Annotated in this window: 206 protein-coding genes, 7 tRNA genes and 3 pseudogenes (1 of these 216 only partly in view); 57 read left to right on the forward strand and 159 right to left on the reverse strand. The window is 71.3% G+C overall.

What is annotated here, in order from left to right; all coding sequences use genetic code 11:
- Positions 1–118 precede the first annotated feature (118 nt).
- The 10 genes from ACIO3R_RS26795 to fmt all read right to left on the reverse strand — a co-directional run bounded on the left by ACIO3R_RS26795 (position 119) and on the right by fmt (position 9,722).
- A complete protein-coding gene (locus ACIO3R_RS26795) occupies positions 119–1,135 on the reverse strand; it encodes a sugar-binding domain-containing protein (RefSeq protein ID WP_363027812.1) in 1,017 nt (338 codons plus the stop codon).
- Positions 1,136–1,299: 164 nt separating this feature from the next.
- Positions 1,300–1,983, reverse strand: a complete 684-nt coding sequence (gene rpe, locus ACIO3R_RS26800; protein ID WP_385031297.1) for a ribulose-phosphate 3-epimerase — start codon at positions 1,981–1,983, stop codon at positions 1,300–1,302.
- Between the two features lie 180 nt (positions 1,984–2,163).
- Positions 2,164–3,261, reverse strand: a complete 1,098-nt coding sequence (locus ACIO3R_RS26805; protein ID WP_402109319.1) for a glycosyltransferase family 4 protein — start codon at positions 3,259–3,261, stop codon at positions 2,164–2,166.
- An 86-nt stretch (positions 3,262–3,347) separates the two neighbouring features.
- The gene (locus ACIO3R_RS26810; protein WP_402109321.1) at positions 3,348–4,235 is read right to left on the reverse strand and encodes a class I SAM-dependent methyltransferase; all 888 of its coding nucleotides are present in this window, start codon (positions 4,233–4,235) and stop codon (positions 3,348–3,350) included.
- A gap of 109 nt (positions 4,236–4,344) precedes the next feature.
- Positions 4,345–4,995, reverse strand: coding sequence for a GTP cyclohydrolase I (gene folE, locus ACIO3R_RS26815; protein ID WP_402109323.1), 651 nt, complete (start codon positions 4,993–4,995; stop codon positions 4,345–4,347).
- Positions 4,996–5,043: 48 nt separating this feature from the next.
- The gene (locus ACIO3R_RS26820) at positions 5,044–5,562 is read right to left on the reverse strand and encodes a 6-pyruvoyl trahydropterin synthase family protein (protein WP_402109325.1); all 519 of its coding nucleotides are present in this window, start codon (positions 5,560–5,562) and stop codon (positions 5,044–5,046) included.
- Positions 5,562–6,197 (reverse strand): 7-carboxy-7-deazaguanine synthase, encoded by a 636-nt coding sequence (gene queE, locus ACIO3R_RS26825; protein ID WP_385031281.1) that lies wholly within the window; start codon positions 6,195–6,197, stop codon positions 5,562–5,564. Before queE ends, ACIO3R_RS26820 begins: the two co-directional genes overlap by 1 nt.
- Positions 6,194–6,895: a 7-cyano-7-deazaguanine synthase QueC gene (gene queC, locus ACIO3R_RS26830; protein ID WP_385031278.1), complete on the reverse strand. Its 702-nt coding sequence runs from the start codon at positions 6,893–6,895 to the stop codon at positions 6,194–6,196. The genes queE and queC overlap by 4 nt, the downstream gene beginning before the upstream one ends.
- Before the next feature lie 196 nt (positions 6,896–7,091).
- The gene (locus tag ACIO3R_RS26835) at positions 7,092–8,525 is read right to left on the reverse strand and encodes an RsmB/NOP family class I SAM-dependent RNA methyltransferase (protein WP_401285844.1); all 1,434 of its coding nucleotides are present in this window, start codon (positions 8,523–8,525) and stop codon (positions 7,092–7,094) included.
- Positions 8,526–8,789: 264 nt separating this feature from the next.
- Positions 8,790–9,722: a methionyl-tRNA formyltransferase gene (gene fmt, locus ACIO3R_RS26840; RefSeq protein WP_385031272.1), complete on the reverse strand. Its 933-nt coding sequence runs from the start codon at positions 9,720–9,722 to the stop codon at positions 8,790–8,792.
- A gap of 230 nt (positions 9,723–9,952) precedes the next feature.
- On the opposite strand from fmt, the gene ACIO3R_RS26845 reads away from it, so the two are divergent.
- Entirely contained in the window at positions 9,953–10,498 is a 546-nt protein-coding gene (locus tag ACIO3R_RS26845; RefSeq protein WP_402109330.1) for a hypothetical protein, read from the forward strand.
- Positions 10,499–10,581: 83 nt separating this feature from the next.
- On the opposite strand, the gene ACIO3R_RS26850 is transcribed toward ACIO3R_RS26845, so the two are convergent.
- The 14 genes from ACIO3R_RS26850 to pyrR all read right to left on the reverse strand — a co-directional run bounded on the left by ACIO3R_RS26850 (position 10,582) and on the right by pyrR (position 27,267).
- Complete coding sequence (locus ACIO3R_RS26850) at positions 10,582–12,726, reverse strand: primosomal protein N' (RefSeq protein WP_402109333.1); 2,145 nt, start codon at positions 12,724–12,726, stop codon at positions 10,582–10,584.
- 163 nt (positions 12,727–12,889) lie between these two features.
- Complete coding sequence (gene metK, locus ACIO3R_RS26855) at positions 12,890–14,098, reverse strand: methionine adenosyltransferase (RefSeq protein WP_402109335.1); 1,209 nt, start codon at positions 14,096–14,098, stop codon at positions 12,890–12,892.
- 242 nt (positions 14,099–14,340) lie between these two features.
- The gene (coaBC, locus tag ACIO3R_RS26860; protein WP_402109337.1) at positions 14,341–15,543 is read right to left on the reverse strand and encodes a bifunctional phosphopantothenoylcysteine decarboxylase/phosphopantothenate--cysteine ligase CoaBC; all 1,203 of its coding nucleotides are present in this window, start codon (positions 15,541–15,543) and stop codon (positions 14,341–14,343) included.
- A gap of 146 nt (positions 15,544–15,689) precedes the next feature.
- On the reverse strand, positions 15,690–15,962 hold the full coding sequence (gene rpoZ, locus ACIO3R_RS26865; protein ID WP_003970369.1) for a DNA-directed RNA polymerase subunit omega: 273 nt from the start codon (positions 15,960–15,962) through the stop codon (positions 15,690–15,692).
- Positions 15,963–16,052: 90 nt separating this feature from the next.
- On the reverse strand, positions 16,053–16,670 hold the full coding sequence (gene gmk, locus ACIO3R_RS26870) for a guanylate kinase (protein ID WP_385029245.1): 618 nt from the start codon (positions 16,668–16,670) through the stop codon (positions 16,053–16,055).
- 38 nt (positions 16,671–16,708) lie between these two features.
- Positions 16,709–17,032: an integration host factor gene (locus ACIO3R_RS26875; RefSeq protein ID WP_018524251.1), complete on the reverse strand. Its 324-nt coding sequence runs from the start codon at positions 17,030–17,032 to the stop codon at positions 16,709–16,711.
- A gap of 245 nt (positions 17,033–17,277) precedes the next feature.
- Positions 17,278–18,117: an orotidine-5'-phosphate decarboxylase gene (gene pyrF / locus ACIO3R_RS26880; RefSeq protein ID WP_385029250.1), complete on the reverse strand. Its 840-nt coding sequence runs from the start codon at positions 18,115–18,117 to the stop codon at positions 17,278–17,280.
- On the reverse strand, positions 18,114–19,223 hold the full coding sequence (locus ACIO3R_RS26885; RefSeq protein ID WP_402109338.1) for a quinone-dependent dihydroorotate dehydrogenase: 1,110 nt from the start codon (positions 19,221–19,223) through the stop codon (positions 18,114–18,116). The genes pyrF and ACIO3R_RS26885 overlap by 4 nt, the downstream gene beginning before the upstream one ends.
- A gap of 64 nt (positions 19,224–19,287) precedes the next feature.
- The gene (gene carB, locus ACIO3R_RS26890) at positions 19,288–22,596 is read right to left on the reverse strand and encodes a carbamoyl-phosphate synthase large subunit (RefSeq protein ID WP_402109340.1); all 3,309 of its coding nucleotides are present in this window, start codon (positions 22,594–22,596) and stop codon (positions 19,288–19,290) included.
- Entirely contained in the window at positions 22,589–23,731 is a 1,143-nt protein-coding gene (gene carA, locus ACIO3R_RS26895; RefSeq protein WP_385029258.1) for a glutamine-hydrolyzing carbamoyl-phosphate synthase small subunit, read from the reverse strand. Before carA ends, carB begins: the two co-directional genes overlap by 8 nt.
- Positions 23,728–24,315, reverse strand: a complete 588-nt coding sequence (locus tag ACIO3R_RS26900) for a hypothetical protein (RefSeq protein WP_402109343.1) — start codon at positions 24,313–24,315, stop codon at positions 23,728–23,730. The genes carA and ACIO3R_RS26900 overlap by 4 nt, the downstream gene beginning before the upstream one ends.
- A complete protein-coding gene (locus ACIO3R_RS26905) occupies positions 24,312–25,598 on the reverse strand; it encodes a dihydroorotase (RefSeq protein WP_363027750.1) in 1,287 nt (428 codons plus the stop codon). Before ACIO3R_RS26905 ends, ACIO3R_RS26900 begins: the two co-directional genes overlap by 4 nt.
- 2 nt (positions 25,599–25,600) lie before the next feature.
- A complete protein-coding gene (locus ACIO3R_RS26910) occupies positions 25,601–26,596 on the reverse strand; it encodes an aspartate carbamoyltransferase catalytic subunit (RefSeq protein ID WP_363027748.1) in 996 nt (331 codons plus the stop codon).
- A gap of 86 nt (positions 26,597–26,682) precedes the next feature.
- The gene (gene pyrR / locus ACIO3R_RS26915) at positions 26,683–27,267 is read right to left on the reverse strand and encodes a bifunctional pyr operon transcriptional regulator/uracil phosphoribosyltransferase PyrR (protein ID WP_385029267.1); all 585 of its coding nucleotides are present in this window, start codon (positions 27,265–27,267) and stop codon (positions 26,683–26,685) included.
- 221 nt (positions 27,268–27,488) lie between these two features.
- On the opposite strand from pyrR, the gene bldD reads away from it, so the two are divergent.
- Positions 27,489–27,989, forward strand: a complete 501-nt coding sequence (bldD, locus tag ACIO3R_RS26920; protein ID WP_014157378.1) for a transcriptional regulator BldD — start codon at positions 27,489–27,491, stop codon at positions 27,987–27,989.
- Between the two features lie 168 nt (positions 27,990–28,157).
- On the opposite strand, the gene nusB is transcribed toward bldD, so the two are convergent.
- The 13 genes from nusB to ACIO3R_RS26985 form a co-directional block, all read right to left on the reverse strand.
- Positions 28,158–28,589 carry a transcription antitermination factor NusB gene (gene nusB, locus ACIO3R_RS26925; RefSeq protein WP_207315353.1) on the reverse strand — a complete coding sequence of 144 codons (432 nt, stop codon included), beginning with the start codon at positions 28,587–28,589 and terminating at the stop codon, positions 28,158–28,160.
- Between the two features lie 2 nt (positions 28,590–28,591).
- Positions 28,592–29,158, reverse strand: a complete 567-nt coding sequence (gene efp, locus ACIO3R_RS26930; protein WP_073737549.1) for an elongation factor P — start codon at positions 29,156–29,158, stop codon at positions 28,592–28,594.
- A 50-nt stretch (positions 29,159–29,208) separates the two neighbouring features.
- Positions 29,209–30,315, reverse strand: coding sequence for an aminopeptidase P family protein (locus tag ACIO3R_RS26935; protein WP_385032492.1), 1,107 nt, complete (start codon positions 30,313–30,315; stop codon positions 29,209–29,211).
- A 73-nt stretch (positions 30,316–30,388) separates the two neighbouring features.
- Entirely contained in the window at positions 30,389–31,297 is a 909-nt protein-coding gene (locus tag ACIO3R_RS26940; RefSeq protein WP_385032489.1) for a Pro-rich N-terminal domain-containing protein, read from the reverse strand.
- Between the two features lie 139 nt (positions 31,298–31,436).
- Positions 31,437–31,877 carry a type II 3-dehydroquinate dehydratase gene (gene aroQ, locus ACIO3R_RS26945; protein WP_384133806.1) on the reverse strand — a complete coding sequence of 147 codons (441 nt, stop codon included), beginning with the start codon at positions 31,875–31,877 and terminating at the stop codon, positions 31,437–31,439.
- Entirely contained in the window at positions 31,874–33,508 is a 1,635-nt protein-coding gene (gene aroB / locus ACIO3R_RS26950) for a 3-dehydroquinate synthase (protein ID WP_385032486.1), read from the reverse strand. The genes aroQ and aroB overlap by 4 nt, the downstream gene beginning before the upstream one ends.
- Positions 33,505–34,689, reverse strand: a complete 1,185-nt coding sequence (gene aroC / locus ACIO3R_RS26955) for a chorismate synthase (protein ID WP_385353914.1) — start codon at positions 34,687–34,689, stop codon at positions 33,505–33,507. Before aroC ends, aroB begins: the two co-directional genes overlap by 4 nt.
- Before the next feature lie 144 nt (positions 34,690–34,833).
- Positions 34,834–35,670 carry a shikimate dehydrogenase gene (locus ACIO3R_RS26960; RefSeq protein WP_402109348.1) on the reverse strand — a complete coding sequence of 279 codons (837 nt, stop codon included), beginning with the start codon at positions 35,668–35,670 and terminating at the stop codon, positions 34,834–34,836.
- Positions 35,657–37,522, reverse strand: a complete 1,866-nt coding sequence (gene mltG / locus ACIO3R_RS26965; RefSeq protein ID WP_402109350.1) for an endolytic transglycosylase MltG — start codon at positions 37,520–37,522, stop codon at positions 35,657–35,659. Before mltG ends, ACIO3R_RS26960 begins: the two co-directional genes overlap by 14 nt.
- 95 nt (positions 37,523–37,617) lie before the next feature.
- On the reverse strand, positions 37,618–38,091 hold the full coding sequence (gene ruvX, locus ACIO3R_RS26970) for a Holliday junction resolvase RuvX (protein ID WP_362964879.1): 474 nt from the start codon (positions 38,089–38,091) through the stop codon (positions 37,618–37,620).
- A gap of 8 nt (positions 38,092–38,099) precedes the next feature.
- On the reverse strand, positions 38,100–40,769 hold the full coding sequence (alaS, locus tag ACIO3R_RS26975) for an alanine--tRNA ligase (protein WP_385032474.1): 2,670 nt from the start codon (positions 40,767–40,769) through the stop codon (positions 38,100–38,102).
- Complete coding sequence (locus ACIO3R_RS26980; RefSeq protein WP_385032471.1) at positions 40,769–41,122, reverse strand: DUF6167 family protein; 354 nt, start codon at positions 41,120–41,122, stop codon at positions 40,769–40,771. Before ACIO3R_RS26980 ends, alaS begins: the two co-directional genes overlap by 1 nt.
- Positions 41,123–41,129: 7 nt before the next feature.
- Positions 41,130–41,570 carry a DUF948 domain-containing protein gene (locus ACIO3R_RS26985; RefSeq protein ID WP_385032496.1) on the reverse strand — a complete coding sequence of 147 codons (441 nt, stop codon included), beginning with the start codon at positions 41,568–41,570 and terminating at the stop codon, positions 41,130–41,132.
- Positions 41,571–41,785: 215 nt separating this feature from the next.
- On the opposite strand from ACIO3R_RS26985, the gene ACIO3R_RS26990 reads away from it, so the two are divergent.
- Positions 41,786–44,026 (forward strand): ATP-binding protein, encoded by a 2,241-nt coding sequence (locus tag ACIO3R_RS26990; protein ID WP_402109356.1) that lies wholly within the window; start codon positions 41,786–41,788, stop codon positions 44,024–44,026.
- 18 nt (positions 44,027–44,044) lie between these two features.
- Here the strand turns inward: ACIO3R_RS26990 and rpsD are convergent, their stop codons facing one another.
- On the reverse strand, positions 44,045–44,659 hold the full coding sequence (rpsD, locus tag ACIO3R_RS26995; protein WP_073737536.1) for a 30S ribosomal protein S4: 615 nt from the start codon (positions 44,657–44,659) through the stop codon (positions 44,045–44,047).
- 188 nt (positions 44,660–44,847) lie between these two features.
- Between rpsD and ACIO3R_RS27000 the strand changes: the two genes are divergently transcribed.
- Positions 44,848–45,549 (forward strand): DUF2470 domain-containing protein, encoded by a 702-nt coding sequence (locus ACIO3R_RS27000; protein ID WP_402109360.1) that lies wholly within the window; start codon positions 44,848–44,850, stop codon positions 45,547–45,549.
- Between the two features lie 24 nt (positions 45,550–45,573).
- Here the strand turns inward: ACIO3R_RS27000 and ACIO3R_RS27005 are convergent, their stop codons facing one another.
- From ACIO3R_RS27005 to ACIO3R_RS27020, 4 genes are all read right to left on the reverse strand, one after another.
- A complete protein-coding gene (locus ACIO3R_RS27005) occupies positions 45,574–46,956 on the reverse strand; it encodes a replication-associated recombination protein A (RefSeq protein ID WP_385032461.1) in 1,383 nt (460 codons plus the stop codon).
- Positions 46,957–47,030: 74 nt separating this feature from the next.
- On the reverse strand, positions 47,031–47,666 hold the full coding sequence (locus ACIO3R_RS27010; protein ID WP_385032458.1) for a vitamin K epoxide reductase family protein: 636 nt from the start codon (positions 47,664–47,666) through the stop codon (positions 47,031–47,033).
- 335 nt (positions 47,667–48,001) lie between these two features.
- Positions 48,002–49,264, reverse strand: a complete 1,263-nt coding sequence (gene hisS / locus ACIO3R_RS27015) for a histidine--tRNA ligase (RefSeq protein ID WP_385032455.1) — start codon at positions 49,262–49,264, stop codon at positions 48,002–48,004.
- A 13-nt stretch (positions 49,265–49,277) separates the two neighbouring features.
- Positions 49,278–49,964, reverse strand: a complete 687-nt coding sequence (locus tag ACIO3R_RS27020) for an MBL fold metallo-hydrolase (RefSeq protein WP_385032452.1) — start codon at positions 49,962–49,964, stop codon at positions 49,278–49,280.
- A 148-nt stretch (positions 49,965–50,112) separates the two neighbouring features.
- On the opposite strand from ACIO3R_RS27020, the gene ACIO3R_RS27025 reads away from it, so the two are divergent.
- Positions 50,113–50,904, forward strand: coding sequence for a peptidylprolyl isomerase (locus tag ACIO3R_RS27025; RefSeq protein ID WP_385032449.1), 792 nt, complete (start codon positions 50,113–50,115; stop codon positions 50,902–50,904).
- A 196-nt stretch (positions 50,905–51,100) separates the two neighbouring features.
- Positions 51,101–52,330, forward strand: coding sequence for a DUF349 domain-containing protein (locus ACIO3R_RS27030; RefSeq protein WP_385032446.1), 1,230 nt, complete (start codon positions 51,101–51,103; stop codon positions 52,328–52,330).
- 119 nt (positions 52,331–52,449) lie between these two features.
- On the opposite strand, the gene ACIO3R_RS27035 is transcribed toward ACIO3R_RS27030, so the two are convergent.
- The 15 genes from ACIO3R_RS27035 to pgsA form a co-directional block, all read right to left on the reverse strand.
- Positions 52,450–55,014: a RelA/SpoT family protein gene (locus tag ACIO3R_RS27035; protein WP_385032443.1), complete on the reverse strand. Its 2,565-nt coding sequence runs from the start codon at positions 55,012–55,014 to the stop codon at positions 52,450–52,452.
- Positions 55,015–55,184: 170 nt separating this feature from the next.
- The gene (locus tag ACIO3R_RS27040) at positions 55,185–55,739 is read right to left on the reverse strand and encodes an adenine phosphoribosyltransferase (protein ID WP_385032440.1); all 555 of its coding nucleotides are present in this window, start codon (positions 55,737–55,739) and stop codon (positions 55,185–55,187) included.
- The gene (secF, locus tag ACIO3R_RS27045; protein WP_385032437.1) at positions 55,736–56,839 is read right to left on the reverse strand and encodes a protein translocase subunit SecF; all 1,104 of its coding nucleotides are present in this window, start codon (positions 56,837–56,839) and stop codon (positions 55,736–55,738) included. The genes ACIO3R_RS27040 and secF overlap by 4 nt, the downstream gene beginning before the upstream one ends.
- Before the next feature lies 1 nt (position 56,840).
- Positions 56,841–58,565 (reverse strand): protein translocase subunit SecD, encoded by a 1,725-nt coding sequence (gene secD / locus ACIO3R_RS27050; RefSeq protein ID WP_402109366.1) that lies wholly within the window; start codon positions 58,563–58,565, stop codon positions 56,841–56,843.
- A gap of 146 nt (positions 58,566–58,711) precedes the next feature.
- Positions 58,712–59,215: a preprotein translocase subunit YajC gene (gene yajC, locus ACIO3R_RS27055; RefSeq protein ID WP_402109369.1), complete on the reverse strand. Its 504-nt coding sequence runs from the start codon at positions 59,213–59,215 to the stop codon at positions 58,712–58,714.
- 164 nt (positions 59,216–59,379) lie between these two features.
- Positions 59,380–60,453 (reverse strand): Holliday junction branch migration DNA helicase RuvB, encoded by a 1,074-nt coding sequence (gene ruvB / locus ACIO3R_RS27060; protein ID WP_385032428.1) that lies wholly within the window; start codon positions 60,451–60,453, stop codon positions 59,380–59,382.
- 83 nt (positions 60,454–60,536) lie between these two features.
- Positions 60,537–61,163: a Holliday junction branch migration protein RuvA gene (gene ruvA / locus ACIO3R_RS27065; protein ID WP_385353940.1), complete on the reverse strand. Its 627-nt coding sequence runs from the start codon at positions 61,161–61,163 to the stop codon at positions 60,537–60,539.
- On the reverse strand, positions 61,160–61,732 hold the full coding sequence (gene ruvC, locus ACIO3R_RS27070) for a crossover junction endodeoxyribonuclease RuvC (protein WP_385032422.1): 573 nt from the start codon (positions 61,730–61,732) through the stop codon (positions 61,160–61,162). Before ruvC ends, ruvA begins: the two co-directional genes overlap by 4 nt.
- 127 nt (positions 61,733–61,859) lie before the next feature.
- Positions 61,860–62,612, reverse strand: coding sequence for a YebC/PmpR family DNA-binding transcriptional regulator (locus ACIO3R_RS27075; RefSeq protein WP_123468415.1), 753 nt, complete (start codon positions 62,610–62,612; stop codon positions 61,860–61,862).
- Positions 62,613–62,673: 61 nt separating this feature from the next.
- The gene (gene pdxT / locus ACIO3R_RS27080; RefSeq protein WP_385032418.1) at positions 62,674–63,267 is read right to left on the reverse strand and encodes a pyridoxal 5'-phosphate synthase glutaminase subunit PdxT; all 594 of its coding nucleotides are present in this window, start codon (positions 63,265–63,267) and stop codon (positions 62,674–62,676) included.
- Positions 63,268–63,273: 6 nt separating this feature from the next.
- Entirely contained in the window at positions 63,274–64,194 is a 921-nt protein-coding gene (gene pdxS / locus ACIO3R_RS27085; protein WP_311306754.1) for a pyridoxal 5'-phosphate synthase lyase subunit PdxS, read from the reverse strand.
- Positions 64,195–64,367: 173 nt separating this feature from the next.
- Complete coding sequence (locus ACIO3R_RS27090) at positions 64,368–64,913, reverse strand: hypothetical protein (protein WP_402109377.1); 546 nt, start codon at positions 64,911–64,913, stop codon at positions 64,368–64,370.
- 120 nt (positions 64,914–65,033) lie between these two features.
- Complete coding sequence (locus tag ACIO3R_RS27095; protein ID WP_402109380.1) at positions 65,034–66,194, reverse strand: glycosyltransferase family 4 protein; 1,161 nt, start codon at positions 66,192–66,194, stop codon at positions 65,034–65,036.
- A complete protein-coding gene (locus tag ACIO3R_RS27100) occupies positions 66,191–67,126 on the reverse strand; it encodes a phosphatidylinositol mannoside acyltransferase (protein WP_402109383.1) in 936 nt (311 codons plus the stop codon). The genes ACIO3R_RS27095 and ACIO3R_RS27100 overlap by 4 nt, the downstream gene beginning before the upstream one ends.
- Complete coding sequence (gene pgsA, locus ACIO3R_RS27105; RefSeq protein ID WP_363074361.1) at positions 67,123–67,803, reverse strand: phosphatidylinositol phosphate synthase; 681 nt, start codon at positions 67,801–67,803, stop codon at positions 67,123–67,125. The genes ACIO3R_RS27100 and pgsA overlap by 4 nt, the downstream gene beginning before the upstream one ends.
- A 454-nt stretch (positions 67,804–68,257) precedes the next feature.
- On the opposite strand from pgsA, the gene ACIO3R_RS27110 reads away from it, so the two are divergent.
- Together ACIO3R_RS27110 and ACIO3R_RS27115 are read left to right on the forward strand one after the other, a co-directional pair.
- Positions 68,258–70,483: an elongation factor G-like protein EF-G2 gene (locus ACIO3R_RS27110; RefSeq protein ID WP_402109386.1), complete on the forward strand. Its 2,226-nt coding sequence runs from the start codon at positions 68,258–68,260 to the stop codon at positions 70,481–70,483.
- Between the two features lie 148 nt (positions 70,484–70,631).
- Positions 70,632–72,302, forward strand: coding sequence for a hypothetical protein (locus ACIO3R_RS27115; RefSeq protein WP_402109388.1), 1,671 nt, complete (start codon positions 70,632–70,634; stop codon positions 72,300–72,302).
- Between the two features lie 74 nt (positions 72,303–72,376).
- On the opposite strand, the gene ACIO3R_RS27120 is transcribed toward ACIO3R_RS27115, so the two are convergent.
- Entirely contained in the window at positions 72,377–72,934 is a 558-nt protein-coding gene (locus tag ACIO3R_RS27120; RefSeq protein WP_145762438.1) for an HIT domain-containing protein, read from the reverse strand.
- Between the two features lie 66 nt (positions 72,935–73,000).
- Here ACIO3R_RS27120 and ACIO3R_RS27125 point away from each other — a divergent pair, with 66 nt between their 5' ends.
- The gene (locus ACIO3R_RS27125; protein WP_402109391.1) at positions 73,001–73,678 is read left to right on the forward strand and encodes a potassium channel family protein; all 678 of its coding nucleotides are present in this window, start codon (positions 73,001–73,003) and stop codon (positions 73,676–73,678) included.
- Positions 73,679–73,706: 28 nt separating this feature from the next.
- Here the strand turns inward: ACIO3R_RS27125 and thrS are convergent, their stop codons facing one another.
- A complete protein-coding gene (gene thrS, locus ACIO3R_RS27130) occupies positions 73,707–75,683 on the reverse strand; it encodes a threonine--tRNA ligase (RefSeq protein WP_385041898.1) in 1,977 nt (658 codons plus the stop codon).
- Between the two features lie 294 nt (positions 75,684–75,977).
- Between thrS and ACIO3R_RS27135 the strand changes: the two genes are divergently transcribed.
- Complete coding sequence (locus tag ACIO3R_RS27135) at positions 75,978–76,703, forward strand: 3'-5' exonuclease (protein ID WP_402109395.1); 726 nt, start codon at positions 75,978–75,980, stop codon at positions 76,701–76,703.
- Between the two features lie 98 nt (positions 76,704–76,801).
- Here ACIO3R_RS27135 and ACIO3R_RS27140 read toward each other — a convergent pair.
- Together ACIO3R_RS27140 and ACIO3R_RS27145 are read right to left on the reverse strand one after the other, a co-directional pair.
- Positions 76,802–76,873: transfer RNA gene (locus ACIO3R_RS27140), tRNA-Val, on the reverse strand.
- 39 nt (positions 76,874–76,912) lie between these two features.
- Complete coding sequence (locus ACIO3R_RS27145) at positions 76,913–77,359, reverse strand: SRPBCC family protein (protein ID WP_385025398.1); 447 nt, start codon at positions 77,357–77,359, stop codon at positions 76,913–76,915.
- Positions 77,360–77,442: 83 nt separating this feature from the next.
- On the opposite strand from ACIO3R_RS27145, the gene ACIO3R_RS27150 reads away from it, so the two are divergent.
- The gene (locus tag ACIO3R_RS27150; RefSeq protein WP_402109398.1) at positions 77,443–79,962 is read left to right on the forward strand and encodes an SCO7613 C-terminal domain-containing membrane protein; all 2,520 of its coding nucleotides are present in this window, start codon (positions 77,443–77,445) and stop codon (positions 79,960–79,962) included.
- Positions 79,963–80,198: 236 nt separating this feature from the next.
- Here the strand turns inward: ACIO3R_RS27150 and ACIO3R_RS27155 are convergent.
- Both ACIO3R_RS27155 and ACIO3R_RS27160 read right to left on the reverse strand, forming a co-directional pair.
- Positions 80,199–80,270 (reverse strand) — tRNA-Val (locus tag ACIO3R_RS27155).
- Between the two features lie 54 nt (positions 80,271–80,324).
- Positions 80,325–80,813, reverse strand: a complete 489-nt coding sequence (locus tag ACIO3R_RS27160) for a TIGR02611 family protein (protein ID WP_385042040.1) — start codon at positions 80,811–80,813, stop codon at positions 80,325–80,327.
- A gap of 190 nt (positions 80,814–81,003) precedes the next feature.
- On the opposite strand from ACIO3R_RS27160, the gene ACIO3R_RS27165 reads away from it, so the two are divergent.
- Positions 81,004–81,417 carry an SsgA family sporulation/cell division regulator gene (locus tag ACIO3R_RS27165; protein WP_003959770.1) on the forward strand — a complete coding sequence of 138 codons (414 nt, stop codon included), beginning with the start codon at positions 81,004–81,006 and terminating at the stop codon, positions 81,415–81,417.
- Positions 81,418–81,711: 294 nt separating this feature from the next.
- A pseudogene (locus ACIO3R_RS27170) lies at positions 81,712–82,284 on the forward strand (CGNR zinc finger domain-containing protein); the annotation flags it as partial.
- 317 nt (positions 82,285–82,601) lie between these two features.
- Here ACIO3R_RS27170 and ACIO3R_RS27175 read toward each other — a convergent pair.
- The 3 genes from ACIO3R_RS27175 to ACIO3R_RS27185 all read right to left on the reverse strand — a co-directional run bounded on the left by ACIO3R_RS27175 (position 82,602) and on the right by ACIO3R_RS27185 (position 85,363).
- Positions 82,602–83,573 (reverse strand): acetylxylan esterase, encoded by a 972-nt coding sequence (locus ACIO3R_RS27175; RefSeq protein ID WP_385041176.1) that lies wholly within the window; start codon positions 83,571–83,573, stop codon positions 82,602–82,604.
- Positions 83,574–83,685: 112 nt separating this feature from the next.
- The gene (locus ACIO3R_RS27180; RefSeq protein ID WP_385041173.1) at positions 83,686–84,702 is read right to left on the reverse strand and encodes a LacI family DNA-binding transcriptional regulator; all 1,017 of its coding nucleotides are present in this window, start codon (positions 84,700–84,702) and stop codon (positions 83,686–83,688) included.
- Between the two features lie 199 nt (positions 84,703–84,901).
- The gene (locus ACIO3R_RS27185; protein WP_402109406.1) at positions 84,902–85,363 is read right to left on the reverse strand and encodes a hypothetical protein; all 462 of its coding nucleotides are present in this window, start codon (positions 85,361–85,363) and stop codon (positions 84,902–84,904) included.
- Between the two features lie 202 nt (positions 85,364–85,565).
- Here ACIO3R_RS27185 and ACIO3R_RS27190 point away from each other — a divergent pair, with 202 nt between their 5' ends.
- Positions 85,566–86,081, forward strand: coding sequence for a DsbA family protein (locus tag ACIO3R_RS27190; protein WP_385041168.1), 516 nt, complete (start codon positions 85,566–85,568; stop codon positions 86,079–86,081).
- A 22-nt stretch (positions 86,082–86,103) separates the two neighbouring features.
- On the opposite strand, the gene ACIO3R_RS27195 is transcribed toward ACIO3R_RS27190, so the two are convergent.
- The 3 genes from ACIO3R_RS27195 to ACIO3R_RS27205 all read right to left on the reverse strand — a co-directional run bounded on the left by ACIO3R_RS27195 (position 86,104) and on the right by ACIO3R_RS27205 (position 88,894).
- Positions 86,104–86,940: a GNAT family N-acetyltransferase gene (locus ACIO3R_RS27195; protein WP_385041165.1), complete on the reverse strand. Its 837-nt coding sequence runs from the start codon at positions 86,938–86,940 to the stop codon at positions 86,104–86,106.
- A gap of 98 nt (positions 86,941–87,038) precedes the next feature.
- On the reverse strand, positions 87,039–87,860 hold the full coding sequence (locus tag ACIO3R_RS27200; RefSeq protein ID WP_385041161.1) for an aminotransferase class IV: 822 nt from the start codon (positions 87,858–87,860) through the stop codon (positions 87,039–87,041).
- Positions 87,857–88,894 (reverse strand): chorismate-binding protein, encoded by a 1,038-nt coding sequence (locus ACIO3R_RS27205; RefSeq protein ID WP_402109603.1) that lies wholly within the window; start codon positions 88,892–88,894, stop codon positions 87,857–87,859. Before ACIO3R_RS27205 ends, ACIO3R_RS27200 begins: the two co-directional genes overlap by 4 nt.
- A gap of 163 nt (positions 88,895–89,057) precedes the next feature.
- On the opposite strand from ACIO3R_RS27205, the gene ACIO3R_RS27210 reads away from it, so the two are divergent.
- The 5 genes from ACIO3R_RS27210 (at position 89,058) to ACIO3R_RS27230 (ending at position 89,501) form a co-directional block, all read left to right on the forward strand.
- Positions 89,058–89,130 (forward strand) — tRNA-Gly (locus ACIO3R_RS27210).
- Positions 89,131–89,168: 38 nt separating this feature from the next.
- Positions 89,169–89,242: transfer RNA gene (locus ACIO3R_RS27215), tRNA-Cys, on the forward strand.
- Position 89,243: 1 nt separating this feature from the next.
- Positions 89,244–89,315 (forward strand) — tRNA-Val (locus ACIO3R_RS27220).
- A gap of 19 nt (positions 89,316–89,334) precedes the next feature.
- A tRNA-Val gene (locus ACIO3R_RS27225) sits at positions 89,335–89,406 on the forward strand.
- Between the two features lie 23 nt (positions 89,407–89,429).
- Positions 89,430–89,501, forward strand: a tRNA-Val gene (locus tag ACIO3R_RS27230).
- Between the two features lie 109 nt (positions 89,502–89,610).
- On the opposite strand, the gene ACIO3R_RS27235 is transcribed toward ACIO3R_RS27230, so the two are convergent.
- From ACIO3R_RS27235 to ACIO3R_RS27250, 4 genes are all read right to left on the reverse strand, one after another.
- A complete protein-coding gene (locus ACIO3R_RS27235; RefSeq protein WP_385032804.1) occupies positions 89,611–89,898 on the reverse strand; it encodes a zf-TFIIB domain-containing protein in 288 nt (95 codons plus the stop codon).
- Positions 89,899–89,966: 68 nt separating this feature from the next.
- Positions 89,967–91,019 carry a phosphotransferase family protein gene (locus tag ACIO3R_RS27240; RefSeq protein ID WP_402109413.1) on the reverse strand — a complete coding sequence of 351 codons (1,053 nt, stop codon included), beginning with the start codon at positions 91,017–91,019 and terminating at the stop codon, positions 89,967–89,969.
- 246 nt (positions 91,020–91,265) lie between these two features.
- Entirely contained in the window at positions 91,266–91,475 is a 210-nt protein-coding gene (locus ACIO3R_RS27245; protein ID WP_385032799.1) for a hypothetical protein, read from the reverse strand.
- Positions 91,476–91,661: 186 nt separating this feature from the next.
- Positions 91,662–91,922: a hypothetical protein gene (locus ACIO3R_RS27250; RefSeq protein ID WP_385032796.1), complete on the reverse strand. Its 261-nt coding sequence runs from the start codon at positions 91,920–91,922 to the stop codon at positions 91,662–91,664.
- Positions 91,923–92,127: 205 nt separating this feature from the next.
- On the opposite strand from ACIO3R_RS27250, the gene ACIO3R_RS27255 reads away from it, so the two are divergent.
- On the forward strand, positions 92,128–93,423 hold the full coding sequence (locus tag ACIO3R_RS27255; RefSeq protein ID WP_385032793.1) for a protein kinase domain-containing protein: 1,296 nt from the start codon (positions 92,128–92,130) through the stop codon (positions 93,421–93,423).
- 28 nt (positions 93,424–93,451) lie between these two features.
- On the opposite strand, the gene ACIO3R_RS27260 is transcribed toward ACIO3R_RS27255, so the two are convergent.
- From ACIO3R_RS27260 to ACIO3R_RS27295, 8 genes are all read right to left on the reverse strand, one after another.
- Entirely contained in the window at positions 93,452–94,270 is an 819-nt protein-coding gene (locus ACIO3R_RS27260) for a TrmH family RNA methyltransferase (protein ID WP_385032790.1), read from the reverse strand.
- 64 nt (positions 94,271–94,334) lie between these two features.
- Positions 94,335–95,588, reverse strand: a complete 1,254-nt coding sequence (cobA, locus tag ACIO3R_RS27265) for a uroporphyrinogen-III C-methyltransferase (RefSeq protein WP_402109419.1) — start codon at positions 95,586–95,588, stop codon at positions 94,335–94,337.
- Positions 95,589–95,804: 216 nt separating this feature from the next.
- On the reverse strand, positions 95,805–99,224 hold the full coding sequence (cobT, locus tag ACIO3R_RS27270; RefSeq protein WP_402109422.1) for a nicotinate-nucleotide--dimethylbenzimidazole phosphoribosyltransferase: 3,420 nt from the start codon (positions 99,222–99,224) through the stop codon (positions 95,805–95,807).
- Positions 99,225–99,557: 333 nt separating this feature from the next.
- Positions 99,558–100,796, reverse strand: coding sequence for a precorrin-6y C5,15-methyltransferase (decarboxylating) subunit CbiE (gene cbiE, locus ACIO3R_RS27275; protein WP_385032781.1), 1,239 nt, complete (start codon positions 100,794–100,796; stop codon positions 99,558–99,560).
- Between the two features lie 106 nt (positions 100,797–100,902).
- Positions 100,903–101,580 carry a GNAT family N-acetyltransferase gene (locus ACIO3R_RS27280; RefSeq protein WP_385032778.1) on the reverse strand — a complete coding sequence of 226 codons (678 nt, stop codon included), beginning with the start codon at positions 101,578–101,580 and terminating at the stop codon, positions 100,903–100,905.
- 101 nt (positions 101,581–101,681) lie between these two features.
- A complete protein-coding gene (locus ACIO3R_RS27285) occupies positions 101,682–102,548 on the reverse strand; it encodes a MetQ/NlpA family ABC transporter substrate-binding protein (protein ID WP_385032775.1) in 867 nt (288 codons plus the stop codon).
- Positions 102,549–102,620: 72 nt separating this feature from the next.
- A complete protein-coding gene (locus tag ACIO3R_RS27290) occupies positions 102,621–103,292 on the reverse strand; it encodes a methionine ABC transporter permease (protein ID WP_385032772.1) in 672 nt (223 codons plus the stop codon).
- On the reverse strand, positions 103,289–104,356 hold the full coding sequence (locus ACIO3R_RS27295) for a methionine ABC transporter ATP-binding protein (protein ID WP_385032769.1): 1,068 nt from the start codon (positions 104,354–104,356) through the stop codon (positions 103,289–103,291). Before ACIO3R_RS27295 ends, ACIO3R_RS27290 begins: the two co-directional genes overlap by 4 nt.
- 618 nt (positions 104,357–104,974) lie before the next feature.
- Here ACIO3R_RS27295 and ACIO3R_RS27300 point away from each other — a divergent pair.
- Positions 104,975–105,334 (forward strand): hypothetical protein, encoded by a 360-nt coding sequence (locus ACIO3R_RS27300; RefSeq protein WP_145762470.1) that lies wholly within the window; start codon positions 104,975–104,977, stop codon positions 105,332–105,334.
- Between the two features lie 2 nt (positions 105,335–105,336).
- On the forward strand, positions 105,337–105,774 hold the full coding sequence (locus ACIO3R_RS27305; protein ID WP_385032766.1) for a hypothetical protein: 438 nt from the start codon (positions 105,337–105,339) through the stop codon (positions 105,772–105,774).
- A 15-nt stretch (positions 105,775–105,789) separates the two neighbouring features.
- Here ACIO3R_RS27305 and ACIO3R_RS27310 read toward each other — a convergent pair whose 3' ends face one another.
- The 3 genes from ACIO3R_RS27310 to ACIO3R_RS27320 all read right to left on the reverse strand — a co-directional run bounded on the left by ACIO3R_RS27310 (position 105,790) and on the right by ACIO3R_RS27320 (position 108,197).
- The gene (locus tag ACIO3R_RS27310; protein ID WP_385032813.1) at positions 105,790–106,293 is read right to left on the reverse strand and encodes a GNAT family N-acetyltransferase; all 504 of its coding nucleotides are present in this window, start codon (positions 106,291–106,293) and stop codon (positions 105,790–105,792) included.
- 37 nt (positions 106,294–106,330) lie between these two features.
- Entirely contained in the window at positions 106,331–106,897 is a 567-nt protein-coding gene (locus ACIO3R_RS27315; protein ID WP_402109431.1) for a sigma-70 family RNA polymerase sigma factor, read from the reverse strand.
- Between the two features lie 127 nt (positions 106,898–107,024).
- Positions 107,025–108,197: a glycerophosphodiester phosphodiesterase gene (locus tag ACIO3R_RS27320; protein WP_402109434.1), complete on the reverse strand. Its 1,173-nt coding sequence runs from the start codon at positions 108,195–108,197 to the stop codon at positions 107,025–107,027.
- Positions 108,198–108,429: 232 nt separating this feature from the next.
- Here ACIO3R_RS27320 and ACIO3R_RS27325 point away from each other — a divergent pair, with 232 nt between their 5' ends.
- A complete protein-coding gene (locus tag ACIO3R_RS27325; RefSeq protein WP_363031173.1) occupies positions 108,430–109,101 on the forward strand; it encodes a lysophospholipid acyltransferase family protein in 672 nt (223 codons plus the stop codon).
- Between the two features lie 126 nt (positions 109,102–109,227).
- Here the strand turns inward: ACIO3R_RS27325 and ACIO3R_RS27330 are convergent, their stop codons facing one another.
- Both ACIO3R_RS27330 and ACIO3R_RS27335 read right to left on the reverse strand, forming a co-directional pair.
- Positions 109,228–110,772 (reverse strand): MFS transporter, encoded by a 1,545-nt coding sequence (locus ACIO3R_RS27330; RefSeq protein ID WP_385032757.1) that lies wholly within the window; start codon positions 110,770–110,772, stop codon positions 109,228–109,230.
- Complete coding sequence (locus tag ACIO3R_RS27335) at positions 110,769–111,320, reverse strand: TetR/AcrR family transcriptional regulator (protein ID WP_385032754.1); 552 nt, start codon at positions 111,318–111,320, stop codon at positions 110,769–110,771. The genes ACIO3R_RS27330 and ACIO3R_RS27335 overlap by 4 nt, the downstream gene beginning before the upstream one ends.
- Before the next feature lie 836 nt (positions 111,321–112,156).
- Between ACIO3R_RS27335 and helR the strand changes: the two genes are divergently transcribed.
- Complete coding sequence (helR, locus tag ACIO3R_RS27340; protein ID WP_402109438.1) at positions 112,157–114,304, forward strand: RNA polymerase recycling motor ATPase HelR; 2,148 nt, start codon at positions 112,157–112,159, stop codon at positions 114,302–114,304.
- Positions 114,305–114,349: 45 nt separating this feature from the next.
- On the opposite strand, the gene ACIO3R_RS27345 is transcribed toward helR, so the two are convergent.
- The 4 genes from ACIO3R_RS27345 to ACIO3R_RS27360 all read right to left on the reverse strand — a co-directional run bounded on the left by ACIO3R_RS27345 (position 114,350) and on the right by ACIO3R_RS27360 (position 118,860).
- Positions 114,350–115,321, reverse strand: coding sequence for an aldo/keto reductase (locus tag ACIO3R_RS27345; RefSeq protein ID WP_402109441.1), 972 nt, complete (start codon positions 115,319–115,321; stop codon positions 114,350–114,352).
- Between the two features lie 138 nt (positions 115,322–115,459).
- Complete coding sequence (gene argH / locus ACIO3R_RS27350) at positions 115,460–116,893, reverse strand: argininosuccinate lyase (RefSeq protein WP_402109445.1); 1,434 nt, start codon at positions 116,891–116,893, stop codon at positions 115,460–115,462.
- Between the two features lie 89 nt (positions 116,894–116,982).
- Positions 116,983–118,176, reverse strand: a complete 1,194-nt coding sequence (locus ACIO3R_RS27355; RefSeq protein ID WP_385032742.1) for an argininosuccinate synthase — start codon at positions 118,174–118,176, stop codon at positions 116,983–116,985.
- A gap of 96 nt (positions 118,177–118,272) precedes the next feature.
- Positions 118,273–118,860, reverse strand: coding sequence for a TetR/AcrR family transcriptional regulator (locus tag ACIO3R_RS27360; protein WP_385032739.1), 588 nt, complete (start codon positions 118,858–118,860; stop codon positions 118,273–118,275).
- Positions 118,861–118,930: 70 nt separating this feature from the next.
- Between ACIO3R_RS27360 and ACIO3R_RS27365 the strand changes: the two genes are divergently transcribed.
- The 3 genes from ACIO3R_RS27365 to ACIO3R_RS27375 all read left to right on the forward strand — a co-directional run bounded on the left by ACIO3R_RS27365 (position 118,931) and on the right by ACIO3R_RS27375 (position 121,304).
- On the forward strand, positions 118,931–119,824 hold the full coding sequence (locus tag ACIO3R_RS27365; protein ID WP_385032736.1) for an NADP-dependent oxidoreductase: 894 nt from the start codon (positions 118,931–118,933) through the stop codon (positions 119,822–119,824).
- A gap of 120 nt (positions 119,825–119,944) precedes the next feature.
- Positions 119,945–120,538 (forward strand): pyridoxamine 5'-phosphate oxidase family protein, encoded by a 594-nt coding sequence (locus ACIO3R_RS27370; protein WP_385032733.1) that lies wholly within the window; start codon positions 119,945–119,947, stop codon positions 120,536–120,538.
- 64 nt (positions 120,539–120,602) lie between these two features.
- Positions 120,603–121,304, forward strand: a complete 702-nt coding sequence (locus ACIO3R_RS27375) for a L,D-transpeptidase family protein (RefSeq protein WP_402109449.1) — start codon at positions 120,603–120,605, stop codon at positions 121,302–121,304.
- A 3-nt stretch (positions 121,305–121,307) separates the two neighbouring features.
- Here the strand turns inward: ACIO3R_RS27375 and ACIO3R_RS27380 are convergent, their stop codons facing one another.
- Genes ACIO3R_RS27380 through argC form a run of 5 tightly spaced genes read right to left on the reverse strand, consistent with a single transcriptional unit; the run spans position 121,308 to position 126,135 of the window.
- Positions 121,308–121,844, reverse strand: a complete 537-nt coding sequence (locus ACIO3R_RS27380; RefSeq protein ID WP_123468525.1) for an arginine repressor — start codon at positions 121,842–121,844, stop codon at positions 121,308–121,310.
- 25 nt (positions 121,845–121,869) lie between these two features.
- Entirely contained in the window at positions 121,870–123,060 is a 1,191-nt protein-coding gene (locus tag ACIO3R_RS27385; protein ID WP_385345236.1) for an acetylornithine transaminase, read from the reverse strand.
- Entirely contained in the window at positions 123,057–123,959 is a 903-nt protein-coding gene (gene argB, locus ACIO3R_RS27390) for an acetylglutamate kinase (protein ID WP_363031161.1), read from the reverse strand. The genes ACIO3R_RS27385 and argB overlap by 4 nt, the downstream gene beginning before the upstream one ends.
- Positions 123,956–125,110, reverse strand: coding sequence for a bifunctional glutamate N-acetyltransferase/amino-acid acetyltransferase ArgJ (argJ, locus tag ACIO3R_RS27395; protein ID WP_402109453.1), 1,155 nt, complete (start codon positions 125,108–125,110; stop codon positions 123,956–123,958). The genes argB and argJ overlap by 4 nt, the downstream gene beginning before the upstream one ends.
- Complete coding sequence (gene argC / locus ACIO3R_RS27400; RefSeq protein WP_402109455.1) at positions 125,107–126,135, reverse strand: N-acetyl-gamma-glutamyl-phosphate reductase; 1,029 nt, start codon at positions 126,133–126,135, stop codon at positions 125,107–125,109. Before argC ends, argJ begins: the two co-directional genes overlap by 4 nt.
- A 165-nt stretch (positions 126,136–126,300) precedes the next feature.
- Between argC and ACIO3R_RS27405 the strand changes: the two genes are divergently transcribed.
- The 3 genes from ACIO3R_RS27405 to ACIO3R_RS27415 all read left to right on the forward strand — a co-directional run bounded on the left by ACIO3R_RS27405 (position 126,301) and on the right by ACIO3R_RS27415 (position 129,070).
- Positions 126,301–127,182, forward strand: coding sequence for a phosphotransferase (locus ACIO3R_RS27405; RefSeq protein WP_402109607.1), 882 nt, complete (start codon positions 126,301–126,303; stop codon positions 127,180–127,182).
- 255 nt (positions 127,183–127,437) lie between these two features.
- Positions 127,438–127,791 (forward strand): VOC family protein, encoded by a 354-nt coding sequence (locus ACIO3R_RS27410; RefSeq protein ID WP_385032717.1) that lies wholly within the window; start codon positions 127,438–127,440, stop codon positions 127,789–127,791.
- 175 nt (positions 127,792–127,966) lie between these two features.
- Complete coding sequence (locus tag ACIO3R_RS27415; protein WP_402109608.1) at positions 127,967–129,070, forward strand: HoxN/HupN/NixA family nickel/cobalt transporter; 1,104 nt, start codon at positions 127,967–127,969, stop codon at positions 129,068–129,070.
- A gap of 111 nt (positions 129,071–129,181) precedes the next feature.
- Here ACIO3R_RS27415 and ACIO3R_RS27420 read toward each other — a convergent pair whose 3' ends face one another.
- Positions 129,182–130,099 (reverse strand): GNAT family N-acetyltransferase, encoded by a 918-nt coding sequence (locus ACIO3R_RS27420; RefSeq protein WP_402109458.1) that lies wholly within the window; start codon positions 130,097–130,099, stop codon positions 129,182–129,184.
- Positions 130,100–130,276: 177 nt separating this feature from the next.
- Here ACIO3R_RS27420 and ACIO3R_RS27425 point away from each other — a divergent pair, with 177 nt between their 5' ends.
- On the forward strand, positions 130,277–131,233 hold the full coding sequence (locus ACIO3R_RS27425; protein ID WP_385345249.1) for a GlxA family transcriptional regulator: 957 nt from the start codon (positions 130,277–130,279) through the stop codon (positions 131,231–131,233).
- A gap of 102 nt (positions 131,234–131,335) precedes the next feature.
- The gene (gap, locus tag ACIO3R_RS27430; RefSeq protein ID WP_385032708.1) at positions 131,336–132,334 is read left to right on the forward strand and encodes a type I glyceraldehyde-3-phosphate dehydrogenase; all 999 of its coding nucleotides are present in this window, start codon (positions 131,336–131,338) and stop codon (positions 132,332–132,334) included.
- Between the two features lie 145 nt (positions 132,335–132,479).
- Here the strand turns inward: gap and ACIO3R_RS27435 are convergent, their stop codons facing one another.
- On the reverse strand, positions 132,480–132,884 hold the full coding sequence (locus tag ACIO3R_RS27435; protein ID WP_363030584.1) for a DUF5997 family protein: 405 nt from the start codon (positions 132,882–132,884) through the stop codon (positions 132,480–132,482).
- A gap of 58 nt (positions 132,885–132,942) precedes the next feature.
- On the opposite strand from ACIO3R_RS27435, the gene ACIO3R_RS27440 reads away from it, so the two are divergent.
- From ACIO3R_RS27440 to ACIO3R_RS27455, 4 genes are all read left to right on the forward strand, one after another.
- Positions 132,943–133,746 carry a LysR family substrate-binding domain-containing protein gene (locus ACIO3R_RS27440; protein WP_402109463.1) on the forward strand — a complete coding sequence of 268 codons (804 nt, stop codon included), beginning with the start codon at positions 132,943–132,945 and terminating at the stop codon, positions 133,744–133,746.
- A 123-nt stretch (positions 133,747–133,869) separates the two neighbouring features.
- Positions 133,870–134,367 carry a peptidylprolyl isomerase gene (locus ACIO3R_RS27445; protein ID WP_123468564.1) on the forward strand — a complete coding sequence of 166 codons (498 nt, stop codon included), beginning with the start codon at positions 133,870–133,872 and terminating at the stop codon, positions 134,365–134,367.
- A 171-nt stretch (positions 134,368–134,538) separates the two neighbouring features.
- On the forward strand, positions 134,539–135,282 hold the full coding sequence (locus ACIO3R_RS27450) for a Clp protease N-terminal domain-containing protein (protein ID WP_385041625.1): 744 nt from the start codon (positions 134,539–134,541) through the stop codon (positions 135,280–135,282).
- 165 nt (positions 135,283–135,447) lie between these two features.
- Positions 135,448–137,688 (forward strand): MMPL family transporter, encoded by a 2,241-nt coding sequence (locus tag ACIO3R_RS27455; protein ID WP_402109468.1) that lies wholly within the window; start codon positions 135,448–135,450, stop codon positions 137,686–137,688.
- Positions 137,689–137,703: 15 nt separating this feature from the next.
- Here ACIO3R_RS27455 and ACIO3R_RS27460 read toward each other — a convergent pair whose 3' ends face one another.
- The 4 genes from ACIO3R_RS27460 to ACIO3R_RS27475 form a co-directional block, all read right to left on the reverse strand.
- A complete protein-coding gene (locus tag ACIO3R_RS27460; RefSeq protein WP_402109470.1) occupies positions 137,704–138,879 on the reverse strand; it encodes a serine hydrolase domain-containing protein in 1,176 nt (391 codons plus the stop codon).
- A 97-nt stretch (positions 138,880–138,976) separates the two neighbouring features.
- On the reverse strand, positions 138,977–139,552 hold the full coding sequence (locus ACIO3R_RS27465) for a histidine phosphatase family protein (RefSeq protein ID WP_385041616.1): 576 nt from the start codon (positions 139,550–139,552) through the stop codon (positions 138,977–138,979).
- A gap of 61 nt (positions 139,553–139,613) precedes the next feature.
- On the reverse strand, positions 139,614–140,045 hold the full coding sequence (locus ACIO3R_RS27470; protein ID WP_385345260.1) for a GNAT family N-acetyltransferase: 432 nt from the start codon (positions 140,043–140,045) through the stop codon (positions 139,614–139,616).
- Positions 140,046–140,158: 113 nt separating this feature from the next.
- Complete coding sequence (locus ACIO3R_RS27475) at positions 140,159–141,625, reverse strand: PLP-dependent aminotransferase family protein (protein ID WP_402109475.1); 1,467 nt, start codon at positions 141,623–141,625, stop codon at positions 140,159–140,161.
- Between ACIO3R_RS27475 and ACIO3R_RS27480 the strand changes: the two genes are divergently transcribed.
- Positions 141,624–142,613, forward strand: a complete 990-nt coding sequence (locus tag ACIO3R_RS27480) for a DMT family transporter (RefSeq protein WP_402109478.1) — start codon at positions 141,624–141,626, stop codon at positions 142,611–142,613. The two genes, ACIO3R_RS27475 and ACIO3R_RS27480, sit on opposite strands and share 2 nt — an antisense overlap.
- Before the next feature lie 119 nt (positions 142,614–142,732).
- Entirely contained in the window at positions 142,733–142,942 is a 210-nt protein-coding gene (locus ACIO3R_RS27485; RefSeq protein WP_363030574.1) for a DUF1918 domain-containing protein, read from the forward strand.
- Positions 142,943–142,972: 30 nt separating this feature from the next.
- Here the strand turns inward: ACIO3R_RS27485 and ACIO3R_RS27490 are convergent, their stop codons facing one another.
- Positions 142,973–144,250 carry a glycoside hydrolase family 10 protein gene (locus ACIO3R_RS27490; RefSeq protein WP_402109480.1) on the reverse strand — a complete coding sequence of 426 codons (1,278 nt, stop codon included), beginning with the start codon at positions 144,248–144,250 and terminating at the stop codon, positions 142,973–142,975.
- A gap of 188 nt (positions 144,251–144,438) precedes the next feature.
- Between ACIO3R_RS27490 and ACIO3R_RS27495 the strand changes: the two genes are divergently transcribed.
- Together ACIO3R_RS27495 and ACIO3R_RS27500 are read left to right on the forward strand one after the other, a co-directional pair.
- Positions 144,439–145,299: a 3-hydroxybutyryl-CoA dehydrogenase gene (locus tag ACIO3R_RS27495; protein ID WP_385345272.1), complete on the forward strand. Its 861-nt coding sequence runs from the start codon at positions 144,439–144,441 to the stop codon at positions 145,297–145,299.
- 325 nt (positions 145,300–145,624) lie between these two features.
- Positions 145,625–147,616 (forward strand): RICIN domain-containing protein, encoded by a 1,992-nt coding sequence (locus tag ACIO3R_RS27500; RefSeq protein WP_402109484.1) that lies wholly within the window; start codon positions 145,625–145,627, stop codon positions 147,614–147,616.
- A 54-nt stretch (positions 147,617–147,670) separates the two neighbouring features.
- Here the strand turns inward: ACIO3R_RS27500 and glpK are convergent, their stop codons facing one another.
- The 11 genes from glpK to infC form a co-directional block, all read right to left on the reverse strand.
- Entirely contained in the window at positions 147,671–149,188 is a 1,518-nt protein-coding gene (gene glpK, locus ACIO3R_RS27505) for a glycerol kinase GlpK (protein ID WP_385035793.1), read from the reverse strand.
- A 172-nt stretch (positions 149,189–149,360) separates the two neighbouring features.
- Entirely contained in the window at positions 149,361–150,263 is a 903-nt protein-coding gene (locus tag ACIO3R_RS27510; protein ID WP_385035794.1) for an MIP/aquaporin family protein, read from the reverse strand.
- Positions 150,264–150,568: 305 nt separating this feature from the next.
- On the reverse strand, positions 150,569–151,099 hold the full coding sequence (locus ACIO3R_RS27515) for an NUDIX domain-containing protein (RefSeq protein WP_385035795.1): 531 nt from the start codon (positions 151,097–151,099) through the stop codon (positions 150,569–150,571).
- A gap of 51 nt (positions 151,100–151,150) precedes the next feature.
- On the reverse strand, positions 151,151–152,491 hold the full coding sequence (locus tag ACIO3R_RS27520; protein WP_385035796.1) for a transcriptional regulator: 1,341 nt from the start codon (positions 152,489–152,491) through the stop codon (positions 151,151–151,153).
- A gap of 437 nt (positions 152,492–152,928) precedes the next feature.
- Entirely contained in the window at positions 152,929–155,439 is a 2,511-nt protein-coding gene (gene pheT, locus ACIO3R_RS27525) for a phenylalanine--tRNA ligase subunit beta (protein WP_402109489.1), read from the reverse strand.
- Complete coding sequence (gene pheS, locus ACIO3R_RS27530) at positions 155,439–156,566, reverse strand: phenylalanine--tRNA ligase subunit alpha (RefSeq protein WP_362966108.1); 1,128 nt, start codon at positions 156,564–156,566, stop codon at positions 155,439–155,441. The genes pheT and pheS overlap by 1 nt, the downstream gene beginning before the upstream one ends.
- A 192-nt stretch (positions 156,567–156,758) precedes the next feature.
- Entirely contained in the window at positions 156,759–157,910 is a 1,152-nt protein-coding gene (locus ACIO3R_RS27535) for an ATP-binding protein (RefSeq protein ID WP_402109493.1), read from the reverse strand.
- A 122-nt stretch (positions 157,911–158,032) separates the two neighbouring features.
- Positions 158,033–158,875: a TrmH family RNA methyltransferase gene (locus ACIO3R_RS27540; protein WP_385036571.1), complete on the reverse strand. Its 843-nt coding sequence runs from the start codon at positions 158,873–158,875 to the stop codon at positions 158,033–158,035.
- A gap of 140 nt (positions 158,876–159,015) precedes the next feature.
- Complete coding sequence (gene rplT, locus ACIO3R_RS27545; protein ID WP_362966114.1) at positions 159,016–159,399, reverse strand: 50S ribosomal protein L20; 384 nt, start codon at positions 159,397–159,399, stop codon at positions 159,016–159,018.
- A gap of 108 nt (positions 159,400–159,507) precedes the next feature.
- Positions 159,508–159,702, reverse strand: coding sequence for a 50S ribosomal protein L35 (gene rpmI / locus ACIO3R_RS27550; RefSeq protein ID WP_362966116.1), 195 nt, complete (start codon positions 159,700–159,702; stop codon positions 159,508–159,510).
- A 120-nt stretch (positions 159,703–159,822) separates the two neighbouring features.
- Positions 159,823–160,533 carry a translation initiation factor IF-3 gene (infC, locus tag ACIO3R_RS27555; protein WP_221198178.1) on the reverse strand — a complete coding sequence of 237 codons (711 nt, stop codon included), beginning with the start codon at positions 160,531–160,533 and terminating at the stop codon, positions 159,823–159,825.
- A gap of 367 nt (positions 160,534–160,900) precedes the next feature.
- Between infC and ACIO3R_RS27560 the strand changes: the two genes are divergently transcribed.
- Positions 160,901–161,260, forward strand: coding sequence for a DUF1844 domain-containing protein (locus ACIO3R_RS27560; protein ID WP_385036572.1), 360 nt, complete (start codon positions 160,901–160,903; stop codon positions 161,258–161,260).
- Positions 161,261–161,474: 214 nt separating this feature from the next.
- On the opposite strand, the gene ACIO3R_RS27565 is transcribed toward ACIO3R_RS27560, so the two are convergent.
- Positions 161,475–162,251 carry an SseB family protein gene (locus ACIO3R_RS27565; protein WP_385036573.1) on the reverse strand — a complete coding sequence of 259 codons (777 nt, stop codon included), beginning with the start codon at positions 162,249–162,251 and terminating at the stop codon, positions 161,475–161,477.
- 86 nt (positions 162,252–162,337) lie between these two features.
- Here ACIO3R_RS27565 and ACIO3R_RS27570 point away from each other — a divergent pair, with 86 nt between their 5' ends.
- Positions 162,338–163,261: a serine hydrolase gene (locus tag ACIO3R_RS27570; RefSeq protein ID WP_402109500.1), complete on the forward strand. Its 924-nt coding sequence runs from the start codon at positions 162,338–162,340 to the stop codon at positions 163,259–163,261.
- Positions 163,262–163,305: 44 nt separating this feature from the next.
- On the opposite strand, the gene mycP is transcribed toward ACIO3R_RS27570, so the two are convergent.
- Positions 163,306–164,529, reverse strand: a complete 1,224-nt coding sequence (mycP, locus tag ACIO3R_RS27575) for a type VII secretion-associated serine protease mycosin (protein ID WP_402109502.1) — start codon at positions 164,527–164,529, stop codon at positions 163,306–163,308.
- On the reverse strand, positions 164,526–165,410 hold the full coding sequence (locus ACIO3R_RS27580) for a hypothetical protein (RefSeq protein ID WP_402109610.1): 885 nt from the start codon (positions 165,408–165,410) through the stop codon (positions 164,526–164,528). Before ACIO3R_RS27580 ends, mycP begins: the two co-directional genes overlap by 4 nt.
- Positions 165,411–165,838: 428 nt before the next feature.
- On the opposite strand from ACIO3R_RS27580, the gene ACIO3R_RS27585 reads away from it, so the two are divergent.
- Positions 165,839–167,041 carry an amino acid deaminase/aldolase gene (locus ACIO3R_RS27585; protein ID WP_385036576.1) on the forward strand — a complete coding sequence of 401 codons (1,203 nt, stop codon included), beginning with the start codon at positions 165,839–165,841 and terminating at the stop codon, positions 167,039–167,041.
- A gap of 18 nt (positions 167,042–167,059) precedes the next feature.
- Here ACIO3R_RS27585 and ACIO3R_RS27590 read toward each other — a convergent pair whose 3' ends face one another.
- The 5 genes and pseudogenes from ACIO3R_RS27590 to ACIO3R_RS27610 all read right to left on the reverse strand — a co-directional run bounded on the left by ACIO3R_RS27590 (position 167,060) and on the right by ACIO3R_RS27610 (position 170,980).
- On the reverse strand, positions 167,060–167,263 hold the full coding sequence (locus ACIO3R_RS27590; RefSeq protein WP_402109505.1) for a hypothetical protein: 204 nt from the start codon (positions 167,261–167,263) through the stop codon (positions 167,060–167,062).
- Positions 167,264–167,341: 78 nt separating this feature from the next.
- Positions 167,342–167,407: pseudogene (locus ACIO3R_RS27595) on the reverse strand (DUF2510 domain-containing protein); the annotation flags it as partial.
- 37 nt (positions 167,408–167,444) lie between these two features.
- A complete protein-coding gene (locus ACIO3R_RS27600) occupies positions 167,445–168,233 on the reverse strand; it encodes a 3-oxoacyl-ACP reductase (RefSeq protein ID WP_385345297.1) in 789 nt (262 codons plus the stop codon).
- Positions 168,234–168,239: 6 nt separating this feature from the next.
- A complete protein-coding gene (locus ACIO3R_RS27605; protein WP_385345299.1) occupies positions 168,240–169,604 on the reverse strand; it encodes an aldehyde dehydrogenase family protein in 1,365 nt (454 codons plus the stop codon).
- A gap of 8 nt (positions 169,605–169,612) precedes the next feature.
- Positions 169,613–170,980, reverse strand: coding sequence for a glutamine synthetase family protein (locus ACIO3R_RS27610; RefSeq protein ID WP_402109508.1), 1,368 nt, complete (start codon positions 170,978–170,980; stop codon positions 169,613–169,615).
- A 130-nt stretch (positions 170,981–171,110) separates the two neighbouring features.
- Here ACIO3R_RS27610 and ACIO3R_RS27615 point away from each other — a divergent pair, with 130 nt between their 5' ends.
- Entirely contained in the window at positions 171,111–171,812 is a 702-nt protein-coding gene (locus ACIO3R_RS27615) for a gamma-glutamyl-gamma-aminobutyrate hydrolase family protein (protein WP_402109510.1), read from the forward strand.
- Positions 171,813–171,850: 38 nt separating this feature from the next.
- On the opposite strand, the gene ACIO3R_RS27620 is transcribed toward ACIO3R_RS27615, so the two are convergent.
- Complete coding sequence (locus ACIO3R_RS27620; protein ID WP_402109511.1) at positions 171,851–172,825, reverse strand: aminoglycoside phosphotransferase family protein; 975 nt, start codon at positions 172,823–172,825, stop codon at positions 171,851–171,853.
- A gap of 162 nt (positions 172,826–172,987) precedes the next feature.
- Positions 172,988–173,920 carry a LysR family transcriptional regulator gene (locus ACIO3R_RS27625; protein WP_385345307.1) on the reverse strand — a complete coding sequence of 311 codons (933 nt, stop codon included), beginning with the start codon at positions 173,918–173,920 and terminating at the stop codon, positions 172,988–172,990.
- 70 nt (positions 173,921–173,990) lie between these two features.
- On the opposite strand from ACIO3R_RS27625, the gene ACIO3R_RS27630 reads away from it, so the two are divergent.
- Complete coding sequence (locus ACIO3R_RS27630; protein WP_402109514.1) at positions 173,991–175,139, forward strand: TDT family transporter; 1,149 nt, start codon at positions 173,991–173,993, stop codon at positions 175,137–175,139.
- Here the strand turns inward: ACIO3R_RS27630 and ACIO3R_RS27635 are convergent.
- From ACIO3R_RS27635 to ACIO3R_RS27650, 4 genes are all read right to left on the reverse strand, one after another.
- The gene (locus ACIO3R_RS27635; RefSeq protein ID WP_402109517.1) at positions 175,078–175,785 is read right to left on the reverse strand and encodes a helical backbone metal receptor; all 708 of its coding nucleotides are present in this window, start codon (positions 175,783–175,785) and stop codon (positions 175,078–175,080) included. The genes ACIO3R_RS27630 and ACIO3R_RS27635 overlap by 62 nt on opposite strands.
- A gap of 12 nt (positions 175,786–175,797) precedes the next feature.
- On the reverse strand, positions 175,798–176,343 hold the full coding sequence (locus ACIO3R_RS27640; RefSeq protein ID WP_385036586.1) for a helix-turn-helix domain-containing protein: 546 nt from the start codon (positions 176,341–176,343) through the stop codon (positions 175,798–175,800).
- Between the two features lie 170 nt (positions 176,344–176,513).
- Positions 176,514–179,150: an ABC transporter permease/substrate binding protein gene (locus ACIO3R_RS27645; RefSeq protein WP_402109521.1), complete on the reverse strand. Its 2,637-nt coding sequence runs from the start codon at positions 179,148–179,150 to the stop codon at positions 176,514–176,516.
- Entirely contained in the window at positions 179,143–180,207 is a 1,065-nt protein-coding gene (locus ACIO3R_RS27650) for a glycine betaine/L-proline ABC transporter ATP-binding protein (protein WP_385345313.1), read from the reverse strand. The genes ACIO3R_RS27645 and ACIO3R_RS27650 overlap by 8 nt, the downstream gene beginning before the upstream one ends.
- 319 nt (positions 180,208–180,526) lie before the next feature.
- Here ACIO3R_RS27650 and ACIO3R_RS27655 point away from each other — a divergent pair, with 319 nt between their 5' ends.
- Positions 180,527–181,435 (forward strand): 5'-3' exonuclease H3TH domain-containing protein, encoded by a 909-nt coding sequence (locus tag ACIO3R_RS27655; protein ID WP_385033662.1) that lies wholly within the window; start codon positions 180,527–180,529, stop codon positions 181,433–181,435.
- 74 nt (positions 181,436–181,509) lie between these two features.
- Positions 181,510–182,352 carry a siderophore-interacting protein gene (locus tag ACIO3R_RS27660; RefSeq protein WP_385033590.1) on the forward strand — a complete coding sequence of 281 codons (843 nt, stop codon included), beginning with the start codon at positions 181,510–181,512 and terminating at the stop codon, positions 182,350–182,352.
- Positions 182,353–182,434: 82 nt separating this feature from the next.
- On the opposite strand, the gene ACIO3R_RS27665 is transcribed toward ACIO3R_RS27660, so the two are convergent.
- The 3 genes from ACIO3R_RS27665 to ACIO3R_RS27675 form a co-directional block, all read right to left on the reverse strand.
- Positions 182,435–183,214, reverse strand: a complete 780-nt coding sequence (locus ACIO3R_RS27665; protein WP_385033593.1) for an ABC transporter permease — start codon at positions 183,212–183,214, stop codon at positions 182,435–182,437.
- Complete coding sequence (locus tag ACIO3R_RS27670; protein WP_402109526.1) at positions 183,211–184,224, reverse strand: ATP-binding cassette domain-containing protein; 1,014 nt, start codon at positions 184,222–184,224, stop codon at positions 183,211–183,213. Before ACIO3R_RS27670 ends, ACIO3R_RS27665 begins: the two co-directional genes overlap by 4 nt.
- Before the next feature lie 213 nt (positions 184,225–184,437).
- Positions 184,438–185,100 carry a PadR family transcriptional regulator gene (locus ACIO3R_RS27675; protein ID WP_385033664.1) on the reverse strand — a complete coding sequence of 221 codons (663 nt, stop codon included), beginning with the start codon at positions 185,098–185,100 and terminating at the stop codon, positions 184,438–184,440.
- A gap of 190 nt (positions 185,101–185,290) precedes the next feature.
- On the opposite strand from ACIO3R_RS27675, the gene ACIO3R_RS27680 reads away from it, so the two are divergent.
- Both ACIO3R_RS27680 and ACIO3R_RS27685 read left to right on the forward strand, forming a co-directional pair.
- Positions 185,291–185,875 (forward strand): sigma-70 family RNA polymerase sigma factor, encoded by a 585-nt coding sequence (locus ACIO3R_RS27680; protein WP_073737408.1) that lies wholly within the window; start codon positions 185,291–185,293, stop codon positions 185,873–185,875.
- Positions 185,872–186,651 carry an anti-sigma factor domain-containing protein gene (locus tag ACIO3R_RS27685; protein WP_385033599.1) on the forward strand — a complete coding sequence of 260 codons (780 nt, stop codon included), beginning with the start codon at positions 185,872–185,874 and terminating at the stop codon, positions 186,649–186,651. The genes ACIO3R_RS27680 and ACIO3R_RS27685 overlap by 4 nt, the downstream gene beginning before the upstream one ends.
- 269 nt (positions 186,652–186,920) lie before the next feature.
- Here the strand turns inward: ACIO3R_RS27685 and ACIO3R_RS27690 are convergent, their stop codons facing one another.
- From ACIO3R_RS27690 to ACIO3R_RS27710, 5 genes are read right to left on the reverse strand one after another with little or no spacing between them, the layout of a single operon-like run.
- On the reverse strand, positions 186,921–187,727 hold the full coding sequence (locus ACIO3R_RS27690) for a DUF1295 domain-containing protein (protein ID WP_385033602.1): 807 nt from the start codon (positions 187,725–187,727) through the stop codon (positions 186,921–186,923).
- On the reverse strand, positions 187,724–189,091 hold the full coding sequence (locus ACIO3R_RS27695; protein WP_402109530.1) for a class I SAM-dependent methyltransferase: 1,368 nt from the start codon (positions 189,089–189,091) through the stop codon (positions 187,724–187,726). Before ACIO3R_RS27695 ends, ACIO3R_RS27690 begins: the two co-directional genes overlap by 4 nt.
- Positions 189,091–190,359 (reverse strand): class I SAM-dependent methyltransferase, encoded by a 1,269-nt coding sequence (locus ACIO3R_RS27700; RefSeq protein WP_402109613.1) that lies wholly within the window; start codon positions 190,357–190,359, stop codon positions 189,091–189,093. Before ACIO3R_RS27700 ends, ACIO3R_RS27695 begins: the two co-directional genes overlap by 1 nt.
- 44 nt (positions 190,360–190,403) lie before the next feature.
- Positions 190,404–191,129, reverse strand: coding sequence for a DUF1365 domain-containing protein (locus ACIO3R_RS27705; RefSeq protein ID WP_385033670.1), 726 nt, complete (start codon positions 191,127–191,129; stop codon positions 190,404–190,406).
- Positions 191,123–192,397, reverse strand: a complete 1,275-nt coding sequence (locus ACIO3R_RS27710; protein WP_402109533.1) for an NAD(P)/FAD-dependent oxidoreductase — start codon at positions 192,395–192,397, stop codon at positions 191,123–191,125. Before ACIO3R_RS27710 ends, ACIO3R_RS27705 begins: the two co-directional genes overlap by 7 nt.
- A 231-nt stretch (positions 192,398–192,628) precedes the next feature.
- On the opposite strand from ACIO3R_RS27710, the gene ACIO3R_RS27715 reads away from it, so the two are divergent.
- The 4 genes from ACIO3R_RS27715 to ACIO3R_RS27730 all read left to right on the forward strand — a co-directional run bounded on the left by ACIO3R_RS27715 (position 192,629) and on the right by ACIO3R_RS27730 (position 197,517).
- Entirely contained in the window at positions 192,629–194,197 is a 1,569-nt protein-coding gene (locus ACIO3R_RS27715) for a molybdopterin-dependent oxidoreductase (protein WP_402109616.1), read from the forward strand.
- Between the two features lie 118 nt (positions 194,198–194,315).
- Positions 194,316–194,960: a fasciclin domain-containing protein gene (locus tag ACIO3R_RS27720; RefSeq protein ID WP_402109535.1), complete on the forward strand. Its 645-nt coding sequence runs from the start codon at positions 194,316–194,318 to the stop codon at positions 194,958–194,960.
- Positions 194,961–195,391: 431 nt separating this feature from the next.
- Positions 195,392–195,835 (forward strand): SPW repeat protein, encoded by a 444-nt coding sequence (locus ACIO3R_RS27725; RefSeq protein WP_402109537.1) that lies wholly within the window; start codon positions 195,392–195,394, stop codon positions 195,833–195,835.
- A 236-nt stretch (positions 195,836–196,071) separates the two neighbouring features.
- Complete coding sequence (locus ACIO3R_RS27730) at positions 196,072–197,517, forward strand: FG-GAP-like repeat-containing protein (protein WP_402109539.1); 1,446 nt, start codon at positions 196,072–196,074, stop codon at positions 197,515–197,517.
- A 162-nt stretch (positions 197,518–197,679) separates the two neighbouring features.
- Here the strand turns inward: ACIO3R_RS27730 and ACIO3R_RS27735 are convergent, their stop codons facing one another.
- The 12 genes from ACIO3R_RS27735 to ACIO3R_RS27790 form a co-directional block, all read right to left on the reverse strand.
- Entirely contained in the window at positions 197,680–200,514 is a 2,835-nt protein-coding gene (locus ACIO3R_RS27735; protein ID WP_402109542.1) for a DEAD/DEAH box helicase, read from the reverse strand.
- 44 nt (positions 200,515–200,558) lie between these two features.
- A complete protein-coding gene (locus ACIO3R_RS27740; RefSeq protein WP_385033623.1) occupies positions 200,559–201,467 on the reverse strand; it encodes a diacylglycerol kinase family protein in 909 nt (302 codons plus the stop codon).
- An 18-nt stretch (positions 201,468–201,485) separates the two neighbouring features.
- On the reverse strand, positions 201,486–202,451 hold the full coding sequence (gene tatC, locus ACIO3R_RS27745; protein WP_385033626.1) for a twin-arginine translocase subunit TatC: 966 nt from the start codon (positions 202,449–202,451) through the stop codon (positions 201,486–201,488).
- 49 nt (positions 202,452–202,500) lie between these two features.
- Positions 202,501–202,794 carry a Sec-independent protein translocase subunit TatA gene (tatA, locus tag ACIO3R_RS27750; protein ID WP_385033676.1) on the reverse strand — a complete coding sequence of 98 codons (294 nt, stop codon included), beginning with the start codon at positions 202,792–202,794 and terminating at the stop codon, positions 202,501–202,503.
- Between the two features lie 228 nt (positions 202,795–203,022).
- Positions 203,023–203,220, reverse strand: a complete 198-nt coding sequence (locus ACIO3R_RS27755) for a hypothetical protein (RefSeq protein WP_363074481.1) — start codon at positions 203,218–203,220, stop codon at positions 203,023–203,025.
- Positions 203,221–203,327: 107 nt separating this feature from the next.
- Positions 203,328–203,606, reverse strand: a complete 279-nt coding sequence (locus ACIO3R_RS27760) for a hypothetical protein (RefSeq protein ID WP_402109547.1) — start codon at positions 203,604–203,606, stop codon at positions 203,328–203,330.
- 19 nt (positions 203,607–203,625) lie between these two features.
- Entirely contained in the window at positions 203,626–204,582 is a 957-nt protein-coding gene (locus tag ACIO3R_RS27765; RefSeq protein WP_385033633.1) for a helix-turn-helix transcriptional regulator, read from the reverse strand.
- A gap of 13 nt (positions 204,583–204,595) precedes the next feature.
- Complete coding sequence (locus ACIO3R_RS27770) at positions 204,596–205,549, reverse strand: helix-turn-helix transcriptional regulator (RefSeq protein WP_385033636.1); 954 nt, start codon at positions 205,547–205,549, stop codon at positions 204,596–204,598.
- A 114-nt stretch (positions 205,550–205,663) separates the two neighbouring features.
- Positions 205,664–206,035, reverse strand: a complete 372-nt coding sequence (locus tag ACIO3R_RS27775) for an FKBP-type peptidyl-prolyl cis-trans isomerase (RefSeq protein WP_123468665.1) — start codon at positions 206,033–206,035, stop codon at positions 205,664–205,666.
- Positions 206,036–206,079: 44 nt separating this feature from the next.
- Positions 206,080–207,036 (reverse strand): FKBP-type peptidyl-prolyl cis-trans isomerase, encoded by a 957-nt coding sequence (locus ACIO3R_RS27780; RefSeq protein WP_385345334.1) that lies wholly within the window; start codon positions 207,034–207,036, stop codon positions 206,080–206,082.
- Between the two features lie 151 nt (positions 207,037–207,187).
- Positions 207,188–208,549: a Pup--protein ligase gene (gene pafA, locus ACIO3R_RS27785; RefSeq protein WP_356317448.1), complete on the reverse strand. Its 1,362-nt coding sequence runs from the start codon at positions 208,547–208,549 to the stop codon at positions 207,188–207,190.
- A 9-nt stretch (positions 208,550–208,558) separates the two neighbouring features.
- Positions 208,559–209,818, reverse strand: a complete 1,260-nt coding sequence (locus tag ACIO3R_RS27790; RefSeq protein WP_402109553.1) for an MFS transporter — start codon at positions 209,816–209,818, stop codon at positions 208,559–208,561.
- A 133-nt stretch (positions 209,819–209,951) separates the two neighbouring features.
- Between ACIO3R_RS27790 and ACIO3R_RS27795 the strand changes: the two genes are divergently transcribed.
- Positions 209,952–210,989 carry a LacI family DNA-binding transcriptional regulator gene (locus tag ACIO3R_RS27795; protein WP_402109557.1) on the forward strand — a complete coding sequence of 346 codons (1,038 nt, stop codon included), beginning with the start codon at positions 209,952–209,954 and terminating at the stop codon, positions 210,987–210,989.
- A 56-nt stretch (positions 210,990–211,045) separates the two neighbouring features.
- Here the strand turns inward: ACIO3R_RS27795 and prcA are convergent, their stop codons facing one another.
- The 6 genes and pseudogenes from prcA to arc form a co-directional block, all read right to left on the reverse strand.
- Positions 211,046–211,933, reverse strand: a complete 888-nt coding sequence (gene prcA / locus ACIO3R_RS27800) for a proteasome subunit alpha (protein ID WP_385033650.1) — start codon at positions 211,931–211,933, stop codon at positions 211,046–211,048.
- 59 nt (positions 211,934–211,992) lie between these two features.
- Complete coding sequence (gene prcB / locus ACIO3R_RS27805) at positions 211,993–212,838, reverse strand: proteasome subunit beta (RefSeq protein WP_385033653.1); 846 nt, start codon at positions 212,836–212,838, stop codon at positions 211,993–211,995.
- A pseudogene (locus ACIO3R_RS27810) lies at positions 212,790–212,984 on the reverse strand (endonuclease VII domain-containing protein); the annotation flags it as partial. The gene prcB and the pseudogene ACIO3R_RS27810, both read right to left, overlap by 49 nt.
- A gap of 118 nt (positions 212,985–213,102) precedes the next feature.
- A complete protein-coding gene (locus tag ACIO3R_RS27815) occupies positions 213,103–213,321 on the reverse strand; it encodes a ubiquitin-like protein Pup (RefSeq protein WP_073737565.1) in 219 nt (72 codons plus the stop codon).
- A 120-nt stretch (positions 213,322–213,441) separates the two neighbouring features.
- Positions 213,442–214,953 carry a depupylase/deamidase Dop gene (dop, locus tag ACIO3R_RS27820; RefSeq protein WP_385033658.1) on the reverse strand — a complete coding sequence of 504 codons (1,512 nt, stop codon included), beginning with the start codon at positions 214,951–214,953 and terminating at the stop codon, positions 213,442–213,444.
- A gap of 238 nt (positions 214,954–215,191) precedes the next feature.
- Positions 215,192–216,958 carry a proteasome ATPase gene (gene arc / locus ACIO3R_RS27825; RefSeq protein WP_385041873.1) on the reverse strand — a complete coding sequence of 589 codons (1,767 nt, stop codon included), beginning with the start codon at positions 216,956–216,958 and terminating at the stop codon, positions 215,192–215,194.
- A gap of 241 nt (positions 216,959–217,199) precedes the next feature.
- On the opposite strand from arc, the gene ACIO3R_RS27830 reads away from it, so the two are divergent.
- Complete coding sequence (locus ACIO3R_RS27830; protein ID WP_363030408.1) at positions 217,200–217,511, forward strand: ferredoxin; 312 nt, start codon at positions 217,200–217,202, stop codon at positions 217,509–217,511.
- Between the two features lie 40 nt (positions 217,512–217,551).
- On the opposite strand, the gene ACIO3R_RS27835 is transcribed toward ACIO3R_RS27830, so the two are convergent.
- The 3 genes from ACIO3R_RS27835 to ACIO3R_RS27845 form a co-directional block, all read right to left on the reverse strand.
- Positions 217,552–218,142 carry a hypothetical protein gene (locus tag ACIO3R_RS27835; protein WP_402109621.1) on the reverse strand — a complete coding sequence of 197 codons (591 nt, stop codon included), beginning with the start codon at positions 218,140–218,142 and terminating at the stop codon, positions 217,552–217,554.
- A gap of 242 nt (positions 218,143–218,384) precedes the next feature.
- Positions 218,385–219,290, reverse strand: coding sequence for a tRNA (adenine-N1)-methyltransferase (locus tag ACIO3R_RS27840; protein WP_363030407.1), 906 nt, complete (start codon positions 219,288–219,290; stop codon positions 218,385–218,387).
- Positions 219,291–219,350: 60 nt separating this feature from the next.
- Positions 219,351–220,601, reverse strand: coding sequence for a site-2 protease family protein (locus tag ACIO3R_RS27845; protein WP_385036567.1), 1,251 nt, complete (start codon positions 220,599–220,601; stop codon positions 219,351–219,353).
- Positions 220,602–220,772: 171 nt separating this feature from the next.
- Between ACIO3R_RS27845 and ACIO3R_RS27850 the strand changes: the two genes are divergently transcribed.
- Positions 220,773–221,618 (forward strand): RecB family exonuclease, encoded by an 846-nt coding sequence (locus ACIO3R_RS27850; RefSeq protein ID WP_385036568.1) that lies wholly within the window; start codon positions 220,773–220,775, stop codon positions 221,616–221,618.
- A 9-nt stretch (positions 221,619–221,627) separates the two neighbouring features.
- Positions 221,628–222,299: a response regulator transcription factor gene (locus ACIO3R_RS27855; protein WP_363030406.1), complete on the forward strand. Its 672-nt coding sequence runs from the start codon at positions 221,628–221,630 to the stop codon at positions 222,297–222,299.
- Between the two features lie 13 nt (positions 222,300–222,312).
- On the opposite strand, the gene ACIO3R_RS27860 is transcribed toward ACIO3R_RS27855, so the two are convergent.
- From ACIO3R_RS27860 to metH, 3 genes are all read right to left on the reverse strand, one after another.
- The gene (locus ACIO3R_RS27860) at positions 222,313–223,914 is read right to left on the reverse strand and encodes an ABC transporter substrate-binding protein (RefSeq protein WP_385036556.1); all 1,602 of its coding nucleotides are present in this window, start codon (positions 223,912–223,914) and stop codon (positions 222,313–222,315) included.
- A 374-nt stretch (positions 223,915–224,288) separates the two neighbouring features.
- Positions 224,289–224,990: an HAD family hydrolase gene (locus tag ACIO3R_RS27865; protein WP_385036557.1), complete on the reverse strand. Its 702-nt coding sequence runs from the start codon at positions 224,988–224,990 to the stop codon at positions 224,289–224,291.
- Between the two features lie 120 nt (positions 224,991–225,110).
- Positions 225,111–228,307 carry the 3' portion of a methionine synthase gene (metH, locus tag ACIO3R_RS27870; protein WP_402109564.1) on the reverse strand. The gene runs 316 nt beyond the window's last position, so 3,197 of the gene's 3,513 nt are visible here — the last part of the coding sequence; the start codon falls outside the window, past its right edge; it ends in the stop codon at positions 225,111–225,113.

Genomic DNA, 228,307 nt, shown 5'->3' on the forward strand with positions numbered 1-228,307 from the left:
GGGGGGGGGCGGGGGGGGGGGGGGGGGGGGGGGCGGGGGGGGGGCGCGGGGGGGCGGGGGGGCGGGGGGGGGGGGGGGGGGGGGGGGCCCCCCCCCCCCCACCCCCCGCGTCCTTCGCTCACTCCCCGTCCGGGTCGGCCCGGTCCAGCGCGGGCCTGCGCGGCGCGGGCGAGTCGGTCAGCAGGTAGTCGGCCGCCGCGGTGTCCGTCACCAGGCTGGTGACCAGGCCGGACCGGAGCACCGCTCCGATCGCCGCGGCCTTGCGCTGGCCGCCCGCGATCGCCACCACCTCGGGGATCCGGCGCAGCCGGTCCGCCTCGACCGTGATGCAGCGCTCGCCGAGGTCCCGGCCGACCCTGCGGCCCTCCGAGTCGAAGAGGTGCGCCGACATCTCGGCGGCGACGCCGAGCGAGGCGTAGTGCCCGCGCTCCTCGTCGGACAGCATGTCGTGGACCGTGGAGATGCCGGGCTCCCAGGAGCCGATGGACACCGCCGCGACCGTCACCTTGTCGAAGTACTCGAAGGCGCGGGCGATCCCGGTCTGGTGGCGCAGCGCGGCGGCGGTGGCCGGGTCGGGCAGCAGCATCGGTGCGTAGATCGGGTGGGCCTCGCCGCCGGAGACCTGGGCGGCCCGCCGGACCGCCTCGACCGAGCCGCGCTCGGCGGTACCCGCGTCGTACACCCCGGTGAGCTGCACGACCGTGCAGGGCGGGAGCCGGTCCAGGGCCGCCGCCATGTGGATGGTGGACCGGCCCCAGGCGAGCCCGAGCACATCGCCCTCGTTCACCAGTTCGCCCAGCAGATCGGCCGCGACCTCGCCCAGGTTCTCCGGGTCGGCGGCGTCGTCCTGTTCCTCGGCCGGGGATTCGACCACGACCGCGTGGCGCAGCCCGTAGCGGGCGCGGAGCGCGTCGGAGCGCTCGGCGTCCAGCTCGGCCGGGACCCGGATCTCGATCCGTACGAGGTCACGCTCCAGCGCCGTCTCCAGGACCCTGGCGACCTTGAAGCGGCTGACGCCGAACTCCTCGGCGATCTGGATCTTGGATTTGCCCTCAAGGTAGAAGCGGCGGGCCATGGCCGCCGCCTGCACCAGCTCCGCGGGCCCCATCCGCAGGGCGGACCGGCCCGCCGACATTGCAGACACCGCGTTCTCCTCACTGCTGTTCACGCTCTCGATACGCCGTTCATCCTGTCAGATACGGCGATCCTTGATCGGTCCCGTCGGACCGCGTTCATCTGCCCTTGGCCGGGTCGACCGGCGATCGGGGACCGGAGCGGCTGCCTGCTCCGCCGCCCGCGTCAGTGGCCGCACGCCCACTCCGCAGAGGCGATGGCTCCGTCGGCCCTGGCGCGCAGGGCCCGTACCGCCGCGGCCGGGTCCTTGGCGCCGTACACGGCGGAGCCCGCGACGAAGACGTCGGCGCCGGCCTCGGCGCACCGCTCGATGGTCGACTCGGAGACCCCGCCGTCGACCTGGAGCCACAGTTCGAGACCGTGCCGGGAGATCAGCTCACGGGTGCGTCGGATCTTCGGCAGCATGATGTCCAGGAAGGACTGGCCCCCGAAGCCCGGCTCCACCGTCATGATCAGCAGCATGTCGAGCTCGGGGAGCAGGTCCTCGTACGGCTCGATGGGCGTCGCCGGCCTGAGCGCCATGGAGGCGCGGGCGCCCTTGGCCCGGATCTCGCGCGCCAGCCGCACGGGGGCGGCCGCGGCCTCCACGTGGAAGGTGACGGATCCCGCCCCCGCCTCGACGTACTGCGGGGCCCAGCGGTCCGCGTCCTCGATCATCAGATGACAGTCCAGCGGCGTGGCCGTGGCCCTGCTGAGCGATTCCACGATCGGAACGCCGAGGGTCAGATTGGGCACGAAGTGGTTGTCCATGACATCGACATGGAGCCAGTCGGCGCCTTCCACGGCCTGCGCCTCGTCAGCGAGGCGTGCGAAGTCGGCGGAGAGAATACTGGGGTTGATCTGGGCCATGGGTCCAGCCTGCCATGTTCTGCGGCACTTCCCCGCTTCGGTGCGCTCCAAAGCCTCACGGGATCATTACGGTTCGCACATTCCCGGCTTTATCGCCCCCGGACGATCACCGGGACAGCGGCCGTTGCCCGGCGTCCGCGTCGCCGGCAGACGATGTCCGCGCCATGAACAGGAACCTCCTCAGAGGCCCGTGGCCCTCAGGAAGGCCTCCGCGATCCGTGCGGGGGTGTGCTCGGCGACCTGGAGGGGCGCCTGCCGTGCGGCGGCGTGGTAGGCGTCCGGGTCGTCGAGGAGTTCGGCGGTGGCCCGCCAGAGGCGTTCGGGTCCGTCGACGAGGTCCGGCATCCGGCCGGCCGCGCCGATGAGCGTGGGCAGGTGCCCGAGTCCGTAGCCCACCACCGGGGTTCCCACCGAGAGAGCTTCCGCGGCCACGTTGCCGAACGTCTCGGGGAGAATCGAGGGCAGCACGGCGACGGCGGCGCCCGCCAGGAAGGGCTGGACCTCCTGCCAGGGCAGGGCGGGAAGGATCGAGACGCCCGGCAGGGACGCGGCCAGAGCGCGGCACTCGGCGGTCACCCGGTCCTGCATGCCGGTCCGGAACTCGAATCCGGCCGAGGCCAGCACGATGTCCACCGGGCGGCCGAAGTCGCGGGGAAAGGCACGCAGGAGTTCGGAGATCCCCTTCTGCGGATCGGCGCGGGCCAGCGTCCGCACCGGACCGCCGCGGCGCAGCCGTTCACGCTCGGCCTCGGCCGGCACGGTGCCCTGCCGGGGCAGGGCGTTGGGCAGCGATAGCCAGCCTTCGGTGTCGAGTCCGGCCCGGCGGGCCTCCCCGGTCAGGAAGTCGCTGACGGTCAGCACGGTGTCCGGGCTGTGGGCGAGGCTCTCCAGCATGCGTTCGTCGGTGCGCAGGAAGTGGACCATGAGAGCCGTGCGCACCCCGGGCGGCGCGGGTGCGAGGTAGCCCAGGCCCACGACCGCGTCGACCCAGCACACCAGGTCCACGTCGTGCTCGCGCAGAAGCCGGCGGACTTCGCGGCACACCGGTTCCGGATCTGCGAGCAGGTTCAGTGCCTCGTCGTAGACGATCGGCCGGGGCAGGGCCAGGCTGCCGAGCCGCAGGAGGTGGGGATCGTCCGCGCCGGTGGCCGGACCGGCTGCCACGATCACGGCGTGATGGCCCAGTTCGCGCAGACCGTCGGCGAGCGAAGCGACGCTGCGCTCGATCCCGGCGGGTTCGCTGGGATTGTGCGTCAGCAGGACGAAGGCGATGTTCACGCGGGGTGGTCCTCCGTGGCCGGGTGCGGGGGAAGGGTGCCGGGCGGGGGCGGAAGGCCGCTTGCCCCGGCCCGGCGGCAACGCGGTTACTCCTGGGGCGGGTTGGGGCGGGCGATGAGCGCGACGCCCTGATCGCCGATGGCGTGGGGGCGTCGTGCGAAGTGGCGACGGAGCGCGGGGGCGATGGCCCGCCGCATGTCGGGGGCGCGCGGATGGTCCTCGTACCAGAGGTCGACGAGAGATCTGGCGGCGGCGTGGACCCGTTCCTCCGGTGCGATCTCGGGGAAGTGCAGGGCGGCCTCGGTCCGGTGCAGCGAGAAGTGCCGGAAACCGAGCGGGGCGAGGATCTCGGCGGCGGTGGCCAGCAGGAATCCCTGATGGTCGAGGGGTTCGCCGGTGAGCGGTACACAGGTCTCGTTGAGCAGGCCCACGAGTTCGTTGTCCGGGGCTCCGCCGATCAGCACGACCCGGGCCTGGGGGTGGCCGATGTCGCACACCCGCGCCATCTCGCGCACGGACTGTTCCAGGTCGTCCACGTAGGGAAGGACCCAGGCGGCCAGCACCGCGTCGAAGCTCCGGTCGGGGAAGGGCAGCGACTCGGCGTGCCCGGGGACGGGCTCGACCGTCCCGGTGCGGCTGTCGCCGGCGTGCGCGTTGAGCGTGGCGACCCGGGAGCCGTGCGGTTCGACGGTGGTGCAGCGGCCCAGCTGGCTCGCGACGGCCCGGGTCAGTTCGCCGGTTCCCCCACCGACGTCGAGGACGCGGTGACTGGCAGCGGTCGCACTGCGGACGAAGGCGATCTCCTCGCGGCGCTCCAGCCGTCCGGTGAAACCCAGCCAGCCCGCGTGGCCGAGGCGGTGGGGCCCCCGGTAGCGGGCCGGCATCCGGTCGGAAGGCCCGCAGAGGGGATGGCGGCGCACCTCCAGGACATCGGTGACGGACGGAGTGACGGCGGTGGGTGTGTGGGTGGGCAAGGCGTTCTCCTGTGCCAGTCGCGGGACAGTCGGTCGGGTCGCGACGCGCCGTCCGGGGAGTGCGCGCCGTCCCATCGGCCGGCGCGCGTGCGTCGCCGCCCGGTGGGCGTCAGCGTCCGGTGCGGGTCGGTGCCAGGGCGAGGACCTGGGCGCGCAGGCCCGGGTCGGCGCTGAACCGGCCCGTCAGATGGGTGGTGACCATCACCGCGCCATGGGCCTGGGCCCCGCGCTGGGTCATGCAGGCGTGTTCGGAGCGGATCAGACAGGCCGCGCCGAGGGAGTCCAGATTCCGGGTGAGGGCGTCGATGACCTGGCCGCCCAGCCGCTCCTGCACCTGGGGGCGCGCGCCGTACTCCTGGAGCAGCCGGGCGAGTTTGGACAGGCCGACGATGTGGGCGTCGGGCCGGGGGAGGTAGGCGACGGTCGCCCGGCCCACGAACGGCAGGACGTGGTGCTCGCACAGGGCGACGAAGGGGACGTCGACGGCGGCGATGACTCCCTGGTCCGTGGACTCGGGCGGGAACTGGACGCGCAGATGACGGTCCGGGTCGAGGTGGAGTCCGCGGGTCATCTCGGCCAGAGCCGTGACGAACCGGTGCGGGGTCTGTTCGGTCGAGGTGGTGTCGCAGTCGATGCCCAGGGCCGAGAACATCTCTCTCGCGTGTGCGGTGGCCTGTGCCAGGGAGGGTTCACCGGGGGCGTCGATCGCGGCCGGGTCCGTTTCTGCTTCCGCCGTGCTCGGGTGACTCGTGATGGTCATGCGCACCATTCCTGAACGGGTGACACGGAGGAACGGCCGCTGGACGGGTCAGGTCCGAGCATGGCGCCATCCCGCGGTGTTGACGTGTGTCTCGCTCACGACGACCTCGCTGACGAAGGCGCCGGCGGCGGCGGACAGCTCACGGAGGGCCTGGCCGACCACGCGTGCGAGCAGTTCGGCGACCGCCTCGACGGTCGGATGGGGAAGACCTACCGCGAAGCGCTCCGCCGGGCCGGGGTCACTCGCGCCGAAGCGGAAGACCTTGCTGCGGTGCTCGGCCAGGATGCCCGCGAGGGGGTCGTCGGCTCCGAGCATGGCCCCGTGGTCGAGGTAGGTGTCGATCCAGGCTCTGACATGGCCCTTGAAGGCCCCGAATTCGACCACTGTCCCCCGGTCCAGCAGCGGGGCCGTGACGGTGGCCTCCATCCACCAGGAATGGCCGTGGAGGTTGACGCATTTGCCGACCAGATGCGGAATCCGGTGCGCGGTCTCGAAGTTGTGCCGTACGGATACCGAATGGGCCGGCCTCGGGCCTTCGGGTAACTCCGGCGGATGTACCGCGCCCATCAGGGAATTCCGAGGTACTTGTGGGTTTGCAGGGAGAAGTTCCACAGCGGGTGCTCCAGGCAGTACTCGACGGTGGCGCGGGTGTTGGCGGCGATGTCCGGTCCGTCCATCGGCTGGAGGCGGAACGAGTCGAAGTCAAGGTGCTCGAACCGTGCGGGGTCGCCGTGCTGCTGGGGGTAGACGAGTTTGAGTTCGTCGCCGCGCTCCACGACCATCCGCGAGCCGATCTTCGGGCTCACGCACAACCAGTCGATGCCCGGGGGCGGCACCCTGGTTCCGTTGGTCTCGACCGAGACCATGAAGCCGCGGTCGTGCAGGGCTTCGACGGCGGGGGCGTCGAGCTGGAGAAGCGGCTCTCCGCCCGTGCAGACAACGAACCGCTGGGCGTCGGTGCGGGGCGCCCACTGCTCCAGGACGGTGTCGGCCAGCGCCTCGGGGGTCGCGAAGCGGCCGCCGTTCTCACCGTCGGTACCGACGAAGTCCGTGTCGCAGAAGGCGCAGACGGCGCGGTGGCGGTCCTTCTCCCGGCCGGTCCACAGATTGCAGTTGGAGAAGCGGCAGAAGACCGCGGGCCGTCCCGCGTGCCGCCCCTCGCCCTGGAGCGTGTAGAAGATCTCTTTCACCCGGTAGGTCATGCGGGCGCGCCCTGATAAGTGATCGGGTCGGGGAATCCGGCCTCGGTGAATCCCTTCAGCCGCAGCAGGCAGGTGTCGCAGTGGCCGCAGGCCCGCCCGCTGTCGTCGGGGTCGTAGCAACTGGAGGTCAGCGCGTAGTCGACACCGAGAGCGGTTCCCGTGCGGATGATCTCCGCCTTGGACAGGTGCAGCAGCGGCGAGTGCAGCGTGATCCGGCGCTTCCCCTCGACCGCCGACCTGGTCGCGAGGTTGGCCATCGCCTCGAAGGCCTCCAGGTACTCGGGCCGGCAGTCGGGGTATCCGCTGTAGTCGACGGCGGTGACTCCGGTGAAGATGTCCGCGGCCCCGACGACCTCCGCGTAGGCGAGCGCGAACGACAGGAAGATCGTGTTGCGGGCCGGCACGTACGTGGCCGGGATGCCCTCCCCCATCTCCGCTTCGCCGCGCCCCTTGGGGACATCGACGCCGGCATCGGTCAGCGCAGAACCGCCGAAGACGCGGAGGTCGATGTCCGCGACGACGTGCCGCTCCACCCCTTGCCGCTCCGCGACCCTGCGGGCGGCCGCCAATTCGACGGAATGCCGCTGCCCGTAGCTGAAACTGAGAGCGTAGGGAGTGAATCCCCGGTCTTTCGCCACCGCCAGGGTGGTCGTCGAGTCGAGGCCGCCGCTGAGGAGTACGATCGCCGGTTCCGCCATAGCATGTACCTTTCGCCCGCGCGAGCAAGGACACTTCTTGCATATACATGCGCGGAGAAAAAGTCACCCAATCGGCCGCCTCATTAAATATACGGCAAAGCCGGGAAAGTAATTCAATATTCTGTTGGTATTCCACTTCTTTTCATATACCGGGAAAGGGGCATCGGACACGCGAATACACGGGGAGCCGGTGCGATCAGCCGGTACGCCGCAGCACTGCGAGGTACATCGCGTCCGTGCCGTGCAGATGCGGCCACAGCTGGACGTCCGGTCCGTCGCCCAGCGCGGGCACCCCGGGCATCAGCGGACGGGCGTCCACCCACTCGGCCTCGACCGGCGCCCCGCCGCGGCCCTTGAGCACGTCCTCGACGACCACCCGGGTCTCCGCGAGGTGCGGGGAGCAGGTCGCGTACCCGACGACGCCGCCGATCCGTACGGCCTTCAGCGCCTCGCGCAGCAGACCGCGCTGGAGCGGCGCGAAGCTCTCCAGGTCCTCCTTGCGGCGTCGCCAGCGAGCCTCCGGCCGGCGGCGCAGCGCGCCGAGGCCCGAGCACGGGACGTCCATCAGGATCCGGTCGAAGGTGTCGGGCCGCCACGGCGGGCGGGTGCCGTCGGCGGTGATCACCTGGTACGGGCCGGGGTTGCCGGCGAGGGAGCGCTCGACGAGGCGGGCCCGGTGCGGCTGCTTCTCTGCCGCCAGCAGGGTGGCGCCGCGTCCGGCCGCGAGGGCGGCCATCAGGGCGGCCTTTCCGCCGGGGCCGGCGCAGCCGTCGAGCCAGCGGGTGTCCCTGCCCTCCAGCGGCGCGTTGGCGAGGGCCGCGGCGACGAGCTGGCTGCCCTCGTCCTGGACACCGGCCCGGCTCTCCTGCACGGCGGTCAGGGCGCCGGGCTCGCCGCCCTCGGCCATCCGCACGGCGTAGGGCGACCAGCGGCCCGGGAGTCCGTTCTCCTCGCCGAGCGCGTCGAGCAGCTCATCGGTGGTGGAACGGCCGGGGCGGGCGACCAGGGTGACCTCGGGCCGTTCGTTGTCGGCCTCCAGCAGGTCCTCGATGCCGGCGCGGCCGCCGCCGAGGGCGTCCCAGAGCGCGGAGACGACCCAGCGCGGATGCGAGTGCACGAGGGCGAGGTGGTCCTCCGCGTCGTCCTCGTACGAGGGGGCGACCCGCGCCACCCAGCCGTCGAGGTCGTCCGCGGAGACCTTGCGCAGGACGGCGTTGACGAACTTGGCGCGCCCCTCGCCGAGCACCACCCGGGCCAGTTCCACACTGGCGGAGACCGCGGCGTGGGTCGGGATGCGGGTGCCGAGCAGCTGGTGCACGCCCATGTTCAGCACGTCCAGGACCGGCGGGTCGACCTCGCGCAGCGGCCGGTCGATGCAGGCGGCGACGATCGCGTCGTACGTGCCCTGCCGGCGCAGCGTTCCGTAGACCAGCTCGGTCGCCAGCGCCGCGTCCCGGTTGTCGAAGTCGCCCTTGGCCCGTGCCTTCTTCAGCAGCGGGGGAAGGACGAGGTTGGCGTACGCGTCGCGTTCGTCGACGGCCCTGAGGGCCTCGAAGGCGAGGAACCGGACCGGGTCCTTCTGCGGGCGGCGGTGCGGGGTGGCGGGACGGCGACGCGGCTGGTCGTTCACGTGAAAGGTGCTCCGCTGATGGTGAGAGGGCGAACTGCCCCAGCCTACGTCCCCGACCCACCCCGCCCCGCCGTCCCGACGGATCCCCAGGGCCTGTATGGGGTTGTCCCGCGGCGTCACGGGGCTGGGCACGCACGCTCGCTGCGTTGCCGAAACGCCCTGGTGGCTCCGCTACAAGGGCGCTCCGGCGCCTTGCGATCGCACGCACCCAGCCCCGCTCCTCCTTCCGCGGGACAACCCCATACAGGCCCTAGATCACAGGCCCTAGATCCCCACGAGTTCGCCGGGAACGATGCGCACCCCGCGCGCCCAGTCAGCGGCGCGCATCGGCTTCTTGCCCTGCGGCTGGACCCAGAGCAGCTCGATCGCGTGCGATCCGGTGCCCACGTGGACGTTGTTCTTGCTCGCGGACAGCTCGCCGGGCGCCAGGTCGGTCCGGTCCAGAACGGGTACGGCCTGGACCAGCTTGAGCCGTTCCCCGCGGAAGAGGGTCCAGGCGCCGGGGGCGGGGGTGCAGCCGCGGACCACCCGGTCGACGCGCAGCGCGGGCGCCGACCACTGGACCTGGGCGTCCTCGACGGTGATCTTCGGCGCGAGGGTGATTCCGCTGTCGGGCTGCGGTACGGCGTGCAGGGTGCCGTCCTCGATGCCGTCCATGGTGGCGGCGAGCAGCCCGGCCCCGGCGAACGCCAGCCGGGTCAGCAGATCACCGCTGGTGTCGGTGGGCCGGACCTCCTCGGTGAGGACGCCGTACACGGGACCGGAGTCCAGCCCTTCCTCGATCAGGAAGGTGGAGGCGCCCGTCACCTCGTCGCCCGCCATGACGGCGTGCTGCACGGGTGCGGCGCCGCGCCAGGCGGGGAGCAGCGAGAAGTGGAGGTTGACCCAGCCTCGGGCGGGCACGTCGAGCGCGGTTCTGGGCAGCAGCGCCCCGTAGGCGACGACCGGGCAGCAGTCCGGGGCGATCTCCCGCAGCCGCGCCAGGAAGTCCTCGTCCCGTGGCCTGGCCGGCTTGAGGACCTCGATCCCGGCCTCCTCGGCCCGTTCGGCGACGGGACTGGCGACCAGCCGGCGGCCGCGTCCCGCGGGTGCGTCGGGCCGGGTCACGACGGCGGCGACCTCGTGCCGGCCGGAGGCGATCAGGGCGTCGAGTGCGGGTACGGCTACCTCGGGGGTGCCTGCGAAGACGAGCTTCATGGGTGGCTGACTGCCTCTCAGGCCGAAACGTTACGGTGACGAGCAACGCACAAGTCTATGGGCCCGGCGGCCGGGGGGCGTACGCGCCATTGCGCGCCCCTCGCAGGGGCGTATACGCCCCCGGAGCGTGACCACATCCCCGGCTGAGGCGTTGGTCAAGAGAGATTGACCGAAGCGAGCCGCCACGGTGCGGCCCGATCCCTTTCAACGCCGGTTCGAGAGGCTTCTTCATGGCCGACCACGCAACCCACGACGCCCAAGCGCGGGCCAGCCTGCATCTTCTGGTGCGGGACATCGAGCGGGTCCGGCGGCAGGTGGACGCGCTGCGCACCCTCACCGCCCAACTGGGCAACGTCTACCGTCCGCGCCGCTCCGGCCCGTCCGCGGGCTTCGTCGTCTACGGCAGGGCCCCGGCCCCCACCGTCAGGCTGGCGCAGGAACTGCGGGACAGTGTCGAGACCCTGGTGACGGCGGCAGTGGACTTCGACCGTTCGCTGGGCTTCTCCTGGGACGCGGTGGGATCCGCGCTGGGAGTCACCAAGCAGGCGGTCCACCGCCGCTACGGCACACGGCGTGCCACCCCCCAGCCGTTGGCGGCCGAGGCCGCCGAGCCCGTGGTGCAGCGGCCGGTGCCGGCGGTTCCCGGCTCCCCCGCCGCTCCCGCGCTGCCCGCGGTGCCGGCCGCGCGCTCGATGCCCCCGCAGCCGTCGGCGGACCGCCCGTCCCTGCGCGACGACCTGCGCCCGGGGGCCTTCCCCGGCCCGCGCAACGGCTGACGCCGTCCGGCTGTGCCCCGTCGCTTCCCGGCGGGGCACAGCCGTCCCGCGCCAACGCGGCCCCGGCCCGTCCGCCTGCGCCGTCAGCCGATGTCCGGCGGATCCACCCGGATCCGCACCACGCCCCCGCCGCCCCGCGACATCCGCGCCGACTGCGCCGCCTTCAGCGCGGCCGCGAGCGCCGCTCCGCTGCCCGGACGCACCCGGACCAGGGCCCGCTCCCAGGTCTCCCCCGGCGGTGCGTCGAAGGGCCTGCGGGGCCGTCCCGGCTCACTGCCGGGGACCGGCACCGGACCGAGCACCTCCGCGTCCGGCGGGAGTTGCGCGGCGGCCAGGAACGCGGCGAGTGCCTGCGGCTCTCCCGTCACCGAAGCCATCCGGGACACCGGCGGAAAGCCCAGCTCGGCCCGTTCCGCGAGCTCTCGGCGCGCGTGCCCGACCGGGTCCCAGCGCACCAGGGCCTGCACCGGACGCAGCGTCGGCTCGGCGACGATCACCACCGTGCCGCCCTCGGGCTGCCCCCGTACCAGCGCGGCGGCGGCCGTCCAGCGGCGCAGCGCCTCCTCCCCGGCCCGCAGGTCGGGGCGGCCGACCATCGCCCAGCCGTCCAGCAGCAGCGCCGCCGCGTACCCGCCCTCGGCCACCGGTTCGGCGCCCGGGGTACTGACCACGAGCGCGGGCTGGTCCGGTACGGAGTCCAGCACATGGTCGCGCCCGGAGGTCCGCACCGGCACGGCGGGAAACGCCCGGCCCAGCTCCTCCGCCGTCCGGCGGGCGCCGACGATCTGCGCGCGCAGCCGGCGGGCCCCACAGGCGACACAGTGCCAGGACGTCTCGGCCCGGCCGCACCAGGCGCAGTTCAGGTCCTGCTGGTCGGGCGCCTCCAGCGGCCCGGCGCAGTGCAGGCACCGCGCGGGCTCCCGGCAGCGCTCGCAGGCCAGCCGCGGGGCGTACCCGCGACGCGGCACCTGCACGAGCACCGGGCCGCTGCGCAGTCCGTCCCGCACGGTCTGCCACGCGAGGCTGGGCAGCCTCGCGGACCGGGCGGCGCCGTCCCGCGCGAGTTCGCCGTCGCCGACGGTGCGCACCAGGGGCGCAGCGATCCGCGTCTGCTCCCGGTCGGCGCGCAGCGGCAGTGCCCAGCCGCTCTCCACCAGTTGGGCGGCCTCCACGGTGCAGTTCGTACCGCCGAGCAGGAAGGCGCACCTGCTGTGCGCGGCCCGTAGTTCGAGGACCTCGCGGACGTGCGGGAAGGGGGCGTTGTCGTCGCTGTGGCTGGAGTCGCCGTCGTCCCAGACGGCGACCAGGCCGAGGTCGGCGACCGGGGCGAACATCGCGGCCCGCGTCCCGACCACCGCCCGGACGGACCCGCGCCGTACGGCGAGCCACTCCCGGTACCGCTTCTCGGGCCCCGAGTCGGCGGTCAGCAGGGCGTGGCGGCCCTCGTCGAGGATCCCGGAGAGTGCGGCGTCGACCCGCCCCGCGGTCCGTCCGTCGGGGACGACGACCAGTGCGCCGCGCCCCGACGCGAGGGTCGCGGCGACGGCCCTGGCGATCTCCTCCGGCCAGTGCGGACCCGGCAGCGCGGTCCACACGGCCCTGGGCGCGCCGCCCGAGGCGAGCGCCTCCAGGAACGCCGCGCCCTGCCCGTACCGCGCCCAGGTGCCGGGCGAGGGCGCCGGGGGCGGCGGCAGCGGTTCGGGAGAGGGTCTGGACTCGGCCCGTGCGTTCCTCGGCGGGACCGCGAGCTGGAGGACGTCCGCGAGGCTGCCCGCGTACCGGTCGGCGACGGCCCGCGCGAGGCCGAGCAGCTCCGGCCCGAGGACGGGTTCGGGCGACACGACGGAGGCGAGCGCGGCCAGTGCGCCGCTGTAGTCGGACTCGGCCAGCCGCTCGACCAGGAATCCGTCGATCAGCCCGCCGCCCTCGCGCCGCCCGCCCCGGACATTGCGTCCGCCTGCACCGAAGCGCACCCGCACCCGCACTCCGGGCTGCGCGTCGGCGTCGAGCTCCTCGGGGACGGCGTAGTCGAAGTACTGGTCGAGATGGAGCGCGCCCTTGTTCACCAGGACACGGGCGACGGGCAGTTCGGCGGCGAGGGCGGCCCCGCGCCAGGTCCGTGGTTTGGCCCGGGGCACCTTGGCCTGGCGCACCGTCTCCCGAATCAGCGCAAGCTGCTCCGGCGCCCCGGTGCCGGGCTCGTCGGACCGCTCGTTGTCGCTGCTCACAGCCAAATTCCTACCAGATGCCACTGACAGTGCGCGGTGCCGACCGCTCCGGCCCCGCGCCGAGCCCGCCCGTTCCGGCGGGGAGAAACACCGGAGCCCGGACACCGATGAGGTGTCCGGGCTCCGGCGGAAAAGTGCGCCCCCGGGGGCGCCGACCGCGGACCTACAGGCCCGCGGCCCTGCGCAGTGCGTCCACCCGGTCCGTGCGTTCCCACGTGAAGTCGGGAAGCTCGCGGCCGAAGTGGCCGTACGCGGCGGTCTGGGCGTAGATCGGGCGGAGCAGGTCGAGGTCCCGGATGATCGCGGCCGGGCGGAGGTCGAAGACCACGCCGATGGCGTGCTCGATCTTCTCGGTCTCGATCACCGCGGTGCCGAAGGTCTCGACGAAGAGGCCCACCGGCTCGGCCTTGCCGATCGCGTAGGCGACCTGGACCTCGCAACGGGCCGCGAGGCCCGCGGCGACGACGTTCTTGGCGACCCAGCGCATCGCGTACGCGGCCGAGCGGTCCACCTTCGACGGGTCCTTGCCGGAGAAGGCACCGCCGCCGTGCCGGGCCATGCCGCCGTAGGTGTCGATGATGATCTTGCGGCCGGTCAGACCGGCGTCGCCCATCGGGCCGCCGATCTCGAAGCGTCCGGTCGGGTTGACCAGCAGGCGGTAGCCCTCGGTGTCCAGCTTGATGCCGTCCTCGATCAGCTGGGCGAGCACGTGCTCGACGACGAACTCGCGGATGTCGGGCGCGAGGAGCGAGTCGAGGTCGATGTCGCTGGCGTGCTGCGAGGAGACGACGACCGTGTCGAGACGGACGGCCTTGTCGCCGTCGTACTCGATGGTCACCTGGGTCTTGCCGTCGGGACGCAGGTACGGGATGGTCCCGTTCTTGCGGACCTCGGACAGCCGGCGGGACAGCCGGTGCGCGAGGTGGATCGGCAGCGGCATCAGCTCGGGCGTCTCGTCGCAGGCGTACCCGAACATCAGGCCCTGGTCGCCGGCGCCCTGCTTGTCGAGTTCGTCCTCGTCGCCCTCGACCCGCTTCTCGTAGGCGGTGTCGACTCCCTGCGCGATGTCGGGCGACTGCGCGCCGATGGACACCGAGACGCCGCAGGAGGCGCCGTCGAAGCCCTTCTTGGAGGAGTCGTAACCGATTTCGAGGATCTTGTCGCGCACCAGCTGGGCGATCGGGGCGTAGGCCTTGGTCGTGACCTCACCCGCAACATGCACCTGACCTGTGGTGATCAAGGTCTCGACGGCGACACGTGACGTCGGGTCCTCGCGGAGAAGTGCGTCGAGAATGGTGTCGCTGATCTGGTCAGCGATCTTGTCGGGGTGACCCTCGGTAACGGACTCCGAGGTGAAGAGACGGCGGGACACATCGCTCCCTGGGGTTGCAGCGGCTGCTGGCTGATCATTTGGCGGACGGCCCGGGAGCTGCGCCCGGTAAGGTCCGGGACCAGTTTATCGGTCGGCTCCGGCTGTCGGACAACGTGTCTCGCCCTTTGGGAGTTCTGTGACATGCGGCACGGCGGCCCGGATGCCTTCCGGCGGCGCCGGAAAGCCCGGTCGGAGCCCTGTTTCCCAAGGGTTCCGACCCGCCGGGCGAGGACACGGGAAATTCATCCAAGACGCGGCGACACGAGGTCCCAGACCGTGTCGGCGAGCGCCTCCTTGGGCCCGAACGGCACCGGGGTCTCGCCGCCGTCGGCCGCGAGCACCACCGCTTCGTTCTCCTCCGAGCCGAAGGTCCTGCGCTCCCCCACCTCGTTGACCACCAGGAGGTCGCAGCCCTTGCGGCGGAGCTTCTCGCGCCCGTTGGCCAGGACGTTGTCGGTCTCGGCCGCGAACCCGACCACGATCTGTTCCGGGTGGGCGCGCCGCGCGGCGACCTCGGCGAGGATGTCCGGGTTGCGGACGAGCGTGATCGGGGCGGGCTCCTGGCCGTCCTTCTTCTTGATCTTCCCCGTGGCGTACTCGGCCGGGCGGAAGTCGGCCACCGCCGCCGCCATCACCACGACGTCCGCGTCCGCCGCCGCCTTCAGCACGGCCTCGCGCAGCTGCATCGCGGTCCCGGCCCGGACGACATCGGCCCCGGAGGGGTCGGGCAGGCCGGTGTTGGCCTCGATGAGCGTGACCCGCGCGCCGCGGGCGACCGCGGTGCGGGCGAGCGCGTACCCCTGCTTCCCGGAGGAGCGGTTGCCGAGGTACCGGACCGGGTCGAGCGGTTCCCGGGTGCCGCCCGCGCTGATGACCACATGGCGGCCCACCAGGTCGGGGGCGACCGGGCCGCGGGCCAGCACGCGGCGGCAGACCTCGAAGATCTCCGCCGGGTCCGGCAGCCTGCCCTTGCCGGTGTCGACGCCGGTGAGCCGGCCGACGGCGGGCTCGATGACGAGGGCGCCCCGGCGGCGCAGGGTGGCGACGTTCTCCCGGGTGGCCGGGTGCTCCCACATCTCGGTGTGCATGGCGGGCGCGAAGACGACCGGACAGCGCGCGGTGAGCAGCGTGTTGGTGAGCAGGTCGTCGGCGAGCCCGTGGGCGGCCTTCGCCAGCAGGTCGGCGGTGGCGGGGGCGACGACGACGAGGTCGGCGTGCTGCCCGATCCGTACGTGCGGGACCTCGTGGACGTCGTTCCAGACCTCGGTCGACACCGGGTGGCCGGAGAGCGCCGACCAGGTGGCCGCGCCCACGAAGTGGAGCGACGACTCGGTCGGCACGACCCGTACGTCGTGGCCGGACTCGGTCAGCCGCCGCAGCAGCTCGCACGCCTTGTAGGCGGCGATGCCCCCGCTGACGCCCAGAACGACCTTCGGCTTCTCCACTGCGTCTCCCCGCACTCGGATACGTACTCGGCCCCGTACGCCCCCATGCTGCCTCACCGTCGCGGACGCCGGCCTGCCGCCCCGGGACACACCACAGGCCCGGCGGTGGAGACCGCCGGGCCTGTGGTGAAGGTGCGTTTTCCTGCTTACTGCGCGGGGCCCTCGATGGCCTCGGAGGTGAGCAGGCCCGCGTTGATCTCGCGGAGTGCGATCGAGAGCGGCTTCTCGTGCACGTGGGTGTCGACGAGCGGGCCGACGTACTCGAGGAGTCCCTCACCGAGCTGCGAGTAGTACGCGTTGATCTGGCGCGCGCGCTTGGCGGCGTAGATCACGAGGCTGTACTTCGAGTCGGTTGCTTCGAGGAGCTCATCAATCGGCGGGTTGATGATGCCCTCGGGCGTGGTGATGGAAGAGGACACTCTCTGCCTTCCGAAGGGGGTGAAGATCAAAGAAATCTTTGACAGTCAGGGGCTGTGTGGTGCGGTCCCGTGTCGGTGCGACGCGTTCGTTCAGTCGCCGGCGGCACGGTGGCCGGAAGCCTCCAGCATCAAGGCTAGCAGCTCACGTGCCACATCCTCGACGGAGGTATTGACAAGCGTCGTATCGAACTCGGATTCGGCAGCCAGTTCGATCTTGGCCGCGCCGAGACGGCGCTCGATCACCTCGGGCGCCTCGGTGCCGCGGCCGGTGAGCCGGCGGACCAGCTCGTCCCAGCTCGGCGGCGCCAGGAAGACCAGCTGGGCGTCGGCCATCGACTGCCTGACGAGCCGGGCACCCTGGAGGTCGATCTCCAGCAGCACCGGCTCACCCGCCTCCAGCCGCTCCTGCACGGCGCGGCGCGGCGTGCCGTAGCGGTTGCCGGCGAACTCGGCCCACTCCAGCAGCTCGCCGTTGGCGATCAGCTTGTCGAACTCCTCGTTGTCCACGAAGAAGTAGTGGACTCCGTTGCGTTCACCGGGGCGGGGCTTGCGGGTCGTCGCCGACACCGAGAGCCATACCTCGGGGTGGACCTTGCGCATATGCGCGACGACCGTGCTCTTGCCGACCCCCGAGGGGCCGGAGAGCACGGTCAGCCGCGGACGTACGTCCGGGGGTGCGGGGGACGTCCCCCGGGATGTTGCAGCCATGGAGCGATTATCCAGGTTCTCAGGAGTGCCTGAGAACGTCAGGCGGCGCTGCCGCCGAACTCACGCTCCAGGGATGCGATCTGGTTGGAGCCAAGACCCCGGACCCGGCGGCTCTCGGAGATGCCGAGCCGCTCCATGATCTGCTTGGCGCGGACCTTGCCCACGCCGGGCAGGGACTCGAGCAGGGCGGAGACCTTCATCTTCCCGATGACGTCGTTCTCCTGGCCCGACTTGATGACCTCGTGGAGGGAGGCGCCGGAGTGCTTGAGTCGATTCTTGACCTCGGCCCGCTCCCGGCGAGCCGCGGCGGCCTTTTCGAGCGCGGCTGCGCGCTGTTCAGGGGTAAGGGGCGGAAGAGCCACGCCTACGTCACCTCGGATGTCGATCTGTCGGATACGGACCGGTGAGGCAACTGGATCGCCCCTCACCTGGTGAGCAACGAACAACCTGTGCGCGTTGGCTCTCGACGGAGACTAGCGGCCAGGGCCGCCGGAGTCAGCGAGAACAGACTAAAAGTCCTGGTCAGCCTTTCCCGACCGGGACATTCCAGGCATAACAGCCGAGATTTTTGGTCAGGATTACGTCAACACGCTGTTACGTGGGATGGTCAGCCGTCCGAGACGGCCGCGCGGACCTCGTCCGCGAACCGCTCGGCGGCTTCGCGCAGCCCTGCCGCGTCCGGACCGTGGCGCAGCACGCCCCGGCTCACGCTGGGCAGCACATGGCCCACCGCGTCACCGAAGACCCCCGGCAGATCCGCGGGGGTCGCGCCCTGTGCGCCGATGCCGGGCGCGAGCAGCGGACCGTTGATCGCGAGGTCCACGCCCGCGTCGCCGAGCGTGGCCCCGACCACCGCGCCGACCGAGCCGAGCGGCGTGGCCCCCTCGTTCTCGGCCGCCATGTGGTCGAGCATCAGCTGGGCCAGCGAGCGGCCGTCGGCCGCGGTGGCGCGCTGCACCTCCGCGCCCTCCGGGTTGGAGGTGAGGGCGAGCACGAAGACCCCGGAACCGGAGAGCGCGGCCGCGTCGAGCGCCGGCCGCAGCGAGCCGAAGCCGAGGTACGGCGAGACGGTGACCGCGTCGGAGAACAGCGGCGAGTCCTTGTCGAGGTAGGTGGCGGCGTAGGCGCCCATGGTGGAGCCGATGTCACCGCGCTTGGCGTCCATCAGGACCAGTGCGCCGGCCTCCCTGGCCTCCGCGACGGCCTTCTCCAGGACGGCGATGCCGCGCGAGCCGAAGCGCTCGAAGAACGCCGACTGCGGCTTGAGGACGGCGACCCGGCCGGCCAGTGCCTCCACGACCGTACGGGTGAAGCGCTCCAGGCCCGCCACGTCGTCGTTCAGCCCCCAGGAGCTGAGCAGGGAGGCGTGCGGATCGATGCCGACGCAGAGCGGGCCACGGGTGTCCATGGCCCGGCGCAGCCGTGCGCCGAAGGGTTCCTGGGTCATCGGGCGGCCTTCCTGGTTTCGGCGCCGACGGCGTCGGCGAGGGTGGCGTACGGGGAGGCGGCCAGCCGCGCGGCCAGGCCCTTGTGGATCGCGCGTGCGTAGAACGGGCCCTCGTAGATGAAGGCGCTGTAGCCCTGTACGAGCGTGGCGCCGGCGAGGATGCGCTGCCAGGCGTCCTCGGCGTTCTCGATGCCTCCGACGCCCACCAGGGTGATCCGGTCGCCCACGCGCGCGTAGAGGCGGCCCACGACCTCCAGGGAGCGTTCCTTGAGGGGTGCGCCGGAGAGCCCGCCGGTCTCCCCGGTCAGGGTCGGCGAGGACTTCAGGCCCAGGCTGTCGCGGGCGATGGTGGTGTTGGTGGCGATGATGCCGTCCAGGCCCAGCTCGACCGCGAGGTCGGCGACCGCGTCGATGTCCTCGTCCGCGAGGTCGGGGGCGATCTTGACGAGCAGCGGGACCCGGCGTCCGGTGACGGTCCGGTCGGCGGCCTCGCGCACGGCGGACAGCAGCGGGCGCAGCGACTCGGTGGCCTGGAGGTTGCGCAGGCCCGGCGTGTTCGGCGAGGAGACGTTGACGACGAGGTAGTCGGCGTGGGCGGCGAGCCGCTCGGTGGACTTCACGTAGTCGGCGGCGGCCTCGGCCTCGGGGACGGCCTTGGTCTTGCCGATGTTGACGCCGACCGTGGTCCGGAAGACCGGCACGCGGGCGGCCAGCCGCTCCGCGACGGCGGCCGAGCCCTCGTTGTTGAAGCCCATGCGGTTGATCAGCGCGCGGTCCGCGACCAGGCGGAACAGCCGCTTCCTGGGGTTCCCGGGCTGCGGCTCGCCGGTGACCGTGCCGATCTCGATGTGGTCGAAGCCGAGCATCGCCATGCCGTCGATCGCGACGGCGTTCTTGTCGAAGCCGGCGGCGAGGCCGAAGGGGCCGTGCATCCGCAGGCCGAGGGCCTCGGTGCGCAGCTCCTGGTGGCGGGGGGCGAGCGCGGCGGCGACGAAGGTGCGCAGGACGGGGACGCGGGCGGCGAGGCGGATCCACCGGAACGCGGCGTGGTGGGCCTGCTCCGGGTCCATGCGCTTGAAGACCAGCTGGAAGAAGAGTCTGTACATCGGGGGTGTCCTCGGTGTTCTCACGAAGAGGGGGACACCGTTTCCGGTGTCCCCCTGCTGGGCTCTAGTCGCGGGCCGCGGTCAGGCGTTCCGCGTGTTCCTGGAGGGAACGGACGCCCACGTCGCCGTGGTTGAGGGCGTCGATGCCCTGGACCGCCGCGGCGAGCGCCTGGACCGTGGTCAGGCACGGTACGGACCGGGCGACGGCCGCGGTACGGATCTCGTAGCCGTCGAGCCGGCCGCCGGTTCCGTACGGCGTGTTGACGATGAGGTCGACCTCGCCGTCGTGGATCAGCTGGACGATGGTCTTCTCACCGTTGGGGCCCTCGCCCTCGGACTGCTTGCGCACGACGCGGGCGTTGATGCCGTTGCGCTTGAGCACCTCCGCGGTGCCGGAGGTGGCCATCAGCTCGAAGCCGTGGGCGACCAGCTCGCGGGCCGGGAAGATCATCGAGCGCTTGTCGCGGTTGGCAACCGAGATGAAGGCGCGGCCGGTGGTGGGCAGCGGGCCGTACGCGCCGGCCTGCGACTTGGCGTACGCCGTGCCGAAGACCGAGTCGATGCCCATGACCTCGCCGGTGGAGCGCATCTCCGGGCCGAGGACCGTGTCGACGCCGCGGCCGTGGATGTCGCGGAAGCGCGACCACGGCATGACGGCCTCCTTGACGGAGATCGGCGCGTCGAGCGGCAGCGTGCCGCCGTCGCCGTGCCGGGGCAGCAGTCCCTCCTCGCGCAGCTCCGCGACGGTCGCGCCCAGCGAGATCCGGGCGGCGGCCTTGGCGAGCGGGACCGCGGTCGCCTTCGAGGTGAAGGGGACGGTGCGCGAGGCGCGCGGGTTGGCCTCCAGGACGTAGAGGATGTCTCCGGAGAGCGCGAACTGGATGTTGATCAGTCCGCGTACGCCGACGCCCTTGGCGATGCCCTCGGTGGAGGCGCGCAGCCGCTTGATGTCGTAGCCGCCGAGGGTGATCGGGGGCAGTGCGCAGGCGGAGTCCCCGGAGTGGATGCCGGCCTCCTCGATGTGCTCCATGACGCCGCCGAGGTAGAGCTCGGTGCCGTCGTAGAGCGCGTCGACGTCGATCTCGATCGCGTCGTCGAGGAAGCGGTCGACCAGGACCGGCCGGGTGGGGCTGATCTCGGTGGACTCGGAGATGTACGAGGCGAGCCGGGTCTCGTCGTACACGATCTCCATGCCGCGGCCGCCGAGCACGTACGAGGGACGTACGAGGACGGGGTAGCCGATCTCGTCGGCGATGGCCTTGGCCCCGGCGAAGGTGGTGGCGGTGCCGTGCTTGGGGGCGGGCAGACCGGCCTCGGCCAGCACCTGGCCGAAGGCGCCGCGGTCCTCGGCGGCGTGGATCGCCTCCGGCGGGGTGCCGACGACGGGCACGCCGTTGTCCTTGAGCGCCTGGGCCAGGCCGAGCGGGGTCTGGCCGCCGAGCTGCACGATGACACCCGCGATCGGGCCCGCGAGGGACTCCGCGTGCACGATCTCCAGCACGTCTTCCAGCGTGAGCGGCTCGAAGTAGAGGCGGTCGGAGGTGTCGTAGTCCGTGGAGACGGTCTCCGGGTTGCAGTTGACCATCACGGTCTCGTAGCCCGCGTCGCTCAGCGCGAAGGAGGCGTGGACGCAGGAGTAGTCGAACTCGATGCCCTGGCCGATGCGGTTGGGGCCGGAGCCGAGGATGATCACCGCGGGCTTGGTGCGGGGCGCGACCTCGCTCTCCTCGTCGTAGGAGGAGTAGAAGTACGGGGTCTTCGCGGCGAACTCGGCGGCGCAGGTGTCGACCGTCTTGTAGACCGGGCGGATACCGAGCGCGTGCCGCACCTCGCGGACGACGTCCTCGCGCAGGCCGCGGATCCCGGCGATCTGGGCGTCCGAGAAGCCGTGCCGCTTGGCGTCGGCCAGCAGTTCGGGCTGGAGCTTGTCGGCGGCGGCCAGCTCGTCGGCGATCTCCTTGATCAGGAAGAGCTGGTCGACGAACCAGGGGTCGATCCTCGTGGCGTCGAAGACCTCCTCCTGGGTGGCACCGGCCCGGATCGCCTGCATGACGGTGTTGATCCGGCCGTCGGTCGGGCGGACCGCCTCGGCCAGCAGCTCCGCCTTGTCGCCGGGCTCGCCGGTGAAGGTGAACTGCGAGCCCTTCTTCTCCAGGGAGCGCAGTGCCTTCTGCAGCGCCTCGGTGAAGTTCCGGCCGATCGCCATGGCCTCGCCCACCGACTTCATGGTGGTGGTGAGAGTGGAGTCGGCGGAGGGGAACTTCTCGAAGGCGAAGCGCGGGGCCTTGACCACGACGTAGTCGAGGGTCGGCTCGAAGGAGGCCGGGGTCTTCTCGGTGATGTCGTTGGGGATCTCGTCGAGCGTGTAGCCGACGGCCAGCTTGGCGGCGATCTTGGCGATCGGGAAGCCGGTGGCCTTCGACGCCAGTGCCGAGGAGCGGGAGACGCGCGGGTTCATCTCGATCACGATGACCCGGCCGTCGACCGGGTCGATGGCGAACTGGATGTTGCAGCCGCCGGTGTCGACGCCGACCTCGCGGATGATCGCGATGCCGATGTCGCGCAGCCGCTGGTACTCGCGGTCGGTGAGGGTCATCGACGGGGCGACGGTGATGGAGTCGCCCGTGTGGACGCCCATCGGGTCGAAGTTCTCGATGGAACAGACGACCACGACGTTGTCGTTCTTGTCGCGCATCAGCTCCAGCTCGTACTCCTTCCAGCCGAGGATGGACTCCTCCAGGAGCACCTCGGTGGTCGGGGAGAGCGTGAGGCCCTGTCCGGCGATGCGGCGCAGCTCCTCCTCGTCGTGGGCGAAGCCGGAGCCGGCGCCGCCCATCGTGAAGGAGGGGCGGACGACGACGGGGTAGCCCCCGAGGGTGTCGACGCCCTTGATGATGTCGTCCATGGAGTGGCAGATGACGGAGCGGGCGGACTCGCCGTAGCCGATCTTCGCCTTGACCGCTTCGACGACGCCCTTGAAGAGTTCGCGGTCCTCGCCCTTGTTGATGGCCTCGACGTTGGCGCCGATGAGCTCGACGCCGTACTTCTCCAGGACACCGTTCTCGTGCATGGAGATCGCGGTGTTCAGCGCGGTCTGGCCGCCCAGGGTGGGCAGGAGCGTGTCGGGGCGCTCCTTGGCGATGATCTTCTCGACGAACTCGGGGGTGATCGGCTCGACGTAGGTGGCGTCGGCGATCTCCGGGTCGGTCATGATCGTCGCCGGGTTGGAGTTCACCAGGATGACGCGCAGGCCCTCGGCCTTGAGGACGCGGCAGGCCTGGGTGCCGGAGTAGTCGAACTCGGCGGCCTGGCCGATGACGATCGGACCGGAGCCGATGACCAGGACGGACTGGATATCGGAGCGCTTAGGCACGCTGGCCCTCCATCAGGGATACGAAGCGGTCGAAGAGGTACGCGGCGTCGTGCGGGCCGGCGGCCGCCTCGGGGTGGTACTGGACGCTGAAGGCCGGCCGGTCGAGGAGCTGGAGACCCTCGACGACCTGGTCGTTCAGGCAGACGTGGGAGACCTCGGCCCGCCCGTAGGCGGTGTCGGAGACCTGGTCGAGCGGGGCGTCGACGGCGAACCCGTGGTTGTGCGCGGTGACCTCGACCTTGCCGGTCGAACGGTCCTGCACGGGCTGGTTGATGCCGCGGTGGCCGTACTTCAGCTTGTACGTGCCGAAGCCGAGCGCGCGGCCCAGGATCTGGTTGCCGAAGCAGATGCCGAAGAGCGGGGTCCTGCGCTCCAGGACGCCCCGCATGACGGAGACCGGGTGGTCCGCGGTGGACGGGTCGCCGGGGCCGTTGGAGAAGAAGACGCCGTCGGGGTTGACCGCGTACACCTCCTCCAGGGTGGCGGTGGCGGGCAGGACGTGCACCTCGATGCCGCGCTCGGCCATCCGGTGCGGGGTCATGCCCTTGATGCCGAGGTCGACCGCGGCGACGGTGAACTTCTTGGTGCCGATCGCGGGGACGACGTAGGCCTCCTTGGTGGCGACCTCGGCGGAGAGGTCGGCGCCCGTCATCTCGGGGGCCCGGCGCACCCTGGCGAGGAGGGTGTCCTCGTCGGCGAGTGCGTCGCCGGAGAAGATGCCGACGCGCATCGCGCCGCGCTCGCGCAGGTGGCGGGTGAGGGCGCGGGTGTCGATGCCGCTGATGCCGACGACGCCCTGGGTCGTGAGCTCCTCGTCGAGCGAGCGCCGCGAGCGCCAGTTGGAGGGCACCCGGGCGGGGTCGCGCACGACGTAGCCGGCGACCCAGATCCGCTTCGACTCGGGGTCCTCGTCGTTCACACCGGTGTTGCCGACGTGCGGGGCGGTCATCACGACGACCTGGCGGTGGTACGAGGGGTCGGTCAGCGTCTCCTGGTAGCCGGTCATGCCGGTGGAGAACACCGCCTCGCCGAAGGTCTCCCCCACAGCCCCGTAGGCGCGGCCGCGGAAGGCGCGGCCGTCCTCCAGGACGAGTACGGCGGGAGCTTTGGCGGCTCCCCGGGTGGAGATCGTCATCGTGCGGTGCCTTCCGTAGAGCTGGTGAGGTGGTTGACGGCCTCGACCCAGGCAGGGTGTTCGGCCGCGTGGTCGGAGCGGAATCCGGAGTCGATCAGCTGGTCGCCGAGCGCCCAGGTGATGATCAGCAGGCCCCCCTCGGGGAGGACCTTGCCCGCGAGTGCCTTGTCGGTACGGGCCGCGCGCAGGTCGGCGGCGGGGACGAAGAAGTCCGCCGCGCCGGGCCGTACGACGTCGAGGCCCTGCTCGGTGAGGGTGAGCTCGACGCGGCTGCGGGTGCCGAGGCCGTGGGCGACGATGCGGTCGAGCCACTGCCCGGCCGTCGTCGAGGCGTGGTAGCGCCCGGTCAGGGTGAGCAGCTTCTCGCCGTCCGCGAAGCCGTCCGGGCGGGCCGCGAGGTCGGACAGTCCGGACTGGAGGCTGCCGCGCCACTTCCATCCCTGGCGCATCAGCCAGTAGACGAAGGCGACGAGGACGGCCAGTCCGATCACCCAGCTGATCCGGGCGGACCAGTCGGTCACCTCCGCCGACTTCTGCTCGGCGGCCAGTTGGTACAGCTGATGCTTGGGGCTGAGTGTTGTCACGCGAGCTTCCCGTCGACGACCGTGGCACGGCCCCGCAGGAAGGTGTGCGTCACTCGGCCCGGCAGCTCGCGCCCCTCGTACGGAGTGTTGCGGCTGCGGGAGGCGAAGCCCGCGGGGTCCACCGCCCCACGGTATGCCGGATCGACCAGCGTGAGGTTGGCGGGCTCGCCCGCGGCGACGGGGCGGCCGTGGCCGTCCAGCCGGCCGATGGCGGCCGGGCGCAGCGACATCCGGTCGGCGACGCCGGCCCAGTCGAGGAGTCCGGTCTCGACCATCGTCTGCTGGACCACGGAGAGCGCGGTCTCCAGGCCCACCATGCCCATGGCGGCCGCGGCCCACTCGCAGTCCTTGTCCTCGTGCGGGTGCGGGGCGTGGTCGGTGGCGACGCAGTCGATGGTGCCGTCGGCGAGGGCCTCGCGCAGGGCCAGGACGTCGGCCTCGGTGCGCAGCGGCGGGTTCACCTTGTAGACCGGGTTGTAGGACCGTACGAGCTCGTCGGTGAGGAGCAGGTGGTGCGGGGTGACCTCGGCGGTGACGTTCCAGCCCTTGGACTTGGCCCAGCGGACGATCTCGACGGATCCGGCGGTCGACAGGTGGCAGATGTGCACCCGGGAGCCGACGTGGGCGGCGAGCAGCACATCGCGGGCGATGATCGACTCCTCGGCGACCGCGGGCCAGCCGCCGAGGCCGAGCTCGGCCGAGACGATGCCCTCGTTCATCTGGGCGCCCTCGGTGAGGCGGGGCTCCTGGGCGTGCTGGGCGACGACTCCGTCGAACGCCTTCACGTACTCCAGGGCGCGGCGCATGATCACCGCGTCGTCGACGCACTTGCCGTCGTCGGAGAAGACCTTCACTCCGGCGGCCGAATCGTGCATGGCGCCGAGTTCGGCGAGCTGCTTGCCCTCCAGGCCGACGGTGACGGCGCCGATGGGCTGCACGTCGCAGTAGCCGGATTCCCTGCCGAGCCGCCAGACCTGCTCGACGACGCCGGCGGTGTCGGCGACCGGGAAGGTGTTGGCCATGGCGTGCACGGCGGTGAAGCCGCCGACCGCAGCGGCCCTGGTGCCGGTCAGGACGGTCTCGGAGTCCTCCCGGCCGGGCTCGCGCAGGTGGGTGTGGAGGTCGACCAGGCCGGGCAGCAGGACCTGGCCCGCCGCCTCGACGACGGTGGCGCCGGTGGCGTCGAGGCCGGTGCCGACCGCCGCGATGGTCTCGCCGTCGATCAGGACGTCCCCCGGCTCGCCGCCGAGGATCTTCGCGCCGCGGATAAGGATCTTGCTCATGGTTACTTGTTCTCCTCGGTACGGGCGGCGGGCGACGGGTGGGAGGGGGCGGCGGGTCCGGAGCCGCCCAGCAGCAGGTAGAGCACGGCCATCCGGATGGAGACCCCGTTGGCGACCTGCTCGACGACCGTGCACCGGTCGGAGTCGGCGACCTCTGCGGTGATCTCCATGCCGCGGACCATCGGGCCGGGGTGCATGACGATGGCGTGCTCGGGCATCTTGGCCATCCGCTCGCCGCCCAGGCCGTAGCGGCGGGAGTACTCCCGCTCGGTTGGGAAGTACGCGGCGTTCATCCGCTCACGCTGCACCCGGAGCATCATGACCGCGTCGGACGCGGGCAGCACCTTGTCGAGGCTGTAGCTGACGTCGCACGGCCAGTGCTCGACGCCGACCGGGACCAGGGTGGGCGGCGCCACGAGGGTGACGTGGGCGCCGAGGGTGGTCAGCAGGTGGACGTTGGAGCGGGCGACCCGGCTGTGCAGGATGTCGCCGACGATCGTGATCCGGCGTCCGTCGAGGTCCTTGCCGAGTCCGGCGTCGGCCCCGACCAGCCTGCGGCGCATGGTGAACGCGTCCAGGAGGGCCTGGGTGGGGTGCTCGTGGGTGCCGTCACCGGCGTTGACGACCGCGCCGTCGATCCAGCCCGAGGTGGCCAGGCGGTAGGGGGCGCCGGAGGCGCCGTGCCGGATGACGACGGCGTCCGCGCCCATCGCCTCCAGGGTCAGGGCGGTGTCCTTGAGCGATTCGCCCTTGGAGACGGAGGAGCCCTTGGCGGAGAAGTTGATGACATCGGCGGACAGCCGCTTGGCTGCCGCCTCGAAGGAGATGCGGGTACGCGTCGAGTCCTCGAAGAAGAGGTTGACGACGGTCCGGCCGCGCAGGGTGGGGAGCTTCTTGATCGGCCGGTCCGCGACTCTGGCCATTTCCTCGGCGGTGTCGAGGATCAGGACGGCGTCGTCGCGGGTGAGGTCGGCGGCCGAGATGAGGTGGCGCTTCATCTGGGTGTTCTCCGGGTGGCTGGAGGGTTCAGGCGTGCGGGCGTGCGGAAGCCGCCGTACGGCAGGTGAGCCGTGCGGATGCGCAGCTACCGCTCGACCGCCGGGGCGGCCCGCCCGACGCCGAGGAGCACGGCGTCGCGGCCGTCCTCCTCGTCGAGCTGGACCTTGACCGTCTCCCGCAGCGACGTGGGGAGGTTCTTGCCGACGTAGTCGGCGCGGATCGGGAGTTCGCGGTGTCCGCGGTCGACGAGGACCGCGAGCTGCACCGCGCGGGGCCGGCCGATGTCCCCGAGCGCGTCGAGCGCGGCGCGGATCGTACGGCCGGAGAAGAGGACGTCGTCGACGAGGACGACCAGGCGGCCCTCGATGCCCTCGCCGGGGATCTCGGTGCGGGCCAGGGCCCGTGCCGGGTGCATCCGCAGGTCGTCGCGGTACATGGTGATGTCGAGGGAGCCGACCGGCATCGTGCGGCCGGTGATCTCTTCGAGCTTGTCGGCGAGCCGGCGGGCGAGGAAGACGCCCCGGGTCGGGATGCCGAGAAGCACCACGTCGTCGGCGCCCTTGGCGCGTTCGACGATCTCGTGGGCGATGCGGGTCAGTACTCGGGCGATGTCGGGAGCCTCGAGAACGGGGCGTGCCGCATTGCCGGTGGCGTCGTGCTGTGCGTCCATAAGAAACGGACCTCCTTCTCCGCCTCACTGGACGGATCTTAAAGGACGTCGAAATTGCGTCATCCACGTTACCAGGGCTTGTGCAGGGCCCTCGTCGCACCCCCGGGAGGTACCGGTCCCCAGCTTTCAGCTTGACGCACCCAAGTAACGCTGCGTAACCTCACAGTGAGTTACCAGCCACGCGGCGGAGCCGCGAAATGTTCCAGCGTCCCGGGAGCCTTATGTCCAGCGAATACGCAAAGCAGCTCGGGGCCAAGCTCCGTGCCATCCGCACCCAGCAGGGCCTCTCCCTCCATGGCGTCGAGGAGAAGTCCCAGGGCCGCTGGAAGGCCGTCGTGGTGGGCTCGTACGAGCGCGGCGACCGTGCCGTGACGGTACAGCGCCTCGCCGAGCTGGCCGACTTCTACGGTGTCCCCGTGCAGGAGCTCCTGCCCGGCACGACGCCCGGCGGAGCCGCCGAGCCGCCGCCGAAGCTCGTCCTGGACCTGGAGCGCCTCGCCCACGTCCCGCCGGAGAAGGCCGGACCGTTGCAGCGCTACGCGGCGACGATCCAGAGCCAGCGCGGCGACTACAACGGCAAGGTGCTCTCGATCCGCCAGGACGACCTGCGCACGCTCGCCGTGATCTACGACCAGTCGCCGTCCGTGCTCACGGAACAGCTGATCAGCTGGGGCGTGCTCGACGCGGACGCGCGTCGCGCGGTCGCCCACGACGAGGGCTGAGCACCCCCGCAGAAACGTACCGCCGGATCGGCGGGGCCCTTTCCCGGATGCCCCGCCGCTCCGGCGTTCCTGTTTTCCGGGAGCCGCACCCGGCCGGCGGGCGCAGTACGACGAAGGGCCCCCGGTCTGTCGACCGCGGGCCCTTCGTCGGCTGAGCGTCTCCGGCGGCTACTGCTCCCGGCGGAGGTTCGGCTTGAGGTCCTTGAAACGGGCCAGCAGGCCGTTCACGAAGGACGGGGAGTCGTCGGTGGAGAACTCCTTGGCGATCTGCACCGCCTCGTCGATCACCACCGCGTCCGGGGTCGCGTCCACCCAGATCAGCTCGTACGCACCGAGCCGCAGGATGTTCCGGTCGACGACCGGCATCCGGTCGATCTCCCAGTCCACCGCATAGGTGATGATGAGGTCGTCGATCCGGTCCGCGTACTGCGCGTACCCCTCGACGAGCTCCATCGTGTACTCGGTGACCGGCGGCTGACGGGTGTCGGACCGCGAGTGCCGCACCCAGTCCGCGAGGACCGTCTGCACGGACTCACCGCGCTGGTCGGCCTCGAAGAGGATCTGGAAGGCGCGCTTGCGGGCCGTATTCCGGGCAGCCACGGTTAGCTGTTCACCCGGCCGAGGTAATCGCCCGAGCGGGTGTCGACCTTGATCTTCTCACCGGTCGTGATGAAGAGCGGAACACCGATCTCGTAACCGGTCTCCAGCGTGGCGGGCTTGGTGCCACCGGTGGACCGGTCGCCCTGGACGCCCGGGTCCGTGTGCTGGATGACGAGCTCGACGGCGGCCGGCAGCTCGACGTAGAGCACCTCGCCCTCGTGCTGCGCGACGGAGGCGGTGAAGCCCTCGATCAGGAAGTTGGCGGCGGCGCCGACGGACTTGCGGTCGACCATCAGCTGGTCGTACGTGTCCATGTCCATGAAGACGAAGTACTCGCCGTCCATGTACGAGAACTGCATGTCGCGCCGGTCAATGGTGGCCGTTTCGACCTTCACACCGGCGTTGAACGTCTTGTCGACGACCTTGCCGGAGAGCACGTTCTTGAGCTTGGTGCGCACGAAGGCAGGGCCCTTGCCGGGCTTGACGTGCTGGAACTCGACGACGGACCAGAGCTGGCCTCCGTCGAGCTTGAGCACCAGGCCGTTCTTGAGGTCGTTCGTGGAAGCCACGGTTGCGGAATCTCCTGGACTGAAGCTGGTGGAACGACCGAGGATGCGCGCTAGAGCGCGAGCAGCTCCTTGGTCGTAATGGTGAGTAGCTCGGGTCCGCCGTCCGCCTCGGGGCGCACGACGAGCGTGTCATCGATCCGGACCCCGCCCCGGCCCGGGAGGTGGACCCCGGGTTCGACGGTGACCGGCACACAAGCGTCCAGTTTACCCATGGCCGCAGGTGCCAGTTGCGGGTCCTCGTCGATTTCGAGCCCCACCCCGTGCCCGGTACGGACCGGGAGCCCCTCACCGTGGCCCGCGGAGTCCAGGAGGTGGCGGGCCGCGCGGTCCACGTCGCGGTAGGCGGCGCCGGGCACAAGTGCCTCTCGTCCAGCCCTCTGAGCGGCGAAAACCAGGTCGTAGAGCTCGATCTGCCAATCGGCCGGAGCCGTTCCGATGACGAAGGTGCGGCCGATCTCGCAGCGGTAGCCGCGGTAGTTCGCACCGAGGCAGACGGAGAGGAAATCTCCTTCCTCCACCCTCCGGTCCGAGGGCCGGTGACGGCCCCGGCCGGAGTTGGGACCGGTGGCGACGGAGGTCGCGAAGGCGGGGCCGTCAGCCCCGTGGTCCACCAGCCGGCGCTCCAGTTCCAGCGCGAGGTGCCGTTCGGTGCGGCCGACCAGGATCGATTCGAGGAGTTCACCGAGCGCCTGGTCGGTGATCTCGGCGGCGATCCGCAGACAGCCGATCTCTTCCTCGTCCTTGACGATGCGCAGTTGCTCGACGGTGACCCCGAGGTCGGCCAGCCGGAGCTTCGGAGCGACCGCGCCCATGGCCCGGTGCCGGGCCACCGTCAGATCGTGCTCCTCGACGGCCAGGGACTCCGCACCGCGGGAGGTGGCCAGACCCGCGGCGGCGACCACCGGATCGCCGCCGGTGACCGACAGCAGGTCCACCCGGAGCTGCTCGTCGGTACGCCCGTCGGCCGGGTCGCCGGTCGGGGGGCGCGGGCAGAGCAGAACGTCCTCGTCGGGGCCGAGCAGCAGCACGGCGCCCGGGGGCGCTCCCCCCGCCAGGTAGCGGACATTGGCGGGGCGGGAGACCAGGGCGGCCGCGGATCCGACGGCGGCGCACCGGTCGCGGAGCAGCCCGCGGCGGACGGCGTACACCTCTGACATGCATCGAGCGTACGAGCGCTGACGCGGGCCCGCTCGGTCAGCGCACCCGACCGGGGCACGGCGGGCCGCGCGGCTACCAGGCCGGGGGGCTGGCTATGGAGCGGGCGAGTATGTCGTCCAGGACGCGGGCGGTGGTCTCCACGTCGTACGTCGAGTTGTCGATGATCGGCAGCCCGGAGCCGTACCAGCCGGCCATCCGGCCGTGGATCCGGGCGACCTCCTCGTCCGAGAGCCGGCGGTTGCCGCTGCGGGCGGCGTTGCGCTCCAGGACGACCTCCAGGCCCGGCAGCAGGACGACGGGCAGCAGTCCGGGGCCGACGTGGCGCTTCCAGCCGCCGAGGCCGACCACGGGGCGGTCGGGGAAGACCGCGTCGTCGAGGATGCAGGAGATCCCGTTGGCCAGGAAGTTGCGGGCGGCGAAGCCGCAGGTGCGGCGGGCCAGCCGGTACTGGGCCTCCGACTGGTCGTTCCACCCCGCCTGCGGGTCGGCGAAGCCGGAGCAGACCCACTCGCGGACGTCGTCGAGGCTGACGTGGGCGGTGGGGACCCGGCGGCGGCTGGCCCAGAGCTTGGCCACGGTGGTCTTCCCGGCGCCTGCGGGGCCGATCAGGAGCACGGCGAGGGTCGCGGTGCCGGTCCCGGGCTCGGCGGGCGGTGCGGGCAGCGGTACGGGCCCGCCGGGCGGCAGCTGGATGTGCCCGGTGGTCTCCCTGGAGACCGGCGCCGGCGCCTGGTGCGGCGCGGGTCCGCTCCAGCCCTGGTTCTGCCCCTGCCGGGCGGGCGGTGCCTGCGGCGGCGCGGCGGGCCGGCCGGCCGGGGGCGGTGGGACGGGCGGGCTCGACGGGGGCGGGCCCGGGGGGCCGGCCGGGGGCGGAACCGGCGGACCGGGGTGGCCGGGGTGCTGGGCCTGGTGCGGCCAGCCGACAGGCCCGGTTCCGGGTCCCTGGGGCGGCGGCAGCGGTGCCCCCACTGCGTGCTGCATCCGGTGGCACTCCGTCTCGTACAGGCAACTGGCGCTGGTGGAAGGCCAACCGTACCGTCCCCGGCCGCCACAGAGGGAACGGCCGGGGGCGGTGCGGAGTGCCCCGTCGGCCAAGTCGGCCGTCCGGTATGACGGTTGGTCAGTCCGTCAGCTCGTCCGCGAGAGCCCGCAGGGCGAGCCGGTAGGAGCCGATGCCGAATCCGGCCACGGTCCCGGTGGCCACCGGTGCGACCACGGAGTTGTGGCGGAATTCCTCCCGCGCGTACGGGTTCGAGATGTGCACCTCGATCAGCGGGGCGGTGCGCTGGGCGGCCGCGTCCCGCATTCCGTACGAATAGTGCGTGAAGGCACCCGGGTTGAGAACGACCGGAATTGAACCGTCCGCTGCCTCGTGGAGCCAGCGGATCAGCTCCCCCTCGTCGTTGGTCTCCCGGACGTCGACGTCGAAGCCGAGTTCCTTGCCGAGGGTGCGGCAGGCGTCGACGAGACCGGCGTACGAGGTGGCTCCGTAGACATCGGGCTCGCGGGAGCCCAGCCTGCCGAGGTTCGGCCCGTTGAGCACGAGGACCCGGCGGGTCACGCGGACACCTCCCCGTAGGCGGCGAGCAGAACGGCCGGGTCGGGCCCCTCCAGGACGGTGGGCTTGCCGAGGGCGTCCAGGACGATGAAGCGCAGGAGGTCGCCGCGGGACTTCTTGTCGACCTTCATGTTCTCCAGCAGCTTGGGCCACTGGTCGCCGCGGTAGGTGAGCGGCAGCCCGACGGACTCCAGGACGGCGCGGTGCCGGTCGGCGGTCGCGTCGTCCAGGCGCCCGGCGAGGCGGCCCAGCTCGGCGGCGAAGACCATGCCGACCGAGACGGCCGCGCCGTGCCGCCACTTGTAGCGCTCGTTCTTCTCGATCGCGTGGGCCAGTGTGTGGCCGTAGTTGAGGATCTCGCGCAGTCCGGACTCCTTGAGGTCGCTGGAGACGACCTCGGCCTTGACCCGGATGGCGCGCTCGATCAGCTCGGAGGTGTGCGGTCCGGCGGGCGTGCGGGCGCCCTGCGGGTCCGCCTCGACGAGGTCGAGGATCACCGGGTCGGAGATGAAGCCGGCCTTGATGATCTCGGCCATGCCGCTGACGTAGTCGTTGACCGGCAGCGAGTCGAGGGCCGCGAGGTCGCAGAGCACTCCGGCCGGCGGGTGGAAGGCGCCGACGAGGTTCTTGCCCTCGGCGGTGTTGATGCCGGTCTTACCGCCGACGGCCGCGTCCACCATGGCGAGCACGGTGGTGGGTACGGCGATCCAGCGCACCCCGCGCAGCCAGGTCGCCGCGACGAACCCGGCGACGTCCGTGGTGGCGCCGCCGCCCACGCCGACGATGACGTCGGTGCGGGTGAAGCCGGTCTGGCCGAGCGCCTTCCAGCAGTACGCCGCGACCTCGACGGTCTTGGCCTCCTCGGCGTTCGGCAGCTGGATGGCGATGGCCTCGTAGCCCTGGTCGGCGAGGTCCTGACGGACCGCCTCGCCGGTGCCGGCGAGTGCCTCGGGGTGCAGGACCGCGACGCGCTTGACGCGGTCACCGATGAGCGTGGGCAGCTCGCCGAGGAGCTGCCTCCCGATCACCACCTCGTACGGGTCGGTGCCCGCGCTGCCGGCGACCTGGATGCGTGTGGGGCCCTGATCCGTCATCGTTGCGTTCTCCCGGCCGGACGACGGCGCGTCCGGCAGTTCCAGTGCGTCGAGGACCGCCTGGGCGACCTCGTCGGGTGTGCGCTCGTCGGTCGCGACGACCGCGCGGGCCACGTCCGTGTAGAGGTGGCGGCGGGCCTCCATGAGTTCGCGCCACTGCCGGCGCGGATTCACGGCGAGCAGCGGACGCGCGGTGTTCAGCCCGACCCGCTTGACCGCCTCGTCGACGTCCATCGAGAGGTAGACGACGGCGTGGCCGGCCAGCAGCGCGCGTGTCGCCTCGTCGAGGACGGCGCCGCCGCCGAGCGAGAGCACACCCGTGTGCTCGGCGACCGCGTCCCGGACGGCCCGGCTCTCCAGCTCGCGGAACCGCTCCTCGCCCTCGTCGTAGAAGATCTCGGCGATCGGCTTCCCGGCCGTGGCGACGACGTCCGCGTCGGTGTCCCGGTAGGTGGTGCCGAGCCGTCCGGCGAGCAGCTCGCCGACGGTGGACTTGCCGACGCCCATCGGGCCGACCAGAACGACCAGCGGGGCGCTCATCGGATCTGCAGGTGGTCGAGGTACGACTGCACGTTGCGGTGGGTCTCGGGGACGCTGTCGCCGCCGAACTTCTCCGCGACCGCGTCCGCGAGCACCAGCGCGACCATCGCCTCCGCGACGATCCCGGCGGCCGGAACGGCACAGACATCGGAGCGCTGGTGGTGGGCCTTGGCGGGCTCACCGGTCACCACGTCGACGGTGGCCAGGGCGCGCGGCACGGTCGCGATGGGCTTCATCGCGGCCCGCACGCGCAGCAGCTCACCGGTGGTCAGCCCGCCCTCGGTGCCGCCGGCGCGGCCGGAGGCGCGCTTGATGCCGTCCTCGGTCACCAGGATCTCGTCGTGCGCCTGCGATCCCGGCACCCGGGCCAGATCGAAGCCGTCCCCGACCTCGACGCCCTTGATGGCCTGGATGCCCATGAGCGCGGCGGCGAGGCGGGCGTCGAGGCGGCGGTCCCAGTGCACGTGCGAACCGAGGCCGACCGGCACTCCGTACGCCAGCACCTCGACCACACCGCCGAGGGTGTCGCCGTCCTTGTGGGCCTGGTCGATCTCGGCGACCATCTGCTTGCTCGCGGTGGCGTCGAGGCAGCGCACCGGGTCCGCGTCGAGCTTCTCGACGTCGGCGGGGACCGGGTAGACGCCGTAGGGCGCCTTGGCGGCGGCCAGCTCGACGACATGGCTGACGATCTCGATGCCGGCCGTCTCCTTCAGGTACGACCGGGCGACGGCCCCGAGGGCGACGCGCGCCGCGGTCTCCCGGGCGCTGGCGCGCTCCAGGATCGGCCGGGCCTCGTCGAAGCCGTACTTCTGCATGCCGGCGAGGTCGGCGTGACCGGGCCGGGGACGGGTCAGCGGGGCGTTACGGGCCTGGGCGGCGAGTACCTCGGGGTCGACCGGGTCGGCCGACATGACCTGCTCCCACTTGGGCCACTCGGTGTTGCCGACCATCACCGCGACCGGCGAGCCCATGGTCAGGCCGTGCCGCACCCCGCCGAGGAAGGTGACCTCGTCCTTCTCGAACTTCATCCGAGCGCCGCGGCCGTATCCGAGCCGCCGCCGGGCGAGCGCGTCCGCCACCATCTCCGTGGTGACCGGGACACCGGCGGGAAGACCCTCCAGCGTCGCCACCAGTGCGGGGCCGTGCGACTCCCCCGCGGTCAGCCAGCGCAACCTGCTCAACGGTGCTCCTCATGCTCGCGCCTGAAATCCAACGGCGCGACCGGGTGCGCGGCCCTGGCCCGCCGCCCCCGATCCTCCCACGGACGGGGACGCCGCCTCGCCGCTGGTCCAGCAGACGGACGGATCCGGCCGCGGGCAGCAGGGTCAGCGGGCGGCCAGTGCCTGCTCCCCGGCCTGCCGCATGGCGGCCAGGGGCGCCGCCGCATGGCCCGTCATCTGCTCGACCTGGAGGACGGCCTGGTGCACCAGGAGATCGAGACCTCCGACGACTGCACCCTCGCGGGCCGCCCAGGCGGCTGCGAGTCCGGTGGGCCAGGGCTCGTACAGCACGTCGAACAGCGTGCCGGGAGCCTTCGGTACCGATTCCGTCAGCGCGTCGGTGGCACCCGCCGGGGTGGTCGCGATGACCAGCGGGGCCCGCAGGGCCTGCTCGGCCTCCGCCCAGTCGGCGACGCGGACGTCGACGCCGAGCCGTTCGCCCCAGCCGCGCATCTCGTCACCGCGTTCCCGGCTCCGGACGTAGGCCGTGACCGGTCCCGTGCAGATCTCGGCGAGGGCGGCGAGGGCGGAGGAGGCGGTGGCTCCGGCGCCGAGGACGGCGGCGGACTCGGCCTTCTCCACGCCGCGCTCACGCAGAGCGGCGATCATGCCCGGGATATCGGTGTTGTCGCCGGCCCGCCTGCCGTCCTCGGTGAGAACAACCGTGTTCACCGCCTCCACCGAAGAGGCGGTCTCGCTGATCTCGTCCAGCAGGGGGATGATCGCCCGCTTGAGCGGCATGGTCAGCGAGAGCCCGGCCCAGGAGGAGTCCAGCCCCTCGACGAACCCGGGCAGCGCGGCCTCGTCGATCTCGAAGCGGTCGTAGGACCAGTCGTCGAGGCCGAGTGCGGCATACGCGGCCCGGTGCAGGACCGGGGAGAGCGAGTGGGCGATGGGCGAGCCGAGGACGGCTGCCCGGTGACGCCCGTCAGTCGAGACCATGCTGTTCCTTGAATTTCTGGTTGAGCTGCTCGTGCTCCGCGGCCGTCTTGGTGAACTGGGTCTTCTTCCCGTCGAGCGAGATGAAGAACATCCATCCATTGCCGGTCGGATTCAGCGTTGCGCGCAGTGCCTCGTCCCCGGGATTACTGACGGGGCCGGGCGGAAGACCGGCGTGGAAATAGGTGTTGTAGGGATCCGGATTGTTCCGGATATCCTTCGACCTGATCTTGATCTCGCTCTGATTCGTGAGGTAGTTGTACGCTGAGTCGAATTCGAGCTTACGGTTCGTGACCGTGTTATCCGGCTTCAGACGGTTGTAGACGACTTCGGCCATCTTGCGGAAGTCATCGTGCGTGAGACCTTCCGCCTGAACCAGGCTGGCCACGGTGAGCACCTGCCACGGACCGTCCAGCTTGTACTTCTTGGCGGTTCCTTCGAGGTCGAGCTTTTTGTACTCGTCGTTGGACCGCGAGACCATCTTCTTCAGGATCGCCTCCGGCTTGGTTTCCTTTGTGACCGGATATGCGGCCGGGTAAAGGAATCCTTCCAGAGGGTCCTTGATGTCCTTGTTCTTGCTCACCCAGCCGGGCAGGCCCAGATCGGCCTTCTTCGACGTGGCGATGCCCTTCGTCGTGCCCTTCTTGAGGCTCAGCTTCTGGTCGATCTTCGCGTAGACGGCGACGTTGCGGGAACCCTCGGGAATCACCAGAAGATTCTGGCTCTTCGGGTCGAGCATCATCTTCAGGGCCTCGGACGCGGACATCTTCTCGTGCAGGAGATAGACGCCGGCCTGGATCGACTTCCCCTTGGGGTCCTCGCTCTGCGCGGAGACGAAGGCGTCGACGCTCTTGACCACACCCTGCTTCTTCAGGATGTTGGCGATGTCGTACCCGTACGAGCCCTTGGGGATCTCGATCTCGATGGTCCCGGAGCCGCTGCCCGCGTAGTCCTCGGCCGGGCCGAACTTGTCCTGGTAGTACGAGTAGCCGAAGTAGCCCACTCCGCCTACGCCGCCGACCAGGACGAGAGAGATGACCAGGCAGGCGCAGCCGTTGCGGCCCTTCTTCTTCTTGCCCTTGCCCCGGCGCTCGTCCCCGCCTCCCCGGCGGGAATCGCGGGGGTCATCGTCGTCGTCGTAGTCGTCGTCCTTGCCGTCGCTGTCGTCCACGCCCGTGAAGAAGGGGTGAGTCTCCTCCGGCTGGACCTCGGGGTCCCAGTCGGGGTTCTGCGCGGGGTCGGGGTTCTGCGCGGGCGCCGGTTCGGCTGCCTGTTCGGGTGCGGCCTGGCGGCGGCCCGGGGGCTGCGGAGGCGGGTAGGCCTCGGGGGTGCCGTAGTAGTCGTTCGTCTCGCCGTAGCCGTACGCGGCGGCGGGCTGGCCCTCGTACGGCATCGCGGCCGGCTGCTGGCCGGTGTCCCAGCCGCCGTTGTAAGGAGGCTGCTGGCCGTACGGGTCCTGCTGGGCCCCGTACGGCTGCTGCTGGTACTGCTGCTGGGCGTAGGGATCCTGCGGGTGCTGCTGCGCGTACGAATCCTGCTGCTGGTGCTGCTGTTGCTGCGCGTACGGGTCGTGCTGCTGCTGCGGTTGGGCGTACGGGTCCTGCTGCTGCGGCGGCTGGTGGTGCTGCTGCTGCTGCTGCTGCGCGTAAGGATCCTGCGGCTGGTGCTGCTGCTGCGCGTACGGGTCCTGCGGCTGCTGCTGGGCGGCGTACGGGTCCTGCGGGTAGGGCTGCTGCTGGCCGCCGTACTGGCTCTGGCCGTGGGCAGGCTGCTGGCCTCCCCATCCCTGGTCCCCGTACAAGGGGTCCTCGGGATGCCACGGTTCGGAGCCGGGGCCCCGGCCATACTCAGTCATCGATCCCCTTGAGCCGCGAGACGACGTTCCGTCTCTTTGCTGTGCGGTGTTTGTTCGAACACCGCCGCATCGCGCGGAACGTTACCGTATCGCGATCAGACCACCACTTCGACGCCCTCGCCAGGAGGATTACCCGAAGCCCGTTCGGACTCCAGAGCGTTCTGAAGGATCACCACAGCGGCAGCCTGGTCGATGACGGATCGGCCTTTTTTGGACTTCACGCCCGATGCGCGCAGGCCCTGACTCGCCGTCACTGTGGTCATCCTCTCGTCCACCAAGCGCACCGGAATGGGTGCGACCGCGCGGGCGAACACATCGGCGAAAGCGCGGACCTTGACCGCGGCCGGGCCCTCTCCCCCGCCCAGGGAACGGGGCAGCCCGACGATGACCTCGATCGGCTCGTACTCCGAGACGATCTGGCCGAGCCGCCGGTGGGCGGCCGGGACATCACGTCCCGGCACGGTCTCCACCGGCGTGGCGAGGATCCCGTCGGGGTCGCACGAGGCGACCCCGATCCGGGCGTCCCCGACGTCGATCGCCAGTCGGCGACCGCGGCGCATCTGTGTCATGTCCGGCGTCACGCCGTCTCGGTGACGAGGCGTTCGACAGCGGCGACTGCGTCCCCGATGGCGTCCGGGTTCGTGCCGCCGCCCTGGGCGACGTCCGGCTTGCCGCCGCCTCCGCCGCCGAGCGTCTTGGCGGCGGTGCGGACCAGGTCACCGGCCTTGAGGCCGCGCTCACGGGCGGCCTCGTTGGTGGCGATGACGGTCAGCGGACGGCCGTTGGCCGTGGTGAACAGGGCCACGACGGCCGGGCGGCCGCCCTGGATGCGCCCGCGCACGTCGAGGACGAGCCGGCGCAGGTCGTCGGCCGAGGTGCCGTCCGGTACCTGCCCGGTGACCAGGGCGACGCCCCGGACGTCCTGAGCCGATTCGACCAGTCCGGCAGCGGCCTGGAGGACCTTCTCCGCGCGGAACTTCTCGATCTCCTTCTCGGCGTCCTTCAGCTTGCCGAGCATCCCGGCGATCTTCTCCGGGAGCTCCTCGGGACGGCCCTTGACCAGCTCCTGGAGCTGGGCGACGACCGTGTGCTCCCGGGCGAGGAAGTTGTACGCGTCGACGCCCACGAGGGCCTCGATACGGCGCACGCCGGAGCCGATGGACGACTCGCCGAGCAGCTTGACCAGGCCGAGCTGGGCGGTGTTGTGGACGTGCGTACCGCCGCACAGCTCCTTGGAGAAGTCGCCGATGGTGACGACCCGCACCCGCTCGCCGTACTTCTCGCCGAACTCGGCGATGGCGCCCTGCTTCTTGGCCTCGTCGATGGACATGACCTCGGCCTGGACGTCGAGCTCGCGGGACAGCACGGCGTTGATCTTCTGCTCGACGTCGGTGAGGACCGTGCCGGGTACGGCGGCGGGCGAGCCGAAGTCGAAGCGGAAGCGGCCCGGGGAGTTCTCCGAACCGGCCTGGGCGGCCGTCGGGCCCAGGGCGTCGCGCAGCGCCTGGTGCGTCAGGTGGGTGGCGCTGTGGGCGCGGGCGATGGCGCGACGGCGGGTGTTGTCGATGGAGGCGAGGGCGGCGGCACCCACCGTCACCTCACCCACCTGGACGACGCCCTTGTGGACGTGGACGCCGGGAACGGGCTTCTGGACGTCGCGGACCTCGATCACCGCGCCGGTGTCGAGCCGGATCCGCCCGGTGTCGGCGAGCTGGCCGCCGCCCTCGGCGTAGAACGGGGTGCGGTCCAGGACGACCTCGACCTCGTCGCCCTCGGAGGCGGCGGGCGAGGGGACACCGTCGACGAGGAGGCCGACGATCGTCGACTCGCCCTCGGTCGTCGTGTAGCCGGTGAACTCGGTGGCGCCGGAGTTGTCGGCGACCTCGCGGTAGGCGGACAGGTCGGCGTGACCGGTCTTCTTGGCGCGCGCGTCGGCCTTGGCCTTGTCCCGCTGCTCCTGCATGAGGCGGCGGAACCCGTCCTCGTCCACGGACAGGCCCTGTTCGGCGGCCATCTCCAGGGTGAGGTCGATCGGGAAGCCCCAGGTGTCGTGGAGCAGGAACGCCTTCTCGCCGGCGATGACCCGGCCGCCGGCGGCCCTGGTCTCGGTGACGGCGGTCTCAAGGATGTTGGTGCCGCCCTTGAGGGCCTTCAGGAAGGCGGCCTCCTCGGCCAGGGCGACGGTCTCGATGCGCTTGCGGTCGGTGATCAGCTCGGGGTACTGCAGCCCCATCGTGGTGATCACGACGTCGACCAGCTCGGTGACGACCGAGCCGGTGGCGCCCATCAGCCGCATGTTCCGGATGGCGCGGCGCATGATGCGGCGCAGCACGTAGCCGCGGCCCTCGTTGCCGGGGGTGACGCCGTCACCGATGAGCATGACCGACGTACGGATGTGGTCGGCGACCACGCGGAGCGAGACGTCCGTGCCCTGGGCGGCGCCGTAGCGCACGCCGGTGAGCTCGGTGGCCTTGTCCATGACGACGCGCAGGGTGTCGGTCTCGTACATGTTCTGCACGCCTTGCAGGATCATCGCGAGGCGTTCGAGGCCGAGGCCGGTGTCGATGTTCTTGGAGGGCAGGTCGCCGAGGATCGGGAAGTCGTCCTTGCCGTCGCCGGCGCCGCGCTCGTACTGCATGAAGACCAGGTTCCAGATCTCCACGTACCGCTCGTCGTTGACGGCGGGGCCGCCCTCGGCCCCGAACTCGGGACCGCGGTCGTAGTTGATCTCGGAACAGGGGCCGCAGGGACCGGGGACGCCCATGGACCAGAAGTTGTCCTTCTTGCCCAGGCGCTGGATGCGCTCGGCCGGCACACCGATCTTGTCGCGCCAGATCTGCTCGGCCTCGTCGTCGTCCAGGTAGACCGTGATCCACAGACGCTCGGGGTCGAGGCCGAAGCCGCCGTCCGCGACGGAGCCGGTGAGCAGCTCCCAGGCGTACTCGATGGCGCCTTCCTTGAAGTAGTCACCGAAGGAGAAGTTCCCGCACATCTGGAAGAAGGTGCCGTGCCGGGTGGTCTTGCCGACCTCTTCGATGTCCGGCGTACGGACGCACTTCTGCACACTGGTGACGCGCGGGGCGGGCGGCTTGACCTCGCCGAGGAAGTACGGCTTGAAGGGCACCATGCCGGCCGGGACCAGCAGCAGAGTCGGGTCGTCCGCGATGAGCGACGCCGAAGGGACGACGGTGTGACCGCGCTCCTCGTAGAAGCTCAGCCAGCGGCGACGAATTTCAGCCGACTCCATCAGTGGTCCTCATTCCGGTTGTACGAGTTGTAGGGAAGCGTGCGGTGGTTGACGGGCGTCTGGCGTCCGTCGGGCTCCGCCGCCTCGACGGCGAAGTGGCGCCGCACGGGGAGATCGGGGTCGACCGGGGCTTCGAGGCCCAGTGCCTCACCCAGTTCGGCCTCGCGTCTGGCCATGCCGTCGCGGACGTCGAGGGCGAAGTCCTTGAGCTTGTGACCGGCCACGACCGCCTTGTCGGCAGCCTGCGCCGCAAGGCTCTCGGGGGTCAGCTGCTTGATCTTGCGGTTGACCTTGGCGGTGGCCCAGACCCCGGCGGCTGCGCCGGCGGTGAACCAGAACGTACGGCGGAACATCGCTGCGTCAGTCCTTCGATCCGCGGGAATTTCTGCCGTTGCGCTTCCTGCCACGCGCGGACGGCACGGTCCGGCCGACGATCACCGATCGCCGGGAACGCGCTTCCGGTTCGGGAGCGGCCTTGCGGCCGATGGCCTGCCGGACGCCGTAGCCGAACGCCGCGACCTTGACCAGCGGGCCGCCGAAGGTCGAGGCGACGGTGGTGGAGAGCGCGGAGGCGTTGGAGGTGACCTCCTGGACGTCCGTCGCGATCGCGTCGACCTTGTCGAGCTGGGTCTGCGCGGAACGGACGGTCGCGGAGGCGTCGGCGAGCAGCGGGACGGCCTGTTCGGTCACGTCCGCCACGAGTTTGGTGGTCGCCCTGAGCGTCTGGGCGAGCCTCACCAGCACGACGGCGAGGAACGAAACCAGGATCGCCCAGAAGACGGCCACCAGGATCCCGGCCACCTCACCACCGGACACAGTGCACCGCTCTCTCTGGCTTGTCGTCTGTCTTTGCGTTGTTCTCTGCTTGCCCGGTGACGGCCTTCGTAGCAGCCCGTCACCGGCTCCGAGCCTATCGCGCCGGGCTCACACCCCGTACCGCATTACCGCTGGGCACGGCGGGAGTTCCTGCTACAAGATTGTACGGAGCGCTTTCGGGCCAGTACTCTGCGTGTTTCATGCGACGCTCTCAGCGCCCCTTCCCCTCCTCCGACGGTCCGGGTCCGCCGGCCGGCGCCCGCCGCGGACCACTGCGCGGCCTTCCGGGCAATCTCCCGGCGGAACTGAACAGGTTCGTGGGACGTGACGACGAGTTGGCCGACCTCGCCGGACTCCTGGAGGAGTCCCGGCTGGTCACGGTCGTGGGCGTGGGCGGTGTAGGCAAGACCCGGCTGGTCACCAGGGCCGCCGCCCTGCTGGAGAAACGGTACTGCGACGGGGTCTGGCTGGTGGAGCTGTCCGCCGTCCACGATCCGGAGCTGCTGGAGCACGCGCTCGTCGACGCGCTGGGCCTCACCGATCACACCAACAGGCCGCCCCGCACGACCCTCCTCGAACACTGCGCCGGGCGCCGGCTCCTGCTGGTGATCGACGGATTCGAACATCTGGTGGACGACTGCGCGGAGTTGGTACGGGACCTGTTGCGCCGGGCCCCTCGGCTCCGGGTCCTGGCGGCCGGCCGGCTGCCGCTGGAACTGGACGGCGAGGCCACCTACCCGCTCGCGACCATGACGGACGAGGACGCGCTCCGGCTCTTCGCGGAGCGGGCCGCCGCGGTGCGGCCCGGGTTCCGCCTGACCGAGCACAACCGGGGCGCGGCCCGGGAGCTCTGCCGGCGGCTGGACGGGATTCCGCTCGCCCTGGAGCTGGCGGCCGGGCGGCTGCGGGCGCTGTCGACCGAGCAGGTGCTGGAGCGCCTCGACGACCGCTTCCGGCTGCTCACCGGCGGCAGCCGCAGCGCACTGGCCCGGCATCAGACGCTCCGCACGGCCATCGGCTGGAGCCATGAACTGTGCGCCCCGGAACAGCGGCTGCTGTGGTCGCGGCTCTCGGTCTTCGCCGGACCGTTCGATCTGGAGGCGGTCGAGTACATCTGCAGCGGCTCCGATCTGCCGGCCGACTCGGTGCTCGATGTGCTCTCCGGCCTGCTGGCGCAGTCCATCGTGCTGCGCGAGGACACGCCGGCCGGCACCCGCTACCGGCTGCTGGACACGGTGCGCGAGTACGGCGCCGAGTGGCTGGCGGCCACGGGTGAGACGGAGCGCCTGCGCCGGCGCCACCGCGACTGGTTCCTGGGGCTCGCGACCTGGTGCGAGCTGGACTGGTTCAGCCCCCGGCAGAGCGAGGTCGCGGCCCGGGTGGAGAGCGAACTGCCCAATCTTCGGCGGGCCATGGAGTGTTCGCTGGAGTGCCCGGAGGAGGCGCATCTCGCCCAGTACCTGGCGGGCACGCTCTGGTTCCTGTGGGTCGGCTGCGGGCGGCTCTCGGAGGGGCGGCACTGGCTGGACCATGTGCTGGAGGAGGAGACCCCGTACGACTCCTCGCGGCTGAAGGCGCTGTGGGTGCTCGGCTATGTCGCGGTGCTGCAGGGGGACCCGGTGGGGGCGATCGCGGCGCTGACCGAGTGCCGGGAGGAGGCGGAGCTGACCGGTGACGCCTCGGCCTCGGCGTACGCCCTGCACCGCACCGGCTGCCTGGCACTCGTCACCGACGACACGGCGCGCGCCCAGGAACTGCTGCACGAGGCGCTCGGCCGCTACCGGGAGCTCGGGGAGCTGAACAGCAATGTGCTGATGGCTCAGGTCGAGCTGGCGATGTCGGTCGGGTTCCAGGGGGAGCTGGAGCGTGCGGTCACGATCTGCGAAGAGGTCCGGGACATCTGCGAGGACCACGGGGAGCGGTGGACCCTCAGTTACGCGTTGTTCGTTCTGGCCTTCGCCGCGCTGGAGCGGGGCCGTCCGGCCCGCGCACGGGAGCTCCTCGGGGAGTCGCTGTCCATCAGCCATGCCTTCCACGACCTGCTCGGCACGGTGCTCTCGCTGGAACTGCTGGCGCTCGTCACGGTGGTCGAGGGCGACGCGGACGAGGCGGCGCTGCTCCAGGGGGCCGCCGAACAGATCTGGCCATCGGTGGGACTGCCCCTGTTCGGTTCGGCGCACTACGGGGCGCCGCGGGCCCGGTGCGAGGAGCTGGCCCTCCATGACCTGGGCGAGGAGCGGTACGTGTCGCAGCGGCGCGCCGGCGGAGTGCTGGGCGCGGACGCGGTGGTGGCCAGGGCGCTGGCGGGCCGGCCCGGACAGCGGCAGAACGACGGGGATGCCGACGGGCCCGAGACGCCCGGCCCGCAGCCCGCGGCCGGGAAGACGCGAAAGCCCGCCGCCTCCCCGGCTTCGGGAAGGGGCGGGCCTGAGCGCTGGTGAAGAGCGGCTACGCCTGAATCAGCGGGCGTAGTACTCGACGACGAGCTGCTCGTCGCAGATCACGGGGATTTCCTTGCGGTTCGGGTCCCGGTCAAGGCGGAAGGCCAGGGCCTTCAGGTTCACCTGCAGGTAGCGCGGGGTCTCACCGTCGGTGTCGTAACCACCCTCGCGGGCAACCTGGAAGGGGTACTTCTCGCGGCTGCGCTCGCGGACCATCACGATGTTGTCGGGACGGACACGGAAGGACGGCTTGTCCACCTTGTGGCCGTCGACCTCGATGTGACCGTGCACGACCATCTGGCGGGCCTGGTAGATCGTCTTGGCGATGCCCGAACGCAGCACCAGCGCGTCGAGACGGCGCTCGAGCTCGACGACGAGCGCCTCGCCCGTCTTGCCCTCGGCCTTCTTGGCGCGGTCGTAGGCACGCGCCATCTGGCGCTCGCTGATGTCGTACTGGGCGCGCAGACGCTGCTTCTCCAGCAGACGGACCTTGTAGTCCGAGTTCTGCTTGCGGCCGCGGCCGTGCTCGCCCGGCGGGTAGGGGCGGGCCTCGAAGTACTTGACAGCCTTCGGCGTCAGCGCAATGCCGAGCGCGCGGCTCTTCTTGACCTTGGGACGCGACTGATTAGGCACGTTCTCCAGACCTCCGTTGTAGGTTAGGTTAGGCTCACCTTACTCAAGGAGATCGCATGTCTCGCCCTGGGAACACCACACACGTCACGGACAGCACAGACAGCGGCAGCACACAGGAAGGTGCTGCTACGACGGAAGGCCGATCTGATCGTGGTCAGCCGCGTCCCAGCGGGCTTGAAAACAGTCGGATGCCGTCAGCAGCCGAGCGCACACGAACTCTCGTACAGAGTACCTGCTCCTCGGCACTGCTCGTCCCCGGCCTCGACCCGACGGGCCCGGACCAGCTGATGCCGCTGTCGCGCAGCGTGGGCCCGGACGGCGATCTCTTCCTCGAATTCCCCGCGGACTCCCCGGCGGTACGGGCCGCGTCGCACGCCGAGGACGACGGGCTGACGGCTGTGCTGGAGATCACCGACGTGGCCCCGGTCTCCGTACCCCACCGCATCCGCGGCCGGGCCCGGGTCTTCGGCCGGCTCACCACCGTACCGGGCCTGGCGGGCCCCGGCCGGATGCTGCTGCGGCTGGAGACGGGCGAGGCGTACGTCGATGACCTGTGGGGTGCGGAGAGCGTCGGGCCGGAGGAGTTCAGGGACGCGTCCGCCGACCCGCTCGTCATCCACGAGGCGGAACTGCTCCAGCATCTGCACGCGGCGCACGGGGAGCAGCTGGGGACGCTGTGCGGGCTGCTCGGCGAACGGGTCCCGGCCGGCTGCCCGGCGCACCGGCCGGCCGTCGTGCCGCTCGCGCTGGACCGCCTCGGACTGCGGGTGCGACTGTGCGAGCGGGACGGCAGGTGCTTCGACGCGCGCTTCGAGTTCCCCGAGCCGGTGCGTGATGTGACTGAGCTGCGTCACGCCATGCACACGCTCTTCGAAGCGGCCGCGCGCTGAGGGGCCGGAGCCCCGGGGGCCCGGCTAGGTACCGGACGGGCTCGCGTCGCCGTCGCTGTCCGTGCGGCCGAGCCGCTCGCGGACCCGGTCCGCCACGTCCGCGTACCGCGCCTCGGCTCCGTACCGGGTGGGCTGGTAGTAGCGCTTGTCGCGCACGGCGTCCGGGGCGTACTGCTGGGCGGCGATACCGCCGGGGACGTCATGCGGATAGACGTAGCCCTGCGCGTGCCCCAGCTTGGCGGCTCCCTTGTAGTGCCCGTCGCGCAGATGGGCCGGAACGGGGCCGGCCAGGCCCTTGCGGACATCCTCCTGGGCGGCGGAGATCGCCATCGTCGCCGCGTTGGACTTGGGGGCGAGGGCCAGGGCGATCGTGGCGTGGCTGAGGGTGAGCGCCGCCTCCGGGAAGCCGATCATCGCGACGGCCTGGGCCGCCGCGACCGCGAGGGGCAGCGCCGTGGGGTCGGCGAGACCGATGTCCTCGCTGGCCGAGATCATCAGCCGCCGGGCGATGAACCGGGGGTCCTCCCCCGCCTCGATCATCCGGGCCAGATAGTGCAGCGCGGCATCGACGTCCGAGCCGCGGATCGACTTGATCAGCGCACTCGCCACGTCGTAGTGCTGGTCGCCGTCCCGGTCGTACTTCACCGCGGCGCGGTCGACCGTCTCCTCCAGGGTCAGGAGGGTGATCTCCCCGTCCCCCTTGGACAACGCCGCGCCGGCCGCCGCCTCCAGCGCCGTCAGCGCACGGCGGGCGTCGCCGCCCGCGATGCGCAGCAGATGCTCCTCGGCGTCCTCCGGCAGCGTCACCGCGCCGCCGAGTCCGCGCTCGTCGGTCAGGGCCCTGTGCAGCAGATCGCGCAGGTCGTCGTCGGTCAGCGACTCCAGGGTCAGCAGCAGTGAGCGCGAGAGCAGCGGGGAGATGATCGAGAAGTACGGGTTCTCGGTGGTGGCCGCGATCAGCGTCACCCAGCGGTTCTCCACGGCCGGGAGCAGCGAGTCCTGCTGCGCCTTGGAGAAGCGGTGGATCTCGTCCAGGAAGAGGACGGTCTCCTTGCCGTAGCCACCGGTGGCGCGGCGGGCGCCCTCGATGACCGCCCGGACCTCCTTGACTCCCGCGGTGATCGCGGAGAGCTCGACGAAGCGCTTGTTGGTGGCCTTGCTGACCACGTAGGCCAGGGTCGTCTTCCCGATGCCGGGCGGTCCCCAGAGGATCACCGACGAGGGGCCCGCCGGCCCCCCGCTTCCCTCCCCGACGAGGCGGCGCAGTGGCGAGCCAGGCTTGAGCAGATGCTGCTGGCCGACGACCTCGTCGAGGGTACGCGGACGCATCCGGACAGCGAGGGGGCTGCTGGACGGGTCCTTCTCCTGGCGGTCTTCGGCTGCTGCGGTAAAGAGGTCGGGCTCCACGTTTTGAAGCCTATGTCACCGCACTGACATCCCTGCCGGGCCCCGGTGCGACCCGGCGCCGGCGCGCGGGACGCTCAGCTGGTCCAGAAGTCCCACCAGCGGGTCAGGATCAGCATGCCGATGATGCCGATCCACAGGACCGGCGGCACCCAGTGGAACTCGGTCAGCCCGTTGCGCAGCCAGTTGGGCGCGGGGATGATCCGGTGCTTGATGTTGTGCGTGGTGACGTAGCAGAACATGAGGATCGTGGCGACCCAGGCCAGGCAGCACCAGAGGCAGAGGGAGTTGATGTTGTAGAGCGACTGGTACTGGAGCCAGGTGCAGAATCCGACACCGAACAGGGTGCCCGCGTTCATCCCCAGCCAGTACCAGTTGCGGAAGCGCGCTCCGGCGAGCAGTGCCAGGCCGATGCCGATGATCACGGAGTAGGTGGCCAGGCCGAGCATCGGGTTGGGGAAGCCGAAGGCCGCCGCCTGGTCGCTCTTCATGATGTTGCCGCAGGCCACCACCGGGTTGAGACTGCAGCCCGGGACGAAGCTGGGGTCCTCCGCCAGCTTGAGCTTGTCGATCGTGATGACCCACGCGGCGAGGAGTCCGGCAGCGCCCGTGATCACCAGCAGCAGTGCGAACGCACGACTGCCGCCGATGGTCCTCTTCCCGCTGTCCTCGTCCTGGTCGGATGAGGGATGGTCAACCGCTGCAGTCGTCATATCGCCATTCCGTCACTGAGTAGCCTGCTGGGCACGGTCATTGTGCCGTACCGTTCCGCCGGTCTTCCGTTCGATGAACATAAAGAGGCGCGTAAAAATGCGCGGCGCGCGGGCCGGACGGGGCCGGAAGAACGTGGCCTCAGGGCTGTCACTGGCGTGGCCGGGTGTCTGCCGCTCTCGGCGCGGTCCGGCCGGAATCGTCCGGCAGGATGAATCCGCACCCGCCGGGTTGACGGTACGGGCGGTCGCGGCGGAGCGGGCCGGGGGCCGCGAACTCCCGCCCGGTCGCGGGCGGGCGGCCGGAAGCCCGCCCGCCCGCGACCGGGCGAGGGAAATTACGCGAGGCGCGTCCGGATCGTCTCGGTCACCTCGGACAGGGCGACAGCCGTCTGCTCACCGGACTCCATGTCCTTGAGCTGCACGACGCCCTCGGCCAGGTCGCGCTCGCCGGCCACGACGGTGAACCGCGCGCCCGACCGGTTGGCGCTCTTCATCGCGCCCTTGAGCCCGCGCCCCCCGAAGGCGAAGTCCGCGGCCACGCCCTCGCGGCGCAGCTGCGTGACGACGGCGAACAGCTTGCGCCGCGCCTCCTCGCCGAGCGGTACGGCGAAGACACTGGTGGTGGAGGGCAGTTCGAGCTCGATGCCCTCCGCCTCCAGAGCGAGCACGGTGCGGTCCACGCCGAGTGCCCAGCCCACCGACGGGAGCGCCGGGCCGCCGATCATCTCGGAGAGGCCGTCGTACCGGCCGCCGCCGCCCACCGCCGACTGCGAGCCCAGTCCGTCGTGGACGAACTCGAAGGTGGTGCGGGTGTAGTAGTCGAGCCCGCGGACGAGCTTCTCGTCGTCCTCGTACACCACGCCCGCCGTGTTGAGGAGGTCGCGGACCTCCTCGTGGTACGCCTTGCAGGCGTCGCAGAGGTAGTCGCGCAGCACCGGGGCGCCGGTCAGCTGCTGCTGGACCTCGGGGCGCTTGTCGTCGAGGACCCGGAGCGGGTTGATCTCGATGCGGCGGCGGGTCTCCTCGTCCAGGTCGAGCTCGCGCAGGAAGCCCTGGAGCGCGTCGCGGTAGACGGGCCGGCACTCCTTGTCGCCCAGCGAGTTCAGCAGGATGCGGAATTCGCGCAGTCCCAGCGCGCGGTACGCCTGGTCGGCCAGGATGATCAGCTCGGCGTCCAGCGCCGGGTCCTCCGTGCCGATGGCCTCGGCCCCGACCTGCGAGAAGTGGCGGTAACGGCCCTTCTGCGGACGCTCGTAGCGGTAGTACGAACCCGAGTACCAGAGCTTCACCGGCAGGTTGCCGAGCTTGTGGAGGTTGGCCTCCAGAGCGGCGCGCAGCACGGACGCGGTGCCCTCGGGACGCAGCGCCAGCTCGTCGCCGCCCTTGGTCGTGAGGGTGTACATCTCCTTGCTCACGATGTCGGTGGACTCGCCGACGCCTCGGGAGAAGAGGGCCACGTCCTCGAAGCCGGGGGTCTCGATGTAGCCGTAGCCGGAGTTCCTCAGCGGCGCGGAGATCGCCTCGCGCACCGCGAGGTACTTCGCGGAGTCGGGCGGGGTCAGGTCGTACGTGCCCTTGGGGGCCTTGAAGGTGCTCACGATTTCGCTCTCGTCACATTCCTCGTCGGGGCGCGTCCATACCGTGCAGATACGGATTGGTGGCGCGCTCGCGGCCGATGGTCGTCTGGGGGCCGTGGCCGGACAGCACCACGGTCGAGTCGTCGAGCGGCAGGCACACACGGGCCAGCGACTCGAGCAGTTCGGCGTGGTCGCCGCCGGGCAGGTCGGTGCGTCCGACGGAGCCGGCGAAGAGCAGGTCGCCCGAGAAGAGGACCTGCGGAACCTCCGCGGCCTCGGGCATCCTGAACGTCACCGACCCCTTGGTATGGCCGGGCGCATGCGAGACACCGAACTCCAGACCGGCCAGCGTCAGCCGGGCACCGTCGGTCAGCTCCCTGACGTCGTCCGGCTCCCCCACCGTCAGCTCGCCCATGAGCGGCATCCCGATGGAGCGGCCGAGGGCCTTCTCCGGGTCGCTCATCATGTAACGGTCCTCGGGGTGGATCCAGGCAGGGACGTCATGCGCGCCGCACACCGGGACGACCGAGGCGACGTGGTCGATATGGCCGTGGGTGAGCACGACGGCGACGGGCTTCAGCCGATGCTTCCTCAGCGCTTCCTCGACCCCGGACGCGGCCTGATGGCCCGGGTCGATGATCACGCACTCCTCACCCGCGGCGGGGGCGACCAGGTAACAGTTGGTCCCCCAGGCCCCGGCGGGGAACCCGGCAATGAGCACGATCGTCCTTAATGGTCGTCCGACGAGGGGTTGCGGCTACGAGGTCGCAGCAGTTCAGAGCCTACCGGCGCTCCTCATTCCACAGCTAACCCATATACGGTACGGGGCAACTCAGGCCCGATCACACGACGTACAAGGAGATCACCCGGTGGTCAGCAGCGATCAGCGGCGGCGGCAGCTCGCCAGGGAGAAGTTCGAGCGGCAGCAGCAGCGCCGGGAGGAGGCTCGCCGCCGGACCCGACGGCTGACGGTCATCATCGCCTCCGCGGTGGCCGTGGTGGCCGTCATAGGCGGCGTCACGTACGTCGCCACCGGCGACGACGACGGCAAGAAGGACAAGACCGACGCGGCCGCGAGCGCGAGCCCGTCGGCGTCCCCCTCGGCGAGCGAGAAGAGTGCGCCCGAGCCGGCGATGAAGATCGACAAGAAGGCGAAGTACACCCTGTCGCTCAAGACGAGCCAGGGCGACATCGCGTTCACGATGGACGCGGCGAAGACCCCGCACACGGCGAACTCCTTCAAGTCACTCGCCGACAAGGGCTTCTTCGACGGCACGAAGTGTCACCGGCTGACCACGCAGGGCATTTTCGTCCTCCAGTGCGGCGACCCGAAGGGCGACGGCACCGGCGGTCCCGGTTACACGATCCCGGACGAGAACCTGACCGCGCTGGGCAAGGCGGGCAAGGACGGCACGGTGACCTACCCGGCGGGGACGGTGGCGATGGCCAACACGGGCCAGGCGCACACCGGCGGCAGCCAGTTCTTCCTCGTCTACAAGGACAGCAAACTGCCGCCCACCTACACGCCGTTCGGCACGATGGACGAGGCTTCCCTGAAGGCCGTCGAGGCCATCGGCAAGGCGGGGGTCACCGGCGGCGCCGCCGACGGTGCGCCGAAGAAGGCCGTGAACATCTCGAAGGCGGCCGTCGACAAGGCGTGAGCCCGGCGGCCCGGCGTGATCCGCACCACAGGCGCCCTGCGCGGGGCCGGATAATTTCGGCCGCGCGGAGTGCGGACAGCCGGGCGGCCCGTCGCCTAGATTGGCGTTGTGCAGGGCGGGCGCTGCCCGCCCCAGGAAACTGTGGACGATGCCAGGGGGGCGAACCCTCTCGCGGGCATCAGGTGGAGGAGGCGCTGTGAGCAGCGACCCGTGGGGCCGTGTCGATGAGACGGGCACCGTGTACGTGCGTACAGCCGACGGCGAGCAGGTCGTCGGATCGTGGCAGGCCGGTTCTCCGGCGGAGGCCCTGGCCTACTTCGAGCGCAAGTACGAGGGCATTGTGGTCGAGATCGGCCTCCTTGAGCGGCGGGTGAAGACCACCGATCTGTCCGCGAAGGACGCGACGACCGCCATCGAGCATCTGCGTGCGCAGGTCGACGAGCACCATGCCGTCGGCGACCTCGACGCGCTGCGCAAGCGGCTGGACGCCCTGGTGGCGACGGTCGACTCGCGGCGCGAGGAGCGCAAGGCCCAGAAGGCGAAGCAGACCGACGAGGCGAAGCACGCCAAGGAGGCGCTGGTCGTCGAGGCCGAGGAGCTGGCGCAGAGCGAGCAGTGGCGTTCCGCGGGCGAGCGGCTCCGTGCCCTCGTCGACACGTGGAAGGGGCTGCCGCGGCTCGACCGCAAGTCCGACGACGAGCTGTGGCACCGCTTCTCCCATGCGCGCTCGGCGTTCTCCAAGCGCCGCAAGGCCCACTTCGCCTCGCTGGACGCCCAGCGCGAGGAGGCCCGCAAGGCCAAGGAGAAGCTGGTCGTCGAGGCCGAGTCGCTGTCCCGCTCCTCGGACTGGGGCACGACGGCCGCCCGCTACCGCGACCTGATGACCGAGTGGAAGGCCGCGGGCCGCGCCCAGCGCGAGGCCGAGGACGATCTGTGGAACCGTTTCCGCGGTGCCCAGGACGTCTTCTTCGCCGCACGCGGTGAGGTGTTCGCCGAGCGGGACGCGGAGCAGGGCGAGAACCTCAAGCTCAAGGAGGAGCTCGCGGTCGAGGCCGAGAAGCTGGTGCCCGTGAAGGACCTGAAGGCCTCCAGGGCGGCGTTCCGGGCCATCAACGAGCGCTGGGAGGCCATCGGCCACGTGCCGCGCGACGCCCGCCCGAAGATCGAGGCCCGCATGCACACGGTGGAGCGGGCGCTCCAGGAGTCCGAGGAGTCGGAGTGGCGCCGGACCAACCCGGAGGCACGTGCCCGTGCCGCGGGTCTGACCGGCCAGCTCCAGTCGGCAGTGGACAAGCTGCGTACCCAGATCGACACGGCGCGCGCCTCGGGCAACAACGCCCGTGCGGACAAGCTCGCCCGCGAGCTGGAGGGGCGGCAGGCGCTCCTGGACCAGGCTCTGAAGGGCCTGGAGGAGTTCGGCGGCTGAGACCCGGTTCGCCGGTTCCGTCGTGAAGGGCCCCTCCGCCGTGGCGGAGGGGCCCTTCTCCTGTGGCGCGGGAGCCGTGCGACACGCGAGGGGCTGCACGGCCCGTCGGAGGGCCCGGGTCAGGGCCGGCGGGCCGAGGTCACCCGGTAGACGTCGTAGACGCCCTCGACGCCGCGTACGGCCTTCAGGACGTGGCCCAGGTGCTTCGGGTCACCCATCTCGAAGGTGAACCGCGAGGTGGCCACCCGGTCGCGGGAGGTCTGCACGGCCGCGGACAGGATGTTGACGTGCTGGTCGGACAGGATCCGGGTGACGTCCGAGAGCAGCCTGGACCGGTCCAGCGCCTCGACCTGGATGGCGACGAGGAAGACCGAGGACTGGGTGGGCGCCCATTCGACCTCGAGGATCCGCTCCGGCTCCTGCGAGAGCGAGTCGACGTTGACGCAGTCCGCCCGGTGGACGGAGACTCCGCTGCCCCGGGTGACGAACCCGATGATCGGGTCTCCGGGAACGGGCGTACAACAGCGGGCCAGCTTGACCCAGACGTCCTCGACGCCCTTGACGACGACGCCGGGGTCGGCGTTCGCCCGGCGCTTGTTCCGTCCGTGCGAGGGCGGCGAGCTCTCCGCGAGGTCCTCGTTGGCCTCGTCCTGGCCGCCGAGCGCCTGGACCAGCTTCTGCACGACACCGGCCGCCGCGACATGTCCCTCGCCGATCGCGGCGTACAGGGACGAGATGTCGGGGTAGCGCATCTCGTGGGCGAGGGTGACCAGTGAGTCGCCGGTCAGGATCCGCTGGATCGGCAGGTTCTGCTTGCGCATGGCCCGCGCGATGGCGTCCTTGCCCTGCTCGATCGCCTCGTCGCGGCGCTCCTTGGAGAACCAGGCGCGGATCTTGTTGCGTGCCCGCGGCGACTTGACGAAGCCGAGCCAGTCGCGGGAGGGTCCGGCACCGGCCGCCTTGGAGGTGAAGACCTCCACCAGATCGCCGTTGTCGAGCGTGGACTCCAGCGGTACGAGCCGCCCGTTGACCCGGGCGCCTATGGTCCGGTGGCCGACCTCCGTATGGACGGCGTACGCGAAGTCGACCGGTGTCGCCCCTGCCGGGAGCGCTATCACGTCGCCCTTCGGTGTGAAGACGAAGACCTCGTTGCGCGAGAGGTCGAAACGCAGGGACTCCAGGAACTCGCTCGGGTCCTCGGTCTCCTTCTGCCAGTCCAGGAGCTGGCGCAGCCACGCCATGTCGTTGACGGTGTCCTGGCCGCGGCCGGTGTTCTTGGGGACGTCGGTGCGCACCTTGGAGGCGCCCGCGACGGCCTCCTGCTTGTACTTCCAGTGCGCGGCGATGCCGTACTCGGCCCGGCGGTGCATGTCGAACGTACGGATCTGCAGCTCGACGGGCTTGCCGCTGGGACCGATCACCGTGGTGTGCAGCGACTGGTACATGTTGAACTTGGGCATCGCGATGTAGTCCTTGAACCGGCCGGGGACCGGATTCCACCGCGCGTGGACGGTGCCGAGCGCCGCGTAGCAGTCGCGGACCGTGTCGACGAGGACACGGATGCCCACCAGGTCGTAGATCTCGGCGAAGTCCCGGCCCCGCACGATCATCTTCTGGTAGACGCTGTAGTAGTGCTTCGGCCGGCCCGTGACGGTGGCCTTGATCCGGGCGGCGCGCAGGTCGGACTGGACCTCGTCGGTCACTATGGCGAGGTATTCGTCGCGCTTGGGCGCCCGCTCGGCGACGAGGCGGACGATCTCGTCGTACATCTTCGGGTAGAGGATCGCGAAGGCGAGGTCCTCCAGCTCCCACTTGATGGTGTTCATGCCCAGGCGGTGGGCGAGCGGGGCGTAGATCTCCAGCGTCTCGCGGGCTTTCTTCTCCTGCTTCTCCCGCTTGAGGTAGCGCATGGTGCGCATGTTGTGCAGCCGGTCGGCGAGCTTGATGACCAGCACCCTGGGGTCCTTGGCCATCGCGACGACCATCTTGCGCACGGTCTCGGCCTGCGCCGCCTCGCCGAACTTGACCTTGTCCAGCTTGGTCACGCCGTCGACCAGCAGGGCCACCTGGTCCCCGAAGTCGCGGCGCAGGGTGTCCAGGCCGTACTCGGTGTCCTCGACCGTGTCGTGCAGCAGTCCCGCCATCAGAGTGGCCGGATCCATACCCAGCTCGGCCAGGATCGTGGTCACGGCGAGCGGGTGGGTGATGTAAGGGTCGCCGCTCTTGCGCTTCTGGCCGCGGTGCCAGCGTTCGGCGACCTGGTAGGCGCGCTCGATCTGGCGGAGCGTGGCGGTCTCGATCTTGGCGTCGTTGCTGCGGACGGTACGCAGCAGCGGTTCGAGGACCGGGTTGTACGGGCTGGAGCGCTGGACGCCGAGACGGGCCAGCCTGGCCCGGACCCGGTTGGAGGAGCCGCCGCCGGTGCGTGCCACCGGGCCTGCGGGCGCCGACGCGGCGGGCTTCGCCGGGGGCTTCGGTGCCGTCGGGGGCGGCGAGACGGGTGCGGCCGGCTGGGCGGGGGAAGCGGGCGCGGGCCCGTTCGCCTCCGCGGGGGCCGGGCCCGTCCCGGGCTCCGGCGCGGGAGGCTTCGGCTTCTCCGCGGGCTGCTGCTTCGCGGGCGTGGCTGGGGCCGCCGCGGGCTTTTCGGGCTGCGGGGCGGCGACTGGCTGGGCCTCGTCTGGCAAGAGCGCTCCTCGTGCGGATCCGGACACCCGGAAAGGCCATCGTAACGACCCTGCGGCCGCTCCTCCCCCGGGGACCGTGAGAGCCCGCACAACGCGAAGCGGGCCCCCGGTTGTTCCCGGGTGCCCGCTTCCGTGCGTGTGATGCGGTGCCGCGTACGGTCCGCCGGCGCTCAGACCGTGATCAGGGCCTCCAGCGGAGCGCCCCGCAGGCTCTCCTCCAGGCGGGCCCGGCCGGCCAGGAACCCGAGTTCCATGAGGACGGCGACGCCGACGACCCGGGCCCCGGCCCGCCGGATCAGTTCCAGCGAGGCACCGGCGGTGCCGCCGGTGGCCAGGACGTCGTCGATGACCATGATCCGGTCGTCGGCGGACAGGTCCTCGGCGTGGATCTCGATCTCCGCGGAGCCGTACTCCAGCTCGTAGGACTGGCTGAGCGTGGCGCCCGGCAGCTTTCCGGCCTTGCGGACGGGGACGAAGCCGAGCCCGGCCCGGACCGCGACCGGTGCGGCCAGGATGAATCCGCGGGCCTCCAGGCCGACGATCTTCGTGGCGCCGTGCCGTACGCACAGGTCCGCGAGGGCGTCGGTGAGGGCGGTGAAGGCCACCGGGTCCGCGAGCAGCGGGGTGATGTCCTTGAACACCACTCCCGGCTTCGGGTAGTCCGCCACGTCACGGATCCGGCTGAGCAGGAGGTCCCTCGTGCTCGCGGTGGTGCTGCTGGTCATCGACGCTTCCCCGGGGTCCGGCCGTGGCCCCTGGGGGGCTCCTGGCGCTGGCCGACGACCGCTGCGGCGGGTTCGGCGTCCGCGGGGATGCCCTCGTCCGCCTGCTCCGCCTCGGAGAGCTCGCCCTTGGCGGCCGCTGCGGCGCGCTTGGCGAGGACCCGCTTCTTCAAGGCCTTCATCTGCGGGTCGCGTTCCTTGAGGTCGGCGACGAGCGGAGTGGCGATGAAGATCGAGGAGTACGCACCGGCGGCGAGGCCGACGAAGAGTGCCAGGGAGATGTCGTTCAGCATGCCGGCGCCGAGGACGCCGCCACCGATGAACAGCAGACCGGCGACCGGCAGCAGGGCGACGATCGTGGTGTTGATCGAGCGGACCAGCGTGCCGTTGATGGAGCGGTTGGCGATCTCGCTGTACGTCCACCGGGTCTGCTTGGTGATCCCCTTCGTGCCCTCCTTGAGGCTGTCGAAGACGACGACCGTGTCGTAGAGGGAGTAACCGAGAATCGTCAGCAGACCGATCACGGTGCCCGGGGTGACCTCGAAGCCGACCAGGGCGTAGACACCGACCGTGATGGTGATGTCGTGGATCAGCGCGACCAGGGCCGCGATGGCCATGCGCCACTCGAAGGCGATGGCCAGGTAGATCACGACCAGGACCATGAAGACGCCGAGTCCGGTCCAGGCCTTGTTGGCGATCTGCTCACCCCAGCTGGGGCCGACCAGGTCGGCGGCGATCTTCTCCTCGGAGACGTTGAGGCCCTTGGAGAGGTCGCCCTTGATCGCGTCCGACTTCGAGGTGTCGACCTCGGTGATCTGGATGCGCAGTCCGCCGTTGCCCAGCTTCTGGACGATGGCCTGGTGGCCCGAGGACGTCGCCGCCAGCTCCTCCGCCTTGGCGACGGAGACGCTCGTCTTCGGGGTGGTGAAGACGGCGCCGCCCTTGAACTCGATGCCCATGTTCAGGCCGCTGACCGCCAGGCCGACGATGGCCGTGATGGTGATCAGGATCGAGATGCCGTACCAGATCTTGCGGTTGCCGATGAAGTCGTAGCCGACCTCGCCGCGGTAGAGACGGGCGCCGAGATTGCCGAGTCGCGACATCTCACGCCTCCTTCGGGTCGGTGGGGGCGTTGACACGGCGCGAACGACGCAGCGGCGGCTTGGCGCCGAGCCGCTTCGGGTCCAGTCCGGACCACGGGTGACCGCTCGAGAAGAACTTCTTGCGGGCCATCAGCGTCATGACGGGCTTGGTGAAGAGGAACACCACGACCACGTCGAGCAGGGTGGTGAGACCCAGCGTGAACGCGAAGCCCTGGACCTTGCCGACGGTGACGACGAACAGCACCGCGGCGGCGAGGAACGACACGAAGTCGGAGACCAGGATCGTGCGCCGGGCACGCGGCCAGGCCCGTTCGACGGCGGGGCGGAGCGTACGGCCCTCGCGGATCTCGTCACGGATGCGTTCGAAGTACACGATGAACGAGTCCGCGGTGATTCCGATCGCCACGATGGCGCCGCACACAGCGGGCAGGTTCAGCGCGAATCCGATGGCCGGTCCGAGCAGCGACATGATCGTGTACGTCAGGATGCCGGAGACCAGGAGGCTGAGGAGCGCGATGAGCGCCAGCCCGCGGTAGTAGGCCACCAGGTAGATGATGACCAGGACCAGGCCGATGGCACCGGCGATCAGGCCCGCCTCGAGCTGCTCCCCGCCGAGCGCGGCGGTGACGGTGGTGACGCTCTGCTCCTGGAAGGAGAGCGGCAGCGCACCGTAGGAGAGCACGTTGGCGAGGTCCTCGGCGGACTGCTGGGTGAAGTTGCCGGAGATCTCGGCGTCGGCGCTCAGCGCCTCCTGGACGGAGGGCGCCGAGACCACTTCGCCGTCGAGCGCGATGGCGAACTGGTTCTGCGGGGACTGCTGCTGCGCGAGCGTGCCGGTGATCTTCTGGAACTTCTTGGCGCCGCCGCCGGTGAAGCCCATCTGAACGATCCACTGACCGTTGTTCTGGTTGATGGCCGCCTTCGCGGTCTTCACGTCCGTGCCGTCGACCTCGGCCGGGCCGAGCACGTACTTGGCGCTGCCGTCCTGCTCACAGGCGATCACCGTGTCGGTGGCCTTGGAGCCCAGGGCCGCCTTGGAACGGCCGGCCTTGGTGGAGCAGTCGAGCGCCTCGAACCGCTTCTGCAGCTTGGCGGCCGCCGCCTGCTCCTCGGCGGACGCCGTGGGCGTGCCGCTCGCCTTCGGGGTGGGCGTGGCGTCGGCCTTCAGGGCGCCGGTGACCGCGCGGCCCTGGGTGGTGGCGCTCGGGCTCGGCTTGTCGGACGGGCTGGTCGCCTTGTCCGAGGCGGAGGAGCTCGGCGATGCCGACGGGCTGGCCTTGCCGGACGACGAGGCGCTGGGTGTCGGGGTGGGCGCACCCTGGGCGACGGTCAGCACCGGCCGGAAGTAGAGCTTGGCGGTCGTACCGACCTGCTCCCGGGCCTGGGCGGAGTTCGTGCCCTTGGGGATGTTGACAATGATGTTGCTCTTGCCCTGGGTCTGGACCTCTGCCTCGGAGACGCCGAGACCGTTGACGCGGCGTTCCATGATCTGGACCGCCGTGTCCATGTTGGTCTTGTTGACCGCCGACTCCTGGCCGGGCTCGGCCTTCGCCTCCAGCGTGATGGACGTGCCACCCGCCAGGTCGATGCCGAGTCGCGGCGTCGGCTGATCAGCCAGGAACATCCCGCCGGTGAGCGCGACCATGGCGATCAGGATCAGAGCCAGGGAACGCCCCGGCCTGCCCTGACCACCGGCCGGCGCTCGGCCCTTCTTCGGTGCTGCCACCTTTTCGTTTCTCCCTGTCCAACCGCCCCGCGCCGGGTACGCGCCCAAGCGGCCACGAAGTGTAGTGGGGACCCGCCCCCGCAGAAGACCGCACGGTCCGGGGACTGCCGGATGCCTGTGGGCTCACGGCATCCCCGGGTCGTGTGCTACTTCGCGTCGGCCTCGCCGTCGGCCTTGCCATCGGACTTGCCATCGGACTTCTTGTCGGCCTGGGTGTCGGCCGGCTCGGTGTCGTCCGCCTCGGCCTTCTTGCCCAGATCGATCTTCGCGTCGTCGGCGTCGGCGTCGTCCTTGGCGTCGTCGAGCTCGGTCAGCGAGGAGGCGTCGTCGGGCACGACGGCACCGTCGACGTCGAGCTCCTCCTCCTCGTCACCGTGGACGATGCGGTTGTACTCCGCGTCGTCGAGGACGGCACCGATGGAGTTCTTCGCATAGACGGCATGGACGCCGGGAGCGATCTCAAGGAGGACCGAGTCGTCGTGAAGCTCCTTGACGGTGGCGTACATGCCCCCGATCGTCCGGACGCCGGTACCGGGCTGCATTTCATTGCGCATGTTCGCAGCCGCCGCCTGCTTCTTCTTGGCGGACCGCGTCATCAGGAACATGGCCCCGATGAGCACGATGAAGGGGAGGAGAGTCACGGGATTCACGGGACGAGTTTCCTTCGCACGACCGCGCTGGAAGGCGGCCTGGTCTACGGGGGTGGGTACACCGACCTTTAAGGGCGGCATCGGCGGAGTCTAAGCGAGTCCGCATCGATGGAACAACGCCCAGCATGGCACCCGGGTTCCTCTGCGGGCCAACCTGTGATGCATCACGCCCCGAACAGGCCCTGTTGTCCCTTTCCGCCTTGCTGCGGCGGAACCAGCCCGAGGTGGGCCCAGGCGGCCGGTGTGGCGACCCGGCCGCGCGGCGTCCTGGCCAGCAGGCCCTCCCGCACCAGGAAGGGCTCCGCGACCTCCTCGACCGTCTCGCGTTCCTCCCCCACGGCGACCGCGAGGGTTGACAGGCCGACCGGACCGCCGCCGAAAAGTTTCATCAGGGCGCCGAGCACCGCCCGGTCCAGCCGGTCGAGACCGCGGGCATCGACCTCGTACACCCGCAGGGCCGCCGCGGCGATGTCCCGGTCGATCCTGCCGTCGGCCTTGACCTGGGCGTAGTCCCGGACGCGGCGCAGCAGCCGGTTGGCGATGCGGGGCGTGCCACGGGAGCGGCCGGCGATCTCCGCGGCGCCCTCCACGTCTATCGCGACGTCGAGGAGCCGGGCCGAGCGGTGGATCACCCTTTCCAGTTCGACGGGGGTGTAGAACTCCATGTGCCCGGTGAAGCCGAAGCGGTCGCGCAGCGGGGGCGGCAGGAGCCCCGCCCTGGTGGTGGCGCCGACCAGGGTGAAGGGCGGCAGCTCCAGCGGGATGGCGGTGGCGCCCGGCCCCTTGCCGACGATCACGTCGACCCGGAAGTCCTCCATCGCCATGTAGAGCATTTCCTCGGCGGGCCGGGACATCCGGTGGATCTCGTCGAGGAAGAGGACCTCGCCCTCCTGGAGCGAGGACAGGATCGCCGCCAGATCGCCCGCGTGCTGGATGGCGGGGCCCGAGGTGATCCGGATCGGCGCGTTCATCTCCGCTGCGATGATCATGGAGAGGGTGGTCTTGCCCAGGCCGGGGGCGCCGGAGAGCAGCACGTGGTCGGCGGTGGCGCCACGGGCGAGGGCCGCTTTGAGGACCAGGTCGAGCTGTTCGCGCACCGTCTCCTGGCCGACGAACTCGTCGAGGTCCTTGGGGCGCAGTGCCGCCTCGACGGCGGTGTCCTCGCCGTCCGCGCCGGCGTCGACGAGGCGCTCGTCGACGAGCTCGTCGGTGTCGGGTCGGGTCTCGTCCCAGTTCATCGCGTCAGTCCCGCCTCGGGTGTTTCGGTGCCGGGCCGTGCGGTGCCCGGTCCGGGGTGGAGAAGGGTGTCCTCCGGGGTCGCTCAGCGCGCGCGGTTGAGTGTCTGCAGGGCGGCGCGCAGCAGCTGGGGTACGGGCGGCTGCGCGCCCTCCGCCAGGGCCGCCTCCGCCTGCGGGGCCACGGCGGACACCGCCTCGTCGGCCTCGCGGGTCGCGTAGCCGAGGCCGATCAGGGCGGCCTGCAACTGGTCCCGCCAGGAGGAGGAGACCGCGGTGCCGATGCCCTGCTGGCCGATGTGGGCGCCGACGGGCTCGCCGAGCCTGTCCTTGAGTTCGAGCAGAAGCTTCTGCGCGCCCTTCTTGCCGATGCCGGAGACCGCGGTGAGCGCCTTCTCGTCCCCGGTGGACACGGCGATGCGCAGGGCGTCCGGGCTGTGCGTGGCGAGCATGGCCTGGGCGAGGCGGGGGCCGACGCCGCTCGCGGTCTGGAGGAGCTCGAAGGTCTGCCGCTCGTCGTCGTCGGTGAAGCCGTAGAGCGTGAGGGAGTCCTCCCGTACGACGAGGGAGGTGGCGAGCCTGGCCTCCTTGCCGATGCGGAGACCGGCGAGGGTGTTCGGCGCGCACTGGACGGCCATACCGATGCCGCCGACCTCGATCACGGCTGTGGTCGGGGCGAGAGCGGCCACGGGGCCGCTGACGAAGGCGATCATCGGGGGACCTTCCGGACGGGAGCTGTTGCGGAGCGCGGAATGCGCGGGGTTCGGGCCGCGGCGGCCGCCGCGTGCGCCTGCTGGAGGCGGTTGACCGCCGGGGCGCGCCAGATGTGACAGATGGCGAGGGCGAGGGCGTCGGCCGCGTCGGCCGGTTTCGGCGGGGCGTCCAGCCGCAGGAGCCGGGTGACCATGGCGCCGATCTGGGCCTTGTCCGCGCGGCCGCTGCCGGTGACGGCGGCCTTGACCTCGCTGGGCGTGTGCAGGGCCACGGGGATGCCGCGGCGGGACGCGCAGAGCATGGCGACCGCGCTGGCCTGGGCCGTGCCCATGACCGTACGGACGTTGTGCTGGGCGAACACCCGCTCGACGGCGACGCATTCGGGCCGGTGCTCGTCGAGCCACTCCTCGATGCCGCGCTCGATGGCCACCAGCCGGTGTCCGAGCTCCGCGTCGGACGGGGTGCGCACGACTCCGACGCCGAGCATCGTCAGGGGACGGCCCGCGACGCCCTCGACGACGCCGATGCCGCACCGGGTCAGCCCGGGGTCCACACCGAGTACCCGCATGGGTCGCCCCCTCCCTGCCGATCGGTCAACTGTTCCCGCAGGCTATCGGCTCGCAGTGACAATGCGACGGGCCGACGGGGTGTGTCCCCGTCGGCCCGTCCACGGAAGCTGCGTCGCGAGGCGCGGCTCAGGCGTCGACCTTCTCCATGACCTCGTCCGACACGTCGAAGTTGGCGAAGACGTTCTGCACGTCGTCGCTGTCCTCCAGCGCGTCGATGAGCTTGAAGATCTTGCGGGCGCCCTCTTCGTCGAGGTCGACCTGCATGGTGGGCAGGAAGTTGGCCTCGGCCGAGTCGTAGTCGATGCCCGCCTCCTGGAGCGCGGTGCGGACCGCGACCATGTCGGTGGCCTCGCTGACGACCTCGTAGCTCTCACCGAGGTCGTTGACCTCCTCCGCGCCCGCGTCCAGAACAGCGCCCAGCACGTCGTCCTCGGACAGCTCGCCCTTGGGGACGATGACGACGCCCTTGCGGTTGAACAGGTACGAGACCGAGCCCGGGTCGGCCATCGAGCCGCCGTTGCGCGTCATGGCGACACGTACGTCGGAGGCGGCGCGGTTGCGGTTGTCGGTGAGGCACTCGATGAGCACCGCGACACCGTTCGGCCCGTAGCCCTCGTACATGATCGTCTGGTAGTCGACGCCGCCCGCTTCGAGACCGCCACCGCGCTTGACCGCGGAGTCGATGTTCTTGTTCGGGACCGAGCTCTTCTTCGCCTTCTGGATCGCGTCCACAAGGGTCGGGTTGCCCTCGGGGTCCACACCGCCGGTGCGGGCCGCGACCTCGATGTTCTTGATCAGCTTCGCGAAGAGCTTGCCGCGCTTGGCGTCAATCACGGCCTTCTTGTGCTTCGTCGTAGCCCATTTAGAGTGGCCGGACATCTGCCTTCTCCTTCGCGTCACCAAATTCCGTACGAACCCGAGAGATCCTACCGGGGTCGAGTCAGCCCGATGCGCGCACCATGTCGACGAAGTACGCGTGGAGCCGGTGGTCACCGGTCAGTTCGGGATGGAATGACGTGGCAAGGGCGTTTCCCTGCCGTACCCCCACGATATGGCCGCCGTGCTCGGCGACGACCCGGGCCCGCGCGCCCACGGATTCGACCCAGGGGGCCCGGATGAAGACGCCCTCGACCGGACCGCCGTCGATTCCGGCGACCTCGACGGCCGCCTCGAACGACTCGTTCTGCCGCCCGAAAGCGTTACGGCGCACGATCATGTCGATGCCGCCGATGGTCTCCTGGCCCGAGCGCGGGTCGAGGATCTTGTCGGCGAGCAGGATCATTCCGGCGCAGGTGCCGTAGACCGGCATCCCGGCGGCGACGCGTTCGCGCAGCGGTTCCAGCATCCCGAAGAGCGTGGCCAGTTTGGACATCGTGGTGGACTCGCCGCCGGGGACGACCAGGCCGTCGACCTCGGCGAGTTCCTCGGGCCGCCGGACCGGCCTGGCCAGGGCGTCCGCCGAGGCCAGGGCGATCAGGTGTTCCCGTACGTCGCCCTGGAGGGCCAGGACTCCGATCACAGGGGTGTCGCTCATCAGTGACTACCAGCCGCGGTTGGCGTAGCGCTCGGTCTCGGGCAGGGTGTCGCAGTTGATGCCGACCATGGCCTCGCCCAGGTTGCGGGAGGCGTCCGCGATGATCTTCGGGTCGTCGAAGAACGTGGTGGCCTTCACGATGGCGGCGGCGCGCCTGGCCGGGTCGCCGGACTTGAAGATGCCGGAGCCGACGAAGACGCCCTCGGCGCCGAGCTGACGCATCAGCGCGGCGTCCGCGGGGGTGGCGACGCCGCCCGCGGAGAAGAGGACGACGGGCAGCTTGCCGAGCTCGGCGACCTCCTTGACCAGCTCGTACGGGGCGCGGAGGTCCTTGGCGGCGGCGTACAGCTCGTTGTTGTCGTAGCCGCGCAGCCGGGCGATCTCGTTCTTGATCTGGCGCAGGTGACGGACCGCCTCGACGACGTTGCCGGTGCCGGCCTCGCCCTTGGAACGGATCATGGCCGCGCCCTCGGCGATGCGGCGCAGGGCCTCGCCGAGGTTGGTGGCGCCGCAGACGAACGGGGTGGTGAAGGCGAACTTGTCGCTGTGGTTGACCTCGTCGGCCGGGGTGAGCACCTCGGACTCGTCGATGTAGTCGACGCCGAGGGACTGCAGGACCTGGGCCTCGACGAAGTGTCCGATGCGGGACTTCGCCATGACCGGGATGGAGACGGCCTCGATGATCTCCTCGATCATGTTCGGGTCGGACATCCGGGCCACGCCGCCGTCCTTGCGGATGTCGGCCGGCACCCGCTCCAGGGCCATGACGGCCACGGCGCCCGCGTCCTCGGCGATCTTCGCCTGCTCGGCGTTGACGACGTCCATGATCACGCCGCCCTTGAGCTGCTCGGCCATGCCGCGCTTGACGCGGGCTGTGCCGGTCGCCGGGGAGTCAGCGGACTGCGGGGTGGTGGGAAGCGTGGACACGGATCGACCTCACTGGGAGAAAAGACGCTGGGCGTGCAGGGGGGTGGTGCACTGCCGAGCAAACGCTCCGGGACCGGTCCACAGCAAGGGCCAATAGGAGGCCGGTGGATCGTTTTGGCCTGACGGCAAACGGACCGGGGCCCTTCTCCCTGCTCCCGCTCGCGCCGCGGACGTCAGCTGACCGGACGCGCGGCGAGGGCGACCGGCGGCTCGTCGTCCATCTCGAAGGCGAGCGGGAACGGGGCGTGACCGGCCAGCCGGAACCAGCGCACCGTGCGGTGGCGGCGCAGCGCTCGGGCGGCCCGCACCGCGTCGTTGTGGAACCGGCGCGCCATCGGCACCCGGCGGACGGCGGCGGCGAGTTCGGACGCGGCCTCCTCGCCGCCCGGGATCTCCTGCACCGCCTCCACCTGCGCCGGTTCGCCGAACACCGCGCGCAGGGCGGCGCTCAGTTCGCTCTCGGCGACCTCGCGGTTCTCCTCCTCGGCCTGACGGGCGGCGTGCGCGGCCTCGTACAGCACGATGGAGGCGGCCGGGTCGAGGACGCCGGACGTGGCGAGTTCCTGGGTGACCGAGGCCCGGCGCAGCAGTTGTGCGTCGAGCGCGGCGCGGGCCGCGTCGATGCGGGTGTGCAGCCGGTCGAGCCGGCCGGCGGTCCAGCTGAGATAGAGGCCGATCGCGACGAGGACGACGGCGGTCCAGATGAGGGTTTCGGTCACGGGCGGAAGGCTACCGGTGACCGGGCACCGTACGGCCGCCTCGGCCGGCCGGAGAGCCCGCGGGTGATCCGCCGGGGAGCCGGAGACGGCTCAGGGGCCGCCGGGCGGCCCGGCGGCCGCTCAGTCCCGCGCCAGCCCGAACCTGGCCCGCAGCCCGGTGCGTTCGTCGGCCGCGACCGACGCGGCCCCGTCCGCCACCGTCTCGTACACCGCGAGGATGTCCGCCCCCACGGTCGACCAGTCGAAGCGCCGTACGTGTGCGCTGCCGCGCTCGCGCAGTTCCGCGCGCCGTTCCGGGTCGCCCAGCAGCCGGACCGCGGCCGCGGCCAGCGCGTCCGCGTCCTCGTTGGCGAACAGTTCGCCCGCCTCCCCCAGGTCCAGGACCTGCGCGAAGGCGTCCAGGTCGCTGGCGAGGACCGGGGCGCCCGCCGACATGGCCTCGACCAGGATGATGCCGAAGCTCTCGCCGCCGGTGTTGGGCGCGACGTACACGTCGACGCTGCGCAGCAGCCGCGCCTTGTCCTCGTCGCTCACCATGCCGAGGAACTCGACCCGCTCGCGCATCTCCTTCGGCAGCGAGGCGACGGCCTCCTCCTCGTCGCCCCGGCCGGCCACCAGCAGCCTGGTGTCCGGGCGGGCGGCCAGGATCGCGGGCAGGGCCCGCATCAGGACGGGCAGGCCCTTGCGGGGCTCGTCGATGCGCCCGATGAAACCGATGGTGCCGCCCTGCCACTCGGGCCTGGGCTCGGCGGCGGCGAAGAACCCGACGTCGACGCCGTTCGGGATGACGACGGCGTCGCCGCCGAGATGCTCGACCAGGGTGCGGCGCGCGTACTCGCTGACCGCGATGCGCGCGCTGATCTTCTCCAGTGCCGGCTGGAGGATCGGGTAGGCGGCGATCATCGCCCGGGAGCGCGGGTTGGACGTGTGGAACGTGGCGACGATCGGCCCCTGCGCGGCCCAGCAGGTCAGCAGCCCCAGCGAGGGCGAGGTCGGCTCGTGGATGTGGATCACGTCGAACGTGCCGTCGTGCAGCCAGCGCCGCACCCGTGCCGCGGACAGGAAGCCGAAGTTCAGCCGGGCCACGGAACCGTTGTACGGGACGGGCACGGCCCGGCCCGCGGACACCACGTACGGCGGGAGCGGCGTCTCGTCGTCGGCCGGGGCCAGCACGGACACCTGGTGGCCGAGCCGGATCAGGTGCTCGGCCAGATCACGGATGTGGAACTGGACTCCGCCCGGTACGTCCCAGGAGTACGGGCAGACGATGCCGATCTTCACTGCGGGTCTCCGAGGGGTTCGAGGTCGGCGAGCCAGAGCCGTTGCAGCATGTGCCAGTCCTCCGGGTGCTCGGCGATTCCCAGGGCGAAGGCGTCGGCCAGCGCCTGTGTCATGACAGACGTCCGCTGCGCGCGGTCACCTGAGCCGGGAACCTCGACGGGCGGATGGATCCGCGCCTTCATCACCGGCGTGTCGTCGTAGTGGAGCGTGACCGGCAGCAGCAGCGCCCCGGTCTGCTGGGCGAGCAGCGCCGGACCGGCCGGCATCCGGGCCGTGTCGCCGAAGAACGTCACCTCGACGCCGGAGGCCGACAGATCACGGTCGGCGACCAGGCAGACCAGGCCGCCCGCCCGCAGCCGCTGCGCCAGGGTGCCGAACGCGGTCCCTCCGTTGTGCGCCAGGACCTCCATGCCCAGTCCCTCGCGGTACGCCACGAACCGGTCGTACAGCGACTCCGGCTTCAGCCGCTCGGCGACCGTGGTGAACGGGACCTTCAGATCCGTGGTGACCCACGCGCCCGCCAAATCCCAGTTCCCCAGGTGGGGCAGGGCGAGGACGACGCCGCGCCCCGCGTCGAGGCCCTCGGTCAGCCGGTGCGTGTCCGCCACCTCTATGGAGTCCTTGATCCGCCCCGCACTCCAGGTGGGCAGCCGGAACGACTCCATCCAGTACCGCATGTACGAGCGCATCCCGGCCCGGGACAGTTCGGCGAGGCGGGCCGGGCTCGCGTCCGGCACGACCCGCGCCAGATTCGACTCCAGCCGCAGCACGCTCTTGCCGCGCCGCTTCCACACCTGGTCGGCGATGGTGCGGAAGAGCGCCCGCGCGGCCGGCTCGGGAAGCTTCTTGACCGCGGCCCAGCCGAGTCCGTACAGCCCGTCGCTGATCCGTTCCTTGGGGCCGGGCCTCGTGTCCCCGGGGGCGCGGCTCACTGCGTGGCCTCGCTCCCCCGGTCCGCCGCGGCCGACTCGGCGGCGGCCGCGTCGGCCTCCGCGGACTCGCGGCGCACCGTCACGACGCGCTGCACGAGCGTCACCAGGCTGCCCGCGGCGACGAACCAGAGCGCGATCGGGAGGAGGTGCTCGATCCACGGCACTCCGAACTTGTGCAGTCCGGCGAGCCCGGCCGCCACGAGGGAGATCACCAGCCGCTCGGCCCGCTCCACGAGCCCGTTGACCGCGACCGGCAGACCGATCGACTCGCCGCGTGCCTTGGTGTACGAGACGACCTGGCCGCTCGCGAGGCAGAAGATCGCGACCGCGCACAGGACGTTGTCGTCGCCGCTGCCCGCGTACCAGAGGGCGAAGCCGGCGAAGATCGCCCCGTCGGCCACCCGGTCGAGCGTCGAGTCGAGGAAGGCGCCCCACCGGCTGGAGATGCCGGCCTGCCGCGCCATGTTCCCGTCGACGAGGTCGGAGAAGACGAAGATCGTGATGACGATCGTGCCCCAGAAGAACTCCCCCATCGGGAAGAAGACCAGCGCACCTGCCATCACCCCGGCCGTGCCGATCAGAGTGACCGCGTCAGGACTCACGCCGAGACGGAGCAGCAGTGCGGCGAACGGCGTGAGGACACGCGTGAAGAATGCACGCGCGTACTTGTTCAGCATGGCCTTCCCGAGGGTTCGGTGGGCCGCATGGCCCCATCGGCCACCGGCTGGAGGGTGCTGAAGGTCCTGGCCGGATCAGGGAACGGCGGCCGGTGCGTGCGGCTGCGAGGCGCCGGAGCGTCCTCATGGCGGGGCCATGGGGACGTTTCGGCAACACCGCAGACGTGCGTTCCGGGCACCGCGAGCCCGGCCAGGGCCTTCAGCACCCTCCTGGCCCATCGTAGTCACGACCGGCGCAGTCCACCGTCCGGGCACCCCCGGGCTCCTGTGCCGCGCTGCCCGGATCCTGCCGCGGCGTGCGACGTATGGACGGAACCGGGACACGGTGGAAAGCTCGGAAGTACCGCGGGCGTCGCCGAAGCCGCCGCGGCGGCTCCCCTCTGCCCGTGCCCCACTCCCCATCCCGCGCCCGGCGGTTCTCCCGCCCCGCGCCATCACCTGGGAGGAACGCACCATGGGCGACAAGGCACACGCACACACCGGGGCCGCCGGAAGAGCGGCGACGGCCGGCCACCCCTCCTCCATACGGAACGTGGTGCTGGTCGGCCACAGCGGCTCGGGCAAGACCACCCTGGTCGAGGCCCTCGCACAGACCGCGGGCGCGGTCAACCGGGCCGGCCGGGTCGAGGACGGCAGCACGGTCTCCGACCACGACGGGATCGAGCACCGGCAGCAACGCTCCGTACAGCTCTCCCTGGTCCCAATCGAATGGGACGGAGTCAAGATCAATCTGCTGGACACCCCCGGCTACGCGGATTTCGTCGGGGAACTCAGGGCCGGTCTGCGGGCGGCGGACGCCGCCCTCTTCGTCGTCTCGGCGGCCCAGGAGGCCGACGCCGTGGCCGGTGCCACCCGTGCCGTCTGGGAGGAGTGCGCCGCCGTCGGTATGCCGCGCGCCATCGTCGTCACCCACCTCGACACCGCCCGCACCCCGTTCGACGCGATGACGCGGATCTGCGGGGAGATCTTCGGCGGTGACAACCCCAACGCCGTGCTCCCCCTCTACCTGCCCGTGCACGGCCCCGAGGGCTCCGACGGCCACGCCCCGCTGACCGGGCTCACCGGGCTGCTCTCCCAGCGGGTCTTCGACTACTCCGGGGGCGAGCGGAGCGGGAACCCGCCCGCAGAGGCCCAGCGGGCGCCCCTGTCCGACGCCCGCGCCCGGCTCATCGAAGGGATCATCGCCGAGAGCGAGGACGAGACCCTGATGGACCGCTACCTCGACGGCGCGGACATCGACATCAGGACACTCGTCGACGACCTGGAGCGCGCCGTCGCACGCGGCACCTTCCACCCCGTCCTCACCGCCGCCCCCGCCGCCGAGGGCGCCCGGCAGGGCGTCGGCACCGTCGAACTCCTCGACCTGATCACCGGCGGCTTCCCGACCCCGCCCGAACGCCCGCTGCCCGGCGTGACCACCCTGCACGGGGCCCCGCTCCCCGCCCTCGGCTGCGACGCCCGGGGGCCGCTGCTGGCCGAGGTCGTCAAGACGGCCTCCGACCCCTATGCCGGCAGGCTCTCCCTGGTGCGCGTCTTCTCCGGCGCCCTGCGCTCCGACGACACCGTGCACGTATTCGGCCACGGGCTCAACGATCCCGGCCACGAGGCCCGCCCCTTCCACGAGGCCGAGATCCGCGTCGGCGCGCTCTCCTCACCGTTCGGCAAGCAGCAGCGGCCCCTCACCGAGTGCATCGCCGGGGATCTCGCCTGCGTCGCCCGGCTGGGCACCGCGGAGACCGGCGACACCCTGTCCGACCCGGACCGTCCGCTGCTGATGGAACCCTGGACCATGCCCGACCCGCTGCTGCCGCTCGCCATCGAGGCACACGGCAAGGCGGACGAGGACAAGCTCTCCGAGTGCCTCGCGCGGCTCGTGGCCGAGGATCCCACCATGCGCCTGGAGCAGAACCAGGACACCCACCAGGTGGTTCTGTGGTGCCTCGGCGAGGCCCATCTGGACGTGGCGCTGGACCGGCTGCGCAGCCGGTACGCGGTCCACGTCGACGCGGTCCCCCACCGCGTCGCCCTGCGCGAGACGTTCTCGGGCCCGTCCACCGGACGCGGCCGGCACGTCAAACAGTCCGGCGGCCACGGCCAGTTCGCCATCTGCGAGATCGACGTCGAGCCGCTGCCGGCGGGCTCCGGCATCGAGTTCGTCGACAAGGTGGTCGGCGGATCGGTGCCGCGCCAGTTCATCCCGTCCGTCGAGAAGGGCGTCCGCGCGCAGGCCGCGCACGGCGTCGCCACCGGACACCCGCTCGTCGATCTGCGGGTCACCCTGCGGGACGGGAAGTCCCACTCCGTGGACTCCTCGGACGCCGCCTTCCAGACCGCCGGCGCCCTGGCCCTGCGCGAGGCGGCCGCGGACACCCGCATCCAACTGCTCGAACCCGTCGCCGAGATCCGCGTCCTCGTCCCCGACGACTGCGTCGGTCCGGTGATGAGTGATCTCTCGGGCCGCCGCGGCCGGGTGGTCGGCACCGAGCAGTCCGGGCCCGGACGCACCCTCGTACGGGCCGAGGTGCCGGAGCTGGAGATCGGCCGGTACGCGGTCGACCTGCGCTCCCTGTCCCACGGCGCCGGCCGCTTCGACCGCTCGTACGCACGTCACGAAGCCATGCCGGCACAGCTCTCGGACCGTATGCGCGAACAACAGCACAACGGGATGAACGGTACGTAGTCCCCCGCGTCCCCCACGGTTGTCCACAGGGCCGGACAGCGTATCGATCCGGACGATACGCTGTGGTCCCAGCTCAGAAAGTGTGCCGGGCACGGCAGTTGGGAATCAGCCGCAACAGCGGTTCCTTGGCGGGCGAGTGGGGGCGACAGTGGCCAACGACGGATTCGATTTCTCTCCAGGAGCGCAGATTCCGCTCCAGGGGGCGGCGGGAGCGGCGGTGGCGACGAACGCCCTCGCCTCTGCCGCGTACCGCGACAGCCCGGTGGACGAGATCCTCAAGGCCAACAGCGAGTGGCACAAGTCCGAGGTGAAGGCCGGCCGGTCCAAGTTCCTCAAGTCGGACTACTTCAAGCCCAACCTCGGCGAGGCCTTCTCCCGCGCCGTTCAGGAGCGCACGCTGGGCGGTGCCCGTGGTGCGCTCATCCAGTCCTTCGGCAGCGATCCGCAGACCGTCGTCGAGCACTGCCTGTCCGCGTCCCGGCTCCGCAAGGCGCGCGACACCAAGCTCACCGCCGTGACGGCGATTTTCGGCTTCCTCTTCCTTCCCGGAATGCTGCTGTGGGTCATCGTGTTCCGGCTGCGTGACGGTCTCGCCAAAACCAAGGACAAGGGGCTCTCCGTCATCGGCAACGCCCTGTTGCCGATCATCGGGATCGCCGCGGTGTTCCTCCTGATCAAGATGCCCCTCAACGGCTTCCTCGGGCTCTACGTGCGGGCGATGGTCGTCGCTCCGGTCATCGGCTGGCTGATCGCCAAGCGGATCGCCGAGACCTCCGCCCAGGACATGCGCGTCCGCTGGGAAGGGCTCCTCTCCGGCGGCGGCGTCGTCGCCAAGATCCCCGAGGCCGTACCGAAGAACCCGAGCGAGACCGCCCGCGAGGCGCTCCGGCAGGGCCTGGAGAAGCTCTCGGCGGAGCAGCAGTCCAACTCGGTCTTCTACGCCGGCCCCAAGGGCATCCTCGGCATGGGCACCCGCTGGGGCAGCTGGCAGCTCGCGGAGGACCTCGTCTCCAAGGATCCCGGCAAGGAGTTCCACCAGTTCCGCAGCTGGGACCTGGTGCGCGTCATCCACGACCAGCTCAAGATGCTGGAGCGCGGCCCGCTGAACACGGGCGGCTTCCCCAAGCCCTCGGTCACGCACTGGATCGTGTCGCCCGTCGGTGAGAACGCCGGATCGGTCTCCCGCCCGGAGGGCGAGGACGTCGCCACCTTCCAGGTGAAGCCGCACGAGATACAGCGGATCTGCAACCACCAGCAGTTCGGCGGCGGTGACCGCCACTACCTCGGCGTCCAGTTCACCCTCTGGGACGGCCAGCTGGTCATCACCATGATGATCACCGTCACCGTGCTCTTCGAGACCCTGCGCATCGAGGTCACCGGACACGCCCTCGGCCCGGTCCACTCCCTCTTCACCAGCAAACCCTCCGCCAAGACGAAGACGGTCAACAAGACCGTCAAGTTCTGGGAGACCCGCAGCATCACGCTGGCGCTGGTCGAGTCCAGCGAGGTGGTCCGCCTCGCCCTGCGCGCCCCGTTCACCTGGTACCCGCCGTTGCTCGACTACCTCGGCGGCAAGATCGCGCTGCCGGAACCCTTCGGGCTGCGGCACGCCTGGGCCGAGAAGCCGTGGCGCCACCGCTTCATGGCGGACGACGCGATGCGTGCGGCCACGCCCGTCCTGCGCGTGGTGCACAACGCCGTCATCAAGGTGCTCGACGAGAACGGCGTCGACACCGAACGCTTCGGCAACCGCTCGTCGACGCTCAGCGGAGCCGTCCAGGACCCGACCCCGCGCAAGGCCGACCTGTACGACGCGTAGGGCCTTCCGCACGAACGCGCGAGGGGCTCCCCGGTCCGCCGGGGAGCCCCTCGCGCGTTCGTGTACCGGACGGATCAGACGGGCCAGGCGTCGGCCAGCATCTTCCGGGTGTCGGCCAGCAGCTGCGGGAGCACCTTGGTGTGACCCACCACCGGCATGAAGTTGGTGTCACCGCCCCAGCGGGGCACCAGATGCTGGTGCAGGTGCGCGGCGATGCCGGCGCCGGCCACCGCGCCCTGGTTCATACCGATGTTGAACCCGTGCGCGCCCGACGCCGCACGCAGCGCCGTCATCGCGCGCTTGGTGAAATCGGCGAGCTCCACCGTCTCCGGACCGTCCAGCTCGGTGTAGTCCGCGACGTGCCGGTACGGCACCACCATCAGATGCCCACCGTTGTACGGGTAGAGGTTCAGCACGGCGTAGACCTTCTCGCCGCGTGCGACGACGAGCCCGTCCTCGTCCGACATCGACGGAATCGCACAGAACGGACAGCCGTCGCCGGCCTCCGGACCGGTCGGCTTGTTCTCGCCCTGGATGTACGCCATCCGGTGGGGCGTCCACAGGCGCTGGAACGCGTCGGGCGTCCCCACTCCGATCTGCTGCTCGGGCTCACTCGTCATGCCGATCAGCATATTGCTTACCCCGTGCGGAGCGTGTCGCCGGGGCCGGACCCGCCCCCGCCCCGCGATGCTTGGCCGATGAGCGACCGCCCCACGGCCCAGTCCACACCCGCTCTGACCCGCTGGGAGCAGCGAGCGGAGGCGCCGCTCTTCGTCGCCTCGATACTGTTCCTGCTCGGCTACGCGACCCGTGTCCTCGCCCCGCGCGACGCCGAACCCTGGCGCGACATCTCCCTCGCGCTGGTCGGCGCCACCTGGCTGCTCTTCGTCATCGACTACGCCGTCAGGATCCGGCTCAGTGGTCTCGGCCACCGTTTCGTCCGGGTGCACTGGCTGGACACGCTGGTGCTTCTCCTGCCGCTGCTGCGGCCCCTGCGGATGGTCAAGGTCTACACGGCCGTCCAGAAGCGCCGCGACGAGCCCCGGCTGAGCCTGTACGCCCGCGTGATGTCGTACGCCGGTATGACGTCCGTGCTGCTGGGTGTCTCGGCCGCCCTGGCCGTCTACCGCCTGGAGCGCGATGCCCCGGGTGCCTCGATCCGGACCTTCGGCGACGCGGTCTGGTGGGCGTGCGCGACGCTCACGACGGTGGGGTACGGGGACGCCGTACCGGTGACGCCGCTGGGCCGGGTCGTGGCGGCGGGTCTGATGGCCTGCGGGCTGGCGCTGCTGGGAGCGGTGACGGGTTCGTTCTCGTCGTGGCTGATCCAGGCGTTCCGCCGGGAGGACGAGAAGGGGCCCCCGGCGAGCGGATAGCTCGCCGGGGGCCCCTTCTCGTGACCGGTCAGACCTGGACGCGGTCCTCGACGGCCTTCGCGATCTTGGCGAGGGCGTCCTCGACGGGGATGCCGTTCTCCTGCGATCCGTCGCGGTAGCGGAAGGAGACGGCGCCGTTGGCCATGTCCTCGTCGCCCGCGATGATCATGAAGGGCACCTTGGCCCGCTGCTGGTTGCGGATCTTCTTCTGCATCCGGTCCGACGAGGCGTCCACGTCGACCCGCAGCCCCTGCTTGCGGGCCTTGGCGGCGAACTCCTGGAGGTACGGGATGTGCGCGTCGCCGATCGGGATGCCGACGGCCTGGACCGGGGCCAGCCACACCGGGAACGCACCCGCGTAGTGCTCGAGCAGCACCGCGAAGAAGCGCTCGATGGAACCGAACAGGGCACGGTGGATCATGACCGGGCGCTGCTTGGTGCCGTCGGGGCCGGTGTACTCCAGGTCGAAGCGCTCCGGCAGGTTGAAGTCGAGCTGCACGGTCGACATCTGCCAGGTCCGGCCGATGGCGTCCTTGCACTGCACCGAGATCTTCGGGCCGTAGAACGCGGCGCCGCCCGGGTCCGGGACCAGCGGCAGCCCCTGCTTCTCGGCGACCAGGCGCAGCGTCTCGGTGGCCTCGTCCCAGGCCTCGTCCGAGCCGACGAACTTCTCCGGGTCCTTGGTGGAGAGCTCCAGGTAGAAGTCGGTCAGACCGTAGTCGCGGAGCAGGTTCAGGACGAAGGTGAGCGTCCGGTCCAGCTCCTCGGCCATCTGCTCCTTGGTGCAGTAGATGTGCGCGTCGTCCTGCGTGAAGCCGCGCGAGCGGGTCAGGCCGTGCACGACGCCCGACTTCTCGTACCGGTACACCGTGCCGAACTCGAAGAGACGAAGGGGCAGTTCACGGTACGAACGGCCGCGGGCGTCGAAGATCAGGTTGTGCATCGGGCAGTTCATCGGCTTGAGGTAGTAGTCCACCCCGTCGTCGAGCTGCATGGGCGGGTACATGCCGTCGGCGTACCAGTCCAGGTGGCCGGACTTCTCGAAGAGCTTGCCCTTGGTGGCGTGCGGCGAGTAGACGAACTCGTAGCCCTCTTCCTCGTGGCGGCGCCGCGAGTAGTCCTCCATGGCCCGGCGGATGACGCCGCCCTTGGGGTGGAAGACCGCGAGGCCGGGGCCGATCTCGTCCGGGAAGGAGAAGAGGTCCAGCTCGCTGCCGAGCTTGCGGTGGTCGCGCTTGGCGGCCTCCTCCAGGAACTCCAGGTGCGCCTTCAGCTCGTCCTTGGTGGGCCAGGCGGTGCCGTAGATGCGCTGGAGCATGGGGTTCTTCTCGCTGCCGCGCCAGTAGGCGGCCGCGTTGCGCATCAGCTTGAACGCCGGGATGAACCGGGTGGTCGGCAGGTGCGGACCCCGGCAGAGGTCCTTCCAGCAGAGGTCCCCGGTCTTCGGGTCGAGGTTGTCGTAGATGGTCAGCTCGCTGCCGCCCACCTCGACGTCCGCGCCGTCGTCCGTGGAGGCGGAGCCCTTGATGCCGATGAGCTCCAGCTTGTACGGCTCGTCGGCCAGCTCCTCGCGGGCGGCCTCGTCCGTGACGACCCGGCGGGAGAACTTCTGGCCCCGCTTCTGGATCTCCTGCATCTTCTTCTCGATGGCCTTGAGGTCCTCGGGCGTGAACGGCGTCTCGACGTCGAAGTCGTAGTAGAAGCCGTCCTTGACCGGCGGGCCGATGCCGAGCTTGGCCTCGGGGTGCAGCTCCTGCACGGCCTGCGCCATGACGTGCGCGGTGGAGTGCCGGAGGATGTCGAGGCCGTCCTGGGACGAGATCAGGACGGGCTCCACGGTGTCGCCGTCGGCGACCACGTACGCGAGGTCCTTCAGTTCACCGGCGATGCGGGCGGCGACGACGGTGCGCTCGCCGGGGAAGAGCTCGGCTGCCGTAGTGCCCGTCGTCACCACGCGTTCTTCCCGCTCGGAATCGCGCTGGATGATCACACGGACGTCTGACACCGGTCTCTCCTGACTCAGGGGGTGCGGCGCGTTCCTTCCGCGCGCGCAAGAGGAATCGTACCGAGCCCGCACCCCTCTTAGCGAAAGGGCCGGATTCGGCGGCCTCCGCCGGGCCGCGCGCCGGCGCCTTCGACGTCCGCGGCGGGGCCCGATACCACTCGACCGGCGGGACCGCTCCGTCGGCGCCACCGCAGCGGGCGGCCCGTATACGGCGTACCAGGCAAAGGGTGCGGGTATCACCGAACCGGGCAGGGGAATCACGCCATCTGCCGCTCGGGCGCGAGGAGTTCGGGGATGACTCATTGGTACGAGGGGCCACTGGCCGCTTTTGACACAGAGACGACGGGGGTGGACGCGGAGGGGGACCGGATCGTCTCGGCCGCCCTCGTCCTCCAGGACGGCGCCTGCGGGCGGACGCGGGTCACCCGCTGGCTGGTGAACCCGGGGGTGCCGGTGCCTCCGGGAGGGACGGCGATCCACGGGCTGACCGATGACCACCTCCAGCGCAACGGGCGGTGGCCCGCGCCGGTGATGGAGGAGATAGCGAGGGCCCTGGCCGAGCAGAGTGCGGCCGGCCGGCCGCTGGTGGTGATGAACGCGCCGTTCGACCTGACGCTGCTGGACCGGGAGCTGAAGCGGCACCGGGCGTCGTCGCTGTCCGGCTATCTGGGGGCCACGCCGCTGTGCGTGCTGGATCCCCGGGTGCTCGACAAGCATCTGGACCGCTACCGCAAGGGCCGGCGCACGCTCACGGATCTGTGCGAGCTGTACGGGGTGGTGCTGGACGGGGCGCATGACGCGGCGGCCGGTGCGGCGGCCTCGCTGGAGCTGGTCCGGGCGGTGGGGCGGCGGTTCGCCACCCGGCTGGAGCGGCTGACCCCGGCGGAGCTGCACACCCTCCAGGCGGTGTGGCACGCCGCCCAGGCACGTGGTCCGCAGGCCTGGTTCACCAGGAGCGGCGCGCCGGAGCCGGTGGACCCGGCGTGGCCGTTGCGTCCGGAGCTGAGCGCCGCCGCGTGAGCGGGTGTGCGCCCGGGGGCTCCACGAGGAACGGCCGCGGAGCCGGACACGCAGAGGCCGGTCCGTCGGTGCTGCTGACGGACCGGCCTCTCCCGGGGTGGGCGATACTGGTTTCGAACCAGTGACCTCTTCGGTGTGAACGAAGCGCTCTCCCACTGAGCTAATCGCCCGGGAACGGGTTGAACCATACAGGGCTCTGCGGGTGTGGTTCAAACCGCTTCCAGCCGGGCCGCGAACCCCCGGCGTCCGGCGCGCATCATCAGGGCGTGATTGGCCCGGAACACCGGGCGCCCCGGCAGCGCGAGCAGCCGCATCAGCCTCTTGCGCACCTCGACCTCCTGTTCGTAGGTGGCGCGGCTCCCGGTCCCGTGCGGGACGACGGTCCAGCGGGCCCAGCCTTCGAGGTCGCCGGTGAGGGCGACTTCGAGGATCCCGGCGACCGGGTCCCGGCGGCGTTCGCTGACCGTGATGACGAGGTCGTACGGGAGCAGGGAGCGGATGCGGGTGGTGCCGGAGGTGTCGTCGACCGGGGTGACCTCTCGGATCTGCGGCCACCAACGCGGGTACTGCTCCACCTGTTCCAGGAGCCGGTACACGGCACCGGGCGGGGCGTCGAGGTCCCAGATGCTTACAAAACGGTAGTGACTCCAGTCCATGCGTCCAGGATGCGCATACTCAGCCGGGGAACTGAGTATCCGTGCGCATGTCCGAATGCGTGACCGCCACCACACTCACGTTCATGGAACATCTGCCGCCGCCCGCCGAGGAATTGGCGCTCCTCGACCGCGAGCTCGCCGGGCTGGATCTGCGCCGGTCCCAGCTGCTGCACCGTCGCGCCTGGCTGGTCAGCGTCCTGCGGACGCCCGGCCCGCTGCCCGTCGTACCACCTCCCGTGCCCTCGTTCCCGCCGCCCGCGGGCCGCCCCCCGACGCCGTTCGCGGCTCCGGGCCGGCCGCCCGTTCCCGCGGTCCGCACCCGTGGTGCGCAGAACGTGCTGCTCGTCCTCGGCGGACTGCTGCTGACGATCGCGGCCATCGCGTTCACCCTGGTCGGCTGGGGCCAACTGGGGATCGGCGGACGCTCGGCGGTTCTGGCGACGGTCACGGCGGCAGCCCTGGCCGCGCCCGCCGCGCTGCTGCGCCGGGGGCTGTCCTCGACGGCCGAGTCGCTCGCGGCCCTCGCCTCCGTCCTGATGGTGCTGGACGCGTACGCGCTGCACGAGGTGGCGCTTGCGGGGACGAGCGGCCTGGGCTTCGCGGCGGCCGCTTCGGCGGTGCTGGCCGTGCTGTGGGCGGGGTACGGGCTGCTGCTCGGCGGGCTGCGGCTGCCGCTGCCCGCCGCGGTGCTCGGCGCGCAGTTGCCGCTGCTGCTGTGGGCGTGGGCGGAGCGGGCGGACGTCCTGGTGTTCGCGGGTGCGCTGCTGGCGACGGCGGCTCTGGACTGTGCGATCGCGGTGCGGGGCAAGGGGATCGCGGTACGGGTGACGGCCTGCTCCGGCCTCTGGGTGACCGGTGGTGCGGGGCTGTTGCTGGCACTGGTGAAGTCGCTGGTGGCCGATGCGCCGGCGGGCGCGGTGGCGCCGGGGGCGCTGCTGCTGGCGGGTGCGGCGATCGCGCTGTGCGGGGCTCGGCGGGCGCCGGCGGCGGTTGCGGTGGCCGGTGGTCTGGTGGCCGGTCTGGCGGCCGTGGCCGGCGTCGCCGGAGTGGTGGTCGCGGGGGTGCCCGGTGGCTGGGTGGTGCCGGTGTACCTGCTGTGCGGCGGGGCGTTGGCGGCCGGCGTACGGGCCCCGCTGGGACGTCCGGCCGGGCAGGGGCTGGTGTGGGCTGCGGGCGTGGTGGCGGCGGGGTCGGTGCTGTTCTCGCTGCCGCCGGTCGTGGTGTCGCTGACGGGTCCGGTGGTGCAGCTGGGCCGTGTGTGGTCGGGTGCGCCGCACGGCGGTGCCCGGGGCGTGGCGGGTGCGGAGGGACTGCCGTGGACGGAGATGGCCTCGGCCCCCGTCGTACTGCTCGTGGTGGCCGCGGTGCTCGCGGCGGCCTACCGGTCGTGGGAGGGCGTGCTGCGGTGGGCCGGGCCGGTGCTCTCCCCCGGGCCCTCGGCACGGGGCGCTGTCGGGGCGACGGCTCCGGTGCTCGGCTGGGCGGGACTGACGGTGCTGCCGGCCGCTCTGGACGCCTCGTACGCGGTGGCCGTCTCGGTTCAACTGGTGCTGGTGGCCGTCGTGTTCGCGGTGGCGGTGGCCGGGCTGCGGCGCGGGGCGACAGGGGTGGCGCTGACTGCGTCGGTGTGCGGGGCGGTCGGCGCGGTGGATGTGGCGCTGCTGTCGCTGAGCACGGAGGCGGCCACGTACGCGGTGTTCGGGACGTTGCTGGTGGCGCTCGTGGCGGCCGCGGCCGCGCTGGAGGTTCCCGTGGTCCCGGCGTCGCGGCCGGACCGGGTGCCGGCGACCGTGCAGGCGGTGGCGGCGTGCGCGGCGGTGCTCTGCGGCGTCGTACTGGCCGGTGCGTGCGGTGCCTCGCTGGGGCTGGCCGCGCATCGGGCGGCCCCGCTGCTCCTGGCCGTACCGGCGGTGACCGTGCTGCTGGGCGCCCGGCTGAAGGCGCACGCGGTGGCGCTGCCGGTCGAGCTGACCGGTGCCGCGGCGGCGCTGCCCGCGGTGGGCATGGCGTTGGGCGACCTGCCGTTCCTGGCTCTGGTGCTGGCTCTGTGCGCGGTGCTGGCGGCCGGCACGGCGTTGCGGCCGGAGCGGCGGCCGGTGGCCGGATATGTGGCGACGGGGCTGTTCGTGACGGCGTCCTGGGTCCGGCTCTCGGCGTCCGGGGTGTCGTCCCCCGAGGCGTACACCCTGCCGGTGACGGTGGCGGCGCTGGTGATCGGCGTGCTGCGCCGGCGCCGTGATCCCGCCGCGTCGTCGTGGACGGCGTACGGGGCGGGTCTGGCGGCGACGCTGGTGCCGTCGCTCCTCGCCGCCTGGGCCGATCCGCACTGGCTGCGGCCGCTGCTGCTCGGTGCGGCGGCGCTGCTGATCACACTGCTGGGGGCGCGGTGGCGGCTGCAGGCCCTTCTGGTGCTGGGCGGTGCGGTGCTGGCGCTGGACGCGCTGCACGAGCTCGCGCCGTATGTGGTCCAGGTGGTGGGTGCGATGCCGCGCTGGGTGGCTCCGGCGCTGGCCGGGGCGCTGCTGCTGGCGGTCGGGGCGACGTACGAGAAGCGGCTGCGCGACGCCCGGCGGCTGAGGGACGCCCTGGGCCGGATGCGGTGACGTGACCGCGTGGCCGGCCCGGGGCGCCCCCGGGTGCCTCGGGCCGGCAGGTGGTCGCCGACGAGGGCGAGGTTCCCGATGGCGGCGAGTCCGTACAGCGCGGTGTCGTTGGTGCGGGGAGCGCCGTCGACGGCGCCACGAGTGGGGACGAAAACCGGTGGAAGCGCTTGACCGGCGCACGCGGGAACGCCGACGGCCCGGAAGCTTCAGGAAGCTTCCGGGCCGTCGGTCCGGGGTGGGCGATACTGGGTTCGAACCAGTGACCTCTTCGGTGTGAACGAAGCGCTCTCCCACTGAGCTAATCGCCCCGGGCGCACGCCAAACATTACCCCATGTCAGCGGCGCCCCCGACCGGCTCCGGGTCATTCGTGGATCTTCCACGGCATGACGATTCCGAACTTCCAGACATAGATCCCCACCAGCACCGCGATGATCACGAGGCCGATCACGGTGAGCGCGATATTGCGCCGCCGGACCTTGGGATCCAGGGCCCGCTTGGCGGCCTCGGTGACCTTCCGCCGCGTCCAGCGCAGCACCAGCTGCGCCCAGACGAACTCGGTCGCCCAGATCGCCATGCCGCCGAAGATCACCAGCCACCCGGGGCCGGGCAGCGGCAGCATGATGATGCCCGCCACCACCACGGCGAGGCCGACCAGGAACACGCCGACCTGCCAGCTCAGGTGCAGCGCTCTGGAGGCCTTGATGAACCCGGGTGCCCTGGAGCCGAGCTCCGGGCCCTCCTTCGTCACATCCGGCGTGACGTCCCCCGTCCCGCTCGCCACGTCCCCCGTCGCGGGCTCCCGATCCGCCGAGGCGGCGGCTCCGTCCCGCTCGTCACTCTCCGCATTCATGGGGGTCAACCTACCGGAACGGCTTCCGTCACTGGAATGGCCGCATGACCCAAAGTTACACACCGCTGTACGAGCTAGCCGAAGGATCACAAAACGGTCAGAGGGGTTTACAACGCCACCGTAGGTGGCATGTCGATTTCGCCGACGTGCGAATCCCCGAGCGCACACTGAGCGAAAGGCCCTGGCGCTTATGAACACCACGGTCAGCTGCGAGCTGCACCTGCGCCTCGTTGTGTCGAGCGAGTCCTCACTGCCTGTACCCGCGGGCCTGCGGTATGACACGGCCGATCCGTATGCCGTGCACGCCACCTTCCACACCGGAGCGGAGGAGACGGTCGAGTGGGTTTTCGCCCGCGACCTCCTTGCCGAGGGGCTGCACAGGCCCACCGGCACCGGAGACGTCCGCGTCTGGCCATCCCGTAGTCACGGCCAGGGCGTCGTCTGTATCGCGCTGAGCTCCCCGGAGGGCGAAGCCCTGCTCGAGGCCCCGGCACGGGCCCTGGAGTCGTTCCTGAAGAGGACCGACGCCGCGGTTCCGCCGGGCACCGAGCATCGTCACTTCGATCTCGATACGGAGCTCTCACACATCCTGGCGGAAAGCTGAGCCAGGCCGAGAACTGCACGACGCCGTCCGACTCGGGGAGACGGCGTCGCGCGGACAACCTCATACGGCAGAAACCGGCGCCGTCACCACGGAATCCACCGTGGTGACGGCGCCGGTCCGCGTGCGCCCGCTCCCGCGTCCCGGCCGGACGGCCCTCCCCGGCCCCGCCGGGCCGGGTAAAGCACCCCCGGGGGCCCCGGAGGCCTTCTCGGGCCCCTGGACACCGCGGCCGAGCCAGTAGAGTCAGCCCGCATCGGTGGGCGCCCCGCCCGCCGGAGGCCAGGGAGCGAAAGCGTGCTGATCCCACACGACACCCGGATCGCCCTCGACACGGTGGTCGATCTGGTGAACACCGCGCCCGAGAGCGCACAGCCGGAGGACGGGGCGCGGGCCGACGGGCTCGCCGGTATCCCCGCGCTCTACGCGTTCGCCGGGCGCCATCGCCTGAGCGGGGTGAACGAGCTCGACGAGAAGGACCTGCGGGCCGTGCACGACGTACGCGCCAGGTTCGCGGCGGTCTTCGCGGCCGCCGACGCACAGGCCGCCGCCTCGCTCGTCAACTCCCTGGTGGCCTCCGCGGGCACCACACCGCAGCTCAGCAACCACGACGGCTACGACTGGCACGTGCACTACTTCGCGCCCGACGCCTCGATCGCCGACCACCTGGCGGCCGACTGCGGGATGGCCCTCGCGTTCATCATCGTGGCGGGCGAGACGGAGCGGCTGCGGCGCTGCGAGGCGCCGGACTGCCGGCACGCCTTCGTCGACCTCTCCCGCAACCGCTCCCGCCGCTACTGCTCAAGCCGCACCTGCGGTAACCGCTTGCACGTCGCCGCGTACCGGGCGCGCCGCAGGGAAGCGGCCGGCGAGCCGCTCACAGCACGAAAAGATCATGCAACGCGGCCATCAGCAGCAAGCCGCCGATCACCGTGAGGAAGATCATCAGAGGGGGCTGGGAAAGCGCGAAGAGGCAGCCACGCGGCTCTTCGGCGGGGGGTGCGGGGGCATCGCCCCGGGAGGTGTCCACCATCTCCGGACGATCATGACGCAGGCCGGTCCCCGTTGGTGACAACACGCTTTTTTGTCACGGGAGTTCACCCCCTACGTGGTGCCCGCAATCGCTCCGGCGTCCGAGCTTGCGCCACGTATTCGGGAACTCCCCCGCTTCCCCGCCGCGTCGCCGGTCAGCCCAGGTCGCGCAGCATGCGCAGCTGCACCCCTCGGTGGGCAGATCCGCCGCCCTCGTGGTTGTTCCAGGGGTAGACCTCGATCTCCTTGGGGCCCGCCCAGTGGTTGTAGGCGGCGAAGACGGTGGACGGCGGGCAGACGGTGTCCATCAGGGCCACCGAGTAGAGCGCGGGCACCGTCGCCCGGAGGGCGAAGCTGATGCCGTCGAAGTACGAGAGGGTCCGGAACACCTGCTCGCAGACGCCGTTCTGGGCGGACAGGAAGCGGACGATCTCCTGGTACGGGTCCCGGTCGGTGATCTCCACGGCGCGCCGGAAATGCGTCAGGAACGGTACGTCGATGAGCGCGGCCCTGACGTGCGGGCTGAGGCCCGCCACCGCCTGCGCGATGCCGCCGCCCTGGCTGCCGCCGTGCACGACGATCCGGTCGGGGTCGACGGCCGGGTGGGTACGGGCGACCTCGACGGCGCGCACCGCGTCGGTGAACACCCGCCGGTAGTAGTACGCGTCGGGGTCGAGGATGCCGCGGGTCATGAAGCCGGGCGACTGCGGATTGCCGCCGCCGTGCGGATCCGGGGTGGAGCCCGGCGAGTTGTTGTTGACGGCGCCCTGGCCCCGGGTGTCCACGAGCAGGGTGGCCCAGCCGGCGGCGGGCCACATCAGGTGGTCGTGCGGCAGTCCGCGCCCGCCGCCGTATCCCAGGTAGTGGACGACCGTGGGCAGGGGGCCCTCGGCACCGGCGGGCACGTTCAGCCAGGCCCGTATGCGGTGCCCGCCCCAGCCGGCGAACGACACATCGTGGGCGACGACGTTGCTCAACGCGGCGTCGTGCACCGTGAACTCGGCGTCCAGCGGGTGCGCGGACGCCTCTTCGAGGGTGCGCCGCCAGAAGGCGTCGAAGTCGTCCGGCTCACCGGACTCGGGCCGGTAGGAGCGGAGTTGGTCCAGGGGCAGGTCGAACAGGGGCACGGCGTCTCCGTTTCGGGCAGGCGGAAGGGAACAGCGCAAGGGAACGACAGAGGGAACGACAGGGGGAACGGCAGAGGGAGCGGCAGGGGGAACGAGGGGCCGGGCGGCGGCCTCAGCGGGGGGTGGAGCTCGATGCGCGCACGACGAGTTCCGGCTGGAGCACCACGCTGCGGTGCTCGTGCCGGCCGTCGTCGTCCGCCTCCTCCAGCAGGAGTTCGGCGGCCATCCGGCCCATCACGACCGCCGGCTGACGGACCGAGGTGAGCGGCACGGCAGCGGCGGCGGCGAATTCGATGTCGTCGTACCCGACGATGGCGATGTCCTGCGGCACCCGGACCCCGGCCGCGTACAGGGCTTGCAGCACGCCGAGGGCGAGCAGGTCGTTCGCACAGAAGACGGCCGTGGGGCGGGGCACCAGGCCGAGCAGCCGGGCTCCCGCGTCGCGTCCCGCCGCCACGTCCAGCCGGTCGGAGGGGATCTCGACGAGTGCCTCGGGCTCCAGCCCCGCCTCGGCCAGCGCGGACAGCGCACCCGTGCGGCGGTCCCTGATCTGGTGCAGGTCACCCGGTCCGCTGACGTAGGCCACCGAGCGGTGCCCGGCCGAGATCAGGTGTCCGACGGCCAGGGCGCCGCCCCGCACGTCGTCGACGGAGACCGCGCAGGTCCCGGTGCCGGTGGCGACCCGGTCCACCAGGACGTAGGGAATGCGGTGGCGGCTGAAGGATTCGAGGTTGCGGCCGGTCGCGTCGGCGGGCGTGACCAGGACGCCGCACACCCGCTGCTCCGCGAAGAGACCGAGGTACTCGGCCTCTTCCGCGGGGCTCTGGCCGCTGTTGCAGACCATCACGCCGAGCCCGGCCTGCCGGGCGGCGCGCTCGGCACCGCGGGCCACGTCGACGAAGAAGGGGTTGCCCATGTCCAGGACGAGGAGGGCCATGATCCGGCTGCGTCCCGCCCTGAGCTGGCGCGCTGATTCGCTGCGGACGTAGCCGAGGTCCTCGATGGCCGCCAGCACCCGCGCCCGCGTCTCGGGGAGTACGGCCTCCGGCCGGTTGATCACGTTGGAGACCGTGCCCACGGAGACCCCGGCCTGCCGGGCCACATCCTTGATCCCTGCCACACGCGCCACTTGTCCTGCCCCACTGGTGCCCTCGGCCGCACTGGTCCAGCGGCGTCACCCCATCGTACGGACGGGCGTGAGTGAATTGATTCAACCCGTTCGGGACGCTAGCCCGATCCCGGAACACCGTCAAGGATCATGTGTGAATCGATTCATACGGGTGGGTTCCCCACGCTCCGAGGTGCGGGCACCCGCCCCGTCGCGTGCTTCAGATGCCGTGCTTCTTCAGGATGGCCTCGATGTCACTGAAGTCCTCGCCCGGTCCACTCGCGGCAGCCTGCTTCCCGGGCTGCTCGCGCTGCTGCGGCCGGACCGCCGGGACGCCGGCTCCGAGCGAGGGGGCCGAGGCGGCGGGTTCCACCGCGCCGTCCCGCGCGGCACGAGCGGCCGCCTTGCGTTCCTTGCGGGTGCCGCCGCCGCGCCGTTCGACCGCGCGGGTCGTGATGAACAGCAGCCAGGCCACTCCGAGCAGGCCGAAGCCCAGCCAGACGCTCGGCTTGAACGCGATGTCCGTGACCCACTGGACGACGCCGGTCAGCACCAGGCCGATCGGGACCAGGGAGTAGGCCGCGATCCGGGTCGCCGCGAGGAAGCGCTTCCGGTACGCGGTGACGGCGGCGATGCCCAGGCCCGCCGCGGACGCCGCGGAGCAAATGGTCTCGGCAAGCATCGGTGCCTCCAGGCGCAGGGGAAACGTCCCTTCCATCCTGCACCTCCGGACGTGCCCGGGGCCACGCCGGGTGCCCACATCAGGGACATATCAGGGCCGGGATCCTCCGCAGGTGCCGTGCGGGCGGGCATCCGGCCCGTGCGCACCGGGCCGGTCCCGGTGCCGGTCGAGGCTCCCCCACGCGCCCTGGGAGACTGGTCCCATGAGTGATTCCACCCCCGCAGCGCCGGTCGTCCTCGACCTCTGGTGCGAGCTCCAGTGCCCCGACTGCCACCACGCCCTCACCGATGTGCACGCCCTGCGGGCGCGGTACGGCGACCGGATCGAGGTGCGGCTGCGGCACTTCCCGCTGGAGAAGCACAAGCACGCCTACGCCGCCGCACAGGCCGTCGAGGAGGCCGCCGCGCAGGGCAAGGACTGGCCGTACATCGAGGCGGTGCTCGCCCGCACCGCCGACCTCGGCCGCACCGGCGAACCGCTGCTGATCGAGGTGGCGGAGGAACTCGGCCTGGACGCAGAGGAGTTCGACACCGCCCTGATCGACGGCCGGCACATGCTGATCGTCGACGCCGACCAGGCCGAGGGCAAGGCGATCGGGGTCACCGGCACCCCGACGTACGTCATCGGCGGGGAGCGGCTGGACGGCGGCAGGAGCCAGGAGGGGCTGCGCGAGCGGATCGAGGAGATCGCCGACCGGCTGCTCGCCGGACAGGGCTGAGACCCCGGGGCCGGCGGAGGGCCTACAACTGCTTGGTCAGGTTGTACTGGGTCGGCTCGTAGCCCAGCGACTCGTACAGCCGGAGGGCGGGCGTGTTGGCCGTGACCACGTGCAGGCCCAGCCGCCCGTCGCCCGCCTCCAGCGCGATCCGCTCCGCCTGGAGCATCAGCGCCCGCCCGTAGCCCCGGCCCCGGAACTCCTCGTGCACCTCAACGTCGAACACGTAGCCGACGAGCAGTCCGGGGTGCATCTCGAAGCGGGCCACCCAGACGTGCCCCGCGGTGTCGCCCTCGTGGACCAGGAAGTGCAGATGGGCGCCCTCGGTGGCCAGGCCGTCCGGGAGGTGCCGGGAGTGGGAGGTGCGGGCGAGCTGGAGGGCGGTCTCCTCGGAGGTGCCCCGGGTGATCAGGCTCTCGGCGTACGCGGCGACGGCCCCGTCCTCCCACCGCGCGTACTCCCCGGGTGTCATCGGGCGTGCGGTCAGCCCGTCCGGCAGTGCCGGGGGGACCGGCGGCAGCGATTTGATCATGTTCCTGCTGCGCTCGGTGTAGCCGAGTGCGGAGGTGAGCCGCCGCGCCGCGGTGTCGGCGGCGGCGATCTCCGTCCGCACCTGGGTGCAGCCCCAGCCGCGCAGCACCTCTTCGGCCGCCAGGGCGGCGATGGTCCCCCGGCCGCGTCTGCGGACGGGTTCGTCGATCCGCAGGGACCGCAGCACGCCCGCCTCTCCGGCCGATCCCGCCTCGACGGCGATCTCGACGGCTCCGACGGGGTGCCCGTTGTCGCACACGTCGTACGCGCGGTCCTGTGCGCCGTCGGCGCCCTGCTGTATCGGCCCGGAAGGCCGGAGTGTCGTGGTCATCAGGGGATTTCTATCCCCCGCACGCGATTCCGTCATCCGCTTTTACGGGCGTTCCGCGTATTTCACGGCCGGGCAGCCGTGGAATACGCCGGCGGCGCCTACGGGTCCAGGTCGTCGCCGGCCCGCTCGGCGAAGATGCTCATGGCCTTGGTGGTCACCGGTCCGGGGCCGCCGGGAAGTTCCCTGCCGTCGACCCGGTGGACGGACTGGACGTCGCGGAGGGTGGAGGTCAGGAAGATCTCCTCGGCCCGTTCCAGGACGTCGAACGGCAGCTCGGTCTCCTGCGCCCCGGTCCACTCCACCACCAGCGCCCGGGTGATCCCGGCCAGGCAGCCGGAGGCGACCGGCGGAGTGTGCAGCTGCCCGTCGAGGACGACGAAGACATTGGACCCGGTGCCCTCGCAGAGCTGTCCGACGGTGTTGGCGAAGAGCGCCTCCGTGGCGCCGCGCTCGTGGGCGCGGGCGAGCGCGACGACGTTCTCCGCGTACGAGGTGGTCTTGAGGCCGGCGAGCGCGCCGCGTTCGTTGCGCGTCCAGGGGACGGTGATGACCGCCGTGGTGTCCGGGCGGCGCTTCACCTCCCCGAGGGCGACGACCAGACCGGGGCCGGCGGTGCCGCGGTCGGACCCGAGGGGCGAGATCCCCCCGGTGTACGTGATCCGCAGCCGGCCCAGGGCGGCCGGGCCGGCCTCGATGACGGCGGCGCAGGCCCGGCGCACCTCGTCCTGGTCGGGCGCCGGCAGACCGAGGCCCCGGGCGGAGCGGGCCAGCCGGTCGAGGTGCCGGGTGAGCGCGAAGGGCCTGCCGTCCGTGGTCCTGACCGTCTCGAAGATGCCGTCGCCCACGGTGAGTCCGTGGTCGAGCACGGACACCCGGGCGTCATCGGCGGCCCGCAGTTCGCCGTTGACCCAGATCTTCATGGTGCGGTCCTTCCGGTTGCTTCGTATGCGCCCGACGCTATCGCGAGCAGCCTGGACGCCTTGAGTTCGGTCTCGTCCCATTCGCGTTCCGGATCCGAGCCCCAGGTGATGCCGGCGCCGGTACCGAAGCGCAGGACCGGGGCGGCCCCGGTGCGGTCGGTCCAGAAGGTCCGGATGCCCACGGCGAGCGAGGCGGTGGCGCGGTCGGCGTCCACCCAGCCGATGCCGCCGCAGTACGGGCCGCGCGGGGCGGTCTCCAGTTCCCCGATGATCCTCAGCGCGCTGGATTTCGGGGCGCCGGTGACCGAGCCGGGCGGGAAGGCGGCGGCGAGGAGCTCCGGCCAGCCGGTCCCCGCGGCCAGCAGGCCGCGCACCGTGGAGACGAGGTGGACGAGGCCCGGGTGCTTCTCGACCGCGCAGAGTTCGGGAACACCGACCGTTCCGGTGGCGCAGACCCGTCCGAGGTCGTTGCGGACCAGGTCGACGATCATCACGTTCTCCGCGTGGTCCTTCTCCAGCAGATCGTCCTCGGTACGGCCGGTGCCCTTGATCGGCCCGGACTCGACCGTGCGGCCGTCCCTGCGGAGGAACAGTTCGGGGGACGCGGTCGCGATCTCCACGCCGTGCGCGGGCAGCCGGATCGTTCCCGCGTACGGGGCGGGGTTGCCACGCGCCAGCAGCGAGGTGAGGGCGTCGACGTCCGCCGCGGCCGGGTCGGGCAGCCGGGCCGTCATCACCCGGCAGAGGTTGGCCTGGTAGACCTCGCCCGCCGCGATGTACTCACGGATGCGGCGGACGCCGGCGAGGTACGCGGCACGGTCCAGGGACGAACTCCAGTCACCGGCGGCGGGCCCGCGCCAGGCACCCCGCACCGGGGCGGGCACGGCGGCGGTGCGTACGGTGGCGAAGCGGGCACAGACGAGCCGGCCCTCGAAGCCGGCGGACACGGCCCAGAAGCCGGACGAGTCGAGAGCCGCGGGATCGCTGGTCACATCCTGCAGATCGGAGGCGACGAGGCCGCCGAAGCGGGCCATTGGGGCGAGGTCGTGCACGTCGGTGAGTCTAGGACGGCCCTCGGTGACCTGCGCCGGGGCGGGTGCACCTCAGCACGCTGCACAAACGCGTTTTTGTACTGGCCCCGGAATCCGCTAGAGTTCATCACGTCGCCGGGACGCGCAAGTGAACCGGAACCGACAAGCGGACGTAGCTCAGTTGGTAGAGCGCAACCTTGCCAAGGTTGAGGTCGCCAGTTCGAACCTGGTCGTCCGCTCGCAGAAGGTGGGGGATCCTTCCCGAACCCCCATCCCTGGTGGAGTGGCCGAGAGGCGAGGCAACGGCCTGCAAAGCCGTCTACACGGGTTCAAATCCCGTCTCCACCTCCAAGGACGATTAGCTCAGCGGGAGAGCACTTCCCTGACACGGAAGGGGTCACTGGTTCAATCCCAGTATCGTCCACCGGTCCGCAAGGACCCCCGCGCGATTAGCTCAGCGGGAGAGCGCTTCCCTGACACGGAAGAGGTCACTGGTTCAATCCCAGTATCGCGCACGCAGTACACGCAGGGTCACCCTGCGCGATTAGCTCAGCGGGAGAGCGCTTCCCTGACACGGAAGAGGTCACTGGTTCAATCCCAGTATCGCGCACAGTCCGAAGCCCCGGTCGTCTCGACGACCGGGGCTTCGTCGTTGCCGCGCGCCCCCGTTCCGCGGTCCGGACGGCAGCTGTCCGGACCACGGAACGGGGCGAACCGGCTCAGGACGAGAAGAGCATCCGGCCGAAGCTCTTCTGCCGGTAGTGGCCGTGGTGACCGCCGTGGTGCTGCTGCTGCGGGGCGCCCCAGGCGGGTGCGGGGGCGGCCGGGTAGGCCTGCGGAGCCGGCGGCGGGGGCGGAGCCTGCTGCGTCCACTGCGCTTCCACGCGGGTCAGGGACTCCAGCTCGCCGTAGTCCAGGAATATCCCCCGGCAGCCGCTGCACTGCTCGATCTGAATGCCGTTGCGGTTGTACGTGTGCATCTGTGCGTGGCACTTGGGACACTGCATGTTCGGGCTCACTCCTCGCCGTCGGTTAGCCGTCGCCGGAATGCGTGCCCGCCGACGGTCGGTTCACCCTACGACGCGTGCTCGGCCGCCAACTCGGACGGGAGAGCGGCAATTCGGGCACAGGACTCGATCATCATCTGCTCCACGTCATCCGGATCCCTCGACTCCGCCGCGGACTTGGCGAGGGCCAGCGCCGCGGTCTGTACGGTCAGGGCGCGGGCGGCGACGTCCAACTCGGGCCAGGGGTCGCCCTCGGCGGACAGCGCGGGGCCGCCGGCCGCCCGGTAGGCGCCCACGAAGCGGAACCAGACGTCGGGCGGGAGCAGTCCGGCCGCGTACCAGGCCGCGGGCCGGGCCAGATCCCAGGTGGCGTCGCCGATGCCCGCGTCGTCGACGTCTATCAGCAGCCAGCGGCCGCGCGGGGCGGGGTACCGGACGAGCTGGCCCAGGTGGAGATCGCCGTGGCAGAGGAAGCGCGAGCGGTGCGCGGGGGCGGGGGCCTCGTCGCGGGCCCAGGCGGGCAGCCGCTGCCAGGCCGCGAGCACGGGTGCGAGGGACGGGTGCCCCGGGCGTGCCGCGCGCATCCGGTCCACGGCGAGAGCGGCCTTCGCGGGCCCCCGCATCACCGGGAGCCCGCGCGACCAGCCGGCCGGGGACGCGGGAGGCCGCTCGTACGCGGGCGCGGAAGCCGGGAGCTCGGTGCTGTGGAGGCGCGCCAGGAGCACGGCGGCCTCCTCCCACGGTGCCGCGTCCGGGTCGCCCGGGTCCACGGGCTCCCCGTGGGGCCACAGGGTGACCGGGCGGCCGTGGACCACGGCGAGGTACGGGGTGACGTGGGGCGCGGTGGCCTCCACCGGGGCCGTCGGGGGCTCCACGGGCAGGGGGGCGAGCAGGATGTCCGCCAGGCCGGGGCGGGCCGCCAGCCGCAGGCGTACGGCCAGGGCGGCGGTGTCCGTGCCGGGAGCGTGGGCCTTGGCGACGACGGGTCCGCTGCGGACCACGGTGCCGTCCGCCCGGTCCGCGAGCACGACCGGTGGCGGGCAGCCGCAGCCGGCCGGGGCCGGGGCATGGGCCGCTCCGTGGGCGAGGGCGCCCAGCGCATGTACGACTGCGGTGGTCACGGTCTCCTCCGGTGGCGCGGGATCTGCGGTCCCGGCCGGCGCCGGGTCCGCCGAGGAGCGTACGCGGGGCGGCCGGTCGCTGATCCACTGCCGGCCGCGGAGGGCCGTAAGGGCCCCGGACAGCGCGATGTCCGGTCAGCTCCCCAGCTGACCGGACAAACGCTGCCGTCCGCCGCACCCCCGTCCCCACGGGGTTGTTGGCCGGATGTCCCGGTCCGAACCGCTCTTCCGGACCCGGGGCGCCGCTCAGCGCCCCAGCATCACGCCCACGGACGACGCCTGTGTGACCACCGCTTCCCAGCCGCCGAAGACGACTGCGAGCAGGGCCGCCAGAGGAAGAACCATGGCTGTCGCCACCAACGGGTGGCGCTTGCCGGACGACGGACGGCTGCCGAACGAGGCGTAGGCCTTGCGTCCCTGCGTGCGGCTCATGGGCCGCGCTGCCGTGTCCGCCATGATTCCTCTCCTGACCTGATGTGGAGCGGCGGGCGTGTGGCCTCGGGGGACGAGTGCGACGCCCGCCGCATGACTTCAACATTAGGGATTCGGCGGACCGGCGGCGTCATGCCCGCGTACCGAATGCCGGGCCTCCCGGAGGATGAGCCGTGGGTAGTCGGCGTACTCCCCTGGGTGGAGACGGGCCTACCGGACCTTGGGGTCATCCCCGAGGAGACGCTCGGAGGCGTCCTCCCTGGGTACTGGTTGTTCGACCAGGGCGAGCACCCTGGTCGCCATGAAGCGGGCGGTGCGCACCACTGAGCCGCTCCGGGTGACTTCACTCACTTCGACCACCCCTCGGCGGACCGCTGTCTCCACCCGGCGGCCTGCTCTGGAGGCCACCACTTCGTACGTACGGGTCGTGTCCCCGGCGTCCACGACTATCTCGACTCGATCGCCCTTCACTGATCCAATCCCCCTTCTGCGACGGACCTTTGAGATCTCGCACGGGCCCGGGAGCCTGGATCCGCGGCTCCCTGACCACTCCTCAAGTTTCCCACTCGGCACTGACAATCGATTCGCCAGTGAGGGCGCGGCCTCTGAGCACCCCGGGCGGCGGGTACGTAAGCTGTGCCTCGTCAGGCGGACCAGGCAGCGGGGATGGGCAGACATGGCGATGATGCGGCTCCGGCGCGAGGACCCGCGTGTCGTCGGTTCGTTCAGGCTGCACCGGCGGCTCGGGGCGGGCGGCATGGGTGTCGTGTACCTCGGTTCGGACCGGCGCGGCCAGCGGGTGGCGCTCAAGGTGATCCGCCCGGATCTGGCGGAGGACCAGGAGTTCCGTTCGCGGTTCGCCCGCGAGGTGTCCGCCGCCCGGCGGATCCGCGGCGGCTGCACGGCCCGGCTGGTGGCCGCCGATCTGGAGGCGGAACGCCCGTGGTTCGCCACGCAGTACGTCCCGGGGCCCTCGCTGCACGACAAGGTGGCCGAGGAGGGCCCGCTGTCGGCCGCCGAGGTGGCCTCGATCGGGGCGGCGCTCTCTGAGGGCCTGGTGGCGGTGCACGAGGCGGGTGTCGTCCACCGTGACCTGAAGCCGTCGAACATCCTCCTCTCCCCCAAGGGCCCGCGCATCATCGACTTCGGGATCGCCTGGGCGACCGGGGCGTCCACCCTCACGCACGTCGGTACGGCGGTGGGGTCGCCGGGGTTCCTCGCGCCCGAGCAGGTGCGGGGCGCGGCGGTGACGCCCGCGACGGACGTCTTCTCGCTCGGCGCGACGCTGGCGTACGCGGCGATGGCCGATTCACCTTTCGGGCACGGCAGTTCCGAGGTGATGCTCTACCGCGTGGTGCACGAGGAACCGCAGTTGTACGACGTGCACGACGCGCTCGCACCGCTGGTGAGCGCCTGTCTGGCGAAGGACCCGGAGGAGCGGCCGAGCACGCTCCAACTCTCCATGCGGCTCAAGGAGATCGCGGCGCGGGAGGCGCAGGGGCTGCACGAGAGCCGGCCGCCGGCGCAGCGTTCCCCGCAGGAGGCCGACCGGCCGACGGGCCGTCTCGACGGCCCGTACACCGAGCAGCAGACCCGCCGCGCGGCCGGGCCCGCCCCGGTGTCGCGCCCGCAGAACCGGCAGACCGCGCCGCCGCGTCCCGCCTCGCCCCGCACCGGGGGTTCGCGGCCGGACCGGCAGCCGCGCGGCACGACGGGGTCCGGCAAGCGGCCGCAGGGCGCGAAGGGGACGAACGGCAGGCCGGGCACCCGGCCCGGGACCCGGACCACGTCGACGGGACGGCGTCCCGCCAACCCGCGGCTGCTGCGGCAGCGGCTCGTCGTCTTCGTCGTGGTGACGCTGCTGGTGGCGCTGGGGATCGCGGCGGCCCAGGGCTGCCAGGGGCCGGCCCGCGGCCTGGGGGCGAGCCCCGGCCAGACCGCGGGTCAGGGTCAGGTCCGGGGCGGGCAGTAGCCCCCCGCCGGGACCTCCGGTAACAGGCTCAGTTCTCCGGGCGGCCCGTGGCGACCGCGTAGAAGGCGACCGCGGCCGCCGCGCCCACGTTCAGCGAGTCGACGCCGTGGGCCATCGGGATGCGCACCCACTCGTCGGCGGCGACGAGGGCCTGGGTGGACAGTCCGTCGCCCTCGGCCCCGAGCATCAGGGCCACCTGGTCCATCCGGTGCGGCGCCGCCTCCTCGATGCTGCTGGCCTTCTCGTCGGGTGTCAGGGCCAGCAGCTTGAAGCCCGCTTCCCGCACGGTCTCCAACGCCTTGGGCCAGGTGTCGAGCCGGGCGTAGGGGACGGAGAAGACCGCGCCCATCGAGACCTTGACGGAGCGCCGGTAGAGCGGGTCGGCGCAGTCCGGGGAGAGCAGGACGGCGTCCATGCCGAGGGCGGCGGCGCTGCGGAAGATCGCGCCGATGTTGGTGTGGTCGTTGACGGCCTCCATGACGACCACGCGGCGGGTGGTGCGCAGCAGTTCGTCGGCGGCCGGCAGCGGTTTGCGCTGCATCGAGGCGAGGGCGCCGCGGTGCACGTGGTAGCCGGTGACGCGCTCGGCGAGCTCCGGGCTGACCGCGTACACGGGGGCCGGGACCTCGTCGATGACGTCGCGCATCAGATCGACCCACTTCGCCGACAGCAGCATGGACCGCATCTCGTACCCGGCCTGCCTGGCGCGTCTGATCACCTTCTCGCCCTCGGCGATGAAGAGGCCCTCGGCGGGCTCGCGCCTGCGCCGCAGCTCGACGTCGGTCAGGCCGGTGTAGTCGCGCAGTCGGGGGTCGTCGGGGTCATCGACGGTGATGAGATCAGCCACAGGTTGATACTGCCTTGTCCGGTGTGTGGTGCCAACGGTCTGGAGAAAGTTCCGTTACCGATGGTTACTCGGCGGGGGGTGCCGCGGCGTCGGGGCCGACCGCGACGACGTCGCCGATGACGATGACGGCCGGCGGGCGCACCTGCTCGGCCACGGCCCGCTCGCCGACGGTCGCGAGCGTCGCGTCGACGCGGCGCTGGGCGGCCGTGGTCCCTTCCTGGACCAGTGCGACCGGGGTCTCGGGGGACTTGCCGTGGGCGATGAGCGCACGGGCGATGGCGCCGATCTTGTCGACGGCCATCAGGAGGACCAGGGTGCCGCGGAGCTGGGCGACGGCCGCCCAGTCGACCAGCGAACGCTCGTCGTCGGGGGCGACATGGCCGCTGACCACGGTGAACTCGTGGGCGACCCCGCGGTGGGTCACCGGGATACCGGCCGCGCCCGGCACCGAGATCGAGCTGGAGATGCCGGGGACGACGGTGCACGCGATGCCCTCGGCGGCGAGCGCCTGGGCCTCTTCCATGCCGCGCCCGAAGACGAACGGGTCGCCGCCCTTGAGCCGGACGACGGCCTTGCCGGCCTTGGCGTGCTCGATCAGCGCGTTGTTGATCGCCTCCTGCGCCATGAAGCGGCCGTACGGGATCTTGGCGGCGTCGATCACCTCAACGTGCGGGGGGAGTTCGTCGAGCAGGTCGCGCGGGCCGAGCCGGTCGGCGATGACGACGTCGGCCTCGGCAAGGAGGCGGCGGCCGCGGACGGTGATCAGGTCGGGGTCGCCGGGGCCGCCGCCGACCAGGGAGACGCCGGGGGTCCGGGTGCGGTGGTGGGGTGCGGCGAGGGTGCCGTCGCGCAGGCCCTCGACGATGGCGTCGCGGACGGCGGCGGAGTGGCGCGGGTCGCGGCCCTGCCCGTCCGTGGTGAGCACGGCGACGGTGACGCCCTCGCTGCGGCCGGTGGCGGGGGTCCAGGCGGTGGCGGCGTCCGCGTCGTCGCTGCGGACGCACCAGGTGCGGGTGCGTTCGGCCTCGGCGGAGGCGGCGTCGTTGGCCACGGTGTCGTCGGACGCGATGAGCGCGTACCAGGTGTCCGTCAGGTCCCCGTCGGCGTACACCCGGCGCTCCCAGCGGATCTCGCCCGCGTCCGCCATCGCCTCGACGGAGGGGGTGGCGGACGGTGACACGAGGATGATGTCGGCCCCGGCGGCGATGAGGGCGGGGAGGCGGCGCTGCGCGACCTGGCCGCCACCGACGACGACGACGCGGCGTCCGCTCAGGCGCAGTCCGACGGGGTACGCGGGGTGAACGGCGTGCTCGGCCATGGCTGTGCGGGCTCCTCGTGCGGTGCGGGGTGCGGGCCGCTGCGGCGACGGAGCGGCTGTGACGTGCGGGGTTGTGGGACTGGGTTCACGATACGGGGTGGGCGGGCCACGGGTCCGCGCCCCTGGGCCCGGGTCCCGAACGCCGGCTTCGAGCCCCTCCGGCGATGGAGCAGCGGGGGCCCGGGGGCAGTGCCCCGGACCCCCGCTGCCGCGCGGCTACTTCTCCGTGACGCCCGCCGAGTCGAACGTCGCCACCTCGTGCATCGCGCGGGCCGCGCTCTGCACGATCGGCAGCGCCAGCAGTGCGCCGGTGCCCTCGCCCAGACGGAGGTCCAGGTCGACCAGCGGGCGCAGGCCCAGCTTGTTGAGCGCGGCGACGTGGCCGGGCTCGGCGCTGCGGTGGCCCGCGATGCAGGCCGCCAGGGCTTCCGGCGCGATGGCGCGTGCCACCAGGGCCGCGGCGCCCGCGCTCACGCCGTCGAGGATGACCGGCGTACGGAGCGAGGCCCCGCCGAGGAGGAACCCCGCCATCGCGGCGTGCTCCAGGCCGCCGACGGCCGCGAGTACGCCGATCGGATCGGCCGGGTCCGGCTGGTGCAGGTCGAGCGCACGGCGGACGACGTCGACCTTGCGGGCGTGCATCTCGTCGTTGATGCCGGTACCGCGACCGGTCACCTCTGCCGCGTCCATCCCGGTGTACACACAGATCAGGGCGGCCGACGCCGTGGTGTTGGCGATGCCCATCTCGCCGGTGAGCAGGCCCTTGTTGCCCGCCGCGACCAGATCGCGGGCGGTCTCGATACCGACCTCGATCGCCGCGAGGACCTCCTCGCGGGTGAGTGCGGGGCCGGTCGTGAAGTCGGCCGTCCCGGCGCGCACCTTGCGGGGCAGCAGGCCGGGCGTCGCGGGCAGCTCAGAGGCCACCCCGACGTCGACCACGCACACCTCGGCGCCGACCTGGGCCGCGAAGGCGTTGCAGACCGCGCCGCCGCCGAGGAAGTTGGCGACCATCTGGGCGGTCACCTCCTGGGGCCAGGCCGTGACGCCCTGGGCGTGCACCCCGTGGTCGCCCGCGAAGATCGCGACGGCCGCGGGCTCCGGGATCGGCGGCGGGCAGATCCGGGAGAGCCCGGACAGCTGCGCCGAGATGATCTCCAGCATGCCGAGCGCGCCGGCGGGCTTGGTCATCCGCTTCTGGCGCTCCCAGGCCTCGCCGAGCGCCTTGGCGTCCAGGGGCCGGATGTTGGAGATGGTCTCCTGCAACAGGTCGTGCGGCTCCTCGCCGGGCAGGGCGCGGCGGCCGTACGTCTCCTCGTGGACGACCCACGACAGCGGGCGGCGCTTGGACCAGCCCGCCTGCATCAGCTCGGGCTCCTCCGGGAACTCGTCCACGTATCCGACACAGAGGTACGCGACGACTTCGAGGTGCTCGGGCAGTCCGAGGGACCTGACCATCTCGCGCTCGTCGAAGAAGCTGACCCAGCCGACGCCGAGCCCCTCCGCGCGGGCGGCGAGCCACAGGTTCTCGACGGCGAGCGCCGAGGAGTACGGGGCCATCTGCGGCTGGGTGTGCCGGCCGAGGGTGTGGCGGCCGCCGCGAGTGGGATCGGCGGTGACGACGATGTTGACCGGGGTGTCGAGGATCGCCTCGATCTTCAGTTCCTTGAACTGCTTCGCCCGCGCCTTGGGGAGCGACTTGGCATACGCGTCACGCTGGCGCTGGGCCAGTTCGTGCATGGAGCGCCGGGTCTCCGCGGAACGGATGACGACGAAGTCCCAGGGCTGCGAGTGCCCGACGCTGGGCGCGGTGTGCGCCGCTTCCAGAACGCGCAGCAGAACCTCGTGCGGGATCGGGTCGCTGCGGAAACCGTTGCGGATGTCGCGGCGTTCCCGCATGACGCGCAGTACGGCCTCGCGCTCGGCGTCGTCGTACCCGGGCGCGGGCGGCGAGGTGACGAGCATCTCTTCGGCGTCCGCCGCCACGGGCTCCGGAACGACGGCCGCTTCGGGTGCTTCGGGTGCCTCTGGTACGTCCGCGGCCGGCGCGCCGTTCACGGGCTCCGGCTGTACGGGCTCCGGGGCGTTCTGCGGTACGACCGGTTCGGCGGGTTCAGCCGCTTCGGCGGCCTGCTCGGCCTCCGGCACCGGTGCCGGAGCGGGTTCGGCGCCGGCCGTCAGGTCCGGGGTCTCGATGACCTCGGGGCCGGTTTCACGCTCCGGCTCGGGCGCTGTCTCCAGCTCGGCCACGGGCTCGGGAACGGGGACGGCCGTCTCGGTGATCTCCGCCGCCTCCGCCGCCTCGACCGCCACGGGCTCCATGGCGATCGCCCGGACCTCGGGCGCGGGCTCCACGACCGCCACGGGCTCCGCCGGCTGCTCGACGACGGGCGTCGGGGCCGGGTGCGGTGCGGTCGGCGTCGAATCCTCCACCGGCACGAACCCGCCCAGCGAGGCGCCGTCCGGCACAGGCTCCACCGGCGGTGCGTCGACCTGAGCCACGTCGGCCAAAGCCGCATCGACGGGTGCCGCGTCTACGGGTGCCGCCTCGGCCGGCGCAGCTTCAGCGGGCGCCACCTCGGCAACAGCCTCGACCGGTGCCGGTGCCGGTGCCGGTGTCGTCTCCGCCGGAACCTCGGCCGGTACCGGTGCGGGGGCGGGCTCCTCGGCCGCGACCGGCGCGGGATCGACGGGCTGTACCGCCGGCACGGACTCGGCGGCGGCCGGCTCCGGGACGACCGTTTCTGCTGGCGGCGCGTCCGCCGTCGCCGGTTCCGAAGGCGCCGCTTCCGCCGTCGCCGGTTCCACCGCGGCCGGTGCGGGGGCCTGCTGCGGTGCCTGGGCCGCCCACTGGTTCACGCCCTGCGGCGGGATCTCGCCGAGCTGCGGGCCCGGCAGTGCGGCCGACTCCTCGGCCGTCATCTCGAAGTACTCGGGTTCGGCGGTGACCGGTCCCGCGTGCCGTGCGGGTGCGGGCGCCGGAGCGGGCGCCTGGGCCTGCCGCACGCCCGCCGGGCCCCGGTCGGCGAGCGAACGGACCACGCCGCCGCCCGACGTACCGCCGTAGGCCGGTCCCGACTCGGGCGAGGCCGGGCCGCGGTGCAGCGGCCGGCGCACGGGCGCCTGGGTCTGGGCCACCGGCACCTGGGCCTGCGCCGGTGCGGGGACGGGCGAGGGGATGCGTACGCCGCTGAGGTCGACGGCGCCGGAGTCGCGGCCGCCGGACTCATGGGTCCCCTGGCCGGTCCGCGGCAGCGGCTCGGACGGAGCCTGCATGGCGTACGCGGGAACCTGGACCTGCTGCTCCTGGAGCTGTACCGGGCCCTGCGTGTTCGGTGCCGGGTTGCCGCCCGGCAGCCGGGACTCGTGCTGCGCGGCGGGCCGGGGCTGGTACCCGCCCTGCTCGGGCACGGGGGCCTGCGCGGCCGCGGCGTCCGGGAACTGGCCGGGTGCCGGGGCGGCCTGCGGCTCGCTCCAGGCGCCCTGGGGACTCGGCATCAGCAGGAGGTCGTCGTCCTCGGACGCGTGCTCGGAGGGATCGAGGAAGGTGTAGGCATCCGGGGCGGGGACGCCCGGCTGCTCCACCATGCCTGCGTTCTCCGGCAGTCCCTCGCCCGGGATCTGGCCGGTGTCACTCATGCGTACCCCTCGCCCATCGTCAGTGCTCCTTCGGCCCTTCGCCCGGGACGCCCGAACACGGCACACAGGCGCTCGTCCAGTGGAACGAGCGGGCGCGCCGCGCGGCACGAAACGGTCGCGGACATACTGCATTCTCGCGGTCGTTCGCCGCCGCGGCAGCTCATTTCGCCACGGCTCGCTGTGGACTGCGCCACGTTGCGCGTCCCCCGGTTCTGCCGTACCACAACGAGGGCCAAAACGGTCCCCTTTTCCGGACATTGACCAACGAAGCGACGATGATCCGGGTGCGGTGCAACGATCGGCCAGCCTACCTCCCGCCGTGTGGCGACAGGGTCAGGGGGCGAGGTCCGACCGCAGTGCGGACAGCAGGAAGACGACCGAGCGTTCGCGCTCCGACCATGCGGACGTGTCGAGTTCGACGGACTGCAGGAGCGAGCAGGCGACCGTGTATCCGTTCTCGGCGAGGGCCGCCCCCAGCGCCTCGGCCTCGTCCCGGGTGGAGGCATGGGTCACGATCCGCTCCGGCCTGCGGTCGGCGACGGCGGTGACGACGGGCACGCCGCCGCCCCCGATCCGTACGACATCGGGCTCGGGCAGCCGTTCCAGCACGTGCGGGGCGCGCCCCTCGACGACCTGGAGCTGGACCCCGAAGGCCCGTGCCGCCGCCGCGGTGCGGGCGCAGGCGTCCGGGTCGCTGTCCACGGCCAGGACCGCCGCGCCGAACCGGGCCGCCTCCACGGCCAGGGCGCCGCCGCCGGAGCCGATGTCCCAGACCAGGTCGCCGGTCCGGGGTCCGAGGCGGGCGAGCTGGGCGGCGCGCAGCCCCGGGGACTCGCCCTCGCCGCTCTCCCCCGCGGGGGCCGGACCGTCGCCCCGGTAGGCGCCGGCGGGCAGTGCCCAGCCCCGTACGCCCTGAGGGCAGTCGGGGTGGCGGCCCGAGATCCACGCACCGTCGGCCCGTCGCTCGGGGCCGCCGCCGATGACGATGACGACGTTGGGGTCGCGCCAGACGTGGTCGGCGGCCTTGTCCGAGGTGACGACGGTGACCTGTTCGCGGGTGGTGCCGAGTTCCTCGCAGATGACGAACGTGCGGTGGACGCCTTCGAGCAGCAGGGCGAGTTCGGCCGGTCCGGCGCCGGGCGAGGTGAGGACGGCGACCTTGTGGTGGGCGCGGCAGACGTTCACCGCGCGGCGCAGGGTTCGGGGGTGGGCGACGACGGTCTGGGCGTCCTCCCACGGCATACCGGCGCGGGCGAAGGCGGTGGCGACGGCGGAGACGGCGGGCACCACTTCGACTTCGAGACCGTGCTCGGGGGCGCGCAGGCTGCGGACGGCTCCGAAGAATCCCGGGTCGCCGTCGGCGAGGACCACGGCGCTGCCGCGGTGGCCGGCGATCCGCCGGGCGGCCAGGTCGATCGAGCCGAGCCTGATCCGTTCCGCGCTGTGCGGCACTTCGGGCAGTGCGAGGTGGTGGGCGGCTCCGGCGACGAGCGTGGCGGCCGAGAGCGCGGCGGTGGCCGCTCGGTCAAGTGGTGAGCCGTCCCAGCCGATCACTGTGACCCGGTCGGCCATCTGTTGTCAGTCTCCAGGAGTTGTCGCAGGCGGGGCCGGTCGCCCCGGGGCGGTCACGGCGGGGTCCGCCGGTCCGTGCCGGTGCGGCGCCGGGCCGGGGAGGGGGTCAGTTCCAGTCGTTGTACGTACCGTATCCACCGGCGTCGGCGAGCTGCTCGGCGACTCCCTCCAGGTCCTCGGGGAGCAGGCCCCAGACGATCAGATCGGTTCTGATGTCGGCCCATCCTCCGTCCTCGGTCTGTGAGCGGGCTATGCGGGCGTTGCGCAGGATGCCCTCACTGATGCAGCCGAGCTTCTGCGCGACCTGCTGGGAGGCGGTGTTGTCGGCGGCGGTGCGCAGCTCTATCCGCTCGAAGCCCTGGTCGCGGAAGAGCCACTGGGCGAGCGCCAGCACGGACTCGGTGGCGTATCCCTCGCCGCGTGCCCAGGGGGCGGTGATGTAGGAGACCTCGGTGGCCAGGGTCCGCCAGTCGGTGTGGTGCAGCCGGACCGAGCCGACGAGGCGCTGGGTGAGGAACTCGGTGACGGCGAAGACGATGCCGTCACCCTTGGTCCGCTGCGCGGGGGCGATCCTGCGGACCCAGCGTTCGGCGTCGACCTGGGTGTAGGGGTGGGGTGCCTCGGTCCAGGCGGTGACGAGTTCGTCGTTCATCATCTCGATGTACGCGGGGACGTCCGCCATGTCGAAGGGGCGCAGCACCAACCGATCCGTGCTGATGGAGATGTCCGGAAAGGTGGAAGTCATGCGCAGCTCCATGCCGAAGACCGTGTAAAGGCACAGCATGCAGCATCGGGCGGGCCTTGTGCATGGGCGGGTCCGCACGACGGAGCCCCGCACACCCGGGCGGGGTGTGCGGGGCTCCTGGGGCAAGTGCCGTGCGGGGGTCAGGACTTGGCTGCGGAACCGAAGGCCGGGATGACCGAGCCCTGGTAGCTGTCCTCGATGAACTTCTTGACCTCGTCGGAGTGGAGGAGCTTCACGAGCTTCTGGACGCGGGCGTCCTTCTCGTTGCCCTTCTTCACGGCGACGATGTTGGCGTACGGGTTGCCGTCGGCCTCTTCGAGCGCCAGGGCGTCCTTGGCGGGCTTGAGCTTGGCCTCGATGGCGTAGTTGCCGTTGATGACGGCGGCGTCGACGTCGTTCAGGGCGCGGGGGACGGTGGCGGCCTCCAGCTCCTTGAACGTGAGGCCCTTCTTGTCGGTGATGTCGCTCAGCTTGGCGCTGGTGCCGACGCCGTCCTTGAGGGTGATCAGGCCGTTGCCCGCGAGCAGCTGGAGCGCCCGGCCCTCGTTGGTGGTGTCGTTCGGCACGGCGATGGTCTGGCCCGGCTTGATGTCGCCCAGGTCCTTGACCTTCTTGGAGTAGAGGCCGAGGGGCTCCAGGTGCACGGTGCCGACGGAGACCAGGTGGGTGTTGTTCTTCTTGTTGAAGTCGTCGAGGTAGGGCTGGTGCTGGAAGAAGTTGGCGTCGACCTGGCCGGTCTCGGTCGCGGTGTTCGGCAGGACGTAGTCCGTGAACTCCTTGACCTCCAGCTTGAGGCCTGCCTTGTCCGCCAGGTTCTTCTTGACGAAGTCCAGGATGTCGGCGTGCGGCGTCGGTGACGCGGCGACGACGAGGGCCTTGGAGGTGTCCGCCTTGGCACCGGTCTCGCTCTTGGACGCCGGGTCGGAGTCCGTGCCGCAGGCGGTGAGGCCGAAGGCGAGGGCGGCGGTGGCGGCGGCAGCTGCGGTGATCTTGATGTTCTTGCGCACGAAGAGTGCCTCTTTCGGATGGTGATGGTGGTACGCCCGGACAAGGAGTGCGGGCTGCGGGGAGGAGAAGTCTCAGGAGGTGCTGCGGCCCCGGCGGGCCAGCAGGCGTACGGCTCCGTCGCCGATCAGCTGGATCACGGTCACGATGACGACCAGCAGCACGACGGTGATGAGCATGAACTGGTTGTCGAAGCGCTGGAATCCGTAGGTGACGGCCTTGGAGCCGAGCCCTTCGCCGCCGACCGCGCCGGCCATCGCGGAGTAGCCGATGAGCACGATCACGGTGGTGGTGACACCGGAGACGAGGGACGGCAGCGCCTGCGGCAGCAGGACCTTGCGGACGATCGTCGGGATGGATCCGCCCATGGACTGGACCGCCTCGACGAGCCCGTGGTCGACCTCGCGGACCGCCGTCTCGACGAGCCGGGCGAAGAACGGGATGGCGCCCACGGCAAGCGGGACGATCATCGCGGTCGGGCCGATGAAGGTGCCGACGACCCAGGTGGTGAAGGGGATCAGGGCGATCAGCAGGATGATGAACGGCAGCGAGCGGCCGATGTTCACGATCACGCCGATGACCTTGTTCACCGGGGTGTTCTGCAGCAGTCCGCCCTTGTCGGTGAGGACGAGCAGAACGCCGAGCGGCAGTCCGACCAGGACGGTGACGGCCGCCGACCACAGCACCATGTAGAGGGTGTCGACGGTGCCCTGTGTCAGCAGCGGCTGCATTTCGGACCAGGTCACTTCGCCACCTCCTTGGTGAGCGGTGCGGGGATGGGGGCGGGAGTGGCGTCGGTGCTGTCGGCGTCTTCGACGAGTTCGGCCTGCAGGCCCTGCTCGCGCAGGAAGCCGATGGGCACGACGTTCTCCTCGAACCGGCCGGGCAGCTCGATGCGCATCCGGCCGATCTGCCGGCCGCCGACGGTGTCCATCGCCGCGCCCAGGATCGAGATGTCGATGTTGTACGTGCGGGAGAGCTGCGAGATCACCGGACGGGCGGCGGCCTCGCCGTGGAAGGTGACGTCGACGACCGTGCGGTCGGGGCCGGAGGCGCTGCCGCCGACCGGGAACAGTTCGTGGGCGAGTTCGGAGCCGGGGGTGGCGAGGAGTTCGCCGACGGTGCCGGACTCGACGACGCGGCCCGCGCGCATCAGCGCGGCGGAGTCGCAGACCGTCTTGACGACGTCCATCTCGTGCGTGATGAGCAGGACGGTGAGGCCGAGCTGCTGGTTGAGGTCGCGCAGCAGCTGGAGGATGGAGCGGGTGGTCTCGGGGTCCAGCGCCGAGGTCGCCTCGTCGGAGAGCAGCACCTTGGGGTCACCGGCGAGCGCGCGGGCGATGCCGACGCGCTGCTTCTGGCCGCCGGAGAGCTGGCCGGGGTACGCCTTGGCCTTGTCGGCGAGGCCGACGAGGTCGAGGAGTTCGAGGGCCTTGCGGGACCGTTCGCGGCCGGCGACACCGAGGATCTCCAGCGGGAGTTCGACGTTGTCCTGCACGGTGCGGGAGGCCAGCAGGTTGAAGTGCTGGAAGACCATGCCGATACGGCTGCGCGCCTCGCGCAGCTCCTTGCCGGCCCGGCGGCCCCGGCCCGCGAGGGCCGTGAGGTCCTGGCCGGCCACGGTCACGGTGCCCGAGGTGGGGCGCTCCAGCAGGTTGACGCAGCGGATCAGGGATGATTTTCCGGCGCCGCTCTGTCCGATGACGCCGTACACCTCACCCTCGCGGACGTGGAGATCGACGCCGTCCAGAGCGGTGACCTCACGGTCGCGCGACTGGTAGACCTTCGTGAGGCCCGTAGTGGTGATCACAGGGGGGTTCCGTCACTGTCGAGTGCGCGGCGCGGTGTCCGCCGGGCACGGGGCATTCGTCCGGTGGGACTGTTCGGACGTTCGATCGGACGTTTCGAGCGGGGTCCCGGCACGGCCCGGCGCGGTGGTGACCGCGGGGCAGCGTGCTCGGACAGACTCGTCCTCGCTTTGGGGCGCGAGGCTCGGGGCGGGGGCCCTCAGAAGGCGCGCATTCGACACATACAACGAGCACCGGGCGTCGTGATCGCCTCGGTCGCAAGGATGCGGTTGCTCGTCGTGGTCATGGGCCCAAGTAAAACAGACGTAACGTTCCGCCCGAACCGGTTGTCCGAATAGCGGACGAGCGTGGATGGCGTTCCAGTACCGCCGCGCCGGTCGTCGTGTTTTCCGGCCGCAACGCTGTGACCTGCGTCGACAGGGGACGCGGGCGCTCGGCTGCGCGATCCGTCACCGGTCCGGACCGGTGAGGTTCTGTGGCCAAGGCCACGGTCCTCGTGCGGCAGGGCGCGGGCGCGCGGCTCCGTGTTCAGGGCTGGGGCTCCGTGTTCACCGGCCCCGCCGGCGCCCGGGTGCGGGGGCGCACGCGGCGGGTCCCCCGGCCCGTAATACCCTCGGCTCATGCTTGACGCCCTGACGATCGCGGTCGGCGTGGCCGCCCTCGCCCTCGCCGCCTGGTGCGGATTCGCCGCCTACCGGGACCAGCCGACCAAGGACTGGCACTTCATCGGGATGGCCGTGGTCTCGGTGCTCGCGCTGGCCCAGCTGGTGGTGGGGATCGTGCAGATGGCCCGCGGCGAGCGGCCGGAGCAGGGCATGACCATCTTCATCGCGTATCTGATCGGGGCGTTCCTCGCCGTTCCGGCGGCAGGGTTCCTGTCGCTGAGCGAGCGGACCCGGTGGGGTTCGGTGACGGTGGCGGCGGGCGCGGTCGTGCTGGCCGTTCTCGAAGTACGGCTCTACGACATCTGGGGAAACTGACCGTGACCGACACCGATCGCACCCCCGCGGCAGCCACCGGCGAGAAGCGGCCCTTCGACCTCGGCACCGGTCCGGGCCGGGTACTGGTCTGGTTCTACGGCGTGTTCACCGTGGCGGCGGCGTCCCGTTCGATCGTCCAGATGATCCTGGACTTCGGGAAGGCGCCGCTCGCCTACGTGCTGTCGGCCGTCGCCGCGCTCGTCTACGGCTTCATCACCTATTCGCTGGTGCGCGGCGGGGAGAAGGCGCGCCGGACGGCGCTGGTGTGCTGCGCCGCCGAGCTCGCCGGAGTACTGATCGTGGGCACGTGGACCCTGGCCGACCCGTCGGCGTTCGCGGACGCCACCGTCTGGTCGGACTTCGGAGCGGGCTACCTGCTCATCCCGGTGATCCTGCCGGTCACCGGGATGATCTGGCTGCGCCGCGCGAAGGCCGCCTAGGCGCTGGTCAACGGGTCAGGCGCTGGTCACGTACGCGGCGGCCGAGGCCTCCTTCTCCAGCAGGATCATCCGGACGCCGTCCTGGCCGGTGGCGTTGCCCACGGGGGCGTAGCCCGCCCGGCGGTAGAGCCGCAGATTGCTCTCGCTGAGGTGTCCGGTGTGCAGCCGGAACCGGGTGGCCGACCGCTGGCCGGCGAGTCCGGACTCCGCCGCCCCCAGCAGGCGGGCGCCGAGGCCGTGTCCCTGGAGCCGGGGGTGGACGCAGAGCCGCCCTATCTCCCCGACGCCGTCCTGATCCGCTGATCCCCGTACCGAACCGACGACTTCCTCACCGAGCCGTGCCACGAACACCAGGTTCGTGGCGATTTCGGCGCGCAAGGAGTCGAGGGTCTGGACGAGCGGGTCGATCCGGTAGTTCCCGTACAGCTCCGCCTCACTCTGAAAACAGAGGTACTGGAGTTTCAAGATCTGTTCGGCGTCCTGTGTGCCCGCCGCCGAGATGATCACGCTCATGCCCATCCGCGCATGCCTCCCGCTCATCTGATCCGCCGGTTGTCTACCGCTCCTTTCCCCGCAGTTCAGGAGCTACAACCTCCGCCGCCAGCATTCTGCGCAGACATCCCAGGCATCGGGAACGGATCGGCCCCAAACTCCCCTGTGACATACCCAACTCCCCTGCGATTTCCCGGTAGGTGGGATCGTTCGGGGCGAGCATCGCCCTCAGCACGCGTGCGCAGCGGGCGGGGAGCCGGTCCACGGCCGCGCGCAGCACCCGGCGTTCGTCGGCGCCGACGAACGCCCGCTCGGGGCAGCCGGCCGGATCGGGGGCGGTCTCGTCACGGTAGGGCCGTTCGTGCCGGGCGGTGCGGCGGGCCCGGCGGGCCTCTCCCCGCACGGTGTCCCGCACCCAGCGCGCGGCGTCCGTCGGCGGTCCCTGCTCGGGCAGCCGCTCCAGCAGGCGCAGCCAGACGGTCTGTTCGAGATCGGCGGGGTCGACGGCGGCGCCGGTCGCCGAGGCCGCTGCCTCGGCTCCGGCCTCGGCGCTGACCAGTGGATACAGGGTCCGGACGACGGTTGCGGGGGCCGGGAGGGGCGGCGCCGCATGAAGATCGAGAAGCGTCATGCACCCACCCGACGTGCTTCTCCGCCGGCCGGTTGCCGAACCGGGCGAGCACCACCCGACCGGGGCACGCCCGGCCGGGTGCTGACGGACCCGTGCGGTCCGGCGGCCACCGGCCGGGGCGGGCGCGCTACTTGCCCGTGAAGTCCGCCGCCGCGAGCAGCGCCGTGTCCGGGTTGTCGGAGAAGATCCCGTCGATGCCCGTCGCGAAGTACGCGGCGAAGGCGCCGAACGCGTCCCCGTAGGCGTTGGGGTCGCTGCCGCGCCGGAAGTCGGCGGGCAGGAAGGTGTTCTCGTTGCGCATCGTGTAGGGGTGCAGGATCAGCCCCTGGGCGTGCGCGTCGCGTACCAGGGTGGTGGGTTCGGCGAGCTTGCCGGAGCCGTCCCTGGGGATGATCAGGTCCAGGGTGGGGCCGATGCCCTGGGCGAAGGACGCCATCCACTTCAGACCGGCGGGCTTCACCAGGTCGTCGGTGGTACGCGGGTCGCCGGTCGCCGTGAAGTCCCAGGGCCGGGTCCCGGTGCCCGAGAGCAGGACGACGCGCGGGGTGGCGACGAGCTTCGACAGCCGCTGGATGCTGCTGGGTTCGAAGGACTGGAGGATCAGCGGGGACTGGGCGTGGTGGCGGTCGTAGCGGCGCAGCAGCTTGACGAGCCGTTCCTCGAGGCCGAGGCCGAGGCCGCGGAAGTAGGTGGGGTGCTTGGTCTCGACGTAGAGCCAGATCTTCTTTCCGCGCCTGCGGCCCTCGCGGTCGGCCCAGCGCAGGACCTCCTCGAAGGTGGGGATCTCCCAGCGGCCGTCGTACAGCGTGTTCTTCTGGCGGTTGCCCGGGATGCGCTCCTTGGCGCGCAGTGTCTTCAGTTCGGCGAGGGTGAAGTCCTCGGTGAACCAGCCGGTGATCGGGATGCCGTCGACCGTCTTCGTGGTCCTGCGGCTCGCGAACTCGGGGTGGGCGGAGACGTCGGTGGTGGCGGTGATGTCGTTCTCGTGACGGCAGACGAGGTGGCCGTCGCTGGTCGGCACGAGGTCCTGCTCGATGATGTGCGCGCCCATGTCGAGGGCCAGCCGGTACGAGCCGAGGGTGTGCTCGGGGCGGTATCCGCTGGTGCCCCGGTGTCCGATGACGGTCGGCACCGGGAGGTCGAGGCGGTGTCCGGAGCCGCCGTGGCCACCGGACCGTTCCGCGGTGTTCCCGGCGGCCCGTGCCGTCCCGGTCAGGCCGATGGCCGCGGTACCGAGTACGGCGGCTCCCGCGCCCACGACGGTCCGTCGTCCGGGAGTGGCCTGTGCACGCTCTGTCATGAATGCTCCTCGCATATGATGTCCGGCACCTGTCGAGCGAGGCCCGAGCGTAGGCAGCTCGGCGGTCCGGACGGCGGCACCCGGGCCAACATGGCGCAAACACACGTCAACACTGCGTATCCGCTGCGTGAACCCGATGTGCGATCAGCGAGTTCCCGCGAGTATCGTCCTCACCTGCATGTACCGCTCAATTCATCGCTCGGCCGGCCCGGCCGCTACACCGGAGGAACCGTTGTCCCGACTCGCACTCATCAAGGCAGTGCTCGGACCGATCCTGCGCCTGATGTTCCGGCCGCGGGTGGAAGGCATCGAGAACATTCCGGGATCCGGGCCGGTGATCCTCGCGGGAAACCACCTCACGTTCATCGACTCGATGATCATGCCGATCTGCTGCGACCGGCCGGTGTGCTTCATCGGCAAGGACGAATACGTCACGGGCAAGGGCTTCAAGGGCCGTCTGATGGCCTGGTTCTTCACGGGCGTGGGCATGGTCCCGGTGGACCGGGACGGCGGCCGCGGCGGTGTCGCGGCGCTGATGACCGGCCGCCGGGTGCTGGAGGAGGGCAAGGCCTTCGCGATCTACCCGGAGGGGACCCGCTCCCCCGACGGCCGCCTCTACCGGGGCCGTACGGGCATCGCACGGCTGACGCTGATGACGGGGGCGCCGGTCGTGCCGTTCGCGATGATCGGTACGGACAAGCTCCAGCCGGGCGGCTCCGGTGTCCCGCGGCCGGGCAAGGTCACGGTCCGCTTCGGTGAGCCGATGGAGTTCTCGCGGTACGAGGGGATGGACCGCGACCGCTATGTGCTGCGGGCGGTGACGGACTCCGTGATGGCCGAGGTGATGCGGCTGTCCGGCCAGGAGTACGTCGACATGTACGCCACGAAGGCCAAGGCCGCCTGAACCTCGCGGAGCACCGCGTCACGGACACTGGGAAGGGTCCGTACCCCGGTTGGGGGTACGGACCCTTCCGCACATCCGTTCCACCCGTCCGGACCACACGGGACGGACGGACGCCTCCGATCTTGCCTAGTCGTGCACGATGCCTTCGTCCAGCTCTTGGCCGCGCAGCAGGAACCAGGCTCCCACCGCGGTGGCCAGGAGGACGGCGGCGCCGAAGACCGAGGCGAGCCGCAGGCCGTCGACGAACGCGTCCTGGGCGGCGTGGACCAGTGCGGTCCCCTGTTGTTCCGTGAGTGTCTTGGCCGCTTCGACGGCGCCGCCCAGCGATTCGTGGGCGGCCGAAGAGGTGGGCGCCGGTACCCCCGCCGGAGTGGCGAAGTCCTGGTAGACCCCGGTGACGATGGAACCGAGCAGGGCGATGCCGAGAGCGGCGCCGAGCTCGTACGCCGTCTCGGAGACCGCGGACGCGGAGCCCGCGTGCTCCTTCGGGACGCTGGAGAGGATCACGTCGGAGGTCACCGTGAAGGCGAAGCCCGCGCCCACGCCGACGATCAGGAGGAGGGCGCCGATCAGCGGATACGCGGTGTCCTTGTGGATCGCGGCGACCGCGGCCAGCGACAGGCCGATCGCCCCGAGGCCTCCCGACACCACGTACCGCACCGAGAAGCGGCGTGCGGTGGTTCCGGCCAGCAGACCCGCGGTGACGGCGCCGACGGCCGCGGGCAGTTCGGCGAGGCCCGCCTCCAGCGGTCCGCGTCCCTGGACCAGTTGCAGGAACTGGGAGAGGAAGAAGACCAGGCCGGACAGGCCGAGGATGGTCAGCAGGTCGGCGAGCACGGCGCCGGAGAAGCCCCGGTGGTGGAAGAGCCGCATGTCCAGCAGGGGCGCGGGGAGCCGGAACTGCCGACGGACGAACCAGACGAGCGCGGCCACTCCCCCGATGCCCGCCAGTGCGACCGGCAGGCTCCCGCCGTGGGCCGCCAGCTCCTTGATGGCGTACACGACGCCGATCATGCCGACGAACGAGAGCAGCACGCTGACCACGTCCCACGGTCCGGGCGCGGGGTTCTTCGACTCGGGGATCAGCTTGATCCCGACGACGACGAGCACGGCCATGACCGGCAGGTTGATCAGGAAGACCGAGCCCCACCAGAAGTGCTCCAGGAGGAAACCGCCGACGACGGGGCCGACCGCCGCACCGGCCGAGGCCATCGCCCCCCAGATGCCGATGGCGAGGCTGCGCTCGCGTGCGTCGTGGAAGAGGTTGCGGATCAGGGCGAGGGTGGACGGCATCAGAGTGGCGCCGGCGACGCCGAGCAGGGCCCGCGCCAGGATCATCATCTCCGGCGTCGACGCGTAGGCGTTGAGCACCGAGACCGCGCCGAAGGCGGTGGCTCCGCAGAGCAGCAGCTTCTTTCGGCCGATGCGGTCACCGAGGCTGCCCATGGAGACCAGGAGGCCCGCGATGACGAAGGAGTAGACGTCACCGATCCAGAGCAGCTGGGTGCCGGACGGCTTGAGGTCCTCGGTGAGGAAGGGGGTGGCGAGACCGAGCACGGTCGCGTCGACGGCCACCAGCAGCACCGCGAGCACGAGCACGGACAGCGCGATCCACCGCCCGGGGCGGCGCAGCTCGGTCGGGGCTCCCGGGTGCTGTTCCATACTGCTCATTGCTCCACGCTCCGGCGTGCGCCGCCGAGCAGCAACTCGACGATCATGTACTGGAAGTCCTGTGCGGCCACCCGGCCCGCCTGAACGGCCCAGGCGCAGGTGCCGATGAGCCCGTAGAGGGCCTCGGTCAGCCAGGCGGGGGTCAGGTCGATCCGGAATTCGCCGCGCTCCTGGCCGCGCCGGAAGAAGGCGGAGACCCGGGCGTCCAGCCGGTCCCAGCCCTCGTTCAGCTCGTCGCCCTCGAAGAGCTGGTTCTCGGACACGAGGAAGGCCAGGAGCCCGGCGCTCGGTTCGACGGCGGCGACGAAGCGGCGCAGCGCCTCCTGCGAGGTGCCCCGGTCGAGCTCGGCGGCGTCGAGCGCCGCTTCGAACTCCTGGATTCCCAGGTTCTCCAGCGCCCTGACCAGGGCGTCCCGCCCGGCGAAGTGCCGGTGCAGGGTGGCGCGGCCGATCCCCGCGGCCTTGGCGACCTCGTCCATGGTGGCGGTCGATTTACGGGTCAGCAGGGCGGCGGCGCTGCGCAGCACCTGCTCACGGTCGAGAGTCATGAGACGAGACTAGCCCACATGAGACATAGACGTCTCACGCGGGTGGCCGAAAGGATCTCCGCGCGGCAGGGGCACCGCCGTACGCGGGGCAGCCGGAATGGGGCGGCCGTTCAACTGGTTGTCGGTGTCCCGCACTTCGGTGAGCAGCGGCTCAGCACGAAGGAGCGTCCCGGCGGGAACGCGGATTCCACCGGCGCGGTGAGTGAATGGGCTCCGATGGCCCGGCTGTCACGCCGGGCGGGAGGAGAGCCGTCGGCGGGGCCGTATCGTGGCGGTCAGCCCCAGGTGTGCCGGGCTCCGGCCGGAGGGTCGTGAGCACGAACCCACTCCTTGCCACTTTTAACTTATAGCGCATGGGGGGGCTTGCGGCAAGACCCGGGTGATGGCGCAGAATCATCGGCCGAGGCCAGAATTTTGCGGAGATGGGTGAGTCACGAAGTGCGTGTGCTGTTGTCGGCCGGTGGGTCGCGCGGGGACGCCGTACCGCTGCCGGGACCCGCGGGGCGGTTGCGGGCCGTGGGCACGGAGGTACGGCTGAACGCGCCGCCGCCGCGGCTGCCCCGGTGCGCGGCCGCGTCGGCCACCGGCCTGCTAGGACGGCGTTCCTGGAGGCCACCGCGCGCCCGGCCCGGGTTCCGGTGAACCGCCCGGAACCACCGAGCCACGACCAGGTACGCGAGAACCCGTAAACCCTGGCGGACTGGACCGGCAACCAGCCACGGCGTGCACGCCCGGACGGAGCTCCGCCCCCGTCACGGCCACCACGTACGCCGCGCCGGTCCAGGCGCCCCGCTGCGCGCATTGACTGCAAGCGGCCCCAGATCGGAGCTGATGACGTGAATCCCCTGACCACCAGCGCGTTCGACCTTCCCGACCGCCTCTCCCCCAAGGCAGACCCGGCGCTGATCGCCGGCGACGAGCAGCACTTCGCCGCCATCGCGGAATGCCTCGACGAGTCGATCGCCGAGCTGACCGAGCGCCTGGCCGCCGAGCGCAGGACGCCCGGCGGTGCGGGCCGGCAGGCGATGGACCGGGACGTGGAGATCCACCGCCTGACGGCCCGGCTGCGCGCGCTGCGCCGCTTCGGACTGGACCTCTGCCTCGGGCACATGGTCGCGGCCGACGACCCCGAGCCCCTGTACATCGGACGGCTCGGGCTCACCGACAGCTCGGGCCGCCGGCTGCTCATCGACTGGCGCTCCCCCGCGGCCGAACCGTTCTTCGGGGCCACCCACGCCAATCCGATGGGGCTGGCGAGCCGCCGCAGGTACCGCTGGACGAGCGGCCGGATCAGCGACTACTGGGACGAGGTGTTCACCGCGGAGGGGTTCGCCGGGCACGCCGCGCTCGACGACCAGTCCGCCTTCATCGCCAGCCTGGGCAGCAACCGGTCGGCCCGGATGCGGGACGTACTGGGCACCATCCAGGCCGACCAGGACGCCATCATCCGCGCGGGGTCGCGCGGCGCCCTCGTCGTCGACGGGGGCCCGGGAACGGGCAAGACAGTCGTCGCCCTGCACCGCTCCGCCTACCTCCTGTACTCCGACCCCCGTCTCGGTCACCGCCGGGGCGGCGTGCTGTTCGTCGGCCCGCACCAGCCCTACCTGGGCTACGTCGCCGACGTCCTGCCCAGCCTCGGGGAGGAGGGCGTGCAGACCTGCACCCTGCGGGACCTCGTGACCGAGGGGGCCGCGGCGGGGGCGGAGGCCGACCCGGAGGTGGCCCGCCTGAAGTCCTCCAGGAATCTGGTGGCGGCGGTCGACGCGGCCGCCAGGTTCTACGAGGAGCCGCCCGCCAAGGGGATGACGGTCACGACCCACTGGTCGGACATCCAGCTGACCGCCGGCGACTGGGCCGTGGCGTTCGAGGCGGCGGAACCAGGCACTCCGCACAACGAGGCGCGCGACCAGGTCCGCGAGGAGCTGCTCACCATCCTGGTCGACAAGCACGAGGGCGACGTCTCCGACGAGGTGCTCCGCAAGTCGCTGCTGAAGAACCGGGAGCTGCTCACCACCTTCGACCGCGCGTGGCCGCTGCTCGAGGCGGCCGACGTCGTCGGGGACCTCTGGTCCGTCCCCGCCTATCTGCGCAGATGCGCCCCCTGGCTCACCCCCGACGAGGTGTCGCGGCTCCAGCGGGAGGACCCCCAGGCGTGGACAGTGTCCGACCTGCCGTACCTGGACGCGGCACGCCAGCGGCTGGGCGACCCGGAGGCGTCCCGGCGCAGCCGCCGGCACCGGGCCGCGCTCGCCGCGGACCGCGAGCACATGGACAAGGTCATCGACACCCTGTTGCAGGCCGACGACGACGGCGAGGGTGCGGTGACGATGCTGCACGGGAAGGACCTTCAGGAGGCCCTGGTCGACGACAGCGGGGCACCCGGCACCGAACCGGACCTGCTCGCAGGCCCGTTCGCGCACATCGTCGTGGACGAGGCCCAGGAACTGACCGACGCGGAGTGGCAGATGCTGCTGATCCGGTGCCCGTCGGGAAGCTTCACCATCGTCGGGGACCGCGCCCAGGCCCGGCACGGGTTCACCGAGTCGTGGCAGGAACGGCTGCGGCGGATCGGGCTCGACCGGATCAACCTGGCCTCCCTCAGCATCAACTACCGGACGCCCGAGGAGATCATGGCGGAGGCCGAGCCGGTCATCCGGGCCGTGCTGCCGGACGCCAACGTCCCGGCCTCCGTCCGCAGCAGCGGGCTCCCCGTCGTGCACGGATCGGCCGCGGACCTGGGCTCGGTGCTCGACACCTGGCTCGCCGCACACACCGACGGGATCGCCTGCGTCGTCGGCGATCCCACGTTCCGGTCGACGCCGCGCGTCCGGTCGCTGCCCCCGGAGCTGACCAAGGGGCTCGAGTTCGACCTGGTCGTCCTCATCGACCCGGAGACGTTCGGCGAGGGCATCGAAGGAGCGGTCGACCGCTATGTCGCGATGACCCGGGCGACCCAGCAGCTCGTCATCCTCACCGGCCCCTGAGGGAGCGAACCGTACGTCCGCTCCCGGCCGGGGGCGGACGACGGCTCAGCTCCAGGGCAGCGACGCGCGGTGCCTCCAGTACGCCTCCGGCTCCTCCACCAGTGCGTCCAGCCGGGCGCGCCGCTCCTCGTCGAGGTCGAGGACGGCCGCGTGGAGGTTGCCGGCGAGCTGGCCGACGGTCGCGGCGCCGGAGAGCACGACCCCGGCCCACGGCTGGTGCAGCACCAGCGCCAGGGCCACCGCGTCGCTGCCGAGCCCCTCCTCGGTGGCGATCTCCCGTACCGCGGCGGGGCCCTCCGTGCCCGCGAGCCGGCCGTTGGCCATGGCCTCCTTGACGATCACGGTGAGCCCGGCGGCGTGGGCGTCGGCCAGTGCCGGTCCGGCCGAGGTCTCCAGCGCGTTGTAGGTGGCCTGGACGGTACGGAAGAGCGGCTCGCCGTCGACCGTGACGGCGAGGGCCGCCCGGATCGCGTCGGCCTGCGCGGGCCCGCTGGTGGAGAGGCCGACGCTGACCCCTTCGGCGGCGAGCTCGGCGAGGCGGGCGTGCAGCTCCTTGTCCGTCAGGGCCGGGCTGTCCGGGGTGACGGAGTGGATCTGGTAGAGGTCGAGCCGGTCACCGAGCAGCGTGGCGGTCTCGGCGCGCTGGCGCTCGTAGGCGGCGAGGCTGTGGTCCTTGACCTCGTGCGCCTCGGCTTCGACGCCCCAGTCGGCGGTGTACGTGTAGCCCCACTTGCTCCCGATGACGACGTCACGCACCTCGGGCCGGGCCTTCAGCCAGTCCGCGAGGAACTCCTCGGAGCGGCCGTAGGAGCGGGCCGCGTCGAAGTAGCGGACACCCTGTGCGTAGGCGGCGTCGAGCAGTTCGTGCGTACGGGAGCGCAGCGCGTCGGCGGTGCGCTCGTCGGGCAGGTCGCGGTCACGGTGGAGATTGATGTAGCCGGGCCTGCCGACCGCTGCCAGACCGAGCCCGATGTGGGCGGTCGGGGTGGTGGTGCTGGCCAGTCGGGCGAAGGGCATCGCGGGCTCCTCGTGGTCGGTGGGGAACGCGGCCGGGGTCCGTCCGGTCCCGGTCCGCCGCGCAGGTCGTGGGGTGCACCTGCCCGGACCTGATCCGGACAGGCCCCATGACCCAACGTAGCCCGCGATGCCCGCCTGCTACCTGCGCGCCGTCGCCCAGGCGTGCTGCGTCGCGAGGTCCTCCTTGACCTCGGCGAGCTGGACGGCGACCGCGGAGGGCGCGGTGCCGCCGCGGGCGTTGCGGGAGGCCAGTGCGCCGGCCACGTCGAGGACCGTGCGGATCTCGGGGGTGAGGTGCTCGGAGATCTTCGCGAACTGCTCGTCGGTCAGCTCGTCGAGCTCGATGCCGTGCAGCTCGCACTCCTTGACGCAGCTGCCGGCGACCTCGTGGGCGACGCGGAAGGGCACGCCCTGCTTGACCAGCCACTCCGCGATGTCGGTGGCGAGCGAGAAGCCGGCCGGGGCCAGCTCCTCCATGCGCTCGCGGTTGACGGTGAGCGTGGCCATCATGCCGGTGAAGGCGGGCAGCAGGACTTCGAGCTGGTCGCAGGAGTCGAAGACCGGCTCCTTGTCCTCCTGGAGGTCGCGGTTGTACGCGAGCGGCAGGGCCTTCAGCGTGGCCATCAGCCCGGTGAGGTTGCCGATGAGCCGCCCCGACTTGCCCCGCGCCAGTTCGGCGATGTCGGGGTTCTTCTTCTGCGGCATGATCGAGGAGCCGGTGGAGAAGGCGTCGTGGAGGGTGACGAAGGAGAACTCCTTCGTGTTCCAGATGATGATCTCCTCGGCGATCCGGGAGAGGTTGATGCCGATCATCGCGGTGATGAACGCGAACTCCGCGACGAAGTCCCGCGAGGCCGTGCCGTCGATGGAGTTGGCCACCGAACCGCGCTCGAAGCCGAGGTCGGCCGCGACCGCCTCCGGGTCGAGGCCGAGCGAGGAGCCGGCCAGCGCGCCCGAGCCGTACGGGGAGACGGCGGTCCGCTCGTCCCACTGGCGCAGCCGCTCGGCGTCCCGGGACAGGGGCTGCACATGGGCCAGGATGTGGTGGGCGAAGAGCACGGGCTGGGCATGCTGGAGGTGTGTGCGGCCGGGCATGGCCACGTCCGGGTGGGCCTCGGCGAGGCCGACCAGGGCGTCCTGCAGCTCGGCGACGAGGCCGCCGATGATCCGGGCGTGGTCGCGCAGGTACATCCGGAAGAGCGTCGCGATCTGGTCGTTGCGGGAGCGTCCGGCCCGCAGCTTGCCGCCGAGGTCGGGGCCGAGCCGCTCCAGCAGTCCGCGTTCGAGGGCGGTGTGGACGTCCTCGTCGGCGACGGTCCCGGTGAACGAGCCGTCCGCGACGTCCGCCTCCAGTTCGTCGAGGCCGGCGGCCATCCGCTTCAGCTCGTCCTCGGTGAGCAGGCCCGCCTTGTTGAGGACGCGCGCGTGGGCGCGGGAGCCGGCGATGTCGTACGGCGCGAGGCGCCAGTCGAAGTGGACGGACGCGGACAGCTTGGCCAGCGCCTCGGCCGGACCGTCGGCGAAACGGGCGCCCCAGAGGCGTACGTCGCTGTTGCCGTTGCCGTTGCTCACTGCATGCTCCTCGGAAGAACAAGGGGGTTGGATGTGCGACCGCCTCCCCGCGCGGACGGCCGGGGAGGCGGTGACGTAACGGGGAGGGGTCAGGCCAGGTCACGCTTGGCGGCGATCTTCGACGAGAGGCCGAAGATCTCGATGAAGCCCTGTGCCTTGGACTGGTCGAAGGTGTCGCCGGAGTCGTACGTGGCGAGGTTGAAGTCGTACAGCGACTCGCTGGAACGGCGGCCGGTGACGACGGCGCGGCCTGCGTGCAGGGTCATCCGGATGTCGCCGGTGACGTGCTGGTTGGCCTCGTTGATGAAACCGTCCAGGGCGCGCTTGAGCGGGGAGAACCACAGGCCGTCGTAGACCATCTCGCCCCAGCGCTGCTCGACCTGCCGCTTGTAGCGGGCCAGTTCGCGCTCGACGGTGACGTTCTCCAGCTCCTGGTGGGCGGTGATCAGTGCGATCGCGCCCGGTGCCTCGTACACCTCGCGGGACTTGATGCCCACGAGCCGGTCCTCGACGATGTCGATCCGGCCGATGCCCTGGCCGCCGGCCCGCTCGTTGAGCTGCTGGATGGCCTGGAGCACGGTGACGGGCCTGCCGTCGAGGGCGACCGGCACCCCCTCCTTGAAGGAGATGACGACCTCGTCGGCCTCGCGCGGGGTGGCGGGGTCGGCGGTGTACTCGTAGATGTCCTCGATCGGCGCGTTCCAGATGTCCTCCAGGAAGCCCGTCTCGACCGCGCGCCCGAAGACGTTCTGGTCGATGGAGTACGGGGACTTCTTGGTGGTCGCGATCGGGAGGTTCTTCTCCTCGCAGAAGGCGATCGCCCTGTCCCGGGTCATCGCGTAGTCGCGGACCGGGGCGATGCACTTCAGGTCGGGGCCGAGCGCGGAGATACCGGCCTCGAAGCGGACCTGGTCGTTGCCCTTGCCGGTGCAGCCGTGGGCGACGACGCTCGCGCCGTGCTTGTCGGCGGCGGCCACCAGGTGCTTGACGATGGCCGGCCGGGAGAGCGCCGAGACCAGCGGGTAGCGGTCCATGTAGAGGGCGTTGGCCTTGATCGCCGGGAGGCAGTACTCCTCGGCGAACTCGTCCTTCGCGTCGGCGACCTCGGCCTCGACCGCACCGCAGGCGAGCGCGCGCTTACGGATGACGTCCAGGTCCTCGCCGCCCTGGCCTACGTCCACCGCGACGGCGATGACCTCGGCGCCGGTCTCCTCGGCGATCCAGCCGATGGCGACGGAGGTGTCCAGGCCGCCCGAGTAGGCGAGTACGACGCGCTCGGTCACGGGTTTCTCCTCACGGTGCAATCACTGACAGGTATAACTATGCGTTCCTCCGTATGGTTTGTCAAAGATGCAGGTGAGGGCGGGTACGGAAGCCCCTCACACACGCGGGGAGGAGCGGGCGACCTCCCAGGCCGCCTCGATCATCCGGAAGATCTCGTCCACCGCGGCGTCCGGATCGGCTTCCTCGCGGGCCAGCGAATAGGTGTCGACCACGAACCTCGCGATCGCCCGGCAGGCCGTCGGGGTCAGGGGCAGACCGGGGTCCGCGGCGAGGGCCGCCGCCAGCGACTCGGCATGACGCAGCCGCATCGACTCCTCGTACTCCCGCAGGGCGGGTGATTCGACGACCATGCGCCAGACCGGAGCGGCGCCGTCCGCCCGGCAGTGCCGGACCAGGACGAGGATCTCGCGGCGCAGCGCGGGGATGAGCGGCTCGTGCGGCGCCCGGTCGGTGACCGCTCCCGTGAGCCGTCGCTCGAAGTCGTCGTCCCGCTCGAAGACCAGGGCCTCCTTGGAGGCGAAGTGGGAGAAGAGCGTGGTGACGGCCACATCGGCCTCTGCGGCCACGTCACGGATACCCACCGCGTCGTACCCCCGCTCCAGGAAGAGCCGCATCGCGGTGTCAGCGATCTTCTGGCGGGTCGCGGCCTTCTTGCGCTCACGGCGTCCGGACTGCACGGTCATGGCTTGACACTATCAGGTACAAAACAATAACGGTGTCGAAACACTAACCGTTAGTGCTACGGTCGGCCGTATGAGAAAAGTGAGCTTCGCCGAGTTCGGCGGCCCGGAGGTCCTGCACCTCATGGACGCCGAGGAGCCCCACGCGGGCCCCGGTCAGATACGTGTCGCGGTGCGGGCGGCGGGCGTGAATCCCGTCGACTGGAGAATCCGTGAGGGCCAGATCCTGGGGGCCCACCCGGTCGAGCTGCCCGCCGGAGTCGGGCTGGACGCCTCCGGGGTGGTGGACGAGGTCGGTGCGGGCGTCGAAGGGGTCGAGGCCGGCGACCGCGTGTTCGGCGAGGGTTCGAGCACCTATGCCGAGTTCGCCGTGCTGTCGGCCTGGGCGCTGATGCCCGAGGGGCTGACGTTCGGCGAGGCGGCCGGGTACCCCTCCGTGGTGGAGACCGCGCTGCGCGTCATCCGCGAGGTCGGTGTGCGGCCCGGACAGACGCTGCTGGCCAGCGGCGCGTCCGGAGGAGTCGGATCGGCGGTGCTGCAGATCGCCCGTGCCCGGGGCATCAGGGTGATCGGCACGGCCGGGGCCGCCAACCAGGACTACCTGCGCGGCCTGGGTGCCGTCGCCACGACGTACGGCGAGGGCTGGGTAGAGCGGGTGCGGCGGCTCGGCCCGGTCGACGCGGCCCTCGATCTGGCCGGCTCGGGGGTGATCCGCGAGCTGGTCGCGCTGACCGGGGACCCGGGGAAGGTGATCTCCATCGCCGATCTCTCGGCGGCGGAGCTCGGCGTCCGGTTCTCCGGCGTGGCCGGAAGCGTGCCCGATGCGCTCGCAGAGGCCGTCGGCCTCATCGCGCGGGGAGAGCTGCACATCCCGGTCGAGAAGGCGTACCCGCTCACCGAGGCCGCGGCGGCGCACATCGACAGCCGGGCCGGTCATGCGCGCGGGCGCCGGATCATCGTCGTCTGAGCGGGTTCCCGAGGCTTCCCGGGCGGTGGTGAACGTGCGTGCTGCCGCCCGGCCTGCCGTATCCGTCCCACGGGCTGGAAACCCCCGTTGCCGGGGGAGGCGGAGCGGATAATCACCCCCATGGGAAAGACATACGAACGCATCGACGGGCGGCTGCGGACCTTCATCGAGGAACAGCACATCTTTTTCACGGCGACCGCACCGCTGGACGGCGACGGCACGGTCAACCTCTCCCCCAAGGGCGTCAGCGGTTCCTTCGTGCTGCTCGACGAGCTGCGGATGGCGTATCTGGACTTCGCCGGGAGCAACGCGGAGACGGTGGCACACCTTCGCGAGAACGGCCGGATCACCCTGATGTGGTGCGCCTTCCAGGGCCCGCCGACCATCGTGCGGGTGCACGGCCGGGGGGAGCCGGTGTTCCGCGACGATCCCCGCTTCGCCGGGCTGCTCGAACGGTTCGACGGGGTGGACCACACCCGGCACGGGCTCCGGGCGATCATCGTGGTGGAGGCCGAACTGATCCGGGACTCCTGCGGATACGCGGTCCCCTTCATGTCGTACGACGAGGACCGGCCGCTGCACGCCAGGCGCTTCGCACGCGACGACGACGCCTCGCTCAGCGCCTACTTCGAGAAGAAGGAGCACATCGCCACCAGCATCGACGGGCTGCCGGGGCTGCCCCTCCCGCTGCCCGCCCTGCCGCCCGCGCGGTAAGCGGTTGGGCCGTACGGAGCAGGTGCGCGGGTGGCCCGGCACGGGCCGGTCTACGGTCCGGGGCATGCGCAGATGTCTGGTGACCTGTTCGGTACTGCTCGCCCTCGCCGCCCTGACCGGGGCCCGGCCCCCGGCGGACCCGTCGCTGCCGCGGCGGCTGGCCGACACGGGCGGCGGCTCCCAGCTGATCACGGCCGAGGCCGCCGCCACGGGGGCCACCACGGGCACGGTCACCTGGTGGGACCTGCGCTCCGGCCGCTGGGTGGCCGCAGGGACTGCACCCGCCAGGTTCGGGGCGAACGGGCTGACCGAGGGTGCCTCGCGCGAGCAGGGCACCGACACCACGCCCACCGGCCTGTACAACCTGCCGTACGCCTTCGGGGTGGCGGCGGCCCCGCCCGGCACCCGCTACTCCTACCGCCGGATCCGCAACGGGTCGTGGTGGTGTCAGGACAACGCGGCGCGGGCGTACAACCGGTGGGTGGAGCCACGGCCGGCCGACTGCCGGGCATCGGAGGCCGAGCGGCTGATCACGTATCCGGCGCAGTACGCCCGTGCGCTCGTCGTGGGGTTCAACTACCACCGTCCGGTGCGCGGGCGGGGCGCCGGGATCTTCCTGCATGTCAACGGGCGCGGCGCGACCGCCGGTTGCGTCTCCGTACCGGCGGCCGCGATGGACCTGATCCTGGCCTGGGCCGATCCGGCCCGTCGTCCGCACCTCGCGATCGGGACCCGCTCGGGCCCGACCGCGATCACGCGCTACTGACCGTCAGCGGTCGTTCTGTGCGAGCCGCAGCAGATGGTCGGCGAGCGCCTGTCCGCCCGCCGGGTCGCGGCTGATCAGCATCAGCGTGTCGTCACCGGCGATGGTGCCGAGGATGTCGTGCAGTTCCGCCTGGTCGATGGACGAGGCGAGGAACTGGGCGGCGCCCGGAGGCGTCCGCAGCACCACGAGGTTGGCCGAGGCCTCCGCCGAGATGAGCAGTTCGGCGGAGAGGCGCCGCATCCTCTCCTCCTTCGCGGAGCCGCCGAGCGGCGCGTGCGGGGTACGGAAACCGCCCTCGCTCGGCACCGCGTAGATCAGCTCGCCGCCGGTGTTGCGGATCTTCACGGCACCCAGTTCGTCGAGATCCCGGGAGAGCGTCGCCTGGGTGACGCTCAGCCCGTCGTCCGCGAGAAGCTTGGCCAGCTGGCTCTGCGAGCGCACCGGCAGCCGGTTCAGGATGTCCACGATCCGGCGGTGGCGTGCCGTGCGGGTCTGCGGCACGGACGGCCCGCCGTGCTCGGATTCCTGCGCCTCGGTCATCGTCGTCGCCTCATTCTCCGGAACGTCATTCTCCGGATCGTCCGTATGCCGCGTCGAGTACGCCGGGAAGTGCCTGGAGGAACGTGTCCACCTCCGCGTCACCGATGATCAGCGGCGGCATCAGCCGTACGACATCGGGTGCGGGTGCGTTCACCAGGAGTCCGGCTCCCTGAGCCGCCTGCTGCACCTGGGGTGCGAGGGGCTCGGTGAGCACGATACCCAGCAGCAGGCCCGAGCCCCGGACATGGGAGACCAGGGGGTGTCCGAGCCCCTCGACGCCCTCCCTGATCCGTTCGCCGAGCCGCTTCACGTCGTCGAGCACGCCACCGGCGGCCAGGGTGTCCAGGACCGCGAGGCCGGCGGCGCAGGCGACCGGGTTGCCGCCGAACGTCGTGCCGTGCTGGCCCGGCTCCAGCAGGTCCGCGGCCGCGCCGAACGCCACCGTGGCGCCGATCGGCAGTCCGCCGCCGAGCCCCTTGGCGAGGGTGACGAGGTCGGGCTCGACGCCCTGGTGGGCCTGGTGCTCGAACCAGGTGCCGCAGCGGCCGATCCCGGTCTGCACCTCGTCGAGCACGAGCAGGGTGCCGGTGGCCCGGGTGATCTCCCGGGCGGCCTCCAGATAGCCCTTGGGCGGGACGACCACACCGTTCTCGCCCTGGATCGGCTCGATGACGAGCAGCGCGGTGTCGGTGGTCACCGCGGCCCGCAGCGCTTCGACGTCCCCGTAGGGGACATGGGTGACGTCGCCGGGCAGCGGGGTGAAGGGCTCGCGCTTCTTCGGCTGGCCGGTGAGCGCGAGAGCGCCCATGGTGCGGCCGTGGAAACCGCCGTCGGTGGCGACCATGTGGCCGCGCCCGGTCAGCCGGCCGATCTTGAACGCGGCCTCGACCGCCTCGGCGCCCGAGTTGGAGAAGAAGACCTTGCCGGTGCGGCCGAAGAGCTGGAGCAGCCGTTCGGCGAGCGCGACGGGCGGTTCGGCGATGAAGAGGTTGGAGACGTGGCCGAGGGAGGCGATCTGGGTGGAGACCGCCTCGACGATCGCGGGGTGGGCGTGGCCCAGCGCGTTCACCGCGATACCGCCGACGAAGTCGAGGTACCGGGTGCCGTCGGCGTCCTGGACATAGGCGCCGGAGCCGCTGACGAGGGACAGCTTCGGGGTGCCGTAGTTGTCCATCAGCGCGGTCTTCCAGCGCTGCGAGAGCCCGGCGTTGGTCATGCTTCCCCCTGTGCGTCGGGCACGACCATCGTGCCGATTCCCTCGTCGGTGAAGATCTCCAGCAGGATCGAGTGCTGGACCCGTCCGTCGATGACCCTGGCGGTCTCGACGCCGTTGCGCACGGCGTGCAGACAGCCCTGCATCTTGGGCACCATCCCGCTGGAGAGCTCCGGCAGGAGCCGCTCCAGCTCGGTGGCGGTGAGGCGGCTGATCACGTCGTCGCTGTTGGGCCAGTCCTCGTAGAGGCCCTCGACGTCGGTGAGGACCATCAGCGTCTCGGCGTCCAGCGCGGCGGCGAGCGCGGCGGCCGCGGTGTCGGCGTTGACGTTGTACACGTGGTTGTCGTCGGCGGAGCGGGCGATGGAGGAGATGACCGGGATGCGGCCGTCGTCCAGCAGCGCCTGGATGGCTCCGGTGTCGATCGCGGTGATCTCGCCGACCCGGCCGATGTCGACGGCCTCGCCGTCGATGACGGGCCGGTGCTGGGTGGCGGTGATGGTGTGGGCGTCCTCGCCGGTCATGCCGACGGCGAGTGGCCCGTGCTGGTTGAGCAGGCCCACCAGTTCGCGCTGGACCTGCCCGGCGAGCACCATCCGTACGACGTCCATCGCCTCGGGCGTGGTGACGCGGAGCCCGGCCTTGAACTCGCTGACCAGTCCCTGCTTGTCGAGCTGGGCGCTGATCTGCGGGCCGCCGCCGTGCACGACGACGGGCTTGAGGCCGGCGTGCCGCAGAAAGACGACATCCTGCGCGAAGGCCGCCTTCAGCCCCTCGTCGATCATGGCGTTGCCGCCGAACTTGATGACGACGGTCTTGCCGTTGTGCCGGGTCAGCCAGGGCAGCGCCTCGATGAGGATCTGCGCCTTCGGGAGTGCGGTGTGCTTCCGCGCGGTGGTCATGAGCTGTACGCGCTGTTCTCGTGGACGTAGTCGGCGGTGAGGTCGTTGGCCCAGATGACGGCCGACTCGGTGCCCGCGGCGAGGTCGGCGGTGATCCTGACCTCGCGGTAGCGCATGTCGACGAGGTCGCGGTCCTCGCCCACCCCGCCGTTCCTGCAGACCCAGACGTCGTTGATGGCGACGTTCAGCTCGTCGGGCTCGAAGGCCGCCTTCGTCGTGCCGATGGCGGACAGCACCCGGCCCCAGTTGGGGTCCTCGCCGTGGATGGCGCACTTGAGGAGGTTGTTACGGGCGATGGAGCGGCCAACCTCGACGGCGTCTTCCTCGGTCGCGGCGTTGACGACCTCGATCCGGATGTCCTTGGACGCGCCTTCCGCGTCACCGATCAGCTGCCGGGCCAGATCGTCGCAGACGGCCCGTACGGCCTCGGCGAACTCGCCCTGCTCCGGGGTGATTCCGCTGGCCCCCGAGGCCAGCAGCAGCACGGTGTCGTTGGTGGACATGCAGCCGTCGGAGTCGATCCGGTCGAAGGTGGTGCGGGTCGCGTCGCGCAGCGCGGTGTCGAGTCCGGCGGTGTCCACGTCGGCGTCGGTGGTGAGCACGACGAGCATGGTGGCGAGGCTGGGCGCCAGCATGCCCGCGCCCTTCGCCATTCCGCCGACGGTCCAGCCCGTACCCCCGGCGACGGCCGTCTTGTGCACGGTGTCGGTGGTCTTGATGGCGATGGCGGCCTTCTCGCCGCCGTGCTCGCTCAGGACGGCCGCGGCCTTCTCGATGCCCGGCAGCAGCTTGTCCATCGGGAGCAGCAGACCGATGAGCCCGGTCGAGGCGACGGCGATCTCACCGGCGCTGTGGCCCTTGAGGACCTCGGCTGCCTTCTCGGCGGTGGCGTGGGTGTCCTGGAAGCCCTGCGGTCCCGTACAGGCGTTGGCGCCACCGGAGTTGAGGACGACGGCGGTCACCTCGCCGCCCTTGAGGACCTGCTCCGACCAGCGGACGGGGGCGGCCTTGACACGGTTGGAGGTGAAGACGCCCGCGGCGGCGCGACGCGGACCGTTGTTGACCACGAGGGCCAGGTCCGGGTTACCGCTGTCCTTGATTCCGGCGGCGATGCCCGCCGCCGAGAATCCCTGTGCTGCCGTGACGCTCACGGTGCGACTCCGATCGTGGAAAGACCTGTGTCCTCGGGAAGTCCGAGGGCGATGTTCATGCTCTGCAGGGCGCCGCCCGCGGTGCCCTTGGCGAGGTTGTCGATGGCGCTGATGACGACGATCCGGCCGGCCGCCTCGTCGTACGCGACCTGGATCTGGACGGCGTTGGAGCCGTACACGGCGGCGGTCGCGGGCCACTGCCCCGCGGGGAGCAGATCGACGAACGGCTCGTCCGCGAAGGCCTTCTCGTACGCGGTACGGAGCACCTCGGCGCTCACGCCGGGCTTCGCCTTCGCGCTGCACGTGGCGAGGATGCCGCGGGGCATCGGCGCGAGGGTCGGCGTGAAGGAGACGGTCACCGGCTCACCGGCCGCGGCGCTGAGGTTCTGGATCATCTCGGGTGTGTGCCGGTGGACGCCGCCGACGCCGTACGGCGACATGTTGCCCATCACCTCGGAGCCGAGCAGATGCGGCTTGGCGGCCTTGCCCGCGCCGGAGGTCCCCGAGGCGGCGACGATCACGACCTCTGGCTCGGCGAGCTGGGCCGCGTACGCCGGGAAGAGCGCGAGCGACACGGCGGTGGGGTAGCAGCCGGGCACCGCGATACGCTTGCTCCCCGCCAGCCCGGCGCGCCCACCGGGCAGCTCGGGCAGACCGTACGGCCAGGTTCCGGCGTGCGGCGAGGCGTAGAACTTCTCCCAGTCCGCGGCGTCCCTGAGCCGGAAGTCGGCCCCCATGTCCACCACGAGCACGTCGTCACCGAGCTGCTCCGCGACGGCGGCGGACTGCCCGTGCGGCAGCGCGAGGAACACCACGTCGTGCCCGGCGAGCACCTCGGGCGTGGTCGGCTGAAGCACCCGCCCGGCGAGCGGCCGCAGATGCGGCTGCAACGCCCCGAGCGGCTGTCCCGCGTTGGAGTTCGCGGTGAGGGCGCCGATCTCGACCTCCGGGTGGACCAGCAGAAGACGGAGCAGCTCCCCGCCGGCGTATCCGCTCGCCCCTGCCACCGCTGCACGTACCACCATCGAAATCCTCCTCGTCGACGGCATGACTATACGCAACGTCGCACTTTTATGCAAAGAAATGGATCGATGTGGCGTGATCCCGATGTGACTGTTCGCGGTAGTTGGCGAATGTTCACGCTTGTCGGCATCGGTCTCGCTCATCCATGCCAAGATTCCGGGGTGGACATGACCGACGTCACGCGCGCGATCGCGGCTGCGACTTCGGTCGCCGCCTCGCTCGACCTGCCCGCCGACGACGCAACCGTTCTCCACAACTCGAACAAACTGGCACTGCGCCTGACGCCGTGCGACGTCTTCGCCCGGGTCGCCCCTGTGGGACAAGAGGTTGCACAGTTCGAAGTCGATCTCGCCCAGCGGCTCACCGAGGCCGGATGCCCGGTGTGCCCCTTGGAGCCCCGGGCGGATCCGCGCGTGTACACGCGCGATGGCTTCGCGGTGACGCTGTGGACGTACCACGAGCCCGTGACGCCTCACATGTCACCGGTCGACTACGCCAAGGCGCTGGAGCAGCTGCACGCCGGTATGCGCGAGGTCGATGTGCCGAGCCCGAGGTTCACGGACCGGATCGCGGAGGCGGAAGGAGTTGTCGCCGACCCGGTTCGCTCGCCGGAGCTCACCGACGCGGACCGCGTGTTCCTCAGCGGCAGGCTGGCAAGCCTGCGCCGAGCGATCGACGACCGCGGCGCCGTGGAGCAGCTGCTCCACGGCGAGCCGCATCCGGGCAATGTGCTCAGCACGGAGAACGGCCCGTTGTTCATCGACCTCGAGACGTGCTGCCGGGGCCCGGTCGAGTTCGATCTCGCCCATGCTCCCGAGGCGGTCTGCGCGCACTACCCAAGCCTTGACCAAGGGCTGCTGGACGAGTGCCGGCAGCTCGTTGTCGCGATGGTCGCCGCGTGGCGCTGGGAGCGTGGCGACCAGTTCCCGAATGGGAGGCGATTCGGAGAGGAACTCCTGCGCTTGCTGCGCGAGGGTCCTCCTTGGCCGACACTCGGCACGGTGACCAGGCGAGTGGACGGTCCGCAGAAATCGCCGAAGGTCACGTGACAGCGCCCGGCTCGGTGCCCGGATCCGCCAACCACCGCGGACGACCACACCCGACGTGAGACCGAGCGCCCGAGTTGACCCTTCGACGCTCGAACCGGCCCGCCCGAACGCCGGTGTCGGCCCGTAGGGCGGCGGCCGCTCCGCCGACCTGCCGAGTCTTCGGGGAAGTCGTACGGAAGGCGGGGCGAGCGGGCTGTTCCGGGGGCGGCCATCCCCGGCCCTGGCAGTCGGCCGACACTGTTTATGCTCACGCCCATGGCACTCGAATGGGAACAGATCATCGTCGACTCCTCCGACCCCGTCACCCTCGGGCACTGGTGGGCCGAGGCTCTCGGCTGGGTGGTGGTCGACGAGTCCGAGGAGATCATCGAGATCCGGCCCGAGCCGGACCGGATGCCGGGGCTGCTCTTCGTCCCCGTCCCCGAGGGCAAGAGGTCGAAGAACCGGCTCCACCCCGACTTCCGCCCCGACAACCAGGAGGCCGAGGTCGCCCGGCTGCTCTCCCTCGGCGCCCGGCGCGCCGGCAGCGTGCAGGACGAGCAGCACTGGGTGACCCTCCTCGACCCGGAGGGCAACGAATTCTGTGTCCTGGGTGAGCGGAAGGGCTGAGCGGGGCAGCCCTCCCGTCGCCCGCTTCCCAGGCGAAACCACTTTTTGCACATATGTTGCAAGAGCAACACATGTGCGATAAGTGTCGAAGGCGAAGCGAAAGAAGACCCCCATGGCAGCCTCTCCCGCCCCAGCGGTCGCCGCCCGTTCTGGCCTGCGCCGTCTGGCCGGTTCCATGACCCGGGCCGAGTGGCGGCGGGTGGCGGGGATGGCGGCCTTCATCGCGGCCCTGCATGTGATCGGCTGGTTCACCCTGGTCTCGATCGTCACGCCCGAGCACTACACCCTCGGGGAGAAGACCTTCGGCATCGGCATCGGGGTCACCGCGTACACCCTGGGCATGCGGCACGCCTTCGACGCCGACCACATCGCGGCCATCGACAACACCACCCGCAAGCTGATGCACGAGGGCCAACGGCCGCTGTCGGTCGGCTTCTGGTTCTCCCTGGGCCACTCCAGCATCGTCCTCGCGCTCGCGGTCCTGCTGTCGCTGGGCGTCAAGGCCCTCGCCGGGCCCGTGAAGAACGACAACTCCACCCTCCACACCACCACCGGCTGGATCGGGACCACCGTCTCCGGGACCTTCCTCTACCTCATCGCGATCATCAACCTCGTGATCCTCACCGGGATCTGGAAGGTCTTCCGCGAGATGCGGCGAGGGCACTTCGACGAAGCCGCGCTGGAGGAGCAGCTGAACAACCGAGGGCTGATGAACCGGCTGCTGGGGCGGCTGATGAAGTCCCTCACCAAGCCGTGGCAGATGTATCCGCTGGGCCTGCTCTTCGGCCTCGGCTTCGACACCGCCACCGAGATCGCCCTCCTGGTCCTGGCCGGCACCGGCGCCGCCTCGGGACTGCCCTGGTACGCCATCCTCTGCCTGCCCGTGCTGTTCGCGGCAGGCATGTCCCTGCTGGACACCATCGACGGCACCTTCATGAACTTCGCCTACGGCTGGGCGTTCGCCAAGCCGGTCCGCAAGGTCTACTACAACCTCACCATCACCGGTCTGTCCGTCGCCGTCGCCCTGATCATCGGCACGGTCGAACTCCTCGGCCTGGTCGGCGAGAAAGCCGGTCTCCACGGACCGTTCTGGGACTGGATCACCGGCCTCGACCTCAACATCGTCGGCTACCTGATCGTCGGCCTGTTCGTCGTCACCTGGATCGCCGCGCTGGCCGTGTGGAAGTTCGGCCGCATCGAGGAGAAATGGAGCGCGAACCTGAGCGGCCCGCCGCCCCCGCCCTCCTCGCCCCCGCCCAGGGCACCGGGGCCGCGATAGCGGGAGGCCCCCGGCCCCTCGCACCGCGAGGGGCCGGGACGAGCCTGTCTCAGAGTCTCTGCCCGAGACCAGGAAGAGACGCGGGGGCCGTCAGCGCGCCTCTGCCACTCGTCATACCGCGGAGCGGGGCAGACCGAGCGAGCGGTACTCCTCCACGATCCGGTAGCCGACGCTCGTGTACAGGTTCATCGCCACCACGTTGCCGCCCCACACGGTGAACATCAGCACCGAGTCACCGGCTGCCGACGTCGCCCGTTCACCGGCCGTCATCGCGGCCCGGCCGTATCCCTTGCCGCGGTGCCGCTCGTCGATGTGCAGCGAGTATCCGTAGGTGGCCCCCGGGAGGTGCCCGTGCTTCAACCAGCCGGTGCCGATGGGCTCGCCCTCCGCCTCCAGCACCAGGAGCGTGGTGTCCGGTGTCGCCAGGCCCTCGGGAATCAGCTTCGCGAAGTCGTCGTCGGCCTTGCGTGCGGCGCCCTCGGGGCTCTTGGCTCCCGCCCTCACGATGTCACCGACGTAGGCGCGCTTCTCGGAGGCGAGCCACCCGGGGTACTCGGCCTGCGTCATCGGCCGTGCGGTGACGCCTTCGACCGGTTCGGGCGAGGAGGCGACGTGCCGCGCCCTCAGCTGACCGCGGACGCCGTAGGCGTCGAACAACTCGCCTGCCGGCTCCATGAGCCGTATGTCCAGCCTGCGTGCGCCGCGCTCCGCGCACCAGCGCTCGGCCCAGTCCCTGGCGGCCTCCTCGTGCCCCTGGCCGGCGTGGCGTGCGTCGACCCGGAGGTCGCAGATACGGCCCGCGGGCGGGTCGTCGCCCTCGGCCACGACCACGGCGACGTGCCCCACCCGGGTCCCGTCCGCCTCGGTGATCGCGGCGACCGTCCAGTCACCGACCCCGGCGCGCATGTCACTGAGCACGCGTTCCGTCGCGGTCGCACCGAGCCCGGCCGCCGTGTACGCGGCGCGCAGCCGCTGCTCGAAGTCCTTCTGCCATTCCGTGCTGTCGCCAAGGACGTTGAATTCTGTCACCCGGTCACATTAGCCACGTTGTCATGGACCTGAACGGGTATTCTTCGGGCCAGGAGACCGCTCCGGCGCGATCCGATCCGACCGGTTCGCCGATGCCCACCGGGTTTCCCCGTCGCCGGTCGGGCCGTCGCGGGTCGGGCTCCGGAGGAGCCTGACCTCCGCGTACCCTCGTTTTCCATGCCAGCCGCCCGCCTGCGACACGTCGCGGTCCTCGTGCTCGACGGCGCGAAGCCGCTCGATGTCGGCATTCCCGCACAGGTCTTCACGACCCGCGCGAGCATGCCGTACGAGGTACGGGTGTGCGGCGCGGCACCCGGCCTCGTGGCCGGCGGGGACGGGCTCTCGTACTCCGTCACCCACGGGCTCGACGCGCTCGAATGGGCCGACATCGTGTTCGTCCCCGGCTACCGGCTCCCCGACCGTGACGTTCCGCCGCAGCCCGTCCTCGACGCACTGGTCGCCGCCCACGGCCGGGGCGCGCGCCTCGCCGCCATCTCGACCGGGGCCTTCGCCCTCGCCGCGACGGGTCTCCTCGACGGCCGCCGCGCCACGACCCACTGGCACTACACGAGGGCGCTCGCGGCGAAGTACCCGCTGGTCCGGGTCGACGAGAACGTCCTGTTCGTCGACGAGGGCGGCGTGCTGACCTCGGCGGGCGCCGCGTCGGGCATCGACCTGTGCCTGCACGTGCTGCGCGGCGACCTCGGGGTGGCCGCGTCGAACTACGCGGCCCGGCGCCTGGTCGCCGCGCCCTACCGCAGCGGCGGCCAGGCGCAGTACGTGCCGCGCAGCGTGCCGGAACCGCTCGGCGAACGGTTCGCCGCCACCCGCGAGTGGGCGCTGCACCGGCTCGGCGAACCCCTCACCCTGGAGGCGCTCGCGCGGCACGCGGCGGTGTCGCCCCGCACGTTCTCGCGGCGCTTCGCCGAGGACACGGGGTACACCCCGATGCAGTGGGTCATGCGCGCCCGGATCGACGTGGCCCGGGAGCTGCTGGAGCGTTCGGAACGGGGCGTCGAGCAGATCGCCGCCGAGGTCGGCCTCGGCACCGGCGCGAATCTGCGGCTGCACTTCCAGCGCATCCTCGGCACCACGCCGAGCGAGTACCGGCGCACCTTCGCCCGGGGCGAGTAGCCCGCGGCCGGGTGGCGGGATCCTTACGGACCATGGCGATCACGCCGCTGTCGGGCGGGTCCGGCGAGCGCGATGCTGAGGACGAGGAGAAGGGACTCTCACATGACTCGCATCGCCATCAACGGATTCGGCCGCATCGGACGCAACGTGCTGCGCGCGCTGCTCGAACGCGACAGCGACCTCGAAGTCGTCGCCGTCAACGACCTCTCGGAGCCCGCCGCTCTCGCGCGGCTGCTCGCGTTCGACACCACGGCCGGGCGGCTCGGGCGCCCGGTGAGCGTGGACGGGGACACCCTGGTCGTCGACGGCCGCCGCATCAAGGTGCTCGCCGAGCGGGAACCGGGACAGCTGCCGTGGGCCGAGCTCGGCGTCGACATCGCGCTGGAGGCGACCGGCCGCTTCACGTCGGCCAAGGCCGCCCGTGCCCACCTCGACGCGGGTGCGAAGAGGGTGCTCGTCGCCGCGCCGTCGGACGGCGCGGACGTGACGCTCGCGTACGGGGTCAACAACGACGCGTACGACCCGGCCCTGCACACGGTCGTCTCGAACGCCTCGTGCACGACCAACGCGCTCGCGCCGCTGGCCGCGGTGCTCGACGAGCTCGCCGGTATCGAGCACGCCTTCATGACGACGGTGCACGCCTACACCCAGGAGCAGAACCTCCAGGACGGCCCGCACCGCGACGCCCGCCGTGCCCGCGCCGCCGGGGTCAACATCGTGCCGACGACGACGGGCGCCGCCAAGGCGATCGGCCTCGTGCTGCCGAACCTCGACGGCAAGCTGTCGGGCGACTCCATCCGCGTACCGGTTCCGGTGGGCTCGATCGTCGAGCTCAACACCACGGTGTCCCGCGATGTGACGCGCGACGAGGTGCTGGCGGCCTACCTGGCCGCGGCGCAGGGGCCACTGGCCGGGGTGCTCGAGTACTCGGACGACGCCCTGGTGTCGTCCGACATCACGGGCAACCCCGCCTCGTCGATCTTCGACTCGGCTCTCACCCGGGTCGAGGGGCGCCACATCAAGGTGTCCGCCTGGTACGACAACGAGTGGGGCTTCTCGAACCGCGTGATCGACACGCTCACGCTCCTCGCCACGCGCTGACCGTTCGCGGGGGCGGTCTCCGCTGCCCCCGTCGACGCCCGCCGGCGGCGTGCCGCTCCCCCGGCCGCCGCGACGCCGTGTGGGTGGTCCCCGTTCCGTTGGACCGGAACGAGGGCCACCCACACGGCGGTTTCAGTGGCCGATGTCAGGAACGGGGCTCCTGCGACTGGCCACCGCGTTCCGCGTTCCGCTCCTTGATGCGTACCGTCTCCTTGCGGACCTCGGCCTGGGTGGCGCGCTCCTTGCGCAGCCACTCGGGGTCCTCCTGCTTCAGCGCGTCGATCTGCTCCGTGGTGAGGGCGTCCGTGACGCCACCGCGCGCGAGGCCGGAGATGGAGACGCCGAGCTTGGCGGCGACCACCGGCCGGGGGTGCGGGCCGTTGAGTCGCAGTTCCTGCAGCCACTCGGGCGGGTCGGACTGGAGAGCCGCCAGCTCGGTGCGCGAGACGACACCCTCCTGGAACTCGGTGGGGGTGGCTTCGAGGTACACACCCAATTTCTTCGCCGCGGTCGCGGGCTTCATTGTCTGGGTGGTCTGGTGCGACGTCATGGAGTCAAGAGTATCGAGCGTGTGCGACGCCGCTGACCACGACCGGTAACCTGGCGGGGTGACAGGCTCGGAAGCAACCCCTTCGTTCCGGCTCGCGTACGTCCCGGGGGTGACGCCCACCAAGTGGGTGCGGATCTGGAACGAACGCCTGCCCGACGTCCCCCTCGCCCTCGTCGCGGTGCCCGCCGCCGAGGCGTCCGAGCTGCTGCTCGGCGGCGGCGCGGACGCGGGATTCGTCCGGCTGCCGGTCGACCGGACGGATCTCAGCGCGATCCCCCTCTACACCGAGGCGACCGTGGTGGTGATCTCCAAGGACCACGTGGTGGCGGCGGTCGACGAGGTCTCCGTCGAGGATCTGGCCGACGAGATCGTGCTGCATCCGCTGGACGACACCCTCGGCTGGGACAGCCTGCCGGGCCTGCCCGCGATCGAGCGCCCCGCCACGACGGCGGACGCCATCGAGCTGGTGGCGGCCGGCGTGGGCGTCCTCGCCGTCCCGCAGTCGCTGGCCCGTCTGCACCACCGCAAGGACCTGACGTACCGGCCGCTCTCCGGTGCCCCCGAGTCGCGCATCGCGTTGTCGTGGCCGGAGGACCGGACCACCGATCTGGTGGAGGACTTCATCGGCATCGTCCGGGGGCGGACGGTGAACAGCACCCGGGGCCGCGGTACGCCGCCGGCCGCGCAGCCGAAGCGCAAGGCCCCGGAGACCGGCGGCGCCCGGCGCAAGCCCGCGGCCGGTGCGGCGGCGGGGAAGGGCGCCCGGAGCGGTTCCGGAGGCGCGAAGGGCGCGAAGGGCGCCCGGGGCGGTGCGAAGGGCGCCGCGGGCGCCAAGCGCGGAAAGCCCCGCCGGCGGCCGTAGCGGCGCGACGGCCACGGTGGCGTGCACCGCGTGTCGACCACATGCGCCGGGCCCGTCACCCGTGAGCGGCGCTTCGTCGCGCCCGCCCGTCGGGGCCGCGCGGCCGGATGTCAGGATGGTTGCATGACGAGCAAGGTTTACTTCGACATCACCATCAATGACGAGCCCGCAGGGCGGATCGTCTTCAATCTGTACGACGACGTCGTTCCCAAGACCGCGGAGAACTTCCGCCAGCTGGCGACGGGCGAGCACGGCTTCGGCTACAAGGGGTCGTCCTTCCACCGGGTCATCCCCGAGTTCATGCTCCAGGGCGGTGACTTCACCCGTGGTGACGGCACCGGCGGCAAGAGCATCTACGGCGCGAAGTTCGACGACGAGAACTTCAAGCTGGCGCACACCAAGCCCGGACTGCTCTCCATGGCGAACAGCGGCCCGAACTCCAACGGTTCGCAGTTCTTCATCACGACCATCGTGACGTCGTGGCTGGACGGCAAGCACGTGGTGTTCGGCGAGGTCGCCGACCAGGAGAGCCTGGACCTGGTCACCAAGATCGAGGGTCTCGGCTCGCAGAGCGGCCGGACCAAGGCGAAGGTCACCATCGCCGACTCCGGGGTGCTCTGATCCCGACCCGCTGGCTGAACAGCTGACCGGACGCGCCGGCCGACGAACACCGTCGGCCGGCGCGTTCGTCGTTCCCGGGCTTCCGCGGACGGCATCGCCGCCACCGTCCGCACTTCAGTGCACTGTCAACGGAAGGTTGACAGTGCTTCACTGTCAACCTACGGTTGACACATGACGAAGCCAGTCGTTCCCACACATCCGGTCCGTCTCGACGACCTCATCGACGCCATCAAGAAAGTCCACCCCGACGCCCTCGACCAGCTCCAGGACGCCGTCATCGCCGCCGACCACCTCGGCGACGTGGCCGACCACCTGATCGGCCACTTCGTGGACCAGGCACGGCGCTCCGGCGCCTCCTGGACCGAGATCGGGAAGAGCATGGGGGTGACCCGGCAGGCGGCACAGAAGCGGTTCGTCGCCAAGGACCCGGGCGAGCCGACCGACCTCGACCCCAGTCAGGGCTTCGGCCGCTTCACGCCCCGCGCGAAGAACGTCGTGATGGCGGCGCAGAACGAGGCGCGCGCCGCGGGCAACAGCGAGATCGGGACCGAGCACCTCGTGCTCGGGCTGCTCAGCGAGCCGGAAGCGCTCGCGGCGGCGTTCATCAAGGCGCAGGGGGTGGTGCTGGACACCGTCCGCCAGGAGGCCACCGCCGCGCTCCCGGCGCCCTCGGAGGAGGAACTGCCCGAGCTCATCCCGTACAACGCCGGTGCCCGCAAGGCGCTGGAGCTCACCTTCCGCGAGGCGCTGCGGATGGGGCACAACTACATCGGGACCGAGCACATCCTGCTGGCGCTGCTGGAGCACGAGGACGGCGCGGGGCTGCTGACCGGTCTCGGCCTCGACAAGGCGACCGCGGAGACGGCCATCACCGAGGCGCTCACGCTCATCGTCGCCGCACACGAGAAGGACTGACCGGCCCAGGCCGGCGGCCGCATACCGGCCGTGCGGCGGAACGGGCCGCTCCGCCGCACGTGTCGCGGCCCCGGGGCCCGTACCCGCATCTACGTTCTCGAATTGGACACGAGGGACGCGGCGCGCCCCGGCCGGAACGGCCCGTCCCTTGCTCCGGGAGAACGCATGGCCCCGCCCAGCAGCAGCACGTACGCGGCACCGGAGCGATCGCGCGGGGGGTGGCTGCGGCGGCTGGGCGAGTGGTGCGCCCGACACTTCGTCGTGGTGATCATCGCCTGGGTGGTCGCCCTCGGCGGGCTGCACGCCCTCCAGAGCGCGTTCGGGGGGACGTACTCCGACGACTTCAACCTGCCCGGCACCCAGTCGAACACGGGCGCCGAGCTGCTCAAGGCGCACGATCCCGCCGCGGGCGGCACCGGTGCGCAGGTGGTCCTGCACGACGCCCAGAAGCCCCTGACCGACGTGCGGAGCCAGGTCGACCAGGTGGTGGGCAACCTCCAGAAGCTGCCGCACGTGCTGTCCGCCCAGAACCCGCTGCCGTCCTCGTCCTCCTCGACGTCCACCGCGCTGTCCAAGGACGGGGCGACCGGGTACATCACCGTGCGGTTCGACGTGAACCCGACCTCGTTGGACGACGCCTATCTCCACCGGGTCGACACGGCGGTGAAACCGCTGCGCAGCGCCGGGGTGGAAGTCGAGTACGGCGGACCGCTGGGGGAGCTCGCCAGGCCCGAGACCAAGGACCTGACCAGCGAGGCCATCGGTTTCGCCGTCGCGGTGGTCGTCCTGCTCATCGGATTCGGCAGCGTCATCGCCGCCGGTGTCCCGCTGCTGACCGCGCTCATCAGCGTGATCGTCGGGCTGAGCATCCTGTCGCTGGTGGCCGCGGCCACCACGTTCGCGAGTGTGTCCCCCACGCTCGCGACCATGATCGGGCTGGGCGTCGGAATCGACTACGCCCTGTTCCTGATCACCCGTCACCGCCAGACCGTCATGGACGGCGGCGATCCGGTCCGGGCCGCCGGCCGGGCCGTGGCCACCAGCGGACGTGCCGTGCTCGTCTCCGGCTGCACCGTCATCGTCGCACTGGCCGGGCTGTACGTCTCCCGGGTGAGCTTCATCGGCAAGCTGGGGGCCGCCGCCGCGGTCACCGTCATCACCGCCGTCATCGGCGCGGTCACCCTGGTCCCCGCCCTGCTCGGCCTCATCGGCGGGCGCGTCGACCGCTACCGGGTACGGCCGCCGGTCGCGGAGGGCGGGGCCGTGCCGGGGACCGCGTCACAGGGCGGCTGGCACCGCTACGCCCAGCGGGTGGAACGCCGGCCCTGGTGGTTCCTGCTCGCCGGGCTCGTCGTGGTGGGGGTCCTGGCGATCCCGCTGTTCTCCATCCGCCTCGGGCACATCGACGACGGGGCGGATCCGACGGACTTCACCGACCGGCGCGCCTTCGACCTGATCTCCACCGGTTTCGGGCCGGGCGCCAACGGCCCGTTCACCCTGGTCGTCGATCAGCGGGCGGTGCCCGGCGCGGACCGCTCGGCGCTGGCGAGCAGTCTCCAGAAGGCGCTCACCGATGTCCCGGGCGCGGCCAGTGTGAGCCCGCTCCAGCCGACGGACGACAGCGCGCTGCTCATCGGCAACGCCGTCTCGAAGCAGGCCCCGCAGGACGCGGGCACGACCACACTGTTCAACCACCTCAAGGACGACGTCCTGCCGAAGGGGGTGGCCGGCACCGACGCGTCCGCCTACGTGACCGGAACGACCGCGGCCCAGGAGGATTTCCTCGACATCATCGTCAGCCGCCTCCCGCTCATCATCGCCGTCGTGGTCGGTCTGGCCTTCGTCATCATCCTGATCGTGTTCCGCGGTGTCCTGGTGGCGCTGAAGGCCGCCGCCCTCAACCTGCTGTCGATCGCCGCCTCTTACGGGGTGGTGGTGGCCGTCTTCCAGTGGGGCTGGGGCGGGCCCTCGCTGGGCGTCTCCGGGAAGGTGCCGATCGAGAGCTATGTGCCGATGATGATGTTCGCGATCGTCTTCGGCCTGAGCATGGACTACGAGGTGTTCCTGATCGCCCGCGTGCACGAGGCGTGGCTGCGCACCCGGGACAGCAAGGGCGCCGTGGCACACGGGCTGGAGATCACCGCCCGGGTGATCACCTGTGCGGCGCTGATCATGGTCAGCGTGTTCGCCGCCTTCATCCTCAGCGACACCATCGTGGTCAAGATGCTGGGCCTCGGGCTGGCGGTCAGTGTGCTCGTCGACGCCACGATCGTCCGGCTGCTGCTGGTACCCGCCGTGATGACCCTGCTGGGCCGCAGCGCCTGGTGGATGCCCCGGTGGCTGGACCGGGTACTCCCCCACATCGACACCGAGGGCGAGCCGCTCCCGCCGGCGGCCGCGCCGTGACCGGTTCCGCGCCGGTCAGAGCGAGGCGTACACCGCGTCGATCAGCGCCGTCTTGCGCGGGTCGTCGGCGATGAGCGGGCCCATCCGGTTCATGACGTAGCCGAGCGCGATCCCGGCCTCCGGGTCGGCCAGGCCGCAGGAGCCGCCCGCGCCGTCGTGGCCGAAGGCGCGCGGGTTGGGGCCGTACGAGCCGTTGGGGCCGCTCAGCCACACGCCGAGCGCGATCTCCGTCTCCTGGGCGAAACCCGCGCCCAGCACCAGGTCGCGGCAGCTGCCCTGCCCCTCGCGGACCCGTTCTGCGGCCGCCTCCGAGAGGACGCGCCGGCCGCCGAGGCTGCCGCGGCCCGCGAGGACGCCGTACAGCGCGGCGACCGCGCGGGCCGTGCCGTGGCCGTTGGCCGCGGGGATCTCGGCCGCCCGCCACTCGGCGGTGTTGGCGGCGGCCGCGCCGGTGGGCGGATTGAGCAGCGAGGCGACGGCGACCGGCTCCATCCGGGCGAAGAGCGCCGCCTGCCGGGCCCGGTCCGCCTTCGGGACGACGAGTTCGGCGGCCCGCACCGCCTCCTTCTCGGGAAGGCCCACGGAGAAGTCGATGCCGAGCGGGCCGGTCACCTCGCGCCGGAGGAACTCCCCCGGCAGCAGCCCGCTGACCCGCCGGACCACCTCACCGACCAGGAATCCGTACGTGATCGCGTGATAGCCGGACCGGGTGCCGGGCTCCCACCACGGTTCGGTCGCGGCCAGCCGGGCGCAGGTCAGCTCCCAGTCGTAGAGCTCGGCCAGGGTGTGCGGCTCGCGGAGCCCCGCCAGGCCGGCGCGGTGGGAGAGCAGATGCCGTACGAGAACGGCCTCCTTGCCCGCCGCCGCGAACTCGGGCCAGTACGTGGCGACCGGGGCGTCGAGGTCCAGCAGGCCGCGGTCGGCCAGGACATGGGCGCAGAGCGCGGTCGGCCCCTTGCTCGTGGACCAGACGTTGACCAGGGTGTCCTGCTCCCAGGGGCGGGAACGCGCCCCGTCCGCCCAGCCTCCCCAGAGGTCGGCCACGGGCTGTCCGTCGACCAGGACGGTAACGGCCGCGCCCAGTTCGTCACGCTCGCCGAAGTTCGCCTCGAACGCGTCGCGCACCGCGGCGAAGCGCGCGTCGCAGTGACCGTGGATCGGCGGCACGGTGGCCTCCCTCGGCTGGGGCATGCCTGGTCGGACTCGGTTCCAGGACAACATACCGACTGGTCGGACCGGCGGGAAGGCGTGGTGCGCCCCGATCCCGCGCGGACCGGGCACCGCGCTCTCAGCGGGCCCCGGTTTCGAGGCGGAGGCTCCAGCGGCGGGGCAGACCGGTCAGCGTGACGGTGGAGAGCGGGCGGACGTCGAGGTTCCAGTACGTCGAGGGCGGGGCCCGCAGCGCGTACACGAGGGCGGCCCGGACGACGGATGGTTCGGCCACCGCGACGATCGACCCGTCGCAGGCGGGGCGGGTGTCCAGCCAGCCGCCTATCCGGGAGATGAAGGCGAGCAGGGGCTCGCCGCCGTGCGGCGCGGACCGCGGGTCGGCGAGCCAGGCGTCCACGGCCGCCGGTTCGCGCGCCGTGACATCCGCGAGGGTGCAGCCGCGCCAGCGCCCCATGTCGCAGTCGCGCAGGGCGGGCTGGACCATCGGGGCGAAGCCGAGTGCCTGGCCGGTGGCACGGCTGCGGGCGGTCGGTGAGCAGTAGCGCAGCTCGGCCGCCCCCAGGGGGATCAGGGCAGCGGCGGCGAACTGCACCTCGTGCCAGCCGGCCTCGTCGAGCGGCCGGTCGTCGTCGAAGCGCTCACCGAGCAGCGAGGAGTTGCGCGCCGCGGCGACGAGTGAGACTCGAACACTCATGGCCGCGATCGTGGAGCCGATCGCCCCGCGGGTCAAGAGCGCGGCCGGAAGCGCTTCCGGGTCAGCCGAGGGTGAGGGACATCCACTTGGCCGGGCTGTCGAGCGGCTTGAAACCGACCTTCTCATAAACGCCGTGGGCGTCCTCCGTGGCGAGCACGACCCTGCGGACACCGGCCTCGGCGAGGTGGTCGCGCGCCGCGGCGACGATCCTGGCGCCGAGTCCGTGGCCGCGGGCTGCGCGGTCGACGTACACGTCGCAGAGCCAGCCGAAGGTGGCGTGGTCGGTCACCACCCGGGCATACGCGACCTGTTCGCCCGACGCGAGGTCGTAGGCGCCGAAGTTCAGCGAGCCCGCGATGGCCAGATCCTGGCGCTCCCTGGTCCGTCCGAGCGCCCAATAGGCGTCGGTGGAGAGCCAGTTGTGAATCCTGGCCGCATCCAGCCGGGCCGGGTCGGACGATATCTCGTAACGCTGCTGGGGAGTTTCCGTCATGCCCGGAGTCTAGGGCCTGTATGGGGTTGTCCCGCGGCGTCACGGGGCTGGGTGCGAGCGATCGCAAGCACCCAGCCCCGCTCCTCCTTCCGCGTGACAACCCCGTACAGGCCCTAGGACTCGCGGGGTTCCGGCGCGTCGAGGGCACTTGCCCAGGCCGTGTGCAGGCGTCGTACGCCCTCGGCGATCTCGGCCGTTCCGGCGACGGCCGCGTAGCTCAACCGGACGTGCGGCGACGGGGGTTCGGCGCAGAAGTACGGGCGTCCCGGCGCGATGGCGACCCCGGCGCGCAGGGCGGCGGCGACCATGGCGGACTCGTCGGCGCCGGCTCCGGTGCCGGGCAGGCCCACCCAGAGACTGCCTCCGCCCGCGGGGACGTGCGGGAGCGCGAGAGCGGGCAGATCGCGGCGGAGCGCCACGGTCATCGCGGTGCGCCGGGCCCGCAGCTCGGCGGACAGGGAGCGCAGATGGCGGCTCCAGGCCGGTGTGCCGACGAGTTCGAGCGCGGCCTCCTGAAGGGGCCGGGGGACGAAGAAGCTGTCGACGACCTGGATGGCGCGCAGCCGTTCGAGGACCGGGCCGCGTGCGGCGAGGGCGCCCACCCTGAGGCTGGGCGAGGTGACCTTGGTGAGGGAGCAGACATGGACGACGACGCCGTCGGGGTCGTCGGCGGCCAGCGGTCGCGGCAGTGGTCCGGCGTCGTCGTGGACGAGCCGCCGGGCGAAGTCGTCCTCGATGACGAACGCGCCCGCCTCCCTGGCGATCCGGACGGCCTCGGAGCGCCGGGCCGGGGCCAGGACCGCGCCGGTCGGGTTCTGGAACAGCGGCTGGCAGACGAAGACCCGGGCGCCGGTGGCCCGGAAGGCGGCGGCGAGCAGTTCCGGCCGTACGCCGTCGGTGTCGGCGGGGACCGGCACGGGTCGCAGCCCGGTGGCCCGCGCGACCGCGAGCATCCCCGGGTAGGTGGGCGACTCGACGAGCACCGGGGCGCCGGGCGGGGCGAGGGCCCGCAGCGCGGTGGCCAGGGCGCTCTGGCCACCGGCGGTGATCAGCACGTCGGCGGCGGTGAGCGCGGGCCCGATCTCGCGGGCGAACCAGGCGCGCAGTTCGGTCAGCCCCTCGGTGGGCGGGCGGCCCCAGGCGCCGGGGCGGCGGCCGGCCCGCGCGAGTGCGGCGGCGAGGGCGCGTTCGGGCTGGAGCGAGCTGTGCAGGTAGCCGCCGTTGAACTCGACGACGCCCGTGGCCGGGGCCGCCAGGGTGGCCAGGACGCCCGAGGCGTCGACCGTACGGGGCACGATTTCGGGACCGCCGTCGCCACTGAGCGACACCTCCTGCCATGAGGTGTCGCCGGGCCGCGGTGCGTCCGCGCGCGGCTGCGCCCGGAACGCGCCGGCGCCGGGGCGGGTGGTGACGAGCCCTTCCGCGGCGAGCTGCGCGACGGCCCGCGAGACGGTCACGGGACTCGCCCGGAAGCACTCCACCAGGGCGCGGCTGGACGGGAGCTTCTCACCCGGCGAGTAGCGGTTCAGTTCGTCCCGGAGAAAACCGGCCAGATCGGCCACACTGCTACGCTCATGCATGAAAGCAGAGGATAGCGCTACTCTCGGCAGCACGATAGCGGTCACCGCCACAGCGAACGGCACTGCCCGCACTCCGGCGCCGGACGCGGCAAGCGGCGGGCCCGGGTCCCGGTCGGCGGGCCGGAGCGGAACGCTGCTCGCCGGACTCGGCGTGGTCGCCTTCTCCCTGACGTTCCCGTCGACCGCGTGGGGCCTGGAGAGCTTCGGCCCCTGGTCTTTGGTGGCGCTGCGCAGCCTGCTGGCCGCCGTGATCGCGGGCAGCGTGCTCCTCGCGACCCGGGTACGGGTGCCAGAGCGCCGGCACTGGGCCGGGCTGGCCGTCGTGGCGGGCGGGGTGGTGGTGGGGTTCCCGCTGCTGACCACGCTGGCGCTGCGGACCTCGACGACCTCGCACGCGGCCGTGGTGGTGGGGCTGTTGCCGCTGACCACGGCGGTGTTCGCCTCCGTGCGCACCGGATCGCGCCCGTCCCGTACGTTCTGGATCGCGGCGGTCACCGGCGCGGGGGTGGTGATCGCCTTCACCGTGCTGCAGAGCGGCGGCGCGCTCTCCGCCGGGGATCTCTGCCTGTTCGGCGCCCTGCTGGTGTGCGCGGCGGGGTACACCGAGGGCGGCAGGCTGGCGAAGGTGATGCCGGGCTGGCAGGTGGTCGGCTGGGCGCTGATCCTCACCCTGCCGCTCGCCGTGGCGGGCGCCGCGCTCGCGCTGGCGTACGAGCCGGTGCGGCTGAGCGCGCACGGAGTGATCGGCCTGGTCTGGGTCGCGGCGTGCTCGACCTTCTTCGGGCTGTACGTCTGGTACCGGGGCATGGCGGAGATCGGGGTGGCGCGGGCCAGCCAGCTCCAGCTCGCGCAGCCGCTGCTGACGCTGGTCTGGTCGTACTTCCTGCTCGGCGAGAAGGTCTCGGCGGCCGCACCGGTGGCGGCGGTGGCGGTGCTCCTCTGCATCGCGGCGACCCAGCGCACGGGCGGCGCCGGGCGCGGCCGCTGACCGGCCCTGCCGGACCGCCCTCCGGACCGCCCGTCCGGGGTCTCCCGTATCGGGCGAAGCCGCCGTCCGGACATAGACTTGTCGACATGGACCGCCACCCCGTGAGGAGGTCACACCCGATGGAGGCACACACGGGCGACCGGCTGGTGACGCACGGCAGGACCGTGGGGCAGCAGGACCGGGTCGCAGAGATCGTCGAGGTGCTCGGGGACGGGGGCGCTCCCCCGTACCGCGTCCGCTTCGACGACGGACATGAACATCTCCTGGCTCCCGGCCCCGACAGCGTCGTCCGGCACGACGCCGCCCCCGGCACGGTCCCGGGACCTTAGAGGCCCCGGAACCGTACAGGCCGCGGCCGGTCAGCCGGGCGGGCGCACCCGTGACCGGTAGTGGTCGGCCACCACCCGCGCCATCGCGCCGATCCGGTCCGCGACCACGACCTTCCCGGAGAAGTAGACGTGGCCGCGGGCCTGGTCGTACCCGGCGGCGAGGTCGATGTGGCGGGAGAGTTCCGCCGGGTCCTGCCAGGCCGCGGGCTGGGCCGGATCACCGGCCTTGTAGAGCGCCTCACCGATGAAGAGGTCGATGCCCGTGCCCCGTACCACCTCGTTCCACCAGGGCAGCAGGACGGCGTAGTCGGCGGCGGCGTAGCCGATGTTCCAGTAGAGCTGCGGGCAGATGTAGTCGATCCAGCCCTTCTTGATCCAGCCGCGGGTGTCGGCGTACAGATCGTCGTACGTCTCCACCCCCGCCGCGCTCCTCGAGCCGAGCGGGTCGGTGGAGGCGTTGCGCCACACCCCGAACGGGCTGATGCCGAACCGGACCGTCGGCTTGACCGCCTTGATCCGCTGAGCGGTCTCCTGCACCAGCTTGTCGATGTTGGCGCGCCGCCAGGCCGCCTTGCTCGCGAAGCCCGCACCGTACTTCTCGTACGCGGCGCCGTCCGCGAAGGACTGCCCGGCCACCGGGTACGGGTAGAAGTAGTCGTCCCAGTGGACCGCGTCGATGTCGTAGCGGCGGACCGCGTCGAGCATCGCGTCCTGGACGAAGCTCCGGACCTCGGGCAGGCCCGGGTTGTAGTAGAGCTTCCCGCCGTACGGCAGGGCCCAGCCGGGGTGCAGCCTCGCGGGGTGGGTGGCGGCCAGCCTGGACCGGTCGGTGTGGTTCGCGACCCGGTACGGGTTGAACCAGGCGTGCAGTTCCAGGCCGCGGCTGTGCGCCTCCCGCACCGCCGTGCCCAGCGGGTCCCAGCCCGGGTCCTTGCCCTGGACGCCCGTGAGGCACGCGGCCCACGGCTCGTACGGGGAGGGCCACAGGGCGTCGGCGGACGGGCGGACCTGGAGGATCACCGCGTTCAGCCGGCGGTCGACGGCCTCGTCGAGGTACGCGATCAGCTCGGACCGCTGCGCGGCGGCGGACAGTCCCGCTTTCGAGGGCCAGTCGAGGTTGCCGACCGTCCCCACCCACATGCCTCTGAGCTCCCTCCGCACAGCGTCACGGGGTCTCCCCACCCGGTCCGCGCGCCCCGCGTCCGGCCCGGACGCGGCGGCCTCACCGGGCACGGCGGCCGAGGCCACCGCCGCCACCGCCGTACCGGCCGTACCGGCCACAAAGCTCCTCCTGGCGATTCGCCGCATTTCTTCGCACCTGCCGTCTCTCTGTCCGCGTCCGGATCCCCGGAATCAGGGGCCGGGGCCGAGCATGCACGCCCCGGCCCGTGATCCCGCGGAAGGCGCGGAGTAACGTCGTGGGGTCGGGGCGGGGCCCGGAACCGAACGGAAGCCGCCGCACGGAGAACAGTGAAAGGCACGAGGTGACGGACCCCATGGCGGACATCGCACGCGTCGGAGTGGTCGGCTGCGGCCAGATGGGCGCAGGCATCGCGGAGGTGTGCGCCCGCAGCGGCCTCGACGTCAGAGTGGCCGAGACAACCGGCGAGGCGCTGGAGATCGGCCGCACCCGGCTCTACAACTCTCTCTCGAAGGCCGCCGAGCGCGGCAAGATCACCGAGGAGGAGCGCGACGAGACCCTCGGCCGCCTCAGCTTCACCACCGACCTCGGCGAGTTCGCCGACCGCGATCTCGTCATCGAGGCCGTCGTGGAGAACGAGCAGGTCAAGACCGAGATCTTCCAGGTGCTGGACCAGGTGGTGACCCGGCAGGACGCGATCCTCGCCTCCAACACCTCCTCGATCCCGCTGGTGAAGCTGGCCGTCGCGACCTCGCGCCCCGACCAGGTCATCGGCATCCACTTCTTCAACCCGGCCCCGGTGCAGAAGCTCGTCGAGCTGATCCCCGCGCTGACCACGTCGGACGAGACGGTCAAGCGTGCCGAGGCCGTGGTGCAGGACATACTCGGCAAGCACCCGATCCGCGCCCAGGACCGGTCCGGCTTCGTCGTCAACGCGCTGCTGATTCCCTACCTGCTCTCCGCGATCCGGATGTTCGAGTCGGGCATCGCCAGCCGCGAGGACATCGACAACGGCATGGAGATGGGCTGCGCCCACCCGATGGGCCCGCTCAAGCTCGCCGACCTGATCGGCCTGGACACCGTGGCCTCGGTCGCGGACTCCATGTACGCCGAGTACAAGGAGCCGCTGTACGCCGCTCCCCCGCTGCTCCAGCGGATGGTGGACGCGGGCCGGCTCGGCCGCAAGACGGGGTCGGGGTTCTACCCGTACGCCTGACCGCCCGCCCGGGCGCATTGCTCGAGGTCAGGACTGCGTAATCGATCCGCGCCGCCGTACTGGGCAGTGGCCACCGCCCAGCAGGTGGAGGCAGCGGGGGAATCCATGAGGACGGCCAGGACCGGAGGAGGTCGTGGCCGTCCTCCGGCGTTTTCTCCGGCGCCGGGGCAGCCTCACGCCGGTGTGCGGCCCGAGGGCGTCGGCGTCGGGCCGCACACCCACCCCTCGATTGACATGAACAGGTCTTGACCACTGACAGTGCGGCTCCCTAATGTGAGCGGGCATCAGACGTCTGCTGTCCGTTTTCAGAAAGTGGAGTTGTTCCATGACCGGAAGACGAACCCTGCTTCTCTCAGCCCTGTCGCTACCGCTGGCATTCCTTCTGGCCGCGGCCTCCACCTCAGCAGCACAGGCCGCCGCGCCGGCCGCGCCGCAGTCCTTCTACGTCGACTGCGGAGCCACCGCCGCGGGCAACGGAACCCAGACCACGCCCTGGAACACCCTGGCCCCGGTGAACTCCCACACCTTCCAGCCGGGTGACTCGATCCTCCTCAAGCGTGGCTCGACCTGTACCGGCCAGACGCTCTTCCCCAAGGGCTCGGGCGCCGCCGGAGCACCGATCGTGGTCGACGCGTACGGCACGGGCGCCAAGCCCGCGCTCGTCGGCGCCGGGCAGGTCACCGACGTCGTCCGGCTCGCGGACCAGCAGTACTGGGAGATCCGTGACCTGGACATCTCCAACAAGGGTGCGGCCGCGGCGACCCGGCGGGGTGTCCACGTCACCAGGACCGACTCGGGCACCGGCACCTACTACCGGCTCACGGGTCTCGACGTCCACGACGTCAACGGGAACCAGACCAAGAAGGACGACGACGCCAGCGCCGGAATCTTCTTCGAGGTCCTGGGGTACACGACGCCCACGAAGTTCGACGACGTCGTCCTGTCGGGCAACACGGTGCGGGCCGTGGACCGTTACGGAATCCACTTCTGGACCCGGTGGATGCAGCGCCCCGAGCTCGCCAACGCCAACTGCGGTACGACGTGCGGGGCGTGGACCCCGCAGACACGGGTCGTCATCCGCGGGAACACCGTCACCGACATCGGCGGCGACGCGATCGTCCCGCACCACACCGAAGGCGCACTCCTTGAGTACAACAAGGTCGACGGCTTCCGTGAGCGCGAGCCCGCGCACTGCGCGGCCGGCCTCTGGGGGTGGAACACCGAGGACGCGCTGTACCAGTTCAACGAGGTGAGCGGCGGAAAGAGCACCTGCGACGGGCAGGGACTCGACCTCGACGAGGGCAACATCCGCACCATCTACCAGTACAACTACAGCCATGACAACGAGGGTGGCTTCATCCTCCTGTGCAACGGCTCCGGGTCGACGACCGCCGACAACATCGTCCGGTACAACATCAGCCAGAACGACGGCGGCCAGCTCTTCGACATGGTCTGCGCCAAGACGACCAACACGCAGATCTACAACAACACCTTCTACCTGTCCAAGCCGGTCGAGGTCATCAGCAACTCGAACGGCTCGGCAGCCGCGAACGCCACGTTCACCAACAACATCTTCCACGTGGCGACGGACGGGGCGAGCTACGTCAACGCCGCGAGTCTCGGTTACAACGCGAACGTCTTCTACGGCACCCACCCGGCCGGCGAGCCGGCCGACCCCAACAAGGTGACGACCGACCCGAAGCTGACGGCCCCCGGCACGGCCACCTCACGCACGGACGCCGACGGCTACCGGCTCCAGGCGGGCTCCTCCGCCCTGGCCAACGGCGCGGTCGTGGCGAACGCGGGCGTACGTGACTACTTCGGCGGCGCGGTCGCCGCCGGCTGCGTACCGGACCGCGGCGCCCACCAGTCGTCCACCACCTGCGTGAAGCCGACGGTACCGACAGCCGGGATCAACCGGATCTCAGCCGGTGACCAGGCGATCGACGTACCGGCGCACTCCACGGCCCAGGGCACCCAGTTGGTCGGCTGGGCCTGGAACGGCGGCGACAACCAGAAGTGGGACGTCACGGCCAACACCGACGGGACGTACACCCTGAAGAACGTGAAGAGCGGCCTGTGCGCCGAGGTGTACCAGAACTCGAAGGCGGCCGGGGCCGCCATCGACCAGTGGGCGTGCAGCGGCGACGCGAACCAGCGCTGGACCGCCACCCCCACCACCGGAGGCTACAAGCTGACGAGCACGTCCAGCGGACTGCTCCTCACCGCGGCCTCCACCACGAACGGGGCGCTGCTCACCCAGCAGGCGCCCTCCACCACCGCGGTCCAGACCTGGGCCTTCACCAAGCTGTCCTGACCGGACCGCGGTACCCAGGGCGGGGCCGGTTGCCGAAAGGGCGCCCGGCCCCGTTCACGTCACCTTCACCCAGTCGAGGGTGCGCTCCACGGCCCGCTTCCACCCGTCGTAGCCCTCCTGGCGCTGTTCCTCACTCCACCGCGGGCTCCACCGCTTCGACTCCTGCCAGTGGGAACGCAGTTCGTCGGTGTCACGCCAGAAGCCGGTGGCGAGACCCGCCGCGTAGGCGGCGCCCAGCGCGGTGGTCTCCGCGACCACCGGTCGGCTGACCGGCACGCCCAGCACATCCGCCTGGATCTGCATGCACAGGTCGTTGGCGGTCACCCCGCCGTCGACCTTGAGTACCTCCAGGTGCACGCCGGAGTCCTTCTCCATCGCGTCGACCACGTCGCGGCTCTGGTAGCAGATGGCCTCCAGCGTGGCCCGCGCCACGTGGGCGTTCGTGTTGTATCGGGCCAGGCCCACGATCGCGCCGCGGGCGTCGGAGCGCCAGTACGGCGCGAACAGCCCGGAGAAGGCCGGAACGAAGTACATCCCGCCGTTGTCGTCGACCGAGCGCGCCAGCTGCTCGCTCTCCGCGGCATTGGTGATGATCTTCAGCTGGTCACGCAGCCACTGCACGGCCGCGCCGGTGACCGCGATGGAGCCCTCCAGCGCGTAGACCGCCGGGCTGCCGGCGAACTGGTACGCCACCGTGGTGAGCAGCCCGTGCTCTGAACGCACCAGCTCCGTACCGGTGTTGAGTACCAGGAAGTTGCCGGTGCCATAGGTGTTCTTGGCCTCGCCCGGGGCGAAGCAGACCTGCCCGACGGTCGCCGCCTGCTGGTCGCCGAGCACACCGGTGACAGGGACGACGGCACTCAGCGGCCGTGAGCTGCGCGTCCGGCCGTACGCCTCCGGGTCGGACGAGGGGTGAATGCTCGGCAGCATGGCGCGTGGGATGTCGAAGATGCCCAGCAGCTCGTCGTCCCAGTCCAACGTCTCCAGGTTCATCAGCATGGTGCGGCTGGCGTTGGTGACGTCGGTGGCGTGTACGCCGCCGTTGGGCCCGCCGGTGAGGTTCCACAGCACCCAGGCGTCCGTGTTGCCGAAGAGGGCATGGCCCGCCTCGGCGGCCTGACGCAGTCCGTCCACGTTCTCCAGCAGCCACTTGATCTTGCCGCCGGAGAAATAGGTGGCCGGCGGCAGCCCGGCCTTGCGCCGGATGACCTCGCCGTGTCCGTCGCGTTCCAGGGCCGAGGCGATGGTGTCGGTCCGGGTGTCCTGCCAGACGATGGCGTTGTAGTACGGGCGGCCGGTGCGCGGATCCCAGACCACCGTCGTCTCACGCTGGTTCGTGATGCCGATCGCCCTGAGGTCCGACGCGGAGAGACCGCCGTCCCTGAGAGCGTTCTGGATCACCGTGTTGGTGCGCTCCCAGATCTCCACCGGGTCATGCTCGACCCACCCCGGCCGCGGCAGGACCTGAGCGTGTTCGAGCTGGTGCCGGGCCACCTCGTTGCCTGCGTGGTCGAAGATCATGAAGCGCGTGCTGGTGGTCCCCTGGTCCACCGCGCCGACGAACTCGGGCATCGCTGCCGCCTCTTCTCCTGGTCGTGGGGTGTGCGCGCCTGCCGGGTTCCCGAGGCGACGCGGTCCGGGTCGGGCGATGCTGCCGCCGCACCCTACCTTCGGGCGAAGGACGGTACGGCCGCCTGCGGAGTACGGCCATCCGGAGCAAGGAGCACCGGTCGCGGGGCCCTGCTCACACCTGCGGGTGAGGGTCCTCGGGCGCCTGGCCCTCCTCGACCGGTTCGGCGCCGCGAGCCTTGAGCACCGGAGTGATCAGCAGCTCGTAGATCCCGGTACCGACGAGTCCGCCGATGAGCGGCCCGACGATGGGGATCCACCAATAGTTGCTGAACCACTGGAACTTCCCGGGGAAGGCGATGCTCCCCCACCCTTCGAGGAAGGTGAACAGGCGGGGTCCCAGATCGCGGGCCGGGTTGATCGCGTACCCGGCGTTGGTTCCGAAGCACATGCCGATCGCGACGACCACGAGGCCGATGAGGAACGGCCCGAGGTTGGACATCGGCGCCGTGTTGCGCTTGTCGACGAGCGCGCAGATCAGCAACAGCAGGAGCCCGGTGCCGACGATCTGGTCGAGCAGCGGCCCCCACCACGAATCCCCGAAGTACTTGGCGGGGAAGGTGGCGAAGATGGAGTAGGTGTCGAGCGACTGGCTCCGCCCGCCGCCCGCCTTCTTGATGAACGCGTCGATCGCCCAGCGGTAGGTGGCGTAGACCAGCGCGGCCGCGGTGAAGGCGCCGAGGACCTGCGCGAACCAGTAGGGGATGACCTTCCGCCAGGGGAAGGACCGCCGGGCGGCGAAGCCGAGCGTCACCGCCGGATTGAGATGGGCGCCGCTGATGCCTCCGGCGACGTACACACCGAATACGACGGCCAGACCCCAGCCCCACGAGATGATGAGCCAGTTCGGAGCCCCGAAGGGGACGACTTCGCGGCCCGAGCCCGACAGCCCTACGACGGCGACAGCCACTGATCCGAGGCCGAACATGATCAGCACGAAAGTGCCGAGGAACTCGGCGAGCATTTCACCGCCCAGGCCCGCCCGGTAACCGCGTCGACGTACAACCAGTTCAGCCATCGGCTCTCCTTGGTGGATGAAAACGACCCCCCACCCCTACTCGAAAAGTAGGCAGGCCGAAGCTCGCCCGAGTAAGCCTTGCGACCCGTCACGGACTTTCCCCCCGGATGGAGTAGCGCCGGGCGGCGCACCGGGAGTGACGCCGTGGCACCGGAGTCACCGCTCGGGTCGCCGTCCGCCGGTCCGTGACGGGTAGCGGGGCACGGGCGAGGTCAGCCCCTGACGGCCGCCAGGGCATCGAGGTCGCAGCGTGCAGACCGGGTGCGAGGGGACGGCCGCGGCCCCTCGCACCCGTGCGGGCCGGTTCAGCCCAGCCGTAAGTGGTGCAGCATCATGAGCCCGGCGGCCATGCCCGCGGCCGGTACCTCGCCGCGGGCGATCAGGTCGGGCACCAGCTTGAGAGGTATCCACTCGCGGCGCGAGGACTCGAAGGCGTCACAGGGGTCACCGGTCCAGTCGGCCCGCTCGCCCCAGTAGAAGTGGTGCCGGGCGTCGGTGAGTCCGTTCGACGGTTCGACGGTCAGCAGCGGGCGCAGCGCTCCGGGGCGCCAGCCGGTCTCCTCCTCCATCTCCCGGGCTGCCGCCTCGGCGATGCTCTCGCCGTCCTCGACCACGCCCGCGGCGAGTTCCCAGCCCCAGCTGTCGGTGATGAACCGGTGCCGCCAGAGCAGCAGGACCTCGTTCGCCTCGTTGACGACGGTGGCCGCGGCGACAGGGCGGAGCCGGATGACGTAGTGGTCGAGGTGGTCACCGTCGGGAAGGACGACATCCGCCAGATTGACCCGGAACCAGCGATTCTCGTACACAGTTTGTTCGTTCAGGTTCGTCCACTGCACAGTTCTGCCACCTTCTGACTAGTAGGTGGCCATATCGCAGCAGACCTGCGCTCACAGCGGTACGCGCAGTGATCCGTCGATGAGCTCCGCCGCCCGTTCCGCGTCGGCGCTGCCGCTCGCGACCAGCCGCTCCCGCACCGACCGCAGCCGGTCGCGCAGCCGCTGCGACTCCATGCCCCTGGCCCGTTCGGCCATCTCGGCGGCCGTGACCGCCGCCCGGTCGGCCTCGCCCTGCCGCAGCTCGATCGTGGTCAGCATGGCCAGCCGGTGGACCCGGCCCCGGTCGTGCGCGGGCGTGCGCACCGCGGCCGCCGCGTGCTCCCTGGCCGAGGGCAGGTCCCCGAGGCCGAGCAGCGCCTCCGCCACCTGGACGTTGACCAGGCCCGGCTGGACGTACCCCGTCTCGTCCGGCTCCTGGCCCGGCCGGATGCGCTCGGCCTCCGACTCGGCACGCCGGATGGACTTCAGGGCGCTGCTCCCGTCACCGAGATGGGCGTACGCCTTGGCCTGCATCGCGTGCAGATCGGCCGCGAGCGCGGGGGTGATGTCGCGTCCGGCGGCCCGCAGCGCCGCCTCCGCGAAGGCGACGGACTGCCGGTAGTCGGCCAGGAACAGCGACTGGTTGACGAGCAGCGCGATCACATAGCCGCCGAGCCCCCGGTCCCCGCTCGCCTTGGCCAGGCGCAGCGCCTGGTGGAAGTAGCGCTGGGCGAGCCCGTGCGCGTCGGAGTCGTAGGCGCAGATGCCCGCCACGGCGACCAGCCCGCCCGTCGCACGGTGCAGTTGGCGCCCCATCGCGTCGCTGTAGCCGCCGCGCAGCAGCGGAGCGGTCTCGGCGTTGAGGAAGCCGACGATGCGCGAACGCGTCGCGATCCCGCCCGCCTTGCGGTACATCAGTTCGTAGTGGGCGCGGGCGGCGCGCAGTGTCGCTATGTCGGCCATGCTGACCCGGGTCGGACCGGCGCGGGACACATCCGCGTCCTCCGGCGGGTTCTCCCACTCCCACACGGGCATCACCGCGGTGGTCCCGGTGACGGCCGGGACGGCGACGACGTGCGGGCGCTGCTGTTCGTCGGAGCGCCACAACGCGGTGGCCCGCTCCACGAACCCGGTGAGCGAGCAGCCCTGCGCGGGCGGCCGGCCGCCGTGTCCCGCCATGCCGACGTCGTCGAGCGAGACGGCCCTGCGCAGGCGGTTGCCGAGCACTTCGCAGATCAGGTCGGGCACCTGGCCGCGCGGCCGCTGGCCCTTCAGCCAGCGGGCGACGGCGGTGTGTTCGTAGCGCAGGCACAGCCCCCGGCCGCGGCCGGCCTGGTTGACGTGCGCGGCGAGCCCGGCCCGGGAGACACCCGCCTCGTCGATCAGAGCCTCTAGCAGAGTGTTGGGCTCCATTGCCCCCATTGCCCCCTCCGGTGGGTCGGCACGCCAGGACGTGTCGCCCAAGTGGAGCACGATTCACACGGGGTGTGAACGGAATGCCCGAACCGTCCCGCTGCGCACTCTGTTGCGCCGGTCGGCGACTCGCTTGACTGAGTCCCTCGCAAGAGGCGGCCGGGTCGTCTGCTCCCCCTCGTACAGCACGACGACCCGTACGCGCGCCGTCCGCTCTGCCGACCTGCCCGACGCTCCGCGGCAGCGCGGACGGCGCCGGATCGCACGACCCACTGCCCACGGATCGGAGGGTGGCTGCGGGGTCGGCCGGGCACCGGGTTCCCCCGGACCCGGTGCGGGCCCGTGTGCGGTCCGCCGCCTCCGGGCGAGCACACAGGAGGGGCGTATCCGGTGACCGGATACGCCCCTCCTCACCGTGCGTGGAACCGCGTGCGGCGTTACGCGCCGCGCAGCGCCGCGCCCGTGCGCTCGGCGGCCAGTGCCACCGCGGCGTCCCGGGCCGCGGTGGCCTCCTCGACGGTCAGCGTGCGGTCCGCGGCACGGAACCGCAGCGCGTACGCCAGGGACTTGTGGCCCCCGCCGATCTGCTCACCCGTGAAGACGTCGAACAGCCGCAGCGATTCGAGGAGTTCGCCCGCGCCCTCGCGGAGCGCCTGCTCCACCTCCGCGGCCGGCACGTCCTGCCCGACGACCAGCGCCACGTCCTGGGTCGCCACCGGGAAGGTGGAGATCCGGGGTGCCTGGAGGGCGCCGTCGACGGCCTGCTCCAGGACGTCGAGCCCGACCTCCATGGCGCAGGTGCGCTCGGGCAGGTGGAGCTCCTTGATGACCCGCGGGTGCAGCTCACCGGCGTGCCCGAACAGGGTCTCCTCGCCGTCGACCGTGACGTACAGCGCGGCGCAGCGGCCGGGGTGCCACGGGGCGTACCGGCCGGCGCGGACCGTGAGCTCGACACCTGCCTCCCGGGCGATGGTGCGGGCGGCCTCGACGGAGTCCGCCCAGTCGGCCGGGCGGCCCTTGCCCCACCAGCCGGCCTGCTCGCGGGCGCCCGCGAGGACGACGGCGGCGTGGCGCGGCTGGCGCGGCAGCGCGGCGTCGAGCGCGGCGATCTCCTCGTCGGAAGGGCGCCGGTCGACGGGCAGCCGGACAGGCTTGGTCTCCTGGCCGGTGGGCCGGAAGACGAGACCGGTCTCGAAGAGCGCGAGGTCGTGGCTGCCGCGGCCGTCGTTGCGCCGCAGTGCGCCGAGGAGGCCCGGCAGCAGCGTGGTGCGCAGCGACGGCTCCTCGTCGGAGAGCGGGTTGACGAGGCGGACCGTACGGCGGCGGTCGTCGTCGGCGTCCAGGCCCAGCTGGTCCAGGACCGCCTCGCCGGTGAACGGGTAGTTCAGCGCCTCGACGTATCCGGCGGCGGCGAGCGCCCGGCCGATCCTGCGGTGCAGCCGCTGGCGCTCGGTGAGCCCGCGGCCGGACGGCGGTGTCGGGAGCGTGGAGGGGAGGTTCTCGTAACCCTCCAGCCGGATGACCTCTTCTGCCAGGTCGTTCGGCTCGCCCAGGTCGGGCCGCCAGGACGGTGCGGTGACGAGCAGCTCGTCCTGTCCGTAGACGTCGCAGCCGACCTCCTGGAGGCGGCGTACGACGGTCTCGCGGCCGTAGGCGACACCGGCCACCCTGTCGGGGTGGTCGGCCGCCATGGTGATGGTGCGCGGTCCGGACGGGGCGGTCACCTCGGTGACGCCCGCCTCCGCGGTGCCACCGGCGAGCAGCACCAGCAGGTCGACGGTGCGCTGCGCGGCAGCGGCGGCGGCCTCGGGGTCGACGCCGCGCTCGAAGCGCTTGGACGCCTCGGAGGACAGCTTGTGGCGGCGCGCGGTGCGGGCGATCGAGATCGCGTCGAAGTGCGCGGCCTCGATGACGACCTCGGTGGTGCGGGTGCCTTCCGCGGCGTCCGCGATCTCCGTGTTGGCCCCGCCCATGACGCCCGCCAGGCCGATCGGCCCGCGGTTGTCGGTGATGACGAGGTCGGCCGCGTCCAGGACGCGGACGGTGCCGTCGAGGGTGGTGAGCTTCTCGCCCTGGTGGGCGCGGCGCACCCCGATCGGACCGTCGACGCGGGTCCGGTCGTAGGCGTGCAGCGGCTGGCCGAGTTCGAGCATCACGTAGTTGGTGACGTCGACCGCGAGCGAGATCGGCCGCATCCCGGCCTTCTGGAGCCGGCGCTGCATCCAGATCGGGGAGCGGGTCTCGGGCTGAAGGCCGACCACGGTGCGCGCGGTGAAGCGGGAGCAGCCGACCGGGTCCGCGACCTCGACCGGGTAGCCGTACGCGTTCGGCGCGGGCACGTCGAGGAGGGCCGGGTCGCGCAGCGGCAGGCCGTAGGCGATGGCGGTCTCACGGGCGACGCCGCGCATCGAGAGGCAGTAGCCGCGGTCGGGCGTGACGGCGATGTCGAGGACCTCGTCGACGAGCTGGAGCAGCTCGATCGCGTCGGTGCCGGCCTCGTGCTCCGGCGGCAGCACGATGATGCCCTGGGTGCCGTCGTCGCCCATGCCGAGCTCGTCGGTGGAGCAGATCATGCCGTGCGAGGTCTTGCCGTACGTCTTGCGCGCGGCGATCGCGAAGTCACCGGGCAGCACGGCGCCGGGCAGGACCACGACGACCTTGTCGCCGACGGCGAAGTTACGGGCTCCGCAGACGATCTCCTGCGGCTCGCCGGTGCCGTTGGCGGTGCCGACGTCCACCGTGCAGAAGCGGATGGGCTTCTTGAAGCCCTCCAGCTCCTCGATGGTCAGTACCTTTCCGACGACCAGCGGGCCCTTGAGGCCGGCGCCGATCTGCTCGACCGTCTCGACCTCCAGGCCGACGGCGACGAGCTTGGCCTGTACATCACGGCCGGTCTCGGTGGCAGGCAGGTCGACGTACTCCCGCAGCCAGGAAAGCGGGACGCGCATCAGATCTCCATCCCGAAGGGCCGGGTGAACCGGACGTCACCCTCGACCATGTCTCGCATGTCTTCTACGTTGTGGCGGAACATGAGCATCCGCTCGATGCCGAACCCGAAGGCGAATCCGCTGTACTTCCGGGGGTCGACGCCGCAGGCGATGAGCACCTTGGGGTTGACCATGCCGCAGCCGCCGAGCTCGATCCAGCCCTCGCTGCCGCAGGTGCGGCAGGGGCGGTCCGGGTTGCCGACGGACTCGCCGCGGCAGACGTAGCAGACCATGTCCATCTCGGCGGACGGCTCGGTGAACGGGAAGAAGTTCGGCCGCAGCCGGGTCTTCATGTCCGGGCCGAAGAGCGCCTGGACCATGTGGTCGAGGGTGCCCTTCAGATCGGCCATGGTGAGGCCCTCGTCGACGGCGAGCAGCTCGATCTGGTGGAAGACCGGGGTGTGCGTCGCGTCCAGCTCGTCGGTCCGGTAGACCCGGCCGGGGCAGACGACGTAGACGGGGGGCTCGCGGTCGAGCAGCGTGCGGGCCTGGACCGGCGAGGTGTGGGTGCGCAGGACGACACCGGACTCGTCGTTCTTCGCGCCGTCGGCGCCCTCGACGAAGAAGGTGTCCTGCATCTGCCGGGCCGGGTGGTCGGGCACGAAGTTCAGGGCGTCGAAGTTGAACCACTCGGCCTCGGCCTCGGGGCCCTCGGCGACCTCGTAGCCCATGGCCACGAAGACGTCGGCGACGCGCTCCATGATCGTCGTCAGCGGGTGGCGGGCGCCGGCCGGGGTGCGGTCGTAGGGCAGCGTGACGTCCACCGCCTCCTCGACCAGGACCCGGGCGTCCCGCTCGGCCTCCAGCTCCGCCTGGCGGGCGGCGAGCGCCCTGCCCACGGCGGCGCGGGCCTGGCCCACGCGCTTGCCCGCCTCGGCCTTGGCCTGCGGCGGCAGTGCGCCGATCTCGCGGTTGGCGAGCGACAGGGGCGAGGTACCACCGGTGTGCGCGGTCTTCGCCTGGGCGAGCGCGTCGAGGTCGCCCGCGGCGGCGAAGGCGGCGAACGCCTCGTCCCGGATGCGCTCGATCTCTTCCGGTTTCAGTGCCTCGACCTCGACTGGGTCGTACGACTTGTTCGGTGCCGACATCTCTTCCCGTACTTCCGATTGGCGGGTACTGCGCTGACGACCTGGTGCGCGATGGAGAGCGGATCAGGCCGTTACCGGGGTATACCCCGGACCTCCGTGGCCCCGCTCGACGCCCGGAGGACACAAAGGTGCCAAGGGTCGAGTCTAAGGGTCGCGGGATGTGTGGGCCGCCCGTGGTCCGCCCCGGCCCCGCTACTTCATGTAGGCCGGCGTGCTCACGGGCAGGATAAATCGGAACTCGGCGCCGCCGCCGGGGCCGCGGCCGACCGTGATCGTGCCGCCGTGCGCCTCGACGATGCCCTTCACGATGTAGAGGCCCAGGCCCGTGCCACCGCGTTTGCTCCCCCGCCAGAAGCGGGTGAAGACGCGGCCCATCGACTCCTCGGGGATACCGGTGCCTTCGTCGCTCACGGTGACGGCCGTTCCCTTCTCGTCGCTCTTGGCCGGTGCGGGTGCCACCTCGATGGTGACGGTTCCCTCGCCGTGGCGCACCGCGTTTTCCAGCAGGTTGCCGAGCACCTGGTCGACCTTGTCCGGGTCGGCCCAGACGGCGGGCAGCGGCTGGCAGGTGCGGACGAGGAAGCGGTCCGGCTCCTGGCCGTTCGCGGTGAGGGCCTGGATGTGGCGCTCCACCGCGGCCGAGAGGTCGACGGGCTGGCGGCGCAGCTCCAGGCGCCCCGAGTCGATCCGGGAGATGTCGAGCAGTTCCGTGATGAGCCGGGTGACCCGGTTGGCGTCGGCGTAGACGGTCTCCAGCATCAGCCGCTTCTGGTCGTCCGTGAACCGCTCCCACTTGGCGAGCAGCGTGGCGGTGAAGCCCTTGACGGAGGTCAGCGGCGAGCGCAGCTCGTGGGCGACGGTGGCGATCAGTTCGGCGTGGCTGCGCTCGGTGCGGCGGCGGGCCTCGGTGCCGCGCAGGCTGATCACCAGCCGGCGGACGGGCCCGGTCGGGCTCTCGCGTACGTAGCGTGCGGAGACGAGGACCTCGCGGCCGCCGGGCAGCAGCAGATTCCGTTCGGGCTGGCCGACCCGGGTGGCGAGGCCGCCGTAGGGGTCGGTCAGCTCCCACCAGCGGCGGCCCTTGAGGTCCTCCAGCGGCAGCGCGTGCTCCAGCGGGCGGCCGAGGGCGGCGGCCCTGGGCATGGCGGTGATCCGTGCGGCGGCGGCGTTGAAGCAGATGACCCGGCCGGTCTCGTCCGCGACGACGAGACCGTCGGGAAGGTCGTCGGGATCCAGCGGCTGGTCACCGGGTCCGATGTGCGGGACGGACACCCCGTCCGGGTCCGCGGCGGCGCGCACATCGGGCGCGTGTGTCGTCTGCGGTCCGCTCATGCCGACAGCCATATTCCCGTACCCCACCTCTCGAACCGGTGCAGTGGGCCCCCGAGTTCGTCACCCTACTAGGCGTCGGTGACGGAGCGACACCCTGCGGGGCGCTCCGCCGGGGAGCGGCCGTCCGGGGCGGGTCAGCCGGCGCTGCGGCGCGGGCGCTGGGCGCGCGCGGAGGCGTACAGGCAGACGGCGGCGGCGGTGGCGAGGTTGAGGCTCTCCGCCTTGCCGTGGATCGGCACCCGCACGACGGCGTCGGCCAGGGCCCGGGTCTCCTCCGGCAGGCCCCAGGCCTCGTTGCCGAAGACCCAGGCGGTGGGGCCGCCCATGGTGCCCGCGTCGAGCTCGTCGTCGAGGTCGTCCTCGCCCGCGCCGTCGGCGGCGAGGATCCGTACCCCCGCCTCCCGCAGCCCCCGCACGGCCTGTTCGACCGGCACCCCGACGGCGACCGGCAGGTGGAAGAGCGAACCGACCGACGCGCGCACGGACTTGGGGTTGTAGAGGTCCACGGAGGCGTCGGTGAGGACGACGGCGTCGGCGCCCGCAGCGTCGGCGCAGCGCAGCACCGTACCGGCGTTGCCGGGGTCGCGGACGTTCGCCAGGACGGCGACCAGTGCGGGGCGTGCGGCGAGGATCGACTCGAAGGGCGAGTCGAGGAAGCGGCAGACGCCGATCAGCCCCTGCGGGGTCACGGTCTGCGACACGTCGGCGAGCACCTCGCTGTCGGCGAGGTGGACCCGGGCGCCCGCCGCGAGGGCCGCGTCGATGATGGACTCGTACCGCTCGGCGGCCTCGACGGTGGCGAAGAGCTCGACGAGGGTCGCCTCGCCGTCGCTGCCGCGGTGCTCCGCGGCCTCGCGCACGGCCTGTGGCCCCTCGGCGATGAACCTGCGCTCCTTGCCGCGGAAGTTGCGCCTGGCCAGCCGTCGGGCGGCGGCGACCCGTGGCGATCGCGGGGAGATCAGTTCGGGGGTGCCCATGGTCGGCGGCGAGCCTCTCTGCGGTACGAAGGTCCGGTCGTGCGGCGCACCTGACGAGGGTGCGGGTGGTGCAACGCACCGGACCCGCAGACGGCGAGCGCCTGCGGGTCCGGCTCAATACCAGGAAGTGCGGCCCTGGGTCAGGCGGCCTTCGGGGCGTTGACGTCGCTCGGGAGGGCCTTCTGGGCAACCTCGACGAGGGCGGCGAACGCGTTGGCGTCGTTGACCGCGAGCTCGGCCAGGATCTTGCGGTCCACCTCGATGTTGGCGGCGTTCAGACCCTGGATGAGGCGGTTGTACGTCATGCCGTTCTGGCGGGCAGCGGCGTTGATGCGCTGGATCCACAGCCGACGGAAGTCGCCCTTGCGCTTCTTGCGGTCGTTGTAGTTGTAGACCAGGGAGTGGGTGACCTGCTCCTTGGCCTTGCGGTACAGGCGCGAGCGCTGACCGCGGTAGCCCTTGGCGGCCTCGAGGGTCGCCCGGCGCTTCTTGTGGGCGTTTACTGCCCGCTTGACGCGTGCCACTTGTTAACTCCTTGTAGCGGGGCCGTGGTCGTACTCACACGGCCCGGAAACGAATTGGTCCCGGTCGGATCGAGGGCGCGCTCCCGGCTTTCGCCGGGGGCGACGGCCTCACTTGCCGAGAAGCTTCTTGATCTTCTTGGCGTCGGCCGGAGCCACGACGACCGTGCCGGACAGCGAGCGGGTCTTCTTGGACGACTTGTGCTCGAGAAGGTGGCGCTTGCCGGCCCTCTCGCGGAGCACCTTGCCGGAGCCGGTGATCTTGAAGCGCTTGCTGGCACCGCTGTGCGTCTTGTTCTTCGGCATCGCGCCGTTCTCTCCTCGTCAGTGGCGCCCCTCCCGGTGCGGGCACCGGGCCACAGGGGCGTCAGATCTTGGTGGGATTCCGGGGGGACCCGGGGGCGCCTGGATGGCGGCCCCAGGAGGTCACGCCTCGGAGGGTGTCTCGGCCGGAGCCTCGGAGGACGCTTCGGCCGGAGCCTCCGCAGCCTCGTCCGCAGCCTCGGCGTCCGGGGTGTACCCCTGACGCTCCGCCTTGCGGGCGGCCTGGGCCTCGCGGGCCTCGGCCATGGCTTCGGTCTTCTTCTTGTGCGGGCCAAGAACCATGATCATGTTCCGGCCGTCCTGTTTCGGGTTGGACTCGATGAAGCCGAGTTCCTCCACGTCGGAAGCGAGACGCTGGAGCAGTCGGAAGCCCAGCTCGGGGCGGGACTGCTCACGACCACGGAACATGATCGTGATCTTGACCTTGTCGCCCTGCTTGAGGAACCGGACGACGTGACCCTTCTTGGTGTCATAGTCGTGCGGGTCGATCTTCGGCCGGAGCTTCATCTCCTTGATGACCGTGTGCGCCTGGTTCTTGCGCGCCTCACGGGCCTTCATGGCCGACTCGTACTTGAACTTCCCGTAGTCCATGAGCTTGCACACGGGCGGACGGGCGGTAGCCGCCACCTCGACCAGGTCGAGGTCGTACTCCTGTGCAAGTTCCAGGGCCTTGGCAAGCGGGACAATCCCGACCTGCTCGCCACTGGGACCGACAAGTCGCACCTCGGGTACGCGAATCCGGTCGTTGATGCGGGGCTCGGCGCTGATGGATCCTCCTCGGTAGCACCACGCGGCCGCCTGGCGGACAGCCACGTAACGTCTGTTTCGACAGACCAACCGTGCAGAGGCCAAGAAAAATGCCCCGGACGGGACACAGGCGGGGCTCCTGGAAAAACCGGAACACCGCCGCGGTCAACCGCGGGGCGCATCGGGCGGCTCCATCGTCCGTACGGAACGATGGGCGCCACCTGACCGGTGACCCGCCGTCCAGGGGACGGTCAGGTGGGAGATCGGAGCCTCCACTTGTGGGCCGGGCACATAGATGCCCAGCCGGTCGTTACACAAGGTTAGCAGCTCCCCCGGGGTGGTGCGAACCTCGCGCACGAGGCCGTGACTCCTGGGGTCAGGGGTGCGGCTCCCGGGGAGGAGGGCACCGGGCCGTGGGCCTATCGTATGGGGCATGAGCGACACGACCCCCACCACTGATTCCCCCGGCTTCGACGAAATGGCCCGCGACATCGCGGAGGTGCCGGCGGTCGAGGTGATCGTGACGGTCGCGGTCAACCTGATGAGCGCCGCCGCCGTGAAACTCGGACTGACCGAGGACGACGAGCACAAGGACCTCGACGAGGCCCGCAAGCTGGTCCACGCGCTGGCCGGTCTGCTCGACGCGAGCACCACCGAGATCAGCTCCTTCCACGCGGCTCCGCTGCGCGACGGCCTGAAGTCGCTCCAGCTGGCGTTCCGCGAGGCCTCCCTCGTACCGGACGAGCCCGGCCAGGGCCCCGGCGAGAAGTACACCGGCCCGGTCTTCGGCTGAGCCGCACCCCTTCCACAACCGTGAGCCCCCGCCCCGCGGCGGGGGCTCACCGCTTCCGGGACCGCGGCTCAGACCTCCGCGGCCTGCCTGGCCGGCGGGAACAGCAGCGTGGCGCCGACGACGCCGCCCACGCGCCACGCGATCCAGTACGTCACCCCGGTTCCGCGACGCTCCGACCCGGCGCACCGTCGCGCGTCCTGGGCCGGTGAGGCGATCAGCGAGTGAACAGGGCGTCACCCGGTGCGTTCGCGTCGGCGGGGAGCAGCGCCAGGTCGAGCCCGCGCACCAGCCGGGCCCGCAGCACCTCGCTGGCCGCCAGCGACCGCGCGACCCGTCCCGCCGCCTCCGCGGGGTCGGCGTCCGCCGCCAGTACCAGGGCGAGGATGCCGTCGGCGCGGCCCGGACCGAGGTGGGCTCGGAGCACCGCGGGTTCCGCGGCGACGGCGTCCCGTACCGCCGAGGTGACGGCGGGGTCGTCCAGCGGGTCGGCGCTGGTACGGCCCTCCGCGAGGGCCAGCAGGGCGGAGCCGGTCACCTCGAAGGCCACCGGACCCGCGAGGTCGAGGACCACCGTGTCCGCCTTCTCGTGCACGGCGGCCTGGAGTGCCTGGTGCAGGGGTACGGCGACGGGGCGGGCCCGCGGGTCCCAGCGGGCCAGTGAGGCGGTGGAGGTGAAGGCGGGCAGGGCGCGGCGGTCGCCGGCCTGGAGGGTGGGGACGGCCATGTCGCTCGTCTTCTCCCGGCGCAGCCCGCCCACCGGGCTCTTGCCCCCGCCCGTGCCGGACGCCGGGCGGCTCACCTCGACGTCCTCCTCCACCTCGCCGAGGACGGCCACCACGGGGACCAGCAGCCGGGCCCCCCTGAGCGCTGCGAGCACCGGGCCGACGGCCTCGCGGTTCTCGGCCCAGGCGGCCAGGGCCGCGGTCAGGGCGGGGTCGGCCGTGCCGTCGTCGTCGGAGTATCCGGGGTCCGGAATGTTCTTCTGCGCCACAGGGCGAGGGTAGTACCTGGCCATTCTCATCCGGCCGACAGGTCTGTCTCAGCCGGTTCCCAGCCTGGGTTCCTAGCGTGCGGACCATGCCCCGACACAGAATCCGCCGCTCCGCCCTGTCCGCGTCCGTGACGGCCGCGGTCCTGCTGGCCGGCTCGGCCGCCGGCGGCGCGTATCTGGCCGGCCGGTCACCGGATCACGCGCCCGCCGCCGTGGCTTCCGTATCGTCCGTGTCCCCGGCCGCGACCGCACCGGTCACGGAGCCGACGAGCGAGGAGCCTGCGGTGGATCTCGACGCGGAACTGGCCGGGGCCGTCGAGCCGCTGCTGGCCGGCGCGGACGGGGCCGCCGTGTCGGTGGCCGTGCTGGACAGCGGGAGCGGGGCGCGTGCGGTCTACGGGGGTGCGGACGCGGCGTACGAGACCGCGAGCATCGTCAAGGTCGACATTCTGGCGGCGCTGCTGCTCCGGGCCCAGGACGAGGAGCGTGAGCTGACCGCCGGTGAACGCGGCCACGCGGTGACGATGATCGAGAACAGCGACAACGACTCCGCCACCGCGCTGCTGGCGGCGGTCGGTGGTGCGGCGGGACTCGACGCCGCCAATGAGCGGCTCGGGCTCACCTCGACGACCGCCGCGCACGCCTGGGGGCTGACCCGGACGACCGCGGCCGATCAGCTGACGCTGCTGGAGGCCGTGTTCGGTACGGATGCGGGTACGGCGCTGAGCGCGGATTCCCGTACGTATCTGCGGGGGCTGATGGAGCGGGTCGAGGCCGACCAGCAGTGGGGGGTGTCGGCCGCGGGCAGCGGCTGGGCGCTCAAGAACGGCTGGATGCCGCGGACCGCCACCGGGCTGTGGAACATCAACAGCATCGGGCGGGTGACGGCCGGCGGACACACCTATCTGGTGGCGGTGCTCTCCGGCGGCCAGCGGACCGAGGAGTCGGGGATCGCGCTCGTCGAGTCGGCGGCGAGGGCGGCGGTCGGGGTGCTGAGCGCCGCGGACTGAGTGTCCTGTCGCCGCGGCGGGAGCCCGCCCGAGCGGTGCGTCCGTCAGCGGCGCGCGAACACCGGCCGGCCGTTGCGACCGCGCCACAGCACCACGGCCAGTGCGAGCAGGACCGCGCCCAGGCCGCCCGCCGCCGGGGCGAGCCAGCCCGCGGGGCCGTCGCCCTTGCGGGGCGGGGTGGGGCCAGGTCCGAAGTACCGCTTGCGGTAGCCGGCCGCGGTGGAGTCCGTGGAGTCGGAGCGGAGCCCGTCGGGGCGGAGCGCGGCGCCCGCCTTGATGGCCGCGGCCGGGTCCACGATGCCGTAGCCCCGGGCGTCGTCCCTGCCGTCCGAGGGGGAGCTGCGCGCGGTGTCCGTGAGGAGCTTCTTGATCTGGGCGGGCGGCAGGCCCGGGTGGGCGGCACGGACCAGCGCGACCGCGCCGGAGACGAACGCGGAGGCTGCCGAGGTGCCCCACTCCACGTAGTACTGCCGGTCGGGGGCGGGGACGACGATGTCGACCCCGGGGGCGCTCACGGCGGCGTACCAGCGGCGGGTGGAGAACGAGGCGTGCGTGCCGTACCGGTCGACGGCGGCGACGGCGATCACTCCGGGGTAGGCGGCGGGGTAGGAGATGTGGTCGCCCTTCTCGCCCCCGTTGCCGGACGACGCGACGACGACCGCGCCCTTCTTCAGCGCGTACTGGACGGCGGCGTCCTCACCGGGCTCCGGATGGGCGGACTCGCTGTCGTCGCCCAGGGAGAGGTTGATGACGTCGGCGCCGTGGTCCGCGGCCCAGCGGATGCCGTCGGCGAGGGCCGTGCCGCGGGACTTGCGGGCCTTGGCCCGGTCCGGGTCGCTCGCCTCCAGGATGACCCGGACCGGGAGGATCTTCGCCTGCGGCGCGATGCCGAGCACCCCGTCGGCGTTCCCGTCCCCGTGGCCCCGGCCGGCGATGATCCCGGCCATCGCGGTGCCGTGCCGTGCCCACGACCGGTCGCCGCGCCCGGCGCCGAAGCCGATCATGTCCTTGCCGGGCAGTACCTGGCCCGCCAGGTCGGGCAGGCTGCCGTCCACCCCGGTGTCGACGACGGCGACGGTGATCCCCTTGCCCCGGGTGGTCTGCCAGGCCTGCTCGGTGTGGAGCGCGTCCAGGCCCCACTGCTGCGCCCGGATGGTGTCCGCCCGCGCCGGTGACGCGGGCAGCAGCGCGAACGCGGTGGCGGCGCAGAGCGCCGCGACGACGCGGCGGTGACGGGCACGGCGGGTCGCTCCGGGCACTCGGGTCACTCGGGCTTCTCCGTGAGGTCGGTGACGGTCCTGCGCAGGCCGCGCTCGACCCGGTCGGCCAGGCCCTTGGCCTCGTGGCCGAGCCCGGCCTGGGCGGCGGCCGTCGTGGCGTTCGCGGCCATGGCCTTGTCGGCGGGCTGCGGCGTGGTGACCGTCCGCCCGTCGGCGAATCCGGAGACGGCGAACACCACGACGGGCACCTCGGCCAGGACGTGCACGGTCCAGCTGGCGCGCTGCCTGTCGCCGAATCCCGCCGCGGGCGTGTTCCTGACGGGATACGCGCGGGGCATCAGGTCGGCGCGTCCGTCGAGGTGCTGATCGGTGAACCGGGTGCTCAGCGCCCGCATGGCATCGGCGTCGCCCTCGGTGAAGAGCAGTCCGACCGTGGTGACACTGCTGGACGTCGCGTCCCGGTAGGTGGCGCGCAGCAGCCGGGCGCAGCCGGCCGGGCGGAGCGTCTTGACCAGCAGCGGGTCCAGTGCCGTCGTGCAGCCGCTGTCCGGGGCGACGGCGAGCCTGGTCCAGACCCGGTCGGAGCCGCCGGGTCCCGCGCCGGTCCCCTTGAGGGTGCGCGGGAAGAGGGTGTCCACGGGCACGCTGTGCCAGGCGGCGCGGCCCGCGGTGTAACTGCTGTGGGCCGCCGGATCGGCCGAGGAGTCGCTGATCAGCCAGCTGCCGGTGGCGGCCCCGCCGATCAGCCCGAGGCCGAGCACCACGCAGACGGCGGCGGCCGCGGTCCTGAAGGGGTGCCGGGCCCGCACGGGGCGGAGCCTGGTCGTGGTCTCGGACGGCATCTCGGCCGGGGCGTGGTGGTGCGGTGGCCGGAAGGCGGGCGGCGCGGCGTGGCCGTCGGTCCACGGGGGCGGTGTGCCGAGGTCCACGGCGCCCACCGGGCGGCGCCGGGTCGCCGCGGGAGGCGCGGCGGGGGGCGGCGGGAAGGCCGGAGCGGCGGGGGGCCCCGCCGGGTGCGCGGGGACGGGTGGCACGGGGCGGTACGGGGCGGTCGGCTCGGCGGCGGGCGCCGGTTCCGCGGCGGGCGGTACGGGCGCGACGGGTCCGGGTACCCGGCCGGGCGGCGGGGTGGTCGGGCGTGGCGGGACAGGAGCGCGCTGCGCCTCGGTACTCATCAGCCCCCCTGGTCCGTCCGTACCGCACGCGGATCGCCGCCACAGGCAGGCTCGTTGCTCGCCGCGTGACCGTCACTCTACGGGCTGGGGTGCCCCTGAGGGGAGCAGGCCGCGGACCGCCGGACCGATCTGCGCAGATCGTCCCCCTACCCAGCGGTACAGGTGTCTGGCAAGCTGCGGCCATGACTGCCCGCGCCGCTGACCGGACCCGCTACAACCGGGCCACCGCCCATCTCGATGCCCCGATCGCCGTCGTCGATCTGGAGGCGTTCGACGCCAACGCCGATGACCTGGTACGCCGTGCGGCCGGGAAACCGATCCGGGTGGCGAGCAAGTCGGTGCGCTGCCGCGCGCTGCTGGAGCGGGTGCTCGCACGGCCCGGTTTCGCCGGGATCATGTCGTTCACGCTCGCGGAGTCGCTGTGGCTGGCGCGGGCCGGATTCGAGGACGTGCTGCTGGCCTACCCGTCGGCCGACCGGACGGCCTTCGCGGAACTCGCCGCGGACCCGAAGCTGGCCGCGGCCGTGACGGTGATGGTGGACGACCACGCACAGCTGGAGCTGATCGACGCGGCACGCGCCGGGGGCACCGAGGAGATCCGGGTCTGCCTGGAGCTGGACACCTCACTGCGGATGCTCGGCGGCAGGGTCAGGATCGGGGCGCTGCGCTCGCCGTTGCGCTCCCCCGCCCAACTGGCCGAGCTGGCCCGGTCCGTGGCCCGCAGGCCCGGTTTCCGGCTGGTGGGGCTGATGGCGTACGAGGGCCATATCGCCGGGGTCGGCGACTCGTTGGAGGGGCGGCCGCTGCGGTCCCGGGCGATCCGGCTGATGCAGGCCGCGGGCCGCCGGGAACTGGCGGTCCGGCGGGCCGAGGTGGTGCGGGCGGTACGGGCCGTGGCACCGGACCTGGAGTTCGTGAACGGCGGCGGCACCGGCAGTGTGCAGCAGACCGCCGCGGAGCACGCGGTGACGGAGATCGCGGCCGGTTCCGGCCTCTACGTACCGCGGCTGTTCGACAACTACACCTCGTTCACGGCCCGTCCGGCGGCCCTGTTCGCCCAGCCGGTGGTGCGCAGGCCCGGGGTGGGCGTGGTGACGGTGCTCGGTGGCGGCTACCCGGCGTCAGGTGCGGCCGGACCGGACCGGCTGCCGGTCCCGTACCTCCCTGAGGGGCTGCGTTACGACCCGCAGGAGGGCCCCGGTGAGGTGCAGACACCCCTGCTCGGCGCCCCGGCCGACGATCTGCTGATCGGCGACAAGGTGTGGTTCCGGCACGCGAAGGCCGGCGAACTGTGCGAGCGGTTCGACGCGTTGCACCTGATCGAGGGGGACCGGGTGACGGCGACCGTGCCGACGTACCGGGGCGAGGGCCGCACCTTCCTCTGAGCCCGGGGAGGGGCGGCGTCAGGGAGCGACGGAGCTGCCGACGCCGCCGCTCGTCTCGCTGTCACCGATCGGGCGGATGCCCTGGGTGAGGGTGTCCATGAGGGAGAGCCGGGGCCCGTCGGGGCCGGCGTCGAAGGCGTACCGCACGACGACGACCACCGCGCCCGCCACCACCAGGGCGACGGTCCGGCCGCTTCCGCCACCGCTCCCCCGGCCGGGCACGGCGGGGGAAGCGGTCCGCGCGGGGCCGGGCCGGTGCGCCGCGGCAGTGTGCGGGCGGGCGTGGACGGTCCATGAAGTGCCGTCCCACCAGCGCTCGTTGCCGGGTGCGGCCGTGTCCGGATACCAGCCGGCGGAGTCGGACAGCTCATCGCCCCAGCCTGGTCAAGGGGCCGCGGCCCTCCTACAGGGGTGTGACGTACGCGCCGGAGATGCCGCCGTCGACGAGGAAGTCGGTGGCGTTGACGAACGAGGAGTCGTCGCTCGCCAGGAAGGCGACGGCGGCCGCGATCTCGGTCGCCTCGGCGAACCGGCCGAGCGGAATGTGCACCAGCCGGCGGGCCGCGCGCTCCGGGTCCTTGGCGAACAGTTCCCGGAGCAGCGGGGTGTTGACCGGCCCGGGGCACAGCGCGTTGACCCGGATGCCCTCGCGGGCGAACTGGACGCCCAGCTCACGGGACATCGCGAGCACCCCGCCCTTGGAGGCGGTGTACGAGATCTGGGAGGTCGCCGCGCCCATCCTGGCCACGAACGAGGCGGTGTTGATGATCGATCCCCGTCCCTGGCGCCGCATGTAGGGCAGGGCCGCCCTGCAGCACAGGTAGACGGAGGTGAGGTTGACGTCCTGGACGCGTTTCCAGGCCTCCAGGCCGGTGGTGAGGATGGAGTCGTCGTCGGGCGGCGAGATGCCGGCGTTGTTGAAGGCGATGTCGACGGAGCCGTAGGTGTCGTGCGCCGCCGCGAACAGCGCCTCGACCTGTCCGGGATCGGTCACGTCGACCTGTACGAAGGTGCCGCCGACCGCTTCGGCGGCCGCCTTGCCCGCGGTCTCGTCGATGTCGCCGCAGACCACGTGCGCGCCCTCGGAGACGAGCCGGTGGGCGGTGGCGAGACCGATGCCGCTGCCGGCGCCGGTGATGACGGCGGTGCGGCCGACGAGGCGGCGGCAGATCTGTGCGTTGTCCGTGGTCATACCGGTTCAGGCCTCCGTGCTGAGGAAGACGTTCTTGGTTTCGGTGAAGGCGGTGAGGGCGTCGGGTCCGAGTTCCCGGCCGAGGCCGGACTGCTTGTACCCGCCGAACGGGGTCCAGTAGCGGACCGCGGAGTGGGAGTTGACGGAGAGGTTCCCCGCCCGGACGGCCTGCGCGACGCGCAGCGCGCGCCCCACGTCGCGGGTCCACAGCGAGCCCGCGAGGCCGTAGCGCGTGGCGTTGGCGAGCCGGACGGCGTCCGGCTCGTCCTCGAAGGGCAGCACGACCGCGACCGGCCCGAACACCTCCTCCGTCGCGACGGGCGCGTCGGGCCGGGCGTCGGTGAGGACGGTCGGCGGGAACCAGAAGCCGGGGCCCTGGGGCGCGGTGCCCCGGATCGCGGCCGCGCCCTCGGGGACGTGCCCGCGTACCCGGTCGAGCTGAACGCGCGAGATGAGCGGGCCCATCTGCGTCTTCTCGTCGGACGGGTCGCCGACGACGACGGCGGCGACGGCCGGGGCGAGCAGTTCCAGGAAGCGGTCGTACACGGATCGCTGGACGAGGATCCGGGTGCGGGCGCAGCAGTCCTGGCCCGCGTTGTCCAGGAAGGACATGGGGGCGGCGGCCGCGGCGGCCTCGATGTCGGCGTCGGCGAAGACGATGTTGGGGCTCTTGCCGCCGAGTTCGAGGGTGAGCCGCTTCACGCGTTCGGCGCACTTGGCCATGATCTGCTTGCCGACCCGGGTGGAGCCGGTGAAGACGATCTTGGCGACGTCCGGGTGCTCGACCAGGGCGTTGCCCGCCTCGTCGCCCGCGCCCGGCAGCACCTGGAAGAGGTGTTCGGGCAGTCCGGCCTCCAGGGCCAGCCCGGCGAGCCGGAGGGCGGTCAGCGGGGTGGTCTCCGCGGGTTTGAGGACGACGGCGTTACCCGCCGCGAGGGCCGGGGCGAGCGCCCAGGCGGCGATCGGCATGGGGAAGTTCCAGGGGGCGATCACGCCGATGACGCCGAGGGGTTCGAGCAGGGTGAGGTCGATGCCGCCGGGTACGGGGATCTGCCGGCCGCTCAGCCGTTCCACTCCCCCGGCGGCGTAGTCGAGGAGGTCGCGGACGTTGCCCGCCTCCCAGCGGGCGTTGCCGAGGGTGTGGCCCGCCTCGCGCACTTCCAGCCGGGCCAGTTCCTCGGTGCGGCCGTCCACGGCGGCGGCGAACCGGCGCAGCAGCCGGGCCCGGTCGGCGGGGGCGAGCGCCGCCCAGGTCCGCTGGGCGGCGGCCGCCCGGGTGACGGCCGCGTCCACCTCGGCCGCAGTGGTGGCGGGCACGGTGGCGACGAGTTCTTCCGTCGCCGGGTTCAGTACGTGGTGCTCACGGGTCAAGGAAGTCCTCACAGACGTTCGAAGGAGCGCTTGATCTCCCAGTCGGTCACCGCCGCGTCGAAGGCTTCGAGTTCGACGCGTGCCATGTTGGCGTAGTGCGCGACGGCCTCGGCCCCGAAGGCCGCCTCCGCGATCTCGCTGTGCGCCCAGAGCCCGGCGGCCTCGCGCAGGGTGGTGGGGACGTGGTCGTACGTGGCGGTGTAGGCGTTTCCCGCGCAGGGCTCGGGCAGTTCGAGACCGTGCACGATGCCGTGGAGGCCGGCGGCGACGAGTGCGGCGACGGCGAGGTACGGGTTGACGTCACCGCCCGGGAGGCGGTTCTCGAAGCGCAGGGACCGGCCGTGGCCGACGACGCGGAGCGCGCAGGTGCGGTTGTCCTCGCCCCAGGCGACGGCGGTCGGGGCGAAGGAGCCGGGCTGGAAGCGCTTGTAGGAGTTGATGTTCGGGGCGTAGAGGAGCGAGAAGTCGCGCAGGGCCGCGAGCTGGCCGGCGAGGAAGTGCCGCATCACCGGGGACATGGCCCCGTCCTCGTCCGCCATGACGCTGCGTCCGGGGTCGCCGGTGGACCGGAGCGAGAGGTGGATGTGGCAGGAGTTGCCCTCGCGCTCGTTGAACTTGGCCATGAAGGTGAGCGAGACGCCTTCCTGCGCGGCGATCTCCTTGGCGCCCGTCTTGTAGACGGCGTGCTGGTCGCAGGTGACCAGGGCCTCGTCGTAGCGGAACACGATCTCGTGCTGGCCGGGGTTGCACTCGCCCTTGGCCGACTCGACGGTGAGGCCGGCGCCCGCCATCTCGTTGCGGATGCGGCGCAGCAGGGGTTCGACGCGGCCGGTGCCGAGGACGGAGTAGTCGACGTTGTACTGGTTGACCGGGGTGAGGTCGCGGTAGCCGCGGTCCCAGGCCTGTTCGTAGGTGTCCTTGAAGACGATGAATTCGAGCTCGGTGCCGACGTGGGCGGTGTAGCCGTGCTCGGCGAGGCGTTCCAGCTGGCGGCGCAGGATCTGGCGGGGCGCGGCGACGACGGGTGAGCCGTCGCTCCACGCGAGGTCGGCGGTGACCATCGCGGTGCTCTCGTTCCACGGCACCCTGCGCAGGGTGGCGAGGTCGGGGCGCATGGCGAAGTCGCCGTAGCCGCGGTCCCAGGAGGACATGGCGTAGCCGTCGACGGTGTTCATGTCGGTGTCGACCGCGAGGAGGTAGTTGCAGCCCTCGGTGCCGTGCGGCACGACCTCGTCGAGGAAGAAGCCGGCGGCGAAGCGTTTGCCCTGGAGCCGCCCCTGCATGTCGGGGAAGGCCAGGACCACGGTGTCGATCTCACCGCTGTCGACGAGGAGGCGCAGTTCCTCGATGGCGAGCGGGGCTGTTCGGTCGGACACGGACGGGTCCTCTCCTCGCGGGCCGGCGGATGATCCATATCTACGGGCCACTGATCCAAATCTATGGGCAGCGCAAGGGATTTGGATACGGTGCCGATGCGTTCCGCGTGCCGTGCGAGAGGGAGATCCGATGAACCGCCCGCTGATCGGGATCAGTACGTATCTGGAGGCCTCGGCGCGCTGGGGGGCCTGGGACCTGCCCGCGGCCCTGCTGCCGGCCGGCTACGGCCGGCTGGTCCGGGAGGCGGGCGGCCTGGCCGCGCTGCTGCCGCCGGACGGGCCGGAACTGGCCGCGTCGGTGGTGGCGCGGCTCGACGCGGTGGTGGTCGCGGGCGGGCCGGACGTCGACCCGGAGCAGTACGGGGCCGGGCGCGATCCGCGGACCGGGCCGCCCGCCCCGGAGCGCGACGCCTGGGAGAGCGCCCTGATCGGGGCCGCGCTCGAGTCGGGCACCCCGTTGCTCGGGATCTGCCGGGGGATGCAGCTGCTGAACGTGGTCCTGGGCGGCACGCTGACACAGCATCTGGACGGGCACGCGGGCCCCGGCGGGGCGGCGGGGGTGTTCGGGACGCACACGGTGACGCCGGTGCCGGGGACGCGGTACGCCTCCGTGGTACCCGGCGACTGCGACGTGCCCACCTACCACCACCAGGCCGCGGACCGGCTCGGCGCGGGTCTGGTGGCGTCGGCCCATGCGGCGGACGGCACGGTGGAGGCCGTCGAGCTGCCGGGGCCCGGCTGGGTGCTCGGGGTGCAGTGGCATCCGGAGGCGGGCGGCGACGTGCGGGTGATGGCGGCGCTGGTGGCGGCCGCGCGGCAAGGTCATGTCTGAGAAGTCCGGTCCGTCCCGCGTGGTCCGGGCGGCCGACGCTACTTCTCGGGCACTCCCCAGGCGGGCCGGTGGCCGAGCCTGCCCCGTAGCCAGTCCAGCGCGGCCGCGCCCTGGGCCGCCTGGAACGCCCGCAGCGTGGGCAGGCCCGGTGGGGCGGGGCGCAGCGAGTGCGACACGAAGTAGCCGGTCAGGGCGGTGAGTACGGCGGTGACTCCCGCCGGGTCGGCGTCCCGGCCGAGCGGATGCGCCGTGAAGACGGTCTCCGGGTCGGGGCCGCCCTGGGTCGCGACGCACGGCAGCATCGCCAGCAGGTCGAACCAGGGTGCGGCGCGCATCGCGTGCGGCCAGTCGACGAAGACGACCCGGTCCTCGGTCAGCAGGATGTTGTCGGCGCGCAGATCGGCGTGGACGAGGCTGTCGCCGGTGGCGGGCCCCACCCAGCCGGACTCCAGTTCCGCGAGTGCGCCGAGCCGGCGGGCCGCCCAGGGTTCGAGGCGGGCGTCGCCCCCTGCGGCGTGCAGGGTCCGCCAGCCGGTGAACATCGAGGCCTCGCGCCGGGCGATGGGGGGCGCGTCGGCCGTGGCCGGGGTGAGGAGGCGGCCGAGTGCGCCGACGGCGGCCAGGACGCGGTCCAGTTCGGCGGGGTCCCAGGGGACGCGGGGCTGACGGCCCTCGATGTCCTCCAGGACGAGCGCGACGCAGGTGCCGTCGTCGTACGAGCCGAGCAGCCGGGGTACGGGGGCGTGCGGCGGGAGGGCGGCGGTGTGGCGGGCCTCGGCGCGGTGCAGGTCCGGGCTGCCGGCGTTCACCTCGGCGCTCACCGCCTTGATGAAGGCCCGCCCGCCGTTCGCGAGCCGCACCCGTGCGGCGACACCGGGCGAGAAGCCGCCGCTCTGGCTGCGGGCCTCGACGACGGGTGAGCCGAGGATGTCCTCGACGGCGCGGCGCACGGCGGCGGGCAGGTCGGCCCACGCGTGGCGGACGCCTCGGGCGGGCGGTGCGGTCGTGGTCATCCGCCCATCCTTCCCGCTCGGCCGGAACGCGGGCCAGCCGTTTTACGAAGGCCATTTCATTTGGCGAGGGACAGCCGTTTCGCTAGGACAGCCGTTTTGCGGGGGACAGCCGTTTCGCGAGGGGCGGGGCCGTGCGTCGCTCCGTGGGGCCGCGCTCCGCGCTCAGTCGCCCGGCCGCCCTGACCGCGTCAGGGAGAGCAGGTCCCTGGCCGGGCCCGTCGGGCGGTGTCCCGACGGCCAGACCGCGCGCAGCTGGCGCCGCAGCCGGACTCCGGCGATCGGAATCTCGACCAGCCGCCGGGACGACAGCTCCTCGCCGAGGGCCAGTTCGCTCAGCACACACGGTCCCGCGCCGCTCTCCGCCGCCCCCTTGACCGCGGTGGTCGAGGAGAGTTCCAGGAGCGGCTGGGCCAGTCCGCCGTGGACGGCGAGGGCGGCGTCCAGGACCTGCCGGGTGCCGGAGCCGTGCTCGCGCAGGATCAGCGGGGTCCCGGCGAGTTCGCCCGGGGTCAGCGGGGTGCGGCGGCGGGCCCAGGCGTGGGACGGGGCGACGACGACGACCAGGCGGTCGTGGGCGATGACGGTCCCGTCGAGGCCCTCGGGCACCGACAGGCCCTCGACGAACCCCAGGTCCGCCTCGCCGGTCAGCAGCCGCCGGGCGACGGCCGACGAGTTGCCGGCGAGCAGGGAGACGGCGGTGTCCGGCCGTTCGGCCCGCAGGGCGATCAGCCAGCCCGGGAGCAGGTACTCGGCGATGGTCATGGAGGCGGCGACCCGCAGCCTGGAGTCGCGCCGGTCCCGCAGCGCCTGGGCGCCCGCGTCGAACGCCTCGGCCGCCTCGACGACCCGGCGTGCCCAGTCGGTGACGAGCGCGCCCGCGTCGGTGAGGCGGGAGCCGCGGGGCGAGCGGTCGAGCAGGGCGAGGCCGAGCTGCCGTTCCATCGACCGGACGCGGCTGCTGGCGGCGGGCTGGGAGATGCCTACGTCGCGTGCGGCCCGGCCGAGACTGCCGTGCCGGGCGACGGCGAGGAGCAGCTCCAGCGCGCCCAGATCGGGCACCCGGTGGGACAGAAGCGCAGGTACATCACTGGTCATAAGTCCACCTTATGACCTCATAGAGAGGGACTCCCTGGTGGGGGACGGCCCCGGAACCAAGAATCGTGGCATGGCCATCTTTCCGCAGACCCGCACCGCGTTCCCGCCCGCCCGCACGGCCCGGCGCCCGGCGCTGCGGTACTTCGGCCCCAACTGGTACGCGACCGTGATGGGTACCTCCATCGTCGCGAGCGCGGGCGCCGCCCTGCCCGTGCACGTCCCCGGTCTGCGGGCGGTCTGCGCGGTGGTGTGGGTGCTGGCCGCGCTCATGCTCGCCGCGGTGCTCACGGCGCGCGCCGGGCACTGGGCCTCGCACCGCGACCAGGCCCGCACCCATCTCCTGGACCCGGGCGTGGCCCCTTTCTACGGCTGTCTCTCGATGGCGCTGCTGGCCGTCGGGGGCGCCGGGATGGTGGTGGGCAAGGACGTGATCGGGCACCGGGCGGCGCTGGTACTGGATGTGGTGCTGTTCACCGCGGGCACCCTGACCGGGCTCTTCGTCGCGGTGGCGATCCCGTACCTGATGATGGTGCGCCACCGCCCGGAGCACGGGACCGCGTCCCCGGTGTGGCTGCTTCCCGTGGTCGCTCCCATGGTCTCCGCGGCTCTCGGTCCGCTGCTGGTGCCGGAGCTGCCGGCCGGGCAGTGGCGGGAGGCGCTGCTGCTGGCCTGCTACGCGATGTTCGGGCTGAGCCTGCTGGCGACGCTGGTGATGCTGCCGCTGATCTTCTCCCGGCTGGTCCACCAGGGTCCGCTGCCGCTCATGCTGACGCCCACGCTGTTCCTGGTGCTGGGCCCGCTGGGCCAGTCGACGACCGCGGTCAACGCGCTCGCCGATGTGGCGCCGGGTGCGATCGGGGCCCCGTACGCCTCCGCGTTCGGCGCCTTCGCCGTGCTGTACGGGGTGCCGGTCATGGGGTTCGCGCTGATGTGGCTGGCGCTGGCCGGTGCCATGGTGGTGCGGGCGCTGCGGGGCGGGATGACGTTCGGCATGACGTGGTGGGGCTTCACCTTCCCCGTCGGCACGTGTGTCACGGGCGCCGCGGGCCTGGCCCGGCACACCGGCCTGACGGCGTTCACCTGGCTGGCCGTCGCGCTCTACGTGCTGCTGGTGACGGCCTGGGCGGTGGCCGGTGTCCGTACGGTGCGCGGGCTGCTCAGCGGAGCGCTGCTCGCAGCGCCGCAGGGGCCCGCACCAGTGACGGCCCGTACCAGGTGAGGAACCGCCCGTCGACGAGCGCGGCGGGCAGCGCGGGAAAGGCCTCGGGCCCGTCGGCGGCGGTGAACCGGTAGGGCTCGTCGGGCAGCACGAGCAGGTCGGCGCCGGCGGCGTTCAGTTCGTCGAGCGGGACGCGGGGGTAGCGCTCGGCGTGGTCCGCGTAGACGTTGGTGACGCCGAGCCGGGCCAGCAGGTCGCCGGCGAAGGTGTCGCGGCCCAGGACCATCCAGGGCCTGCGCCAGACGGGGACGACCGCACGGCGCGGGGCGGAGGGCGGTGGCAGGGCCGCCCAGGCGGCTTCGGCCTCGTCCAGCCACCGGGGCCTCGGCAGTCCGCAGGCACCGGTCAGGAGCCGGTCCAGTTCCACGAACGCCTCTTCCAGGGTGCGGACGGTGGTGACGAGGACCTCGGTCCCGGCCTCCCGCAGCGCGGCGAGGTCGGGTTCCCGGTTCTCCTCCTCGTTGGCCACCACGAGGTCCGGGCGCAGGGCGAGGATCCCGGGCACGTCGGGGTTCTTGGTGCCCCCGACGCGGGCGGCGCGCAGCCCGGCGGGGTGGGTGCACCAGTCGGTGGCACCGACGAGCAGACCGGGCGCGGTCACGGCGACGGCCTCGGTGAGCGAGGGGACGAGGGACACGACGCGCACGGCGGCTCCTCCTCAGCGACGCGGGTCGAAGGTGGCGTCGATGTGCTCGGCGACCGCGACGAACAGCAGCCGGGTGCCGGGGACCGTGGCCCGCCAGCGGTGGCGCACCCCGCCCGAGAGGAACAGCGTGTCCCCGCGCTCCAGCCGGTAGGCCTGTCCCTCGGCCTCCACCTCGGCGGCGCCCTCCGCCACGTACATCACCTCGTCGTTGCGGTGCTGGAACTCGCGCCCCAGATCGAGCTCACCGGTGAATTCGAGGGCGCTGAGCTGATGGCGTCCGCGCACCACCCTGCGTGCCCCGTCCTCCTGGCCGCCGCGCACGACGTCGACGGCGCGCGCCGAGTCGGCGGCGGCCCGCAGGCGTGCGGGGGTGGTCTCCAGGGCGTCCGCGACCCGGTCCAGGGATCTGGCGCTGGGTCTGGCCCGTTCGTTCTCGATCTGGCTGAGGAACGGTACGGACAGGCCACTGCGCGTCGCGACCGCGGCCAGCGTGAGTCCCAGGGATCTGCGCTGTCTGCGGACCGCCGCGCCCACCCGGAGTGTTTCCTTGTCGTCCATGTCCGGCTCCCTCCCGACTCCCCATCCTTCCGGCTGCCAGCACCTTACGCACACGGTTACGCGAGGACGGCCGGTAATGAGGCGTCCGGACAGGCCGAAAGGGGTGGGCACCGCCACCGGCGGTGCCCACCCCTTCCTGTGCCGCACCCCCTGGCGGGGCCGCGACGGGGTTACTGCTGGGGAGCCATCTTGTCCGCGATGCCCGGGTTCTTCGCCATCCAGGCCTGCACGGCGTCTTCCTCGTGTCCCGTACCGAGCTTCTGGATCTCGTTCTCCAGGCCGGCGAGCTGGTCCTCGCTCAGCTTGAAGTCCTTGAACCACTTGGTCAGCTGCGGGTAGTTCTTCGGGAAGTCCTTCGAGCCGATGGTGTGCAGGCGGTCGCCCTCACCGAAGGCCTTCTTGGGGTCCTGGAGCTTCGTCATCTTGTACTCGTTGTAGGCCCAGTGCGGGGTCCACAGGAGTACGGCGACGGGCTCCTTCTTGGCGTACGCGCGCTTCAGCTCGGCGAGCATGCCGGGCGTCGAGGAGTCGACGACCTTGTACTCCTTGTCGAGGCCGTACTGCGGCAGCACGTTCTTCTTGAGGTTCTCCATCGTGGCCGTGCCCGGTTCGATGCCGATGATCCGGCCCTTGAACTGGGAACTCTTGCCCTTGAGGTCGGCCAGGGACTTCACGTCCTTGACGTAGTCCGGCACCGCGACCTCGATCGAGGTGGGGCCGTACCACGAGCCGATGTCCGTCAGCTTCGAGCCGTACTTGTCCCAGTAGTTCTTCTGGGTGTACGGCAGCCAGCCGTCGAACTGCACGTCGATCTGACCGCGGGACATCGCGGTGTACATCGGGCCGACCTCGAACTGCTTGAGGTTGATCTTGTAACCGCGGTCCTCCAGGACGGCCTTCCACAGGTACGTGGCGGCGATGTCCTCCTCCCACGGGAACCAGGCCATCTCGACGGCGCGCTCGCGCTCGTCCTTGCCGTCGGCACCCTTGGAGGTGGCGGCCTTGGCGACCGGGGCCGCCTTGTCGGCGAATTCCGGGTTGGCCTTGAGCCAGGTACGGACGGCCACCTGCTCCTTGCCGGATCCGCTCTTCTGGATCTGCGCCTCAAGACTGGTGAGCTGGTCCTCGGTCATCTTGAAGTTCTTCAGCCACTTGCCGACCTCGGGGTTCTCGTCGGAGAAGCCCTTGCGGGTCAGCGTGTGGATGCCGTCGCCCTTGCCCCAGAGGTTCTTGGGGTCCTTGAGCTTGGTCAGGTCGTACTGGTTGTACGCCCAGTGCGGCGACCAGAGCGGAACCACGATGGGCTCCTTCTTGGCGTACGCGCGCTTCAGCTCGGCCAGCATCGACGGCGTGGAGCCGTCGACGACCTTGTACTCCTTGTCCAGGCCGTAGCCCGGCAGGATCTTGTCCTTGAGCAGGCCCGTCTCACCGGCGCTCGGCTCGATGCCGACGATGCGGCCCTTGAAGTCGGACGCCTTGCCCTTGAGGTCGTCGAGCGAGTCGACGCCCTTCACGTACGAGGGGACGGCCAGCTCCAGAGAGGTGGGGCCGAACCAGGAGCCCATGTCCTCCAGGCGGTCCTTGTACTTCTTCCAGTACGCGGCGTGGGTGACCGGCAGCCAGGAGTCGGTCTCGAAGTCGATCTGGCCGTTGGCCATACCGGTGTAGAGCGCGCCGGCCTCGTACTGCTTGACGTCGACCTTGAAGCCGCGCTGTTCCAGCAGTTCCTTCCAGAGGAAGGTGGAGGCGATGCCCTCGTCCCACGGGATGTAGCCCATGCTGATCGTCTTGCCGGCCCCGATGTTCTTCGGGTCCTTGCTCGCGATGTCGTCCGAGTCCGAGGAGCCGAACACACTCATGCCGCCGGCCACGAGGGCGAGGGCGACGATGCCGGCCACGGCGACGAGGGGCTGCGGGCGGTAGTTCCACACCTTCAGTCCACCGGCCACGGACTGCGCCTTGGCGAGCGCGCGGCGGGCCAGCGGGGAGACCTCGCGGCCCAGGGCGCTGGTCATCCGGTCCAGGTACATCGCCAGGATGACGATGGAGATACCGGCCTCGAAGCCGAGGCCGACGTCGACGTTGCCGATGGCACGGTAGACGGAGCCGCCGAGGCCGCCGCCGCCGACCATGCCGGCGATGACCACCATGGACAGGCCCAGCATGATGACCTGGTTGATGCCCGCCATGATCGTGGGCAGCGCGAGCGGCAGCTGCACCCGCAGCAGGGTGTTGCGCGAGGTGGTGCCGAAGGCCTCTGCCGCCTCGACGAGTTCGGCGTCGACCTGGCGGATGCCGAGTTCGGTCATCCGGACGCCGGGGGGCAGCGCGAAGATGATGGTGGCGATGATGCCGGGGACCACGCCGACGCCGAAGAAGATGACGCCAGGGATCAGGTAGACCATGGCGGGCATGGTCTGCATGAAGTCGAGGACCGGCCGGGTCACCGCGCTGACGGCCTTGGACCGGGACGCCCAGATACCGAGCGGCACGGCCAGCACCAGCGTCACGATGGTGGCGACGAGTACCAGGGTGAGCGTGTCCATCGCTTCGTCCCACAACTCGACCGAGTCGATGACGGCGAAGCCGACGAACGCGAGCACACCGGCGAGCAGGCCGCGCAGCCACCAGGCGATGACGGCGACGATGCCCGCGAAGAGCAGGGGGGCGGGGGCGGAGAGTACGGCGGCTATGCCGTCGAACATCCCGCTGACGATGGAGCTGATGGCGTCGAAGAGCCAGGCCAGATGGGTCTGGAGCCAGTCGACGGCGGAGTCGACCCAGTCGCCGAGGTGGAGCCTAAACACTGGCCACCTTCTTCAGCGCGGTCGCGGCGTCCTGGGGGGCCTCCGCGGGGGTCATCGGCTCACCGAGCACGGCGAGCAGCCGGGCCCGGGGCACGACGCCGATGAGCTTGCCCTTGTCGTCGGTCACGGCGACCGCGACACCGCTCTGCGAGCAGGGCGTGAACAGTTCGATGATCGGGGTGCCCTCCGTGACGGTGGCGGGGGCCTCCCGCAGGACGTCCTGCGGGGTACGGAGTTCCTTGCCGTCGTCCGTCCTGGTGCCCATGACGGTGTGCGGCTCGGCCATGATCGCGCCCGCGGTGAGCACCCGGGAGCGGTCCACGTCCTGGGTGAAGGAGGCGACGTAGTCGTTGGCCGGGGTGACGAGGATGTCCTCGGCGGTGCCGAGCTGGACGATCTCCCCGTCGCGCATCACGGCGATGCGGTCCCCGAGGCGCATGGCCTCGTTGAGGTCGTGGGTGATGAAGACGATGGTCTTCTTCAGCCGCTTCTGCAGTTCCAGGAGCTGGTCCTGCATGTCGCGGCGGATCAGCGGGTCCAGGGCACTGAAGGACTCGTCCATCAGGAGCAGGTCGGCGTCGGTGGCCAGTGCGCGGGCCAGGCCGACACGCTGCTGCATACCGCCGGACAGCTCGTCGGGCCAGGAGTTCTCCCAGCCCGCCAGGCCGGTCATCTCCAGGGCCTCCGCGGCGCGCCGGTTGCGCTCGTCGCGCGGCACGCCCTGTACCTCCAGGCCGTAGCCGGCGTTCTCCAGCACGCTCCGGTGGGGGAAGAGCGCGAAGTGCTGGAACACCATGCTGATCTTGGTGGACCGGACATGGCGGAGCTCGGCGGGAGTCAGGGCGGTCAGGTCCTGGTCGTCGAAGAGCACCTTCCCCGCGGTGGGCTCCAGCAGCCCGTTGAGCATCCGCAGCAACGTCGACTTGCCGGACCCGGACAGACCCATCACTACAAAGATCTGTCCCGGTTCAACGGTGAACGATGCGTCGATCACCGCTGCGGTCGTTCCCTCGGCGCGCAGGTCGTCGCGGCTGGAGCCGCTCTCGAGTTTCTGCACGGCTTGATCGGGTCGTCTGCCGAAGACCTTGTACAAGTGTTCGGCTTGCAGCCTTGACACATACACCTCACGCGTTGAACCGAAAACGGTCTGCCACCCCCTCCGGCAGACCGTGGAGCGCGCGGATTCGGTCCGCATGGCACGTGCACTAGTTGAAAATGCGACGTGGTCCGCTCCGATGCCGCGCCTGCCCCCGCTTACGCGGGGCAAACACAAGAGTGACCCAGCTCACACAAAAGTGGTCCGGGATCGGGAACCGCGCCCTCGGCGGCCACTGTCGGTGGGGTGCGGCATCATCAGGGGTGTGACGCGACGCCTGATGCTCCTCGACACCGCTTCCCTCTACTACCGCGCCTACTTCGGAGTCCCCGACTCGGTGCGCGCGCCGGACGGGACCCCGGTCAACGCCGTGCGCGGACTGCTCGACTTCATCGGCCGGCTCGTGCAGGACCACCGTCCTGACGACCTGGTCGCCTGCATGGACGCGGACTGGCGGCCGCACTGGCGGGTCGAGCTGATCCCCTCGTACAAGGCGCACCGGGTGGCGGTGGAGACCGCCGGGGGCCTGCCCGACGAGGAGGAGACGCCCGACACGCTGGCCCCGCAGGTGCCGATCATCGAGGACGTGCTCGACGCCCTGGGAATCGCGCGGGTCGGCGTCGCGGAGTACGAGGCGGACGACGTGATCGGCACGCTGGCCGGCCGCGCGACCGGCCCGGTGGACATCGTCACGGGCGACCGGGACCTCTACCAGCTGGTGGACGACGCCCGCGGGGTGCGGGTGCTCTACCCACTGAAGGGCGTCGGCTCGCTCCAGGTGACGGACGAGGCCTGGCTGCGCGAGAAGTACGGGGTGGACGGCTCCGGCTACGTCGATCTGGCGCTGCTGCGCGGCGACCCGAGCGACGGACTGCCCGGCGTGCCCGGCATCGGCGAGAAGACGGCGGCGAAGCTGCTGGACGCCTTCGGCGATCTGGCCGGAATCATGGCGGCGGTGGACGACCCGGCCGCGAAGCTGACGCCCTCGCAGCGCAAACGGCTCGACGAGGCCCGCGATTACGTGGCCGTCGCGCCGACGGTGGTCCGGGTCGCCGGTGACGTACCGCTGCCCGCCTTCGACCCCGCGCTCCCCGCGGAGCCGCGCGACCCGGCGGCGCTCGAAGCGCTTGCGGACCAGTGGGGGCTGGGCGGCGCCCTGCAGCGCCTCCTCTCCACACTTCGGACCTGAGGTGTTAGGTTAGGTAACCCTAAGACCACGTTCACGGTCAGTGGTCCGGGTATCCGAAACAGGGAGAGAACCTCGTGGCAGAACGACCGGCGCGGCAGGCCCCCACGGCGCAGGGTGCGCAGGTCCTGCGCACCGAGCAGATCACCCCGCACATGATCCGGGTGGTGCTCGGCGGTGACGGTCTCGCGGATTTCGCGCTCTCCGGCTACAGCGATCACTACATCAAGCTCTGCTTCGCCCCCGAGGGTGCCGAGTACGCGCACCCCTTCGACATGGCCCGCATCCGCGAGGAGTTCCCGCGCGAGCTGTGGCCCACCACCCGTACGTACACGGTGCGCTCCTGGGACCCGGCCACCCGGGAGATGGCCGTCGACTTCGTGGTGCACGGCGACGAGGGCCTCGCGGGCCCGTGGGCGGCCCGTGCCGCGGCCGGTGACCCGGTGACGTTCCTGGGCCCCGGCGGCGGCTACGGGCCGGACCCCTCGGCCGGCTGGCACCTCCTGGTGGGCGACGAGAGCGCGCTGCCGGCCATCGCCGCGGCGATGGAGCAGATGCCCGCGAACGCGGTGGTGCACGCCTTCGTCGAGGTCGCGGACGCCGCGGAGGAGCAGAAGATCACGACGCCGGACGGTGTCGGGGTGACCTGGCTGCACCGGGGCGACCGACCGGTCGGCGAGGCGCTCACCGCCGCCGTGAAGGAGCTGGAGTTCCCGGCGGGCGAGGTGCAGGCGTTCGTCCACGGCGAGGCCGGCTTCGTCAAGGACATCCGGCGCCACCTGCGGCTGGACCGCGGCATCCCGCTGCCCCAGCTGTCGATCTCCGGCTACTGGCGCCTGGGCCAGAACGACGACGCCTGGCGCTCGGTCAAGCGCGAGTGGAACGCCCAGGTGGAGCGCGAGCAGGAGAGCGCCGCGTAGGGCGCGTCCGCGCGGCGCGCATGGCTGTGCCCCGGTCCGTGGACCGGGGCACAGCCATATGCGCCAGAGAGGGTCCGGCCGGTCAGACCGACTTCTGGTACGAGCGGAAGGTCCGCGTCGACAGCCACACGGCGACCGCGGCGAGCACCAGCAGCGCTCCCCCGCGACTGAGCACCAGCCACCGGTCGGGCTCCGCGGTCAGCGCCGAACGTCCGGCCACCATCGCCCAGTTGACCGGGTTGAAGTCGGCGATGTGGCGCATCCACGACGGCATCTGGCTCGGGGCCATGAAGGACGAGGACAGGAAGGTCAGCGGCAGCAGCAGGAAGGTGTTGATGCCGATGATCGACTCCCGCCGGCGCACCAGCATGCCCAGGGCGTTGGAGAACGCGCCGAAGACCGTGCCGAGCAGGATCGAGGCGACGACCAGGATCAGCAGTCCACCGGCCCCGCCCGGGTAGGTGGCGCCCGCGGCCCGGCCGAGCAGCACGATGACCAGGGACTGCGCGGCCGTGCTGATGCCGTTCTGCACGACGTTGGCGTTCATCAGGGCACTGCGGCTGACCGGTGTCGTCAGGAAGCGGTTGAGCGTGCCGCGCTCGATCTCCTCCAGGGTGCCCATGCCGGCCCACATGCTCGATCCCAGCGCGCTCATCACGACGATGCCGGGGATCAGGTAGTCCAGATAGGACGTGGTGCCGAAGCCGCCCAGTTCGACGACCTTCTTGAAGAGGTTGCCGAACAGGAACAGCCAGATCACCGGCTGGATCAGCGAGATCACCAGGAAGACCGGCTGCCGGAGGATCGCCCTCAGCTGTCGCTGGGTCATGTACCAGGTCTGGGAGAGGGTCTGACCGCTCATCGGGGGCCTCCCGCGGCGCCCGGTACCTCGGTGGCCCGCGAACCCGCGGACTCCGCCTCGGAGAAGCGGCGGCCGACGTAGCGCAGATAGACGTCGTCGAGGGAGGGCCGGGCGACGGTGGCCGCGGCGACGGCCGAACCGGACCGCTCCAGGGCGCCCAGCAGTACCGGTACGGCCGCGGCCCCGTCCTCGGCGCGGACGCTGACCCGGCGGCCCTCGACCAGCACCTCGTACACGCCGGGCAGTCCGGTGAGTACGGCGTTGACGGCACCGCGGTCCACGTCGGCGCGCAGCTCCAGATGGACCGCGTCGCCGCGCAGTTCGCCCTTGAGCTCGTCGGGGGTGCCCTCGACGACGATCCGGCCGCGGTCGACGATCGCGATGCGTTCGGCGAGCCGGTCGGCCTCCTCCAGGTAGTGCGTGGTGAGCACGATGGTCAGGCCCTCCTCACCGGCCAGCCGGGAGATCTCCTCCCACATCGCGGTGCGGGCCTCGGGGTCGAGTCCGGTGGTCGGCTCGTCGAGGAAGAGCACCTCGGGGCGGTGGACCAGGCCGAGCGCCACGTCCAGTCGGCGCTGCATACCCCCGGAGTACCCCTTGACCTGGCGCTTCGCGGCGTCCTTGAGGCCGAAGCGGTCCAGCAGCCCGTCGGCGCGGTGCTGGATGGCGGCGCCCCGCATCCCGTACAGCCGGCCCTGGAGCAGCAGGTTCTCGCGGCCGGTGGCGACCGGGTCGGCGCCGGACTTCTGGGCGACCACACCGATGGACCGGCGGACCCGGTCCGGGTGGCGCAGGACGTCGTGCCCGGCGACCGACGCGGTGCCGGAGTCGGGGCGGGCGAGCGTGGTGAGGATCTTGACGGTGGTGGACTTCCCCGCGCCGTTGGGGCCGAGGAGCCCGAAGACGGTGCCGGGCGAGACGGTGAGGTCCATGCCGTTCAGCGCGGTGACATCACCTGGATAGGTCTTGATCAGCTGTCGCGCCGCTACCGCGGGCGCACGGGTGCTCATGGCAGAGCTCTCCTGTGGTCGGCGGGGCACCCGGGTCTCCGGGTGCCCGGTACGCCGGTCCGTTCCGCGTGAGGAGTGCCGGGCTATCCTGGGTGTGCCGCACCTCGATCGCCTGGCCCGCCTTCACGGCATGTCCGGTCCGGGGTTCGAGACCCTGGCGGGCGCTGCTCCAACAGCACCTGCCGGGGTCTTTTTCCGTTCTCCCTCTCCCCGTCACGCCCTGCGTCCGGGGTCGGGGACGATCTCCTGCTCGTCGAGGTCCTGCCAGTCCTGCGGGACCTCGCCGGTCTCGTGGAAGGACTTCCACCCCTCGATGCCGCTGACGGTGGCGTCACGGATCTCCTTGCGGAACCCCCTGATCCATGCCAGCTGTGCGTCGATCATGTGGACCTGGTACTCGGTCTCCACGACGAAGATCCGGGGAAGCGCGTCGCCCAGCTGACCGAGCACCCCCCGGAGCGCCGCCGCCCGCACGGCCAGTGCCTGCTCCCGGTCCGCCAGGAGCTCGGCCACCTCGTCCGGCGGCAGGACGGGAAGCAGCGACAGGGCGGTGTCGAAGGCGGGGAACTCGTCGGCCGGGACCGCGATCAGGTCGGACAGCCAGTCCAGCATCTCGGCCCGCCCGGCCTCCGTGATGCCGTAGAGCGTGCGCTCGGGGCGGTTGCCCTGTCGCTGTACGCCCGCGACCTCGACGTAGCCGTGCTTCTCCAGGTTCTGGACCACGGTGTAGAGCGAGCCGAAATTGATCTTGACGCTGTGCTGCTTGCCCCGGCGGCGCAGGGTCTGGGCGATCTCGTACGGGTGCATGGACCGCTCGGCGAGCAGCACCATCACCGTGAGCGCCAGAGGATTGCTGAGCTTGCGCCGCTTGGCCACCGCCCTCGCCACCCTTTCCTCGCCGTCGAATACTCGTGGCCGAACATATCGCGAGTCTCCGGAACACGTCAACCACGATGTATCGCGAAATCCGGAAGGCGTGAAAGGTTTTCCCCCACCGACCAATCCGTATGGCCACCGGCTCCGAATCACCCCTGGAGACCGATGACCGTCCCGGGAGGAAGCCCGCGTGAAAGAAGCCGTGCACATCAGCGGACTGGCCTCGGCCGGACCCGACCTCCAGGAGCTCCTGGGAATGGTCGCCCGGGGTGATCAGGACGCTTTCGCGCAGGTGTACGAAGCGGTCTGCGGCCCGGTGCTCGGGCTGGTGAGGAGCGTCCTGCGCGACCCCGCCCAGTCGGAGGAGGTCGCACAGGAGGTGCTGGTGGAGGTCTGGCGCACCGCGCCGCGCTTCCAGGCGGCCCGCGGCAGCGCCATGAACTGGGTGCTGACCCTGGCCCATCACCGGGCCGTGGACCGGGTGCGCTCGGTGGAGGCGACGACGGCCCGCGAGCACAAGGCCGCACTGCTCGACCGCACCCCCGCCTTCGACGACGTCACCGAACAGGTGGAGAGCCGGCTGGAGCGGGAGCAGGTCCGCCGCTGTATGCGGACCCTCTCGGAACTGCAACGGGAGTCCGTCACGCTGGCGTACTACCGCGGACTGACCTACCGCGAGGTGGGGGAACTGCTAGCGGTGCCGCTCGGAACGATCAAGACTCGACTGCGCGACGGACTGATCCGGCTGCGCGACTGCCTCGGGGTGAGCGCATGAGCAACGCCGGACTTCACACACTGACCGGGGCCTACGCCCTGCACGCGCTGCCGGAGACGGAACGCCGGGAGTTCGAACGCCACCTGGGCGACTGCGAGGCCTGCTCGGTGGAGGTGCGGGAGCTGTCGGAGACGGCGACCCGCCTCGGCCTCGCCGTGTCGGCCGCGCCCTCGCGGGAGCTGCGCGAGCGGGTGCTGCGGGAGATCGCGACCGTACGCCAGGAGTCGCCGTCCACCGGCCGGCGCGCCCGCTCCGGCGGGGGTACCGGCCGGGACGGCACGGGCCGGGCCGGGCGGTGGTCGACGTTCGCGCTGGCCGCGTGCCTGGCCGCGGCGGCCGGCTTCGGGGGCGTCGCCGTCTGGCAGAACCAGGAGGCGCGGGACGCCCGGTCCGACGCCCGCGCCGCGGAGCAGCGGAGCGCACAGGTGGCCGAGGTCGTCTCGGCGCCCGACGCCCGGTCCGATTCGGCCACGCTGAGCGACGGCGCGAAGGGAACCGTGGTGGTCTCCAGGAGCCAGGACCGGGCCGTTTTCCTCGCCTCGGGGCTGGCGGAGGCGCCCGGCGGCAAGGTCTACCAGCTGTGGTTCGACGACGGCGGCACGATGCGGTCCGCGGGCCTGATGCGGGCGACCGGCCCCTCGTCGACGACCTACGCGGCCCTGCTCGACGGGCCGGTGGACGGCGCCACGGGCATGGGGATCACGGTCGAGCCGGCGGGCGGGTCCGAGCAGCCGACCTCCGATCCCCTCGCGCTGATGAAGCTGCCCTCCGCATGAGGCGGCGGCCTGTGGCGGTCTGTCCGGAACGGAGCGTTCCGGACAGACCGCCACGGGCCGCATGAGCCGCGCCACGACGGGCACATGTCGTGAGCGGGACCACCGGCGGCCACGCCGCGAGGGACCCGCCCCAGGACGCGGTGGTCACGGCGCTCGCCCCGGGTCGGGTCGTCCCGGCGGGCCGAGACCACTTCGCGGTGCTCGCCCCGTACCTCCGCCGTTGGGAGGCGATGGAGGTACGGGGCCCACTGCACACACCACGCCGGGCATCAGCCCCGGCGCGGCGGCCGGGGGAAGAAGCCGCTGGTCCTGGCGGTGTACGCGGCGAATCCTGGGCGCTCGGCCATGTGCCGTTCCAGCAGGGCCTTTCCGCTGCCGCCGATGAGCAGGAAGCTCATCAGCGCGGGCGCCACGACCGTGGCCGCGGCAGCCGCCGGAGCGTCGCAGACGATCAGGAACAGGCCCCACCAGACGCAGAAGTCGCCGAAGTAGTTCGGATGCCGGGTCCAGGACCACAGCCCCCGGTCCATGATCCGCCCGCGGTTGGCCGGGTCCGCCTTGAACCGGGCCAGCTGGCGGTCCCCCACCGCCTCGAACCCGAGTCCGACCGCCCAGAGCGCGGCACCGGCCCAGGTCCAGGCTCCGGCGGGCCCTGTGACGTACCCGGCCGCCTGCACCGGCAACGAGATCAGCCAGACCAGGGCCCCCTGCAGCAGGTACACCTTCCGCAGGGCGTACAGCGCGGGACTCCCCGGCGCCCTGGCGAGCATCGCCTCGTAGCGCGGGTCCTCGCCGTGACCCCTGCCCCGGCGGGCGATGTGCCAGGCCAGGCGCAGCCCCCACACCGCGGTGAGCACGGTGACAAGGAGCCGTCGGGTGCCGTCTCCCCCGCCGCCGGCCGACATGCCGTACGAGACCAGCGCGACGGCGGTGAACCCCAACCCCCACGCGACGTCCACGACCCGGTGCACGCCCTTGCGCAGCGCGACGGCGAACGTGCCGAGCATGACAGCGAGGGCGGCGCCCGCACTGGGCGCGAGGCCCTGTGCGAACGCCGCCCAGCCGAAGCCGTTCATCCGGTGGCCCCGGCCGTCGCGCCGTCGCGGGCGGCCGGCAGCGCCGACAGCTCCGTGTACCAACCGCGCCGGGTGGCGGGCATCCCGGCCGCGCCGGTGGCCTCCGGCCGTACGGAGAGGATCTGGTCGACGCCCATCCGCCGTTCCTCGAAGGCGAGGGCGCCGCCTGCCAGGTAGAGCCGCCACACCCGGACGGTCTCCTCCCCGACCAGATCGGTGAACTCCCGCTGGTTCCGCTCCAGGGTGTGCCGCCATGCGTCGACGGTCCGGACGTAGTGCTCGCGCATCCCCTCGACGTCGCGCACTTCGAGGCCGGCGCCCTCCAGCAGGGCGACCGTCTCGCCGAGCGGGCGCATGTGCATGTCGGGGGCGATGTACGACTCGATGAACGCGCCGCCGCCCGGCGCGTCGCGGCCCCGGGACATCTGCTGGACCAGCACCCGCCCGCGCGGCCGGACCATGGCGTGCAGCGTCGCGGTGAAGGCGGGGTACTCCGCGTCCCCGACGTGCTCGCCCATCTCGACGGTGGACACCGCGTCGTAACCGCCCTCGTGCCCCGGTGCCCGGTCGATGTCCCGGTAGTCGCAGCAGCGGACCTCGACCAGGTCCTCCAGGTTCCGTTCGGACACCTGTGCGCGGACGTGGGCGGCCTGTTCCCGGGCGAGGGTGACGGCGGTGACGCGGACCCCGTGCCGCTGCGCGGCGTACAGGGTCAGCGATCCCCAGCCGCAGCCGATGTCGAGCAGGCGCGCCCCGGGGCGCAGGTCCAGCTTGCGGCAGATCAGTTCGAGCTTGTCGCGCTGGGCGTCGGCGGGGCCGTAACCGGGGGCGTCACTCGTCCAGTAACCGCAGGAGTAGGCCATCGTCTCGTCGAGGAGCAGGGCGTAGAAGGTGTTGGAGAGGTCGTAGTGGTGGCTGATCGCGGCCCGGTCGCGGGACTTGCTGTGCAGGACGCCGTGGAGTCCCGCACGGGCGGCGGGCACCGGCGGCCGGGGGCCGACCGCGCCCAGACTCAGTGCGGTGCGCGCGGCCCTCAGCCGGTCGCCGATGCCGGGCCGCGGCGGGCGCAGTCCGCGCTCGCGCACGGCGTGCCGCATCGCCCGCAGCCCTTCGGCCAGGTCTCCCTCGACGTCCACGTCACTGGTGATGTACGCCTCGGCCAGGCCGAGTTCGCCCGGCGCCCAGAGCAGCCGGCGCAGCGCCCGCCGGGACCGGACGTGGACCAGGGGGCCGTCGGCGGCGCCGGTCTCGCTGCCGTCCCACATCCGTACCCTGACCGGGAGGGCGCCGCCGAGCAGTTGCTCGACGAGGGGTTCCAGTCGCTGGGCCGCGCCGGTCGTGGCCTGCTTGGCGGTAGGTGTCATCACGCGGTTTCCTGACGGGTCAGCAGCAGTTGCCGCACATGGAGGTAGCCGGAGCGGAATCCCGCCTCGGAGTAAGCCAGATAGAAGGTCCACATGCGGCGGAAGGTGGCGTCGAAGCCGAGGGCGTCGACCTCCGCGGTCCGCTCCTCGAACCGCTCCCGCCACAGCCGCAGTGTCTCGGCGTAGTGCGTGCCGAAGTCGTCGCAGCGGTCGATGCGCAGGCCGGTGTGCTCGGCCGTGACCTCGGTCATCGCCTCGACGGACGGCAGGAGTCCGCCGGGGAAGATGTACTTGTGGATCCAGGTGAAGGTGGTGCGGGAGGCGCGCATCCGGTCGTCGGGCATGGTGATGGCCTGGAGGGCGATACGGCCGCCGGGGGCGAGCCGCTCCTCCAGGGTGCGGAAGTAGACCGGCCAGTACTCGGCGCCGACCGCCTCGATCATCTCGACGCTGACCACCGCGTCGTACTGTCCGTCGACGCTGCGGTAGTCGCAGAGCCGGACGTCGACCCGGTCCTCGTACCCGGCCTCGCTGATCCTGCGGCGGGCCAGGTCCCGCTGTTCGGCGGAGAGCGTGACGGAGACGACGCGGGCCCCGCGGGCGGCGGCCCGGATCGCCAGCTCTCCCCAGCCGGTGCCGATTTCGAGGAGTTCGGTGCCGGGTCCGACACCGGCCAGGTCGAGCAGCCGGTCGATCTTGCGGTGCTGGGCTGCGGGCAGCGCCTCGGCGTCCGCGGGGAAGCTGCGGAAGACGGCGGACGAGTAGCTGAGGGTCTCGTCGAGGAAGAGCGCGAAGAGTTCGTTCGACAGGTCGTAGTGGTGGCTGATGTTGTCCCGGGCGCCTTCGGGTGTGCCCAGTTGCTCCGGGGGCCGACGTCCCGCCCAGAGTCCGCGCAGCCGCTGGAGGGGCCGCGGGATCAGACCGGCGACATGGTCGGCGAGGACCGTCAGCACGCCCACCGGGTCGGGTGAGTCCCACTCGTCCGCCATGTACGACTCGCCGAAGCCGATCAGGCCGTTGAGGCCGATTCTGCGGAAGAAGAGGGCGGGGTCGCGGATGTCCATCAGGGGACCGCCGAGGCCGATGTCCTCCTGTCCGGCGAGCCGGGCGCGGAGCGGGAGCCCGGCCAGTGCGCGCCGGACCAGCCGTTCGGCGACGGCGGTCCGCAGCCGGGAGGCGCGGGGCGGCCGGGCGACGTCCGGCCAGCGCTCAGGGTCGGTGGCCGGGGCGTGCACCGGGGCCGAGGTGACGGGGGACGGGGCGGCCACCGGGGGCGAGGCGGCGGGGGACGGGGAGTGGGACGTGGACACGCTCACTGCATTCCTTCCTGAGTGGTGTGGCGGGGACGGGACCGCACGCGCAGTCCGCGCAGCAGGAGGCGGATTCCGTGCAGCCGGATGGCGACGGAGACGACCGCCGTGGACCAGGGGTGGCGCAGCGCGAGCCGGAGCAGTACGCGCGGGGTCGCCGGGCGTCGCACGCCGCGCACGGTGGCGGTGAAGGGCCGCGTACCGGCCCGTTCCAGATGCACCGCCAGTTCGAGCCGGGGGCCGGGCTCGGGGAGCCGCATCCGGTAGGCGCCGTCGACGCCGAAGAACGGCGACACATAGAACTCCTTGCCGGTGGAGGCCCGGCCGGCGGCGTCCGGGTGCAGCAGGTAGCAGTGGCGTTCGCCGTAGGTGTTGTGCACCTCTGCGACCGTGCAGAGGGGGGTGCCGTCGGCGCGGCGGCACCAGTAGACGGTCAGCGGGTTGAAGACGTGGCCGAACACCCGGGCCTGGGTGAGCATCCGTACGGTTCCGTCGGCGAGGTCGACCCCGTTCGCGGCCAGGTACCGGCTCAGTCCGGCCCGGATGGTCGGGGCCGTGCCGCCGAAGTGGTCGCGCGGGTCGAAGCCGGCCAGGAAGCGCAGGGGGCCGGGGAGTGGCGGCGGCCCGTCCGGGTCGATCAGCCACAGGTAGGTGCGGTGCCGGAAGGCGTACGTGAGGGGCGCGGACCGTACGTGGGCGATGGTGCAGGGGTAGAGGGCGTTCACCAGTCCACCCCCAGGGCTCTGGCCGCGTCCGCCCCCGAGCGGCAGCCGTCCTCGTGGAAGCCCCAGCCGTGGTAGGCCCCCGCGTAGGCGGTGCGCGGGCCGGACAGGGCGGGCAGCCGGGCCTGGGCGGCCACCGACTCCGGGGTGTAGACGGGGTGTTCGTACACCATGCTGGCGCGGACCAGGCCGGGGGCGACGCGGTCGGCGCCGTTCAGCGTGACGACGAAGGTCTCGGGGGCGTCGAGCCGCTGGAGCCGGTTCATGTCGTAGCTGACGGTGACGTGGTCGGGGCTCGCGGTGCACGAGGGCATCAGGTAGTTCCAGGAGGCGCGGGCGCCGCGGGCCCGCGGCAGCAGCCGGGTGTCGGTGTGCAGGAGCGTGGGGTTGCGGGAGTAGCGGAACGCGCCGAGGGTGTCGCGTTCCTCGTCCGTGGGGTCGGCGAGCAGCCGTAGCGCCTGGTCGGGGTGGGTGGCGATGACGACGGAGTCGAACTGCTCCGTGGTGTCGTCCGCGGTGGTGATCTCCACGCCGTCCGGGTGGCGGCGCACGGCACGGACCGGGGTCGCGGTGCGGACGGCGTCGAGCTGTTTGGTGACCCGTTCGACGTAGGCGCCCGATCCGCCGGTGACGGTCCGCCACACCGGGGAGCCGCCGACCGAGAGCAGCCCGTGGTGGTCGAGGAAGCGGAAGAGGTAGCGGGCCGGGTAGCGCATCGCGGTCACCGGGTCGCAGGACCAGACGGCGGAGACGAGGGGGGTCAGGAAATGGGCGGTGAAGTACGGGGAGAAGCGGCCGCGGGCGGCGAACTCGCCGAGCGTCATGGTGTCCGCGTCGGGTCCGCCGTCCGCCAGGAGGCGCCGGGCGGTCCGGTGGAAGCGGGGCACCGCTGCCAGCATCCGCAGATAGGCCGGGTCGCGGACGGCCTGCGGCCGGGCGAGGAGGCCTGCGGGGCCGCGGGCGCCCGCGTACTCCAGTGCGCAGCCCTCGCACCGCACGGACATGCTCATCTCGGACTCCTGCGTGGCGACGCCGAGTTCCGCGAAGAGCCGCAGCAGGTGCGGGTAGGTGCGCCGGTTGTGCACGATGAACCCGGAGTCCACGTGGTGGACGCGGCCGTCCGACGCGGGGAGCTCGTGGGTGTGCGCGTGGCCGCCCACCCGGTCGTCCGCCTCGAACAGCGTCACGTCGTGGGCCGTCCGCAGGACGTGGGCGGCGGTCAGCCCCGCCACCCCGCTCCCCACGACGGCTGTCCGTCGCCGCATCCCTGTCATACCGCTCCCTTCGACATCCGCCCCGTTCACCCCTCCTTCTGTTTCCGGAGGAGCGGCGGATGCCTCTCGGATGTGATTCGTTACAGGTCGCGCCGTGGATTGGCCGTGATCCACTCCCATCCATTCGGGTGAGGGACCAATCCGCCGGGCGTCCGGCCACGAATCCCCGGTGTGAGCGAAGATCAGAACGATGCGCAGGACGGGGCCCCCGGGTCCCGGCGGTCCCGCTGGGTGCGTGCTCTGCTCGCCGCGCTCAGCGGTCTGATCGCCGGGTTCAGCGCCTTGGCCGTGGCCGAGCTGGCGGCGGCGGCCATCCGTCCGGAGGCGGGTCCGATCACGGCGGTGGGCGGTGCGGTCATCGACCGCACTCCCCCGGCGCTGAAGGACTTCGCCGTCCGGAATTTCGGCACCAACGACAAGCTGGTCCTGGAGCTGGGCATCCTGGTTCTCCTGGCGGGTTTCGCCGTGGTGATCGGAGTGCTGGCGCTGCGGCACCGGGTGACCGGTTCGGCCGCCGTACTGGTCTTCGGTGTGGTCGGGGCGGTCGCCGCGGTGGGAAGGCCCGAGGGCCGGCCCGCCGACGCGCTGCCCTCCGTGGTGGGCGCCGTGCTGGCCGCAGGGGTGCTGTATCTGCTGGTCGGACGGCTCGCACCGGTTCCCGGTCCCTCCCCCGCGGCTGGCGGGAGGGGCGGGGAGCCCGCGTCCGGTGCCTTCGACCGGCGGGGCTTCGTCATCGCGGCGAGCGCCGCGGCGGCGGCCTCGGCCGGTGCCGGTCTGCTGGGACGGCGTCTCACCTCCGCCGTCCAGGCGGGGGCCACCGCCTCACGGCATGACCTGGTGCTGCCCGTGCCGGCCTCTGCGGCGTCGGCCGTACCGGCGGGCGCCGATCTCAGGATCCGGGGACTCGGCCCGTTCGTCACGCCGAACAAGAGCTTCTACCGGGTGGACACGGCCCTGGTCGTCCCGCGCATCGACGCGAACGACTGGAAGCTGAGGATCCACGGGAAGGGCGTGGAACGCCCTGTGACGCTCACCTTCAAGGATCTGCTGCGCCGCGAGATCATCGAGCGCGACATCACCATGACCTGCGTGTCCAACGAGGTGGGCGGACCGTATGTCGGCAACGCCCGGTGGATCGGTGTGCGGCTGGCCGATCTGCTGCGCGAGGCCGGGGTGAAGCCGCCGTCCCGCGGCGGTCCCGCCGACCAGATCATCACGCGCTCGGTGGACGGCATGACCATCGGCACCCCGGTCGAGACGGTCATGGACGGACGCGACGCGATGCTCGCCCTCGGCATGAACGGTGAGCCGCTGCCCTTCGAGCACGGCTTCCCGGTCCGGATGGTCGTCCCCGGCCTGTACGGATATGTGTCGGCCTGCAAGTGGATGAAGGACATCGAGCTCACCACGTTCGCCGACTACGACGCCTACTGGGTCAAGCGGTCCTGGTCCCAGCAGGCCCCCATCAAGACCGAGTCCCGGATCGACACCCCCCGCCCGTTCGCCTCCCCGAAGGCCGGGACGATCCCGGTCGCCGGGGTCGCCTGGGCCCAGCACCGCGGGATCTCGCGGGTCGAGGTCCGGGTGGACGGCGGCGCGTGGCACCACGCACGGCTGGCCGCGGAGGACAGCCGGGACACCTGGCGCCAGTGGGTGTGGGAGTGGCCGGCCACCTCCGGCAACCACACCCTTGAGGTCCGCGCGACGGACCGCACCGGCGTCACCCAGACCGACAAACGGGTCGGCACGGTGCCCAACGGGGCGACCGGCTGGCACTCGGTGGTGGTCGACGTGTCCTGAGCGGACACCGCCGCCGCCCCACCCGCATCGCGCACCAAGCACGGCCGCGGGCCTGCACACCCCCCACCCTTCACTGAACGTAATCATTTCGTCACTTATATTGATCCAGGAGAACACCATGACCACCCGCCACGTCCGCCGCGCCGCCCTCGCCGTTTCCGCCGCGGTGGTGCTCCCGCTCGCCCTCAGCGCCTGTTCCAGCGATTCCAAGGACAGCGCGTCCGGCTCCACCGCCAGCTCGGCCAAGGCATCGGCGCCCGCTTCCGCCGACGACTCGATGAACATGGACAAGCCCTTCGGACCGGGCTGCGCGTCCGTACCCAAGAGCGGCTCCGGCTCCTTCGACGGCATGGCGAAGGACCCGGTCGCCACGGCCGCCTCGAACAACCCGGCGCTCTCCACCCTCGTCACCGCGGTGAAGAAGGCCGGTCTGGTCGACACCCTGAACAACGCGCAGAACATCACGGTGTTCGCCCCGACCAACGACGCCTTCGCCAAGATCCCGAAGGCCGACCTGGACAAGCTGCTGGCGAACAAGGCCGAGCTGACCAAGGTGCTCACCTACCACGTGGTGGGCAAGAAGCTGACGCCGAAGCAGCTGGAGAAGGGCTCCTTCGAAACCCTGGAGAAGGGCAAGCTGACGACGTCGGGTTCGGGCATGGAGTACACGGTGAACGACTCCTCGAAGGTCGTCTGCGGCAACGTCCAGACCGCCAACGCGACTGTCTACATCGTCGACTCGGTCCTGATGCCCCCGAAGTAGCGGGTCACCGCGGGACGGTGCTCACGTCCCCCGGCCAACCCGCCGGGGGACGTGAGCACTTCGGCCCCGCGCGGACACGGACACGTCACGCCTGCGAGACAGCTCGTCCCCAATTCCTGTCGCCCGACAAAAAATCGGCGACAGGGGCTGACATGACCGCCGCCGCACCCACGGAAGCACGACCTGATCCCACCCGAGACCGGCCAGGGCGACCACGCCTCCCTGGCCGGTCTCGGCTGTCGCCGGACATCGGCCTCCAGACGGAGCCGGGCGGCTGGACGGCTGGACGGCCACCGCACCGATGCGGCACCTGCCTGAATTCAGCCACCTCGAAAACTACACATAAGGCACAAATAAGAGCAGAATGGCAGGGCGGGCCGTTCATCGCACAAGGCGTGTCCTGGCCTGCGGGAGCGAAGGAGACGAACCTCATGTCAAACGTCTCGCATGCCGGCCACGACTTGGCCGGACACCCCGACGCCTCCGAAATGCGTGATCGTTACGCCCGTGTGATGGGTGGCCGCGATGTGGCGCTCGTGGACGCACCGGTGTTCCTGGTCGGCCTGTACTGCGCCATCTCGCCCTGGGTGCTGCACTTCACGACGAGCCAGACCACCCTGGTGAACCACAACCTGATCATGGGTATCGCGATCGCCGTGCTGGGTCTCGGGTTCACCGTGATGCCGCAACGGATGTATGGCCTGAGCTGGGCCATCTGCGCCATGGGCGCCTGGATGATCGTCTCGCCCTGGATAGTGGGCAGCAGCCCGGACATGGGCGTCGTGCTGAACAACGTCATCATCGGCGGCCTGACCGTCCTCCTGGGACTGGTCTGCACAGGAGCCTCGTTGAGGAGCAGCCGACGCCGGTCGTAGACCGCGCCCGACGGGCTGGGACGGCCTGCGCCGTGGAGCGTTCACGGTGCGGGCGTCCGCGTGCCCGCAGGACGACGCGCGAGGCGCCCGGCCCCTCGGGGCCGCCGGGTGGGCGACCGGGTGGGCGACCGCAACTATTCATCCCCCTCACGGGTCTTGTGGGTTGACGGCAGCGGCCGGCGCCCTCCGGGGCGACCGGCGGCGGCACCCGGTAACCCCAGGACGGGAGTGGGCACATGGCGCGGCACCTGATGGCGTGTACGGCTCTGGCGACAGCGGTGGCCGCGGGGGCCCTGGTGGCACCCGCCGCCTTCGCCGCACCGGGTCGCGGGGCGACGGGGGCGTCGCAGACTCCGCGCGAGGCGGCCGCCCCCGCGCCGGGCGACGTGGACGGTGACCGGTTCGGCGACCTCGCCGCGGGCGCACCGGAGGGCACCGTCGCGGGGTACGCGAAGGCGGGCTACGTGTCCCTCGTGTACGGCACCGCCCAGGGCGTCCGGGTCACCCGGCACAAGGGCATCACCCAGGACACGGCCGGGATACCGGGCGTCCCGGAGGCCGGTGACCGGTTCGGTTCCTCGGTGGCCATGGGCGACGTGGACGGAGACGGGTACACGGACCTGGTGATCGGTTCGGGCGGCGAGGCCATCGGGACCGTGGCGGGCGCCGGCGCCGTGACAATCGTCTTCGGGGCCAAGGGCGCACTGAGCGGCGACGCCATCGCGTTCCACAATCCGAAGCCCGCCGCGCGCCAGGGGTTCGGCGACAACCTGACGGTCGGCGACTTCAACCACGACGGACGGGACGACATCGCCGTCTCCACCGGAACGAAGGTGAACGTCGTACGCGGTGCGAGCAATCTGCGGGACATCGACGAACCGGCGATGACCGCGTACGCCCCGCCCGGCGGCGGCGCCGGGATGGGACCGATCGCCTCGGGCGACATCAACGGCGACGGCTACACGGACCTCGTCACCCAGGCCTACTTCGACGACGGGGCCGACGAGGGGACCCTCGCCGTGCTGCCGGGTTCGGCGCAGGGCCTGAAGACGGCGCCGATCGGCCGGACGGGGCTGCCCTTCACCGGCTACAGCGTCGTGACCGGCGACATCACGGGCGACGGCCGCGACGACGTGGTCGTGGACACCACCGGTTCCGACGGCCCCGACGAGTTCCTGCTGCGCATGTTCCCGGGCACCGCCGCCGGGCTCGGCGCGGGTGTGCCCTACGGCGGCGCCGTGGAGCCGGGCACCGCGGGCGTCCTCGCCGACACCGACGGCGACGGCCACGCCGACCTGGTGACCGCCGTGGTCGGCGAGGCGGACTCCGACGGCATCCAGAACGCGGGGGCGCTGACCGTCGTACCGGGGACGACGACCGGGCTGGACGCCACCCGCGCCCGGAAGCTGACCCTGGACTCGCCCGGGGTGATGGGAGTGATGGAGGGCAACGACCAGTTCGGGCGGTCGGTGACGGCCGGGGACTTCGACGCGGACGGCCGTGCGGACCTGGCGGTCGGCGCGCCCGGCAAGTATCTGGCGACGGGTGCCGTGAGCGTCATTCCGGGCTCGGCGACCGGACCGACCGGGGTGGGCTCGATCCTCTTCACCCCGGAGTCGCTGGATCACCCGACCGCGAAGGCACGCTTCGGCTCAGCCGTCGGGGCGGCGACCACACGCTGACGACGGCTCCGACGAGGCGCCGGGGAGCGGCCGGTTCAAGCCCCTCCGGCGTCCGAGGAGCGGGGTGCGGGGTGCGGGGTGCGGGGGCATCACCCGCCACGGCGGCCGACGCGCCCACGACTCCGGCGCCACCACGTAGTTCAGCCCCTCCGCCGCCCCGCCTCAGCCCACAGAGCTGTACGCCACCACTCCCCGCAGCACCTCATCAACCGCCTTGCGCGCGCTCCGCCCCACCGAACTGCCCTCACGCGGAGCAGCGGCCGCCACCTGCCCCAGCACGTCGATCACCTGCTTGCACCACCGCACGAAGTCCCCCGCGGGCATCTCCGCCTCGCGCAGCACCTCGTCCAGCGTCCGGCCGGAGGCCCACATGTACACCGCCCAGGCGAAGCCGAGGTCGGGTTCGCGCTGTCCGACCCCCTCCGCCTGATTGATCTTGAAGTCCTCCTCCAGGGCGTCGAGCCGCCCCCAGATCCGGACCATCTCGCCCATGGCGGTCTTCGCCGGTCCGGACGGCAGCTTGGGCGCCACCGCGTCATCGGACTGCCGTGCCTCGTACACCAGCGCCGAGACGCACGCGGCGAGTTCGGCGGGATTCAGCCCCTCCCACACTCCCGCCCGCAGGCACTCGCTCGCGAGCAGGTCCAGCTCGCCGTACAGCCGGGCCAGCCGGCGCCCGTGCTCGGTGACCTCGCTGCCCCGCAGATAGTCGAGCTCGGTGAGCAGGGCCACGATCCGGTCGAAGGTCCGGGCGATCGTGTTGGTGCGCCCCTCGATGCGGCGCTCCAGCTGCTGGGTGTCCCGCTGCAGTCTGTGGTAGCGCTCGGCCCACCGCGCGTGGTCCTCGCGCTCGTCGCACCCGTGGCAGGGGTGGGCGCGCAACTCGGCCCGGTAGCGGGCGATCTCGCGGTCGTCGGCGGCGACGGACCGCTCCTTGCGGTGCCGGTCAGGCACGATGTGGCCGGCCTTGGTGCGCAGCGCGGACGCCAGATCGCGGCGCGACTGCGGCGAGCGCGGGTTGAACGACTTCGGGACGCGCATCCGCTCCAGTGCCTCCACCGGCACCGGGAAGTCGATCGAGGCCAGCCGCTTGACCTGCCGTTCGGCCGTCAGCACCAACGGCCGCGGCCCGTCGTGGTATTCGAGCCCGCGGTGTCCGTGCCCGTTGGTCCGCCCGGCGGGCAGCCCGGGGTCCAGGACGAGCGCCAGTCCGGCGAACTTCCCGGTCGGCACATGGATGACATCGCCGGGCTTGAGCTTCTCCAGGGACGCCGCCGCCGCGGCCCGCCGCTGCGAAGCGCCGTGCTTGGCGAGCTCCGTCTCCCGGTCCTTGAGGTCGCGGCGCAGCCGCGCGTACTCCTCGAAGTCACCGAGGTGGCAGGTCATTCCCTCCTTGTAGCCCTCCAGGCCCTCCTCGTTCTTCTGGACCTGGCGGGAGATCCCGACCACCGACCGGTCCGCCTGGAACTGTGCGAACGAGGTCTCCAGCAGCTCCCGCGAACGGTGCTTGCCGAACTGCTGCACCAGGTTCACGGCCATGTTGTAGGAGGGGCGGAAGCTGGAGCGCAGCGGATACGTACGCGTACCCGCGAGTCCGGCCAGCGCGCCCGGGTCCATGCCGCGCTGCCAGAGCACCACGGCGTGGCCCTCGACGTCGATCCCGCGCCGCCCGGCCCGGCCGGTCAGCTGGGTGTACTCGCCGGGGGTGATGTCGGCGTGCTGCTCGCCGTTCCACTTGACGAGCTTCTCCAGGACCACGGAGCGGGCGGGCATGTTGATGCCGAGGGCCAGCGTCTCCGTCGCGAAGACCGCCTTCACGAGGCCTCGGACGAAGAGCTCCTCGACGACCTCCTTGAAGGTCGGCAGCATCCCGGCGTGGTGCGCGGCGATGCCCCGCTCCAGGCCTTCGAGCCATTCGTAGTAGCCGAGGACGTGGAGGTCCTCGGTGGGGATGGACGCCGTGCGCTCCTCGACGATCTCCCGCACCAGCCGGCGCTTGTCCTCGTCGTTGAGCCGGAGTCCGGCGTGCAGGCACTGCTGCACGGAGGCCTCGCAGCCGGCCCTGCTGAAGATGAACGTGATGGCGGGCAGCAGACCCTCGGCGTCCAGCCGGTCGATGACCTCGGGCCTCGACGGCGTCCAGATCCGGCTCCGCTGGCGCCGCTCGCGCTCGCGGTCCGCCTCGCGCACCATCTTTCCGCGCCGGCGCTCGCGCGGGTTGTACCCGCGCTGGTTCTCCATGCGGGCGAGCCGGACGAGGTCGGGGTTGACCTCACGGCGTCCGACACCGCGGCCGCCGTGGTCGCTCTCCTCCTCGAAGAGGTCGTACATCCGGCGGCCGGCCAGCACGTGCTGCCAGAGCGGCACCGGCCGGTGCTCGGAGACGATCACGGCGGTGTCGCCGCGGACGGTGTCCAGCCAGTCGCCGAACTCCTCGGCGTTGGACACGGTCGCCGACAGTGACACCAGTGTCACGGATTCGGGCAGGTGGATGATCACTTCCTCCCACACCGCGCCCCGGAAGCGGTCGGAGAGGTAGTGCACCTCGTCCATCACCACATAGCCGAGGCCGACCAGCGCCTGGGAGCCCGCGTACAGCATGTTCCGCAGGACCTCGGTGGTCATGACGACCACCGGGGCATCGGCGTTGACACTGTTGTCGCCGGTGAGCAGGCCCACCTTGTCCGCGCCGTAGCGCTTGGCCAGGTCGGCGAACTTCTGGTTGGAGAGGGCCTTGATCGGTGTGGTGTAGAAGCACTTGCGGCCCTGCTCCAGGGCGAGGTGCACGGCGAACTCGCCGACGATCGTCTTGCCCGAGCCGGTGGGGGCCGCGACGAGCACGCCCTTGCCGGCCTCCAGCGCCTCGCAGGCCTCGATCTGATAGGGGTCCAGATCGAATGCGTACATCTCGCGGAACGGCCCGAGCGCGGTCGCCTGCTCGGCGGCTCGGATCCGGGAAGCCTGGTATCGCTCAGCTGGTGAGAGGTCCTCTGTCATCTTGTCCACGAGCCTACCCGCCGCCTCTGACAGTGACGCGATCTTTAATTCACCGCGGCAGAACCCGCCCCGAGCACCCTGACGGCGCCCCGTACGCAGGTGGCGGTCAGCGGCAGCGCGCCGAGGGGTTCACCGTCCGCGTACGCGGTGACACCGACGGCTTCGAGCGCGATCGAGGAGACCCGGTGCACGGTGACGACGGGGTGCCCGAGATGGGTGCCCCTGTAGACCTTGGGGAACACCTTGAGCAGGGTGGTGCGGCTGCAGTCGCCGACGACGGTCACGTCGAACAGCCCGTCGTCCATGACGGCGTCCGCGCAGATCCGCATGCCGCCGCCGTACGTCGATCCGTTGCCGACGGCTATGAGCGTCGCCTCGATCTCCCGGGCCGGGCCGCCGTCGAGGCTCATGCGGTAGGCGATGGGCCGGAAAGCGGCGAGTTCGGCGAGGATCGCCAGGTCGTACTTGAACCGGCCGCCGACCCAGCGCATCCGGTTGCCGCGGTCGTTGACCCGGGAGTCGAAGCCGGAGGCGAGCACGGACCCGAACCAGCGGTCGCCGACCAGACCGAGGTCGATCTCGCGGACGGCGCTCCCCTTGAGCGCCTCGGCGGCCAGCCGGCCGGCCGCGGCCGGATCCCGTATCGGCAGCCCGAGCGCGCGGGCGAAGTCGTTCCCGGTGCCCACGGCCACGACGCCGAGCGGCGTCCGCGTCCCGGCGACGGCCTGGAGGGCGAGGGACATCATCCCGTCCCCGCCGACGGCGATGAGCGCGCCGGTCCCCCCGGCCACGGCCTCGCGCGCCCGGCGCAGCGCGTCGTCGGCGTCCTCACCGAGGACCGTACGGACGGAGAATCCGGCGTCCCGCAACGCGGAAGCGGCCGGCTGCGCGGCGTGCGCGCCCCGGCCGCGTCCTGCGGTGGGATTGACGAAGAGAGTGATCTCGCTGGTCACCCGGGGGACCTTACAAGGTCAGGTGATGTCGTCGTAACCGTTCGACCGCGGCGATCGTCCGCCGTCCCGTTCCCCGTCCGCCTGTTCCGGCAGGGAGGGCCGCGACGCCGACACGTTTTCCATGTCGCCGATGTCATCGGGGGTGAGGTCCAGCTCGGACGCCTCGTCGTCGTCCAGCTCGGCGTCGGGGTTGTTCCGTCGCCTTCGCCGGTCGTTGACCACGCAGATGCCGAGTGCGAGGAAGTAGAGCAGCACGATGGGCGCCGCCAGCGTGATCATCGTCAGCGGGTCGCCCGTGGGCGTGGCGACCGCGGCGAAGATCGTGATGCCCATGACCATGGCGCGCCACCAGGACGCGAGCCGCTTGGCCGTGAGCACTCCGGTGAAGTTCAGCAGGACGAGCAGGAGTGGCAGCTCGAAGGCGATGCCGAACACGATCACCATGCGCGTGACGATGTTGAGGTAGTCGTCGACGGGCAGCAGGTTCGTCGTGTTGTCCGGAGTGAAGTCGAGCAGAACCGCGGCGGTCTGCGGCATCAGGAAGTAGGCGAGGGCCGCGCCCACGAGGAAGAGCGGCACGCCCACGCCGACGAAGCTGAGCGCGTACTTCTTCTCGTGCTTGTGCAGACCCGGGGCCAGGAACGCCCAGAGCTGGTAGAGCCAGACCGGAGTGGAGAACACCACGCCCGCCATGAGGGAGACCTTGAGCGCGATGGAGAACGGACCGACCAGGCCGTTCACTGTCATCTCCGCGCACGGCCGGCCGTTGATCTGCTTGGGCCCGCCGTTGCTGCAGCCAACCGATCCGAGGATCGGATGGATCAGGAAGTCGATCAGTTCCTTGTAGAAAAAGGCTGTGACCGACGTGATGACGATGACCGCCAGGACCGCGATCAGCAGTCGGTTACGCAACTCACGCAGGTGATCAGCGAGAGGCATCCGCCCCTCGCCGTCCTTCTCCTGCTTGCGGGCAGACTTGAGCAACCCACTTCCCTCGTCTCGTGCGGCAGCTTGCCGGAGGAACCGTCAGCCGTCAGCTCTGGGTGGTGGGCTTCGCTTCATTCACCGGGCGGGAGCTCGTGACATCACCGGGCGCGGCCTGAATGGTGCGCGCGGCGGCGGGCTGGGCCGCCTGGTCTGCGGGCGCCTCTGTCGTGGGCGTCGCCGCCGGCTCGTCGTCCTTCCGCATCGCCTTGGCCTCGCTCTTGAGGATGCGGGCCGACTTGCCCAGCGAACGGGCCATGTCAGGAAGCTTCTTGGCACCGAACAACAGCAGAACGACAGCGATGATCAGAACGATCTCTAGAGGCTTCAGATTGCCCATGATGTGCTTCCTTCTCGCTGAGGCGGCTGGAGGTGGGCTCGCTGCCCTTGGGCCGGACACGCATCCGACCAATTAGCTGGGAGCGATCGTAACCCGCTGGAGTAAACGCGAGGCAATGCCCGTGCATACATTGGATAGCGGCCAGCACCTCCCTGCCTGGGCCGCCACCAGCAGCGTACCCCCCGGGACTGAGAAACAGGAGGCCGCGCCCGCCCGGATCGGGCAGGCCGCCTACCTCAGGGTTTCTCCCGTGGCGGCGAGATCCGTGGCCGCGTGCTCCAGATCCTCCGCGGCCCGGTTGATGCGCTCGGTGGTGCGCGTCACCTGGTGACCGAGCCGCTGGGCCTCGATGAAGACCTTGATGGCCAGCACGCCCAGGACGGCGATTCCGAGGAACCCCAGGGCGATGGCGAGCATGGGCCAGAACATGTGCAGAGCCTCGATGTTTCTCGTGTCCGGGTAACCGTCCGATGTTCCGGGTCCTCATCGTCCGATGTTCCGGCGGCCGGTGTCCTGTGAAGGGGGGTGCGGTCTGTCTAGCGGCCGGTGTGCAGGCGCAGCGTCCGGACGCCGCCGTCGGTGAGGAGCTCGATTATCCGCTCCCCCGCGGGTCTGCGGACCGCGACGTCGCAGTCGGGGCAGGTGAAGGAGTAGAACGTCGTCCGGCTGGTGGCACCGATCGCGAGCCGGATGGCGCCCGCCGCCAGCTCGAACCGTGCGCGGCAGTCCGGGCAGGCGGCCCTGAACCGTACGGACTCGGGAACGACGACGGTCGGGACGGAAGAGACGTCCGACACCACAGACAGGTTGCTCATATCTCCTGCGCCCGTCCCCTCAGGCCGGGCCGTCGTAGGCGGTGAGTGCCGCTCGGGCAGCCTTCCGCGCGCTCTGTGCCAGCTCCGGCGGCGAGACGATACGCCCCTCCCGGCCGAGCCGGAGCGCGAGGCGGCGCAGCGAGGCCGGGTCGGGGGTCCGCAGGGTGATCCGCAGACCGCCGTCGGGCAGCTCGTCGGCGCTGTCGTGCGGGTAGTACTCGGCGACCCAGCGCCCGCCGGGACCGACCTCGACCACGACCTCCGGGTCCTCGGCGGCGGGCTGGACGAGCCCCTCCGACAGGTCCCGCAGCTCCAGCTCGGGCGGCGCGGCCGGCTCGTCGAGGAGCCGGATCTCGGCGACCCGGTCGAGGCGGAACGTACGCCGGTCCTCGGAGGACCGGCACCAGGCCTCCATATAGGTGTGCCCGACGGCGAAGAGCCGGATCGGGTCCACCTCGCGCTCGGTGAGCTCGTCGCGGGCGGGCGAGTAGTAGCGCAGCCAGAGCCGGCGCCGCTCGGAGATCGCCCGGTCCACATCGGCGAAGACGCCGCCCTCGGACTCGAAGGTGACCGAGAGCCGGGAGCTGGCCGCCCCCACCTCACCGGCCGCGGCCTCCAGCTTGGCGGTGGCGCGCAGCAGCGCCTGCCGGTCGCTCTCCCGCAGTCCGGGCAGCGTGGCGACGGCGCGGGCGGCGACCAGCAGGGCCGTCGCCTCGTCGGCGGCGAGCCGGAGCGGCTCCGCCACATCGTCCGGGTTGTGCCACCAGATCCGGTCGCCGTCGGTGTCGATGTCCAGCAGATCGCCGCCGCGGAAGCTGGTCCCGCACATGGGCAGGACGTCGAGGTCCGAGATGAGCTCGTCCTCGGTGATCCCGAAGGCCCGCGCGACGTCCTGGACGTGAGCGCCGGGGCGCTCACGCAGGTAGGTCACCAGGGAGAGCATCCGGCGGGTCTGGTCGATGGCGTTCGTGGCCATGAATACGGTCCCCTCAGTCCTTGGCCACGGCGCGCAGCCGGTCCACCACATCGGCCCGCAGATCCGCAGGTTCCTGTACGACGACGTCCGGGCCGAACTCGACGAGCCAGGCGTCCAGACCGTGTCCGTACGGAATCTCCAACTCCTCCCACCCGTTGCCGAGTTCCCGCACCGAGGTGGCGCGGGCCCGCAGGGGGTAGCCGGAGTCGGCCTTCAGCCTGATCAGCGCGGTACGGGTCGCCGTCTCTCCCGCCCAGCTCTCGACGGTCTCGCGGACGGTGACGACGTCGGGCACCTCCGCGGTGAACGCACCGGCCCTGGAGCGCACCTTGCCGGCGATCCTGGAGAGCCGGAACACCCGCTCGGCGCCCCGCTCCCGGTCCCAGCCGGCCAGGTACCAGTGCCCGCGCCAGCACTCCAGCGTCCACGGCTCGACCTGGCGCTGCTCGGGGCGGGCGGCATTGGCCTTGCGGTAGTCGAAGGTCACCGGCCGGCGGTCCCGGCAGGCCAGCATCAGCGGTTCGAACGCGGCCTCGTGGACGGGGATACGCGGTTCGAGGGCGCTGTGCACCTCGTACGCGTCCTCGGCCTCCGGCATCCCCGCCGCCCGCAGCTTCTGCAGGGCGCCGCTGGCCGCGCCGGCCAGCCGGGCCTGCTGCCAGACCTTGGCGGCCAGTCCGAGTGCGGCGGCCTCCTCGGCGTCCAGCGTGATCGGGGGCAGCCGGTTGCTGTCGCGGCGCGCGAGATAGCCGGTGTCGCCGTCCAGGTTCTCCACGGTCTCGATGACCAGACCGAGCTCGCGCAGATCGTCCTTGTCGCGCTCGAACATCCGGTTGAAGGCGTCGTCGGAGCCCGCCTCCAGGTAGGCCTCGATGGAACCGCGCAGTTCGCGCTTGCTGAGCGGGCGCCGGGTCCCCAGCAGACACAGCGCCAGGTTCATCAGCCGCTCGGCCTTGGCAATCGCCATCGACGCCCTTTCTGTTTTGCTCTACGACCGTCGACCGTACCGCTCCGGGGGTCCCGGAAGAAAGCGAGGGCCCGTGCCTCGCGGCACGGGCCCTCGCATCGCACAGGCGCGGGATCAGACAGCGACCAGGTCGCAGACGAAGATCAGCGTCTCACCGGGGGCGATGGCACCGCCGGCGCCGCGGTCACCGTACGCGAGGTGCGAGGGGATGGTCAGCTGGCGACGGCCGCCGACCTTCATGCCCTGCACGCCCTTGTCCCAGCCCGCGATGACCTGTCCGGCGCCGAGCTGGAACTTGAGCGGCGTACCGCGGTTCCAGGAGGCGTCGAACTCCTCACCGGTGGAGAAGGCCACGCCCACGTAGTGGACGGAGACGGTCTGGCCGGCCTGGGCGACCGCGCCGTCGCCCTCCCAGATTTCCTTGATCTCCAGGTCGGCCGGCGGCTCGCCACCCGGGAAGTCGATCTCGGGCTTCTCGATGCTCACTGACTTTGCTCCTCTAAATGATGAACTGGGCAACCGGGACAGTCTTACATCTTCGCCAGGATGTCCACGGCGAAGACGAGCGTCGAGTTCGCCGGGATGGACTGCTGCGCCTTGCTGCCGAAGGCCTGGTCCGGCGGGACGACGAGCAGCACACGGCTGCCGATCTTCTTCCCGATCAGGCCGTTCTTGAGTCCCTTGAGGGTGACCTGGGCCAGCGGGAAGGTCTGCGTCTTGCCCGTCGCGTAGGTGCTGTCGAACGTTTTGCCGTCCTTCCACAGCAGGCCCACGTAGTTCACGACGACGCTGTCGGTCTCCTTGACGACCTCGCCCTTGGACTCCAGGACGTAGTTGGAGACCAGCTTCTTGGGCGGGGTGGCCTTGCTGGGGATCTTGACGGTCGGCGCCTTGCCGTCGGTGTTGGTGCCCACCTTCGGCAGGTCGACGTTGTCCTGGGCGACCTCGCTGCCCTTGGCGGACGCCGGGATCTGCTTCGCCTTCAGGATGTCGACGACGAAGACGAGGGTGGCGTTCGGCTTGATGTCGCCCTGGCCCTGCGCGCCGTAACCGAGGTCCGGCGGGATGACCAGCTCGACCCTGCTGCCGACCTTCTGGCCCACGAGGCCCTTGTCCCAGCCCTGGATGACCATGCCGGCGCCGAGCGTCAGGTCGAACGGCTGCTTGCGGTCGAAGCTGTTGTCGAACGGCTTGGTGGAGTCCCACGCCTGTCCGAGGTAGTTGACCTGGATCGCGTCGCCGTTCTTGAGCTTCGCGCCGTCACCCTCACTGACAACGTTGGTCTCCAGCTTCTTGGGCGGCGTTCCCGTGCCCTTGGCCAGGGTGGGCTTCTCGCCGAACTTCGCGCCCGCGGTGATGGCGGGGAATCCGTCCTTGGAGGGGGCGGACGCGGAGGCGGAAGCGGAGTCGGAGGCCTTGTCGTCGCTGCCGCAGGCAGCTGACAGCAGCAGCAGGGGGACGACTACAAGGCCGGCAAGTCGGCGCACTGGTTCCTCAGATCTCAGACGACACATTTGTTACGCGGTCCCCGACACTCTAGGGCGTGCGCAGGGCCCCGTACGAGGAACGTACGGGGCCCGAGTCGCGCCGGGGCCTGTCGACAGGCCCCCGGGAGCCGAGGCACTTTCCCGCGCTGGCTCACATACCCGCGATGAGCTTCTCCACCCGGTCGTCCACGGAACGGAACGGGTCCTTGCACAACACCGTGCGCTGCGCCTGGTCGTTGAGCTTGAGGTGGACCCAGTCGACGGTGAAGTCCCGCCGCTGCTCCTGGGCCCGCCGGATGAAGTCGCCGCGCAGCCTCGCCCTGGTGGTCTGCGGGGGCACCGACTTGCCCTCGAAGATCTTCAGGTCGTTGCAGATGCGGGCCGCCTGCCCCTTGCGCTCCAGCAGGTAGTACAGGCCGCGGCGGCGGTGGATGTCGTGGTAGGCGAGGTCTATCTGGGCGACCCGAGGATTCGACATGGTCATGTTGTGCTTGGCCCGGTAGCGCTCGATGAGCTTGTACTTCATGACCCAGTCGATCTCGGTACCGATCCGGTCGAGGTCCTCGGCCTCGATCGCGTCGAGCGTACGGCCCCACAGTTCGAGGACCTTCTCGACGTTGCCCGTGCGGATGCCGCGGCGGTCGACGAAGTCCACGGCCTTCTCGTAGTACTCGCGCTGCACCTCGATGGCGGATGCCTCGCGGCCACTGGCGAGGCGCACCTTGCGCTGCCCGGTGGTGTCGTGACTGACCTCGCGGATCGCCCGGATGGGGTTCTCCAGGGTCAGGTCCCGCATCACCGTGCCCGCCTCGATCATGCGGAGCACCAGGTCGGTCGCGCCGACCTTGAGCAGCATGGTCGTCTCGGACATGTTGGAGTCGCCGACGATGACGTGGAGGCGGCGGTACCGCTCCGCGTCCGCGTGGGGTTCGTCCCGGGTGTTGATGATCGGACGGGAGCGTGTCGTCGCGGAACTGACACCCTCCCAGATGTGCTCGGCACGCTGGCTGACGCAGTAGACGGCGCCCCGCGGGGTCTGCAGCACCTTGCCGGCCCCGCAGATCAGCTGCCTCGTGACGAGGAAGGGAATGAGGATGTCCGCGAGCCGGGAGAATTCTCCGTGCCGGGCCACGAGGTAGTTCTCATGACATCCGTAGGAGTTTCCAGCCGAGTCGGTGTTGTTCTTGAAGAGATAGACGTCGCCCGCGATTCCCTCCTCGTGCAGACGGCGTTCGGCGTCGACGAGCAAGCCTTCGAGAATGCGCTCGCCGGCCTTGTCGTGAGTGACCAGCTCGGTCAGATTGTCGCATTCGGGGGTTGCATATTCCGGATGCGATCCCACGTCGAGGTAGAGGCGGGCGCCGTTCCGCAGAAAGACATTGCTGCTGCGGCCCCATGACACAACACGGCGGAAGAGGTAGCGCGCCACTTCATCAGGAGACAGTCGGCGCTGTCCCCTGAACGTGCACGTGACGCCGTACTCGTTCTCCAGCCCGAAAATGCGGCGGTCCATGACTGAACATTACGCCTGATGGCCCGAGCTGAAACCGGGTTCGACGGCACCGTTTCGATCATTTTCCGATCCTCGCACCGCAACGGCACTATGCCCGGGAGCTGCGAGGACCCTTCCGGTGGCCAGCAGAACCAGCAGCGCGGCCACTCCACCGGCCCCCGCGACGGCGAAGCTCCACGCCGTCCCGCCCAGTTCCACGGCCGGGCCCGCCACGGCCGTCCCGGCCGCCGCGCCCACCCCGAACGTCGTCACGAGCCAGGAGAACGCCTCCGTCACCGTGCCCCGCGGGGCGTGTCGGTCCACGACGATGAACGAGCAGGCGATCGCGGGGGCCAGGAACACCCCGGCGACGCCGGCCAGCACGGTCATCGCCACCACGCCGGGGGTCAGCGTCAGCGGCAGATAGCCGAGCGCGAGCAGCGCCACGATCACCCGAAGCCGGCGCTCGGGCGGCCCCGACCACTGCCGCGCCCCGTACACCGCGCCGCCGATCAGCGCGCCGAGCCCCAGCGCCGCCATCAGCCAGCCGTAGACGGAGTCCCGGCCGTGGTCGTCGGCGTACGCGACGCCCGCCACGGTGATGGAGCCCAGCGCCAGTCCGACGAAGAAGAACGAGCCGAGCAGCGCCAGCAGCCCCGGCGAGCGGAGCGCGCCCAGCCAGTGCGCCTCGCGCGGCGCGGAACGCCAGGTCCTGGACGGCTCCGACAGCACGACGGAGAGCGCCCCCAGGACCCCGATCGCGTTGATGACGAGCAGCGCGGCGGCGGGCGACCAGAGGGAAACCAGCAGGGTCACCAGCAGCGGCCCCACCGTGAACATGACCTCCTGCGCGACCGCGTCCATGGCGTACGCCCGGTGCACCCGGTCCTCGCTGCCCAGGACGCTGGGCCACAGGGCCCGCAGCCCGCCCTCCAGGGGCGGGGTGGCCACCCCCGCGAGGGCCACGGCCCCGTAGGCGAGCGGCAGCGAACCGAAGCCCGCCACGGCGAGCAGGGTCATGCCGAGGGCCGACAGGACGGCGGCGGGCAGCTGCACGCGCGGCTGGCCGTACAGGTCCACGGCGCGGCCCAGCAGCGGCTGTCCGACCGCCGTGCCCAGCCCGTACACCGCGGCGAGCGCGCCCGCGAGGGCGTAGCCGCCGCCCTCCGCACGGGTGAACAGCACGATCGCGATGGGGGCGGTGCCGTTCGGCAGCCGCCCCACGAGGGTGCCCGTCAGCAGCCGGACGGCGTGCCGCGCCCGGAGGATGTCCAGATATCCCGCGGCCATGTCCCGCCCCTCTCTCTGGGACGCCCTTCCGGCCACCCGAGGTTTTACGTATAACTTCCGGGTTCATACGTACCATGTGGCCAGTCCGCAGGTCCACCCCACGGTGCCTGCCCCGACCGGCCCGGAGGCCCGAGTGACCAGCCCAGCACAACCCGCCCCGTCCCGGCCCACCAGCCGTGACGTGGCACGGGCCGCAGGTGTCTCCCAGGCCACGGTCTCCCTGGTCCTCGGTGACAAGTGGCGGGGCAGGGTCTCCGAGGCCACCGCGGACCGCGTGCGGGAGGCCGCCCGCGGCATCGGCTACCGGCCGAATCTCGCCGCCCGCAATCTCCGCCTGGGCCGCACCAGGACCGCTCTGCTCGTCGTCCCGGCCCTCACCAACGAGTTCTTCGCCCGGGTGTACACCGGGGCCGCCGCGGTCGCCGCCGAACACGGCTTCGGAGTCGTCCTCTACCCCTCGCCCGACGGCACCGGCCCGGCCAGGGACCCCTTCGCCTCGGCCCGCGCCGCGCTCGACGGGGTGATCGCCTCCTCGATGGCCGCCGACGCGCTGGGCGCCCTGCACGGGGCGGGTCTGCCCCTGGTCATGCTCGACAGCGATCCCTCGGCCCCGGGTCCGGCGGCCCGGGTCAACCTCGATGTCGCCGACGGGATGCGCCAGGTGACGGAGCATCTGCTCGCTCTCGGCCACCGCCGCTTCGTCCATCTCGCCTCGGCCGTCGACACCTGGACGTTCACGGTCCGCGCCGGAGCCGTCCACGAGGCGCTGCGCGGCGTGCCCGGCACCGACGTGCGCACCGTGCCGGCGGCGCTGGACGTACGGGCCGGCCGCGAGGCCGCGGAACGCGCGCTGGCGCTCCCGGGGCCCCGCCCCACCGCCATCGTCTGCGACGACGACATCCTGGCCGCGGGCGCCTGCAAGGCCGCTCGCCGGCTCGGACTGCGGGTACCCGACGACCTCTCCGTCACCGGCTTCGACGATCTGGCCCTGGCCACGGCCGTGGAGCCGGAGCTCACCACCGTGCGGCTGCCGGCCGAGCAGGTCGGCGAACGCGGCATGAGCGCCCTGCTGGCCGTTCTGGAGGGCCGCACGGCCGGGACCGGCAGCCTGCCGGTGCACCTGGTGGTCCGCGGCTCCTCCGCTCCCCCGCCCGCGGACCGGCACTCATGACAGAGCCCCGGCCCGCCGGGGAGGCGGACCGGGGCAGAGGCACCCAGCGGAACGGGCTACTCCACGTCCCCACCGGAATCGGTGGAATCGGTGGAGTCCTTGGAGCCGGTGGAGTCCTTGGAGCCGGTGGCGGTCTTCTTCCCGCTCGACTTGCCGCTCGGCTTGGCGGTGTCCGTCGTCGCGGCGGCGGTGTCGTCGCCGTCCTCCGTGTCAGAGGGGGCGTCCGTCGGCGTGGAGCCGGCGCCGTCCGCCTCCAGCAGCCGGGCCAGCTGCCGGCCGACGATCCGCTTGAACTTGCGCTGCTGCGGCCTCGTACGGTCCAGGACCGCGACCTCGAGCCGGTCTGCGGGGATCTCCCGCTCGCTGCCGTTGGGATCGCGTGACAGCGCCTGCACCGCCAGCTTCAGCGCCTCGGCGAGCGACATCCCGTCCCGGTGCCGCTGGTCCAGGAAGGTACTGATCTGTTCCGCGTTGCCACCGACGGCGACCGAGCCGTGCTCGTCCACGATCGAGCCGTCGTGCGGCAGCCGGTAGATCTGGTCACCGTCCGCCGCAGCGCCCACCTCGGCGACGACCAGCTCGACCTCGTACGGCTTCTCGGCCGCACTGGAGAAGATGGTGCCGAGAGTCTGCGCGTAGACATTCGCCAGTCCACGGGCCGTCACATCGTCACGGTCATAGGTGTATCCGCGCAGATCGGCATAACGCACACCGCCGATGCGGAGATTCTCGTACTCGTTGTACTTACCGGCGGCGGCGAAACCGATCCGGTCATAGATCTCGCTGAACTTGTGCAGCGCACGGGACGGGTTCTCGCCGACGAACACAATGCCGTCGGTGTACTGCAGCACAACCAGGCTGCGACCACGGGCGATGCCCTTCCGGGCGTATTCCGCCCGGTCGGCCATGGCCTGCTGAGGTGAGACATAGAACGGCGTCGACACCGGCTATCCGTCCCTTTCTGTCAGTGACAAGAGCATCGAAGAGGCCTGGGAACGAGGGGTCAGAGCAGCTCGGCGCGCGGTCCGTCGGGCTGTTCCATCCTTCGTTCCAGAACCGAGCGGGCGATGTCGGCGGATTCCGTCTCGGTCAGCTGCCGGAAACCCTCGTCGGTGATGACGGTGATGATCGGATAGATGCGCCGGGCCACGTCCGGTCCGCCGGTCGCCGAGTCGTCGTCCGCCGCGTCGTACAGCGCCTGCACGACCAGGGTGAGCGTCTGTTCCTCCGTCAGGTCCTCGCGCCAGAGCTTCTTCATGGAGCCGCGGGCGAAGATCGAGCCGGAGCCCGTGGACGCGTACCCCTGCTCCTCGGAACGGCCCCCGGTGACGTCGTAGGAGAAGATCCGGCCGCGCTCGCGGTCGACGTCGTAGCCGGCGAAGACCGGCACCACGGCGAGGCCCTGCATGGCCATCGCCAGATTGCTCCGGATCATCGTGGAGAGCCGGTTAGCCTTGCCCTCCAGGGAGAGCTGGGCGCCCTCGACCTTCTCGAAGTGCTCCAGCTCCAGCTGGAACAGCTTGACCATCTCCACGGCCAGTCCGGCGGTACCCGCGATACCCACGGCCGAGTACTCGTCGGCCGGGAAGACCTTCTGGATGTCGCGCTGCGCGATCATGCTGCCCATGGTCGCCCGCCGGTCACCGGCCAGGACCACGCCGCCGGGGAACGACGCCGCGACGATGGTGGTCCCGTGCGGAGCCTCGATGGCCCCCTTCATGGGCGGCAACTGCCGGTTGCCCGGAAGCATCCCGGGCGACTGGTCGGTCAGGAAGTCCATGAAGGAAGAGGACCCGGGCGTCAGGAAGGCAGCCGGTAGACGCCCGGTGCTACGAGTGTTGGCTTCCACGCGTTTCCCTCCAGGTAAGCGATGGCCCTGCGCAAGGTGTCAGGATCATCTCCCAACTTGCCGATGGCCGAATTGCAGTTGAAGCACAGTACGACTCGGACCCTACCCGTCTCGTGGCAGTGATCCACATGTACGGCGGGAGCAGCTGAACCCATGCGCCCGCCACCCACCACGGGGATGCCCTGCTGTCGGCAGAGGCGCCCCGTGGTGGGGAACGTGGCTACGTGATCAGCTCTTCGAGCGGCTCACGTCGGGCACGGCGTCCTACTCGCCACCCTTTTGAACAAATGATCGAACGAAGTCCTCGGCATTGGCCTCGAGGACATCGTCGATCTCGTCGAGAACGTCGTCGACGTCGTCGCTCAGCTTCTCCTGTCGCTCCTGGAGGTCGTCGGAAGCCTGCGCGTCCTGCGCCTGCTCCTCGGTTCCCTCGGTGGAGCGCGTCGCCTTCTGCTGTCCGCCGCCGGTGTCCTTGGTCGCCATATAGCTCACCCCGCTCGGTTCGAAGCACTTGATCAGACCCTACCTACGGGGTCCGACATTGGCCCGGTACTTGTCTCAACGTCCGGAGGTCATCGGAATGATTCCCAGCCTGCGGCCCTTTCAGCCGCCCGACAGCACCCGGACCAGCTCTTCCGCGGTACGACAGCGGTCCAGGAGATCCTTGACGTGCTCACGGGTGCCCCGGAGCGGCTCCATGGTGGGTACCCGCTGCAACGAGTCGTGACCCGGAAGATCGAAGATGACCGAATCCCAGGAGGCCGCTGCGACGTCGTCCGCGTACTGCTCCAGGCAGCGGCCGCGGAAATAGGCCCTGGTGTCCTCCGGAGGCGCTGTACGGGCCTGCTCGACCTCGTTCTCGTCCAGCAGGCGCTTGATCCTGCCACGGGCCGCCAGACGGTTGTAGAGGCCCTTGTCGGCCCGTACGTCGGCGTACTGGAGGTCCACCAGGTGCAGGCGGGCCGCGTCCCAGTCGAGGTTGTCCCGGCGGCGGTAGCCCTCCATGAGCTCCCGCTTGGCGACCCAGTCCAGCTCACCCGACAGGCTCATCGGATCGTTCTCCAGCCGGTTGAGCGTGTCCTCCCAGCGGATCAGGATGTCCTTGGTCTGCTCGTCGGCGTCCGCCCCGTACCGCTCCTCGACGTACTTGCGGCCGAGCTCGAAGTACTCCATCTGGAGCTGCACAGCGGTGAGTGTCCGCCCGCTGCGCAGAGTGACCAGCTGCTGGAGGTCCGGGTCGTGGGAGACCTGGTGCAGTGTGCGCACCGGCTGGTCGACGGCCAGGTCGACGTTGATGAAGCCGTCCTCGATCATGGAGAGGACCAGCGAGGTGGTGCCCAGCTTGAGATAGGTGGAGATCTCCGAGAGATTCGCGTCGCCGATGATCACATGCAGCCGGCGGTACTTCTCGGCGTCCGAGTGGGGCTCGTCGCGGGTGTTGATGATCGGGCGCTTGAGCGTGGTCTCCAGGCCGACCTCGACCTCGAAGTAGTCGGCGCGCTGGCTGAGCTGGAAGCCGTGCTCGTGGCCGTCCTGGCCGATTCCCACCCGTCCCGCCCCGGTGACGACCTGGCGCGAGACGAAGAACGGGGTCAGATGGCGCACGATGTCCGAGAACGGGGTCTCCCGTTTCATCAGATAGTTCTCGTGCGTCCCGTACGAGGCGCCCTTGTTGTCGGTGTTGTTCTTGTAGAGGTGGATCGGCTGGGCGCCCGGCAGCTGGGCCGCGCGTTCGGCGGCCTCGGCCATGATGCGCTCGCCGGCCTTGTCCCAGAGGACCGCGTCCCTGGGGTTGGTGATCTCCGGGGAGCTGTACTCGGGGTGTGCGTGGTCGACGTAGAGCCGTGCCCCGTTGGTGAGGATGACATTGGCCAGGCCGATGTCCTCGTCCGTGAGCTGGCTGGAGTCGGCGGTCTCGCGGGCGAGGTCGAAGCCTCGCGCGTCGCGCAGCGGGTTCTCCTCCTCGAAATCCCAGCGGGCGCGGCGCGCCCGGTGCATCGCCGCCGCGTAGGCGTTGACGATCTGGGACGAGGTGAGCATGGCATTGGCGTTGGGGTGACCGGGCACGGAGATCCCGTACTCGGTCTCGATGCCCATTACTCGCCGTACGGTCATGCGGCCCTCCTTGCCCGGCGGCGCTCCCTTGCGGGAGCGGCGCTCAAGTACCGCTGCTTGTCCGGTGCGTGCGCGGGTTACCCGTACCCGCACTGCGCGACCGGGCGGTACGCAAGAGCCTAGAGCGCCTCTGTGCTGGTGGGGAGATCAATTACGTCATTGCTGCGGTGTCGTCGGAGCTGTCCGGAAAGCAACCGGCTGCGGATGCCCGGCCGGGCATCCGCAGCCGGTCCGCGCTCTACAGGTACTGCCCGGTGTTCGCCACCGTGTCGATGGAGCGCCCGGTGTCCGCGCCCTGCTTTCCGGTGACGAGTGTGCGGATGAAGACGATCCGCTCACCCTTCTTGCCGGAGATCCTGGCCCAGTCGTCCGGGTTGGTGGTGTTCGGCAGGTCCTCGTTCTCCTTGAACTCGTCCACACAGGCCTGGAGGAGATGGGAGACGCGAAGGCCCTTCTGGCCCTGGTCGAGGAAGGCCTTGATGGCCATCTTCTTGGCCCGGTCGACGATGTTCTGGATCATCGCGCCGGAGTTGAAGTCCTTGAAGTACAGGACTTCCTTGTCGCCGTTGGCGTACGTGACCTCGAGGAAGCGGTTCTCCTCGGACTCGGTGTACATCCGCTCGACGACCGACTGAATCATGGCGTGCGCGGCGGCTTCCCTGGAGCCGGTGTGCTCGGCGAGGTCGTCCGCGTGCAGGGGCAGTGAAGGCGTGAGGTACTTCGCGAAGATGTCCTTCGCGGCCTCCGCGTCCGGTCGCTCGATCTTGATCTTCACATCGAGTCGGCCCGGCCGCAGGATCGCGGGGTCGATCATGTCCTCGCGGTTGGAGGCGCCGATGACGATGACGTTCTCCAGGCCCTCGACGCCGTCGATCTCGGCGAGCAGCTGGGGGACGATGGTGTTCTCCACGTCCGAGCTGACGCCGGATCCCCGGGTACGGAAGAGGGACTCCATCTCGTCGAAGAAGACGATGACGGGGGTGCCCTCACTCGCCTTCTCGCGGGCACGCTGGAAGACCAGGCGGATGTGGCGCTCGGTCTCACCGACGTACTTGTTGAGGAGTTCGGGGCCCTTGATGTTGAGGAAGTAGCTCTTGCCGGTGGGCTGGCCGGTGACCTCGGCGACCTTCTTCGCGAGGGAGTTGGCGACGGCTTTGGCGATGAGTGTCTTGCCGCAGCCGGGCGGGCCGTAGAGCAGGATGCCCTTCGGCGGCCGCAGCTCGTGCTCCTTGAAGAGGTCTGGGTGGAGGTAGGGGAGCTCGACCGCGTCGCGGATCAGCTCGATCTGGTCGCCCAGACCGCCGATCTTGTCGTAGTCGATGTCCGGGACTTCTTCGAGGACGAGCTCTTCGACCTCGCTCTTGGGCACGACTTCGTAGACGTAGCCGGACCTGGGTTCGAGCAGCAGGGCGTCGCCGGGGCGGATGGTGATGTCCAGCAAGGGCTCGGCGAGCCGCACCACCCGTTCCTCGTCGGTGTGCCCGACCACCAGGGCGCGTTCGCCGTCCTCAAGGATCTCCTTGAGGGTGACGATGTCCCCGGCCCGCTCGAATTCCATGGCCTCGACCACGTTGAGCGCTTCGTTGAGCATGACTTCCTGGCCGCGCCTGAGGCCGTCGAGCTCGACGCTGGGACTGACGTTCACCCGGAGCTTGCGGCCCCCGGTGAAGATGTCGCAGGTGCCGTCCTCGTTGCTTTGCAGGAACACACCGAAACCGGCCGGTGGCTGTGCCAGCCGGTCGACCTCTTCCTTGAGGGCCACGATCTGGTCGCGGGCCTCGCGGAGTGTGCCGGCGAGCCGCTCGTTCTGAGCGGACACGCCCGCGAGATTGGTCTGGAACTCGACGATCCGCTCTTCGAGAATCCTCGTATGGCGCGGAGAGTCGGCGAGCTTACGTCGCAGGACGGCGATTTCCTGCTCGAGATAGGCGACCTGGCCGGCTGGGTCATCTGACCCCCGCGCGGGCCGGATGCCGCGGTTGATGTCGTCGTCGTGGGCTGCCACGGTCCTCACCTCCTCCAAGGGGAGCTGGACGCTTCCTGACCCTACCTGGGTGGGTGATGATTGAAACCCCTAGATCACAAAGACTGTGGGGTGTGTCCGATCTTCACCCTTGCGCTCTCCCTCGTGTCAGGGGAATACCCACCCTTCAACATCGGAAAGCGGCCGGTTGTATCGTCGAAGTGTTCAACACCCGTCAGGGCTGGCTTTTTTTGGTTCGGATACGCAGGAAACGGCAGGCGAAATGACCGCGCAGCAGGACGCTCCCACCGGTAGCGAGACGCAGGACCTGGAGGTCTGGATCGACCAGGACCTCTGCACGGGGGACGGCATCTGTGTGCAGTACGCGCCCGAGGTCTTCGAGCTGGACATCGACGGGCTCGCCTATGTGAAGAGCGACGGGGACGAGCTGCTGCAGGACAAGGGGGCGACCACCCCGGTGCCGCTGCCGCTTCTCCAGGACGTCGTCGACTCGGCCAAGGAGTGTCCGGGCGACTGCATTCATGTACGACGCGTTTCGGACAGGGTCGAGGTCTTCGGACCCGAGGCCGCCTGACCGCGGGGCCCGGGGGCCTGCGGCTGCGCGGGGTGACCGGTCAGACGCTGCCGTCAGTGGCGTCGTCGGACTGGCTGCTCCGTACGAAGGCCCCGTTCTGCCACTGCCAGGTGACCTTCTCCTGCTGGTCGGGGCAGCAGGACGGGATGTCGGACGAGGAATAGCCGAGGAGCGTGGCGGCGACGACGCCGTCACGCACCGTGAAGTCACCGACGCTCATCTTCTGGGCGGGGTCCACCAGGGTCGCGACGATCCTCGGTGTGGCCCCGCTTCCCTGTGTGAGGACGTAGACGCCGCTGGGCGGGGTGCCGAGCCCGGCCGTGCAGTGGACGACCGCGACGGTTTCCGGACGGCCGTCGCCGTCGAGGTCGCCGGGGACCTGTTTGGCGACCGTGTGGCCGGTGCCGTCGCACTTCAGGGGGAACACCGCGCGGTCCGGATCGGGCGGGGCGACGGTCGCCGTGCCGTGCTGCGCCGCGGTGCGGTGGGGCGTGGTGGAGGCCGAGGCGGCCGTGCCGGGCTGGAGCAGGCCGGCTGCCGCGACAACGGCGGCCATGGCCGCCGCGGTGGCGAGCCAGTGCATCGTCGTGGTGTCGGTGTGCGCGAGGTCCGGGAGCGCGGAGGTCTGCACGCGGGATGTCTCCTGTGGTTCCTTTGGTGCGGAATGCCCGAGGGGCAGTGCCGTCGGCAGGGCGTCGTCGGCCGGGTGGGGGGTGGCCAGCATCGTGCCACACCTCACACACCAGCGGAACGGTGGGGTCGTTACGGATCGTGTGCCCGGTGCGCCGGCACCGGGCACAACGAAAAGGCGCCGCCGATGAGTTCCCGGGTCGGTCCGGGAACTCGGCGGCGGCGCCGGTGCGTTGCGGCGGGTCAGTCGCGGGCGGGGCCGCTCTGGCTGCCGGGACCGTCGTAGTCGTCGCCGTAGGCCCCCTTGGAGGGGCGGCGGCGGCGCGGCGGGGCCTGGACCCCGTCGGCCAGCCGGCGGGCGGTGACGAGGAAGCCGGTGTGGCCGATCATCCGGTGGTCCGGACGGACGGCGAGGCCCTCGACGTGCCAGTTGCGGATCATCGACTCCCAGGGCTGCGGTTCCGCGAAGCAGCCGATCTCACGGATGGACTCGACCGTCCGGGAGAGCTGGGTGGTGGTCGCCACGTACGCGCAGAGGATGCCGCCCGGGACGAGCGCCTTGGAGACGGCGTCCAGGCACTCCCAGGGCGCGAGCATGTCCAGGACGACACGGTCGACGTCAGTGTCCGTCAGGTTGTCCTGGAGGTCACCGACGGTGAGCTCCCAGGCGGGGTGCGGACTGCCGAAGTAGCGCTCGACGTTCTGCTGGGCGATGTCGGCGAAGTCCTGGCGGCGCTCGTAGGAGTGCAGCATGCCCTGCTCGCCGATGGCGCGGAGCAGGAAGGTGGAGAGGGCGCCGGATCCGACGCCGGCCTCCACGACACGGGCGCCGGGGAAGATGTCGCCGAAGGCCAGGATCTGCCCCGCGTCCTTGGGGTAGACCACGGCGGCGCCGCGGGGCATGGACAGGACGTAGTCGGGGAGCAGGGGGCGCAGCGCGAGATAGACGACGTTCCCCGTGGTACGGACAACACTGCCCTCGGGAGCACCGATCAGCTCGTCGTGCGAGAAAGAACCCTTGTGGGTGTGGAAGTTCTTTCCGGCCTCGAGCGTGAAGGTGTAGTGGCGTCCCTTGGGATCGGTGAGCTGGACCTGGTCCCCGACCTTGAAGGGCCCACGTCGGCGGGCGGCACCGGTCGGTTCAGACATGTGACCAGCGTACCGGTGTTTCCGTGCGCTCCGACCGCCTGTCCGGAGGCGGCCCGGGGCTCAGGCGGCGGGCCGGGCCATGGCGGCGACGAACGCCCGTTCCACGTCGGCCGTGGACAGCACCCCGTAGATCTCGCCGGTGTCCTCGACGACGAGGTACTCGGTGGCGGGGCTGGCCTTGAGCCGGTCCAGGAGGGCTTCTCCGGCCAGTTCGGCGGGGACCTTCATTCCGTCGGTGAGGTCCTGGGCGAGGCCGCTGACGGCGACCCAGGGGCGGCGGTGTTCGGGGACGGAGACGATGGCGGCCTCGCGGACGACGGCCTTGGGGTCGCCGTTTCCGTCGACGACGACGAGGGCGCGGGCGCCCGCCTCGTTGGCCCGGCGCAGCGCCTCGGAGAGCGGGGTGGCCGCCTCGACCGGTACGGCGCGCCGGGTGAGGGCGCGGGCGCGCAGGTCGGGGAGGTGCTCGCGCAGCCGGGCCATGCGCAGGCTGTTGCCGGCCCCGGTCCAGATGATGGCGGCGAGGACCGCGGCGAGCAGGGCGTCGATGACGGTGTCCATGCCGCTGAGGTCGTCGGTGTTGTTCCCGAACGACCCGGTCCGGGTGAGGAGGGGAAGGCCGATGAGGGTGATGACGGCGAGGGCGCGGCCGACCCAGGCCGCGGCGACGGTGCCGCTCATCGGGCGGCCGGTGATCTTCCAGACGACGGCGCGGAGCATCCGGCCGCCGTCGAGCGGGAGGCCGGGCAGCAGGTTGAAGGCGGCGACGATGAGGTTGGAGATCATCAGCCCGCCGAGCAGCACGCCGGGGACGGTGCCGCGTTCGACGAAGTTCAGCGGGATGTAGAAGACGCCGGCCAGGACGAGGGAGAGCAGGGGGCCGACGAAGGCGAGGACGAATTCGCGGCCGGGGGTCTCGGATTCCTTCTCGATCTCGGAGACGCCGCCGAAGAACTGGAGCTGGATGCGGCGTACCGGGAGCTTGTAGTGGAGCGCGACCACCGTGTGCGCGAGTTCGTGGACGAGCACGGAGGCGTAGAAGGCGATGGCGAAGAAGAGCGCGACGAGGTAGCGTGCCGCGCCCAGGCCGGGCAGGACCCGGTCGAGCTGGCCGCCGAAGACCCAGGTGATCAGGGCTGCGACGAGGAACCAGCTCGGCGCGACGTAGACGGGCACTCCGAAGGGGCGGCCCATGAGGATGCCGCCTCCGGGCTCTTCGCGGTGCCCCGGTTTGCCCTTGTCGGGGCCGGTGCCGGGGTCCGTTCCCCCTGCGCCGGGCTGCGGCCGCCCGCTGTTGCCGCTCTCGTCCACGAGGTCCCTTCGGTCGGTGCCGTCCGGCACGATCATGCAGTGTTCGGGGGTCTGTGGTCGATGGTATGCCGGTTGTTGTCAGTGGCGGGTCGTAGGGTCTTCGTCATGACCTCAGTGCCGCGGCCGCCTCAGCCGCCCTCGTCCCTTTCCCCGTCGCGGGCGAGCGACTTCATGCAGTGTCCCCTGCTGTACCGCTTCCGGGTCATCGACAAGCTGCCGCAGAAGCCCAGTGAGGCAGCTACCCGGGGGACGCTGGTCCATGCGGTGCTGGAGCGGCTCTTCGACAACCCGGCGGCGGAGCGGACGGCCGGCCGGGCCACGGCGCTGATCCCGGCGCAGTGGGACCGGCTGCTGGAGTCGAAGCCGGAGCTGTCCGAGCTGTTCGCCGAGGACCCGGAGGGTGAGCGGCTCTCGCGCTGGCTGTCCGAGGCGGAGCGGCTCGTGGAGCGCTGGTTCTCGCTGGAGGACCCGACGCGGCTGGAGCCCGCCGAGCGGGAGCTGTTCGTCGAGACGGAGCTGGAGTCGGGGCTGCGGCTGCGCGGGGTGATCGACCGGATCGACGTGACGCCGACGGGCGATGTCCGGATCGTCGACTACAAGACGGGGAAGGCGCCGCGTCCGGAGTACGCGGAGGGCGCTCTCTTCCAGATGAAGTTCTACGCGCTGGTCATCTGGCGGCTGAAGGGTGTGGTGCCCCGCAGGCTCCAGCTGGTCTATCTCGGCAGCGGGGACGTACTGACGTACGACCCGGTGGTGGCGGATCTGGAGCGGGTGGAGCGCAAGCTGCTGACCCTCTGGGAGGCGATCTCGCTGGCCACGGAGACCGGTGAGTGGCGGCCGCGGCCGACGAAGCTGTGCGGCTGGTGCGACCACCAGGCACTCTGTCCCGAATTCGGGGGGACTCCCCCGGTCTATCCGCTGTCGGTACGCCCGGCGGACGCGGCGCAGGATGTCCAGGGCAGAATGGACCCGGTCCGTGCTGAGGCCGGCCGGCCTGTGGCCCTTGAAGGACCTTGAGGAGATCCCGTGGCAATCCGCGTCCTGCTGGTCGATGACCAACCGTTGCTGCGCACCGGCTTCCGGATGATTCTGGAGGCGGAGGGTGATCTCGCGGTGGTGGGTGAGGCCGGTGACGGTCTCCAGGCTCTCGATCAGGTGCGGGCGCTGCAGCCCGATGTGGTGCTGATGGACATCCGGATGCCGCGGATGGACGGTGTCGAGGCGACGCGTCAGATCACGGGTCCGGGCCGGGACGGTCCGGCGAAGGTGCTGGTGCTCACCACGTTCGATCTCGACGAGTACGTGGTGGAGGCGCTGCGTGCCGGTGCGAGCGGCTTCCTGCTGAAGGACGCCCCGGCCAATGAGCTGGTGCAGGCGATCCGGGTGGTCGCGGGCGGCGAGGCGATGCTCGCTCCGAGTATCACGCGCCGGCTGCTGGACAAGTACGCGGACCATCTGCCGTCCGGCGAGGAGCCGGTGCCGGACACGCTGAACACGCTGACGGACCGCGAGGTGGAGGTCCTGAAGCTGGTGGCGCGCGGGCTGTCGAACGCGGAGATCGCCGCCGATCTCTTCGTCAGCGAGACGACGGTCAAGACACATGTGGGGCATGTCCTGACGAAGCTGGGGCTGCGCGACCGGGTGCAGGCGGCCGTCTACGCGTATGAGAGCGGCCTGGTGCGCCCCGGCGCCCAGTGACCGTGCCGCGGGCTCAGGTCGTGCCGCGGCCGAGTTCCCAGAGCTGGAGGTCGGCGGAGGAGTTGACCGCCCACTCCACGCCGGTGAGGCCGTCGCGGGAGGCGACGTACTGCTTGCCCTGCCAGACCGGGAGGACCGGGACGTCCCGCGCGACGATGTCCTGGAGCTGCTCGAAGGTCCTGGCGGCGACGCTGCGGTCGGCCTCGCGGCGGGACTTCGGGATGAGCGTCTCCTGGGCGACGGCCGACCTGTAGGGCGAGTTGAGGAAGTTGTTCCCGCCGAGGAAGGGCGCCGTGTAGTTGTCCGGGTCCGGGAAGTCGGGGAACCAGCCCATGCCGTAGACGGCGTACTCACCACGCAGTTCGGCCGCACGGTACTTCGCCCAGGGGGTGCCCTGGACGGTCACGTCGAACAGTCCGGTGTCGTTGAGCTGCTTGCGCAGTGTCCTGAACTCGGTCGCGGTGGCGTCGCCGTAGTGGTCGGTCGTGTAGTGCAGCGTGAACTTCACCGGGGTGTGGATCCCGGCGTCCTTGAGGATCTTGGTGGCCTTGGCCCGGCTGGGCTCGCCGTACTTGTTGAAGAACGAGTTGGTGTGCCCGGCGATGCTGGACGGGATCAGCGAGTACAGGGGCTCGGCCGTGGTGCCGTACACCTCGCTCGCGATCTGGCCGCGGTCGATGATCTGGGCCATGGCCTGGCGGACCGCCCTGTTCCGCACGGCGGGGTCATTGGTGTCGAATCCGAGGTAGCTGATGGCGAGGCCGGGCATCTCGGTCAGCTTGATGCCGTTCCGGGGGTGCTCCAGCATCCTCTGCGACTGCTCGGGCGACATGGTGCGCGTCATCATGTCGATCTTCTTCTCTTCGAGTGCCCGGCCCATGGCGGTGGCATCGGGGAAGAGATCCAGTTCGACCTTGTCGTTCAGCACCTTGAGATCCCCCTTGTAATGGGGATTCCTTGTGAAGACGACTTTCACGACCTGATCGTTCTTCACTTCCGGCTTCATCGTGTACGGACCGGAGCCGTCCACCTGGAATCCGTCGCGCGGGGCGGTCGCCGGGTATTTCTCCTGCTGGACTATTCCGGCGGGCGGGGTGGCGAGCTTGTAGGGGAAGGTCGCGTCCGAGGTCCTGAGGTGGAATACGACCTCGCGGTCGCCCTTGGTCTCGATGGTGTCGATGTTGTCGAGCAGGGCGACGGGCCCGTTGGTGGACTTGATCCGGATGACGCGGTCGATGGAGTACTTGACGTCCTCTGCGGTGACCGCGCCGCCGTCGGCGAATTGCAGGCCGCTGCGCAGCTTGCAGCGGTAGCTCTCGTTCTCCGTGTCCGTGAAGGCGCAGCTCTCGGCCGCCTCGGGCACCGGCTCGCCGCCGCCGCGCGGGACGTGTGTCAGCGTCTGCACGGTCTGCCGCAGTACGTTCCAGACGCCCGCCTCGTACCCGATGGCGGGGTCGAGCGGTGCGGGGGCGTCCTTCGAGCCGACGAACCGGTCCGTGGTGCCGACAACGACGGCGCCGTCGCCCTCGCTCCCGCCGTCCGACGCGCCGCAGGCGGCGAGTACGGGCGCGAGCAGACCCACGACGGCCGGCAGCACCAGAGTCTTGCGGTTCATCGTGGACGTTCTCCCTCATCCGGTCATGGAGAAAACGACATTAGTGGGCTCCGTCGGCAATGCCGGACCGGTGCCGCCCGGTACGTATTCGGAGGGTGACGGGAATGCGTGTCGAACCGATTCCCGGATACCGGAATGATTCGTACAGGGATTCACGAACCGGGACACATGGGCACACCAAAAGGGGCAGCCGGACGAATCCCACGATCGCGTCGGCGATCAAAGGGGTGACGAAGGTCACGCAATAAGATTCCCGGTGCACGCTTTCGGGTATTGACATGGACCCGATGTGCACACACGAAAGCGCGACAGAAAAAGCACGTCCCGACCGAGAGTTTTTCTGTTCATTCACAGAAGCACTCCCGGTGTGCGACTCAACGCATTCCCGTGACCAGGCCCCTGAGAAATGCGAGATCGACTTCTTCGAGAGAACTCACGACGACCCGGCCTGCCGCCGGTGCGATCGGTGACACCGACGGCACGGCGACCACCCGGCATCCGGCCGCCTCCGCCGCGGCCACGCCGGTCGCGGTGTCCTCGATGACCGCGCAGAGCCGCGGATCCGCGCCGAAGCCGCTCGCCGCGGCGAGATACGGCTCCGGGTGCGGCTTCGTCCGGGTGACCTCGTCGCCCGCGACGGTCAGCGCGAAGTGGTGATGGCCCACGGAGTCCAGCACCCGGTCGATGATCCGCCGGTGCGAGGCCGAGACCAGGGCGGTGGGGATCTCGTGCCTGCCCAGCTCGGCGAGCAGCCGGGCCGCGCCCGGCATCAGCGGCACACCGACGCCGATGCGCTTCTCGAAGCGGTCGTTGAGCAGCACGGTCAGCTCGGGGAGCGTGATGTCGGCGCCGGTGGAGTCGATCAGGTACCCGGCGCTGCGGGTCATCGGGCCGCCGACGACCACCTCCCGCCACGACTCCTCCAGCCGGTGCCCGAGGTCCGCGAAGACCTCCTTCTCGACGTCCCACCAGAAGCCCTCGGTGTCGACCAGGGTGCCGTCCATGTCGAGAAACACGGCCTGCAGGGCCGCGCCCTCGGCCGTACGGGTCAAGGACGCGGGAATCGTACTGGTCATCCGGCACACCTTTCGTGAGGGGCGAGAAGGCCGGCCACCGTTCCCCGGAGGGAGGGCGACCGGCCTGCACTGGACCGACCAGTGTACGACTCGTCCCGCTACCACGCGTCGAACGGCGGATTACCGCGCGTTGAAGTACTTGGCCTCGGGGTGGTGGATGACGATGGCGTCGGTGGACTGCTCGGGGTGGAGCTGGAACTCCTCGGACAGGTGCACACCGATCCGCTCGGGCTGGAGCAGCTCGGCGATCTTCGCCCGGTCCTCCAGTTCCGGACAGGCGCCGTAGCCGAGGGAGAAACGCGCGCCCCGGTACTTCAGCGCGAACATGTCCTCGACGTCGGCGGGGTCCTCGCCGGCGAAGCCCAGCTCCGAGCGGACCCGGGCGTGCCAGTACTCGGCGAGCGCCTCGGCCAGCTGGACGGAGAGCCCGTGCAGCTCCAGGTAGTCCCGGTAGGCGTTGGCCTCGAAGAGCTTGGCGGTCTCGCCGCCGATCCTGGAGCCGACGGTGACGATCTGGAGGCCGATCACGTCCGTCTCGCCGGACTCCTCCGGACGGAAGAAGTCCGCGAGGCACAGGCGGCGGCCGCGGCGCTGGCGCGGGAAGGTGAAGCGGGTGCGCTCCGAGCCGTCCTCGTGCAGCAGGATCAGGTCGTCGCCCTTGGAGACGCAGGGGAAGTAGCCGTAGACGACGGCGGCTTCCAGCAGGTTCTCGGTGTGCAGCTTGTCGAGCCAGCCGCGCAGGTGCGGGCGGCCCTCGGTCTCGGCCAGTTCCTCGTACGTCGGCCCGTCACCGGCGCGGGCCTGCTTGAGACCCCACTGGCCCTTGAAGAGGGCGCCCTCGTCGAGCCAGGAGGCGTACTCCTTGAGCTGGATGCCCTTGACGACCCGGGTGCCCCAGAACGGCGGGGTGGGGACCGGGTTGTCGACGGCCACGTCGGAGCGGACGCCCTCCTCCGGCTCCTCGGCCTCGGGTGCGGCGGTGTCGCGCTTGGGCACGCGGCGCTGCTTGAGCTCGGGCAGGGTGGCGCCCGGGACACCGCGCTTGACCGCGATGAGCGCGTCCATCAGGCGCAGTCCCTCGAAGGCGTCGCGGGCGTAGCGGACCTCGCCCTCGTAGATCTCGTGGAGGTCCTGCTCCACGTAGGCGCGGGTGAGGGCGGCGCCGCCGAGGATCACCGGGTATTCGGCGGCCAGCTTGCGCTGGTTCAGCTCCTGGAGGTTCTCCTTCATGATCACGGTGGACTTGACCAGGAGGCCGGACATCCCGATGACGTCGGCCCGGTGCTCCTCGGCGGCGTCCAGGATCGCGGAGACGGGCTGCTTGATGCCGATGTTGACGACGTTGAACCCGTTGTTCGACAGGATGATGTCGACGAGGTTCTTGCCGATGTCGTGGACGTCGCCGCGGACGGTGGCCAGGACGATGGTGCCCTTGCCCTCGGCGTCCGACTTCTCCATGTGCGGTTCCAGGTGGGCCACCGCGGTCTTCATGACCTCGGCGGACTGGAGGACGAACGGCAGCTGCATCTGGCCAGAACCGAACAGTTCGCCGACGACCTTCATGCCCTCCAGCAGGGTGTCGTTGACGATGTCGAGGGCCGGGCGGCTCTGGAGCGCCTCGTCGAGGTCGGCCTCCAGGCCGTTCTTCTCGCCGTCGATGATGCGGCGCTGGAGGCGCTCGTCGAGCGGCAGCGCGAGGAGTTCCTCGGCCCTGCCCGCCTTCATCGACTTCATGTTGACGCCATCGAAGAGCGCCATGAGCTTCTGCAGCGGGTCGTAGCCCTCGGAGCGGCGGTCGTGGATCAGGTCGAGCGCGACCTTCGCCTGCTCCTCCTCCAGCCGGGCGATCGGCAGGATCTTCGACGCGTGCACGATGGCGGAGTCGAGGCCCGCCTTGACGCACTCGTCGAGGAAGACGGAGTTGAGGACGACGCGGGCGGCCGGGTTGAGGCCGAAGGAGATGTTCGACAGCCCGAGCGTCGTCTGGACGTCGGGGTGGCGCTTCTTCAGTTCGCGGATCGCCCCGATCGTCGCGATGCCGTCGCCCCGCGACTCCTCCTGGCCAGTACAGATGGTGAAGGTGAGGCAGTCGATGAGGATGTCCGACTCCTGGATGCCCCAGTTGCCGGTCAGGTCCTCGATGAGGCGCTCCGCGATGGCGACCTTGTGCTCGACGGTGCGGGCCTGGCCCTCCTCGTCGATGGTCAGCGCGATCAGGGCCGCGCCGTGCTCCGCGGCGAGTTCGGTCACCTGGGCGAAGCGCGACTCGGGCCCGTCGCCGTCCTCGTAGTTCACCGAGTTGAGGACCGCGCGGCCGCCGAGCTTCTCCAGCCCGGCCCGGAGCACGGGCAGCTCGGTGGAGTCGAGCACGATCGGCAGGGTCGAGGCGGTCGCGAAGCGGCCGGCCAGCTCCTCCATGTCCGCGACGCCGTCGCGGCCCACGTAGTCGACGCAGAGGTCGAGCATGTGCGCGCCCTCGCGGATCTGGTCGCGCGCCATCTCCACGCAGTCGTCCCAGCGCGCCTCCAGCATGGCCTCGCGGAACTTCTTGGAGCCGTTGGCGTTCGTGCGCTCACCGATCGCGAGGTACGAGGTGTCCTGGCGGAACGGCACCGTCTGGTAGAGCGACGCGGCGCCCGGCTCGGGGCGCGGGTTGCGGGTGGTGAGGGCGGAGCCCCGGACCCGGTCGACGACCTGGCGCAGGTGCTCCGGGGTCGTACCGCAGCAGCCGCCGACCAGCGAGAGCCCGTACTCCTGGACGAACGTCTCCTGGGCGTCGGCGAGTCCCTCGGGGCCGAGCGGGAAGTGCGCGCCGTCCTTGGTCAGGACCGGCAGTCCGGCGTTCGGCATGCACAGCAGCGGGATGCGGGAGTGGCGTGTGAGGTAGCGCAGGTGCTCGCTCATCTCGGCCGGTCCGGTCGAGCAGTTCAGTCCGATCATGTCGACGCCGAGCGGCTCCAGAGCCGTCAGGGCGGCGCCGATCTCCGAGCCGAGGAGCATCGTCCCGGTCGTCTCGAAGGCGAGGGAGACCAGCAGCGGCAGATCGCTGCCCAGCGCCTCCAGCGCACGCCGCGCACCCAGGATGCCGGCCTTGGTCTGCAGGAGGTCCTGGGTCGTCTCGACGATGAGCGCGTCCGCGCCACCCGCGATCAGCCCCTCGGCGTTCTGCTGGAACCCGTCACGGAGCTTCACGTACGGGGCGTGGCCGAGCGTCGGCAGCTTCGTCCCGGGGCCCATGGAGCCGAGCACCCAGCGCTGCTGCCCGGTCGAGGCGGTGAACTCGTCGGCGACCTCGCGGGCGATGCGCGCGCCGGACT

Source organism: Streptomyces sp. NPDC087428 (genome assembly GCF_044744085.1).
In the GTDB taxonomy this organism is placed as follows: domain Bacteria; phylum Actinomycetota; class Actinomycetes; order Streptomycetales; family Streptomycetaceae; genus Streptomyces.

Coding starts and splice junctions, on each gene's coding strand:
- ACIO3R_RS27330 (WP_385032757.1), bottom strand. CDS start 110,772: ATGAGCAGTATGGAACAGCACCCGGGAGCCCCGACCGAGCTGCGCCGC.
- ACIO3R_RS27375 (WP_402109449.1), top strand. CDS start 120,603: ATGCGCAGATGTCTGGTGACCTGTTCGGTACTGCTCGCCCTCGCCGCC.
- ACIO3R_RS27245 (WP_385032799.1), bottom strand. CDS start 91,475: ATGGCGGACACGGCAGCGCGGCCCATGAGCCGCACGCAGGGACGCAAG.
- ACIO3R_RS27110 (WP_402109386.1), top strand. CDS start 68,258: ATGGGCGACAAGGCACACGCACACACCGGGGCCGCCGGAAGAGCGGCG.
- ACIO3R_RS27185 (WP_402109406.1), bottom strand. CDS start 85,363: ATGCTTGCCGAGACCATTTGCTCCGCGGCGTCCGCGGCGGGCCTGGGC.
- ACIO3R_RS27830 (WP_363030408.1), top strand. CDS start 217,200: ATGACCGCGCAGCAGGACGCTCCCACCGGTAGCGAGACGCAGGACCTG.
- ACIO3R_RS26820 (WP_402109325.1), bottom strand. CDS start 5,562: ATGGGCGCGGTACATCCGCCGGAGTTACCCGAAGGCCCGAGGCCGGCC.
- ACIO3R_RS27360 (WP_385032739.1), bottom strand. CDS start 118,860: ATGACCGTGCAGTCCGGACGCCGTGAGCGCAAGAAGGCCGCGACCCGC.
- ACIO3R_RS27500 (WP_402109484.1), top strand. CDS start 145,625: ATGACCGGAAGACGAACCCTGCTTCTCTCAGCCCTGTCGCTACCGCTG.
- ACIO3R_RS27850 (WP_385036568.1), top strand. CDS start 220,773: ATGCAGTGTCCCCTGCTGTACCGCTTCCGGGTCATCGACAAGCTGCCG.
- ACIO3R_RS27365 (WP_385032736.1), top strand. CDS start 118,931: ATGAGAAAAGTGAGCTTCGCCGAGTTCGGCGGCCCGGAGGTCCTGCAC.
- ACIO3R_RS27535 (WP_402109493.1), bottom strand. CDS start 157,910: ATGGCTGTCGGCATGAGCGGACCGCAGACGACACACGCGCCCGATGTG.
- ACIO3R_RS27075 (WP_123468415.1), bottom strand. CDS start 62,612: ATGTCCGGCCACTCTAAATGGGCTACGACGAAGCACAAGAAGGCCGTG.
- ACIO3R_RS27865 (WP_385036557.1), bottom strand. CDS start 224,990: ATGACCAGTACGATTCCCGCGTCCTTGACCCGTACGGCCGAGGGCGCG.
- ACIO3R_RS27490 (WP_402109480.1), bottom strand. CDS start 144,250: ATGCGGCGAATCGCCAGGAGGAGCTTTGTGGCCGGTACGGCCGGTACG.
- folE (WP_402109323.1), bottom strand. CDS start 4,995: ATGACCATCACGAGTCACCCGAGCACGGCGGAAGCAGAAACGGACCCG.
- ruvX (WP_362964879.1), bottom strand. CDS start 38,091: ATGACACAGATGCGCCGCGGTCGCCGACTGGCGATCGACGTCGGGGAC.
- ACIO3R_RS27765 (WP_385033633.1), bottom strand. CDS start 204,582: ATGGCCACGAACGCCATCGACCAGACCCGCCGGATGCTCTCCCTGGTG.
- queE (WP_385031281.1), bottom strand. CDS start 6,197: ATGACCTACCGGGTGAAAGAGATCTTCTACACGCTCCAGGGCGAGGGG.
- secF (WP_385032437.1), bottom strand. CDS start 56,839: ATGTCGCGACTCGGCAATCTCGGCGCCCGTCTCTACCGCGGCGAGGTC.
- ACIO3R_RS27630 (WP_402109514.1), top strand. CDS start 173,991: ATGGCCATCTTTCCGCAGACCCGCACCGCGTTCCCGCCCGCCCGCACG.
- rpmI (WP_362966116.1), bottom strand. CDS start 159,702: ATGCCGAAGAACAAGACGCACAGCGGTGCCAGCAAGCGCTTCAAGATC.
- ACIO3R_RS27320 (WP_402109434.1), bottom strand. CDS start 108,197: ATGACAGAGCGTGCACAGGCCACTCCCGGACGACGGACCGTCGTGGGC.
- ACIO3R_RS27840 (WP_363030407.1), bottom strand. CDS start 219,290: ATGTCTGAACCGACCGGTGCCGCCCGCCGACGTGGGCCCTTCAAGGTC.
- ACIO3R_RS27860 (WP_385036556.1), bottom strand. CDS start 223,914: ATGAACCGCAAGACTCTGGTGCTGCCGGCCGTCGTGGGTCTGCTCGCG.
- ACIO3R_RS27560 (WP_385036572.1), top strand. CDS start 160,901: ATGAGCGACACGACCCCCACCACTGATTCCCCCGGCTTCGACGAAATG.
- gmk (WP_385029245.1), bottom strand. CDS start 16,670: ATGGCTGCAACATCCCGGGGGACGTCCCCCGCACCCCCGGACGTACGT.
- bldD (WP_014157378.1), top strand. CDS start 27,489: ATGTCCAGCGAATACGCAAAGCAGCTCGGGGCCAAGCTCCGTGCCATC.
- pheS (WP_362966108.1), bottom strand. CDS start 156,566: ATGTCGGCACCGAACAAGTCGTACGACCCAGTCGAGGTCGAGGCACTG.
- ACIO3R_RS27235 (WP_385032804.1), bottom strand. CDS start 89,898: ATGCAGTGTCCCAAGTGCCACGCACAGATGCACACGTACAACCGCAAC.
- ACIO3R_RS27000 (WP_402109360.1), top strand. CDS start 44,848: ATGCCGTCAGCAGCCGAGCGCACACGAACTCTCGTACAGAGTACCTGC.
- ACIO3R_RS27815 (WP_073737565.1), bottom strand. CDS start 213,321: ATGGCGACCAAGGACACCGGCGGCGGACAGCAGAAGGCGACGCGCTCC.
- pheT (WP_402109489.1), bottom strand. CDS start 155,439: ATGCGCGTCCCGCTTTCCTGGCTGCGGGAGTACGTCGACCTGCCTGCC.
- ACIO3R_RS27280 (WP_385032778.1), bottom strand. CDS start 101,580: ATGCTGTGCCTTTACACGGTCTTCGGCATGGAGCTGCGCATGACTTCC.
- ACIO3R_RS27315 (WP_402109431.1), bottom strand. CDS start 106,897: ATGACGCTTCTCGATCTTCATGCGGCGCCGCCCCTCCCGGCCCCCGCA.
- ACIO3R_RS26905 (WP_363027750.1), bottom strand. CDS start 25,598: ATGAGCAAGATCCTTATCCGCGGCGCGAAGATCCTCGGCGGCGAGCCG.
- ACIO3R_RS27570 (WP_402109500.1), top strand. CDS start 162,338: ATGCCCCGACACAGAATCCGCCGCTCCGCCCTGTCCGCGTCCGTGACG.
- ACIO3R_RS26980 (WP_385032471.1), bottom strand. CDS start 41,122: ATGTTCCGCCGTACGTTCTGGTTCACCGCCGGCGCAGCCGCCGGGGTC.
- ACIO3R_RS27385 (WP_385345236.1), bottom strand. CDS start 123,060: ATGACCAACGCCGGGCTCTCGCAGCGCTGGAAGACCGCGCTGATGGAC.
- pafA (WP_356317448.1), bottom strand. CDS start 208,549: ATGGACCGCCGCATTTTCGGGCTGGAGAACGAGTACGGCGTCACGTGC.
- ACIO3R_RS27655 (WP_385033662.1), top strand. CDS start 180,527: ATGCTCCTCGACACCGCTTCCCTCTACTACCGCGCCTACTTCGGAGTC.
- ACIO3R_RS27150 (WP_402109398.1), top strand. CDS start 77,443: ATGGAACATCTGCCGCCGCCCGCCGAGGAATTGGCGCTCCTCGACCGC.
- ACIO3R_RS27760 (WP_402109547.1), bottom strand. CDS start 203,606: ATGAGCAACCTGTCTGTGGTGTCGGACGTCTCTTCCGTCCCGACCGTC.
- ACIO3R_RS27435 (WP_363030584.1), bottom strand. CDS start 132,884: ATGACGTCGCACCAGACCACCCAGACAATGAAGCCCGCGACCGCGGCG.
- ACIO3R_RS27165 (WP_003959770.1), top strand. CDS start 81,004: ATGAACACCACGGTCAGCTGCGAGCTGCACCTGCGCCTCGTTGTGTCG.
- cobA (WP_402109419.1), bottom strand. CDS start 95,588: ATGGCCGAGCACGCCGTTCACCCCGCGTACCCCGTCGGACTGCGCCTG.
- ACIO3R_RS27475 (WP_402109475.1), bottom strand. CDS start 141,625: ATGCATGAGCGTAGCAGTGTGGCCGATCTGGCCGGTTTTCTCCGGGAC.
- ACIO3R_RS27425 (WP_385345249.1), top strand. CDS start 130,277: ATGCCAGCCGCCCGCCTGCGACACGTCGCGGTCCTCGTGCTCGACGGC.
- alaS (WP_385032474.1), bottom strand. CDS start 40,769: ATGGAGTCGGCTGAAATTCGTCGCCGCTGGCTGAGCTTCTACGAGGAG.
- ACIO3R_RS27300 (WP_145762470.1), top strand. CDS start 104,975: ATGCTTGACGCCCTGACGATCGCGGTCGGCGTGGCCGCCCTCGCCCTC.
- ACIO3R_RS27730 (WP_402109539.1), top strand. CDS start 196,072: ATGGCGCGGCACCTGATGGCGTGTACGGCTCTGGCGACAGCGGTGGCC.
- ACIO3R_RS27345 (WP_402109441.1), bottom strand. CDS start 115,321: ATGCCCTTCGCCCGACTGGCCAGCACCACCACCCCGACCGCCCACATC.
- ACIO3R_RS27010 (WP_385032458.1), bottom strand. CDS start 47,666: ATGACGACTGCAGCGGTTGACCATCCCTCATCCGACCAGGACGAGGAC.
- ACIO3R_RS27770 (WP_385033636.1), bottom strand. CDS start 205,549: ATGGCGATTGCCAAGGCCGAGCGGCTGATGAACCTGGCGCTGTGTCTG.
- ACIO3R_RS27205 (WP_402109603.1), bottom strand. CDS start 88,894: ATGGCCCGCTTCGGCGGCCTCGTCGCCTCCGATCTGCAGGATGTGACC.
- ACIO3R_RS27040 (WP_385032440.1), bottom strand. CDS start 55,739: ATGACCAGCAGCACCACCGCGAGCACGAGGGACCTCCTGCTCAGCCGG.
- ACIO3R_RS27735 (WP_402109542.1), bottom strand. CDS start 200,514: ATGACAGAGGACCTCTCACCAGCTGAGCGATACCAGGCTTCCCGGATC.
- ACIO3R_RS27470 (WP_385345260.1), bottom strand. CDS start 140,045: ATGACGGAAACTCCCCAGCAGCGTTACGAGATATCGTCCGACCCGGCC.
- ruvA (WP_385353940.1), bottom strand. CDS start 61,163: ATGATCGCCTTCGTCAGCGGCCCCGTGGCCGCTCTCGCCCCGACCACA.
- ACIO3R_RS27380 (WP_123468525.1), bottom strand. CDS start 121,844: ATGACCGAGGCGCAGGAATCCGAGCACGGCGGGCCGTCCGTGCCGCAG.
- ACIO3R_RS26940 (WP_385032489.1), bottom strand. CDS start 31,297: ATGCAGCACGCAGTGGGGGCACCGCTGCCGCCGCCCCAGGGACCCGGA.
- dop (WP_385033658.1), bottom strand. CDS start 214,953: ATGACCGTACGGCGAGTAATGGGCATCGAGACCGAGTACGGGATCTCC.
- ACIO3R_RS27485 (WP_363030574.1), top strand. CDS start 142,733: ATGGAGGCACACACGGGCGACCGGCTGGTGACGCACGGCAGGACCGTG.
- ACIO3R_RS27370 (WP_385032733.1), top strand. CDS start 119,945: ATGGGAAAGACATACGAACGCATCGACGGGCGGCTGCGGACCTTCATC.
- ACIO3R_RS27145 (WP_385025398.1), bottom strand. CDS start 77,359: ATGGACTGGAGTCACTACCGTTTTGTAAGCATCTGGGACCTCGACGCC.
- ACIO3R_RS27445 (WP_123468564.1), top strand. CDS start 133,870: ATGACGAGCAAGGTTTACTTCGACATCACCATCAATGACGAGCCCGCA.
- cbiE (WP_385032781.1), bottom strand. CDS start 100,796: ATGGCCGACCGGGTCACAGTGATCGGCTGGGACGGCTCACCACTTGAC.
- ACIO3R_RS27310 (WP_385032813.1), bottom strand. CDS start 106,293: ATGGGCATGAGCGTGATCATCTCGGCGGCGGGCACACAGGACGCCGAA.
- ACIO3R_RS26795 (WP_363027812.1), bottom strand. CDS start 1,135: ATGTCGGCGGGCCGGTCCGCCCTGCGGATGGGGCCCGCGGAGCTGGTG.
- ACIO3R_RS27790 (WP_402109553.1), bottom strand. CDS start 209,818: ATGGCCGCGGGATATCTGGACATCCTCCGGGCGCGGCACGCCGTCCGG.
- ACIO3R_RS26960 (WP_402109348.1), bottom strand. CDS start 35,670: ATGGTCTCGACTGACGGGCGTCACCGGGCAGCCGTCCTCGGCTCGCCC.
- ACIO3R_RS26910 (WP_363027748.1), bottom strand. CDS start 26,596: ATGAAGCGCCACCTCATCTCGGCCGCCGACCTCACCCGCGACGACGCC.
- fmt (WP_385031272.1), bottom strand. CDS start 9,722: ATGAAGCTCGTCTTCGCAGGCACCCCCGAGGTAGCCGTACCCGCACTC.
- ACIO3R_RS26885 (WP_402109338.1), bottom strand. CDS start 19,223: ATGTACAGACTCTTCTTCCAGCTGGTCTTCAAGCGCATGGACCCGGAG.
- ACIO3R_RS27160 (WP_385042040.1), bottom strand. CDS start 80,813: ATGAATGCGGAGAGTGACGAGCGGGACGGAGCCGCCGCCTCGGCGGAT.
- ACIO3R_RS27720 (WP_402109535.1), top strand. CDS start 194,316: ATGACCACCCGCCACGTCCGCCGCGCCGCCCTCGCCGTTTCCGCCGCG.
- ACIO3R_RS27755 (WP_363074481.1), bottom strand. CDS start 203,220: ATGTTCTGGCCCATGCTCGCCATCGCCCTGGGGTTCCTCGGAATCGCC.
- ACIO3R_RS27125 (WP_402109391.1), top strand. CDS start 73,001: ATGAGCGACCGCCCCACGGCCCAGTCCACACCCGCTCTGACCCGCTGG.
- ACIO3R_RS27690 (WP_385033602.1), bottom strand. CDS start 187,727: ATGAACGGCTTCGGCTGGGCGGCGTTCGCACAGGGCCTCGCGCCCAGT.
- ACIO3R_RS27670 (WP_402109526.1), bottom strand. CDS start 184,224: ATGAGCACCCGTGCGCCCGCGGTAGCGGCGCGACAGCTGATCAAGACC.
- ACIO3R_RS27455 (WP_402109468.1), top strand. CDS start 135,448: ATGGCCCCGCCCAGCAGCAGCACGTACGCGGCACCGGAGCGATCGCGC.
- ACIO3R_RS27190 (WP_385041168.1), top strand. CDS start 85,566: ATGAGTGATTCCACCCCCGCAGCGCCGGTCGTCCTCGACCTCTGGTGC.
- ACIO3R_RS27450 (WP_385041625.1), top strand. CDS start 134,539: ATGACGAAGCCAGTCGTTCCCACACATCCGGTCCGTCTCGACGACCTC.
- ACIO3R_RS27625 (WP_385345307.1), bottom strand. CDS start 173,920: ATGACCAGTGATGTACCTGCGCTTCTGTCCCACCGGGTGCCCGATCTG.
- ACIO3R_RS27600 (WP_385345297.1), bottom strand. CDS start 168,233: ATGACCACGGACAACGCACAGATCTGCCGCCGCCTCGTCGGCCGCACC.
- ruvB (WP_385032428.1), bottom strand. CDS start 60,453: ATGAACTGGGACGAGACCCGACCCGACACCGACGAGCTCGTCGACGAG.
- argC (WP_402109455.1), bottom strand. CDS start 126,135: ATGGTGGTACGTGCAGCGGTGGCAGGGGCGAGCGGATACGCCGGCGGG.
- ACIO3R_RS27200 (WP_385041161.1), bottom strand. CDS start 87,860: ATGAAGATCTGGGTCAACGGCGAACTGCGGGCCGCCGATGACGCCCGG.
- ACIO3R_RS27195 (WP_385041165.1), bottom strand. CDS start 86,940: ATGACCACGACACTCCGGCCTTCCGGGCCGATACAGCAGGGCGCCGAC.
- mltG (WP_402109350.1), bottom strand. CDS start 37,522: ATGACTGAGTATGGCCGGGGCCCCGGCTCCGAACCGTGGCATCCCGAG.
- ACIO3R_RS27405 (WP_402109607.1), top strand. CDS start 126,301: ATGACCGACGTCACGCGCGCGATCGCGGCTGCGACTTCGGTCGCCGCC.
- ACIO3R_RS27335 (WP_385032754.1), bottom strand. CDS start 111,320: ATGACTCTCGACCGTGAGCAGGTGCTGCGCAGCGCCGCCGCCCTGCTG.
- pyrF (WP_385029250.1), bottom strand. CDS start 18,117: ATGACCCAGGAACCCTTCGGCGCACGGCTGCGCCGGGCCATGGACACC.
- ACIO3R_RS27640 (WP_385036586.1), bottom strand. CDS start 176,343: ATGGACGACAAGGAAACACTCCGGGTGGGCGCGGCGGTCCGCAGACAG.
- ruvC (WP_385032422.1), bottom strand. CDS start 61,732: ATGCGGGTACTCGGTGTGGACCCCGGGCTGACCCGGTGCGGCATCGGC.
- ACIO3R_RS27415 (WP_402109608.1), top strand. CDS start 127,967: ATGACCCGGGCCGAGTGGCGGCGGGTGGCGGGGATGGCGGCCTTCATC.
- pdxT (WP_385032418.1), bottom strand. CDS start 63,267: ATGAGCGACACCCCTGTGATCGGAGTCCTGGCCCTCCAGGGCGACGTA.
- carA (WP_385029258.1), bottom strand. CDS start 23,731: ATGACGATCTCCACCCGGGGAGCCGCCAAAGCTCCCGCCGTACTCGTC.
- rpe (WP_385031297.1), bottom strand. CDS start 1,983: ATGGCCCAGATCAACCCCAGTATTCTCTCCGCCGACTTCGCACGCCTC.
- ACIO3R_RS27710 (WP_402109533.1), bottom strand. CDS start 192,397: ATGACAGGGATGCGGCGACGGACAGCCGTCGTGGGGAGCGGGGTGGCG.
- ACIO3R_RS27585 (WP_385036576.1), top strand. CDS start 165,839: ATGACTGCCCGCGCCGCTGACCGGACCCGCTACAACCGGGCCACCGCC.
- ACIO3R_RS27520 (WP_385035796.1), bottom strand. CDS start 152,491: ATGGAGCCCAACACTCTGCTAGAGGCTCTGATCGACGAGGCGGGTGTC.
- gap (WP_385032708.1), top strand. CDS start 131,336: ATGACTCGCATCGCCATCAACGGATTCGGCCGCATCGGACGCAACGTG.
- ACIO3R_RS27615 (WP_402109510.1), top strand. CDS start 171,111: ATGAACCGCCCGCTGATCGGGATCAGTACGTATCTGGAGGCCTCGGCG.
- cobT (WP_402109422.1), bottom strand. CDS start 99,224: ATGAGTGACACCGGCCAGATCCCGGGCGAGGGACTGCCGGAGAACGCA.
- queC (WP_385031278.1), bottom strand. CDS start 6,895: ATGGCGGAACCGGCGATCGTACTCCTCAGCGGCGGCCTCGACTCGACG.
- ACIO3R_RS26935 (WP_385032492.1), bottom strand. CDS start 30,315: ATGTCAGAGGTGTACGCCGTCCGCCGCGGGCTGCTCCGCGACCGGTGC.
- ACIO3R_RS27665 (WP_385033593.1), bottom strand. CDS start 183,214: ATGAGCGGTCAGACCCTCTCCCAGACCTGGTACATGACCCAGCGACAG.
- ACIO3R_RS27495 (WP_385345272.1), top strand. CDS start 144,439: ATGGCGGACATCGCACGCGTCGGAGTGGTCGGCTGCGGCCAGATGGGC.
- argB (WP_363031161.1), bottom strand. CDS start 123,959: ATGACCACCGCGCGGAAGCACACCGCACTCCCGAAGGCGCAGATCCTC.
- ACIO3R_RS27465 (WP_385041616.1), bottom strand. CDS start 139,552: ATGAGTGTTCGAGTCTCACTCGTCGCCGCGGCGCGCAACTCCTCGCTG.
- ACIO3R_RS26845 (WP_402109330.1), top strand. CDS start 9,953: ATGGCCGACCACGCAACCCACGACGCCCAAGCGCGGGCCAGCCTGCAT.
- ACIO3R_RS27725 (WP_402109537.1), top strand. CDS start 195,392: ATGTCAAACGTCTCGCATGCCGGCCACGACTTGGCCGGACACCCCGAC.
- ACIO3R_RS27255 (WP_385032793.1), top strand. CDS start 92,128: ATGGCGATGATGCGGCTCCGGCGCGAGGACCCGCGTGTCGTCGGTTCG.
- ACIO3R_RS27685 (WP_385033599.1), top strand. CDS start 185,872: ATGAGCAACGCCGGACTTCACACACTGACCGGGGCCTACGCCCTGCAC.
- ACIO3R_RS26990 (WP_402109356.1), top strand. CDS start 41,786: ATGCGACGCTCTCAGCGCCCCTTCCCCTCCTCCGACGGTCCGGGTCCG.
- pgsA (WP_363074361.1), bottom strand. CDS start 67,803: ATGCTGAACAAGTACGCGCGTGCATTCTTCACGCGTGTCCTCACGCCG.
- ACIO3R_RS27510 (WP_385035794.1), bottom strand. CDS start 150,263: ATGGCTGAACTGGTTGTACGTCGACGCGGTTACCGGGCGGGCCTGGGC.
- ACIO3R_RS27460 (WP_402109470.1), bottom strand. CDS start 138,879: ATGCCCCAGCCGAGGGAGGCCACCGTGCCGCCGATCCACGGTCACTGC.
- ACIO3R_RS27120 (WP_145762438.1), bottom strand. CDS start 72,934: ATGCTGATCGGCATGACGAGTGAGCCCGAGCAGCAGATCGGAGTGGGG.
- ACIO3R_RS27695 (WP_402109530.1), bottom strand. CDS start 189,091: ATGACACCTACCGCCAAGCAGGCCACGACCGGCGCGGCCCAGCGACTG.
- ACIO3R_RS27410 (WP_385032717.1), top strand. CDS start 127,438: ATGGCACTCGAATGGGAACAGATCATCGTCGACTCCTCCGACCCCGTC.
- pyrR (WP_385029267.1), bottom strand. CDS start 27,267: ATGGACGCACAGCACGACGCCACCGGCAATGCGGCACGCCCCGTTCTC.
- glpK (WP_385035793.1), bottom strand. CDS start 149,188: ATGCCCGAGTTCGTCGGCGCGGTGGACCAGGGGACCACCAGCACGCGC.
- ACIO3R_RS27480 (WP_402109478.1), top strand. CDS start 141,624: ATGAAAGCAGAGGATAGCGCTACTCTCGGCAGCACGATAGCGGTCACC.
- ACIO3R_RS27540 (WP_385036571.1), bottom strand. CDS start 158,875: ATGGGCACCCCCGAACTGATCTCCCCGCGATCGCCACGGGTCGCCGCC.
- ACIO3R_RS27620 (WP_402109511.1), bottom strand. CDS start 172,825: ATGACCACGACCGCACCGCCCGCCCGAGGCGTCCGCCACGCGTGGGCC.
- aroB (WP_385032486.1), bottom strand. CDS start 33,508: ATGAGCGCCCCGCTGGTCGTTCTGGTCGGCCCGATGGGCGTCGGCAAG.
- ACIO3R_RS27135 (WP_402109395.1), top strand. CDS start 75,978: ATGACTCATTGGTACGAGGGGCCACTGGCCGCTTTTGACACAGAGACG.